The following is a 227,633-nucleotide window of genomic DNA, read 5'->3' on the forward strand; positions in this document are numbered from 1 at the left end:
AACTATTGAAAAACCTCGTATTAGACTCGCGCAGCCGACGCGGTGTCAAGCTCGGCCGGGAACTGTGCGGCGCAGCGGCCGCGCCCGGGGCTGTGGATAACCCCGGCGAAGCGGAGTAAGATACGGCCCCGATACCATGCTGCGCTCCGCTCCCTGCCACCCGAATATGGATTCCTTCTGGGACCTCTGCCAAGAGCGCTTCCGCGCCAACCTGACCCAGCAGCAATTCAGCACCTGGATCAAGCCGCTCGTCTTCGATGACGGCGGCGACGAGGTGCGGATACTCGCGCCCAACCACTTCGTAATGGACTGGGTGCGCGAAAAATTCGCCGAGCACATCGACAGCTGGGCGCAGGAATTCTACGCACGGCCGGTCGCCATCAGCTACGCCCTCGGCAAGAAGCCGGCACCCGCCCGGGCAGCGCCCGCCGCACCGACGGCGAATCCGGCCGAGCCCGCTGCCCCTGCTGCGCCAGCACCGGCCCAGGTCGGCATGCGCATCAACCCGGGCTTCACCTTCGACAACTTCGTCTCCGGGCGCGCCAACCAGCTCGCGCGGGCCGCTGCGCTGCAGATCGCCGAGAACCCCGGCGTCGCCTACAACCCGCTGTTCGTGTACGGCGGGGTCGGTCTCGGCAAGACCCACCTGCTGCAGGCGATCGGCAATACGGTCCGGCAGACGAATCCGGCCGCGCGCATCAGCTATATCCACGCCAACGATTACGTCGACGACGTCGTCAAGGCCTATCTCAACAAGCAGTTCGACGATCTCAAGCGCCGCTACATGTCGCTCGACCTGTTGCTGATCGACGACATTCAGTTCCTGGCGAAGAAGGACCGCACCCAGGAGGAGTTCTTCTACGTCTTCAATTCGCTGATCGAGAACAAGAAACAGATCGTCATCACCTGCGACACCTTCCCGAAGGAGATCAGCGGGCTCGACGACCGCCTCAAGTCGCGCTTCGCCTGGGGTCTGACCGTCGCGGTCGAACCACCCGAGCTCGAAATGCGCGTCGCGATCCTGCTCGCCAAGGCGCGGGCCGAGTCGGTCACGCTCGACGAGAACGTCGCCTTCTTCATCGCCAAGCAGGTCCGCTCCAACGTGCGCGAACTCGAAGGCGCGCTCAAGCGCGTGATCGCCTTCTCGCGCTTCCACGAAAAGCCGATCACGATGGAACTTGTGAAAGAGGCCTTGCGCGACCTGATCGCGTCGACCTCGCGCATGGTGTCGATCGAGAACATCCAGAAAACGGTCGCCGACTTCTACAAGATCAAGGTCGCCGACATGTTCTCGAAGAAGCGCACCCGCAACCTGGCGCGGCCGCGCCAGATCGCGATGGCGCTCGCCAAGGAATTGACCAACCAGAGCCTGCCCGAAATCGGGGAATCCTTCGGCGGCCGCGACCATACGACCGTGATCCACGCCTGCCGCAAGGTCGCCGAACTGCGCGAGACCGAGGCCGACATCGGACGCGACTATCTCGTGTTGTTACAAACGCTGACAGGCTGAGGATGAAATGTGGATAAAGCCGGTCGATACCCCGCGAGGCAGAAACCATCCCCATCCGTCCCGCCAGACGCAGCGGTTATCCACAGCCGCCAATCTTGCTAGAAGGATGATTCGATTGCTTAAAACGGCTTACCCCCAATTTCCGACCGTCTTGATTACGAGTTCCAGGAATATATAAATGTTATTAATACAAAGCGAACGCAATGCCTTGTTGAGCGCCCTCTCGGCAGTCGTCGGGGTCGTCGAGAGAAGGCACACCCTGCCGATCCTGTCCAATCTTCTGCTCGAGAAGAAAGCCGGCACGCTGACCCTGCTCGCGACCGACCTCGAGCTCCAGGTCAGCACCCGGCTCGAGGCCCAGGGCGGTGACGACTTCGCGATCACGATCGCGGCGCGCAAGCTCTTCGACATCGTCCGCGCCCTGCCCGATTCGGCGTCGGTCAAGCTCGATACCAAGGACAGCCAGGTCGTCGTCAGCGCGGGCAAGTCGCGCTTCACGCTGCAGACGCTGCCTGCGGCCGACTTCCCGCGCGTCGAGACCGGCGCCGGGGTCGGCACGGTCGTCCGCCTCCCGCAGAAAACCCTGAAGCGCCTGCTCCAGCTCGTGCAGTTCGCGATGGCGAGCCAGGACATCCGCTACTACCTGAACGGCATGCTGCTCGTCCTCGACGGCCAGCAGCTGCGCGTCGTCGCGACCGACGGCCACCGCCTGAGCTACGCCGAGACCACGCTCGACGCGCCCACCGACGCGCAGGAAGTCATCATCCCGCGCAAGACCGTCATCGAATTGTCCAAGCTCCTGAGCGACAGCGACGAGCCGGTCGAACTGCGCATCGGCAGCAACCAGGTGACGATCATGCTGCCCGGAACCGAGCTCGTGACCAAGGTCGTCGACGGCAAATTCCCCGACTACCAGCGCGTCATCCCGGCAAATCAGCCGCGCCACCTCAAGGCCAACCGGCAGACCGTCGTGCAGGCGCTGCAGCGCGCGGCGATCCTGTCGAACGAGAAATTCCGCGGCGTGCGCCTGGTGATGAGCGACAACACGCTCGGCATCGTCTGCAACAACAACGAGCAGGAAGAAGCGGCCGACGAAATCGAGGTCAGCTACAACGGCGATCCGCTCGACGTCGGCTTCAACGTCACCTACCTGCTCGACGGCCTCGGTGCCGTCAACACCGACGAGATCACGCTGTCGCTCGGCGACGCCAACAGCAGCATGCTGCTCACGAGCGAAGGGGAGCCGGGGTTCAAATACGTCGTGATGCCGATGCGCATCTGAAGCTGCGCAGCGTTCCGCACCCCTCAGCGATAACCGACAGGACACACCCCCACCGGGGCATGACACCATGAGCAACAAGCCCGAGTACGCGATGCCCGCCGACAGCAACGGCGGTTACGACGAAGACAGCATCCAGCAGCTGGAAGGCCTGGAAGCCGTGCGCAAGCGCCCCGGCATGTACATCGGCGACACCTCCGACGGCACCGGCCTGCACCACATGGTGTTCGAGGTACTCGACAACGCGATCGACGAGGCGCTGGCCGGCTGGTGCGACGACATCAAGGTCATCATCCACCCCGACAACTCGATTTCGATTTCGGACAACGGCCGCGGCATCCCGGTCGGCGTCAAGTTCGACGACAAGCACGAACCCAAGCGCAGCGCCGCCGAAATCGTCATGACCGTGCTGCACGCCGGCGGCAAATTCAACCAGAACAGCTACAAGGTCTCGGGCGGCCTGCACGGCGTCGGCGTCTCGTGCGTCAACGGCCTGTCGAAATGGCTCAAGCTCGTCGTGCGCCGCGACGGCAAGAAATACGCGCTGACCTTCAACCAGGGCAAGGTCGTCGACCGCGCCGTGGAAATCCAGAACGGCGTCGAGGTCTCGCCGATGCCGGTCGTCGGCGATACCGAAGGCCGCGGCACCGAAGTGCACTTCCTCGCCGACGAGGAAATCTTCGGCAAGGTCGAATTCCACTTCGACATCCTCGCCAAGCGCATCCGCGAGCTGTCCTTCCTCAACAACGGCGTCAAAATCGAACTGCTCGACCACCGCGACGGCAAGAGCGAAAACTTCGCGCACTCGGGCGGTGTCAAGGGCTTCGTCGAATACATGAACCGCGTCAAGTCGGTGCTGCATCCGAAGATCTTCCATGCCGTCGGCGAGAAGGATGGCATGACCGTCGAAGTCGCGATGCAGTGGAACGACAGCTACTCCGAAACCGTGCAGTGCTTCACCAACAACATCCCGCAGCGCGACGGCGGCACCCACCTGACCGGCATGCGCATGGCGATGACGCGGGTGCTGAACAAGTACATCGAGGAAAACGAAGTCGCCAAGAAGGCCAAGGTCGAGACCACCGGCGACGACATGCGCGAAGGCCTGACCTGCGTGCTCTCGGTCAAGGTCCCCGAGCCCAAGTTCTCGAGCCAGACTAAGGACAAGCTCGTCTCGAGCGAAGTCCAGCCCGTGGTGCAGGAAGTCGTCGGCCAGAAGCTCGCCGAATTCCTGCTCGAGAACCCCAACGACGCCAAGCTCCTGTGCGCCAAGATCGTCGACGCCGCGCGGGCCCGCGAGGCCGCGCGCAAGGCGCGCGAGATCACACGCCGCAAGGGCGTGATGGACGGCCTCGGCCTGCCCGGCAAGCTCGCCGACTGCCAGGAAAAAGACCCGGCGCTTTCCGAAATCTATCTCGTCGAGGGCGATTCGGCCGGCGGCTCCGCCAAGCAGGGCCGCGACCGCAAGTTCCAGGCGATCCTGCCGCTCAAGGGCAAGATTCTCAACGTCGAGCGCGCGCGCTTCGACAAGGTTATCGGCAGCCAGGAAATCGCCACGCTGATCACCGCGCTCGGCACGAGCATCGGCAAGGACGACTACAACCCCGACAAGCTCAGATATCACCGCATCATCATCATGACCGACGCCGACGTCGACGGCGCCCACATCCGCACCCTGCTGCTGACCTTCTTCTATCGCCAGATGCCGGAGCTCGTCGAGCGCGGCCACGTCTACATCGCGCAGCCGCCGCTCTACAAGGTCAAGCACGGCCGCTCCGAGCGCTACATCAAGGACGAACACGCGCTCAAAGAGCATTTGATGGCCGAGGCGATGAAGGACGCCGAGCTGACCCCGATGGAAGGCGCGATGCCGATCGCCGGCGAAGCCCTCGAAACGCTCGCGCGCGAATACTTCCTCGCCGAGGCCGTCTGCGACCGGCTGGCCCGCCTGCTGCCCGACGACGTTCTGCAGGCGCTCATGCGCATCCCGCGGCTCTCGCTCGCCGACAGCGCCGCGGCGATGATGAGCGAAGCGAGCCTAGGCGCCGCGCTCGACGCCGACAAGTTCGAAGTCGCCGCCGAATACCTGAGCGAGACCGACAGCCACCGCCTGCGCATCACACGTCACTCGCACGGCAACGCCTACGTCAACTTCCTCGAAGCCGATCTGCTCGAATCGGGCGACTACGACCAGCTCGTCAAGGTCGGCGATATGCTGCGCGACCTCATGGGCCCCGGCGCCCGCGCCAGGCGCGGCGAGAAGGAAGCGCCCGTGCAAAGTTTCCGTGAGGCGATGGACTGGTACCTCGCCGAAGTCAAGCGCGGCATGAGCATCCAGCGCTACAAAGGCTTGGGCGAAATGAACCCCGAGCAGCTGTGGGAAACCACCATGGACCCGAAGGTGCGCCGCCTGATGAAAGTGCAGATCGAGGATGCGATCTCGTCCGACCAGATCTTCACCACACTGATGGGCGACGAGGTCGAGCCGCGGCGGAACTTTATTGAGACGAATGCGTTGGGGGTGAGGAACCTCGACGTTTAACAACTTTGGATTTCGTACAAATAAGAAAAGTAGAAAGGCCAACCACATTGGTTGGCCTTTCTTTTGTTGCTATCTGCTTTCCGCCATTGCTTCATTTGAAATCACGGTCACGAATAACTGGCGCAACTCGGCTGCGGTCATCGGCGAGCTACATTGCTGAACGACTGATTTCTTCACAGGCGCAGAAAAGCTCAGGCCAAGCCTCTATTCAGCAGTTGTTGAGTACAGTGATCACGCCGGGTGCACGTTCGTTGACTCCCGAGCCCAAGGGAAACGAAGCGGATCCCGGTGTCGTCGTCAGTCTCAACTTCGTTAGGGATAGGCTGCCTTCGAGACATTCCGTCGTCCGACTTTGGACTTCCGGTCCGGCGTAAATGTTTGCGTGGAATTCCTCTCGCTGGCTGTAAAGAAGCTTCCTCCCGAGACGGCGGGCGTGTACACAGGGATGGCGCTTGAAGCACTTCTATATGGGCGCGGCGTCCGAAGGCATGTGCTCGAAAGGGTGTTCGCATCGCGGCTGAATGTCTACGGTCGGAATGGGCGTCGTATCGCCCCGCACCTAAGGCGATTATTCGGAGGAATTCTTTCCCGACACCATCTGCGGCGTTAAGTTTGGTCGCAAACTCCTGTTACAAGGCGAGGTCGTAATGCGTCAATCGTTCAACCGATGGTGGGATGGGCCATACTCAAGACAATAAGCAAGACAATAAGGGACAGACCACGATTTCCTATTCCCCAACGAAAGTCAGCTCAGTCGACCTCGAGACGTTCGAATTAGCCCGCCGGAAAACAGGTGCGGTTGTGCGCCTTCGCATCCCTTGACGCTACCACTCCTAGCACATGACAAGATCCGCGTGCGTAAACCCCTTCGTATAGTCGAGTACGGAGATCACCACCGGCGTCACGCGGAAGATGGCAACCTCCTCCGGCGCGGGCTTGGGAAACGGCAAGGGCTCCTGAGGCTCAGGGTATTTCTGCATCAGCAGGCCCAAGGCCTTCTCCGCTTCGGCCCGGTCGTCGATGCGTTGCGCATGCGCCGCCATCGATAGCCCCGTGATCTCCATCACGTTCGGCGTGTCGTGATCGATCGTCAGCGAAACGCGATCGTCGCGGGCCAGGTTCGCCGCCTTCTGGCTCTCAAGGCCGCAGAGGAAATAGAGCGTGAGCCCGTCGTTGCCATAGCCCACGGTCGTCGCCTGCGGCCAGCCGTCGGGCCTTAGCGTGGCGAGGGTCAGGATCCGGTGCTCGTCCAGGAGCGCGAGGATTTTCTGCTTGATTGCGTCGTCCATGCCCGCCTCCGTCGGTCGTCGTGTTCTTGACGATAGTCGACGTACTGTCTGGTGTCTCGTTTCCAGACGGCGATCGGCAGCTCGAGCCGGATGGGATGAGAAAGCAGCTGATCGATGAACACCCGTTTTCCCAAGAAAACCGGGAACCCGGGCCGCTGCGACGCCGTAGCATGCGGAAAAAGACGAGGGCCTCTTTCGAGGCCCTCGGTCTTTGTCTGGGCGATGCCCGGCGCGGTACGAAGAATTACTTCTTCTTGGCCGCCTTCTTGCCGGCAACCGCGGCCTTGAAGCCGGCGCCTGCGGTGAAGCGCGGCACGGTCGTCGCGGCGATCTTGATCTCATTGCCGGTCTGGGGGTTGCGACCGGTGCGCGCTGCGCGCTTGGAGGATTTGAAGGTACCGAAGCCGACCAGGGTCACCGAGTCGCCCTTGGCAACGGCTTTCGTCACGGCGGCCAGGATGGCGTCGAGCGCGCGACCCGCGGCGGCCTTGCTAATGTCAGCCTCGGCGGCAGCGAAGTCGATCAATTCAGATTTGTTCATGAGTATCCCTATGGTTGATTGAGAAAAACGAGAAGCCTGGGACGGTCCAGCGTCCATCACTACCCTTGTTTAGGTCGCGCCCCGCTGTACCGCCTTATGGGTTAACGACCTTCCCGCGCCAATCTTGATCGAACTGGCGCACCAAAACAAGGGCCTGTTTGTGTCCCGTGTGGTTTTTATAGTTCATCGCGGACGCTTATTCCTTGCGGGCGATCACGGGCATGCCGGCTTCCTTCCATTCCGGGAAGCCGCCGCGGAACCAGTAGACGTTCTTCCAGCCGGCCTGGATCGCCATCACCGCAGATTTATAGCTCTTCCAGCAGATCGTGCCGTCGCAATACATGATGAAGGGCGCGTTCTTGTCCTTGGGCAGCTTGTTGAGCGCGAACTGGTCGTCCGCCGCGTCGAAGCCGACTTCCTTGGCGCTGCCTTCCTTGTAGGGCACCGAGATGGCCCCAGGGACGTGCGCCACGGCGTATTCCTCGCCGACCCGCACGTCGTAGACCGGGACGCCCTGCGCCATCAGCTCGCGCGTCTGGGCGGCGCCGATGACCTTGGCGCCGGGCAGGACCGTCGGCGTGGTGTTGAGCATCGACGCGACGCTCTTGAAGTCGGCCTTGCTCGCGCCGGCGAGCGCAAGCTGAAGGCTGTTGTTTTTCGTCAACCCGGCCGCGAGCTTCTGTCGCATTCCGGCGTCCACCCGCTCGGGCTGGACCGAAAGCGCGCGCAGCGGCACGGCCGCGGTCGTGAAGACGATGCGGCCGCCATTGCTTGCCGTCCACGCTTTCGCCTCCTCGGCCGACGCGACCGCGAGGTCGTAGCGGCCGAGCTTCAAGCCGTACAGCGGCGCTTCCGCCATGCGATGGAACTTGATCTCCGAAAAATCGCGCTTGCTGAGGCCGCGGCTGTTGATTTCGCTGCGCGCCATGCCGCCCATCAGCGACTCGTAGTCGGGAACGCCGAGACGTGCCCCCGAGCGCGCGGCGAGCTGACCCTTGTATGCGGGACCGGCGACGAAGGCCGCCGCGGCCGTTTCGCCCGACTTGAGGATCGGCTCGAACTTGAACTTGCCGATGTTGGCGATCACCTGGGCCGGGCCGAAAACCATGTCGAGCGTGCCGTCCTTGGCATGCTTGATCGCCGAGAATCCGCGTGTGTAGTACTGCATGCGGACCGGCTGGCCGACCGCGCGCTCGACGTCGCGGACGAAGGCGCGATAGCGTTGATTGGTCTGCGTGTCGCTGATCGATTCGTTCTGATCGAGCACGACGCCGAGGGTCAGCGGCTCGGCCTGCGCGAGCGCGGAAACCAGCACGAGCGGCAAAAGGGTGAAGCGCATGATCGTCTCCGTTCTTATTGGCGTGCGGAATTAACGGCCTGCGGCCGAACAAAGTTTAGTTTTCGTTCAATCCGCGGCGGTCGTCTCGTGCAGCCATTGCTGCAGGATCGTGCGCAATTCGTCCTCGCCCACCGGCAGCGCGAGCGCCGCGTCGATGCGCATGCGAGCCGCGACCTTGTCGAGCGCTGCACGGTGTGCGGACTCGTAAAAGACCAGGATGCGGGTGCCGGGCGCGCCTTGTGCCGCGGCGAGCACCGACTCGAGATTGGACAGGCGGTCGCGGAAATCGGCCTGATGGTAGAAATCGGCGACGATGACCGCGGGCGGCGCCTTGCGGATGAGGCTGATCGCCTTGCGTTCCGACCATTCGGTCGTGACCGAGAAACCGAGTTCCTGATAGAGCTTCTTGTAGCCGGCCGTGCCGATGAAGGCGTTGACCATGAGCAGGCTGGACGGCACGGCTAGGCGGCTTTTTTGCTGGCGGGCTTTTTCGTCGCTGCGGGCTTGGCGGGCGCTTTCTTCGTCGCCGCCTTTTTAGTCGCTGCGGGCTTGGTCGCGGTGTCGGCGGCCTTAGTCTTCGTCGCGCTCGCCTTGGTCGGCGCCTTGCGCGGCGGCTTCTTCGCCGGCCCCTTGGCGACGCGCGCGGCGATCAGGCCGATCGCCTCGTCGAGCGTGACCGCTTCGGGCGTGATGTCCTTCGGCAGCGTCGCGTTGGTGCTGCCGTGCTTGACGTAGGGCCCGTAGCGGCCCGAGCGCACCGTGATGTCCTTGCCGTCTTCCGGGTGCGGGCCGAGATTCTTCAGCACCGACGCGGCCGAGTCGGCGCCGCGCGGCGCGCGCTCCATCGCCAGCACCTCGAGCGCGCGCGGCAGGTCGATCTCGTAGACGCTGTCGGTCTTCGGGATCGACTTGAACTTGCCGTCATGCAGCAGATACGGGCCGAAGCGGCCGTTGTTGGCGACGATCGGCAGGCCGGTGGTCGGGTGATGCCCGACCTCGCGCGGCAGCGAGAGGAATTTGAGCGCGAGGTCGAGCGTCGCGTTTTCGAGCGGAATGTCCTTGGGCCACGACGCGCGCCGCGGCTTCGGCGCCTTCTTGTCCTCGGGCATATCGCCGATCTGCACGTAAGGGCCGAAGCGGCCGGAGAGCAGCTTGACGTCGAGCCCGCTCGCCGGGTCCTTGCCGAGGATGTTGTCGCCTTCGGCGGTGGCGGGGTGCAGCGGCCGCGTGTAGTCGCATTCGGGATAGCCCGAGCAGCCGATGAAGAGCCCGCGCTTGCTCGCTTGCATGAAGAGCGGCTTGGCGCACTTGGGGCAGGCTTCGAGGATCGGGCAGCCGCGCTCGACGTCCTGCTTGGCCTTGAGGTCGCCTTCGAAGCCGCTCCAGAATTCGCCCAGCAGACGCGACCACACGCGCTTGCCGTTGGAGACGTCGTCGAGCTTGTCCTCGAGCTTGGCGGTGAAGTCGTAGTCGACGTAGTGGCTGAAATGCCGGGTCAGGAAGCAGTTGACCAGTCGGCCGACGTCGGTCGGCTGGAAGCGCTTCTTTTCGAGCACGACGTATTCGCGGTCCTGCAGCGTCGAGATGATGCTGGCGTAGGTCGACGGCCGGCCGATGCCGTATTCCTCGAGCGCCTTGACCAGGGACGCTTCCGTATAGCGCGGCGGCGGCTGGGTGAAGTGCTGTTCGCCGTAGAGCCGGTCGACGGGCAGGGTTTCCCCCTCGACGAGCGCGGGCAGCTTCGACTCGCCTTCGTCGTCCTCGTCGTCCTGGTAGACCGCGAGAAAGCCGGCGAACGCGAGTGTCTGCCCTGTCGCGCGGAAGGTGCCCTCGCCGACCGTGATGTCGGCAGCGACCGTGTCGAACTGCGCGGCCGTCATCTGGCAGGCGACCGTGCGCTTCCAGACGAGTTCGTAAAGCCGGGCCTGGTCCTGGGTCAGGAATTGCCTGACCGCGTCGGGCGTGCGCAACACCGAGGTCGGGCGCACGGCCTCGTGCGCTTCCTGCGCGTTCTTGGTCTTGGCCTTGTACTGGACCGCGTGCGGCGGCAGGTAATCCTTGTCGAAGTTGGCGCCCACATACTTGCGGATGTCGGTGATCGCTTCCTGCGCGAGGTTGACCGAGTCGGTCCGCATGTAGGTGATGAGGCCGACCGGGCCTTCGCCGAGGTCGATGCCCTCGTAGAGTTGCTGCGCGGTGCGCATCACGCGGTCGGTCGTCATACCGAGCTGACGCACGCCGGCCTGCTGCAGCGTCGAGGTCGTGAACGGCGCGGCGGGGTTGCGGGCGCGGCGCTTCTTCTCGATGCGCATCACGCGCGCATCCTTGGATTCAAGCGTGGCGAGCCATTCCTTGCTGCGCGCCTCGTGCTCGACCGCGAACTGGTCGAGCTTCTCGCCCTTGAAGTGCGTGAGCTTGGCCGTGAACGCTTGACTGCCTTTATGTGAGTCGAGGTGCAGCGTCCAGTATTCGCGCGCGACGAAGGCCTCGATCTCCTCCTCGCGCTCGACGATCATGCGGAGCGCGGGCGACTGCACGCGGCCGGCCGACAGCCCGGGGCTGATCTTTTTCCACAAGAGCGGCGAGAGGTTGAAGCCGACCAGGTAATCGAGTGCGCGCCGCGCCTGCTGGGCGTCGACGAGATCGGACGCGATCTCGCGCGGATTGCGCACCGCGTCCTGGATCGCCGATTCGGTGATCTCGTAGAAGGCGACGCGCTTCATCGGCGTCTTGACCTTCTTCTCCTTGAGGATTTCGCTGATGTGCCAGGAAATCGCCTCGCCTTCGCGGTCCGGGTCGGTCGCGAGCAGGACTTCGTCGGCTTTCTTCGCGGCCTTGACGATGGCGTCGACGTGCTTGGCGTTGCGCTCGATGATCTGGTACTTCATCGAGAAGTTTTCCGTGTCGACCGCGCCGGTCCTCGGCTCGAGGTCGCGCACGTGGCCGTAGCTGGCGAGGATGTCGTAGTCCGCGCCGAGGTATTTCTTCAGCGACTTGGACTTCGACGGCGATTCGACGATGACGAGCTTGGACATGTCGGCTTAGTGCAGGCGTCCCGGCTCATGGTTCAGCAGCATCTCTTCGAGGTGGGTGAAATGTTCGATCAGCCCGCGGCTCCACAGCACGATCAGCGTCATCCAGCGCACGTGATCGGGCTCGATGTCCTCGCCAGCCAGCGCCATCAGCCCCGAAATCACCCACTCGCGCGACTCGGGGTCGAGAATCTCGGCGCCGACCAGATAGCTGATTTCCTCGCGGCAGGCGTCGTTGAGGCTTTCGAGCTCCTCGGGCGCGTAGTGCCGATACTGGGCGTAGGCCAGCCGGTCGTGCGCCGCGCTGCTCGTGAGGTTGGCGAACCAGTCGAGCGTGGCGTTGATGTGCGCCTCCTCGAACCCCGCGGCGAACAGGCGCTTTTCGAGAGCGTCGCGGTCGGGCGCGAGCTCCGCCATGCGGAAGCTTTCGTAGAGGTAGACGAGGATGTCGAGCATGATGTCAGTGAATTTTCTGGTAACGCCCGCCGGGCAGGGCCGCGATGCGACCGTCCAGTTCGAGCGCCAACAGCTTGGCGGAAAGCGCATCTAGCGTCAACCCGGTCTTTTGCGCTAGCGAATCGAGCGTCGTCGGCGCGCCGTCGAGGGCGTCGAGGACCGGATCGGGCTCGCTTTCCGGCAGCACCGGCGGTGAGAGTCGCTGCTGCCACGCGAGTTCGTCGAGCACGTCGGCGGCCGATTCGACGAGCTTGGCGCCCTGCTTGATCAGCGCATGGCAGCCGCGCGCGAGCGGCGAGTGGATCGATCCGGGGATCGCGAACACCTCGCGCCCCTGCTCGGCCGCGACGCGCGCGGTGATCAGCGAGCCGCTGTCGGGCGCGGCCTCGACCACGAGCACGCCGCGGCTCAGGCCGCTGATCAGGCGGTTGCGGCGGGGGAAGTGGCCGGGCAGCGGCGGCGTGCCGAGTGCGAACTCGGAGACGACCAGGCCGTTCGCGGCGAGTTCGTGGGCGAGCGCCTTGTTGCGCGCCGGGTAGATGCGGTCGAGGCCGGTGCCGATGACGGCGACGCTCGACGCGGCGCCGGCCAGGCCACCGCGGTGCGCCGCGGCGTCGATCCCGAGCGCGAGGCCGCTGATCACCGTGAGTCCTGCGTTCGAGAGCGCGAGCGCGAAGGCCTCGGCGTCACGCAGCCCCTGCGGCGTGGCGTTGCGGCTGCCGACGATGCCGAGCGCGGGCCGGCCCAGGAGTTCGCGGCGGCCCTTGCAGTAGAGGACGGCCGGCGGATCGGCGATCTCGAGCAGCGCGGCGGGATAGTCCGCGTCGCCGAGCGTCATGAGCGAGTTGCCCGGCTGCTCGAGCCAGGCGAGCGCGGCGTCGAGCTGCGCGGGATCGGGCGCGCCGAGCACCGCGTCGCACTGCGCGGAGGAAAGATGGGCGGCGAGCGCGCTGCGGCCCGACGTCAAAACGGCCTCCGGTGAACCGAAGGCCGTCAGCAGGCGAAGCAGCGCCGCGTTGCCGACCCCCGGGGCGAGGGCCAGACGCAGCCAGACCTCGGTCGCGCTCAGGGGGTCTTCACCGTGTCGAGCAGGTAGACCGGGCCTTCCGACTGCAGGATCAGCGCGTAGGCGACGCGATCGTAGACGCGGTAGACCATCAGCAGCCCGCTGCGCGCGTCCGGCAGCTTGACCGTGCGATCGCCGGTGCTGCCGAGGCAGGTGCTGCGGAAGGTGTTGCGCGCGTCGGCGACCTGATCGTAGGTGACCTTGCTGTTTTCCTTCAGGCAGCGCACGTCGTTGTAGAGCCAGGCGCCGCCGTCGGGGACGCCCCCGGCCTTTTCGTTGACCCAGGTCATGCGGTCCTTCTCGTCGCGGGTCAGCGTGACCGCCTGGCCTTCGCGGTAGACCGCGAGCACGTGGCCGGGCTCGAGGCCGTCGCGCGTGCCGCGGTTGATGACCACGGTCTGGTAGCGGCCGCTGTCCGAGAGGCCGCCGTAGGCCGAGATGATGCGGCCGCTGATCGCCGTTTCCGGCGCGCGCGGAACGTATTCGAAGGTCGTGCTGTTGTCGGCCTCGACGAGTTTGTCGCGCGGCAGGATCTCCTGCGCCGAGCGAGTGATGTGGATCTTCTGCGGCGCGCCCGGGACGACGGTGCGCGCGTCGCCGAGATACTCGACTTCGTGGCCGAGGATTTCGCCGGTCTCCGGGTCCTTGAGCGCCTTGCCGGGACGCAGCACGTTCCATTGCGTCACCCCGGTCTTGCCGCCCGTCGCGAAGGCCTCGTCCCCGCTCGCGAGCACGACGCGCTCGGCGTTGCTGCCGAGGATGAACGGCGCGCCGTCGAACGCGCCCTCGGGCACGACGCGCGGCTGCGACAGGAAGGGGTGGATGACGCGGATCGGAATCGCCGGGATCGCGGCATCGTCGATTTCGCTTGCGCGCGCGACCGGCGAGAGCTTGACCGTCGGCATCCCGCCTTGCCCGCCCTTGACCAGGGCGAGGCGCGGCGACTTGCCGCTGCGGTCGAGCACGATCAGGTCGCCGGGGTAGATGCGGTGCGGATTCTTGATGTCGGCGCGATTCATGTTCCAGATCTGCGGCCAGCGCCACGGATCCTTCAGGAACTTCGCGGAGATGTCCCACAGGGTGTCGCCTTTGACGACGACGTATCGGTCGGGAGCGTTGTCCTGCAGCTTGAGGGTGTCGGCCAGCACGGGCGTCGCGGCAAACAGCAGGGCAAGGGAAACAACGAGTCGGCGCACTGGGGAACCCTCCATTTAGACCTTGTCTAATTCCGTGTTGAAATATACTGTGCGCTTAGCTTACGGCTATCCGCTGCCTTATATTTAGGGCTGTTCGCGGATTCCCGTCGGAAGCAGGCGAGCCGCCTTATCCAATTCGCTCGATTTTCATGGCCAGACTCGACATCCTCCACTACCCCGATTCACGCCTGCACACGGTCGCCAAGCCCGTGGAGGCGGTCGACGCGCGTATCCGCAAGCTGGTCGACGACATGGCCGAGACGATGTATGCGGCCCCCGGCATCGGTCTTGCCGCGACGCAGGTCAACGTCCACGAACGCGTGGTCGTGATCGACACCTCGGAAACCCGCGATGCGCTCCGCGTCTTCATCAATCCCGAAATCGTCGCGCAGTCGGGGCGCGAGGAAAGCGAGGAAGGCTGCCTCTCCGTGCCCGGCGTTTTCGACCGCGTCACGCGGGCCGAGCGCGTGACCGTGCGCGCGCTCGACCGCGACGGCAAGCCCTTCGAACTCGAGGCCGACGGTCTGCTCGCGGTCTGCATCCAGCACGAACTGGATCATCTGGCCGGCAAGGTCTTCGTCGATTACCTCTCGCCGCTCAAGCGCAACCGCATCAAGACCAAGCTGCTCAAGCAGGCGCGCGAGCACCGGCCCGAGCCGGCGCCGGCGCGCGCTTCCCTTTAAGCCAACCCGATGCGCGTGATATTCGCCGGCACGCCGCCGTTCGCGGCGGCCGCCCTCGAGGCGCTCGTCGCCGCCGGGCACGAGATCGTCCTCGTCCTCACCCAACCCGACCGGCCTGCCGGCCGCGGCATGAAGCTCGCCGCGAGTGCCGTCAAGCAGGCCGCGCTCGCGCACGGGCTGCCGGTGTACCAGCCGACGACGCTGAAAACCCCCGAGGCGCAGGCGCGGCTCGCGGACTGCGCGGCCGACGTCATGGTCGTCGCCGCCTACGGGCTGATCCTGCCGCAGGCCGTGCTCGACCTGCCACGCCTCGGCTGCCTCAACATCCACGCCTCGCTGCTGCCGCGCTGGCGCGGCGCGGCGCCGATCCAGCGCGCGATTCTCGCCGGCGACTGCGAGACCGGGATCACGATCATGCAGATGGCCGCCGGCCTCGACACCGGCGCGATGCTTGCCAAAACGGTCGTGCCGATCGCGGACGCCGACACCGCGGCGACGCTCCACGACGCGCTCGCGGTCGCCGGCGCCGCGGCGATCGTTTCCGCGCTGAGTGCGTACGACACGCTCGTGCCGCAGACGCAGGACGAACGTGAAGCGAGCTACGCCGCCAAGCTCAGCAAGGAAGAAGCCCGCCTCGACTGGCAGCAGCCGGCCGAGGCGCTCGCGCGCGCGGTGCGTGCGTTCAACCCGGTCCCGGGCGCGTGGACGCTGCTCGCCGGCGCGCCCTTCAAGATCCTGCGCGCGGAGGCCGCGCCGCAGGGCGAGGCGGATGCGCCGCCGGGAACGGTGCTGCGGGCCGACCCTGCCGGGATCGTCGTCGCCTGTGGTGGCGGCGCGCTCGTCCTGCACGAAATCCAGGCCGCAGGGAGCAAGCGCATGACGGCGGCCGCCTTCCTCGCCGGCCGCGCGCTCTCGGCGGGGACACGGCTCGGCGCCTGAACCGCGCGGCCGGGTTCGGTCGCCGCGCCTGCTATCATCCGGCGCTCACGCCAGCGCCTCCAAGCCGATGAATCGAACCCGCACGCGGCCCCTGCCCCGCCATGCGTAAGCTGCAAAAGATCGCCGCCGACGCGCTCGAGGATGTCCTCGCGGGCGCAGCCTTGCACCAGGTGTTGCCCGCCGGGCAGCGTCTGCTCACGACGCCCGGCGAGCGCGGCGCGCTGCAGGACCTCGTCTACGGCAGCCTGCGCCAGCTGGGCCGCATCGACGCCTGGCTCGACGCGCTGCTCGAGCGCCCGCTGACCGATCCGCACCTCGAGTCGCTGTTGCGGATCGCGCTCTACCAGATGGCCTACACCCGGGCCCCCGCGCACGCGATCGTGCACAACGCCGTCAGCGCGGCCGGCGGCGGCTGGCGGCGCGGTCTCGCCAACGCGGTGCTGCGCAATTTCCAGCGCCGCCGCGCCGAACTCGACGCCCTTGCCGAGGCGAAACCGGGCGCGCGCTGGTCACATCCCGAGTGGTGGATCGAGAAGCTGCGCGCCGCGTATCCCGAGCGCTGGCAGGCGATTCTCGCCGCGAGCCTGCTGCATCCGCCGTTTACCCTCAGGGTCAGCAGCCGGCACGGCGACGTCGCGAGCTATCTCGCCGAGCTCAATGAGGCCGGCCTGCCCGCGCACCGGAGCGGCCAACAGGCGGTCACGCTCGAGAAGGCCGTCCCGGTCCAGCTGCTGCCGGGATTTGCCGAAGGCCGGGTATCGGTTCAGGACGCAGGCGCGCAGCACGCCGCGCGCCTGCTCGGCGCCAAGCCGGGCGAACGCGTGCTCGACGCCTGCGCCGCGCCGGGAGGCAAGACTGGCCACATTCTCGAGCTGGCCGACGTCGACCTCGTCGCACTCGACGTCGACGCGGCCCGGCTCGCGCGCGTGCAGGAGAACCTCGACCGCCTGCGTCTGCACGCGACCCTGGTCGAGGGCGATGCCGCGCGGCCCGAGGCATGGTGGGACGGCCGCCCGTTCGACCGCATCCTGGCCGACGTGCCGTGCAGCGCCTCGGGCGTCGTGCGCCGCAACCCCGACATCAAGTGGCTGCGCCGACCGGGCGACATCGCTCAATTTGCCGCGCAGCAGGCCGTAATAGTGGAGGCGCTTTGGCGCCTGCTGCGCCCGGGTGGTACATTGCTTTACGCCACCTGCTCGATATTTCACGAAGAAAACGAGGGCCAGGTGCAGGCCTTCCTGGCGCGCCACGTCCAGGATGCCGAACGCTGTTCGCTCCCTGAACCTTTGTCCGACGGGTCGCTACTGCCTGATGCCGAGCATGATGGTTTCTTCTACGCCCTGCTGCGCAAGATTTGAGCAGGTGCTGCGCTGGTTGGCCGGCGCGCTGCTCGCATGCTGGGTCGGGCTGGCGTCGGCGGACGGCCGCAGTGCGGTCAAGGAAGCTTCGGTCCATGCCACCGCGCAGGGCCACGCGCTTGACGCCGATATCCGGGTCGCGCTCAATCGCACGCTCGAGGACGCGCTCGTCCGCGGCATCGACCTTCACTTCGTGCTCGAACTCGAGGTGACCCGGCCGCGCGACTGGTGGTTCGACGCCGACGTCGTCGAGGCCGTGCGCAAGCAGCGCCTCTATTACCACCTGCTGCTGCGGCGTTATATCGTCGACTCGGGCTACCGGACGCGAACGGCGGCGACGCTCGACGAAGCGCTGGCCCTGCTCGGCCGCGTCGACGGCTGGCCGGTCGCCGAACGCGGCACGCTCGTGCCCGGCCGGCGTTACGAAGGCCGCCTGCGCCTGCGTCTCGACAGCAGCCAGTTGCCCAAACCGCTGTCGATCGGCGCGGTCGCTGGCGACCGCTGGGAGTTCGCGACGCCCTGGTACGCGTGGTCGTTCGAAGCGCCCTCACCGCCGCCGCCTGCTTCTTCCTCGCCGACCCCGTCGGCCTCGCCCGCCACGCCCTGATGCGCCGTCTGATCGCAGTCGTTCTCGTCGTGGCCGTCATGCTGCTGGCGTTCCTGTTCAACGCGAGCCGTGGCAGCAGTGCTTTTTCCGACACGCTGCCGACGCTGTTCGTCGGCGGCGGCCTGCTCGGCGCAGCCCTCCTCGCGCTGCTGGTCTGGCGCCTGTGGTGGCTCCGGAAACGGATTCGCCGCGGCGTCTTCGGCGCCAAGCTGACGCTCAAGCTGCTGCTCATGTTCGGGGTCGTCGCGACCCTGCCCGGCCTGGTCGTCTACGGCGCTTCGGTGTTCTTTCTCAATCGCTCGATCGAGACCTGGTTCGACGTGCGCGTCGACAATGCGCTCGCGTCCGGCGTCAAGCTCGGACAGGCCGCGCTCGACGACCTGCTGCGCGATCTCGAACTCAAGGCGCAACGCATGGCGCTCTCGCTTTCGGACGAGGGCCCGGGCTCGATCATCACGAGTCTGTCGACGCTGCGCGAACAGAGCGCGGTACAGGAGCTGACGCTGTTCGACGAACGCGGCGGCGTCATCGCGCACGTCAGCGGCGACCGCGGCCTGCTTCCCGTGTTGCCCGAGCGCGGCGTGCTCTGGCAGGTGCGGCAGGAGCATCCGTACAGCCGCATCGAGGAGGTCGCCGACCGCGGCCTCGTCATGCACGTCATCGTGCCCGTTTACACCAGCGCGCTGACCGGCGAGACGCGCGTGCTCCAGCTCGTGCAGCCGGTGCCGTCGACGCTCGCGCGCGACGCCCAGGCCGTCCAATCGGCGTACAAGGAGTACCAGGAGATCGCGGTCTCGCGCCTCGGGCTCAAGCGCATCTATGGCGTTGCGCTTACGCTCACGCTCATGCTCGCCCTGCTGCTGACCTTCGTCATCGCCTACCTGCTGTCGGACCGGCTCGGTTCGCCGCTGCGCACGCTCGCGCGCGGCACGCGGGCCGTCGCCAAGGGCGACTTCTCGCAGATGCCGTCGGTGTCGAGTCGCGACGAACTCGGTGTGCTGATCCAGTCGTTCAACCGGATGACGCGGCAGTTGTCGGATGCGCGCGAGCAGGTTGCCGAGAACCATCGGCAGACCGAGCAGGCCAAGGCCTTCCTCGAGCGCGTGCTGGCGAACTTGTCGTCCGGCGTCGTCGTGCTCGACGACGCGCTGCGCGTGCGCACGGTCAATGAAGCCGCCGCACACATCCTCGGCGTCGACAGCGCGGCGCTCGAAGGACGATTGCTGACCGCGCTCGGACAGGACGCCGACGCGCTACACGGCTTCGGCGCCGCCGCCGCGACGCGCTTCGGCGAGCACGAAGGCGAATGGCAGGAGCAGGTCGGCTACGCCGGATCGGACAGCAGGCAGACCTTGCTGCTGCGCGGCACCCGTCTGCCGTCGGGCTACGAGCGCGGCTACGTGCTCGTGTTCGACGACGTGACCAAGCTCATCGACGCCGAACGCAACGCGGCGTGGAGCGAAGTCGCACGGCGTCTCGCGCACGAGATCAAGAATCCGCTCACGCCGATCCAGCTCTCGGCCGAGCGCATCGCGCGCAAGCTCGGCGGGCGGCTCGAAGCGCAGGACGCCGACTTCCTCGCGCGCGCGACGCAGACCATCGTCAATCAGGTCGCTGCGATGAAGAACATGGTCGACGCGTTCGCCGGCTATGCACGGATGCCGCGCGCGCGGCTCGAAGCGCTCGATCTCAATGCGCTGGTGCGCGATGTGCTGAGTCTCTACGACGCCAAGGCGCTCGGCCTGCAATTGCATCTCGGCGACGACCTGCCGCAGGTCGCAGGCGACGCGACGTTATTGCGTCAGGTGATACATAATCTGATGCAAAATGCGCAGGATGCGCTAGCCGGGCACGTCTCGCCGCGTCTGGACGTGGAGACACACCTCAAGAAGAATCAGACAGTGAGTTTGACAGTGACAGACAATGGAGCCGGCTTCCCGGAGCACCTGATGACGCGGCTGTTCGAGCCTTATGCAACGACCAAGGCGAAGGGAACGGGCCTTGGCCTCGCCATCGTCAAGAAAATCGTGGAAGAGCACCACGGCAAGATCCAGATCGAGAACCTCAAATCGGGCGGGGCGGCGGTCCACATCACGCTGCCGGTCCATGCGGCTGCAGGAGAGAACACGTGAGCGGGCATATTCTCGTCGTCGACGACGAAGTGGGCATACGTGAGTTGTTGTCCGAGATCCTGACCGACGAGGGCTACGACGTCCATCTCGCCGAAAATGCCGAAGCGGCACGCGCGTTTCGCGCGCAGCGCCGCCCCGACCTCGTGCTGCTCGACATCTGGATGCCTGACACCGACGGCGTGACCCTGCTCAAGGAATGGGCCGGCGGCGGGCAACTGACGATGCCCGTCGTCATGATGTCGGGCCACGGCACGATCGACACCGCGGTCGAGGCGACGCGGCTCGGCGCTGCCGACTTCCTCGAAAAGCCGGTAGCGCTCGCCAAGCTCATCGACACCGTCAACAAGGCGATCAAGCGCGGTGTCGCGCTGCCGCGGCGCGCGCCGAGCATGGACCTGTCCGCGCTCGGTCGCAGCACGCTGATTGCCGAACTCAAGAAGCGCCTGGCGCAGATCGCCGGCAACACCGCGCCGGTCCTGTTGCTCGGCGAGGCCGGCAGTGGCTTCGAGATCTGCGCGCAGTTCCTGCACCAGCCCGCGAGTCCGTGGATCGAGATCAAGGATCGTGCGCGCCTGGTGTCCGATCCACTGAGCTTCGTCGAAACGCTCGGCAACGGCACGCTGTATCTGCCCGAGGTGTGCGAGCTCGGCCGCCTCGAGCAGAAAGGCCTCGGGCTGCTGCTCGACCGCATCGAAGGCAGCGGCGCCCGCCTCGTCTGCGCGAGCAGCCGCAGCCTCGACGCGATGGTCGCCGCGGGCGAGTTCGACAGCCGGCTTTTCTACCGCCTTTCGAGCCTCGCGATCCAGGTGCCGCCGCTGCGCGAGCATCGCGAGGACATTCCGGACATTGCCAATTTCATGCTCGCGCAACTGGTCGAAGAAGGCGTCTGTCCGGTGCGCCGCCTGACCACGCCCGCGCTCAACCAGCTGCGCAACTTCGACTGGCCCGGCAACCTGCCGCAGCTCAACAACGCCGTGCGCACGCTCGCGGTCACGGCGCTGGCGAGCGAGATCGACGCGGTCGACGTCAACCGCGTGCTCGCGCCGATGAAGCACGCCGCGCCGGCCGTCGCCCAGGGCATTCCGCTTGACATCCCGCTGCGCGAAGCGCGCGACGCGTTCGAGCGCATGTATTTCGAGCACCTCATCCAGAAGGAAGGCGGCAGCATGACGCGGGTCGCGGACAAATCCGGACTCGAGCGCACCCACCTCTACCGCAAGCTCAAGCAGCTCAACATCCGCCACGGTCGTCGCCTGGACGAAGACCTGTGAAGGCGGGCAAACGCCCATGAAAATCATCATCCTCGGCGCGGGCCAGGTCGGCGCCAATCTCGCCGACAGCCTCGTCGCCGAAAACAACGACATCACCGTCGTCGACCTCGACGCCGCCCGCCTCGCGCTGCTGCAGGACCGCCTCGACCTGCGCACGGTGCTCGGCCATGCGGCGCATCCGTCGACGCTGAAGAAAGCCGGCGCGGACGACGCCGACATGCTCGTCGCCGTGACGCAGAGTGACGAGACCAATCTCGTCGCGTGCCGGCTTGCCGCGACGCTGTTCAACGTGCCGACGCGGATCGCGCGCATCCGCTCCAACGATTTTCTCGCGCTCGACGCGGGCTTTCTGGCCGAGCACTTCGGCGTCGACGACCTGATCAGTCCCGAGCAGGAAGTGACCGACACCCTGCGTCGGTTGATCGAGCACCCCGAGGCCCTGCAGGTCCTCGACTTCGCCGAGGGCAAGATCCGCCTCGTCGCCGTCCGCGCCTACCACGGCGGGCCGCTGGTCGGTCACGAGCTGCAGGACATCAAGCGCCACATGCCGAACGTCGATTGCCGCATCCCGGCGATCTACCGGCGCGACCGCGGCATCGTGCCCAAGGGCATCACGGTCATCGAGCCGGGCGACGAGGTGTTCTTCCTCGCGCGCAAGCAGGATATTCCCGGCGTCATGCGCGAATTGCGGCGCATGGAGCGCCCGGTCAAGCGCGTCATGATCGCGGGCGGCGGCAACATCGGACGCCGCCTGGCGGCGCGGATCGAGCGCGACTATGACGTCAAGGTCATCGACCACAACAAGGTCGTCAGCAACGCGCTGGCCGAGCGCTTGCACCACACGCTCGTGCTGCAGGGCGATGCGACCGACGAGGAGTTGCTCGAACAGGAGAACATCGAGTCGATCGATGTCTTTTGCGCGCTGACCAACGACGACGAGGACAACATCATGTCGGCGCTGCTCGCCAAGCGCATGGGCGCGCAGCGCGTGATCGCGCTGATCAACCGGGCGGCGTACGTCAATCTCGTGCAGGGCGGCGAGATCGACATCGCGATCTCGCCCGCACAGGCGACGGTCAGTCCGCTGTTGTCGAAAATCCGCCGCGGCGACATGGCCGCAGTGCACAGCCTGCGTCGCGGCGCGGCCGAAGTGCTCGAGATCGTCGTCCATGGCGACCTCAAGACGTCGAAGGTCGTCGGCCGGCGCATCGGCGACGTCGGACTGCCGGAAGGCTCGGCGATCGCCGCGATCATTCGCGGCGACGATGTCGTCATCGCCCATCACGACACGCTCATTGAGGCCGAAGACCATCTCATCGTCTTCGCGCTCAACAAGCGGATCATTCCGAAGGTGGAAAAACTCTTCCAGGTCGGCTTCGGATTCTTCTGATGCTGCTGTTCTCGCGGCTCGTTCCCGTGCTGCACGTGCTCGGGCTGGTGGTGCTGATCTTTTCGTTCACCATGCTCGTGCCGCTGGTGACCGCGGTATTCGGCGCCGACGCCGCGCAGCATGCCTTCGACGAGGCCTTTCTGATCACCTTGGGCTTCGGCGTCGCGTTGTGGGCTGCCGGGCGCCGCTGGAAGCGCGAGCTGAAGCCGCGCGACGGCTTCCTGCTGGTGATCCTGGTGTGGACCGGCCTGCCCGCGTTCGCGACCTTGCCGCTCCTGATCTACGCGCCGCAGATGAGCTTCACCGACGCCTACTTCGAGATGATCTCGGCGCTGACGACGACGGGCGCGACCGTGATGAGCGGGCTCGATACGCTGCCGCCCTCGCTCAACCTCTGGCGCCATCTGCTGCAGTGGCTCGGCGGCATGGGCATCATCGTGCTCGCGGTCGCGATCCTGCCGCTCCTCGGCGTCGGCGGCCGACAGCTCATGAAGGCCGAACTGCCCGGCCCGATCAAGGACAGCAAACTCACGCCGCGGATCGCCGATACGGCGAAGCTGCTGTGGGCCGTCTACGCCGTCCTGACAGGGCTGTGTGCGAGCGCGCTGAAGCTTGCCGGCATGAGCTGGTTCGACGCCGTCTGCCATGCCTTCGCTGCGCTGAGCCTAGGCGGATTTTCCACGCACGATGCGAGCGTCGGGCACTTCGATTCGCCGCTGATCGAGGGGGTGCTGATCGTCTTCATGCTCGCCGCCGCGGTCAATTTCGTCACCCATTTCCTGGCCTTTCGGCACAGGAGCCTCGTTCCCTACCGGCGCGACCCCGAGGCCTTCGGTGTGCTCGGGCTCGTAATCGGGAGCATCCTCGTCGTCGCCGGCTACATCTGGCATGCCGGCGCGTACCCCGACTACCTCACGGCGCTGCGTCACGTCGCGTTCAACCTCGTCTCGCTCGCGACGGACTGCGGGTTCGCGAGCACGGACTACGGCGTGTGGCCGATGTTCGCGCCGATGTGGATGCTGTTCCTGTCCTGCGTGACGGCGAGCTCGGGCTCGACGGGCGGAGGCCTCAAGATGCTGCGCGCCGTGTTGATGTTCCGCCAGGGCATGCGTGAACTCGAGCGCCAGCTGCACCCGGCGGCGCGCCTGCCGATCAAGATCGGCGGCCATCCCGTATCGAACCAGATCGTGTTCGCCGTGCAGGCCTTCGTCATGATGTACGTCGCGACCGTGATCGCGATGACGCTCGTGCTGCTCGCGAGCGGACTCGACTTCGTCAGTGCGTTTTCGGGCGTCGTCGCCTGCCTCAACAACGCCGGGCCCGGTCTCGCCGAACTCGGACCGGCCGGCAACTACGCCGGCCTCGACGACTACCAGACCTGGGCGCTCGCGCTCACGATGCTGCTCGGGCGGCTCGAGCTCTTCACCGTCTTCGTCCTGCTCACGCGCCGCTTCTGGCGGACCTGAGCGCACACGGCTGGTAACATCGCGCTTTCCGCGTTGTCCGCCCGCACATCCGTGTCCGCGATCCTGCCCGTCATCCACATCCTGTCGAAGGTATTGATGCTTTTTGCATTGGCCTTCGCGTTACCGCTCGGGATTTCGGTCGCGCTGGAGGATGGTGCCGAGCGGGCCTACGACGAAGCCATCGCCATCGCGTTCGTCTCGGGGCTCGTGCTCTGGATGCTGTCACGCCGGGGTCGGCGCGAGCTGCAGACCCGCGACGGTTTCCTGCTCGTCGTTCTGATCTGGGCGGTGCTGCCCCTGTATTCGGCGGTTCCGCTGCTCGTGTACATGCCGGAACTAAGCTTCACCGATGCCTATTTCGAGGCGGTCTCGGGCCTGACGGCGACCGGCGCGACCGTGCTGTCCGGCATCGATGACCTGCCGCCGTCGATCAACATCTGGCGCACCCAGATGCACTGGATCGGCGGCATGGGCGTGATCGTCCTCGTGGTCGCCGTGCTCCCCATGCTCGGCGTCGGCGGACGGCAGCTGTTCAAGGCTGAAACGCCGACCCCGATGAAGGACAGCAAGCTCACGCCGCGCATGGCCGAGACGGCCAAAGGGCTGTGGCAGGTGTACGCGGCGATCACGCTCGTCTGCATGGGCGCGCTGTGGCTCGGCGGCATGAGCTGGGTCGACGCGATCGTCCATGGCTTCAGCGTCATGGGGCTCGGTGGCCTGTCGTCGCACGACGCGAGCATGGCCTTTTTCGACTCGGTGCTGCTCGAGGTCATCGTCATGGTGTTCGCGCTGATCGCGGGCATCAGCTTTTCCACTCATTTCCTGGCTTTCCGCACCCGCAGCCTGCTGACTTACCGCGTCGATTCGGAAATCCGCTGGTATTTCGCGGTGCTCGCGCTCAGCGTCGCCGGCCTGACCTGGTTCCTGTGGGCCAAGGGCTTCTATCTAGACCTCCCCGAAGCGCTGCGCTACGCCGCGTTCAACACGGTTTCGGTAGCGACGACGCTCGGATTCTCGAACACCGACTACAACGTCTGGCCCTACTTCGCCCCGCTCTGGATGCTGTTCCTCTCGAGCTTCATCGCGAGTTCGGGCTCGACCGGCGGCGGCATCAAGATGCTGCGCGCCGTGCTGCTCTACAAGCAGGTCTACCGCGAGATGATCAAGCTCGTTCACCCCAACGCCGCGATCCACACCAAGCTTGGCCGCCAGCCCGTGCCGAACAAGATCATCTACGCCGTGCTGGCTTTTCTGTTCATCTACGTCGCCTCGGTCGTCATTCTCTCGTTCATTCTCTCGGCGTCGGGGCTCGACGTCTTCACGGCCTTTACGGCCGTCGTCGCGATGGTCAACAATACCGGGCCGGGACTCGGCCAGGTCGGCCCGGCCAGCACCTACGCGGTGCTCAACGATTTCCAGACCTGGGTCTGCGCCTTCGCCATGCTGTTGGGGCGACTGGAATTCTTTACGCTGCTCGTCGTGCTGACCCCCGTTTTCTGGAGGAAGTGAATGTCCGCGATCGAGAAATTCGAATCGATGCTGGTGCAGGGCCGCGACGGCGCGCTGCTGCGTTTTTCGCTCGGCAACGAATATCTGAAACAGGGCGAGCCGCGGCAGGCGGCCGAGCATCTGCGCCGGGCCGTCGAGCAGGATCCGAAATACTCGGCGGCGTGGAAACTGCTCGGCCGGGCGCTGGCCGAGGCCGAGGCGTGGGACGAGGCGCTCGCGGCCTACCGGCAGGGAATCGACGTCGCCGAGGCGCGCGGGGACAAGCAGGCGGCCAAGGAAATGGGCGTGTTCGTGCGCCGGATCGAGAAGCAGCTTGGGTTAAAATCGAACGACTAAATTCGGAAGGAGCAGGCAAATGACGCGGATGGTGAACTGTGTGAAGCTCGGGCGCGAAGCGGAAGGCCTCGCCTTTCAGCCGGTCCCGGGCGATCTCGGCAAGAAGATTTTCGAGAACGTATCGAAGGAAGCCTGGGCCGGCTGGCAGCGCCACCAGACCATGCTGATCAACGAGAACCGGCTCAATCTCGCCGACCCGCAGGCGCGGAGCTATCTGATGGAACAGATGGAGCGCTACTTCTTCGGCGGCGGCAACGTCGACGCGGCCGCAGGCTACGTTCCGCCGACCCGCTGAGGCGCGGGCGAACGAAAAGGGCTCCCCGCGGGGAGCCCTTTTCGTTGGCAGGCGGCGCTAGAGCACTTCCTTTTCGATTTCCTCGAGCGAGGTGTGGCGCACGTCCTTGCCCTTGACCATGTAGACGACGTATTCGGACATGTTCTTGGCGTGGTCGCCCATGCGCTCGATCGCCTTGGTCACGAACAGGATGTCGATGAAGACCGAAATCGTGCGCGGGTCTTCCATCATGTAGGTGATGAGGTGGCGCAGATTGAGGCGGAACTCCTCGTCGACCGACTGGTCTTGGCGTGCGATCTCGACGGCCTTGGTCGCGTCGAGCCGGGCGAAGCTGTCGAGCGCCTTGCGCAGCATGTCGAGCACGAGCTCGCCCATGTATTTCACCTCGGAAAAGCGCGGCAGGCTGATGCGTTCGGCTTGGTGGATGAGTCGCGCCATGCGCGCGATCTTGGCCGCTTCGTCACCGATCCGCTCGAGGTCGGTGATCGTCTTCACGACCATCATGACCATGCGCAGGTCGGAAGCGGTGGGCTGGCGACGCGCAATGATGTGGGTGCAATCCTCGTCGATCGAGACTTCGAGCGCGTTGACGCTGTGGTCGCTGGCGTCGACGCGCTCAGCCAGGTCCATGTCGCCGGAAACGAGCGCCTCGATCGCGTTGGTGATCTGTTCTTCGACCAGGCCGCCCATTTTCAGGACGTTCGCGCGCACGGCCTCGAGCTCGGCGTCGAATTGTTTGTAGGTATGTTCGGTTGGCACGGTGCTGTCCTCTCCAGGAATCGTTTTTCATTATATGCCGCGTGTCATGACGCTGGCATGTCCGCAGCCCGCTCAGCGGGCCTTGAACGGGATCGCGTAGCGGCTGCCGTCGATCTCGAGCGTGAGGATCCAGTCGCGTCGGCCGCTCACACACGCGGGCAGCGTCACCCGGGCGGAAAAGCCGTTTCCGGCGGCGCGATGGAGGTCGTAGCGGTTGAAGCCCATGTCCATGCCGACCATCTGGAATTCCGCGCTGCCGTTTTTCGCGGCGTGGGCGGTGACGTGCAGTTCGAAGGCTTCCATCGGCGCGGGCTGGGTCGAGAACGTCACTCGTGCCGGCGCGCCGTGGTGCGTGAACGGGCAGCCGGCGAGCGGGTTCGCGCACGCGACGGTCTGCGCTTCGAGGGGCCGTTTCATCCAGTAGCCGACGACCGCAACGCCGAGTAGTGCGACGACCAACAACAGCGGCAGGAGGACGCGCTTCATGTCCAGGCCCCGCGCAGCAAAGCGACACCGTGCGCGCCGCGCGTGCGAGCCAGCGCGACGTCGTCGCGCGCTAGCCCGCCGAGGCCGTAGACCGGGATCGGGCTCGCCGCCGCGAGCGCGGAAAAGCGCGCCCATCCGAGCGTCGGCGCGCCCGGGTGGGTGAGTGTGGGCAGTACGGGCGAGAGCAGCGCGAAGTCGGCGCCGATCGCTGCCGCCTGCGCCAGTTCATCCGCATCGTGGCACGACACGCCGACCCATTCGCAATCGGGCCGCACGCTGCAGCGGGCTGCGGCGGCGGCGTCGAGGTGGACGCCGTCGGCATCTGCGGCCTGCGCGAGATCGGCGCTGCCGTTCACCAGTACGCGCGCGCCATGGCGGCGCGCGCGGCGGACCGTTTCGCGCGCGAGATGGAGGCGCTCGTCCTCGGGCAGGGATTTGTCACGCACCTGGATGAGCCGCAGGCCCTCGGCGAGCGCGACGTCGAGCCGGGCGAGAAAGCTGTCGGCGCCGAGGGTCTCGGCCTGGCTGATGCCGAGCACCGGCGGCAGCGACAAGGCTTTCACGATCGGAAAATTGGCGGGCAGGAGCGGCGTCACTTCGACCGCTTCGGGCCGCTGCCAGGAAAAGACCTGGCCTTCGTGCGGGTGCGGCGTGCCCTGCCACGCGAACACGCGAAAGAAGTTCAGCCGCACCGTCGCGTGGGGATATTCGAACACGCGGGTGATCCAGCGACAGTCGGCGCTGACCGTGATCCCGAGTTCCTCGCGCAGTTCGCGGACGAGCGCGTCTTCGAGCGTTTCGCCCGCCTCGACCTTGCCTCCCGGGAATTCCCAATGACCGGCGTATACCTTGCCCGCGGGGCGTTGCGCGAGCAGCACGCGGCCGTCTGGCTGGGTCAGGACCGCGGCGACGACCTCGACGACGGCCGCGTTCATCGCCTGCCCACCCAGTCGCGCGCGAACTGCGAGGCGACCCGCCCGTTGCGCGCCCCGCGGCCCTGCGCCCATTGCAGCGCGGCACGCTCGAAGCCTGCGTCGAGAGTTCCGCCGAGCGACGCGACCCAGTGGCGCGCGATCGCGAGGTAGGTGTCCTGGTCGATGACGTGGAACGAGACCCACAGCCCGAATCGATCGGACAACGAAACTTTTTCCTCGATCGCTTCGCCCGGGCGCACCTCGCCGCCGAGATAGCTCGTTTCGAGATTTTCCGCCATGTACTCGGGCATCAGGTGGCGCCGGTTCGAGGTCGCGTAGATCAGCACGTTGTCGCTCGGGCCCGCGAGCGAACCGTCGAGCGCGGCCTTGAGGCTCGCGTACCCGGCCTCGTGCTCGGCAAAGCTCAGGTCGTCGATGAAGACGATGAAGCGGTAGCCGTCCGCTTCGGCGAGCACCTCGAAGAGGTCGGGCAGGCTGGTGAGCCCCGCCTTGTCGACTTCGATCAGGCGCAGCCCCTGGCCGGCGTACTCCGCGTGAACCGCCTTGACCAGCGAAGACTTGCCGCAGCCGCGTGCGCCGGTCAGCAGCACGTTATTGGCAGGACGGCCGGCGACGAACTGTCGCGTATTGGCGTCGACACGCTGCTTCTGCGCGTCGATCGCAAGCAGATTTGCAAGCGCGACGCGCTGCGGATGGGCGATCGGTTTGAAGCGCGCGCTCGGCGCGAGCCAGCGCGCGGCGGCGACGTCTTTCCAGTCCAAGGCCGGCGGCGCCGCCGGCCCGTCGAGACGATCGAGCAGCCGCTCGATGCGCGGAAGAAGCGAAGCGAGATCGGTCATCCCGAAATTCTAGCGTCCGCTCGGCGAAAAAATCGGCTTTCGATGTGCGGCATGCCGCGCGCGCCGTGCCGGAAGGGAGCCGGCTGCACGCTCAGGTGCGATATTCCGCGTTGATCTTCACGTAGTCGTACGAGAAGTCGCAGGTCCACACGGTGGCGCGGGCGTCGCCGCGCGCGAGCGATACGCGGACGGTGATCTCGGCCGCCTTCATGACCGCCGCCGCCGCGGCTTCGCTGTAGCCTGCGGCACGGCCGCCCGCTTCGGCGACGAGGACGTCGCCGAGCCACACTTTGAGCGCGTTGACGTCGAGGTCCTGGACGCCGGCGTAGCCGATCGCGGCGAGGATGCGGCCGAGGTTCGGGTCGCTCGCGAAGAACGCGGTCTTGACGAGCGGCGATCGCGCGATCGCGTAGGCGATCTGCTTGCACTCCGCCCGGTCGCGCCCGCCTTCGACGGCGATGGTCATGAACTTCGTCGCCCCCTCGCCGTCGCGCGCCATCGCCTGCGCGAGCTCGATCGCGACGTCGGCGAGCGCCGCCTTGAGCGCGGAATAGTCGGTCCCTGCGTCGGCGATCTCGGCGTTGCCCGCCTGTCCGGTGGCGATCAGGATGAAGCTGTCGTTGGTCGAGGTGTCGCCGTCGACCGTGACGCAGTTGAACGAAACGTCCGCAACGTCACGCACCATGCGTTGCATGAGGGCGGGTGCGATCGCGGCGTCGGTGGCGACGAAGCCGAGCATGGTCGCCATATTGGGGTGGATCATGCCGGAGCCCTTCGCGATGCCGGTGACCGTGATCGTCCTGCCGTCGATCTGCAGTTGCCGCGATGCGCCCTTGGCGACGATGTCGGTCGTCATGATCGCGGCGGCAGCTTCGCTCCAGTGCCCGGCCGCGAGGTCGGCGTGCGCCGCCGGCAGCGCTGGCAGGATCTTGTCGATCGGCAGCGGCTCGAGGATCACGCCGGTCGAAAATGGCAGGACCTGGGTGGCGTCGACGGCGAACAGATCGGCGACCGCGGAACAGGTCCGGCGCGCGCGGTCGAGGCCTTCGTCGCCCGTACCCGCGTTGGCGTTCCCGGTATTGATCACGAGCGCGCGGACGTCGCCGCGCGTCAGATGTTCGCGACACACGGTGACCGGCGCGGCGCAGAAACGATTCTGCGTGAAGACCCCAGCGACGCGGCTGCCTGGCGCGAGTTCGATCAGGGTGAGGTCGCGTCTGCCCGCTTTCTTGATGCCGGCTGAGGCGATGCCCAGACGGACGCCGGGAACCGGCAAAAGCGAGGCGGGGTCGGGTGCGACAAGATTGACGGGCATGGCGGCGTACCGGGAGGCAAAACCGCTATTTTATGCGGGCGGCTGGCGCCCGGCTTCAAGGTGTGCGGCCGAGCAGCCAGTTCAGGGCGCGGCGAAACTCGGGCCGCCACGGCCAGACCGGATCGAGTTCGATCGAGCGCGCGAGGGCGGCGAATGCAATGAGCGTGAAGACGAGAAAAAGCGTTTGCGAGACGCACTGTCGCGGGGTGAGCACGCCGAGCGGAAGGTCGAGAAAGCCGGGGACGTAGAACAGGCTGGCAAACGCCGCAAAAAGCAGGGCCGGGCCGAGGTACATGATGTCGTCCGCATTGTTGTTGGAGTTGTAAGGACGAGCGAGCAACGGGCGTGCCAGAACACGGCCGGTGACGCAACACAAAGCGTCCCGGCCGGTCAACGGTAGGGACAGTAACGGCGCTGTAAACTTATCCGACAGCTATTTCTCGAGTGGCGCGGTCGCCAGCTTGCGCAGAATCTCGTGCGAGAGCGAGTAGAACTGCGGCGTCGGGCCGAGATCCTCGTAGATCGGATCGCCGTAGTCGTCTTCGGCAATCACACGGTTGCCGGGAACGTAGGGCATCGCGACCTCGAGTTCGTCGAGCGCGGCCCGAATCAGGTCGGCCATGAGTTGGCTGTCGCTGCGACCCGGGTACATCACGTGGAGGGCTTCGATCCGTGCCGCGTCACGCAGTGGCAAGTGCACGGTGTACGCACGCACGTCGGTGCGCGCGTGCCCCTCCCTGCTCCAGCGTTGGATGAGTTCGGCGATGCGCATGGGGCTCTACCTTGCGTCACGATGGTTGTGTTATAGCAGAGCGATTCCCAACACAAAGCGGGAATCATTTCGCGCGCCAGACCAGGGTGCGATTGTTCGCCGGCATCGCCACGTCACGTTCGAGACGCAGTCCCTGCGCACGCGCCAAGGCATCGATGGCCTCGAAGTCGCGCACGCCGGACGCGGGGTCGCGCGCCTTCAGCCAAGCGTCGAAACGCGCGTTGCTCTCGGACGTGTAAGTGCCGCCGTAGTTGAAAGGACCGTAGACCGCGAGCACGCCGCCCGGCTCGAGCACCGCGCCGACGCCGACGAAAAATTTTTCGACCTCGGGCCAACTCATGATGTGCAGCGTATTGGCCGAGAACACCGCGTCGTAGCGCGCGCGATGCCAGGAATCGTCGTTGACGTCGAGCGCGATCGGCGGCAGCGCATTGGGCGCCGCGGCGTCGGCCAGCCATTGGCGAATACCCGCGTGATGCGCGACGACGTCGGCTGTCTGCCAGCTCAGATGCGGCAGTTCGGGGGCGAAATAGACCGCGTGCTGCCCGGTGCCGCTGCCGACCTCGAGCACGCGCCGGCGGTCGGCGAACCACTCGCGCAGGACCGCGAGGATCGGTGCGCGGTTCTGCACGCAGGATTCTGCAAAAGGTTTGTCGCTCACGGGCGTGGCTCCAGGAAGGAAAGCGGGTTGGCGACGTCGGTGTCGACCTCGACCAGGCGGCCGTCGGCGAGCAGCAGCACGGCATGGACCGGTTTGTGCGGATAGAGCGCGGCGAGCAAGGACCGATAACCGGCGAGTTGCGCGCGATGCGCCTCGGCGAGCGCGGTGTCGGACAGCAAACGGCTCTGCTCGCCCATCTTGTAGTCGACGAGCCAGACCGCGTCCTCGCCCTCGACGACGCGGTCGGCGCGCTGCAAGCGCCCGTCGCGGTCGAGCAGCGCGAGCTCGTTGTATGCGCGCCGATAGCGTGCCGGGTCGAACAGATGCGCGAGTTCCGGCCGCGCGAGGAGGGCGCGTGCCTCGGCTTCGATCCGCGCGTGTTCGCGCTCGAGCCCGAGATGCATCGCGAGTTCGGCGAGCTTGCGCGGCGCGCCGGGCGGTGCGTGGACCTCGAGACAGGCGTGGAAAAATTCCCCGCTCGCCGCCGCCGCGTTGTGCCCCGGCGAGGCGACACGGCGGCCGATCGGCGGCGCTTCGATCGGGGTCCGCAGCTCGATGTTGTGCGTCCCTGCCTCGGCGGCGACGGGCAGGTCCGCCGGCAGGTCGAGCGCGTGCCAGGCCGCTTCGACGCGCTGGACCCAGGCGTTCTTGCCGGCGTCGCCGCTGACGATCAGGGCCTGTTCGGCGCGCGTGAGCGCGACGTAAAGCAGATTGTCCGCTTCGCGTTCGGCGAGCGTCTTCTCCTCGTCGAACGAGCCCTGTCTGCCCGCGCCGCGCTCGTCCTGTTTGCCGAACAGCGAAAAATGCAGCGGCGCCGGCGCGTCCGGCGGCCACGGCGCGAGCACGCCGTAGCTTTCGCCGTGCGGACGGTCGCTGCCGCCGAGCAGCCAGACGATGGGCGCCTCGAGGCCCTTCGCGCCGTGGATGGTCAGGAGCCTGACCGCGTCGGCGCCGTCGGCCGCGAGGCCTTCGTCGGGCGACGCGTCGGCGTCGTCGATGAGCGACGCGAGCTCGCGCACGAAGCCGGCGAGCGTCGGATAGCGGCCGGCGTCCTGGGTCAGGGCCAGTTGCATGAAGGCGCGCAGGTTGGCTTCGACCTGGGGCCGCCGTGCCGGCGGCACCGCGGCGGCGTAGCGTGCTTCGACGTCCCCTTCGCAATAGATGTGGTCGAGCAGGTCGTGCACCGGCAGCGTGCCGCAGCGTTCGCGCCAGCGCGGCAGAAGCCGCGCCGCGCGGGCGGCTTCTGCCGTGGCGTGGGGCGCCTCGGCGAGCGCCAGCAGGCGTTCCCAGCCGCGCGCACCGGCGTCAGGCTGCGGGGCGAACACGCTCAGCAGGTCGTCGTCGCTGCAGTCGAAGATCGGGCTCTTCAGCACGTGTGCGAGCTTGAGGTCGGCGTGCGGCAGCAGCAGGCATTCGATGAGCGCGACGAGGTCGCGTGCCTCGAGCGCGTTCAACAAGCCGCCGCGGCGCGAGGTGATGTAGGGGATGCGCGCAGCCTCCAGTTCGCGTTCGTAGACGTGCAGGTGGGTGCGCTTCTTGACCAGTGCGATGACGTCGCGCGGCGCCGCGGCCCGCGACGTGCCCTTGTCGATGACGCCCCAGCGGCCGAGGATCTCGTCACGCAGGGTACGGGCGAATACGCGGGCCTCTTCGTCGACGACGCGGTCCTCGGCCTCGGTCCGCGCTGTCGTCAAGGGATTGCGCAATCCCCCTGCGGTGACCGGCTCGGTTTTCTCGACCTGCAGCGGCAGTACGCGCAGCGCGCCCGGGCGCTCGGCGTTTTGCGGCGCGTGCCGATGTTCCGCGAAGCCCGTGACGCCGGCGAACACGGGGTTTAGGGCGGCGACGACAGGCGGCGCGAGCCGCCGCGTCATGTCGGTGCTGAAGCGGGCGGCTTCGAAATGACTGTGCAGAAAGTCCGTCGCCGCGTCGAAGACGCGTGCCTCGCCGCGGCGAAACCGGTAGATCGCCTGTTTCGGGTCGCCGACCATGAAGACCGTCATTTCGCTCCCGCCGCCGCGCGCTTCGAGCAGCCAGGTCGAGAGCGCCTGCCATTGCAGCGGATTGGTGTCCTGGAATTCGTCGAGCAGCAGATGGCGGTAGCGCGCGTCGAGCTTCATCGCCAGCGCCGGCGCGTATTCCTCGCTCATGAGCAGCTGACAGCCGAGCCACTCCGCGTCGGCGAAGTCGATCACGCCCTGCCGTCGCTTCGCATCCTGATAAGCCGTGAACAGGGCATGGCCGAGCAGCAGGCCATGGCGATTGAGCTCCCGGATGCGCAAGTCCGTCTGGTGGCGGGCGAGCGCTTCGAGCGCGTCCTCGACGCTGGCGTAGTCGCGCAAGAACGTGTCGGCCTCGGCGCCGAGCGCGGCGAGTGTCGATGCATTCGCTTTTTTGGCCAGACGTTCGCCGTCCTTCTTCAGGATCAGTCCGCGCAGCTGCACGACGTCGGCGGCGTCGATCGCTTCACGGATGGCCAGCGCCTTCTTGCGCTCAGTCTCGCTGCCTTTCTCGAGCGCCTCGCCGAGCCGCCCGACGCGTGCGCGCAGCGCCGGATCGGCCCAGAACGCCGCGACCGGATCGGCGTCGAGCTCGCTCTGCAGGCAATGCTGCAATTCTCCGAGCGCATAGCCGACCGGGTCGGCCTGATCGCGCGCGAAGGCCTGCCATTCGATGCGCGCGGCGATGAAATTGCGCAGCAGCGCGCGCAGATTGTGCTCGCCGAGCGAAGCGAGCAGCGCGAGCAGCGCTGCGCCCTCCGGCGAGGCAGGCGCGGCCGCCCAGCGCGCGAACAGGCGCTCGCGCACCTCGTTCAGCAACTCGCTTTCGCGTTCGAGCAGCGGCGCGCCCCAGGGCAGGCCGGCCTCGAGCGGCGCGCGCTTGAGGAGGTCGAGAAACCAGCCGTGAAACGTCGTCACCGTCGGCCCGGGCTGCGCGCTCAGTACCGCTTCGAGCAGTCCGCGCGCGCGTGGCAGCAGCGCGTCGATCTCGTCGGCCGGCACCTCGCGTTCGCGCAAAAAAGCGCGCACGGTCGCGTCGTCCGCGAGCGCCAGCACGCGCAGCCATTCGTGCAGGCGATCGGTCATTTCCTGCGCCGCCTTGCGCGTGAAGGTGATCGCGAGCAGTTCCGACGGCGCCGCGCCGGCGAGCAGCAGGCGCAGCATGCGCGACACGAGAAGCCAGGTCTTGCCGCTGCCGGCGCAGGCTTCGACGACCGCCGAACGGTTGGGCGAGAGCGCGATGGCGGCGTCGAGCGCTTCACGCATGCCACATGCCCTTGCGGCACAGGCCGCGCACCGCGCAGTACCGGCAGTCGGCCTCGACCCCGCCCGCCGGTAGCGGCGCGCCGGCGGCGAGCGCCGCGAGCAGTTCGGGCAGACGGCGGCTGATTGCGTCGACGTCGGTCTCGCCGTCGAGTTCGAGCGGGGCGACGGGCGCTTCGTTGATCGGCAGGTAGGCGGCGCGCGCGTTGCACAGCCAGGCATAGAACGGCAGCTGCACGGCTTCGTCCGGCATCCTGAGCTTCTTCTTCAGGCCTTGCGCGCTGCCGGTCTTGTAGTCGATCACGGCGAGCGCGTCGCCGCGGCGGTCGACGCGGTCGACGCGGCCGTGCAGCGTGACTTCGCCGAGGCCGGCGACCGCGACCGCGACCGCGAACTCCGATTCGCTCGACGCATGGCGCCAGCCTTCGCCCGCCCACTCGAGCCAGGCGTCGACGTAGGCCGGCGCGATCGCGCTCCACTTGCTGCGCCAGGCCGCGGCCGTATACGCGGGCAGCGCCGCGAATTCGGCCTCCGCGCAGGCGTCGAGCAAGGCCAGCGCCTGCGCGGGATCGTGCGGCGGGTCGCCGTCGTGGAAGCGCTTGAGGATCCGGTGCAGCGCGTTGCCGTAGTCGCTCTTGTCGAGCGCATCGTCGGCTTCGTCGAGTTCGCGGATGCCGAGTACGGCGCGGGCGAAGAAATGGTAAGGACAATCGAGCAGTGTCTGATAGGCCGTCGGCGAATAGCGCCGCGGCAGTCGCGCAGCGGGCACGACCGGCGCCGGGCGCGTGCAGCGTCCGGGCAGCGTGCTCGCCCGGGCGGGCGGCTCGCCGATACCCTGCTCGGGCAGGGCGCTGCTCCACGCCGCGAGGTGCAGGGCCTGGAGGCGCAGAACGAGCGGCGACGCCGGGTTGGGCTCGTCGTCGTTCCATGCGCGCCAACTCAGGAGTGCAGGTCCCTGGCCGAGCAATGCGATGAGGTCGGTGACGGCGTCGGCGGCGTCGTCCGCGCTCGTGCGCAGACCGAGCTGGCGGCGCGTGGCTTGCGAAAACAGGCCCGGCGTGGGTAGTGCGGGCAGGTGACGGGCGTCTGCGCCGATCACCGCGATGGCATCGAAGCTGCGTCCGCGCGCGGCGGGCAGCGACGTCAACACGATCGGGCTGTCGACGCCGGCGTCGACGAAGCTCGCCGACTCGAGTGCGAGACCGAGCCAGCGCCGCCATTCGTTGAAGTCGTATTTTTCGGAGTCTTGCGCGAGATCGCGACCGAGTGCGGCGAGCGTCTCCAACACGCGGGCGCCGGCGGCGTCGGCTTCGAGCGGTGCCCGGGCGGCGAGCTGGTCGAGGCTGTCGGCGAGTCGCTGCAGCCAGAGCGCGAGCGGGGCGGAGGTGCGGGCAAAACGCTGGCGTGCGTCGAACAGCGAAGCGAGCCATGCGGGGAGCGCGCCGAACTCCTGCCGCGCAACGCGCTCGATGTCGGCTGCGCCCTGCGCCACCCGCTGGCGGCGCAGCGCGAGTTCGAGCTGCAGAACCTGGTCCTGGCGGGCGGCTGGATCGTCAAGCACGAAAGGCGACTTGAGCAGGTCGAGCAGCTCGACGTGCGGAAAGTCGCTGGCCACGCATTCGAGCCAGCGGTCGACGACCGCGGCGGCGACCGTCGTCGAAAGCGCCCAGCCGGTTTCGTCGGCGACGAGAACGTCGAGGCGTTCGAGCAGCGCGCGTACCCGGCGGGCGGTTTCGCGGTCGAGCGCGATCAGTGCGAGCGCCTGCCTGCCCGCGCGCAGTTGCGCGGCGACCCAGCTCGCGACGGCGCGCGCCTCCGCTTCAAGATGCGGTGCGGGCGCCACGGTGATCTGCTCCACCACGGGCGAGTCGGCGAAGCGCGTGGCGAGCGCCGTGGCGCGTGCCTGCAGCGGCGGCTCGGTGGCGAGCCAGGCCTGCCGCAGGGTCAAGGCGACGGGGTCGTCGGCGTCGCCTTCGTATAGGGTCAGCGGCGCATGGTCGGCGCAACGCGCGAGAAAGGCCTGCTCGCCGCCGCTGAGCGGGCCGAGCGCGTAGCCGAAGATCGGCCGCGGCGCGCGGGTGAGGTCGGCAGCGAGCGCGTCCAGCGCCGCGGCGTAACGCGCCTGCGGGTCGTCGCCGCCGGCGTTGAGCGTCCGCCAGACGGCCTCGATGAGCGCGACTTCACGCTCCGGCGAGACGTCCGGCGGAAGGTCGAGGACGGGCTGCCCGGTTGCGCCCGGCGCGCGCGCGGCCGACAGCTCGTCGATGAGCCGCAGCAATTCGTTCGCCAATGCCCACTTGTCGACCGAACCGAGCCAGTCGCTGTGGCGCAGGGCCGCGTGCAGCCGCGCGAGTCGACGTGCCTGCGGCTCGGCAGCAGCTTCGGCGAAGCGCTCGGCCCAGGCCTTGAGGGGCGTGATCTGCGGGGCGACGAGCGCTGCGCGCCCGGCTTCGCGCGCCAGCGCCCGGGCGAAGTCGAGTCCGGCGCGATGGTTGGGGACGAGCACGACGACGCCCGAGAGATCGGGCAGACGATCGGCGTAGAGGTCCAGCAGACGGCGGGCGACGCCTTGCAGCGGCGCAGGGCGGCCCGGGGGGAGCGGTCGGCTCAGCGTTCCAGGTATTTGATCTTGTCCTTGACTCCGGCCCATTCGTCCGCGTCCGGAAGCGGGTCATGGCGCTCGACGATGACCTTCCATGCCTTCGCCAGCTCGGCGTTGAGCGCGATATAGGCGCGCTGGTCGTCCGGTACGTCGTCCTCGGCGTAGATGGCCTCGACCGGACATTCGGCGACGCACAGCGTGCAGTCGATGCACTCCTCCGGATCGATGGCGAGGAAGTTGGGGCCTTCGTGAAAGCAGTCCACCGGACAGACATCGACACAATCGGTGTACTTGCACTTCACACAGGCGTCGGTGACAACGTAAGTCATTCGTGTTTTCCCAGATTATTGAGGAAAAGCGCGGGTTGCTTGCGCCCCGCGATTTTGATGTAGCATATCGGCACAAAACCGAATTTTCCAGCTTTACCGTCTGCTTTAGAACTGTCCAGGCCCTGTCCGGCCCCACGTCCCCACCTCATCAATTAGGAGCTTCACCAATGAGCGAACATGTTCATTACATTTCCGACGATTCATTCGAACAGGAAGTGCTGCAGGCCGGCGTACCCGTTCTGGTGGACTACTGGGCGGACTGGTGCGGCCCCTGCAAGATGATTTCTCCGATCCTCGACGAAGTCGCCAAGGAATACGCGGGCAAGCTCAAGGTCTGCAAGCTCAACATCGACGAGAATCAGGCGACGCCTCCCAAGTTCGGCATCCGCGGCATCCCGACCCTGATGATCTTCAAGAACGGCAACGTCGAAGCGACCAAGGTCGGCGCGCTGTCCAAATCCCAGCTGACCGCTTTCGTCGACAGCAACATCTGATCCATGCCCTGCTCGGACGCATTGCCCCGCGAGCGCTCTAAGCCCGCAGCGTCGTCCGCATCCGTTCCCCCCACACGTCCGGCTCTTTCAAGCGAGCCCAGTCAGGCCTCCCCCATGCACCTCTCCGAACTCAAGCAAAAGCCGATCACCGAACTGCTCGAAGTCGCCGCCGCCCATGGCATCGACAACGCGAACCGGTTTCGCAAGCAGGAACTGATTTTCACCATCCTGAAGACGCTCGCGAAGCGTGGTGAAAGCATCTACGGTGACGGCGTGCTCGAAGTGCTGCCGGACGGCTTCGGCTTCCTGCGCTCGCCCGAAACGTCTTACCTCGCGAACACCGACGACATCTACGTGTCGCCGTCGCAGATCCGCCGCTTCAACCTGCATACCGGCGACAAGATCGAGGGCGAGATCCGCACGCCCAAGGACGGCGAGCGCTATTCGGCGATGACCAAGCTCGACCTGATCAACGGCGAGCCGCCCGAGGCCAGCAAGAACAAGATCCTGTTCGAGAACCTGACCCCGCTGCATCCGGACAAGCCGCTCAAGCTCGAGCGCGAGATCAAGGCGGAGGAGAACATCACCAGCCGCGTGATCGACATCGTCGCGCCGATCGGCAAGGGCCAGCGCGGCCTGCTCGTCGCCCCGCCGAAGTCCGGCAAGACCGTGATGCTGCAGCACATCGCGCACGCGATCAGCTCCAACCATCCCGAGGTCGTGCTGTTCGTGCTGCTGATCGACGAGCGCCCCGAGGAAGTGACCGAAATGAGCCGCACCGTGCGCGGCGAAGTCGTCGCGTCGACGTTCGACGAGCCCGCGAGCCGCCACGTGCAGGTCGCCGAGATGGTGATCGAGCGCGCCAAGCGCCTTGTCGAGCACAAGAAGGACGTCGTGATCCTGCTCGATTCGATCACCCGCCTCGCGCGCGCCTACAACACGGTCCAGCCGGCGTCCGGCAAGGTGCTGACGGGCGGTGTCGACGCCAACGCCCTGCAGAAGCCGAAGCGCTTCTTCGGCGCCGCGCGCAACATCGAGGAAGGCGGCAGCCTGACGATCCTCGCGACCGCGCTGATCGAAACCGGCAGCCGCATGGACGACGTCATCTACGAGGAATTCAAGGGCACCGGCAACCTCGAGATCCACCTCGATCGCAAGATGGCCGAGAAGCGCCAGTACCCGGCGATCAACGTCAACCGCTCCGGCACCCGCCGCGAGGAACTGCTGATGCCGCACGACATCCTGCAAAAGGTGTGGGTGCTGCGCAAACTGCTCTATCCGATGGACGACATGGAGGCGATGGAATTCCTCCTCGACAAGATCCGCGCGACGAAGAATAACGGCGAGTTCTTCGATTCGATGCGGCGGGGCTGACGCCGCGAAGGAATCGCCTCCCTGTCGCGCCCGCTCCGGGTCGCACGTGCCGAGGCTCCTCCCTCCGCGAGCGCACACTCCGGCGATGGAATTCCTCCTCGACAAGATCCGCGCGACGAAGAACAACGGCGAGTTCTTCGATTCGATGCGGCGGGGCTGACGCCGGGAAGGAATCGCCTCCCTGTCGCGCCCACTCCGGGTCGCACCGCAAAGCTTGATCAAGCCGGCGGGAGCCGCTATACTCCCGCGTTCTCCGAATTCAACCCGCTAAGGAATTGCCATGAAAGCCGGCATCCACCCCGACTACAACGAAGTGACCGTGACCTGCTCGTGCGGCAACACCTTCGTCACCCGCTCGACGCTCGGCAAACCCGCCCTGCACGTGGAAGTCTGCGCGTCCTGCCATCCGTTCTACACCGGCAAGCAAAAGATCGTCGACACCGCCGGCCGCGTCGAGAAGTTCCGCCAGCGCTACGGCATGAAGTAAGCCAGGCGCGCGCCCAGGTCCAGGTACTATGCTCAAAGCGGCTTCGGCCGCTTTTTGCATTGTTGCGGCAAGCCAGCGTTTATCATTGCGTTCCGGACGAATAGATGAGGCAGATGTGACACCCCGAGGGGCTTTCCGCCGTATTGCCATGATCCTGGCCGGCGCGCTGGCGCTGAGTCATTGCGCGCAGAATCCCGTGAGCGGCGAGCGCGACTTCGTGCTGCTGTCCGAGCAGCAGGAAGCCGAAATGGGCGCGCAGGCGCATCGCGACGTGCTGAAGGAATACGCGGCGCTCGACGCGCCCGAACTGCAGGCCTATGTCGACGCGGTCGGCCAGCGTCTCGCGAAGCAAAGCCATCGCCCGGGGCTGACCTGGCACTTCACGGTCATCGACAGCCCCGACGTCAACGCCTTCGCATTGCCCGGCGGCTATGTGTACGTCACACGCGGCATCCTGGCCTATCTGAATTCGGAAGCCGAACTTGCCGGCGTCGTCGGCCACGAGATCGGCCACGTCACCGCGCGCCACGGCGTGCGCCAGCAAAGCGCCGCCACGGCCGCCGGCCTCGGCACCGTGCTCGGATCGATCCTCGTGCCGGGACTGGACAACCAGGCGGGCGCCTCACTGTTGCAGACGCTCGCGCAGGCCTGGACCGCCGGGTATGGCCGCGAACACGAACTCGAGGCCGACCGGCTCGGCGCGCAATACCTCGCGAAAACCGGCTACCGGCCCGAGGCGATGATTGACGTCATCGGCGTGCTCAAGAACCAGGAACGCTTTGCCGCCGAGAGGGCCAAGCGTGACGGCACCAAGCCGCGCACCTACCACGGCACCTTCGATACGCACCCGAGCAACGACAAGCGTCTGCAGCAGGTGGTGAACGAGGCGAAGCGCTATCGGGTCGCGGCGCCGCGCGAGGGGCGCAGCGAGTATCTCGAGAAGATCGCCGGCGTCTACTTCGGCGACAGCCCCGAGCAGGGGCTCGTCCGCGACAACCTGCTGGTGCACGAGAAACTCGGCCTGGCGATGCAATTTCCGCCCGCGTGGCATGTGCAGAACCATCCCGACCGGGTGGCAGCGACGAGCCCCGGCGGCGACGCGATGATCGAGATCCTGGCCGGGCCGCGGAACGCGCGACCGCTCGACACGCTGAAGAAGGGCATCCGGCTCGATCCCGGCGCGCGCTACGACAGCGGCAACCTCGGCGGCTTCCCCGCGGCGTTTGCCGCCGGTGCCCAGCAGGGTAGGCCGGTCGTCGTCGCCGCCGTGGTGTTCAAGGACAGGCAGTACCTGATCGCCGGCATGACGCGGGACAAAACCGCCTACCAGAAGCAACGCGGTACCCTGCGCGCGGCGATCAACAGCTTCCGCGAGACGACCGGCGCCGACAGGGCGCGTGCGCGTCCCTATCGCCTGAAGCTCGTGACGGCCAAGCACGGCACGACGATGGCCGAAGTCGCGCGGCAGAGTCCGCTCGGCGCCGACGGCGAGAGCCAGTTGCGCCTCATGAACGACCTCTATCCCGGCGGCGAGCCCAAGGCGGGCCAGCGCCTCAAAGTTGTCGACTGAAGTTCGTCGTCCCCTCGGGCAGCTCGGCTTGCTGCTGCTATGCGCCGCCTGGCTGCTGCCCGGCCTGATCGGGCATGCGCCGTGGAAGGGCGGCGACGGCGAACACTTCGTCAACCTCTGGCTGTTGCTGCAACACCATGCGCAGCCGCAGGCCGAGTTTGCCACGCCGCCGCTCTACTACTGGATGGCGATGGCGACGGCTTGGCTCAGCTCACCGTTTCTCGCCCTGCCCGACGGGGCGCGCCTCGCCTCGGGCGTGTTCATCGCGCTGGCGCTCGTTTTCGTCGCGCGCACGGGGCGGGCGTTGTATGGCGAGGGGGCGGGTTGGGCCGCGACGCTCACGCTGCTCGGCTGCATGGGCCTGCTCGTGCGCGGCCACGAGCTCAACGCCTACACCGCGCAATTCGGCGCGGGCGCGGTCATGCTCTACGGAATGGCAAGCCTGGCGCGTCCGGGCGGAGGCTGGACGCTCGGCGTCGGGGCGGTGCTCATGGTGCTCGCCGGCGGCGCGGCCGAAGCATTGCTGCTCCTCGTCCTCGCCGCGGGCCTGCTCGTTCTCGAGGGCTATCGCTCGCCCGCCGCGCGGCGCGCCTGGGCGACCGCCTTTGTCATCGCTCTCGTCGCGAGCGTCGTCTGGCTCGGCTATCTGAGCATGCAGGGCATCCCCTTCACGCGTCCGCTGAACCTGCAGCGCTGGATCGACAACGCGTCGCCACGGCCGGCTTTCTATCCCACCCTCCTCGGCTGGTATGCCTGGCCGGCATGGCCGCTCGCGGCCTGGGCGGTGTACCGGGCAGGCAGGCGCTGGCGCGAGACTGGCACCGCGCTTCCGCTCTCGATACTGCTCGCCCTGCTCGGCCTCTACGCCTTCGACGCCCATCCGGGCGAGGAGCAAGGCCTGATCCTGTTGCTGCCGCTGGCCCCGCTCGCGGCGTCCGGACTTTTCACGCTGCGCCGCGGCGCAGCGAACGCGCTGCTGTGGTTCGCGCTGATGCTGTTCGGCTTCATCGGCCTCGTGCTCTGGGTCTACTGGAGCGCGCATGACCTCGGGCTGCCGGCGCGGCTCGCGAGCCGCCTGGTCCGCCTCGGCATGACGGGCGTCGGCGAATTGCGGCCCTGGGCCCTGCTGCTGGGCGGGCTCGTGACCCTTGCCTGGGTCGTCTTCCTCGTGCGGGTCGAACGCTCGCCGCTGCGTCCGATGCTCGTCTGGACGGCGGGCATGACCTTCGTCTGGACCCTGCTGATGGCGCTGTTCCTGGCGCCGCTCGACCGCCGGCTGTCGTACGTCAGCGTCGGCGAAGCGCTCGCGGCGCGCGTGGCCGCGGACGAATGCATCCAGACGCTCGACGTGCGGACCCAGCAGCGGCTTTTGCTGAGCTACCACAGCGACCGGCTGCTCGCGCCCGCAGATGTCGGTTGCCGCTGGTTGCTCGTCGAGACGCGGCAGCGCGAGGCCGAGCCGCACGTTCCCGCCGACTGGGTCAAGCAGTGGGAAGGCGCGCGCCCGGGCGACCGCGCGGACCGCTTCCATCTCTATGTGCGCAACTAGCGCGTCATGGGCTCGCTCGCAGCGGTGATCCTCGCCGGAGGCGCGGGACGCCGCATGGGCGGTGCCGACAAGGGCCTCGTCGCTTACCGAGGGCGGCCGCTCGTCGAGTGGGTGCTCGACGCGGTCGTGCCGCAGGTCGACACGGTCGTGATCAGTGCCAACCGCAATCTCGAACGCTATGCGCGCTATGGCCACCGCGTGCTGCCCGACACGCTGGCCGATTTCCCCGGCCCCCTCGCGGGCGTGCTCGCCGCGCTCGAGGCGGTCGACGCGGACTGGCTGCTCGTGACGCCCTGCGATACCCCGCATCTGCCCGGCGACCTGGCGCTTCGCCTGCTCGGCGCGGCACAAGTCGAAAGCGTGCCGCTTGCGGTCGCTGAAGACGCGTCGCGCGTGCACTACGGCTGTTTCGTCGTACGCACCGACCAGCGCGCGCATCTCGCCGCCTTCCTCGCTCGCGGTGAACGTGCCGTGCGTCATTGGCAGGCCGGGCTCGCGTCGACGCGTGTGCGCTTCGACGCCGCCGCCTTCGCCAACCTCAACGAACCGGGCGACCTCGCGCCCTGAGTCCTCAGCCCTGGCGGCTGTCGGCGATCTGCACGCAATAGGCCTGCAGATGCTCGGGCACGTCGGGCGGACAGACGCCGCATGCACGATTGCCGGGCAGCGCGTGGTCGATGAACTTGGGATAGGGCAGGTCGAGCGCGTTCATCAGCGCGACGAAATCCTCGAGCGTGCGCTCGCCGCCGAGGCGCGGGTTGCGCGCCTTCTCCTGGCCGACGGTGCTGATGCGCCGCTGCTCGTAGTCGTGCGCCGGATAGACGAGCGTATCGTCGTCGTAGGCGAAGAGCTTGCCGCGTACCGAGTGATACAGCGCGGCCGGGTCGCCGCTCTGGAAGTCGGTACGCCCGCACGCCTCGATCAGCAGCGCGTCGCCGGTGTAGAGCCGGCCGTCGTGAAAATACGCGAAATGGTTGTCGGTGTGACCCGGCGTGTGGATCGGCGCGAGCTCGACCGAGCCCATCGTGAACGGCACGCCGTCGACGATGCCGACCTCGGTGCACGGCAGCGCGTCGAGCGCGGGGCCGGCGATCTTGCTGCCGGCCTCGGTCTTGAGTTTCTGCGCCGAGGTGATGTGATCGGCGTGGATGTGCGTCTCGAGCGTGTACGCGAGCCTGAGCCCGAGTTTGTTAACCTCGGCGAGGTCGCGCTCCCAGGTCGGCAGCACCGGGTCGATCAGGAGCGCCGCCCCCGTTTCCTCGCAGCCGAGCAGATAGGTGTAGGTGCTCGAGACCGGCTCGAACAGTTGCTTGAAAATCATTCTGGAGTCCTCCTCGAAGCGCTTCAGGATGCGGCCAGCGCCTCGTCCAAAAGTTCCACCCAGTGCCTGACCGGCGTCGCGGTACCGGATTGCAGATGCGTCAGGCAGCCGATGTTCGCGGTTGCGATCACCGAAGGTGCGCTGGCTTGCAGATGGGCGAGCTTGCGCGCCTTGAGTGCGCCGGCGATCTCCGGCTGCAGGATCGAGTAGGTCCCCGCCGAGCCGCAGCACAGGTGTTTTTCCGCCACCGGGCCCAATTCGAAACCGGCGTCGGCGAGCAGCGACTCGACCCCGCTGCTCGCGAGCTTCTGCCCGTGCTGCAGCGTGCACGGCGGGTGGTAGGCGATGCGCGTCGATGCCGGACGCTTGGCCAGCGCCCGCAGCGCCGCGCGTTCGCGGCCGAGGATTTCCGAAATGTCGAAGGTCGCCGCGGCGACCCGTGCCGCCTTTTCCGCGTAGGCCGCATCCTCGCGCAGCAACCAGCCGTAGTCCTTGACCATGACGCCGCAGCCCGACGCGGTCATCACGATCGCCTCGACGCCGGCGTCGAGGTGCGGGATCCAGGCGTCGATGTTGCGCCGTGCGAGTGCGAGCGCGGTTTCGGCATCGTTGAGATGGTGTGCCAGCGCACCGCAGCAGCCGGCCTCCGGCGCCGCGAAGAGCGAGACGCCGAGGCGGTCGAGGACGCGCGCGGCGGCGGCGTTGATGTTGGGCTTGAGCCCGGGCTGGACGCAGCCTTCCAGCACCAGCATGCGCCGGTCGTGACGCGCACGCGGCCAGACCGAGGCGGCGTCCGCCGCCGGCACACGCGCCTTGAGAAAATCGGGCAACAGCGGCCGCAGCGTTCGCCCGAGCCGCAGCGCCGTGCCGAACAGCCGGCGCGAGCCGAGGCCGTTCTTGAGCGCGGCGCGCAGCGCGGTGTCCGCGGGGCCGCGGCCGACCTCGCGTTCGACGACCGCGCGGCCGATGTCGAGCAGCTTGCCGTACTCGACCCCCGACGGGCAGGTGGTCTCGCAGTTGCGGCAGGTCAGGCAACGATCGAGGTGGAGCTGGGTCCGGGCCGTCGGCGTCGCCCCCTCGAGCACCTGTTTCATCAGATAGATGCGGCCGCGCGGTGAGTCGAGTTCGTCGCCGAGGAGCTGGTAGGTCGGGCAGGTCGCAAGACAGAAGCCGCAGTGCACGCAATTGCGCAGGATGCGCTCGGCGACCTCGCCTTCGGAGGTCTCGCGGAAGGGGGCGGCGAGATGGGTCTGCATGTCAGCGTGGATTGGACAGTTCGATCAGGTTGCCGTCGGGGTCGCGCACATACACCGAGAGGATCGGCCCCTGTGCGCCGGTTCGTTCGACCGGCCCTTCCTCGACGGTAACGCCATGCGTGGCCAGATGGCGAATGATCTCTGCGATCGGCGTGTGCGCGAGCAGGCAGAGATCGACGGCGCCAGGCGTCGCGCGAGCCGCTTTCGGCTCGAGCTCGCGGCCGGCTTGATGGAGATTCAATTTGCTGTGCCCGAATGCCAACGCGCGTCGATCGCCGCCGAACATCACCTCCTGCATGCCCAGCACCCGCGTGTAAAAGGCCACGCTCGCGCGGATGTCGCGGACGGTCAGCACCACGTGGTCAATCGAGACGATATCCATTCAGAAGTCCGGGTACAGGCGGCCGCGGTTCAGGATGCCGCGCGGGTCGAAGCGTTGCTTGAGGCGGGCGTGCAGCGTCGCGAGCGCGGGCGCGAGCGGCGTGAAAACGCCGTCGAGCGGAGCGTCGCCGCGGAACAGCGTCGCGTGCCCGCCGGCCGCCTGCGCCGCGCGCCGCAGTGCGGCAGCCGGCAGGTCGGTGGCGAGCCAGCGGACCGCGCCGCCCCACTCGATCCAGTGCGGCGCGTCGAGGCCGATCGGCGCCGCGGTCGGCCCGGTCGCCAGACGCCAGAGCGGGCGCTTGTCGAAGAAGGGGGTCGCGTGGTCGCGCAGCCGCTGCCAGAACGCCGCCGCATCCTCGATCGTCTCACCGCCGAGTCTGGCGTGCGCGGCGCGCACCGCGGTGGCCGCTCCGGAGAGCCGCAGCGTCAGCAGCCCCGCGTGCCACGAGCTTGCCGAGAGCGGCAAGGGCAGCCCCGCCCACTGGTTCATCGCGCGCAGCGCGGCGGCTTCGTCGAATTCGAATTGCAGCGTCAGTTCGCTCGCCGGGCGTGGCAGCACCTTGAGCGACACCTCGGTGACGACGCCGAGCGTGCCGAGCGCGCCGACCATCAGCCGCGAGACGTCGTAGCCGGCGACGTTCTTGATGACCTGGCCGCCGAAGCGCAGCGCCTGCCCGGTGCCGTCGATCAGGCGCAGGCCGAGCACGAAGTCGCGCGCGGCACCGGCGTAGGGCCGGCGTGGACCCGAAAGCCCGGCCGCGACGCTGCCGCCGAGGGTGCCCGCGCCGCCGAAGCGCGGCGGCTCGAAGGCAAGCATTTGCTGGTGCGCGTCGAGCAGGGTTTCGATCTCGGCGAGGGGCGTGCCGGCGCGCGCGGTCAGCACGAGCTCCTTCGGCTGGTAGTCGACGATGCCGGCGACGCCCCGCGTGTCGAGGATCTCGCCGCCGCCCGCGTTGCCGTAGAAGGCCTTGCTACCGCTGCCCTGGATCACGAGCGGCGTACCGCTCTCGTAGGCCGCGCGAACGCGTTCGATTAGCGCGTCGGGCATCAAAACCTCGGCAGTTCGGGGTGCGGCAACTGCCCCGCGTGCACGTGCATCGCGCCCCATTCGGCGCAACGGTGCAGCTCCGGGACGGCCTTGCCCGGATTGAGCAGGCGCTCGGGATCGAACGCGGCCTTCACGTCGTGGAAGCGCGTGAGTTCGGGCGCCGCGAACTGCGCGCACATCTGCTTGATTTTCTCGAGCCCGACGCCGTGTTCGCCGGTGATCGTGCCGCCGGCTTCGACGCACAGCTCGAGGATCCTGCCGCCGAAATCCTCGGCGCGCTCGAGTTCGCCGGGGGTGTTGGCGTCGAACAGGATCAGCGGATGCAGGTTGCCGTCGCCGGCGTGGAAGACGTTGGCGACCGCGAGTCCGAACTCGGCGCTCAGCGCGCCGATGCGCTGCAGGACGTGGGGCAGTTGCGCACGCGGAATCGTGCCGTCCATGCAGTAGTAGTCGGGTGCGAGCCGCCCGACGGCGGGAAACGCGGCCTTGCGGCCGGCCCAGAAGCGCAGCCGTTGTTCCTCGCTGTCGGCGGTGCGGATCTCGGTCGCGCCGGAGGCTTCGAGCACCTGGCGCACGGTGTAGATGTCGGCCGAGACTTCTTCGTTGACGCCGTCGACCTCGCACAGGAGCAGTGCCTCGGCCATTGGGTAGCCGGCGTGGACGAAGGCCTCGGCGGCCTGGATCGCGAGGCGGTCCATCATCTCGAGTCCGGCCGGGACGACGCCCGCGGCGATGATGTTGCCGACGGCCGCGCCGGCCTTGGCGACGTCGTCGAAGGCCGCGAGGACGACCTGGGCGCGCTCGGGACGCGGCAGCAGCTTGACCGTGACTTCGGTGATGACGGCGAGCATGCCTTCCGAGCCGGTCAGGAGCGCGAGCAGGTCGTAGCCCGGCGCGTCAAGCGCGTCGCTGCCGATTTCGAGCAGCTTGCCGTCGACGGTCCAGGCGCGCAGCTTCGCGATGTTGTGCACCGTGAGGCCATATTTGAGGCAATGCACGCCGCCGGAATTTTCCGCGACGTTGCCGCCGATCGAGCACGCGATCTGCGACGACGGATCGGGCGCGTAATACAGGTTGTAGGCGGCGGCCGCCTCGGAAATCGCGAGGTTGCGCACGCCAGGCTCGACGACCGCGGTGCGCGCGAGCGGGTCGATCGCCTTGATGCGGTTGAGCTTCGCCAGCACCAGCAGCACGGCGCCGTCGACGGGCAGCGCGCCGGCCGACAGCCCGGTGCCGGCGCCGCGCGCGACCACCGCGACCCGGTGCGCGTGGCACAGCTCGAGGATCGCCGCGACCTGCGCCTCGGTCTCCGGCAGCACGACGACGTCGGGCGTGTTGCGGTAGGCGGCAAGGCCGTCGGACTCGAAGGGCCGCAGGTCTTCGCGCTCGTTGAGCACGCAGTGCGCCGGCAGGAGAGTGCGCAGATGCGCGAGGAAGCTGGGACTGAGCATAAAGTCAGGCAGCGAGTTTAGCCCGGCCCGCCTGCGCGCGCGAGGGGGCGAGGCGGCGGTAGACCTCCGCCAGGGCGTCGTCGCCGCCGACGTTGCCCGGAAAGATGACGACGGGAAGTTGCGGGACCGCATGCCACGGCGGCGTCTGCACCACCGTGACGCCGGGCAGGATCTGCCCGAGCACGCGTGCCGCGGCGAGTTCGAGGCCGGTCGAGAGCACGTCGTTCGAGGTGATGCCGCCCTTGCTGACGAGAAAGCCCAGCGTCGCCGGAAGTTGGCGCACGACAGCCATCAGGGCGGCCGAGACCGCGGCGCCGAAGGCGAGCCGCTCGGCGGTGCTCGCGAACTGGCGTTCCCCCCGGCTCGTGTAGACGACCGGCGTGAGGCCATGTGCGTGCGCGTGGGCGACGCCGGCACGCAGCGCATCGACGAGCGCGTCGTGGTCTTCGGGCAGCCGCGCGACGTCGAGCGGCAGGCCGACGACGCCGCGCTCGCGCAGCAGGGCGCCGAGCTGCGCCGTCGCCCTCGCGACGTGGGAGCCGACGATTACCGCGCCCGCGCGGCCGTCGCGAACGAGGCTCGCGAAGGATTCGGCGGCGACCGGCTGCGGCGGCAGTTTCGCCAGCGCGGTGAGCAGGGACGCGGCGCTGCGAAACAACAGGCGCTTGCCGTGCGCGGCGGCCTTGAGCGCGGCGTCGGCGAAGAGCGCATAGTCCTCCGGCGTTTCGCCGTCGACCGCGCCGACCACGTTGCCTTCGAGGCCGGCGAGCCACGCGCCTGCGCGGCCTGCGCGCAGATCCTTGAACGTCAGGCGGGCGACGGACTCTGCCGCGACCCGGCCGCCGGTCTTCTCGCTCACGTAGTCAGGGAGGAAGGCCGTCGTGTAGCCGAACACCGAATCGCGCGCGAATTCGGTTTCGTGCGTCGGCACTGGCTGGCCGTCGACGACCAGGTAATGCGTGCTGTCACGTGTGATGCGCCCGCCCTCGAAGAACCCGGGCGTGAGCAGCGTCGCGTCGAACGGTCCGAGCAATTCGTTCATGACGTCGGTCTCGACCGGGTAGTGTCCGCGCAGCGTCGAATCCGAGCGCGACACGAAGAGGACCGGGCCCGTGTAGTCGACCAGCGCCGCCTTCAGGTTGACGCACACCTCGCGCGTCACCGCTGCGGCGCGCGCCGCGTCCATGCCGCGGGTGTTGGTCAGGACGAAGAACAAGGGCGCCGCGTCGGCCAGCGCCGTCTTCAGCGTGGCGACGTCCCAGCGCGTCAGCAGCAGACACGAATGCACGGTCTGCGAGCCGGTCGGGTCGTCGTCGAGCACGATGATTTTCGGTTTCATGGACGGACCTCCCGACACCGGCATCAGCCCGCGGCGCGCTCGAGCAGGGCCATCGCGCGCTCGCCCATCGCCTGCGCGTTCATGCCGTTGAAGTCGAACAGCTGCTGCGGGTTGGCGGTGGTCTCGCCGCGCTTCCAGCAGAACACTTCACGCTCGCCGGCGCGGCTGCGCAGCAACACCGGCTCGAGCGGCGCCGAGGGACCGCCGCTCACGCCGATCAGTACGTCGCCGTCGAACAGGGCACGGAAGGCCTCGTCGTCCATGAAGCGCCCGTCGGGCTCGGAGACGCTGTCCCACAGTACGTCGGTCGGACGATACAGCCGGCGCGGATTGACCACGGCGACGATGCGCGAGCCGATACCGGTTTCGGCGAGCTTCTCGGCCGCGGCGAGCACGGGCTGCAGTACGAGGTCGCCGGCGACCGCGAACACGACCGTGTGCGACCCCTTGTGTTCCTTCAATACGATTGCGCCGTCGTCGATCGCCTGACGGCTTTGCGCGAGCGTCGTGTGAATAGTCAGCGGCGACTTCGACGCGGTGATCACGACGCCTTTGTTGGTCTGCTTCAAGGCCCAGTCGTAGCTCGCCTGGATCATGTTGGCGTCGACCGGGAAGAGCGGATAGACGTTGCCGTTGCGCATCATCGCCGCGAAGTAGTTCTCGATCTCGGGGCGCTGGTGGGTCCAGCCGTTGCGGCCCTGCTCGAGCGCACCGGCGGTGAACAGGCACACCGTCGCCGGCGTCGGGCGCCGCAGCTCGGCCATCGCCTGCGTCACCGTCTGCCAGATCGGCAGGCCGTTGATCGCGAACGACTCGTAGCTGCACCACAGGCTGCGTCCGCCGAAGAGCGCAACGCCGACGGCAAGCCCCGCGCAAGCGTCTTCGTTGAGCGGCTCGTAGACCTGGCCCGACGGGCCCTGGAAGTAGAGGTCGTCGGCGGTCGGATGGCGGATCGTCAGCGCCTTGTTGATGTTGGCCATGCCAGACGCCTCGTTGCCGTCGGCGTTGGTGACGACGAAGTGCGGGTCGCGCTTGCCGACTTCGCCGACCACGAGGCCGAACGCGGTGGTGGGGATGTGGCTCTCGCCCACCGCGAATTCGGTTAGCGCAAGCCCATCGAGACTCGGCAGTGCGCGAACGTTTTCGGTCACCGCGACCTTGGCGGCCGGGCCGCCGCCGGCGTGGCGGAAGTTCTCGCGCACGAGTTCCCATGCCTTGATCGGCAGCGCGCGGCGTTGCAGGCCGCCTTTGACGTCGTCGGAGTCGAGCGTGTGGTGCGCATAGAGGTTGTGCGACTTGGCGCCGGTCGCATGCACGCCCGCGCCCTTCAGCTGCTTGACGATGAGGCAGGCACGGCGGCCCGAGAGCGCGGATTTCGCGGCCGCGTCGGCGGCCGCAAGCACGGCGCCGGTGAAGGCCATGCGCTGCTTGAAGTCGAACGTCGTGCTGTCGGCGTAGACCGGCGCGTTCGCGCCGCCGTAGTCGCGCGCGTCGATCAGGTGCACTTCATCAAACCCATGCGCGCGCCAGTACGCGATCATCTGTTCGTTGTCCCACAGTGACACCATGCTGTGGTGCTCCTGCGAGTAGCCATTCCACACCAGCACCGGCAGGTAATTGGTCACATCGGGGTAGGCGGTCGCGAAATGCTGGAACGCGCTCATGATGTAGGGCTCGCCGAGGCCGCCGTCGCCGATCGTCACCGGGAAGAGCGTGTCGCGATACAGGTAGGCGCCGGCGAGCGCGAAATGCTGGCCCTGGCCCAAGGGGCCTGCGGGGGCCAACAGACCCGGAATCGCGCCCGAGAGGTGACCGAGCAGGCCGTGACGCTCGCGGAAGCGCGCACGCATCTCGGCAACGGTCGTGATCCCCATCGCCTCGAGCGAGGTGTCGAGGAACATTGCCGAATAGAAGCCGGGTGCGTGGTGGCCGACCTCGGTCACCATGTTGCGGTGGCCGAGCAGATGCAGCGCGGCGACGGCGTCGGCGGAGGACGCGAAGCCGCCGGGGTGGCCCGACGACTTGCTGCCGGTGACCTGCAGCGTCAGGTAGCGCAGCGCGTCGGCGGCGAGCAGCGTCTGGTAGATCGCGGCCTCGCTTGTTGCGTCGGGCAACGCGGGCTGGCCGGAGCCGAGCAGCGGCGCGGCTCCGAGGCGGTCGAATTCGGGGAAGCTGTCGGCGAAATACTGGATCCCCTCGCAGAAGGGCGGGAAGGATTCGGGGGTCGGCTGGAACTGGGCGCTCACGGCGGCTCCTTTCATGATACGAAAATGTTTCACGTCATGTGAAACGGTTGACGTATTGAAGCAGTAAAATGCAAACCGTTTCACATCGCGCAGGAAATTTTCGCCTTATGAAAAAAGTACAGTCTTCGATACAGGTGCTCGACCGCGCGATGGGCTTAATCGGCGCGCTCGCCTCCGGTCGCGGCCCGACGGCGCTGACGCGTCTCGCCGAACAGGCCGAACTGCATACCTCGAGCGCCCACCGCATCCTCGCGGCGCTCGCTGCACACGGGCTGGTCGAGAAAACCGGCGCAGGAGAATACGAGCTCGGCGTGCGCTGGCTCGAAGTCGGCAATCGGCTCCGTGCGCGGCTGAACATCCGCCAGGTCGCGCTGCCGTTCATGCAGCGCCTCGCCGAAACGACCGGTGAAACGGTCAACTTGATCGTGCGCCGCGGCGACGAGGCGGTCTATGTCGAGCGGGTGTCGGGGGGGCAGACGCTGATCCAGGTCGTGCAGGTCGTCGGCGCGCACGCGCCGCTGCACGTCACGGCGGTCGGCAAGATCTTCCTCGCCGAGGACAGCGCGAGCGGCGTCATGGGTTACGCCGAGCGCACCAGGCTTCCCGCGTACACGCCCAATACGCTGGTCACGCTCGAGAAGCTGCGGCGCGAGCTCGACGTGATCCGCGCGGAACAGCTCGCCCTTGACCGCGAGGAGGCCGAACTCGGCGTCGCCTGCATCGGCGCGCCGATCCGCGACGCCGAGGGCAAGCTCGTCGCCGGCCTGTCGATCTCGGCCCCCGCGGACCGTCACAAGCCGGAATGGGCCGCGCTGCTGGGAACCGCCGCGGCCGGGATCGGCGCGTCGCTCGGCTATGACGCCGGCACCGAGCGTCGGTAGTTTTCACGAGCCTCGGCACCCGCGTGCCGCCGCGGCGAGGATCACTGAGACCTTGATTCGAAACGGCGCGAGCGCGCCGTAGCGCTACCGCGGACGATTGCCCGCTTCCGCCCGGCCGACTCGCTGCCGCGCGCAAGATCGCCTGCGCCGCGCTGCGTACCATGCAATCGTCGAGGCGCGCCGGCGTGACGCTTGCCCGCCGCCGCATTTCTTGGCACTGTGCCGGCATGTCCGCCAGCCCCTCTCCTTTCGCCGCCAGCCGTTTCGAGATCGCCGCCTGGCTGTTGATGGCGGCGGGCCTCGTCCTCACCCTGAAGCTTCACCTGTTGCCGGCACTGCTCGCGGGCCTGTTGGTCTCGCAACTCGTGCACCTGCTGGCGCCGCGTTTCGTCATCGGGCGGCTCGACCACACTTGGGCCAAGGTGCTCGTCGTCTCGCTCATCACGCTCATCGTCCTTGGCTTTCTCGGCGGCGCGAGCGCGGCGGTCATCCTTTATCTGCGCACCGAGGGCGGGCTCGCCGGCCTGCTGTCGAAGATGGCCGAGATCATCGAAAACTCGCGCGAACTCTTGCCGCTGTGGGCCGCCGCGTGGCTGCCGCAGGGGGACGAGTCGGTCATCCGCCAGGCGCTTGTCGACTGGCTGCGCGTCCACGCACAGGACATCCGCAAACTGAGCGGCGACGCGGGCCGCGGACTGCTCAACTTCATCATCGGCATGATCATCGGCAGTTTCGTCGCGCTACGCGAAGCGCGCCCGCGCCGCAGCCTTGCGCCGCTGGCGGAGGCGATGTACGAACGCGTGAACCGCCTCGGCGAGGCCTTTCGCCGCGTGGTCTTCGCGCAGGTGCGCATTTCGGCCCTCAATGCGCTGCTGACGGGCATCTATCTCGTCGTCGTGCTGCCCGCCTTCGGCGTGCACCTGACCTTTACCAAAACCATGATCGTCGTCACCTTCCTGGTCGGGCTGCTGCCGGTGCTCGGCAATCTCATTTCCAACACCGTCATCGTCGTCATCTCGCTGTCGCACTCGCTCGAGGTCGCCGCGTCGTCGCTGCTGTTCCTCGTGCTGATCCACAAGCTCGAATACTTCGTGAATGCACGGATCATCGGCGGCCAGATCCAGGCGCGGGCCTGGGAGCTGCTCATCGCGATGCTGGTAATGGAGGCCGCCTTCGGCCTGCAAGGCGTTGTCGCCGCGCCGATCTTTTACGCCTATATCAAGAAAGAACTGTCCGACCGGGCGCTTATCTAGGCCGTATGCGCGCAGGTTTCGTGCTTCCTACCCTGTTCTTTGGGGTAAAGTGCTAGCCCACGTCGCGCGCCGGGCCACCCCAGCGCGCGGCGGTAAACAACGCAATTTGCCCTAAACGGGCTACGGTCTTCGGGTTCGTCCACCCGGGGCGCCGGCTGTGGCGCGCGGCTCGCCAACCTTACTGTTGGTTTCGCCACGCCTCGCGTAGCCGTCGCTTTCCGGACGCAACGCGGGGCATGAAATCTACGGAAACAGGCGCACATGTCGAACGACACCGAATCCCTCGTCATCACCGCCAGCGGCGAAGACAAAATCGGCCTGGTGGAAGGCTTCACCCGGCGCATCTCGGAAAGCGGGTGCAACATCGAGGAGTCGCGGATGGCGGCGCTCGGCGGCCGCTTCGCGCTGCTGATGCGCGTCAGCGGCAGCTGGGACTCGCTCGCCAAGCTGGAAGCCCGCATGCCCAGCATCGCAGAGGAACTCGGGCTCTCGATCACCCAGCAGCGCACGCGCCCGGCGCGGCCCGAGAAGCCGCTGATCCCCTACACCGTCGAGGTCGCGGCGCTCGACCAGCCGGGCATCGTCAACAGCCTCGCCAACTTCTTCGCGCGCCTGCACATCAACATCGAGGCGCTCGACACCGAAACCTATCCGGCGCCTCACACGGGTGCGCCGATGTTCGCTGTCCACATGACGGTCGGCATCCCGGCCGACGCCCATATCGCCACGCTGCGCGGCGATTTTCTCGACTACTGCGACGACCAGAACCTCGACGCGACCTTCGAGCCGGTGCGCATGTAACGCCGGCCCCGCCGCCGCGCGGGGTTTTTCCGCCCGTCTCGCAGACGCCCCGACCGCGTTTTTACGCCCGCATGTCGGGCGGACAGGCCGGAGCGCTCGGGCAAGCGCCGGCCAGTTCTCCGTAGCAAACGCCGCCCCGCCTTCACTCCCTGGCGCTCAGACCGAGTTCGAGGTAATCGAGCGAAAAGATCTCGTCGCGCCGGCTCGAGGGTGGCGTCGTGCGCGCGAGTGCCGCGGCGACGCGCGCGGCCTGCAGGGCCGGGCGGTCGATCACACGCGGGTAGAGGCGGCAGTGTTTTTCCAGCAGTTCGCCCTGCTCGCAGGCGCGCGCTTCGAGGGCGTGGCGCGTGGCGTCGTCGAGGTCGGCAAGCAGCAATAGCCAGGGCGCCTGCCAGGCATGGTAGTCGTCGACGAGCTGCGCCTGCGTGGGGTCCATCTCGCGCGTCGCGAGGAAGAGCGCCGGAAAGGCGTCGGCGTCGAGCACGCGGCCGCGCAGGGGCTCACCCCCGCGCAGCGTGTGCAGCCCGAGGGCGGCGCCGTCGTCGCTGCGCCGGAACCACTGCGCGACGCCGCTCGCCAGACCGTTGACGGCGCGGGTGAGACAAGCCGCCGCCGATTCTGTCGACTCCGCCACGGCCGTACTGCGAAAACTGGCGGTCGCGGCCATGCCGGCACGCCAGTCGAGCGGCGGCCGGGTGTCGGTCTCGCTCGCGTTGCAGACGCTATGCAGCAAGGCGAGCGGCCGGTCTGCGCGGTCGAGCAGCCACAGTTCGAACCGGTCGCGGAACTTGAAGGGTACGTCGCGATGCACCGCGAGCAGATGCTCGTACACCACGGCGCCCATCTCCTCGAGACGCTTGAAGTCGTCGGAAGGATAGAGCGGTCCGCGCTTGAGCCCCGTCTGTGCGGACCAGTGGCCGTAGCGGATGTCCGAAATCTGCGCGCGCCTGCCCGCACGGCCGAGGCCCTCGAGCAGCGCATCGTTGGCGACGTAGATATCCCACTCGACGCCGTCGGTTGTCACGGCTTCGGCCGAAGCGTAGCGGATGACTTGGACGACCCCGCGAAACGGATTGAGCAGGCGCTGCGCGTAACATTCGATCTGCATGGAGGCTCCGCGGTTAGGGGGCTTCAGGTCGGCGGCGCCGCGCCCCCGCGGGGCGACGTGCTCATCCACGCGAACAGCGACGCGCGCATGGCTTCCTCGACCGACATCTCGATCGGCCGCACCCAGGCGCGCGGCACGAAGACCGTATAGCCGCCGATCATGTAGCCCATGGGCAGGTAGACCGCGACGCGGTCACCGCCCAGGAACCCGGCCGGCAATCCGTCGACGCTCTGACGGGTGACCAGGCCCACGATCTCGAGTTCCTGGCCCGGAAAGGTCAGCACGACGACCATCTGTTGCCGCCCGGCGTCGCGCCGCGGCGCGAAATAGTCGGCGAAATCCTTGAGCGACGAGTAGATGCTCTTGATCACCGGGATGTTGGTGAACGGCAGCTCGACCAGCGACAGGAAGCGCCCGACAGCGCGATGCGAGACCGCCGCGCCGAGAAGAACGATGACGGTGATGCCCAGCGCGAGCCCCATGCCGGGGACGTAGAACTCGCCGATCAGCGGGGCGGTCATCTGCATCGCGATGGCCTCCATCCAGCTCAGGAAAACATAGAGCAGATAGACCGTCATCCCGAGGGGCAGGGCGGTGATCAGGCCGCGGAAAAAAAATTGCGAAAGGCGTTTCATCGACGTCGAATTCCGGCATGCGGAAAGAGTTAAGCTAGCTCTCGCTAGCATAGCAGTGCCGCTAGCCCGCTCAGCCCCGTCTTTTTTCGAGGAGAACCCGCATGAAAGTCCAAGCCCTGATCGCTCTCGCCCTGCCCGCCCTGTTCGCCGGCTGCGCGACCCAACCCGATGCCGAGGAACAGGCGGCCCTCGTCGCGGACGCGCGCAAGGCGTCGGCGGCGTTGACCCAGAAGCTCGGCGGCGAGTTGAAGGCGGCGATCGCGGCCGACGGGCCGGCCGGCGCGATCGGGGTCTGCAAGACGCGCGCACCGCAGATCGCCGCCGACGTGTCGCAGCAGTTCGGCGTCGAGGCCAAGCGCGTGAGCCCGAAAAACCGCAACCCCGACGGCGTCCCGGATGCCTGGGAGGCCGAGGCCCAGGCGGGTCTGGAAAAGCGCCTCGCGGCCGGCGAGAAGCCCGAGACGCTCGACACCTGGCAGATCGTTCGGACCTCGGGGGGACAGCAATTCCGCTATGCCAAGGCGCTGCCGGTCCAGCAGATGTGCCTGAATTGCCACGGCGATCCGGCGACGATGGCCGAAGGGGTGAAGGCGCGTCTCGCCGCCGAATATCCGCTCGACAAGGCCACCGGCTACGCACCCGGCATGCTGCGCGGCATCGTCTCGATCAAGCGCGCGCTGTAACGCGCCATGGCATAAAAATTTGCCACGGCGGGGCTACAGTCTGGCGCTGCACAGCCGTTTGTCTTGCTGATGCGCCAGCGTTTGGCCTGGAGGAATGAAGCGTGTTGAACCGTCTTGTCGGAATGTTCTCGGGTAAGGATAGCGAGGCCGATCCGCCGGCACGGCCCGCGCCGGCAAAGGCGGAGACCGCGCCCGCCAGGCCGCCCTCGGTCATGCGCCGCGAGGCGATGCTGGGGCGCGACCAGAAGGTCGCGGGCTACACCTTCATGCTGCGGCGTTCGGCCGACGAAGAGCACGACCCGGCCCTTCCCGAGGTGCGCCGCCTCTACGACGAGACGTTGCTCGCCAACCTGCAGGGCATGGACGTGTCGCGCCTGCTCGGACAGCGCCAGGCCTTCATCCCGATCGTGCCGGAGACGCTCGGTCACGCCCTGATCGAGAACTGGCCCGCCGCGGGCACCGTCTGGCTGCTCAAGCTCGACGCCGAGACCGCCATCGACGCCGCCCTGCTCGCGCGCGTGGCCGCGCTCAAGGCGCATGGCTTCGGCTTCGCCCTCGAATTCGAGGGGGTGACGCGGCCGGAGCGCCATGGCCTGCTGCAGCAGGCGGACTACGTGCTGATGGAGGTCGGCAGCGAAGACATCCCGGCGATCACGGCGCAGATGGCCGCGGTCTCCAAGATCGCCGCGGGCAAGCGCTTCGTCGCCGTCGGCGTGCAGACGCTGGAAGCCTTCCACATGTGCCACAAGCTCCAGTTCGCGCTCTTCATGGGGCCTTTCATCACGCGTCGTGAACACCTCGGCAACCCGGTCGTCGGGCCGTCGCGCGCGAAGGTGCTGGACCTCATGAACCGGGTGCGCACCGGCGCCGAGCAGGCCGAGCTGGCCGCCCAGTTCCGCCACGATCCCGCGCTCTCGGTGCGCCTGCTGCGCTACGTCAATTCGCCCGGCATGGGGCTCATGAACAAGGTCGGCGGCATCGAACAGGCCTTGATGGTCATGGGCCACGACAAGCTCTACCGCTGGCTGACGCTGATCCTCTTCACCGGCGGCCAGGCGCAGGAACTCGACCATGCGGTCCTCGAAAACGCCCTCGTGCGCGGTCGGGTCGCCGAACAGCTCGCCGGCCGCGCGCTGTTCGCCAAGGCGCGCGACGAAATTTTCGTCGCCGGACTGTTCTCGCTGCTCGACGTCGTCATGCACATGCCGATGGATCAGGTGCTCAAACAGATCAGCCTGCCGGTCGAGATCAGCGAAGCGATCCTCGCGCAGCGCGGGCCTTACGCGCCGTATGTCGCGCTCGCGATCGCCTGCGAGCAGGACGACCAGAGCAGTATCGAGACGCTCGCGCGCGCGGTCAATCGCGACGTTGCCGACATCAACCGCGTGCACATGGACGCGCTGTTGTGGGCGGAGCAGCTCTCGGCCGACGTATGACCTGAGCGTGCCGCAAGAATCCGCACGCACGGCCGGGTGGTGCGTCTACATCCTGCGCTGCGCGGACGGCTCGCTCTACACCGGCATCACGACCGATCCCGTGCGCCGCCTCGCCGAGCACAACGGAGGCGGCGCGCGCGGCGCGCGTTACACGCGGAGCCGGCGGCCGGTCGAACTGGTCTATGCCGAACCGGCGCCGAGCCGCGACGCCGCGGCGCGTCGCGAAGCAGCGATCAAACGACTCGACCGCGCGCGCAAGCTCGCGCTCTGCGCAGCCTCTTAGTCGGCACCCCGCTCCCGCGTTCGTCTCGGCGCGCCCTTCAGTGATTTTTGTCTTGGGGCGGCGCGGCCTGGTTTTTGATTCAGGCGCTGCGCCGTGGTTTTGGTCTCAGCGCGCTGCGCCTGTTTTTTATTTCAGCGCGCTGCGCCTGATTTTTATTTCAGCGCGCTGCGCTGTGGTTCACGCGCAGTTGCAACTGCTGGAGCACTGCCGCCACGGCGGCGCGTCCCGCGTCGATCGCGACGGCGGCGCGATGAAATTCCATGAGCCCGACGTCCGCCAGCAGCGGCATGACGAGGACGTCGGCGGGCTCTCCGGCGAGCCGGCTGCGCGTGATCAGCACCTGCATGATGTTGATGCTGCTCGCGAGCACGTCGAGAACCGGCGGCGGCCGCGAGCCGTTCGGCCGCGTCAGCGCGAATTGCGACGCGCCGGCCTGGATTCTTTCGAAGAGCGTGTGCGCTGTCGCCGGCTCGACGGTCGGCGCGACCGGCGCGACCGGGCGCCTGAGATGACGACCGAGCAGATCGGCGTTGAGGTCGACCGCGATCACGATATCGGCGCCCATCGCGCGGCATAGCGAGACCGGGACCGGGTTGACCAGGCCGCCGTCGACGAGCCAGGTGTCGCCGTGCCGGGCTGGCGTGAACAGGCCGGGCAGCGCGATCGACGCGCGCACCGCCGCGGAAACGAGCCCCTCCCTGAGCCAGACTTCGCGCCCGCTGCGCAGATCGGTGGCGACGGCGCCGAACCGCCGCTCGAGCGCGCCGATGTCGCGGTCGACGAAATGGCTGCGAAAAAAATCGAGCAGCCTTTCGCCCTTGATCAGGCCGCCGCTCAGCGAAAAATCGAGGAAGCTCACGACCGACTGCAGGCGCAGCTCGCGCACCCAGGCTTCGAGCCGGTCCAGCTCGCCGCCCGCGTAGGCCGCGCCGACGAGCGCGCCGATCGAGGTACCGCAGACGATGTCGGGCTCGACCCCGGCCTCGGCCAGCGCGCGCAGCACGCCGATATGCGCCCAGCCGCGGGCCGAGCCGCTGCCGAGCGCGAGGCCGATGCGCGGCGCGCTCACCAAGGCTTCAGTCGGCCTCACGCTCGATCCCGCAGCAATGCACGCGCTCGCTCTCGGGCTCGGCGAGGATCGCGCCCGTGACCGGATTCGGCCGGAACACGGTGCAGCCCTTGAGGCCGAGCGCGTGCGCCTGGCGGTAGAGCGCTTCGAAGCGTGCGAAGGCGATGTCGGCGGCGACGTTGATCGTCTTCGAGATCGCGTTGTCGACGGCCGGCTGCAGGGCTGCCTGCATCGCCAGATGGGCAACGGGGTCGAGCTGTTGCGCCTCGACCAGCGCGGGGGGCTGGCCGACGCCGCCGTGCGCGCGCCAGAGCAGGCAGGCGTAGTCGCTGACGGCGTGGCTGCGGTAGCTGCCGTCGGGCTGGAGGATGCGGCGCGACGCCTCGGCCGCGAAGATCGGTTCGATTCCGCTGGACAGATTGTTCGCCAGGAGGCTGATCGTCCCGGCCGGCGCGATCGCGAGCAGATGGCTGTTGCGGATGCCGTCCCTGGCGATGCCGTCGCGGATCTCGGGCGGAAGGCGGCCGGCGAAGCCGCTGGCGAGAAACGCGCTGCGCTCGAGCGCGGGAAAGCCGCCTTTTTCGCGCGCGAGATCGATCGACGCGCGGTAGGCCGCGTCGCGCACCGTGCGCATCGCGCGCTCGGCGAGCTGGCGCGCGGGCTCGCTGTCGTAGTCGAGACCGAGCAACACGAGCGCGTCGGCGAGCCCGGTGATACCGAGGCCGATGCGGCGTTTGAAGCGTGCCTCCCGCGCCTGCGCCTGCAAGGGGTAGCGCGAGACGTCGATGACGTCGTCGAGGAAACGCACCGCAAGCGCCGCCGCGTCGCCGAGCGCGGCGAGATCGAGGCGCGCGTCGGCGGCGAAGGGCGCGACGACGAAAGCGGTCAGGTTGAGCGAGCCGAGATCGCACGCGCCATAGGCAGGAAGCGGAATCTCGCCGCAGGGATTGGTCGTGGTCAGCGTCTCGCGGCCGGCGAGCGTGTTGTCGCGGTTGATCGTGTCGACGAACAGCACGCCCGGCTCGGCCGTGTCGTAGGCCGCGCGCAGGATCCGCTGCCACAGCGCGCGGGCGCGCACCGTGCGCAGGACGCGGCAGGGCACGGCGGTCGTCGAACCGGTCCAGTGCCGGCGGACGACCGCGCCGTCGGCCGGCTCGCCGTCGCGCAGCGGGAAGACGAGCGGCCAGTCGGCATCGGCGTCGACGGCGGCGATGAACGCGTCGCTGACCTGCACCGAAAGATTGAAGTGCCGCAACACGGCAGGGTCGCGCTTGGCGTCGACGAAGGCCTCGATGTCGGGATGGTCGCAGCGTAGCGTCGCCATCATCGCGCCGCGCCGTGCGCCGGTCGACAGCACGGTCGCGCACATCGCGTCCCAGATGTGCATGAACGACACCGGCCCCGACGCGATCGTGCCGGTCGCCTGCGCGATCGTGCCGGCCGGACGGAGCGTCGAGAAGTCGTAGCCGACGCCGCCACCGTGCTGCATCGTCAGCGCGCCTTCCTTGAGCGCCTCGAAGATGTCCTCGATGTCGTCGGCGATCTCGCCCATGACGAAACAGTTGAACAGCGTGACGCGGTGTCCGCTGCCGGCGCCGGCGAGAATTCTTCCGCCCGGCAGAAAGCGGAAATCGTCGAGCAGGGCGTAGAAGCGGTCGGCCCAGAGCGCGCGTGCGTCGACTTCGGCCTGCGCGACCGCCTGCGCGACGCGTTGCCAGCTCGCGCGGATGTCGGGCTCGCCGGCGAAGCGATAGCGGGTCTCCCAGATGTGGCGGGAGATCTCCATGCGGAAAGGGTCGTGCGTCTTCATGCGATGACGATGGAAGCGACGAGTTGAGGCATTATCTGTTCTTCCTGTGCGATCCGGGTAGCCGCTCTTTGAGCATAGGTCCCGGCCTGCCCCATGACCGATTCGCCCCATCCTTACGCTGCACTCACTCCCGATCTCATCCTGCACGCCCTCGACGCGACCGGCCTCGCCGCCGACGGTCGCCTGCTCGCACTCAACAGCTATGAAAACCGCGTCTACCAGGCCGGAGTCGAAGACGGCAGCGCGGTCGTCGTCAAGTTCTATCGGCCGCAACGCTGGACCGACGCGGCGATCCTCGAGGAGCACGCGTTCACGGTCGAACTCGCAGCGCGCGAAATCCCGGTCGTCGCGCCGCTGCAGTTGCACGACGCGACGCTGCTCCATCACGCCGGCTTTCGCTTCGCGGTCTACCCTAAGCAGGGTGGCCGCCCGCCCGAGTTCGATCGCGCCGGAACGCTGGAACGCATGGGGCGGTTTCTCGGTCGCATCCACGCGGTGGGCGCCCAGGGTCGTTACGCGCACCGGCCGACGCTCGATCTCGCGAGCTTCGGCTTGGCGTCACGCGACTTCCTGCGCGCCGGGCAGTGGCTGCCTGGCGGACTGCGCGCCGCCTGGGACAGCGTCGTCGAGCATGCGCTGACGAGCGTCGCGCACTGCTACGAACGCGCGGGGGCGGTCCGCGCGATCCGCCTGCACGGCGACTGCCACGCCGGCAACGTGCTGTGGACCGACGGGGGGCCGCATTTCGTCGACTTCGACGACAGCCGCATGGGTCCGGCTGTGCAGGATCTCTGGATGCTGCTCGCCGGCGAGCGCGACGAGCAGCAGGCGCAGATGAACGCGGTCCTCACGGGCTACGAGGACTTCATGGAATTCGACACGCGCGAACTGCATCTGATCGAGGCGCTCAGAACGCTGAGGCTGATCCACTACGCCGCGTGGCTCGCGCGGCGCTGGGGCGACCCGGCTTTTCTGGCCGCGTTTCCATGGTTCAATACCGAGCATTACTGGCAGGCGCGCATCCTCGAATTGCGCGAGCAGATCGCGCTCATGGACGAGCCGCCGCTGGTGGCGTGAAAAAGGGCAAGGTATGTGCGGCATAGCAGGTGAATTGCGGTTCGACGACAGGGCGCCCGATGCGGCGACGATGACGCGCATGCTCGCGCGGCTCGCCCGCCGCGGACCCGACGCGGAAGGCCAGCACGCAGCGGGCCCTCTGCGGCTTGGCCACCGCCGGCTCGCGATCATCGACCTCTCGCCGCGCTCGGCGCAGCCGATGGTCGACGCCGCGACCGGGACGGCGCTCGTGTTCAACGGCACGATCTACAACTATCCCGAACTGCGCGCCGAGCTCATCGCGCTGGGCCACGCCTTCCATTCCGACGGCGATACCGAGGTCATCCTGCGCGCCTACCTCGAATGGGGCGAGCGCTGCGTCGAGCGGTTGCACGGCATGTTCGCGTTCGCGATCTGGCACCGCGACGAACTCTTCCTCGCGCGCGACCGGCTCGGCATCAAGCCCCTCTATTACAGCGAAAACGCCGGCAGCCTGCGCTTCGCCTCGACGCCGCAGGCCTTGCTCGCCGCGGGCGAGGTCGACACCGGGCTCGACGCCGTCGCCCTGCATCACCTGTTCACGCTGCACGCCGTCGTGCCGGCGCCGCGCACGATCCTCAACGGCGTGCGCAAGCTCGCTCCGGGGACGACGCTGACCGTTAATCTACGCGGCGAGTTGCGCCACCGCAGTTACTGGAGCCTGCACGCGCAACGTCCGGCCGAAACCAGGAGCGAAGCCGAGTGGACCGACGCGATCCACGACGCGCTGCGGCGCGCGGTGCAGAAACGCATCGAGATCGCCGACGTCAAGGTCGGCGTGCTGCTTTCCGGCGGACTCGATTCGAGTCTGCTCGTCGCGCTGCTCGCCGAGCTCGGCGTCTCCGACCTCATGACCTTTTCGGTCGGCTTCGAGGACCATCCCGAGGAGCGCGGCAACGAATTCGAATACTCCGACCCGGTCGCGGCGATGTATGGCACGCGGCACCACAAGTATCTGATCCCGAATTCGGAAGTGCTGCGGCGTCTGCCCGAGGCCGTCGGCGAGATGTCCGAGCCGATGTTCGCGCAGGACGCGGTCGCCTTCTACCTGCTCGCCGAGCAGGTCAGCAGGACCGTCAAGGTCGTGCAGAGCGGCCAGGGCGCCGACGAGGTGTTCGGCGGCTACTTCTGGTATCCGCGCATGGCGGCCGAGGCCGAAGGCAGCGCGCTCGACCGCTTCCGCCGCCATTATTTCGACCGCGACCACGCCGAGTTTCTCGAACTCGCCGACCCGCGCTACCACGGACCCGATTACACCGGCGAGCTCATCGCCGCGCGTCTCGCGGAACCTTTCGCCGACGAATTCATCGACCAGGTATTGCGGACGGACACGACGATGCTGATCACCGACGACCCGGTCAAGCGGGTCGACAACATGACGATGGCCTGGGGGCTCGAGGCGAGGGTGCCGTTCCTCGACCACACGCTCGTCGAGCTCGCGGCGACGATGCCGCCCGCGATGAAGCTCGCGTCCGAAGGCAAGCACGTGTTGAAGCGCATCGCGCGCGGCCGCGTCCCGGACGCCGTGATCGATCGCAAGAAAGGCTATTTCCCGATGCCGGCACTCAAATACGTACGCGGCGAGTTTCTCGACTTCATGCGCGACATCCTCGATTCACAGGCCTGCCGCCAGCGCGGCCTCTACCGGCGCGCCTACGTCGAGCACCTGCTCGACGCGCCCGAACAGCATCACACCCGCATCCAGGGCAGCAAGCTCTGGCATCTCGCGCTGCTCGAATACTGGCTGCAGACGCATGTCTGAGTCGCGGGCGCGTACCTTTGCCGCGAGGCTGCGCGCGGCGCGGCCCGACATTGCCGCGGCGCTCGCGGTCGTCGTCGCGCTCGCGTTCCCGGCGCACGCCGAGGAGACCGATTTCGACACCTGGCTCGCGGCATTTCGCGACGAGGCACAGGCGCAGGGCATCTCGCCGGCCACGCTGGCCAGCGCGCTCGACGGTATCGAGCCGGTCGAACGCGTGATCGAGCTCGACCGCCGCCAGCCTGAATTCCTGCAGACCTTCGCCGCCTATCTGGCGCGGCGCGTCACGTCGGAACAGGTCGACCGCGGCCAGACGATGCTGGAGGCGCACGCGGATCTGTTCGACGCGGTCGAAACGCGCTACGGCGTCGCGGCCAACGTGCTCGCCGCGTTCTGGGGTCTGGAAACGCGTTACGGCGCGTTCAAGGGCGGCCTCAACATTCCCGCGAGCCTCGCCACCCTCGCCTACGACGGCCGTCGCAGTGCCTTCTTTCGCAAGGAACTGCTCGATGCGCTGCGCATCATCGACGCGGGGCACGTGACCGCGCCCGAGATGAACGGCTCGTGGGCCGGCGCCATGGGGCACATGCAGTTCATGCCATCGACGTTTCGCGCCTACGCGGTCGACGCCGACGGCGACGCGCGCATCGACCTCTGGCAATCGCTGCCCGACGCGATGAATTCGGCGGCGAATTACCTGAGCCGTGCCGGTTGGCGCAGTGGCGAGCCCATCGCGGTCGAGGTCACGCTGCCGCCCGACTTCGATCTGCGTAAAGCCCGGGCCGGCCATCGCCAGCCGGTCGCGGACTGGGCCGCCGCCGGCGTGCGCGCCGCATCGGGATGCACGCTGCCGCAGGTGAACGGCAAGGCCGGGATTGTCCTGCCGCAGGGGTGGGAGGGGCCGGCCTTCATGGTGTTCGACAACTTCGACGTCGTGATGCGGTGGAACCGCTCGGTCAGCTACGCGCTGACGGTCGCGCAACTCGCCCAGCAACTCGCGGACGGCGACGGCCTCGTGCATCCGGCGGTCGAGGAAGCGGCGCTCAGCCTCGTGCAGGTGAAACTGCTGCAGCAGGCGCTCAACGAGCTCGGCTTCGACGCCGGCGAACCGGATGGCGTGCTCGGGCCGCAGACGCAGGCCGCGCTGCGCCGCTATCAGGTCGTGCATGCACTGCCGGCCGACGGCTACCCGGGCAGTGCCGTCATGGCCCACGTCGCACGGACCCACGCGGCCGCGTTCCCGCGCGCCGAGCCCGAACCGGAAGCGGAGCCGCCGAGCTTCGACGTCAACCCGCACTGAACGAGGACGGCGAGCTGTGCTATTTTTTCCCCGTTGGAGACGGACTGGAGGGCGGAGTGAGCGAAGCGCGCAACGTTTTGGGTGGGCTGCTGCAGGTATGCAGCGCGTCGCCGCTGACCGGATTCACGCGTGAAGGCGTCTGCCACACCGGCCCGCACGACGTCGGCAGCCACACGGTTTGCGCGCAGATGACCGAGGCGTTTCTCGACTATGCGCTGCAGTGCGGCAACGACCTCGTCACGCCGGCGCCCGAGCACGACTTTCCCGGGCTCAAGCCGGGCGACCGCTGGTGCCTGTGCGCGGTGCATTGGCTCGACGCCGCCGAGGCGGGTGTCGCGCCGCCGGTGATCCTCGACGCGACCCACGAGCGCGCGCTGGCCGGGATCGCGCTCGGCGATCTCAAATATCACGCGCTGCGCTATCCCGATTATCCGGGCCCGGACGACGCCGGCGCATGACGCTGCAATGCTGGAAATGCGGCGCGAGTCTCGCCGGCCTGCTGTTGCCGCTAGCTCGCGGCGAGACCTGCCCGAGCTGCCGCAGCGCGCTGCACGTCTGCCGCATGTGCCGGCATTTTGATGCCCATCGTCCCGGGCAGTGCCGCGAACCGAGCGCGCGCCGCGTCGCCGACAAGACGCACGCGAACGACTGCGGCGCCTTCGTCCCGCGGCCCGAAGCCTACAAGGGCGGTGGCGCGGCGATCGCGCAGGCGAGCCGTTCGGCGCTCGACGCCGTGCTCGCTGCACCACCGCTGCCGCGTATCAAGAAGTGAACCGGGCGCCGCGCAGGATGGCGCGCCGCCTGAGTCTCACAAGGCCGACAGATACGCCGCGAGCGCCTCGATGTCGGCGTTCTTGAGGTTGCGCGTGTAGGCCGCCATGCGCGGATCGACGCGTTCGCCGCCGCCGTCGCGGTAGCGCTTCAACGAATCCTCGAGGTATTGCACCTGCTGCCCGGCGAGCCGCGGAATCTTGTGCGCGCCGCCGGCGCTCGCGCCGTGGCAGCTGACGCAGAGCTTGCCGTAGAGCTCCGCGCCCGCGACGGCCCGCGCGTTGGTCTGCGCCGGCTTTTTGAGGACCGGCTGGCGCGACAGGAAGAGCGCGACGTCGATCCGCTCGTCGGGCGAGAGCGCCTTGATCATGCCGCTCATGAAGGCCGACGACTGGCGCTGGCCGTGTACGAACTTGTTCATCTGCTCGAGCAGATAGTCGGGGTTCTGGCCCGCCAGATTGGGCACCTCGGGGCGTACGCTGTTGCCGCCGACGCCGTGGCAGTGACGGCACACGGCCGCGCCTTTCTCGCCACGCGTGAGTGCGGCCGGCAGGCGAGTCGCGTCGCCGTCGATCTGTGCGAGCTGCGCGTGCAGCGCTGCGGGCGACGGCTCGACCGGCTTTTCCTTGGCGTGCAGTGAAGCCGAGGCGGCGACGGCGGCGATCAGGAGCGAGCGGTGCAGGCGGAAGCGCGGGTTCAAGGGCACGGAAACATCCTTAAAAAGACACAAATATCGTTAATGTTGTCTGGATGTTTACGGCAAGAAAGCGGCGATCTTGAGGGGCTGCCGCGCGCCGGCTAACCCGCGGCGTGCCGGCGAAGCTGGCCCAGCGCCCGCCACTCGTAAAGCACGAGGCCGACGCCGATCAGGGCGATCCCGGCCCAGCCGGCCAGCGGAATCGTTTCAGCATTGAACGCCTGCCCGAGGAGTAGCGCCGACACCGGGGTCACGAGTGTGATCAGCGCGACGCGCCCGGCGTCGAGGCGCCGGATCATGTAATAGTAGAGCGTGAATCCGACCACCGACCCCAGCACGCCGAGGTAGACGATCGCCCAGCCCGCGCGCGCCTTGATGCCGGCGGGGAAGGCGCCGGCGTCGGCGACGAGCCACACCAGAACGAAGAGCGGCACGGCGACGCCGAGCGAGCCGGTGGTCGTTGCGAGCGCGGAGGCGCCGACGTTCAGCCGTTTGACCCACACCAGGCCGAGCGCCTGTACCGCCATGCCGCCGAGCACCGCCGCGGTGCCGAGTCGCGCGTCGGCGTCGCCGGGCCAGGGCTGGCCGAAGATCAGCCACAGTCCGCCGAGCGCGATCACGAGCCCGCTGATGCGCTGCGGCGTGAGCGTGCGCTCGCCGAGCCAGAGCGCGGCGAAGACCCCGGTCAGCAGCGGCGAGAGGCCGAAAATGACCGAGATCAGCCCCGACGGGATATGCAGGGCGCCCCAGTAGGTCAGCAGCATCGACACGCACAGCGACAAGCCGCTCGCGGCATAGAGGCGGCGCGCCGCTGCGTCGAGCGGCAGCGCGGTGCGGGTCGCGCCGACCACGAGCAGACATACCGCCAGCCCTATCAGCATGCGCGCGGCGACGGCGAAGCTGAAGCCGGCGCCCTGCGCGCTCCATTGAATGGCGAGCGGCGTGGTCGACCAGATGACGATGACCGCCGTGTAGGCGGCAGGAATCGACACGACGGCTCAGCGCATGTAGTCGCCCGCGCGCTCCGGCTGATAGGCGAGATCGACGATGCGCGCGCCGACCTTCTGCCCGTTCGGCGCCTGCCACTCGATCTCCTGGCCGACCGCGAGGCCGAGCACGGCGATGCCGGCCGGCGTCGTCACCGGGAGCTGGTCCGGGCTGCCCGTGAAGTCGCGCGGGTAGACGAGCGTCATCTCCATTTCCTTGCCAGCCGGCTCGACCACGAAGCGGATGCGCGAATTCATCGTCACCACGTCGGCGGGCATCGCCTCCGGGCGCAGGATCTCGGCGCGGTCGAGTTCGTCGCGCAATGCCTCGGCGCCCGGAAGGTCATCGGGCAGACCGGCGAGCATGTCTTCGAGGCGCTCGAGGTCGCGCTCGGATACGGTGATGGCGGGACGGGTCGTGATTTCCATGGCGGTCTCCTGCTGTGCAAAATGAAAACCGCCCGGGCCGGAGCGCGGGCGGTGTTGCGCAAAACTATAGCACCGCGCGCGGCGCGCGGCCAGTCACGTTGGGGGCGTGTCGCCTTGTCGCGATCCAGTCGCGGGAACCCGCGGACGGCGGGGTCGAGCGGTCGAGCGCGCGCTTACGTCGACCCGCCGGCAATCGCCTGCAGGCTGTCCGCAGCGATCTCGCGGACGTCGGCGTCGTCGTCTTCGACGCGCGCGTCGAGCCAAGGCTTCGCCGCGGCGTCGGCGGTGAGGCCGAGGTAGTGGCAGGCGTCGGCGCGCACGCGTGCGTCGGGGTGCTGCGACAGTTCGCCGAGGCGCGGCAGCAGCACGCGCAGGGCCGTGGTGCCGGCGAATTGCTCGAGCAGCGCGCCGGCGCCGAGGCGGACGTTGAGGCTGGCGTCGACGTTGCCCACGATCGGAAGCACGGCGGCGAGCAGCGCCGGGTCCGCCTCGATCGTGGCCTGCGCGCGCGGCAACTGGCCCTCCTTCAGCAGCTGATGGAACCAGTCTGCGATGCCGGCTTCGCTATCGGCCTTCGCCGCCCACGTCGCGAGCTCGGCCTTGCCGTGGACGCCGGAAAGTTCGATGCGGCCGATGCGTATCCACGGCACCGAGCGCACGCCGAGCGCCTGTCCGACTTCGGGATGCTGCTCGAGGTTGACCGCTTCGAGGCGTCCGACCACGCCCTGCTTCACGAGATCCGCGAGCGCCGCGAGCACGGCCGGACAGTGCGGACAGTGGGTCGAGAGCAGCAGCAGCGCGTCGGGTGCGTTTCCGGAGGGCAGGGACATGGCGGGGCGGATCGGCGGATAATCGATGCCATGGAATTTACCATCCTCCCCGTGACGCCGTATCAGCAGAACTGTTCGCTCGTGTGGGACGCCGACGGCGTCGCCGCGCTGATCGACCCGGGCGGCGAGACCGAGCGGCTGCTCGACGAGGTCTCGCGGCGGAAGCTCGTGCTCGCGAGCGTGCTCCTGACCCACGGCCATCTCGATCACGTCGGCGCCGCGCTCGAACTGCGCGAGCGGCTCGGCATCCCGATCATCGGCCCGCAGCGCGACGAGGCGTTCTGGCTCGACAGCCTGCCGCAGCAGGCCGAGCTGTTCGGTTTTCCGCCGGCGAAGGCGTTCACGCCGGACCGCTGGCTCGAGGACGGCGACACGGTCGACGTCGGCGCGATCCGTTTCGACGTGCTGCACTGTCCCGGCCACACCCCCGGGCACGTCGTGTTCTACGACGCGTCCGCCCGCCTCGCCTTCGTCGGCGACGTCCTGTTCAAGGGCTCGATCGGGCGCAGCGACTTTCCGCGCGGCAACCACCGCGCGCTGGTCGCGGCGATCCGCGAGAAGCTCTTTCCGCTCGGCGACGACGTGCGCTTCGTCCCGGGTCACGGCGCAATGTCGAGCTTCGGTCACGAGCGCCGCGACAACCCCTTCGTCGGCGACGCCGCCGGCTGAGCGCCGCGTTTCCGCCGGCAGTTCAGCGCGCCGGCTTCGACGCGAGCGGCGTCACCGCTTCGACGAAGGCGCCTGCGGCGTCCGCCGTCGCGCGGTCGCGGTCGCGGTAGGGGTTGTATTCGACGATTTCCATCGCGATGAAGTCGGGGTCGCCGCGCAGCCGCGCGAGCGCCGCGGCGAGTTCGGCGCAGCGGATCCCGCCCGGCACCGGCGAGCCGACGCCCGGCTCCTCCTCGGGGTCGAGCGCGTCGAGGTCGACGCTGACGCCGAAGCCGGCGGTGCGGGCACGCACCCGCGCCAGCGCCTCGTCGAACACGGCGCGAAGGCCACGCGCGCGCACTTCGTCCATCGTGTAGACGCGCACGCCGAGTTGATGCAGCAGCGCCGCCTCGCCGGCCTCGTAGCTGCGCACGCCGATCAGGCACAGGTCGCCCGGACGCAGGTCGGGCAGCGGCGGGCCGAAGGCGCGCAGCGCCGCATGGCCGCGGCCGAGCAGGCTTGCGACCGGCATGCCGTGGAGTTGGCCGCTCTGCGTCGTATCGAAGGTGTGACTGTCCATGTGCGCGTCGATCCAGATCAGTCCGAGCGCGCCGCGGTCGGCGAGCGCGCGCTGGGCGCCGCTCCATGTGCCGATCGCGCACGAGTGGTCGCCGCCGACGACGAGCGGGAAATTGCCCTCGTCGAGCACGCCATGGACCTTTTCCGCGAGCTTGCGGTTGAGTGCGGAGACCGCGATCAGGGCTGCCTGCGGCGGCATGCGCGGCACGCGCAGGATCGCGTCCCAGGCGACGCGTTGCAGCGGGGTGTCGTGGAACACCTCGTAATGATGTAGGGCGTCGGGCCCGGCGGCGCAGCCCGGGTCGGGTGCGCCGGCGCAACTCGCGGCGCCGATCACGATGATGCTGCGCTCGGGCTTGGGCTCTGACATGCTTCAGCCTAGCAGGTGGGCCGCCAGGCGGGCGAGCGAACGCGACGGCGCCGTCGCTCAGTGGCTCGTGCCGGCCGAGCGTGTCGTCTTGTTGTAGACGTTGTACTTGCCCGAGGGCTTGCTCATCGGCAGGCGTTTGACTTCCTTGAAGGTCGCCGCGTCGTAGACGATCAAGGCGCCGTCCATTTCCCAGATGCTGACGAGCGCGTACCTGCCGTCGCGGGTGAACTCGACGTGCGCCGCGGTCTTCCCGGGCTCCGGGGTCAGGTTGCGCGCGACCTCGAGCGTGCGCTTGTCGATGATCGTCAGCGTGTCCTTGGCCGGGCTCATGAAATTGTCGGTCCAGGCGTAGGGCGTGTTCTCGTGGCTGCGCATGAAGAAGCCCGAGCCGAGCGTTTCGACCCGCTTGATCACCTTCCAGTTCTTCATGTCGATGATGCTGATCACGCCGGACTTGAGGTTCGGTGTCGCCATCACCGGGCGGCCCTGGTAATCCCAGGTGATGCCGGAACCGAGGTGCGGCATGCCCGGGATGTCGAGGTCGGCGACCTTGATGCGCGCGTCGAGGTTGACGACCTGACCCTTGCCGCCCTCGCGCGAGGCGCCCATCAGGTGCTGGTAGGGTTGGTCGAAATAGAAATCGTCGAGGTAGTCGTCGAGCGGGATGCGGCGGACCGGGAACGGCCCCTTGTCGGCGAGTGCTTCGGCCATGCGGAAATCGTGCACCAGCCCCGGGAAGATCGGCTCGTGCTCGTCGGTGTAGGGGATCTCCCAGACCTCCTTGACGTCCTTCAGCGCGGCGATGAAGCTCTTGCGCGGCGCCGCATCATAGACCGCGGAAACGCGCGAGCGCTTGCCGGTGTCGTCCTTCGCCTCGATCAGCTTGAGCGGCGTGAGGTCGGCCGCATCGAGCACGACCAGGGTCTGCGGCAGATAGTTGCCGACGATCACGTAACGCCCGTCGCCCGACACGGCGAGGTTGCGGGTGTTGATGCCGGCGCGGATCTCGTGCGTGATCTTGAGGTTCCAGATGTCGAACTTGGCAATCCAGCCATCGCGCGAGGCGAAATAGACATAGCGCCCGTCGGGCGTGAACTTCGGCCCGCCGTGCAGGGCGAAGCGGGTCTGGAAGCGGTGGATGGGTTTGAAGCTGTCGCCGTCGAGGAGGGTGGCGTGGTGGTCGCCGGTTTCCACCACCACGAAGAGGTTGAGCAGGTCGGCCTTGAATGCGGGTGTGTCCGGCAGGCTGCCAGCCTTGAAATTCTCGATGCGCGACGCCTTGATCTCGGCGAGTCCCCAGACGGGCACGCTGGCGGGCGGCGTGTAGACGAAATCCGTCAGCGCCTGGATCTCGGCGGCAGAGAGCTTGTCGCCGAAGGCCATCATCTGCGAAGCGGCGCGGCCATTGGCGATGACTTTCAGCGCCTCGGGTTTGCGCAGCCGTTCCAGGTTTTCCGGCAGCAGCGCAGGGCCGGTGCCGCCGAGGCGGTCGATGCCGTGGCAGCTGGCGCAGTGTCGGGCGTAGACCGCGGGCACCGGTTCGGCGGCGGACGCGGGCGAGCTTGCCAGCAGGGCGGCGGCAAGCATGCAGAGGCGGGAAAAGTGCTGCATCAGCGCGCCACCCGCCGCAGCGGCACATAGGGCGTCACGGTCAGCCGCTCGTGCGGTGTGGTGACCCCGATCTCCTCGTCGTCGAGGTAGCAGGCGGGGTCCTCCTGCCAGGGGTCGCCGGTGAGCTGGTAGGCGCGCACCCGGGTGTTGCCGCCGCAGATGTCGAAGTAGGCGCATTCGCCGCAGCGCCCCTTGACCGCGCGCGGGCTGGCCTTGAGCCCGGCCATCAGCGGATCGCTGGTATCGGGCCAGATTTCCGAGAACGGCCGCTCCTTGACGTTGCCGAGGCTGTAGTTCCACCAGAAGGTGTCCGGGTGCACGTTGCCGAGGTTGTCGATGTTGGCGATGTTGACCCCGCTGGAATTGCCGCCCCACTGCGCGAGCTTGGCGCGCATGTGGCCTTCCATCGCGGGGAAGTGGCGGCGGATCCAGAACAGCAGGTAGACGCCGTCGGCGTCGTTGTTGCCGGTGACGAACTCCTTGTGCAGCCCGGCCTGCTGGTAGCGCCAGCAAGTGTCGAACAAGAGGTCCATGGCCTGGCGGGTGGCCTGGTGCACCACGTCGTGCTTGCGGTTGGTGTTGCCGCGGCCGGCGTAGTTGAGGTGCGAGAGGTAGAACTTGTCGAGCCGCTCGTCCTCCATCAGCTGCAGCAGCGCGGGCAGGTCCTGCGCATTGTCCTGGGTCAGGGTGAAGCGGATGCCGACCTTGATGCCGCGGTCGCGGCACAGGCGGATGCCGCGCAGCGAGGCGTCGAAGGCGCCGTCCATGCGGCGGAAGCGGTCGTGGGTCGCGGCGATGCCGTCGAGCGAAACCCCGACGTAGTCGAAGCCGATCGCGGCGATGCGCTCGATGTTGTGCTCGTCGATGAGGGTGCCGTTCGACGACAGCCCGACGTAGAAGCCCATGTCCTTGGCGCGCTGCGCGATGGCGTAGATGTCGGGGCGCAACAGCGGCTCGCCGCCGGAGAGGATGAGCACCGGCACGCGGAAGCGCTTGAGGTCGTCCATCACCGCGAACACCTCGTCGGTGCCGAGCTCGCCCGGGAAGTCCTTGTCGGCGGAAATCGAATAGCAATGCTTGCAGGTGAGGTTGCAGCGCCGCACCAGATTCCAGATCACCACCGGGCCGGGCGGCGTGCGTTCGGGGCCGAGCGGGGTCGGCTGGGCGAGCTCCTGCAGGTATCGGGAGATGCGGAACATGTCTTTTCTCCTATGCGCCGATGCGCAGGCCGGTTTTCTTGAGGATGCGCGTACTGTACAGGATGTCGCGCGCGCGGCTCGCCGTACCCAACGCGTCGGCGATGAGCGCGGCCTTCGCCTCCACTTCCTCGCGCGTCCTGCCGTGCACCATGGCGAACAGGTTGTAGGGCCAGTCCGGCAGGTGGCGCGGGCGCCGGTAGCAGTGGGTGACGAAGTCGAGCTGGCCGATCCGCTCGCCGAGTTCGTCGATGCGCTCGTCGGCGACGTCCCACACCGTCATGCCGTTGGCGCGATAGCCCAGCGCGTAGTGGTTCGGCACGGCGCCGATGCGGCGGATGACGCCGAGGTCGAGCATGCGCTGCATGCGCTGCATCACCTCGGCCGCCGGCAGGCCGAGCTGTTCGGCGACGGCGTGGTAGGGGCGCGGCGTCAGCGGCAGCCCGGCCTGCGTCGCCTGGATGATGCGGCGGTCGGTGTCGTCGAGCGGGCGGAAGTCGTCGCGGGCGTTCATACGTGCAGTTTCAGTTCCACGAAATATTCGCGGATCTTCGGCATGTTGTAGACCGGATAGCCGCTCTCGCGCTCGATGCGCGCGATCGTGTCCTGCTGCGCGGCGGGGGTTTCGGTGGCCAGCACGAACCACATGCTGAGGCGGTGGTCGCGCGCGTAGTTGTGCGCCACCTCGGGCTGGCGGTTGACGATTTCCGTCACCCGCTCGAAGTCCTGCGGCGGGATCTCCATCGCCGCCAGGCTCAGCGCGCCGCCCATCTGCGCCGCATGGTACATGGGGCCGAAGCGCGACAGCAGGCCGCGCGCGAGCAGGCTGTCGATGCGGGCGATGACGGTCGCCTCGTCGCTGCCGACGCGGGCCGCCACCTCGGCATAGGGCCGTTCGCAGATCGGGAAGCCGCCTTGCAGGGTGTTGACGAGGGCGCGGTCGAGCTCGTCCATCAAGTTGCCTCCGCCGCCGCCTTCGGCTGCGCCGCGAGGTAGCGCGCGCCGGTCTGCTTGAAGCGCCGCTTGCTGAACAGCACCTCGCAGGGAAAGTCCGTCAGGCCGCACTGGTCGCGCAGATGGTCGAGGTGTTCCAGCACCGCGTCGCGATCCTTGCCGTGAATCATGCAGAACAGGTTGTAGGGCCACTCGGGCAGGCGGCGCGGGCGTTGGTAGCAGAGGTTCACCAGACCCGAGGCGCCGACGCAGCGGCCGAATTCGTCGACCTGTTCATCCGGGATATTCCACACCACCATGGCGTTGGCGCGGAAGCCCAGCTCGTGGTGGCGGACGACGATGCCCAGGCGTTTGATGACGCCGTGATCGAGCAGCCGTCCCAGCCGGATCAGCACGTCGGCTTCCGACGTCCCGATGAATGCCGCGACTTCGGCATAGGGGCGCGCCACCAGGGGCAGGCCTTCCTGGATCGCCTCGACCAGGACGTAGTCGAGGGCGTCGAGTTCGAGCGCGCGCGAAGGGGCGGCTTTCTGCTGGTGCCGGTCGGTCAGGCCGACGCTGCGGCGCAGATCGAAGCCGAGGTCGATGTGGTAGTCCTGCACCATGGGCAGGCGCATTGCCGCAAGACCGGTCTGCTGCTCGATGTCGTGCAGCGCCTGCTCCAGCTGCGCCGGGTTCGCGGCCGCGGCGACGAACCAGAGGTTGAAGCGGTGTTCGCGTTCGTAGTTGTGGTTGACCTCGGGGCGCGCGCTGACGAGCCGGGCCACCTCGTCAAGCCGCCCTTCCGGCACGGCCATGGCGGCGAGCGTGCTGACGCCGACGCGGTTGGGGCGAAACACCGCGCCGACGCGGCTGACGACGCCTTCCCGCGTCAGCCGGCGCAGGGTATCGAGCAGCGCCTCCACGTCCAGCCCGAGGCGCTGCGCGATGGCATCGAAGGGCGTGGAGGTGAGCGGAAAGCCGCGCTGGAAATCGTTGAGCAGGCTGAGTTGGATGTCGCTCATAGTCCGATCCTGTGGGCACGCACGGTGAAGAAGATTCCGCTCGGGCTCTGCGCAGGCAGGGTGCCGATGCGGGCGAAGGTATCGGGGTCGTAGATCTCGATGCGATTCTCGTCGCGCAGCGAAAGCCAGACCTGCTCGCCGCGCGGGGAAAACTCCAGGTGCAGCACCCCCTTGCCGGGCTTCAGGGTCTGCACGATGCGCTGCGAGGGCAGGTCGAGCACCTGCACCGTGTCGTTGTCGGGAAAGGCGAAGTTGATCCACACCTGGCGCCCGTCGGGGCGTGCCACCGCGAACACCGCCTGGCCGGCGACCGGAACGCGCGCGATTTCCTTCCAGCTGGTCTGGTCGGCGATGATGACCTCGTGCTTGCCGACCGCGGGCAGCACGATCCGGCCGCCGGTCGCGGCCCAGCCTTCCAGGTGGGGCATCTTGTAGACCGGCAGTTTCTCGCCGTGGCGGCCGAACTCGACCAACGCGCGCTTGACGCCGGTGTCGAGGTTCCACAGATCGAGCAGGGCCACCCCGTCCTCGCCGAAGAGGCCGGCGGCGTAGTGGCGGCCGTCGGAGGTGATCATGCCGTCGTAAGGTTCCTTGCCGGCAGCGGCGAATTTGCGCAGCAGCGGCCGCTTCGGCTCGTGCATGTCGGCGACCCAGATCTCGCCGGCCTCGAACAGGCTGAACACGAAGCGCTGCCCGGGGGCGTCGACCAGGCCGACGACCTTGGAGCGCGCGCCATCGGCGCCGATGGCGGGAATGTCGGCGATGAGCGCAAGCGTGTCGGCGTCGAATACTTTCACGCCGCCGGGTTGGTAGTTGGCCACGGCGACCAGCTTGCCGTCGGCCGAGATGGCGCCGCCGATGCTGTTGCCGCCCTGGATGATGCGGCGATCGATGCGCTGGGTTAGCAGATCGATCTTGCTCAATCCGCCGTCGCGGCCGAATACATAGGCATAGCGCGCGTCGCGGGAGTAGCTGACGGAGGCGTGGGAGAGGTCGCCGAGGCCCTCCACTTTCGCCAGGCTGGTGCGTCGGCTGGTGTCGAGAATCTGCACGCTGCCGCTGGCGCGTTCGATGACGACGCCGAGGTCGCCGGTGCCGCGCAGGTTCGTGCCGGCGCAGCCCGTCAGGGCGCCGAGGGCAAGCAGAAAAAGTACGGGAATCCTAGCGCGCATCGGGGAACCCCTTTTGCAGCTTGTCCACGATCCAGTCCGCTTCGGACTCGGAGAGGAGGTTTTTCCATGGCGGCATGGCCGTGCCGGGCCGCCCGTGAAGAATCGTGCTGACCAGCGAATCGGCCGGTTTGTCTTTCAGCGTTTCGGGCGTGAGCGCGGGGCCGAGGCCGCCGCGAAGCTGCATGCCATGGCAGGAGCCGCAGTCCTGGCGCACCAGATGGACAAGTTCGTTCTGGCGTTGCGGGCCGAGCGGGGGCGAGGCGGCGAAAGCGCTACTGAAGGCCATGGCAATCACCGTTCCCGCTGTCGTCAAGGTTTGCATGTGTTCTCGCTGTCCGCCGTGGGAAAGCGGCGGGGCAGATCGCTGCCCCGCCTCGCCTGCCTAGTAGATGTCGTGCTGCGTGTTGTAGACGTTGAACTTGCCGGTCGGGGTGATCAGGCGCTTGTCCTTGATCACGGCCTTGAGCTTGCGCGTCTTGTCGTTCATGACCACGATGGCCGATTCCTGGGTCTGGCCGTTCCACACCGAAAACCAGACTTCGTCGCCGGCCTTGTTGTACTCCGGCTGCACGACGCGCTTCGGCCCCTCGCCCAGACCTGCCAGTTCGGCGATGTTCACCACTTCCGGCGCCTTGTCGAGATTGGCGATGTCGAAGATGGCCACCGACTGGCTGATGCCCGCCTCCGGGTTGAGCGTGCTGTCGACCCACAGGTTCTTCGACTTCGGATGCGTCTTGAGGAACAGCGATCCGCCGCCCAGCCCCTTCAGCGTGCGCACCACCTTCCAGGCATTGGCCTTGTGCTTGACGGGATCGGTGCCGATCAGCGCAATGCTGTCGTCGCCGAGGTGGCCGGTGGCCCATACCGGCCCGAATTTCGGGTCGACAAAGTTTGCGCCGCGTCCGGGGTGGGGGATCTTGCCCACTTCCACCAGCGCTGTCAGTTTCTGCTTCTTCGAGTCGACCACGGCGATCTTGTTGGAGGCGTTGGCCGCCGACATGAAGTAGCGGTGCGTGGAATCCCAGCCGCCGTCGTGGAGGAAGCGCGCCGCTTCGATCTCGGTCACCTTCAGGTTGTTGATGTCCTCGTAGTTGGCCATCAGGACCTTGCCGGTCTCCTTGACGTTGACGATGAACTCGGGATGCTCATGCGAGGCGATGATCGCGGCGACGCGCGGCTCCGGGTGATATTCCTGGGTGTCCACGGTCATGCCGCGGGTGGCGACGATCTTTTTCGGTTCCAGCGTGTCGCCGTCCATGATCACGAATTGCGGCGGCCAGTAGGTGCCGGCGACCGCGTACTTGTCCTCGTAGCCCTTGTACTTGGAGGTTTCGACCGAGCGCGCTTCCATGCCCACCTTGATCTCGGCCACCACCGCCGGCTCTTTCATCCACAGGTCGATGAGGTCGATCTTGGCGTCGCGGCCGATGACGAAAAGATAGCGTCCGGACGCCGACATGCGCGAGATGTGCACGGCATAGCCGGTTTCGATGGTGGAGACGATCTTCTTGCTGTCTCCGTCGATCAGCGCGATCTTGCCGTCGTCGCGCAGGGTCACGGAGAAGAGGTTCTCCAGATCCAGCTTGTTCATCTTCTTCTTGGGGCGTTTTTCAGGCGGCACCTTCAGCTTCCAGGTGGCCTTCATTTCGGCCAGGCCGTATTCGGGCGGCATCGGCGGTTCGTGCTGCAGGAAGCGCGCCATGATGTCGATTTCGGCGTCGCTCAGTATGCCGGAGCTGCCCCAGTTCGGCATGCCGCCGGGCGAGCCGAAGCCGATGAACACTTTCAGGTACTCGGTTCCGCGCGGCAGGGTGACGTCGGGGGTGAGCGGCTTGCCGGTCGCGCCCTTGCGCAGGACGCCGTGGCATCCGGCGCAGCGCTCGAAGTAGATCTGCTTGGCACGGGCGAATTCGGCGGCCGTGACGGGCGGCGCCTTCGGGGTGATCGTTTCCTGGGCTTCTTCGGGCTTGATCGGCACCGGCGCGCCCTTGTAGCGCAGCTCCGGATCGGGCGTGCCCGGGTGCCCGGACGGCGGTGCGTCGGCGGCTATCGCCTGCGTCGCACCCATGAGAAAAATACTTGCGGCCAGAATACTGAGCCTCGTGTCCATCTGAATCCTCCCTCTGTGAAAAGTGAAAAATCCTGCAACGCCGACGCTAGATTAAACACGCCCTATGCCGCCCGCCTTGATTTAGGTCAACGGCACACGATTCCCATCGACCGCCTGTGGTTTTTCTGCATTCGCACTCGCCGCGCCGCGAGCGGGCCTGGCGCTGACAGCGATCCGTGCCAGTTCGGCCGCCCCCGGGCCGCTCGCTTCGCGAGCGCTGCTGCGTTCGTGGCGCTTGCGTTTCTCGACCAGCGGCGGGCATTTGTGATCGTTATAGTAGGTAACCTGGCAGTCGAGACAGTGATGACACTCGTTGACGACGATTTCGCCGGTCGGCCGGATCGCCTGCACCTCGCATTCGACCGCGCAGGCCTGGCAGGGCCGGCCGCATTCCTTGCGCCGGCGCAGCCATTCGAAGGAGTGGAAGCGGCCGGGAAAAACCAGCGACGCGCCGAGCGGGCAGACGTATTTGCAATAGAACTTGCGGTTGAAGGTCGAGAGTAGGAGCACCGCCACGGCGAAGGCGACGTAGCCCCACTCGCGCTGGAAACGGAAGTTGATCGCCGTCTTGAAGGGCTCGACCTCGGCCACCCGGATGGCGAGCCCCATCGACTGCAGCGACAGGGCGAACAAGACCAGCAGGATCACGAACTTGAGCGCGAGCATGCGCTCGTGGACGACGTGGGGGATTTCGAAAGACGGCAGTCTGAGCCGCCGCGCGAGGCGGAAGCTCAGTTCCTGCAGGGCGCCGAACGGACACAGCCAGCCGCAGTAGACGCCGCGTCCCCAGAGCAGCAGCGTGACCGCGACGAACGACCAGAGGATGAACAGCATCGGGTCGATCAGGAAGGTATCCCAGCTGAACTGGTGGGTGATCGCCTGAACGAAGGTCAGGACGTTGATGATCGAGAGCTGGCCGAGCGCATACCAGCCGATGAAACCCAGCGTGTAGACGAGAAATCCCAGCCGCACCCAGCGCAATAGCGCGGGGCGGCGCGCGAGGTAGTCCTGGAACAGCAGGATGCACGTCAGGACGACGAGGCCGAGTCCGAGCAAGGCGATGTCGAGCTTGCGCTGCCGCCACACCGTCTGCCACATCGGCTCCTCGGCGAAGCTGGCTTCGGGCGGTGAGGGTGCGGCGAGACGCGGCGTCGCGGCCGGTGCGGCCTCGCGGGTCGCCGGCGGTGGTGCCGCCGCGGGGGCGACGGACGGGTTCGCCGCCGGCGCCTTGTCTACGGCGGCCGGCACACTCGGGCCGGGTGTCGACCGACTGGCGGGCGGCTCGCGGGAGCGCTGCGCTTCGGCCGGCACGGCAGCGGGTAAAGCCGCAGCGAGGGGAGCGGTAGCGGGTGGAATGGTCGGCGCCGCCTGCACGGCGATGCCGCGCGATTCTGCGACCCTGCGCACCGCGCGCGTGATCGACGCATTGATGACCATGACCGAAATCGTCGCGCCCGAGATCGTGTCGACCGCCGCGTAGCCTTCCCGCGCGGCGCCGACGCTGATCCGGCCGTTCGTCGGCTTGCCGCGGTACTGGTCGACGAATCTGGCGAGGCGCGCCTCGCTGATGCCCGCGGCGAGGATCGGCTCCTCGTGGTGGACGATGCGCGCGCCGACGATGCGTCCGCCGGTATCGATGCCGACCAGGACGTTGATCGGGCTGCCGGAATATGCGGGGATGGGCGCGATGTCGGCGGTGAGCAAGGCGTAGCCGACCAGCACGTTGTCGGCGTAGACCGCGCTTGCCGGCGGATCGCCCTCGGATTCGCCGAAGCGGTCGGCGTCCGGAAACAATGCCCGCACCTGCGGGTAGCGTGCGCTGAGGTCGGCCGCCGCATTCGGGATCGTGCCGAACAGCAGCATGAACGCGATCAGCAGCGACCAGACGGCGCCAGGGCGAAGCCGCGCGACCCGACTCGCCGGGCGCGAAGCTGCGCTTGCCAAATGCGGATACGACATTGCCTGAACCTTCTGACCGGTGGTCGGGCGTGGGCCTGACCGATACCCCGGTCATGTTCCCGCCGGGCCTGTCGCACTGCCTTGATTTAAGTCAACCGGCCTTGACCGTATACTACACGCATGAATCTGGACCCTGCGGATATTGAAGTCCTGAAGGAAGGCTATCTGTTGGCGGCCCTGTCGCCACCCGAGTTCGATCAGGTATTGGCCCACGCCAGCGTCCGCAAGCTCGCGCCGAACGAGTGCCTGTTCGACCAGGGCGACCCGTGCACGCATTTCTTTTTTGTCCTCTCCGGCATCGTCAAGCTCTGCCGCGTCGCGCCGAGCGGCGAGGAGAAGGTGATGGATCTCGTGCGGCCCGGCCATTACTTCGCCGAGGCCGTGATGTTCATGGGTGGCCGCTACCCGGTATACGCCCGCGCGCTCGACGGAACCCGGCTCGTGGCGCTCGACAACAGGCACTTTCTCGGCCTCCTCGGCAGCAACCGCGACCTCTGCATGCGGCTGCTTTCGACCATGAGCCAGCGCATCCACAGCCTGATCAACGAAATCGACCACCTGACTTTGCACAGTGGTGCCCAGCGCGTGATCGGCTATCTGCTCGAGCAGCTGCCCGACGGCGATGCGCCCGGCAGCGTCCGGCTCAGGGTGCCCAAGCACGTCATTGCGTCGCGGCTCGGCATCCAGCCCGAGACCTTGTCGCGGGTTCTGGCCAAGCTGCGGACCGGGCATCTGATCGACGTCCACGACGACATGATCGTCCTCAACGACGTCGAAGCGCTGCGGCGTTTGAGCTGAACGGCGGCCTAAGCCGCACGCCGTCTATCGGGGCGGCTGTCTCTCCCACGCCAGCGCCGTTGCGCCGACGCCCTACGCTTCGGCTTCGCGCACCAGCGTTTCGAGCAGTGCGATCAGCGTCGCGGCGGGCGTCTCGCTGTGCGGCAGGTGGCGGACGATGCGGTCGTTGGCCGAGCCTGCGGCGGGATCGATCAGCGCGGGGCCGGTCACCACAATGCGTTTGAGTTTGTGCAACTGCGCGAGCACTTCGGCGTCGAGTGCGCAGGCGTGGGTGATCGCCGTCGTCGCCCAGAACAGCCGCGGCACGAGATCGGCCGGCTCGGTGGCCGGATACTCGCTCCAGTTGTGATCGAAGTCGGGGATGGGCAGGTCGTCCGCAACGAAGGCGGCGCGATCGAGAAAGACGATCCGCTCCTTGCCCTTCACCTGGAGTCGGCGGTCAGCCGTTCGAGCGCCCGCATGAGGGCCGAGGAATCGAGTTCGCTGTCACCGGCCCCCATCAATGCATTCATCTGCTGCGCGATCAGCGCGGCGCCCGGTAGCGGCGTCGCGGTCTCCTGTGCGTTGTCCATGACGATCGCCATGTCCTTGTGGTGCAGCTTCACCTTGAAGCCGGGCTTGTAGTTGGAGTCGAGCATGCGCTGGCCGTGGACTTCGAGAATGCGGCTGCCGGCGAAGCCGCCGAGCAGGGCTTCGCGCATCTTGACCGGGTCGACGCCGTTGCGGCGCGCGAGCAGGATCGCCTCGGCGACGCCCTCGAAGGTGAGGCCGACCACGATCTGGTTGCAGCACTTGACGACTTGACCGGCGCCGTGGCCGCCGACGTGCACGATGCTTTTGCCCAGCGTTTCGAACAGCGGACGAATTTTTTCGAAGATCGGCGCCTCGCCGCCGACCATGATCGAGAGTGTGCCTTCGCGGGCGCCCGTTTCACCGCCTGAGACCGGTGCGTCCAGCATATGGATGCCGCGCTCGGCCAGCGCGGCCGCGATGCGCCGCGTCGCTGCCGGCGATACCGTGCTCATGTCGATGACGGTGTGACCCGGGCGGGCGCCGTGAACGATGCCGCGGTCGCCGAGGATGATCTGTTCGACGTCGGTGGTGTCGGAGACGACCGTGAAGGTGATGTCGGATTCGGCCGCGACCTCGGCGGGCGTGCCCTTGCCGAGCGCGCCCATCACGAGCATCGGTTCGATGCGGTCAAAGCGGCGCCCGTAGACGTACAGCTGGTGGCCGGCGCGCAACAGGTTCTCCGCCATCGGACGCCCCATGATGCCGCTGCCGATGAATCCGATTTTCATGATGCGAGCCCTTTCAACAGCCATAGCCAGGATGGCAGCGTAACCAATCCCGCCAGCGTTGACCAGCCCATGACAAGCCCGGCGAGACGCGCGTCGAGGCCGAACCGGTCGGCCAGCGCGATGACCATGACCATGGTCGGCATTGCGGCTTCTAGGACGCCGGCTTCGCCGGGTTCGCCGAGACTGCCGGGCCACGCGAGCGCGATGCCGAGCGCGATCAGCGGCATCAGGGCGAGCTTGATCGAGAGCGCGACCAGGACCGCCTTGTGCGGGCGCAGATCGTGCCAGGGAATCGTGAGCCCCAGCACGAACAGCATCAACGGAATCGTCGGACTGCCGGCCCACCGCGCGGCTTCGACCAGCGGTGCGAGCCCGGCGCCCGAGACGTTGAGCGCGACCCCGGCCGCGAACCCCCAGACCGGCGGCAGCCGGAGCCACATCCGCAGAAACGAGGCATGCTCGGTGTGCTTCCCGCAGCGGAACGCGATCCACACGCCGAGCGACCAGACCAGCGGCGTCGTCGCGAGCATGTCGGCGAAGAAGGGGTAGCGCGCGCCCGACTCGCCGAACACGGTGGTCAGGAAGGGATAGCCGAAGAACAGGACGTTGCCGAAGCCCGCTGCGAGCATGACAGCGCCGCGCTGTGGATGCGAAAGACCGCGCCCCAGCGGCGTCGCGAAGAGCGCGAGGGCCGCGAGCGCGAGACCCGCGAGCGTCGCGCCGCCGAGGATGAGCGGCAGCTGCAGCAGCTCGAAGTCGACGGTCGCCGAGGCCCCTGCGGCGAAGAACAGCATCGGCGCGAAGAAGTTGAGGACCAGCCGGTTGATTTCGCCGCGCAGGCCGACGATTGAGATGCCGCTCTGCCAGCGCGGCCAGATTCCGCCCGCGGCGATCAGCAAGGCGAGCGGAAGCAGGGTTTCAAGCAGCAGTCGCTGCGCGAGTTCGGGAGACATGCGGAAAGGAACGGGCCGGCGGAGCGCTCATGATAGCGGCGCGGCCCGCGCCGTGAGCGTCAGCCGCGAGGACTGGCGCCCAATCGCCGGTGCGAACGGCTCAGGTGCGTGACGCGGCGGAGTAGCGGTTGTCGGCGCTGCGCGACGTGCCCATCGATTCGAGCCAGGCCTTGATGCGGGCGGCGTCGCCCGCGCGGCGATTCGTCCCGGTGGCGTCGAGGAGCACGATGATGACGTCGCGCTCGGCGATCTGCGCCTGCATGACGAGGCAGTGCCCGGCCTCGTTGATGAAACCGGTTTTCGACAAACCGATCACCCAATCGTCCATCCGCGTCAGGCGGTTGGTGTTGTTGAAGGCGACCGGACGGTAGAGCACGCGAGCCTTCTTGCGCTTCTTCTTGACGACCACGCGCTGGGTGCCAAGCGTGTAGTAGCCGGTCGTGCTGATATTGCGGATTTCCGAGAAGTTCTGATACGCGAAGTCGACGAGCTTCGCGAGATCCTGCGCGGTCGAACGGTTGCCGCTCGACAGGCCGGTCGGCTCGACATAGACGGTGTCGTGCATGCCGAGCGCACGCGCGGTGCGGTTCATCGTGCTGACGAAGCGGTCGATCCCGCCCGGGTAGCTGCGGCCGAGCGCATGCGCCGCGCGGTTGTCCGACGCGATCAGCGCGAGATGCAGCAACTGGCCGCGCGTGTAGCTCGATCCGATCGCGAGCCGGGAGCCCGTGCCCTTGAGCGTGTCGCGGTCGGCGGAGGTGATCGTGATCCGTTCATCGAGCGGCTGGTCGGCATCGATGACCAGCATCGCGGTCATGAGTTTGGTGATCGAGGCGATCGGCGTCTGCATCGTCGCGTTCTTCGCGAGCAGCGGTTGTCCGCTCGCCTGGTCGTACACGAGGACGGACTGCGCGCTGAGCTCCGGCATCGGAGCGTAGTCGACGACGGGCTCGGCGTCCGGCTGCGCCTCCAGACGCTCGCTCCAGCGCAGCGACGCCTGCGGCTCGAGCGCGGCGGCGCCGGTATGGATGCACAACAGGATCAATCCGGAGACAAGGGCTTTCATGGGTGCGACTCGAGGACGACAGCAAAAATGTAACAGGAGCCAAGCACTACGGATAGCGTGGGCAAAACTTGAAACTGATTTCCGCGCTATCGACCCTGCCTGCGGATTTTAGGTTCCCACATTGACGGTGTAGCAGGATTCGTTTTATATAGCAATCAGATGGGGGACGATTCGAATAAATTACTGCAGAAGTCGCAGCTAACGACGCTGCCGTGCGCGCCTGGCATCGTTGCCGAGGCGCTCGGGCATCTGTCGAGCGGCGACGCGGCCGCGCTCGCGGCCTGTGTTCGCTTCGATCCTGTGTTGCTGCTCCGCCTGCGCGCGCTCCCCGAGTTGTTCGAGCCGCAGCACCAGGACCTGCTGCGCGGCGTGTTGCTTGCGGCGCCGGTCGCGGCCGGCGTCGCGCAAGGTCCATACGGCGCCGCCTGGCGCCAGTCGCTTGCGGTCGCGCATCTGGCGCGCGCGCTCGCCGGGCGCTGTGCCGGCGCGGATGCTGATGCCGCCTGGCTTGCGGGCGTCGCGCACAATCTTGCCGATTACCCGGCCGCCGATGCCTGCTCCGCGGCGCAGGTCGCAGCCTGGGTCGACGACCCCGACGCCGCCCCCTGGCTCGCCGATGCCCTGCGTTACCACGCCGAGCCGCTGGCCCGCGGGCGGGCGGCCCATCCGTTGCTGCGCGTCGTCCAGCTTGCCTTCCAGCTGGTCACCCGCCCGGACGCGCTTGACAGTGTCGATGTGCGCGCTGCCCTCGCTGCGCTGCCGCTGGGCGCCGCCGAAGGGGGGCAATTGCTCGCCGATGCGCGGCTGCAGGCAGGCCAGCACGCCGAGCGCTTTGGCCTCGCCGGGACGCAGGACCCGCCGTCAGGCGAGGCGCTCGAACGCCTCGCCCGGCTTTACGCGGCGCAAGCCGCGCACGCGGCGCTGCATGAATACTTTCGCGAGGCGCGCGACGCTGCGCAGGTGTTCGCCCACTGCAGCCACGCGTTCGGCGCCTTGTTCGGCATCGAGCGGGCAGCCGTTTTCGCGGTCGCTGAAGGCGCTGTCTTGCGTCCGGCGGCGCTGCTGCCCGCGCCGGCAGCGCTCGACGCGCTCGCCGTTCCGGTCGACGACGGGCATTCGACGCTGTCGCGTGCGATCGCGGGGCAGGCGCCCCAATCCTTCGAAGGCGGCGACGCGGCGGCGCTGGTCGACGTGCAGATCGCGCGCGTGCTGGGGGTTTCGAGTTTCGTTTGCCAGCCGCTCGTTTTGCCCGACGGGCGCAGCGCGGTGCTGCTCGCCGGCGATCCGGTTCCCGGGATCGCCGGCGCGCCGCTCTGGCGCTTCCTGCTCGCGGAACTCGCGACGGCGCTGCAGCCGGTGAGTGTCGCGTTGGCGGCCGGCGCGATCGTGCCCGAGCCGGCGGCGGACGCCATCTCCCGCGACCGCGTGCGGCGTGCGATCCATGAGGTGGCGAACCCGCTGACGATCATGCGCAACTACGTCAACCTGCTGTCCGACCGTCTCGGGGCGGATTCGTCGGTGCAGCGCGACCTCGGCATCATCGGGGACGAGATCGAGCGCGTGGCGCGCATCGTTCGGGGCATCACGCTCGCCGAGGAACATCCTGTGCCGAGCGCGCCGCTCGAAGCGGTGTCGGTCAACAGCGTCGTGTCCGAACTCGTGCGCATGGCGCTCGGCACACTCTTCACACCGAACAAGGTCAACGTGCAGATCGATCTTAATCCCAACCTGCCGCCGCTGCCGCTGCAGAAGGATCTGCTGAAGCAGGTCCTGTTCAACCTCGCGAAGAACGCGGTCGAAGCGATGCAGGCCGGCGGACAACTGAAATTCACGACCCGGCTCGCCCGCGCCAACGAGCAGTCCGTCATCGAGATCGAGGTCGCCGACACCGGCCCGGGTTTGCCGGCCGCCGTGGCGGCGCGTCTGTTCGAGCCCGTCGTCAGCGAAAAGGGCGGCGACCATGCCGGCCTCGGTCTGGCGATCAGCCGCAATCTGGTCGAACGCATGAACGGGCAGCTCAGCTGCACCAGTACGCCGCAAGGCAGCCATTTTCTGATCCGCCTGCCTGCGCTGCAAGGCGGTCAGGTGCCCCTCACGACAACACGCTACGGGTCGATGTAACCCGTGCACAAGGAGAACGCCCCCGTGTCAGACGACCCCTTGCATCCCCACCCGCAGCGGAGCACGGTGAGCAGCTTCCCCGCGCGTCCGCGCATCCTCGTCGTGGACGACGAGATCTTGATCCTCGAAGGCATGCGGCGGCTGCTCGCGGCGCGCGACTACGACGTGACGACCGCGAACGGCGGCTGCGAGGCCCTGATCGCGATCGGCAAGCAGCAGTTCGACGTCATCCTGCTCGATCTCGGCATGCCCGACCTGAGCGGCGCCGAAGTGCTGCGTTTCGTCGCGGACCGCAGCGCGGACACGCCGGTGATCGTCGTGTCCGGAGACAGCACGATCGACGCCGCGATCCGCGCGCTCAGGGGCGGCGCAGCCGACTTCGTGCGCAAGCCCTACGAGCCCGAGGAGCTGCTGCGCCGCGTCGACAACACGCTTACGCGCCGTCGCCTCGAACGCGAAAACAACCACATCCTGCAGCGGCTGCAGCAATCCGAGAAGTGGCACCGCTTCCTCGTCAACAGTTCGCCCGATTTCATCTACACGCTCGACTGCGACGGCCGCTTCACCTTCGTCAACGACCGCGTCGAAAGCCTGCTCGGCTACACGCGCGAGGACCTGCTCGGACAGCACTACAGCACGATCATCCACGAGGAGGACCTCGCGCGCGCGGAGCACGTCTTCAACGAACGGCGGGCCGGCGACCGCAGCGCGCGCAACATCGAGATCCGCCTCAAGTGCAACCCGGGCATGCGGCGGCCGCGCCTCATGAACGGCCGCTGCAAGGCCGTCGAGCTGACCGCGACGGGCATGTATGACGAAGACGCCACGCTTTTCGAGCGCCGCTTCATCGGCAGCTACGGCGTCGCGAAAGACGTCACCGAGCGCAAGCAGGCCGAGGAGACCGTGCATTACCAGGCCTATCACGACCTGCTCACCGGTCTGCCGAACCGCGCGCTGTTCCGCGATCACCTCGCGCTGATGCTCGCGCAGGCCAAGCGCAGCCACAAGACCCTGGCCGTGCTGAGTCTCGATCTCGATCATTTCAAGGTCATCAACGACTCGCTCGGCCATACCATAGGCGACGAACTGCTGCTCGCGGTCGGCGCGCGCCTGCGCCAGTGCCTGCGCGAGGGCGACACGCTCGCGCGCCTCGGCGGCGACGAGTTCGCGGTGCTGCTGCCGACCCTGCTGTCCCGCGGCGACGTCGAACAGATCTGCCGCAAGATCATCCAGGTCCTGTCCCGGCCCGTGTACGTCAAGGGTCATGAAATCTACATCTCGGTCAGCATCGGTGCCTGCGTCGCGCCCGACGACGGCGAGATGATCGACAGCCTGATCCGTCAGGCGGAGATCGCGATGTACCAGGCCAAGGCGCAGGGCCGCAGCCGGCTGCAGTTCTGGGAAGCCGGCATGCAGGCCCCCTATTCCGAGCGCATGCAGATCGAAGCCGACCTGCGGCGTGCGCTCGCGCGCAACGAATTCGTGCTGTTCTACCAGCCGCAGGTCGACACCGTGAGCGGCGAGGTGCGCGGTTTCGAGGCGCTGCTGCGCTGGTGGCACCCGCAGCGCGGCTTCCTGAGCCCGGCCGAGTTCATTCCGGTCGCCGAAGAATCCGGCGTCATCGTGCCGATCGGGGACTGGGTGTTGCGCGAAGCGAGCGCCCAGATGGCCGAATGGCGCCGCGCCGGGCTGCCGCAGGTGCGCCTGTCGGTCAACATCTCGGCGCGCCAGCTCGAGAGCCCCGACTTCGTCGAGAGCGTCATGCGTGCCGTACAGGTCCATGCACTCGACGGCCAGCAGATCGAACTCGAAATCACCGAGAGCCTGCTGATGCGCGACTTCGAGGCCAACGCGATCAAGCTCGGGCGCCTGTCGGCGTCGGGCATAAGGCTTGCGATCGATGACTTCGGAACCGGCTACAGCTCGTTCAAGTACCTCTCTCGCTTCCCGATCCATACGCTCAAGATCGATCAGTCCTTTATCCAGGAGCTCGAGCGCGAGGAGAACCTCTCGATCGTCAACGCGATGGTCGCGATGGGCCGAGGCATGAATCTCAACGTCGTCGCCGAGGGGGTCGAGACGCAGTCGCAACTGGCCTGCCTGCAGCAGATGCAGTGTCACGAGATGCAGGGCCACTACTACAGCGTGCCGATGTCTGGCCACGATGCCACCGCACTGCTCGGCCGGCATACGCGTGGCTTTGTCGAGGCGGCCGGTTGAGGCGTCGTGCTTTTTCGGCGGATACGGCTCTGAGCAAGAAGCGTCGATGGCGTCGTCGCGATGGCGGGCAGGGCGCGTTTTATCCACCACGCCACGCAGCGATGGCGTAGCACTTGGGCTGTACGCCGGCGCGGAGATGAGGAGCAAGTAAGAGTGCGGGATTTCAAAAACGCTAGGGAGGACGCTCTGAAATCTGCAGAAATCTGGTGGCCAGGGGCGGAATCGAACCGTCGACACGCGGATTTTCAATCCGCTGCTCTACCAACTGAGCTACCTGGCCTGGGGATGCGGCTTGGCCGGAAGCGCCGACCAATCGAAGCCCGGCATTTAAACCTTAAAGCCGTTGCGAGTCAAGGATGGGGCGATTTTGACGAGCGCTTTCGCAGGGCGGTTGCGCGCTTCGGGGAGATCGGGGAGCATGCCGTCGGCACATCTCGGACAGGGCTCAATGCATGGAGGTAGGGTTTGTCTGGCTGGCGCGCTTGATGTTCGTCGGCATCTTTTTCCTGGGAATCGGCATGTTGTACCGCGCCTGGTCGATCGGCGTGCGCCGCGATCTGCGCTACGTCGCGGATTGGCGCGGGCGCCCGGTGCGGGACGGGGCGCGCTGGGCAGGCGTCGTGATGGCGATCAACTCGGCGGGCGGGATCGGGTTGCTCGCGGTCGGTGTCGCGGTCGTTACGCTCGGCCTTCAGTTCGCGCTTTGGACCGGACTGACGGCCTTCATCATCTGGACGTATTACTTTGCCTTGCGTGTCGTCGTGCACCGGGCACACGTCGACGCGAGGGTTTGAGGGCGTCGACGGCATCGCTATGGCCGTCATTCGACTGGTCAAATTTGACTATCGTGGCTTAGCTCCTAGGGTTGGAACGTAGCGACGGTGTAGAGTGCGCAAAAAACACTATTTGATGTGCGGTTTCAGTCGGTCGTAACACTCACCAGCGGAGGAAAGTGTCCATGTCCCAGCCACAAAATTTCGATCCCCAGGCGTACTGGCGCGCGACCTTGCGCCTGCTCGTCGCAACCCTGGTCATCTGGTTCGTCGTTTCTTTCGGGGCAGGCATCCTGTTCCGCGATGCGCTCGACACGGTCCGCATCGGCGGTTATCCGCTGGGCTTCTGGTTCGCCCAGCAGGGGTCCATTTTCATCTTCGTCGGTCTGATCTTCTGGTATGCCAAGCGCATGGACAAGATCGACCGTGAGCACGACGTCCACGAAGAATAAGCAGAGAACCGGGAGATAACTCGAATGGATCTGAAAACCCTGACCTACATCGTCGTAGGCCTGTCGTTCGCGCTCTACATCGGCATCGCCATCTGGGCGCGTGCCGGAACCACCAAGGAGTTCTACATCGCGGGCGGCGGTGTGCACCCGATCGTCAACGGCATGGCGACAGGCGCCGACTGGATGTCGGCCGCGTCGTTCATTTCGATGGCCGGCCTGATCGCCTTCCTCGGCTACGGCGGCTCGGTCTACCTGATGGGCTGGACCGGCGGTTACGTGCTGCTGGCCGTGCTGCTGGCGCCGTATCTGCGCAAGTTCGGCAAGTTCACGGTGCCCGAGTTCATCGGCGACCGCTATTACTCGCAGACGGCGCGCATCGTCGCGGTGATCTGCCTGATCTTCATTTCCTTCACCTACGTCGCGGGGCAGATGCGCGGCGTCGGCATCGTGTTCTCGCGCTTCCTCGAAGTCGACATCACGACCGGCCTGCTGGTCGGCATGGGCCTCGTGTTCTTCTACGCCGTGCTCGGCGGCATGAAGGGCATCACCTACACCCAGGTCGCGCAGTACGTGGTGCTGATCTTCGCCTACACGATCCCGGCGGTGTTCATTTCGCTGCAGATCTCGGGCAACGTCTTCCCGCAGCTCGGCCTCGGCGGGCACACCGGCGAGATGTACTTCCTCGACAAGCTCAACCAGACCGTGACCGATCTCGGCTTCGCCGCGTACACCGCCGGCAACAAGACGATGATCGACGTCTTCTGCATCACACTCGCGCTGATGGCGGGCACGGCGGGTCTGCCCCACGTCATCGTGCGCTTCTTCACGGTGCCGAAAGTGCATGACGCGCGGCTGTCGGCCGGCTGGGCGCTGGTCTTCATCGCCATCCTCTACACGACCGCGCCCGCGGTCGGCGCGATGGCGCGCTACAACCTGCACGCGACGGTCAATACCGCGGTGGCGAGCGGTGGCGACATGTTCGCCCCCGACGCGAGCATCGAGGGCGAGACGCGCCCCGAGTGGATGAAGCGCTGGGAGAAGACCGGTCTCGTCATGTGGGAGGACAAGAACAGCGACGGCCGCATCCAGTACTACAACGACCAGAGCAAGGACGAGACCGTGCTAGCCAAGGCCGAAGCCGCCGGATGGGCCGGCAACGAGCTCGGCTCCAAGGGCAAGGATGGCAAGTTCGAAGGCAAGGTCGACAACGACATCATGGTGCTCGCCAACCCCGAAATCGCCGGCCTGCCCGACTGGGTGATCGCGCTGATCGCCGCGGGCGGCATTGCGGCCGCGCTATCGACCGCCGCGGGCCTCCTGCTCGTCATCTCCTCGGCGATCTCGCACGACCTGCTGAAGGGGGTCTTCGCGAGGAACATCTCGGAGAAGGGGGAACTCGCGGCCGGCCGCATCGCGGCTGCGGTCGCGGTGCTCATCGCCGGCTATCTCGGCTACAACCCGCCGGGCTTCGTCGCGCAGGTCGTGGCTTTCGCCTTCGGTCTGGCCTGCGCGTCGCTGTTCCCGACCATCGTCATGGGCATCTTCAGCAAGACCATGAACCGGGCCGGCGCGATCGTCGGCATGCTCACGGGGCTGAGCTTCACGCTGGCCTACATCGTGTACTTCAAGCGCGACGTGCTGCTCGGCATGTCCAAGGTGCCCGATTCCGAGTGGTTGTTCGGCATCTCGCCCGAGGGCATCGGCGTCGTCGGCATGATTCTCAACTTTGCCGTGGCTTATCTGGTGATGAAGCTGACGCCCAAGTGCCCGGATCATATCCAGCACCTGGTCGAAGGTATCCGCTACCCGCGCGGCGCCGGCACGGCGCAGGCGCACTGAGCCGCCGGCCGCTCGACGAGACCCCCGCCGCGGCGGGGGTTTTTGTTTGTGCACCGGCTCAGAAACCGGACTGGCGGCGCTGCGTGTACTCGAGGTCCTTGAGGCCGGCAAAGCTCGCGCTTCCGCGGGCATCGAGCGCCTTGCGCAGGGCGAGCAGCAACTGCGCGGTGGAGAGGGCGTCGGCCAGCGCGTTATGGCGCGCGTAGTTGCCGATTTTGAATTCGCTCATCCAGTCGTCGAGACTGCGGCGCCGCCGGGCGAGCCGCGGGTAGAGCGCCGGCGCAACGTAGGCCAGGTCGGCCCAGGCGTGGCTGAAATCGAGCCCGAGAAAGGCTTTCATCGCACGGCGGATCATCGGCGCGTCGAAGGCGACATGGAAGGCGACGAGCGGGTCCTTGCCGAGGTATTCGAGAAAGGCGAGCAAGGCGTCGGCGGGCGGCACGCCCGCGCGCTGCGCCGTGCCGCCGATGCCGTGGATCAGGATGTTGCCCTTCTCGCTGACGGTGTCCTGTTGCAGCACGATTTCGAGGCTGTCGCCGAGCTGCACCTTGCCTCGGGAGACGGCGACCGCGCCGATCGCGATCAGGCGATCGCGGCGAGGGTCGAGTCCGCTCGTTTCGACGTCGACCACCACGCAGCGGCCCTCGTCGAGGGGCAGATCGTGGCGCGGCGACGGCAGCGCGCGCCAGGCGGCCAGACGCGCGGCCTGCTGCGGCGAGAGTTCCGGTTTTCTGCCGAAGCGAGGCGCCAGCCAGTTCATACCTGGTAGTGCAGGCCGAGCTTGGTCTGCAGCTTGCGCGCCTGGCGGAAGGCTTCCTTGAGGATGCGGCTGTCGAGATTGTTGAGCGTGTCGGGGTCGACCCGGTTGCCGAGCGACGCACCCTGTTCGCTTTGTCCGTGGTGAAGGCGCAGGCGCAACAGCTGGATGAAGAGGAAGGCCTCGCAGTAGGCGTCGACATCGCGGCTGGCAAGCTTCAGCGGCGCCGCGATCTCGCGCAGGCGCTCGAGCGTGTTGGTCTGCGTGCCGCCGATCGCGAGACTGAAGATGCGCGCAGCGTCGACGAAGGGGGTGATGCCGTTGAGCTTGAGGTCGACCGCGTGATCGTCGCCGGTGACGAAGTCGCGCACGACCCCGAGCGGCGGGCGGTTGCGCAGGGCGTTGACCGCAAGCTGGTGCAGGAAGCGCGAGTTCTTCGGTGCGGCGGCGCGCAGCCAGTCGCGCAATTCGACGCCGAGACCGACCGCACCGTAGAGCGGACGGAAATCGAAGAAGATCGTCGCATGCAGCAGGTCCATCGGCGCGCCGTGATAGATCCAGCGGTCGAAGGTGTCCTGCCATTCCTCGAGCGAAAGGCACCACTTCGGATTCGACGCCATGACCTCGCCGCCGCAGAGCGGAAACCCGCATTCGGCGAGCGCGAGGTTGACGCGTTTGGCGAAGGGCAATAGCGCCTCGCGCTGCGCGGTGGGCGACTCGCCCGCCTTCGGCGCGAAGATGATGCCGTTGTCCTGATCGGTGTTCAGCGTCTGCTCGAAGCGCCCCTCGGAGCCCAGCGCTAGCCAGCAGAATTCGATGTCGCGGGCGGGACTCTCCTGCAATTCGAGCTCGATGACACGCGTCGTCAGCAGGTCGTTGAGCGTGGTGATGATCTGCGTCAACTGCTCGGCTGCGATGCCCTGCGCGAGCATGTTGCGCGAGAGCTGCTGGATGTCGCGAGCGCTCTGCTTGAGCAGATCGAGATCGGGCGCGTGACGGATCGCCGTGCTGATTTCGCTGAGCCCAACGCGTTGCAGGCTGAACAGATCCTTTTCCGAGACCACGCCGGTGAGGCGGCCGTTGTCGGTCACGAGAACGTGGCGGATGCCCTCCTTGGCCATGGTCAGCGCCGCATCGTGGGCAAGCGCGTGCGGCGGCAGCGTGGTGAGTTGCGTGCTCATGATGTCGATCACGGGCCGTTCGAGGTCGGCGCCCGCGAGCGCGACGCGGTCCAACACGTCGTGAAGCGTGAGGATGCCTCGCGGGACGCCATTTTCGACGGCGACCATCGCCCCGACGCCCTGTGTCTTCATCGACTGCAAGGCCTGCCGCACCGAGCTTTGCGGCGAGCAGGTCACGGGCTCGCGGCGCACGATGGCCGCGAGGCGGCTGCTCATCGACTGCTGCTCGGCGCTTGCCCTCGAGTAGCCGGCGTGAATCCGGCGCAGCGAATGCTCGAGCAGATTGGCGATCCGCCGCGTACAAAAATCCTTGAAGGGCTCGCTCAGCTGCGTCAACTGCAGGAAATCCGCTGCCGCGAGCTGGTAGCAGAAGGCGTCGCTGCCGGCGCGGTAGACGCTCGTGACCGGGCGCTCGGCGAGTAGCGCGCCGAGCGGGAAACATTCGCCTTCGCGCAGCTCGAGCCAGGGCGCGCCGTCCGTAGTTTGCGCGCGGCCCTGTTCACCTTGCACGACCCCCTGCTTGATCACGAAAAACTGCAGCGGCGCGACCTGCTCGGGCGCAAGAATGACCTCGCCCTGGGCGAAATAGCCGAGCGACAATCGCCGGGCCATCCAGAGCAGGTGCTCGCGTGCCATCTGATCGAAGGGGGCGAACTGAGCGAGGTGGTCGACGGTCGCCTGGACCAGCGAATTGACAGCCTCTGACATGGACTCTCCTGTGGCGTGTCGTCGCCCCATTATCGTCAGGCGACGCTTCGCTCGGCAAGGTGCTGGGCGAGAAGCGCGAGTGGCGTGCATGAAAAAGCCCCGCCGAGGCGGGGCTTTTGAACGGCCGAACAGGGTGCTGTTCGTTACCCGCAGGTGCCCTGACGGACATCTCGAGCCGGCCGCGGTCGAACGACGGGCTTACATCATGCCCATGCCGCCCATGTCGCCCATGCCGCCACCCATCGGCATCGCGGGCGCCTTGTCTTCCGGCAGGTCGGCGACCATGCAGTCGGTAGTCAGCATCAGGCCGGCGATCGATGCGGCGTTCTGCAGCGCGGTGCGCGTGACCTTGGTCGGGTCGAGCACGCCCATCGCGACCATGTCGCCGTACTCGCTGGTGCCGGCGTTGTAGCCGAAGTTGCCCTCGCCTTCGAGCACCTTGTTGACGACGACCGACGGCTCGTCGCCGCAGTTCTTGACGATCTGGCGCAGCGGCTCCTCGATCGCGCGCAGCACGATCTTCACGCCCGCATCCTGGTCGTGGTTGTCGCCCTTGATCGCGGCAGCCGCGGCCTTGGCGCGCAGCAGTGCCACGCCGCCGCCGGGAACGATGCCTTCTTCGACCGCGGCACGGGTCGCGTGCAGCGCGTCTTCGACGCGGGCCTTCTTCTCCTTCATCTCGACTTCGGTCGCAGCGCCGACCTTGATCACGGCGACGCCACCGGCCAGCTTGGCCTTGCGCTCCTGCAGCTTTTCCTTGTCGTAGTCGGAGGTGACTTCCTCGATCTGCTTGTTGATCTGGGCGATGCGGCCCTTGATCGCGTTGCCGTCACCGGCGCCGTCGATGATCGTGGTGTTCTCCTTGCCGACCTCGATGCGCTTGGCGCGGCCCAGATCCTGCAGGGTGGCCTTCTCGAGGCTCAAGCCGACTTCCTCGGCGATCACGGTGCCGCCGGTCAGGATGGCCATGTCTTCGAGCATCGCCTTGCGACGGTCGCCGAAGCCCGGCGCCTTGACCGCGCAGGTCTTGAGGATGCCGCGGATGTTGTTGACGACGAGCGTGGCGAGCGCTTCGCCGTCGACGTCTTCGGCGACGATCATCAGCGGCTTGCCGGCCTTGGCGACCTGCTCGAGCACGGGCAGCAGGTCACGGATGTTGGAGATCTTCTTGTCGAACAAGAGGATGAAGGGATCGTCCATGATCGCCATCTGCTTGTCGGCGTTGTTGATGAAGTAGGGCGACAGGTAGCCGCGGTCGAACTGCATGCCCTCGACGACGTCGAGCTCGTTTTCCAGCCCGGAGCCGTCTTCGACCGTGATCACGCCTTCCTTGCCGACCTTGTCCATCGCGTCGGCGATGATCTGGCCGATCGGGGCGTCGGAGTTGGCCGAGATCGAGCCGACCTGGGCGATTTCCTTGCTCGTCGTGCAGGGCTTCGAGATCTTCTTCAGTTCTTCGGTGATCGCGTTGACCGCCTTGTCGATGCCACGCTTGAGGTCCATCGGGTTCATGCCCGCGGCGACGAACTTCATGCCTTCGTTGACGATCGACTGGGCGAGCACGGTCGCGGTCGTGGTCCCGTCACCGGCGACGTCGGAGGTCTTCGACGCGACTTCCTTGACCATCTGCGCGCCCATGTTCTCGAGCTTGTCCTTGAGCTCGATTTCCTTGGCGACCGACACGCCGTCCTTGGTCACCGTCGGGGCGCCGAAAGAACGGTCGAGTACCACGTTGCGGCCTTTCGGGCCCAGCGTCACCTTGACGGCGTCAGCCAGAACGTTGACACCCGCCACCATGCGGTGACGCGCGGAATCACCAAAACGTACGTCTTTTGCAGCCATTGCTTAACTCCTAGATATTTGAATTCGGTTGGGTTTGCGTGCGGTGGCGGCTTACTGCTCGACCACGCCCATGATGTCTTCTTCGCGCATCACCAAGAGCTCCTCGCCCTCGACCTTGACGGTCTGGCCGGCGTACTTGCCGAAGAGCACGCGGTCGCCGACCTTTACGTCCAGCGAAATCAGCTTGCCCTGGTCGTCTTTCTTGCCCGCGCCGACGGCCACGATCTCACCCTGATCGGGTTTTTCGGCGGCGGTGTCGGGGATCACGATGCCCGAGGCGGTCTTGCGCTCTTCTTCCATGCGTTTGACAATCACTCGGTCGTGCAGAGGACGGATTTTCATTGCAAAGTCTCCATTGCTAGCGTTGATAACCGGCAGCCGCGGCTGCCCGAAAATAAGGAAGCGGCGAGGGTGTGATTAGCACTCGCCGCCATAGAGTGCTGATAATAGGGGCGCCCTATGACAATTTCAAGTCCATGGATGATCTTTTAAGCCGTACCCGCGCCGCCGTCTGGCACCCCTGCACGCAGATGAAGGATCTCGAGGCGACGCCGCCGCTGGCCATCGCGCGCGGCGAAGGCCCGTGGCTCATCGACACCGCGGGCCGGCGCTACGTCGACGCGATCTCGAGCTGGTGGGTCAACCTGTTCGGCCATTGCAATCCGCGCATCAATGCCGCGATCACCGACCAGCTCGGGCGGATCGAGCACGTCATGCTCGCCGGTGCGACCCACGAACCGGTCGTCGCGCTCTCGGAGCGGCTCAGCGCGCTCACCGCCCTGGGACACGCGTTTTACGCGTCGGACGGCGCGTCGGCGACCGAAATCGCGCTGAAAATGAGCGCTCACTACTGGCGCAACACCGGCCGCCCGGAGAAGAACGCTTTCGTCAGCCTGCAAAACGGCTACCACGGCGAGACCGTCGGCGCGCTGTCGGTCACCGACATTCCGCTCTTCCGCGCGACCTACGAACCGTTGCTACGGCACAGCGCGCGCGTGCCCTCGCCCGACGCCCGGCTCGCCGCGTCGGGCGAGTCGCCCGCGGCCTTCGCCGAACGTTGCGCCGCCGCGCTCGAGGCGCATCTCGCCGCGCACGCCGAAACGACCGCGGCGCTGATCGTCGAGCCGCTCGTGCAGGGCGCGGCCGGCATGGCGATGTATGACCCGATCTACCTGACGCGCGCGCGCGAACTCTGCGACCGCTACGAAGTGCATCTGATCGCCGACGAAATCGCGGTCGGCTTCGGCCGCAGCGGGACGATGTTCGCCTTCGAGCAGGCGCCGCTGCCGGGCGGACCCGCGCCGAAGCCGGTCCGCCCGGACTTCATCTGTCTGTCGAAGGGCATCACCGGGGGCTATCTGCCGCTGTCGTCGGTGCTGACGACCGATTCCGTCTACGCGGCCTTTTACGGCGACGAAACGGCGCGCGGCTTTCTGCATTCGCATTCGTACACCGGCAATCCGCTCGCCTGCCGCGCGGCGCTCGCGGTGCTCGACCTATTCGAGCAGGACGACGTCATCGCCGCCAACCGCGCCAAGGCGGCCACCTTCACGACCATCCTGGCGCCCGTTCGGGCTCACCGACGGGTCCGCCACTTCCGCCGCTGCGGCATGATCTGGGCCTTCGACGTCGCCGGCGCGACCCCGGGCTTCGCCGCGCGCTTTCACCGCGCCGCGCTCGCGCAGGGCGTGTTCGTGCGGCCGATCGGCAACGTGGTCTACGTCATGCCGCCCTACGTGACCGGCGACGACGAGATGCGGCAGGTTTGCGACGCGCTGCTCGCCTGCCTCGACGCCCCGGAGGTATAGCGGGCGCGTTTAGCGGAACCAGGACGCACGACAGAAAGTCAGTATCCGATTACTATCTTGGCGCGGCACCTGCGACGCCGGAAGGCAGGAGCGATGGGCGAGCCGGAGCGCGTTCGGCGCGCATACTACGTCGGCCGCAGCCAGGGGGCATTCAAGTCAATTCCGAGGAGAAGCAATGAAATCAGCAAGTCTCGTACTCGCCCTCGTCCTGGGCATCGAGGCGACGGCGGCCGTCGCGGCCGACGCCCATTCCCACCATGCAGCCCCAACCGAAGACCGCCGCGCCGTGCTCGCGCTGAGCGAGACGGAGCGGGCGATGATCCTCGAGGAGATGCGCCTCTTCCTCGTCGGCGTCGAGAAGCTGACCGGCGCTTTGGCTCGCGAGGACATGGCCGCGGTGGCCACCGAAGCGCGCGAACTGGGTGTCAAGATGACGCACGACGTTCCTCCGGCACTGCGCGAGAAGCTGCCCCAGGCGTTCCGCCAACTCGGGTTCACCGTGCATCGCGACTTCGACGCGCTGGCCCTCGACGCCGAGAGCATGAAGGACCCGCGTCACAGTCTCCAGCAGTTGTCGGCCACCCTGCAAAAATGCGTGAGCTGCCATGCCGGCTATCAGATCCGCCCGCAGCCGCTCGCGGCGGCGCACTGAGCGCGCCGCATGACGAGCATGCTGACGCGTGCCCGGGCCAGGCGACGGGTGGCGCCGCGACCCGGCTCGTACGCCGCGGGGGCAGCGGGCGCCGAGCTCACGGGCGCTACGCGTTCCGTCGCACGTAGGACAAGGCCGGGTCGCACGGCGTCGATCGGGGCGAAAAAAACGTTGGCGAGCGCAAACCTCTCTACCATGGCTGGCAGCATGGACGCGGTGCGGGGGAGGCACCCACGAGCATGAAACTGACTTTTCTCGGCGCGGCCCACGAGGTGACGGGCTCGAGCTACCTCGTCGAGGCCGACGGCGTGCGCTTTCTGGTCGACTGCGGGATGTTCCAGGGCGGGCGCGAGGCGCGCGAAAAAAACCGCCGTCCGTTCGGCTTCGACCCGGCGGCGCTCGACTTCGTCATCCTGACCCACGCCCACATCGACCATTCCGGCCTGTTGCCGCGGCTGGTCGCCGACGGCTACCGCGGGCCCGTGCACGCGACCCGGGCGACCTGCGACCTGCTCGCCGTGATGCTGCCGGATTCAGCCCACATCCAGGAAAAGGAGGCCGAGTACGCGCGCGTCGACCGCTTCGGCGAGTCGGCGAGGCGCGAGGCCAATGGCGAGACCGCGCGCGACACGGCGCCGCTGTATACGGTCGCCGAGGCGCGCGCCGCGCTCGCCCGGCTGAACGGCGTCGACTACGATCTCGAAATCGCGCCTCACCCGGCTGTGCGCTGCAAATTTCGCGACGCCGGCCACATCCTCGGCTCGGCCATCGTCGAGCTGTGGATCGGCGAGGGCGCGAAGCGGCGCAAACTCGTGTTTTCGGGCGATCTGGGCCAGCCGGCGCGCCCGCTGCTGCACGACCCGACGCCGATCACGGACGCCGACTACCTGGTGGTGGAGTCGACCTACGGCAACCGCGATCACAAGACGATGGCAGCGACCGAAGACGAGCTCGTCGAGGCGATCAACGACACGCTCGAGCGCAAGGGCGGCAACGTCGTCGTCCCCGCCTTCGCGGTCGGCCGCACGCAGGACATGCTTTATCTGTTCGCCGACCTGAGCCGCCAGGGGCGGATTCCCAAACTCACGGTGTTCGTCGATTCGCCGATGGCGACCGCGGCGACCGAGATCACCTTCAAGCACATGGCCTTGCTCGACGCCGAGACGCATCGGCTCATGGGCCGCCACGGCGGCACCGCGCATTTCCGCAAGCTCGGTTTCGTCGAGGACGTCGAGGAATCGAAGGCGCTCGACCGCATCAAGGGCGGCGCCGTCATCGTCTCGGCGAGCGGCATGTGCGAAGCCGGGCGCATCAAGTTCCACCTGCGCGCCAACCTCGGGCGGCGCGAGTCGAGCGTGCTCATCACCGGCTTCCAGGCGGCCGGCACCTTCGGCCGCAGGCTCGTCGACGGCGCGAAGCAGGTCCGTCTGCTCGGCGAGGACATCAAGGTGCGCGCCGATATCTACACGCTCGGCGGCCTCTCGGCCCACGCCGACCGCAGCGCCCTGCTCGGCTGGCTCGGGCATTTCACCAACAAACCGCGTCGCGTCTTCGTCGTCCACGGCGAGGAAGACGTCGCGACCGGCTTCGCCGCGACGATCGCCACGCAGTTCGGCTGGGATGCGATCGCCCCGACCGGGGGCCGCAGCGTCGTTCTGGACTAGAGATGAAGATGAAACCTCCCGCACTTTCCCTGGCAGTCCTCCCGCTCGCGCTTGCGCTCGCGGGTCCCGCTTTCGCCGCCTCGGTCGCCGACTGGGAGGGCTGCAGCGCGATCCCTGCCGACGTCGACCGCCTTGCCTGTTACGACCGCGTGTCGGGGCGCGTGCCCGAGGCAGAGGCCGCGGCGACGCCCGCCGCGGACGGAATCGCGATGGAACCGGCGCCGGTCGCCGAGGCCCAGCCCGCGGATGCGCCGAGCCTGCTCTCGGCGCTCTCGCGTCACTGGGAACTCGACGACGAGGCCAAGCAGGGCGCCTTCCTATTCCGCCCGCATCGCCCCAACTATTTCCTGCCGCTCAAGTACAGCACGCGGCCCAACGACACGCCTTTCCGCGACACCTTTTCGCATTCCGACCTCGGCCTTGATTCAATCGAGACCGAAGTGCAGCTCAGCTTCAAGATCAAGGGGATGGAAGGCGTCTTCGGCTACGACAATGTCGACCTCTGGTTCGGCTATACCGCGAGCTCGTTCTGGCAGGCCTACAACGGCACGATCTCATCGCCGTTCAGGGAGACCAACTACGAGCCCGAGGCGATGCTGGTGTTTCGAACCGACTACGACATCGCCGGGTTTCGCGGGCGTTTCATCAACCTCGGCCTGTCGCACCAGTCGAACGGCCGTGGCGAGGACCTGTCGCGCAGCTGGAATCGGGTCTACGCGCAATTCGGTTTCGAGCGCGACAACCTCGCGCTGCTGATCCGGCCCTGGTATCGGCTGCCCGAACATGACGAAGACGACAACCCGAACATCGAGGACTACATGGGCCACGGCGACCTGCTCGCGGTCTACCGCAAGGGCCGCAACGCCTATTCGCTCCTGCTGCGTAACAATTTCAAGCGCTCCGACAATCGCGGCGCGTTCGAACTCAGCTGGAGCTTTCCGCTGCACGGCCGGCTGAAAGGCTACGTGCAGTATTTCAACGGCTACGGCGAGTCGCTGATCGACTACAACCACCGCCAACAGTCGCTCGGTTTCGGCTTCAGCCTGGCCGAGGGCATGTAGGCCGCGCGCACGGCGCGGACTACTCGGATGCGTTGGGCTCGGATGCGTTGGGCTCGGCTGCGTCGAGCGCGGCGCGCTTCAGCAGCGCGTGCACGTAGCTCACCGGAATCGCGTAGCTGATGCCGCTCGGCGTCGACAGCGCGGCTTCCTTCGCGCCTTTGACGTAGACCGAATTGAGCACGCCGAGCACCTCCCCCGTCTCCGGGTGCCAGACCGGGCTGCCGCTGTTTCCGGGGTAGGCGATCGCGTCGAGCTCGAATACCTCGTAGGCGTCGCGCGCCTGCTTCAGGGTGCGCGCATTGAGCTGGTCGGCACTTTGCATCGGCGTGAATATCGGAACGATCGCGGCGAGCCCGGCGCGATGGGTCGAGGCGTTGAGCCCGAGTATGGAACCGATCGGATAGCCGGTGAAGTAGAGTTGCCAGCCTTCGCGTGCGCGCGCCGAGTCGCCGAGCTTGAGGGTCGGCAGCGGGGCGCCGTCGATCCGGAGCAGGGCGAGATCGCGCGCGCTGTCGGTCGCGACGAGGCGGGCGCTGCGCACCGCCATCTGCCGGTCGCGGCCGATGAAAACGGCGTGGACGGCTTTTTTCTCGGTGTCGAGCGGCTTGGCGAAAATGTGCGCGCACGACACGACGTGGCGGCCGTCGAGCACGGCGAAACCGGTGCCGAGCAGGTTGGCGCGCGGCCGGCCCGTCGGCTGGAAGGTGCCGACGCCGACGACGGCGGGCTTGACCTTGGCGACCGTGTCGGCCACGTCGGCCTCGACCGGGAGCGCGGTCGCGAGCAGGATCAGCGCGACGCTGGAATGCAGCTTGCTCGCCCATCGTCCAGCCCGGCGCGCAGGCCGTCGCGGAAGGCGCGGGCAAATTCGATACAATCCGGGCGGCAGCAGGGACAGTCTATTCATAGGGGAATCCAAGCATGAGCGTTGTTGCGGTTGTCGGGCTGGGCTACGTCGGCCTGCCCTTGGCGGTGGAATTCGGCAAGAAGACGCGCACTGTCGGTTTTGACCTTTCACGCGAAAAAATCGAGCACTACCGTCGATTCTGCGACCCCACCGGCGAAGTGTCGTCGGACGACCTCAAGGCGGCGACGCATCTCACCGTGACGACCGACCCGGCCGCGCTGGCCGAGGCCGATTTCATCGTCGTCGCGGTACCGACCCCGGTCGACGCGGCGCATATCCCGGATTTCTCCCCGCTCGTCGGCGCGTCGACCACGGTCGGCAAACACATGAAAAAAGGCGCGACGGTGATCTACGAATCGACAGTCTACCCCGGCGCCACCGAGGAGGTCTGCATCCCGATTCTCGAGAAGAATTCGGGCATGACGTGGCGCCACGGCTTCCACGTCGGCTACTCGCCCGAGCGCGTGAACCCCGGCGACAAGGAAAGGACGATCACCCGGATCGTCAAGGTCGTCTCGGGCGACGACGCGGCGACCCTCGACAAGGTCGCCGAGCTCTACGGCAGCGTGATCACGGCCGGCGTGCACCGCGCGAGTTCGATCAAGGTCGCCGAAGCGGCCAAGGTCATCGAGAACACGCAGCGCGACCTCAATATCGCGCTCATGAACGAACTCTCGCTGATCTTCCACCGCCTGGGCATCGACACGCTCGAGGTGTTGAAGGCCGCCGGAACCAAGTGGAACTTCCTGCCCTTCCGCCCGGGCCTCGTCGGCGGCCACTGCATCGGCGTCGACCCCTACTACCTGACGCACAAGGCCGACATGCTCGGCTACCACCCGCAGGTCATCCTCGCCGGCCGCCGCATCAACGACGGCATGGGCGCCTACGTCGCCCAGGAAACGGTGAAGAAAATGATCGCCGGCGGTGTCCAGGTCAAGGGCGCCAAGGTCAACGTGCTCGGGCTCACGTTCAAGGAAAACTGTCCCGACCTGCGCAATTCCAAGGTCGTCGACGTCATCCGCGAGCTGCAATCCTTCGGCTGCGAGGTGCACGTCCACGATCCGCTCGGCGAGTCGAAGGAGGCCGAACACGAATACGGGATCGGCCTCACCGCGTGGGAGGAGCTGCCGGCGTGCGACGCGCTCGTCGCCGCGGTCTCGCATGCCGCCTACCTCGACAAGCCGTTCGCGGAACTGACCGCGACCCTGAAGAAGGGCGGCACCTTCACCGACGTCAAGTCGGCGTATGACCCGGCGACCGTGGAAGCCGCGGGCTTCGCCCTATGGAGGCTCTGATGTCCGCGTTCGACGCGCTCAAGGCTGAGCTCGTGGCCGAACCGAAGACCTGGCTGGTGACGGGGGCCGCCGGCTTCATCGGCAGCAATCTCGTCGAAGCCCTGCTGAGGCTCGATCAGCGTGTCGTCGGCCTCGACAACTTCGCCACCGGGCACGAAAAGAACCTCGCGCAGGTGCAGGCGAGCGTCGGCCCTGCACGCTGGGCGAACCTGAGCTTCAAGCGCGGCGACATCCGCGACCTCATCACCTGTCATGACGCCTGCAAGGGCGTCGACTACGTACTGCATCAGGCCGCCCTCGGCTCGGTGCCGCGTTCGATCGAGGATCCGATCTCGACCCACGCCGCCAACAACACCGGCTTTCTCAACATGCTGGTTGCGGCGCGCGACGCCCGGGTCAAGCGTTTCGTCTACGCCGCATCGAGCTCGACCTACGGCGACCACCCGGCGCTGCCCAAGGTCGAGGACATCATCGGCAAGCCGCTGTCGCCGTACGCGGTGACCAAGCTCGTGAACGAGCTCTACGCCGACGTGTTCGGCCGCTGCTATGGCATGGAGTCGATCGGCCTCAGATATTTCAACATCTTCGGCCGCCGTCAGGATCCCCAGGGCGCGTACGCCGCCGTCATCCCGAAATGGGTCGCCAGCATGATCCACGGCGAGCCGGTCTACATCAACGGCGACGGCGAGACCAGCCGCGACTTCTGCTACATCGACAACGTCATCCAGGCCAACCTGCTCGCCGCGACGAGCCCGCACGCCGACGCCGCGAACCAGGTCTACAACATCGCGGTCGGCGACCGCACGACGCTCAACGAATTGTTCGAGGCGATCCGCTCGCTGCTGGCGCCGCGCTTCCCCCATCTCGCCGACGTGAAGCCGGTCTACCGTGACTTCCGCTCGGGCGACGTGCGTCATTCGCTTGCCGACATTTCCAAGGCGCGCACGCGGCTCGGCTACGCGCCGAGCCATCGCATCGCAGACGGCCTCGCCGAGGCGATGGACTGGTACGTGCAGGACCTCGCCTAAGCCCAACCCGTCATTCAATCCTTACGCGTCCGGGCGTGCCGGGCGACGCGGCAGGCGCCGGCAAATTCGTCCCCGGGAGCCTCAAGCCGGCGAGTTTCGAACCGCTAAAAGCAGGTGACCCAAGCCTTGCCTCCCGCTGACCCGCACCCCGCCGAAGAAACGGCGCTGGACGATCCCGGCCTGCCGTTTCGCCAGAGCGCGCTCGACATCCTGCTGCGCCGCATGCGCAGCGAAAGCGACTTCCCTGCGCTGTCCGAGGCGATCGGTGCGATCAACCGCATCGCCGCGTCGGATCGCGAGGGGGTCAACGAGCTGTCGAACAACATCCTCAAGGACTTCGCGCTCACCAACAAGCTCTTGCGGCTCGCCAACGTCGCGTTCTACAACCAGGTCGGCGGCGGCTCGATCAGCACGATCTCGCGTGCGGTCGTGATCCTCGGTTTCGACGCCGTGCGCTCGATCGCGCTGAGCCTCATCCTGTTCGACAACCTCGAAAACAAGGCGCACGCACAGCAGCTCAAGGAAGAGTTCGTCAAGCTGCTCTACGCCGGGATGCTGGCGCGCGAAATGGCGGGCAAGGCGCAGGTGGCCGACGTCGAAGAGGCGTTCATCGGCGCGATGCTGCACAAGCTCGGGCGCATGCTGGCGATGTTCTACTTTCCCGCGGAAACCGCGCAGATCGAGGAACGGATCGCGGCCGAGGGGCTCGGCGACAGCCGGGTGTCGAGCGAAGTGCTCGGCGTCTCGTTCGAAAACCTCGGCATCGGCATCGCGCGCAGCTGGGGTTTCCCCGATCAGCTCGTGCAGAGCATGAAGAAACTTCCGGAAGGCAAGCTCAGGCGAAGCACCGCCGGCGCCGACCGCCTGCGCGCGCTCGCCGGGTTTTCCAATGCCTTGTGTGAAGCCATCCTCGACACCCCCGACAGCGAACGCGGCAAGGCGCTGGCGAAGATCACCGGGCGTTTCAGCGACGTCGTGCCGATCGGCGTCGAACAACTCGCCGAGGTGATGGAAAAGTCGATGCACGACTTCGCGCAATTCGCCCTCGCCGTGAATGTGAACCTCAAGCAGAGCGATTTCGCCCAGCAGGCGTCGAAATGGGCCGGCGTGCGCATGCCGGCGGCGTCCACCGATCCGTCCGCCAGCGCCGACGACCGCGCCGCGCTCGAGTCGACGATGCTGCACGAGCACGCGCCGATACTCGACGACGCGTCCGCGGCCGTGCCCGAGAGTGCACCGCGCAGCAGCGCTGAAATCCAGGCCGCGCTCAGCTCGGGGCTGCAGGACGTCGGCAATTCCCTGATCGACGACAACGTGTCGATCAACGACATCCTGCGCATGATTCTCGAGGCGATGTATACCGGCATGGGCTTCGACCACGTCGTGCTGTGCATCAAGGATGGGCGTCGCAATGCGATGTGCGGCAAGTTCGGTTTCGGCGACGGCGTGCAGGACCTGATCAGGGCCTTCGACTTTCCGCTCACGGCGCCGGCGGACGTCTTTCTGGTCGCCCTGCAGCAGAACGCGGACATCCTCATTACCGACATCGACGACGCCAAGATCGCGACGCGCATCCCCGCCTGGTATCGCGCGCGCGTCGCGGCACACACCTTCGCGCTCTTTCCGATCATCGTCCGCGGCAAGGCCGTGGGGCTGATTTACGCCGACCGCGCGCGCCCCGGCGACATCACGATCCCGGAAAAGGAATTGTCGCTGCTGAAGTCCCTGCGCAACCAGGCCGTACTCGCCATCCGCCAGTCGGTGTAGGGCTGCGCCTCCCGCTGCCGGGATGGCCGGCCGAATTCGGCATAATGCTGTGATGCCGTCGCGCCGCGTTTTCCCTCTGCTGATCGGCCTGCTGCTTGCAGGGGCCTTCTCCTCCGTCCCCGCCGCGGAGTTGCCCGAGGGCTTCGTCGCTGCGCTCGACACGGCCGGGATTCCGCGCGAGCGCGTCGCCGTCGTCGTGCAGAAGCTCGACGCCGAACAGCCGCTGCTCAGCCACAACGCCGAGGCTGCGCTCAATCCCGCTTCGGTGATGAAACTCGTGACGAGCTTTGCGGCGCTCGACCAGCTCGGCCCGGGCTACCGCTGGACGACCGAGCTGTGGCTGGACGGCCCGGTCGCGCACGGGGTTCTCGGCGGCGATCTCGTCGTCAAGGGGCGCGGCGACCCGACGCTCACGCTCGAGCGCATGTGGTTGCTGCAGCGCGCACTGCGCGCACGCGGGGTGTCGCAGGTTCGCGGGCGGCTCGTGCTCGATACGGGCTATTTCGTTCTTCCCGAACTCGATCCCGGTGCGTTCGACGGCGAACCGCTGGCCTTGTACAACGCGCTACCGGGGCCGCTGGTGGCGAACTTCAACGCCATCACGGTGCATCTGCGGCCAAACGGCGAGACGGTGCGCGTCGTTCCGGACGTTGCCCTGCCCGGCGTCGATCTGAGTTCGGAACTTGTGCTGAGCGACGAGGCCGGGTGCGACGGCTGGAGCGACGGCATCGAGCCGCGCTTTACCGTCGAGGGCGGGCGGGCCCTCGTTTTTGGCGGGCGCTACGCCGCCGCGTGCGGCGAGCGGTCGCTGTCGCTGAATCTGTTCGAACCGGCGACGACCTTCGATTTTATGTTTCGCGGGCTCTGGGCCGAGTCGGGCGGGCGCATCGACGGCGCGACGGTCTTCGGCGCGGTACCGGCCTCGGCGCCCGCGCTGCGCTTCGCGTCGGAACCGCTGACCGAGGCGCTCGTCCGCCTCAACAAGTATTCCAACAACCTGATGACGCGCAACCTCTTCCTGACCCTCGGCGCCGAGGCCTACGGCCCCCCGGCCACGCCGGAAAAAGCCGCCGACGCGGTGCGCGCGTCGCTGACGCGCCGCGGCATATCGACGCGCAAGCTGGTGATCGAGAACGGCGCAGGGCTGTCACGGATCGAACGCCTGAGTGCAGCGGCGCTGACCCAGTTGTTGCGCGCCGCCTATCGCAGCCCGCTGTTCGCCGAATTCGAGTCGGCGCTGCCGATCGTCGCGATCGACGGTACGCTCAAGCGCCGTTTCAACGGCAGCCCACTGGCGGGCAACGCGCACCTGAAGACCGGCACGCTGCGCGACGTGAGTGCGCTCGCGGGCTACGTCGTCGACGTGCGCGGCGAACGCTGGAGCTTCGTCATGCTCGTCAACCACGCCCAAGCGCGCCGCAGCGAGGCCGCGCAGCGCGCTTTGCTCGAGTGGGTGCAGTCGGATGCCGCCGGCGCGGTAGTGCCCTGAGCTGCCACGGCGGAACGGGAGGGCAACGAGTCAGCTCGCGGCGGCGTCGAGCTGGAGCTTGCCGTCCTTGACCGGAATGCGCGCGCCGGGACGCTGCTCCATGCGCACCTGTCCCTCTTCCTTGCCGAGCCGGTAGCGGACGTCGTAGCCGATCGTTTCGGTATGGCTGTCGTAGACGGTCTTGCAGCGGGTCTCGGTGCGGCTGACCGTGTCCTTGTCCTGCATCCCCTTCTGGATCTGGTTACCGGCGTAGCCACCGGCCGCTGCGCCGGCGACGGTCGCGACGGTGCGCCCGCTGCCGCCGCCGACCTGGCTGCCGAGCAGGCCGCCGGCGATCGCGCCGACCGCCGTGCCGGCGATGCGGTTCGGGTCCTTGACCGGCGCCTGCTCGTTGACGACGACGTCCGAGCAGACCTCGCGCGGTGTCTTGCGGGTTTCCGTGACCGGCTCGACCGCGAGGACCTCGGCGAATTCCGGCTGCGCAAGCGCGCGATAGCCGGCGACGCCGCCGATCGCGGTTACCGCAACGGCGCCCGCGATCACACCTGTCATCATCGATTTATTCATGCTTATTCTCCTCAATGGCGAACGGGAGGCTTCCCATTTCGATCATAGCGCGCGGCGCGGGCGAGCGGCACAGGACTATGCGGGCTGCAGCAGATCGATCCGGAAATCGGCTTCGTAGGGCGGAACGTTGCACTCGATGATGTCGGAAGGCGCGACGTCGAGGCGTACGCCGACCACGTCGCTGCGCACCGGCAGCGTCGTCACGCCGCGGTCGACGAGCACTGCGGTGCGGATTTCGGCCGGCTCGCGACGGGCGAGGTATTCGACCGCGCGCAGCATCGAGTTGCCGTGGTACATCACGTCGTCGACGATAACGACGCTCAGTCCGCGCAGGTCGATCGCGGCGTGCGCGGGATTTTCGGTCAGCTGCGTCTCCGGGTGGAGCAGGGTGAGGTCGTCGGCGTAGCGCTTGATCTGCAGGTCGAAGCGGACGCAGTCGGCGCGGCCCCAGTTGTCGCGCAGCTGCGCGTGCAGGCGGCCGGCGAGCGGTGCACCGCGCCGCAGGATTCCGACCAGCGCGACGCGGCTGCGTCCGGCGAGCAGGCCGACGGTCTGGCGCGCCATGTCCCTGACGATCGCCTCCAACTGCTCGGCGCTGTAAAGGCAGGTCCGCCTGCCTGCGGGTTTTTCGCTCATCCGATTAGACCTCGGTCGGGCGCGCCGGGCGCGTCCCGGCGGCAACGAGCGTCGGCGAGGGGGTGCGCACTGCGTTTCATCTAGAGGCCGAGATCCTGCCAGATCGCGTCGACGCGCGCCTTGACCGCGGCATCCATCGTGATCGGCGTGCCCCATTCGCGCTGGGTTTCGCCGGGCCATTTGTTCGTCGCATCGATGCCCATCTTGCTGCCGAGCCCCGACACCGGGCTGGCGAAGTCGAGGTAGTCGATCGGCGTGTTTTCGACGAGCAGCGTGTCGCGCGCGGGGTCGACGCGCGTCGTCAGCGCCCACATGACTTCCTTCCAGTCGCGCACGTCGACGTCGTCGTCGGTGACGAGGATGAACTTGGTGTACATGAACTGGCGCAGGAAGGACCAGACGCCGAACATCACGCGCTTGGCGTGGCCCGGATAGGCCTTCTTCATCGACACGACCGCCATCCGGTACGAGCAGCCCTCGGGCGGCAGGTAGAAATCGACGATCTCGGGAAACTGCTTCTGCAAGAGCGGCACGAAGACCTCGTTGAGCGCGACGCCGAGGATCGCCGGCTCGTCGGGCGGCTTGCCGGTGTAGGTGCTGTGGTAGATCGGATCGCGCCGCATCGTGATGCGCTCGACCGTGAAGACCGGGAAGGTCTCCTGCTCGTTGTAGTAGCCGGTGTGGTCGCCGTACGGACCTTCCAAGGCGGTCTCTTCGGGATGGATCACGCCTTCGAGCACGATCTCGCTCGATGCCGGCACCTGCAGCGTATTGCCGAGGCAGCGCACGACCTCGGTCTTAGCGCCGCGCAGGAGCCCCGCGAACTGGTATTCCGAGAGGGTGTCCGGCACCGGCGTCACCGCGCCGAGGATCGTCGCCGGGTCGGCACCGAGCGCGACGGCGACCGGAAAGGCCTCGCCGGGATGCGCCTGCTGATGCTCACGGAAGTCCAGCGCGCCGCCGCGGTGCGCGAGCCAGCGCATGATGAGCTTGTTCGGTCCGATCACCTGCTGCCGGTAGATGCCGAGGTTCTGCCGCTTCTTGTGCGGGCCGCGCGTGACTGTCAGCCCCCAGGTGATCAGCGGCGCGACGTCGCCGGGCCAGCAGTGCTGGATCGGCAGGCGCGACAAGTCGACGTCCTTGCCCTCCCACACCATTTCCTGGCACGGCGCGCTGCGGACCTCCTTCGGTGCCATGTTGAGCACCTGCTTCAACACCGGCCATTTGTCCCAGGCGTCGCGCAGCCCCTTCGGCGGCTCGGGCTCCTTCAGGTAAGCGAGCAGCTTGCCAACCTCGCGCAGCCGCGCCGGATCGTCCTCGCCCATGCCGAGCGCCACGCGCTTGACCGTGCCGAACAGGTTCGCGAGCACGGGCACGCGGTGCCCCTTCGGATGCTCGAACAGCAGGGCCGGGCCGCCGGCACGCAGCACGCGGTCGGCGATCTCGGTCATTTCGAGGCGGGGATCGACTTCGGTGGCGATGCGCTTGAGCTCGCCCATTTTTTCGAGCTGTGCGACGAAGTCTCGGAGGTCGTGATAGATCATTGCGGGCGTTCAGGAGCGAATGCGTTGCAGCAGCGCCGTCGTCGATGTCTGGTGCCGGAAAGGGATCGAATGGACGGCGCCGCCCCAGTCCTCGACTTCCGACGCGCCGACTATCCGCTCGTGTGGCCAGTCGCCGCCTTTCACGAGGATGTCCGGCCGGATCCGGAGGATCAGTTCGAGCGGTGTGTCCGCGTCGAACGAGGTCACGAGCGACACCGATTCGAGCGCCGCGAGCAGGGCCATGCGATCGTCGAGCCCGTTGATCGGGCGGCCGCTGCCCTTGTCCTGGCGACGCACCGACGCATCGGAGTTCACGCCGACGATCAACGCGCCCCCGAGTGCGCGCGCCTCGGCGAGATAGGTCACGTGCCCGCGGTGCAGAATGTCGAAGCAGCCGTTGGTGAAGACGAGCGGCCGCGGCAACTGCGCCACGCGCGCGGCGAGTTCGCCGGGCGCGCAGAGCTTGCGCTCGAAGGCGAGTTGCGTCACTTGATGTATTCGAACAGGGTCACGACCTTGGTCACGCCCGCCGTCGTGCGCGCGATCTCGGTCGCCTCGTGGGCCTCGCTGTCGGTGACGAGTCCCATCAGGTAGACGACGCCGGCCTCGCTGACGACCTTGACGTTGGCGCCAGGCACGCGCTCGCTGCGCAGCAGGCGGGTCTTGACCTTGCCCGTCAGTGTGGCGTCGCTCGCGTCGGACGTCAGCGAGCTGAGCCCGCCGACGCTCAGTTCGTTGAACACCGTCCGCACGTCGGGAACGCCCTTGACGACCTCGGTCGCGCGGGCACGTGCGGCCTCGTCGGAGACCTGGCCGGTCAGCAGCACCTGGCGATTGAAACTGGTCGCCGAAATGCTCACCGACCCCTTCGCAAACGCCTCGCGCAGACGGTTCATCGCGCGCAACTCGATTTCCTGGTCGCCGATGAATACGCCCGCGGTCCGACGGTCCAACGCCGCCGCGGTGCCGGCTGCCGCGCCCCCCGCGAGGGTCGCGGCGCAGCCATGCAATTGCGTCAGCGCGACGCCGATCAATACGCCATAAACGAGCTTGTTCATTCTTCGACTCCTAATAAAAGGCTGTCCACCGCATCGCAGAGGCAATGGATGGTCAGCAGATGGATTTCCTGGATGCGTGCAGTGGACTCGGCCGGCACGCAGATGCAGACGTCGCCGTCGTCGATCTGCTCGGCGAGACCGCCCCCGCTGCGACCTGTCAGCGCGATGACCTGCATGCTGCGGGCGTGAGCGGCGGCGACGGCCTGCAGCACGTTGGCGGAGTTGCCGCTCGTCGAGATCGCCAGCAGCACGTCGCCGGGCTGGCCGAGCGCCTTGACTTGGCGCGCGAACACCTGGTCGTAGGCGTAGTCGTTGGCGATCGAGGTCAGCGTCGACGTGTCGGTCGTGAGCGCGAGCGCCGCGAGCCCGGGGCGCTCCTGCTCGAAGCGGTTGAGCATCTCGGAAGCGAAATGCTGCGCGTCGGCGGCCGATCCGCCGTTGCCGCAGGCGAGAATCTTCCCGCCTTGCGCAAGGCTGTGCACGAGCAAGCGCGCGCCTTGTTCGATGCGGGGCGCGAGCGCGTCGGCAGCGTCGAGCTTGCTCTGCGCCGACGCCTGGAAATGGCCGACGATTCTGTCGTGTAAAGGCATGGTGTTCGGGTGTCTAAATTGGCTTCGTCGCGGCTGTGCGAACCCGCGGCTGTCGATGGCATCCGGCATCGCTACCGAGCCCGTGACGGGCGCGTGTTTCGCCGGGCCGCGGGCGCGCCGGCTCTATCCTACATCGTCGAACGCGTTCCTGATCCATTCGGGTTCCATGCCGCCGCTCAGCGCCACGACGTCGAAGCGGCAGGGTGGCAGGGTCTTCAGGTTCGCAAGATATTGGCGCGCCGCCGCGAGCAATCGCTTCTGCTTGGCGGTCGTCACGCTCGCCGCGGCGCCGCCGAAGTCGGCGCGGCTGCGCACACGCACCTCGACGAACACGAGGACTGCGCCGTCGTGCATGACGAGATCGATTTCGCCGAAACGGCAGCGCCAGTTGCGCGTCACGAGTCTGAGACCGTGCGCTTGCAGAAAGCTTGCGGCGCGCGACTCGCCGGATTGTCCGAGCAGGGATTTCAACATCTGCGACAATGCGCGCATGAGTGAAAGTGCGCATCTTACCCCGCTGTTTCCCGGGCTTTACGTCGTCGCGACGCCGATCGGCAATCTCGGCGACATCACGCTGCGCGCGCTCGACATCCTCAAGCGCGTCGACCGCGTCGCGGCCGAGGATACGCGCGTCTCAGGGCAATTGCTCGCCCATTTCGACATTTCCAAGCCGCTGATCTCCGTTCGCGAGCACAACGAGCGCGAAGCCGCCGCGGGCGTCGTCGCCCGCATTCTTGCCGGCGATGCGGTCGCCTACGTGTCGGACGCGGGAACGCCCGCGGTCTCCGATCCGGGCGCGCGGCTCGTCGCGGCCGTGCGTGCCGCCGGTCAGCGCGTGGTTCCGATTCCCGGCGTGTCGGCGGTCACGACGGCGCTGTCGGCGGCCGGCCTTGAGTCGGGATCGTGGCTGTTTCACGGCTTTCCGCCGCCCAAGCCGGGGCCGCGCCGCGCGCAGTTGCAATCACTCGCGGCACTGCCGGTCGCGCTCGTGTTCTACGAGGCGCCCCATCGTATCGAGGAGACGCTCGCCGATATGGTCGCCGTGCTCGACGGCGCGCGCGGCGTCACGCTCGCGCGCGAACTGACCAAGCGCTTCGAGACCATTGTCAATCTGCCGCTAGCCGACGCGCCGGCCTGGCTCGCCGCGGACCCCAACAATGTGCGCGGCGAATTCGTCGTCATCGTCCATCCGCCGTCGAGCGCGGTCGCCGTCGACGCCGAGGCGATGCGCGTTCTCGACATCCTGCAGGCCGAGCTGCCGCCGACGCTCGCGGCCAAGCTCGCCGCGCAGATCACGGGACGCAGCAAGGCCGAACTCTATAAAATGTCGCTGGCCCTGAAACCCCGTTCTGACGCATGACCGACACGCTCACGATCACCCGCCCCGACGACTGGCACATCCACTTCCGCGACGGCGCCGCGATGCAGAGCGTGATCGGCGACACCGCACGCGTCTTCGGCCGCGCGATCGCGATGCCGAATCTGAAACCGCCGGTCGTGACGCTCGCCGATGCCCTCGCCTACCGCGAGCGCCTGCTCGCCGCGTCGGCAGGAACCGGCTTCGAACCGCTGATGGTGCTCTATCTCACCGACAATACGCGGGCCGACGACATCCGCCGCGCGCAGGCGAGCGGCCTGGTTCACGCCGTGAAGTACTACCCGGCCGGGGCGACGACGAACTCGGACTCGGGCGTCACCGAACTCACCAAGGCCTACGGCGCGATCGCGGCGATGGAGGAGGTCGGCCTGCCGCTGCTTTTGCACGGCGAAGTCGTCGACCCCGAGGTCGACGTGTTCGACCGCGAGGCCGTGTTCATCGAGCGACACCTGGTGAAGTTGCTGGAGGATTTTCCGCGTCTGAAGATCGTGCTCGAACACGTCACGACGCGGCAGGCGGTCGAGTTCGTCGGCACGGCGCCGTCCAACGTCGCGGCGACGATCACGGTCCATCATCTGCTCTACAACCGCAATGCGATGTTCCGCGGCGGCCTGCGTCCCCATCTCTACTGCCTGCCGGTGCTGAAGCGCGAGCGGCACCGCGAGGCGCTCGTCGCCGCTGCGGTCTCGGGCAATCCCAAATTCTTTCTCGGCAGCGATTCCGCGCCGCACCCGATCGGCGCCAAGGAGAGCGCTTGCGGGTGCGCGGGCGTCTATTCGGCGCATGCGGCGATCGAACTGTACGCCGAGGCGTTCGAAGATGCCGGTGCCCTCGACAGGCTCGAAGCCTTCGCGAGTTTCCACGGCGCCGATTTCTACGGGCTGCCGCGCAACGCCGCATCGATCACCTTACGGCGCGAATCCTGGGAGGTGCCGGCCCGCCTCGCGCTCGGTGACGAAGCGCTGGTGCCTCTGCGGGCGGGCGAGAAGGTGCGCTGGCGCGTGGTCGGCTGAGCGGTCCCGCCGCGACGAAAGCTTGGCCGAAGCCGGCGCAGGCAATCTGCGCCCCCGGTCGAGGCGGGCCTATAATGGACACGGGAAAGCGGACCAGGCAACCGCTGCCATGCGTACGCGTGGGAGAGGAAAGTCCGGGCTCCACAGAGCAGGATGCCGGCTAACGGCCGGACGCCGCGAGGCGAGGAACAGGGCCACAGAGACGAGCGTATTCAGTTACGGTGAAACGCGGTAACCTCCATCCGGAGCAACACCAAATAGGCAGACGATGACGCGGCTCGCCGAGTCTGCGGGTAGGTGGCTTGAGCGGGTCAGCAATGGCCCGCCTAGAGGAATGGTTGCCCACGACAGAACCCGGCTTATCGGCCCGCTTTCCCACATCTAGCCTTTTCAATACCTTAGCGGTTTTTCCTCGAAACGCGAAGAAAACACATCGCTAAGCGCCGGTTTTTCCAGAAACTTATCCACAACCCCCACCCATCCCTAAGTCCTTGAGACTTAGGGATTTTTTTGCGTTTACGCGCTTGACCCCCCCAAAACTATCCCCTATAGTGGGCCCAAGTGGTGATTGGTGGGAGGTTGTGGGAGAATGCGCCCCGCCGAGGCCGCACAAATTTCAATACGGGGAGAACATGTTTCGGGGTGTCGCGACCGTCAGTCTGGATAGCAAGAACCGGCTCGTCGTGCCGGCGCGCTATCGCGACGCGCTGCTCGTCAACGGCGCCGGGCGTGTCGTCGTGACCGCTGACCCGGGGCAATGTCTGCTGCTCTATCCACTGCCCGAGTGGGAGCCGATCGAGAAGAAGCTCACCGCCCTCTCCGATTTCAATCCGCGTACCCGCAGCCTCAAGCAACTGCTCGTCGGCTACGCACACGACATCGACATGGACAGTGCGGGGCGTGTATTGCTGCCGCCGATGCTGCGCAAGTTCGCCGAGCTCGACAAGAACGTTGTGCTCGTCGGCCAGGGAAGCAAGGTCGAGTTGTGGAACGAGGCTCGCTGGGAAGCGCAGGTCGCGCAGGCGCTGAGTTTCAGCCAGGAAGCGCTGCCTTCGGAGTTGGAGGGGTTCACGTTGTGATGGAGCCCGCCCATGTGCCGGTGCTGGCACAGGAGGCGGTGGCAGCGCTGGCGATCAAGCCCGAGGGCGTCTACGTCGACGCGACCTTCGGCCGCGGCGGCCACAGCCGCATGATCCTCGCGCGCCTCGGGACGCTCGGGCGGCTCGTCGCCCTCGACCGCGATCCCGCGGCGATCGCCGCCGGCGCCGCCCTCGACGACCCGCGGCTGACCCTGCGGCAAAGCGAATTTTCGCGCCTTGGCAAGGTGCTCGACGCGCTCGGGATTGCGCGGGTCGACGGGATCCTGCTCGATATCGGCGTGTCGTCGCCGCAACTCGACGACGCGGCGCGCGGATTCAGCTTCCGTTTCGACGCGCCGCTCGACATGCGCATGGATCCCGGCAGCGGTATCTCCGCGGCCGACTGGCTGGCGACGGCGGAGGAGGAAGAAATCAGTGAAGTCATCCGCACCTACGGGGAAGAGCGGTTTGCTAAGCCGATTGCGCGTGCGCTTGTTGCAGCACGGCAAAAAGAAGCGATCACTAGCACGGCCCAGCTCGCGGGCATCATCGCCGCGGCAGTCAAGAAACGCGAGCCGGGGCAGCATCCGGCGACGCGCAGCTTCCAGGCTATACGGATTTATCTCAATCGCGAACTTGAGGAACTGAAGGCTGTGCTCCCGCAATGCGTCGAGCGGCTGCGTGCCGGCGGGCGTCTCGCCGTGATCAGCTTCCATTCGCTCGAAGACCGCATCGTCAAACGCTTCCTGCGCACCGAGTCGCTCGGCGAGCAGGCGCCGCCGCGCCTGCCGATTCCCGCCGCGATGCTCAAGGCCGGCCGCCTGAGGCTGGTCGGACGCGCGCAGCACGCGAGCGACGCCGAGGTCGCGGCCAACCCGCGGGCGCGCAGCGCGGTGCTGCGAGTCGCCGAACGCGTCGCCGAGGCGGGCGCATGAGTCCTGCGGCCCGCGCCCTCGTGGCTTCCTGCGTCGCGCTGCCGCGTCTACCCGCTCGCCGCGCCGCCGCACGCTGCAGGCGCCGAAAGGCTTGCGCGTGACCCGGCTCGACCTCGTTCTTGCGCTCGTTCTGGTCGCCTGCGCGCTCGCGGTGATCCAGGCGCAGCATCGCGCGCGCACCTATTTCGTCGAACTCGAGCGGCTCAAGAAAGAGGCGCGCGTGCTCGACGAGCAATGGGGCCAATTGCAGCTCGAGCAGAGCACCTGGGCGAACCCGGCGCGCATCGACTCGGTCGCGCGCAACCGCCTCGGCCTCGTGGCGCCGGCCGCCGAGCGCGTGCGCATCGAAACGCTCGGAGGGCTGCCGTGAACTATCACTCGCGCAGGCTGCTCCGGCTGAATCTCGCCCCCTGGCGCATGGCGACCGTGGCGGGCCTGCTGCTCGCCGGTCTGACCGTGGTCGGCGGGCGCGCGTTCTACCTGCAAGGCCTCAACACCGACTACCTGCAGGGAAAGGGGGACGCGGTCGCCAACCGCCAACTCACCCTGCCGGCGCAGCGCGGCCAGGTTGCGGACCGCCACGGCCAGTTGCTCGCGATCAGCACGCCGGTCGAGTCGCTGTGGGCGCGTCCGACCGAGTTGCGCCTCGACGACGCCCAGCGGGCCCAGCTCGCCCGCGTGCTCGGCGTGTCGCCGCAGGCGCTGGCGAAGACGCTCGGGCGCAAGACCCGCGGTGAATTCAGCGTGCGCCGTCCGGTCACCCCCGAGCAGGCCGTGAAAATCGCCGCGATGGGGATCCCGGGCCTGCACCTGCGGCGAGAATTCCGCCGCTATTACCCGGCCGGCGAAGTCGCCGCCCACGTCGTCGGCTTCACCAACGTCGACGATCTCGGACAGGAAGGCGTCGAGCGTGCCTATCAGGACTGGCTCGCCGGGCGCGAAGGCAAACGCGAGATCCTGCGCGACCGACGCGGCAACACCATCCGCGACCTCGCGCCGATCAAGACCGCGCAGATGGGCGGAAATCTTGCGCTCGCGCTCGACCTCAAGATCCAGTATCTCGCACACCGCGAACTCGCCGCGGCGATCGAGGCACACAAGGCCAAGGGCGGCAGCGTCGTCGTGCTCGACGCCAAGACCGGCGAGATTCTGGCCCTGGCCAACCAGCCGATCTTCAACCCGAACAACCGGCACGACTATGCTCCCGGTCCGATGCGCAATCGCGCCGTGATCGACACCTTCGAGCCGGGCTCGACGATCAAGCCCTTCGTCGCCGCCGCCGTGCTCGAGCGCGGCCTGTACGATCCCGACAGCGTCATCGACACGCCGGAGACCTGGCGCGTTGGCCGCAAGCTCGTGCGCGACGTGCACCCGCATCCGCAGATGACGGTGAGCGAGATCATCCAGAAGTCGAGCAACGTCGGCGCGGTCAAGCTCGCGATGTCGTTGACGCCGCAGCAATACTGGGAGGTGCTGCATCGTGCGGGGTTCGGCGAACGGCCGGGCTCGGGCTTCCCCGGCGAGACGGCCGGACGCTTGCGCGACGCCGCGAACTGGAAGCCGGTCGAGCACGCGACCATGGCGTACGGCTACGGCCTTTCGGTCAGCCTGCTGCAGCTGACCCGCGCCTACATGGCGTTCGCCAACGACGGCGAGGTGATGCCCTTGTCGTTCCTCAAGCGCGAGCCGCAGGAAATTGTCGGCGTGCGCGTGTTTTCGCCGACCGTCGCCCGCGAAGTCCGCGCGATGATGGAAGCCGTCACGCAGGAAGGCGGCACCGGTCTGCGCACGCGCGTGCCCGGCTACCGCGTCGCAGGCAAGACCGGCACCGCGCACAAGCTGGTCGACGGCCGCTACGCACCGGACCGCTATCTGTCGTCCTTCGTCGGCATGGCGCCCGCGTCGAATCCGCGGCTCATCATCGGCGTGGTGATCGACGAGCCGTCCGGCGGCGTCTATTACGGCGGCAGCGTCGCCGGTCCGGTTTTCGCCCAAGTCATGGCGGCTAGCCTGCGTCAGCTCGCGCTTCCTCCCGACGCGCCGGAGACCGCGACCCACCTTACGCACAATGTGCGCCCCGCACGTGGAGGCGGTGCGTGATGGCCGTGCGCGACTCTCACAACCCGCTTGCCGCGAGCGCGTCGATGTCGATCCGCGAATCGGTGCCGCACATCCTCGAACGGCTCGGTCTGGCACCGGGCGAGCTCGTCAACGACAGCCGGCGCGCCGCGCCGGGCAAGGTGTTCGTTGCCTACCCGGGCGACGCCCGCGACGGCCGCGACTTCATCCCGCAGGCGGTGGCCCAGGGCGCCGACGGTGTGCTGTGGGAGGCCGATCACTATCAGTGGGATCCCGCGCTCGCGATCCCGAACGCCGGCGTCGCCGGACTCAAGACCCGCATCGGCGAAATCGCGGCACACGTCTACGGCGAGCCGTCGCGGGCGCTGCACATGATCGGCGTCACCGGCACCAACGGCAAAACCTCGGTCGCGCACTGGATCGCGCAGGCGCTGTCGGCGCTCGGCCGCAAGACCGCGATCATCGGCACCGTCGGCAACGGCTTCCCGTCCACGGGCGACACGCCCGCTGCGCTCACACCGGCGCTCAACACGACGCCAGACGCGATCGAGCTCCAGCAGCGCCTCGCGCGCTACCGCGGCGAGGGCGCGGTCGCCTGTGCCATGGAAGTCTCGTCGCACGGCCTCGCGCAGGGCCGCGTCAACGGGTGCCGCTTCAAGGTCGCAGTGCTGACCAACCTGTCGCGTGACCATCTCGACTACCACGGCGACATGGACAGCTACGCCGCTGCGAAGGCGCGTCTCTTCAACTGGCCCGATCTCGAGTGGGCGGTGCTGAACGTCGACGACGCGTTCGGGCAGCGCCTCGAGGGCGAGACGCGGCCGGCGCGTGTTGCCGGCTACGGTTTCCAGCGCGGCGCCGTCGTCGCGCGCGGTCTCCAGTTGTCGCAGGCAGGCATGCATCTGGCGTTGCAGACCGACTGGGGCGACGCCGAGATCGACGCGCCGCTGCTCGGCCGCTTCAACGCCGCGAACCTGCTCGCCGCGCTGACCGCGCTGCTGGTCTCCGACGTGAAGCTCGACGACGCGTGTCGCGCGCTCGCGCAGGTCACGCCCCCTGCCGGGCGCATGCAGACGCTGGGCGGCGAGGCGCATCCGCTGGTCGTGGTCGACTACTCGCATACGCCGGACGCGCTCGAGAAAGTGCTCGCGACGCTGCGAGAAATCGCGGGCGGGGGCCGGCTGATCTGCGTATTCGGCTGCGGCGGCAATCGCGACAAGGGCAAGCGCCCCCTGATGGGCGCAGCGGCTGGCCGTGGCGCTGACGAGATATGGGTCACGAGCGACAACCCGCGCCACGAGGATCCGCGCGCCATCATCGACGACATCCGCGCGGGGCTTGCCGAGGCCGAGGCGGAGGGTCGGGTGCGCGTCGAGGCCGAGCGCGCCCGCGCGATATTCGAGGCGGTCGGCGGCGCGCATCACGGCGACGTCGTGCTGATCGCAGGCAAGGGCCACGAGGACTATCAGGAAGTCGCGGGCGAACGTCTGCCGTTTTCGGATATTGCAATGGCGAGAAAGGCGCTGGAGGCTTGGGCATGAGCGAGGGGAACTGCATGATGCGTCTGTCGGAGGCCGCGGCCATGCTCGGCGTGCCGCTGCCCGGCGCCGACGCCGAAGTCGTGCGGGTCACGACCGACAGCCGTACGCTGCGTCCCGGCGACCTCTTCGTCGCACTGCGCGGCGAGCGCTTCGACGGCGGCGCTTTCGCGGCGCAGGCCCTGCAGCAGGGCGCGGCCGGCGTGGTCCTCGACCGGGCGCAGGCGCCCGACCTCGCGCAGGCGCTGCGCGTCGACGATACCCGGCTCGCACTCGGCCGGCTGGCGCAGGCGTGGCGGCAGCGTTTTGCGATTCCGCTCGTCGCGATCACCGGCAGCAACGGCAAGACGACCGTGAAGGAAATGCTCGCGGCGATCCTGCGCGTCGAAGCGGGCGACGCCGCGGCCGTACTGCACACCGAGGGCAATCTCAACAACGATATCGGCGTACCGCTGATGCTGCTGCGCCTGCGCGACCACCATCAGTACGCCGTGCTCGAAATGGGCATGAACCACGCCGGCGAGATCGACTACCTCACGCGTCTTGCGCGACCCGACATCGCGATCGTCAACAACGCGCTTACTGCGCATATCGGGTTTCTCGGTTCGGTGGAAAACATCGCGCGCGCCAAGGGCGAGATTTTCAACGGCCTCACCGACGCGGGAATCGCCGTGTTCAACGCCGACGATCCGCATGCCGGACTTTGGCGCGAGGCGAATCGCCAGCGCTGCGTCGTCGATTTCGGCCTCGTGCACGCGACCAGCGTCCGCGGTGACTACCGTGCCGACGAATTCGGCTCGGCGCTCACGGTCACGCTGCCGAACGCCACGCTCGACATCGCGCTCCAGGTTCCGGGCGAGCACAACGTCATGAACGCGCTCGCGGCGGTCGCCGGCGCGTTCGCCCTCGACGTCTCGCATCGCAGTGTCGTCGCCGGGCTCGCGGGCTTCGGTGGCGTCAAGGGCCGGCTGCAGCGCAAAGCCGCGCTGCACGGCAGCACCGTGATCGACGACACCTATAACGCCAACCCGGACTCGGTCAAGGCCGCGCTGGCCGTGCTCGCGCAGCAGCCGGGCAAAAAAATATTCGTGCTCGGCGACATGGGCGAACTCGGCGACGACGCCGCGTCCATGCATGAGGAGATCGGCGTCGCCGCGCGGGCGGCCGGCGTCGGCCGGTTGCTCGCGCTCGGCGACCTGAGTTGCGCGACGGTCGCGGCGTTCGGCACGGGCGCGATGCATTTCGAGCGGATCGAGGAACTCCTCGCCGAACTCGAAAACGAATTAGCGCCCGGCACGGTTGTGCTGGTAAAGGGGTCGCGCTTCATGCAGATGGAGCGCGTGGTCAAGAGTTTCACGGAAGCGTCCGACGCGCCGGGGATGCAGGAACACTGAACATGCTGCTGTGGCTATTCCAACAACTCGGCGAGGACATCCGCGCGTTCAACGTCTTCAACTACCTGACCTTGCGCGCCGTGCTCGCCGCGCTGACCGCACTGACGATCTCGTTCATCGTCGGCCCGGCCGTGATCCGCAAGCTGACCGCGCTGAAAATCGGCCAGTCGGTGCGCAGCGACGGGCCGCAGACCCATCTCGTCAAGGCCGGGACACCGACCATGGGCGGTGCGCTGATTCTCGTCTCGGTCGCGGTCACGACGCTGCTGTGGGCCGACCTATCCAACGACTACGTGTGGCTCGCGCTCATGACGCTGCTCGGTTTCGGCGTCATCGGCTGGGTCGACGACTGGCGCAAGGTCGTCGAAAAGAACTCGCGCGGCCTCGCCTCGCGCTGGAAATACTTCTGGCAATCGGCGATCGGCCTCGTCGTCGCGGTCTATCTGTGGCAGACGGCGAGCCTGCCCGCCCACACCGAACTCATCATCCCCTTCCTCAAGCAGGCGACGTTCGGCCTCTCGGCCGCGGCCTTCATCGCGCTCACCTACTTCGTCATCGTCGGTGCGAGCAACGCGGTCAATCTCACCGACGGACTGGACGGCCTCGCGATCCTGCCAACCGTGATGGTGGCGTCGGCGCTCGCGATCTTCGCCTACGTCGCGGGCAACGCGGTGTTCTCCAAATATCTTGGCGTCCCCTTCGTTCCAGGTGCCGGCGAACTCGCGATCTTCTGCGCCGCGATGGCCGGCGCCGGCCTCGCCTTTCTGTGGTTCAACGCCTACCCAGCCGAGGTGTTCATGGGTGACGTCGGCGCGCTCGCGCTCGGCGCCGCGCTCGGCGTCGTCGCCGTCGTCGTGCGCCAGGAGATCATCCTTTTCATCATGTGCGGCGTGTTCGTCATGGAGACCCTGTCGGTGATGATCCAGGTCGCCTCGTTCAAGCTGACCGGCAAGCGCGTCTTCCGCATGGCGCCGATTCACCACCACTACGAACTGAAGGGCTGGAAGGAAAACCAGGTAGTCGTGCGTTTCTGGATCATCAGCATGATGCTGGTGTTGATCGGCCTGTCGAGCCTCAAACTTCGATGAGCGGAACCATGATGAAACGCAGGGCGGAAAGGTTGGGGGGAGACTCACGTGCCGGTGCAACCGGCACGTTACGTCGACACCACAACCCGACCGTGCGTTTCTGGATCATCAGCATGATGCTGGTGTCGATCGGCCTGTCGAGCCCGAAACTCGGATGAACTACGACGCGCTGCAACTCTCCGGCCGAAAGGTCCTCGTGCTCGGCCTCGGCGACACCGGCCTGTCTTGCGCGCGTTGGCTCAGCGTGCATGGCGCCGACGTGAGCGTCGCCGACAGCCGCGAAGCGCCGCCCCATGCGGCCCGCCTCGCCGAGACGCTGCCGCAGGTTGCGCTTTTCACCGGGCCGTTCGAGGCGGCGCATCTGGCCGCGGCCGACATGCTCGTGCTGAGTCCGGGCGTGCCCCTGTCCGAGCCGGCGGTTGCCCAAGCGGTCGCGCAGGGCGTCGAAGCGGTCGGCGACGTCGAGCTGTTCGCCCGCGCGCTGGCCGTGCTGAATGCGCAGCGCGCGGCTTTGCCGGCGCCGCAGGCGGCGATGCGCGTGATCGCGATCACGGGGAGCAACGGCAAGAGCACGGTCACCGCGATGTGCGGCGACATGTGCCGGATGGCCGGTCTCACCGTGTGCGTCGCCGGAAACATCGGCCTGCCGGTGCTCGACGCGCTGCATGAGATCGAGCAGGGCGCCGCGCCGCTGCCGCAGGTCTGGGTGCTCGAGTTGTCGAGCTTCCAGCTCGAGACGACCTCGAGCCTCGACGCCACGGCGGCGGCTGTCCTCAACCTGTCCGAGGACCACATGGACCGCTACCCCGACATGGCCGCGTACGCGGCGGCGAAGGCGCGCATCTTCAGCGGAAATGGCGTGCAGGTGCTGAACCGCGACGACCCGCGCACGCTCGCGATGGCGATTCCCGGTCGACATGTCGTGAGCTTCGGCCTCGACCGCTGTCCGACCGACGAGAACTTCGGCCTGTGCGAGGACGAACTGTGCCTCGGCGGCGACATGTTGATGCCCTTGTCGGTGCTCGCCGTCCCCGGCCTTCATAACGCCGCGAACGCGCTCGCCGCGCTCGCGCTGACCCGTGCGCTCGATCTGCCGATCGAGGCCCTGCTGCGCGGCTTGATGCATTTCAAGGGCCTGCCGCATCGCGTCGAGAAAGTCGCCGACATCGACGGCGTGACCTGGTACGACGACTCCAAGGGCACCAATGTCGGTGCGACCGAGGCGGCTCTCTACGGCATGGGGCGGAGAAAAGCGGTCGTCATCCTCGGCGGCGACGGCAAGGGGCAGGATTTCGGTCCGCTCAAGGCCGCGGTCGCGGCCAATGCGCGCGCCGTCGTGTTGATCGGCCGCGACGCTGTGGCCATCGAGGCCGCGATCGAAGACTCGGGCGTCGCGAGCTACCGCGCCGACACGCTGCCCGACGCGGTCGAGCAGGCGGCGCGTCTTGCCGAGCCGGGCGACGCGGTGCTGCTGTCGCCGGCCTGCGCGAGCTTCGACATGTTCCGCAACTACGTTCACCGCGCCGAGGTCTTCGTCGACGCGGTGAAGAAACTCGCCGCGCAAAGGGCGCAGGTCTGATGCTGTATACCGCACGCGCCCCCAAGCCCAGCGCCGAGCTCGATTTCAGCCTGCTCTGGCTCGCGCTCGGCCTGCTCGCGATCGGTCTCGTCATGGTGTATTCGGCGTCGATCGCGACCGCGGAGGCGGCCAGGTACACCGGCCACAACGGCGAATACTATCTGCTGCGCCAGGGCATGTTCATCCTGCTCGGCGTCGGCGTTGCGGTCGCCGCGTTCCAGGTTCCGACGCGGGTGTGGCAGCAGGCCGCGCCCTACCTGTTCCTCGCCGGCCTGTTGCTGCTGGCCGTCGTGCTGATCCCGGGGATCGGTCGCGAGGTCAACGGCAGCCGGCGCTGGATCCCGCTCGGCTTCGCCAACCTGCAGCCGTCCGAGATCATGAAATTCCTCGCCGTGCTCTACGCGGCCGACTACACGACGCGCAAGGCCGCGTTCATGCATGACTTCAAGAAGGGCTTCCTGCCGATGGCGGCGGTGATGATGCTCGCCGGCGCGCTGCTGCTGAAGGAGCCCGACTTCGGCGCCTTCGTCGTCATCGTCGCGATCGCGATGGGCATCTTGTTTCTTGGCGGCCTCGACTGGAAGGTGTTCGCGGGGCTGATCGTCGTGCTCGTGATCGGGTTCGCGCTGCTAATCTTCACTTCCGAATACCGGATGCAGCGCATCCTCGGCTTCATGGACCCGTTCGCCGATCCCTACGGCAAGGGCTATCAGCTGTCGCACGCGCTGATCGCCTTCGGTCGCGGCGAGTGGCTCGGCCTGGGCCTCGGCGGCAGCGTCGAGAAGCTGTTCTACCTGCCCGAGGCGCACACCGATTTCCTGCTCGCCGTCATCGCCGAGGAATTCGGCTTCGTCGGCGTCGCCGTCGTGATTGGCCTGTTCGCCTGGCTGCTCGTCAAGGCCTTCGTCATCGGCCACCGCGCGGCGCAACTGGAGCGCAACTTCTGTGCGCTCGTCGCGCAAGGCATCGGCATCTGGCTCGGCGTGCAGGCGCTCATCAACATGGGCGTGAACGTCGGCCTGCTGCCGACCAAGGGCCTGACGCTGCCCTTCCTGTCTTTCGGCGGCAGCGGCGTCGTCGCCAACTGCATCGCAGTCGCCGTGCTGCTGCGCATCGACTGGGAACATCGTCAGATGATGCGGGGGAAGACCTTCTGATGGCCGCCGCGAACCGCACCCTCATGGTCATGGCCGGCGGCACGGGCGGCCACGTCTACCCTGCGCTCGCCGTTGCCGAGACCTTGCGCGAGCGCGGCTGGAGCGTGTTCTGGCTCGGCACGCGCGCCGGGCTCGAGGCGCGTGTGGTCCCGGCCGCGGGAATCGACATGGTCTGGGTCTCGATGGGCGGCGTGCGCGGCAAGGGTCTCGTGAAGAAGCTGCTGCTGCCGGCGATGCTGCTCGTCGCATTCGCCCAGAGCCTCGGCGCGATCCTGCGCCGGCGCCCCGACGTCGTGCTCGGCATGGGCGGCTACACGGCCTTTCCGGGCGGCATGATGGCGAGCCTGTTGAACCGGCCGCTCGTCGTGCACGAACAGAATTCCGTCGGCGGGTTGACCAACCGCCTGCTGGCCTGCCTGGCCGACCGTGTGCTGACCGCATTCCCCGCGGTATTCACCCATGCCCACGACAAGCCGATTCCGTGCCGGCGCGTGTCGGCCGAATGGGTCGGTAACCCGGTGCGCGGCGACATCACGGCCGCGCCGGCCGGGGAACGCGCGGCGCGCAGCGGCCCGCTGCGCCTGCTCGTCGTCGGCGGGAGCCTCGGCGCGAGCGCGCTGAACGAGCTGGTGCCGCGCGCGCTGGCGCTGCTGCCCGAGGCGCAGCGGCCGCGCGTCGTGCACCAGTCAGGACGCCGCCACGTCGACGCGCTGCGCGCCGGCTATGCCGCGGCCGCCGTCGACGCCGAGGTGCGCGACTACATCGACGACATGGCTGCGGCCTACCGTGACTGCGACTTCGCGATCTGCCGCGCCGGCGCCATGACCGTCGCCGAACTCGCGTGCGCGGGCGTGCCGGCGCTGCTCGTGCCCTTCCCGTTCGCGGTCGACGACCACCAGACCGGCAACGCGGCCTTCCTGGCCGAGGCCGGCGCGGCCTGGCTCGTGCAGCAGAAGGACCTGAGCGCCGAAGCGCTGGCTGAATTGATCGCCGGCATCGACCGCAACCGGCTCGCGGCGATGTCCGAGCAGGCCGTGCGGCTCGCCAAGCCCGATGCGACCGGGCGCGTCGCCGACATCTGCGAGGCCCTCGCGAAATGAAACATGCCGTCAAGCACATCCATTTCATCGGCATCGGCGGTGTCGGCATGAGCGGGATCGCCGAAGTGCTGCTGAATCTGGGTTATGCGGTGTCCGGCTCCGACCTCGCCGACAACGCGGTGACGCAGCGCCTCGCGAAACTCGGTGCCCGCATCCACCGCGGTCATGCGCCGTCGAATATCGCTGGCGCCGATGCGGTCGTGACCTCGACCGCGGTGCAGGAATCGAACCCCGAAGTCGTCGCGGCGCGCGAGAAGAAGATCCCGATCGTGCCGCGCGCGCTGATGCTCGCCGAACTGATGCGCCTGCGCCAGGGCATCGCGATCGCCGGGACCCACGGCAAGACCACGACGACGAGCCTCGTCGCGAGCATCCTCGGCGAGGCGGGCATGGACCCGACCTACGTCATCGGCGGCAAGCTCACGGCCGCCGGCACCAACGCGCGCCTCGGGCAGGGCGACTTCCTGGTCGCCGAGGCCGACGAGTCCGACGCGTCCTTCCTCTATCTCACGCCCGTGATCGCGATCGTCACCAACATCGACGCCGATCACATGGACACCTACGGCCATGATTTCGATCGCCTCAAAACGGCCTTCGTCGACTTCTGCCAGCGCCTGCCCTTCTATGGCATGGCGGTGCTGTGCATCGACGACGCCAACGTGCGCGAAATCCTGCCGCGCATCACCAAGCCGATCACGACCTACGGCTTCGACCCGGCGGCGCAGGTGCGCGCGGTCGACACGCGCTTCGAGCACGGCCAGATGCGCTTCACCGTCAAGCGCGAGGGCATGGCCGACCTCGACGTGACGCTCAACCAGCCGGGGCTGCACAACGTGCTGAACGCGCTCGCCGCGATCGCGGTCGCGACCGAAGTCGGCGCGAGCGACGCCGCGATCGTCAAGGCGCTCGCCGAATTCCACGGCGTCGGCCGGCGCTTCCAGCGCTACGGCGAACACCCGACGAAAGACGGCGGCTGCTACTGGCTGATCGACGACTACGGACACCATCCGGTCGAAATGGCCGCGACGCTCGCTGCGGCGCGCGGAGCGTTTCCGGGACGACGTCTCGTGCTCGTGTTCCAGCCCCACCGGTACTCACGCACCCGCGACTGCTTCGAGGATTTCGTCAAGGTCCTGTCGGAGACCGACGCGCTGGTGCTGACCGAGGTCTATCCGGCCGGCGAGGCGCCGATCGTCGCCGCCGACGGCCGCGCCCTCGCGCGCGCGGTGCGGGTCGCCGGCAAGGTCGAGCCGGTGTTCGTCGAGAACGTCGCCGATGTCGCCGCAACCGTGCGCGACCTCGTGCAGGCGGACGATGTCGTGCTGGTGATGGGCGCGGGCAGCATCGGCCAGGTCGCGCCCGCGCTTGGAGAACGCGATGCGCCATGATTACCGCATGAGCGAGGTCGAGGTCGCCGGCGGTACCGCCCCGGTGCTGCGCGGCCGCTTCCTCTACAACGAGCCGATGAGCCGGCACGTCTCCTGGCGCGCCGGCGGCAGCGCGCGCCGCCTCTACGTGCCTGCCGACCTCGAGGATCTGGTCTGGCTCGTGCGCTCGGTGCCGGCGGACGAGGCGATCCACATGGTCGGACTCGGCAGCAACCTGCTGGTGCGCGACGGCGGCGTCGCGGGCGTCGTCATCCTGCTCCACGGCGTGCTGACGAAGCTCGCGCTCGAAAGCCGCACGCATGGCCTGCCGCCCGCGCCGCCCGCGCGCGACACGGCCGTCGTCTATGCCCAGGCCGGCGTCGCCTCGCCGAAGCTCGCGCGTTTTGCCGCGACCCACGGCCTCGTCGGCGGCGAGTTTCTCGCCGGCATCCCCGGCACGGTCGGCGGCGCCATCGCGATGAATGCCGGGTGCTACGGCAGCGAAACCTGGGACACGCTGGTGCAACTGCATACCCTCGATCGCCAGGGCCAGCTCAACGAGCGCCTGCCCGAGGAATACGTGACCGGCTATCGCCACGCGGCGCTCAAGCGGCCGCACGAGGAGTGGTTCATCGGCGGATGGTTCCGCTTGGAGCGCGGCGACGGCGCGGCCTCGCGCGAGCGGATCCGCAGCCTGCTCAAGACGCGGATTGCGTCGCAGCCGCTCAACCTGCCGAACGCAGGCTCGGTCTTCCGCAACCCGCCCGGCGACTTCGCCGCACGCCTGATCGAGGCGTGCGGGCTCAAGGGCCACCGCATCGGCGACGCGCAGGTGTCGACCAAGCACGCGAACTTCATCGTCAACGTGGGCAAGGCGACGGCGACCGACATCGAGCGCCTGATCGAACATGTCGAAGACAGCGTGGAGGCGCGCACCAACGTGCGACTGATGCGCGAGGTCAGAATCATCGGAGAACGGCAGTGAGCGAAACGGTTTCAGCGAAAAAATTCGGCAAGGTCGCCGTGATGCTCGGCGGCACCTCGGCCGAGCGGCCGGTATCCCTGAACAGCGGCAATGCGGTGCTCGCGGCGTTGACGCGCCAGGGCATCGACGCGCACGCGTTCGACCCGGCGACACGCAGCCTCGGCGACCTCATGAGCGGCGAGTTCGATCGTGTGTTCATCGCGCTGCACGGGCGCTACGGCGAAGACGGCTGCATGCAGGGCGCCCTCGAACTGCTCGGCATTCCCTATACCGGCAGCGGGGTGATGGCCTCGGCGGTCGGCATGGACAAGTGGCGCACCAAGCTGCTGTGGCGTGCGGCCGGCCTGCCGACCGCGGACTGGGCCATGCTCGACGCGACGAGCGATTTCGCCGCGACCGAGGCCAGGCTCGGGCTGCCGATCTTCGTGAAGCCGGCGCGCGAGGGTTCGAGCATCGGCATGAGCAAGGTGACCGAGGCCGGAACGTTGCAGGCCGCCTACGAGAAGGCCGCCGAGCACGACGCGCTCGTGCTCGCGGAAAAATTCATCGACGGCGCCGAATTCACGGTCGGCATCGTCGGCGACAGCGCGCTGCCGCTGATCCGTCTGCAACCGGCAGCCGAAAAGGCGTTTTACGATTTCGAGGCGAAATACCTGCGCGACGACACCCAGTACCACTGCCCGGCCGGCCTCCCCGACGCCCAGGAGATGAGCCTGCGCAAACTCGCGCTCGACGCCTTCCGCCTGCTCGGCGGCCGCGGCTGGGGCCGTGTCGACCTCATGACCGATCGCCTCGGCAATCCCTATCTGCTGGAAGTGAACACCTCGCCCGGCATGACCGACCACAGCCTCGTTCCGATGGCCGCGCGCGTCGCCGGCATCGACTTCGACGCGCTTTGCGTCACGATCCTGGAGCAGACGCTCGGATGAATCCGCCGGATCTCGACGCCCATCCGCTCTGCCAGGTCGCGCGCGTGCTGACCTGGGGCGCGCTCGCGCTGCTCGGCTACGGCGTGCTCGGCTGGCTCGCCGCGCAGCCCTGGTTCGCGCTGCGCACGATCGAGGTCAAGACGCCGGTCGCCCACGTCACCGAGGCGCAGATCCGGCTGGTCGCCGAGCGGCAGGTGACGGGAACCTTCTTCACGGTCGATCTCGAGCGCGTGCAGGGCAGCCTGGAAAAGCTGCCGTGGGTGCGCGACGCGCGCGTCGAGCGCCGCTGGCCCGATACGCTCGTCGTCTCGCTGGTCGAACACGTGCCGCTCGCGCGCTGGAACGACGACGCGCTCGTCAACGACCGCGGAGAAGTCTTCGTCGCCGCGGTCGCGGCACGCTTGCCGCGCCTGTCCGGCCCCGAGGACAGCAGCGAGGAAGTCGTCGCCGCCTACCGGCGCCACCAGCTGGCACTCGCACCGCTCGGCCTGACGATCCGCGAATTGCGGCTCTCGCCGCGGCGCGCGTGGCGCGTGCGCCTCGATAACGGGATGCAGCTCGCGCTCGGTCGCGAACAGACCGACGCGCGGCTGGCGCGCTTCATCGCTCTTTATCCGCGTGTGTTCGGCGCGGCCGCCGCGGTCGTCGAGGTCGCCACCGCGACGTCCGCCGAGCCCGCGGCCATGCCGGTCACGGTCGACCTGCGTTATTCCGACGGCTTCGCCGTGCGCACCGCGGGCGGCGTGCCCCCTTTCAAACCGAGTGAAACATGAGCCCCATGCAACATGAGTAAGCCAAGAGACCCCAAAAACCTCGTCGTGGGCCTTGATATCGGCACCTCGAAGATCGTCTGCATCGTCGGCGAGATCAACGACGAGGGGATGCTCGAGATCATCGGCATGGGAACGCATCCCTCGCGCGGCCTGCGCCGCGGCGTCGTGGTCAACATCGAGGCCACGGTCAACGCGATCCAGCGGGCGCTCGAGGAAGCCGAGCTGATGGCCGACTGCAAGATCCGCGAGGTCTACACGGGTATCGCCGGCAGCCACATCAAGAGCTTCAACTCGCACGGCATGTTCGCGATCAAGGACAAGGAGATCAGCCAGATGGACGTCGACCGCGTGGTGGAAACCGCGCGCGCGGTCAACATCCCGACCGACCAGCAGATCCTGCACACGATCCCGCAGGAATTCATCGTCGACGGCCAGGAGGACGTGCGCGACCCGCTCGGCATGAGCGCGGTGCGTCTCGAGGTCAAGGTGCACATCGTCACTGGCGCGGTGTCGGCCGCGCAGAACATCATCAAGTGCGTGCGGCGCTGCGGGCTCGAGGTAGGCGACCTCGTGCTGCAGCCGCTCGCGTCGGCGATGGCCGTGCTGACCGAGGATGAGAAGGAACTCGGCGTGTGCCTCGTCGATATCGGCGGCGGCACGACCGACATCGCCGTCTTCACCAACGGCGCCATTCGCCATACCGCGGTGATTCCGGTCGCGGGCGATCAGGTCAACAACGACATCGCGGTCGCGCTGCGCACGCCGCCGAAGGAGGCCGAGGACATCAAGGTGCAGTACGGCTGCGCGCTGCGCCAGCTCGCCGACGCGCGCGACATGATCGAGGTGCCCGGCATCGGCGACCGCCCGCCGCGGACCTTGTCCAGACAGACGCTCGCGGAATTCATCGAGCCGCGCATGGAAGAGCTCTATTCGCTCGTGCAGGCCGAACTGCGGCGCTCGGGCTTCGAGGAGCTGCTGTCGTCGGGAATCGTCATCACCGGCGGGTCGGCCGCGATGCAAGGCATGGTCGAACTCGGCGAGGAGGTCTTTCACATGCCGGTGCGCATGGGCTGGCCGCGCTACGAGGGCGCGCTCGCCGACGTCATGCACAACCCGCGCTACGCGACCTGCATGGGGCTGCTGATGGCAGGCCTCGAGGCGCGCGGCCGCGACGCACCCAAGCTGTCGGGCAGCAGTTTCAAGGATGTTTTCGAACGAATGAAAAGTTGGTTCAAGGGGAATTTCTGACGTCGCGCAGCGCCGGGGGGTGGCGACGTCGAAACGGATTTGGCCGAAACGCCGAGCGGCGCGAGGTCAATGGATTTTTCGAGTGCGGTTTTTGATTTTTGATTTTTGCAGAAAGAGGAGAGCAACATGTTTGAACTGATGGACGTAGACACCCAGGACGCAGTGATCAAGGTGATAGGCGTCGGCGGCTGCGGCGGCAACGCCGTCGACCACATGATCGCCTCGGGGCTGAACGGCGTGGAATTCATCGCCATCAACACCGACGCCCAGGCCTTGAAGCGCAACCAGGCGAAGCTGCAGCTGCAGCTTGGCAACGGCGTGACCAAGGGTCTCGGCGCCGGCGCGAATCCCGACGTCGGCCGTGAAGCCGCGCTCGAGGACCGCGAGCGCCTCGCCGAACTGATCGACGGCGCCGACATGCTGTTCATCACCGCCGGCATGGGCGGCGGCACCGGCACCGGCGCCGCGCCGGTCGTCGCCGAGGTCGCCAAGGAGCTCGGCATCCTGACCGTCGCCGTCGTCACCAAGCCCTTCATGTTCGAAGGCAAGCGCGTGCGCGCCGCCAACGCCGGCATCGAGGCGCTCGCCCGCCACGTCGATTCGCTGATCATCATCCCGAACGAGAAACTCATGCAGGTGCTCGGCGACGACGTCTCGATGCTCGACGCGTTCAAGGCCGCGAACAACGTGCTGCACGGCGCGGTCGGCGGCATCGCCGAAGTCATCAACTGCCCGGGTCTGGTCAACGTCGACTTCGCCGACGTGCGCACCGTGATGAGCGAGATGGGCATGGCGATGATGGGCTCGGCGCAGGCGAGCGGCGAGAACCGCGCGCGCATCGCTGCCGAGCAGGCCGTGGCGAGTCCCTTGCTCGAGGACGTCAACCTCGCCGGCGCGCGCGGCGTGCTGGTCAACATCACCGCCTCGTCGACCGTGAAGATGAAGGAAATCCACGAGGTGATGAACACGATCAAGGCCTTCACCGCCGAAGAGGCGACGGTCATCGTCGGCCAGGTGCTCGACGACACGATGGAAGACAGCCTGCGCGTCACCATGGTCGCCACGGGTCTGGGCAATCCGGTCGCGCGTCAGCAGAGCAAGCCGATGCAGATCATCCGTACCGGCACGGACGACGCGCCGATGACCATGGGCAACGACGACGTGCCGAGCGTCATGACCAGCCGCCGCAGCCGCACGATTCAGGCGATGACCGATTCGGGCATCGACACGCTCGACATCCCGGCCTTCCTGCGCCGCCAGGCAGACTGAGCCGCCCGCGTCGCGTGCGGTCGCCTGCCCGGGCCTCGCTCTCGGTCCCGAGCAAATGGCGTGCCGGCTGCGCGAGCGGCTAAAATAGCGGGATGATCAAGCAACGCACCCTGAAGACGCCGGTCAAGGCGACCGGCGTCGGCCTGCATTCGGGCGTCAAGGTCGAGATGACGCTGCGACCGGCGGCGCCCGATTCGGGCATCGTCTTCCGCCGCGTCGACCTCGAGCCGCCGGCCGAGCTCAAGGCCGACCCCTACCTCGTCACCGATACCCGGCTGTGCTCGATGCTCGAGTCCGGTGCGGCCAAAGTGTCGACGGTCGAGCACCTGATGTCCGCACTTGCCGGGCTCGGGATCGACAACCTGCTCGTCGACCTGACCGGGCCGGAAATCCCGATCATGGACGGCTCGTCGGCGCCCTTCGTATTCCTCCTGCAGTCTGCCGGCATCGTCGAGCAGAACGCGGCCAAGCGTTACGTGCGCATCACGCGCCCGATCGAAGTGCGCGACGGCGACAAGTGGGCGCGCTTCGTTCCGCACCACGGGTTCAAGATCGAGTTCACGATCGACTTCAAGCACCCCGTGTTCGACAAGAGCGGGAAGACCGTGACGATCGATTTCGCCGACACGGCGTATACGAAGGAGGTGGCGCGCGCCCGCACCTTCGGCTTCATGCACGAGGTCGAATACCTGCGCAATCAAGGCCTCGCACTCGGCGGCTCGCTCGACAACGCGATCGTGATGGACGAATACCGTGTCCTCAACCAGGACGGGCTGCGCTACGACGACGAATTCGTCAAACACAAGGTGCTCGACGCCATCGGCGACCTCTATCTGTTGGGCCATCCGATCATTGGTGCCTTCGAGGCCTACAAATCGGGCCATGCGCTCAACAACGCGCTGCTGCGCGAGCTCCTGCAGCATCGCGAAGCCTGGGAATTCGTCAGCTTCGAGCACGACGAGGACGTTCCCTCGGCCTTCCTGCGACTGCATCCCCTCGCCGCATGATCGTGCTGCGCCTGCTGCTCGTCGCCGTCGTGATCGCGGTGGCGGCGCTCGGCTTGGCGTGGCTCGTCACCGGCGACCGCAAATACCTCGGCCACATCGGCCGGGTGTTGCGTTTTTCGATCGTGCTCGGATTCGTCGCCGCGGTGTTCTATACGGTCGAGCGCCTGATCTTGCGATAGCGGCGCCGGCCCCCGAGCACGGTCGTGCGGGGCGGCAGGACCTGCGCTCTCGCATGCATCGACCCGGCGGAATCCGATTCTTGCTCTATAAACAGTAGGAATGGACCGGGTGCGGGGGTTTTTCGTACGTCCCCTTCACGTTCGTACGCCCGAGGGAGGGCGTCGCAGGCTCCCGGCGGCGGGCGGAAGGTGTGTGCCAGTCGGGGACTTGTCGGGGTGTTTCGTGTAACGACGTCAATCGAAGGAGAAAAACGCATGCGCATCAGAACCCTTCCCGTCTGTCTCGCCCTCGCCGCGGCCGTGGTCCAGGCCCACGCGGCGGACGACCGCTTCTACCTCGCGCCGTCGGTGAACTACACCTTCGCGGACAGCGACCGCCAGGCCGACGATGATTGGGGTCTGGGCTTGGCGCTCGGCAAGCCGGTCAGCCGCCACTGGAATCTCGAGCTCGCGCTCTCCGGTGCCTCCCTGAACATGGATAGCGGCGGCGGCGAGTACGACCTGATCGGGCTGGGCGTCGATGCGGTGTATCTGGTGAACCGCGACGCCGATTTCACGCCGTATGGCGTCGTCGGCGTCGGTGCGTTGCGGACCGATATCCCCGGGTCCGACGACGTCGGCGTCGCGGCGAGCGCCGGCGTGGGCGTGCTCAAGCGCCTGACCGAGAACGTCGCCTTGCGCGCGGACGCACGCTATCGCTGGGACGACAACGCCGCCGACGCGTTCAACGAGGACAATTTCGGCGACTGGATCGTCGGCGTCGGGCTCACGATCGCGCTCGGCAAGTCCGCACAGGCCGCGCCCGCCCCGCAGGCCGCCGTCGAGCCCGTGCCCGCGCCGGAACCGGCTCCCGCCGCGCCCGAACCGGCGGCGGCGCCTGCGCCCGCGCTGCAGACCGAACAGGCGGCCCAGCTCGAGCGGTCGCAGGCCGGCGACGTGGTGGTTCTCCCCGAAGGCGTTAATTTCGCATTCGATTCCGCCGAGCTGCGTCCGGACGCCGTGACCGTTCTCGACGAGGCGGTGACCGTGCTCAACCGCCGCACCGACATCAAGGTCGACGTCGTCGGCCACACCTGCAACATCGGCCCCGAGGCCTACAACCAGGGCCTGTCGGAGCGCCGCGCCAAATCGGTATATGACTATTTCATCGACAACGGCGTCGCCGCCGACCGGCTCACTACCCAGGGCTACGGTGAAACCCGTCCGGCGTACAGCAACGACACGCGGGAAGGGCGGGAGAAAAACCGGCGCGTCGAACTGCACGTGAAATAACCGGACGTCCCTCAAAAAGGCCGCGCCGAGGGGCGCGGCTTTTTTTCCGGAGCGAACCCCGGGTTCTACGCGACCGTAGCGTCGCGAACCCCCGGGTGCCTCAGTGCGATTGCGCCGGCGAATAGCCTTCCGAATGGCCGGCCCCCGGCCGGGCCTGTGCTTCGCCGGTCTGGCTGCCGGGTGCGGCGCCTTTGGCGAGCGACGCGGCCAACTCCTCGGGGCTCCGTCCGTAGAGGCAATTCTCGTCGTGGAAGGTGTCGCGCGTGCGTGTAAGGCTCTCCTTGAAGCGGGGGTCCTGCGGACGCTCGTGGCTGTTCATGAAGAGGGCGACGTCCCAGGCTTCCTGGTCGCTGAGCGTGCCGCCAAGACCGTAGGGCATGTTGGCCTTGATGAATCCGGCGGCCGTGTCAATGCGGTGCATGCCGGCTCCCCAGTTGAACGACTCCTTGCCCCAGAGCGGCGGGAAGGCGTGCTGGCCGTCGACCTTGATGCCTTCTCCGTTGGCACCGTGGCAGATCACGCAGTTGGCCTTGTAGACGGCCTCACCGCGCGCGAGGTCAGGCGTCTGCGGGGGCTTTGGCACTTTGATGAATCCCTGGCCCGGCAGCTTGACGCCGGTCGGCGCGCCCTTCGACATCCAGTAGTGGTAGGTCACGAGCGCGGTCATCTCCTTGCTGTCGAGCGCCGGCGGCCGGCCGTCCATGCTGTACATGAAGCAGCCCTGGATGCGGCTCTGGATCGTGTCGACCGTGCCGGTCTTTTTGCGATAGGCCGGATAGAGCACGTAGGCCGCCCAGAGCGGGGCGGAATTGGCGCGGCGGCCGTTGTCGAGGTGGCAGTTGCTGCAGTTCATCGCGTTGCCGACGTATTTCTTGGCGTATTGCTGGGTGTTCGTGAACAGCGCCTTGCCCTGGCGCACGGTTTCGCCGTACTCGTTGTTCGGGATCTCGCTTTCGTCCGGCGGAACGAAAGTCGCGGCGGGCTTGCTCGCCTCTGCCGCCCGTTCAGGCGGCTGGCCGGCGAAGCCGGTCTGCTCGCCGCCCCCAGTCGTCTTTTCGGCCGGTGCCGTCTCGGGCTTGGGCGGCGACTTTTCCTGCTCGCAGCCGCTGATGAAGCCGGCCAGGGCGAGCGTGCAGAACAAGGCTGTATGGCGCTTCATTTCTTGGCCCCCCGGTTGCCGAGCGTCGCCAGGTAGGCGGCAACGGCGCGGATGTCTTCGTCGCTGAGATTCTGCGCGACCGTCTTCATGAGCTTTTGCGGGTCGTTGCTGCGCGCACCCGATTTCCAGGCCTGGAGCTGGCTTACGGTATAGCTTGCGTGCTGCCCGGCAATCGGCGGAAAGTTCGGCGGGACGCCGCCGCCATCCACCGCATGGCACTTGAAGCACGGCGGTACGTTACGGTCCCAGGCGCCGTCGATCGCGAGTTTTCTGCCGCGATCGACCGTCGCCGGGTCAGCGCCCGTGTCGTGCGCGGCGGGACGTGGCAGACTCGCGTAATAGCGGGCGCTCGCTTCGATGTCCTCGGGCGTCAGCGCCGCCGCGATCGGCGACATGACCGGGTTGCTGCGGGTGCCGGCCTTGAAGTCGGCGATCTGCTTGGCGAGGTAGGCGGGCGGCAATTGCGCGAGCATCGGGAATCCGGCCTGGGCGTTGCCAAGGCCGTCTGCCCCGTGGCACGTGGCACACGCCGTGGCTGCCCCCTTGCCCTGCGTGACGATGGCGGGCGGCGCTGCAGTCGCGGCGGAAGCCGCCAGTATCAGGGCGCCTGCCAGGGTGGGACCTGCGTGTGGTCGCATAGGGTGCTCCAAAAAGTCGAATCAGAATCAGGTGGTCGAAACCGCGGCGCGCATCATGCCGTCCCCCTGCCGTCTTTGCCGTAGGGATTCTGAATCGGCGTGAAAATCGTTCCCGGCCAAGGCCGACCGCGACCGGGAGGCCGCCTGGCGTGGGTTTGAATCGCCGACTTTTCGCGCCGCGTCCGCCTCGCCTATCGCAATATAGGCAATTCCGAACGGGATCAGCGGCCGCGGTGGTGGCGAAGCAGGCGGTCGAGGGCTTCCTTGAGCGGGCCCTCCTCGATCTCCGCGTTGAGGTGCGCGAGGCCGTCGAGTGCTTTCGACGGCATGCCAGGTTTCTCGTGGGGCGGGGCATAGCGCTCGCGCAACCCGGGGTCGACGCTCGGGCGTATCGCGCAGGCGTCGACGCCGTGCTTGCCCAGCGCGGCGAGAACCGCGGGCGTCTGCTGGCGCAGGCGGGTAGCGACCGCGCCGCTCTCGCAGGCGACACTGAGCGTCCCGTTTTCCAGTTGCATGACGCGCACGTGTCCGCTCAGCGCCGAGGGGAGGGCACGATCGAGCGCGTCCTGCGTCCGCAGCAGGGCGCGCGCGCGCGTCGCGAGGCTGTTCGGCAGCTGGGTCGCGAGCAGCTCGGCGAGACGGGATGCGCTCATCGAGCGCGCGCAGCGAGAGGCCGCGAGGCGGCCGCGGCGCGTTTCGCAGCGCCGGAGAGGCCTCGGGACGCTATGTTAAGATTCAGCGGTTTTCCGCGTCCTGCGGGCATTTCGGATTCCCTCATGCTGCAATCCCTGTTCAAGAAAGTCTTTGGTAGCCGCAACGAGCGGCTGGTCAAACAATACCTGCAAAAGGTCAAGGCGATCAACGCGCTCGAGCCGGCGATGGAACAATTGTCGGACGCCGAACTGGCGGGCAAGACCGCGGACTTCAAGGCGCGCATCGAGCAGGGCACGTCGCTCGACACGCTGTTGCCCGAGGCCTTCGCGGTCGTGCGCGAGGCGGCGCGCCGGGTGCTCGGCCTGCGTCACTACGACGTGCAGATGGTCGGCGGCATGGTCCTGCACGACGGCAAGATCGCCGAGATGCGTACCGGTGAAGGCAAGACGCTGATGGCAACGCTGCCGGCCTACCTCAACGCGCTCGCCGGCAAAGGCGTGCACGTCGTGACCGTGAACGATTACCTCGCGCGCCGCGACGCCGAATGGATGGGCCGCGTCTACGGCTTCCTCGGCCTCACGACCGGCGTCAACCTCTCGCACATGCCGCACGCCGAGAAGCAGGCCGCCTATGCCGCCGACATCACCTACGGCACCAACAACGAATACGGCTTCGACTATCTGCGCGACAACATGGTTTTCGAGGTCGGCGAGAAGGTGCAGCGACCGCTCGCCTTCGGCGTCATCGACGAGGTCGACTCGATCCTCATCGACGAGGCGCGCACGCCGCTCATCATCTCGGGGCAGTCGGAAGAGAACACCGCGCTCTACCAGCAGGTCAACCTCGTGCCGCCGCGGCTGACCCGGCAGAAGGACGAGGAATCCGAGGGCGACTACTCGGTCGACGAGAAATCGCGGCAGGTGCTGCTGTCCGAAGCCGGGCACGAGAAGGTCGAGGAGATCCTGACCGAGATGGGGCTGCTGCAACCCGGCGGCAGCCTCTACGACGCGTCCAACATCATGCTCATGCACCACGTCTACGCGGCCCTGCGTGCGCATGCACTGTTCTTCAAGGACCAGCACTACGTCGTGCAGAACGGCGAAGTCGTCATCGTCGACGAGTTCACGGGCCGCCTCATGAGCGGGCGGCGCTGGTCCGAAGGCTTGCACCAGGCCGTCGAAGCGAAGGAAGGCGTGGCGATCCAGAAGGAGAACCAGACGCTCGCGTCGATCACCTTCCAGAACTTCTTCCGCATGTACGAGAAGCTCTCGGGCATGACCGGCACCGCCGACACCGAAGCTTTCGAATTCCAGAGCATCTACGGCCTCGAAACCGTCGTCATCCCGACCCATCGGCCGATGATCCGCAAGGACGAGCACGATCAGGTCTACCGGACCGGGCGCGAGCGCGATCAGGCCGTCATCAACGACGTGCGCGCCTGCCACGAGCGCGGCCAGCCGGTGCTCGTCGGCACGACGTCGATCGAGGCCAACGAGAAGCTGTCGGCCGAACTCAAGAAGGCCGGGCTCCCGCACAACGTGCTCAACGCCAAGCAGCACGCGAGCGAGGCCGAGGTGATCGCCCAAGCCGGCCTGCCCGGCGCGGTCACGATCGCCACCAACATGGCCGGCCGCGGCACCGACATCGTGCTCGGCGGCAGCATCCAGAAGGAGGTCGACGCGATCCGCAACGACGCGGCGCTCGCCGACGGCGAGAAGGACGCGCGCATCACCGCGCTCAAGGCCGACTGGCAGACGCGCCACGATGCCGTGCTCGCCGCCGGCGGCCTGCACATCATCGGCACCGAGCGCCATGAGTCGCGGCGCGTCGACAATCAGCTGCGGGGCCGCTCGGGCCGCCAGGGCGACCCGGGTTCCTCGCGCTTCTTCCTCTCGCTCGAGGATCCGCTGCTGCGCATCTTCGCGTCGGACCGCGTCGCCGCGATCATGAACCGCCTGAAGATGCCGGAGGGCGAGGCGATCGAGCATCCCTGGGTGACGCGCGCGATCGAGAATGCGCAACGCAAGGTCGAACAGCGCAACTTCGATATCCGCAAGCAGCTGCTTGAATACGACGACGTCTCGAACGACCAGCGTAAGGTCATCTACGAGCAGCGCAACGAACTCCTCGCGAGCGTCGAAATCGGCGACACGATCCGCGCCATGCGCTACGACGTGCTCGGCGAGACGATCGACCAGCACATCGCGCCCGGCAGCATGGACGAGCAGTGGGACGTCGCCGGACTCGAGAAGACGCTCGCGGCCCAGTTCACGCTCGAGCTGCCGCTGCGGCAGTGGCTCGACGAGGACAAGACGCTCAACGAGGAGGGGCTGCGCAAGAAGATTCTCGCCGCGGCCGACGCGGCCTATGCGGAAAAGGAAGCGCTCGTCGGCGCGGAAGGGCTGCGCCGCTTCGAGCGCGCGGTGATGCTGCAAAGCCTCGACACCCACTGGCGCGAGCATCTTTCGGCGCTCGACCATCTGCGCCAGGGCATCCACCTGCGTGGCTATGCGCAGAAGCAGCCCAAACAGGAATACAAACGCGAGGCCTTCGAGCTGTTCTCGGCGATGCTCGCCGCCATCAAGGCCGAGGTCACCCAGATCACGACCACGGTGCAGGTCCGGGCACCCGAGGACGTGCAAGCGGTCGAACTCCACGAGGAACCGTCCAACGTGCAGTACGAGCATGCCGGCTACGACGAAGGCGCAGATTTCGCCGCGGCCGAATCGGCCGAAGCGGCACCTTCGGGCCCCGTCCATGTCGGACCCAAGGTCGGCCGCAACGACCCCTGTCCGTGCGGGTCGGGCAAGAAGTACAAGCAGTGCCACGGCAAACTGGCCTGAGGAGCGAACGATGCCTTATTACGTTTTCCGTCTCGGCATGTTCAAGGTGCTCGAAAAGCAGGGCGAGTGGGCGAGCTTCAAGGAGGCGCGTGCCCACGTCAACGAACTGCGCAAGACGCTGGACCCGAAGTCCGGCGACAGGTACAAGATGATCTTCGCCGAGAACGAGATCGTGGCGCAGGATACGCTGAGCGCCGAGCGCGAACTCGACAAGACGCTGTCCGGCGACGACTGGTGAACCGGTTTGCGGCCGGGCGCGAAGGGCGTGCCTGGCCGGTTTGGGACTAAGCCCTTATGGCCGAGTACAACGAAAACGCCTACAAGATGGCCCGCCAGGCCTACATCGAACACGACTGTCCGTTCGAGCGCGCCTTGTTGTCACGCTGCGTCGCGTGTAGCCGCGCCAAACGCCTTAATCTCGCCGAGCGCGAGGCGATCGCGTGCAGTGCGCCTGCCGTGCAGCCGCACTGCGTGAGCTTTCACCAGGGCCTGCACGAAAACGCGCAGTTCGCGCTCAAGATCGGCGCCGACGCACCCTGGCCGTTCGGCAAGGAGATCCGAGCGCAGTGCGGCGGTGCGCGCGGCCTGGCGGAAGCGCTCGGCGCTGAAGGCGACGAGACGACCGATGTCGCCGCGACGGTCTTGCAGGGCATCGAGCGCTTCGGTGCCGAACTGCCCTATTCGGCGATCATGCGCGCGGTCGTGCACTACGAGCCGCGCAAGCGGCGGCGCTGACCGAGCCCGACCCTTCCGCGGCGAGTCTTCCCGCCGCGCATTTTTCTCCGGCGTCACGGCCTCTGCGCACTCCCTGCTGTGGTTCATTCCACACCGGCTGTACACGGCGCCTGCTGCGCTTCCCGCAAATACACACCTCGCTCCTGGCCCCTCGTGCGGCCGCTGAACTACGCTGAAAGGACAGGCGAAGACCAGCCACCGGCGCGCGGGGGGCAGCAGCCGGCGGAACAGCCAGCCCCTGGGAGAACTGCGATGGAGAAACTTTTTGTTCTGGCGGGCGCCGCGTGCATGGGCGTCGTGCTGGCCGCTCACGGCATTCGCGCCGAGGCCGCGGGCGAGCGGCCGCCACCCGCGGCCGAGCGGATGCAGGCCATGGATCAGGAGCGCGTTTACGGCTGGGAGCTGATGACGGCCCAGGAGCGCCGCGTATATCAGGCGAAGATGCGCGCAGCGACAACCGCCGAGGAACGTGAGGCGCTGAGGCTCGAGCACCATGAACGAATGGAGGCCCGCGCCCGCGCCGAAGGGAAGACCCTGCCCGACGCGCCGCCGGCGGGCATGGGGCCGGGCAGCGGCACGGGTCGCGGTGCCGGTCCCGGCGGCGGACCGGGCTACGGTCGCTGACGCGGCCTATCCGGGGGCGGCGAAGCGGAGCGTCGCCGCGAAGCCATACCCTTCATCGGCGCGCCTGAGGCCTTCGCCGAGTTCGAGCCGCGCGTTCGACAACTCGGCGACGCGCGCGGCGATCGACAGGCCCAGGCCGCAGCCGTCTCCGCCGCTCTCGCCGCGCACGAAACGCGCGCTCAGGCGGCTGCGCAGTCCGGGATCGACGCCGGGCCCGTCGTCGGCCACGCTCAGCGTACAGGCCGCGCCGTGGCCTGCCAGCCTGACCTCGATGTGCGCGCCGGCCCCGGCATAGGCGATGGCATTGTCGACGAGATTGCGCAAGGCGATCGCGAGCCAGACCGGGTCGACTGCGACCTGGCAGCCGGACGGCGCGTCGACCTGCAGCGACTGCTTGCGCTGCGCGGCGCGCGGCTGCAGTTCGGCGCACACCTGCGTCACGGTCGCCGCGGGATCGAGCGGCTCGGGCGGCGTCCGCTGGCGGGCGGGGTCGACGCGGGCCAAGGTCAGCAACTGCTCGACCAGATGGGTCATGCGGTCGACGCCGGCGACGACCTGCCCCAGCGCGTGCCGGCGCGCTTCGTCCGCCTGCGCGCGCTGCGCGACCTGCGCCTGGACCTTGAGCGCCGCCAGCGGCGTGCGCAGTTCGTGCGCCGCATCGGCGGTGAACCGACGCTCGTTTTCGAAGGCGCGGGTGACGCGCTCGATCAAGGCATTGAGCGCTGCGCGCAGCGGCGCGATCTCGTCCGGCAGCGCGACCGATGGGTCGAGTGGGCTCAGTGTCCGAGGGTCGAGCGCCCCGACCTCGCGCGCGACCGCGTCGACCGGCCGCAAGGTACGGCCGACGACCCACCAGACGACGAGCGCCATGAGCGGCAGCGCGAGCGCGGCAGGCAGCAGCAGCGACAGCCCGATCTCGCGCGCGAGCCGTTCGCGCACACCGTGGGCCTGGCCGACGACGACGCGGTACGCCGCCTCTTCGTCCTGCGCCGTGTAGAACCGCCACGGGGCGTCCTGATGGGTCCGTTCGCTGAAGCCGCTCGGCGCGGGGGTGTCGAAGCCCGCGTAGCCCGGTGAAGCGACCAGGCGACGGGAGACGCCGTCGTCGGTATGCCAGATTTCGAACGCGATCGGGACCGGATAGCCTTCTGCGTGTTCGTGCAATTCCTCGACGAAATGGTCGACTTCGCCGGCCGCGACGATCGCGAGCAGCGTCTCCGCCACCTCCGTCAGCTGGCTGTCGAGCAGTTCGTCGGCTTCGTGGTGGGCGCGCGCGTAGACGAATAGCGCCGACAGCAGCCAGACCAGCGCGATCGCAGCCGTCAGCAGCCCGACCAGCCGCCGCCGCAGCGAATAGGCGCGCGCCTCGCTCACGTCGGGGGCGCCGCCATGTAGCCGACGCCGCGGACGGTGCGGATCACGTCGTTGCCGAGCTTGCGTCGCAGGTGATGGACATGAACCTCGAGCGCGTTGCTGCCGACGCCTTCGTCCCAGGTATAGAGCTGTTCTTCGAGCATGCGCCGGGTCAGCACGTGGCCGCTGCTCTGCAGCAGGACGTGCAGCAGATCGAACTCGCGGCCGGTCAGGTCGACCGGCTGTCCGCGCTGCGTGACCGAGCGCGCGGCCGGATCGAGTTCGATGTCGCCGAGCTTGAGAAGCGGGGCGGATTTGCCGTGCGCACGCCGCATCAGCGCACGCAGGCGCGCCGCGACCTCGTCGAGGTCGAAGGGCTTCAGCACGTAATCGTCGGCACCGAGATCGAGGCCGCGCACCTTGTCTTCGAGCTGGTCGCGCGCGGTGAGGACCAGCACCGGCGTCGGGTCGCCGCGCCCACGCAGCCATTGCAGAACCGACAGACCGTCGCGCCGCGGCAGGCCCAGATCGAGCACGACCGCGGCGAAGCGCTCGGTGGTGAGCGCGGTGACCGCCGCCTCGCCGTCGCGCAGCCAGTCGACGGCAAAGCCCGATTGCGAGAGCCCGGCCTTGAGGCCGTCGCCCAACAGGGCGTCGTCTTCGACCAGGAGTATGCGCATCGCGTCAGCTTATCGCGGGATCTTCACCGTGTCTTCCTCGAATACCCCGCGCTCGGCCTGGCGGTGGCAGGCCGCGCAGTTGGCGGCCGAGCCGATCGACTTGCGCGACCAGGTTGCCCGCGACACCTCATGGTGCTCGCGCACGAACCATCGTGTCTCGGTGATCCGCAGTGGCGCCGCAGCGGGTGCCGCCCGCCGCATCACCCTGTCGCCCATACGGCTGTTGCCGCTGTCGGCCGCGTGGATTTCGAGAAAGCGCTGGATATCGGCCTGAGTCGCCGGCTCGAGGCTCGCGTTCTCGCCGAAATGCGCATCGAGGTCCGCCATCACGCGACGCCACGAGGCTTTCGGCAGCAGCGACGGCGGGTAGGCCAGGTGACAGCTGCCGCACTCCTGTTGCCAGTTGGTGTTTGTTTGGCGCGGCATCAGATCGTGCCCGCCGCCGTCGCCGCGCGCCTCCCCGCCGGACGGCAGCGAGAACGCGAGCAGGCTCATCGCGCCCACCGTCGCCACCACGGCGACACCGCGTATGAAGTAGTTCATGTCGTCCTCCTCATTTGAGCTGACTGAGCCAGGCGACGAAATCGCCTTTTTCCTGCGCGCTGCATTCGCGTTGCAGCACGTCCATGCAATTGCGGCGAAACCACTTTTCGACCTTGGCTGCGTCGGTGAAGCGCGCGCCGTTGACGACAGGCGCAAGCGGCTCGATGCGCTTGCCGACGCGGGTGCGCCCGGCCTGCCGCGGGTCGACGCTATGGCAGCCTGCGCAGCTGCGCTTGGCGCCGGCAGGATGCGCGCGTTCCAGGCGGTAAAACGCTTCGCCGCGCGCGGGCGAGAGCGTGCTCGCGGCGACGCCCGCCTGTGCCGCGTAACGCGCCGTGAAATCCGCGGGCGCGTCGGCGAGCGCGCTGACCGACAGCAGCAGCAATACGGGGCCTGCCAGTCGCTTAATCATGTTGCACCGCGCTTTCGGCATCGAGGTATTGCTTGCCCGTGACCATGCTCTGCGCGACGCGCTCGCCGCGTAGCTGGTGGAACACGAGCGCCGCGAGGTGCAGGCCGATGAAGCCGAGGAGCAAGGCGAAGCCGAATTCGTGCGGCCCTTCGACGACGTCTTCGATCCAGCCACTGTTGCCGAGCCAGGCCGCGAGCGGGCCGGTGTGGAACTCGCTTGCCGCGAGCGCGAGTCCGGTGACGACCATGAGCGCCATCACGGCGTAGGCGAAAAGGTAGCCAAGGCTGGCGAGGGCGTCGTGGCCGACGCGGTGGGTGTGCGGCAGGCGGAGCCGGAGCAGCGCATCCTTCCACACGCGCGGATGCCAGAGGTCGCGCCAGCGTGCGTTCGCTGGGCCGACCAGGGCCCAGAGCAGGCGGGCCGCCAGCGCGGCGCTCAGGACGTAGCCGGACAGAATGTGCACGTTCCAGATCGCGTCTTCCCACGGGCCGTCCTCGAAGGCTTCGGCCAGCTGGCTGGTTGCGATCAGAACCACGATGCCGAGGGCGATGCTCCAGTGCAGCACGCGCAGCAGCGGGTCGTAGACGCGGCGGACTTGGGGGGCGGATTGCAGCATGTTGCGCTCCTTAATACATTGCGGAGCCTTCACTCTAGGGACGCATCCTTAGCGCATCCTTAAGCCGGCGGGCACGCGGACGTGCCGCAGCAGGCCGTCGCGCGCGCGCCGCGCTGTCTCCTGATACGCCGCGATCGCGCGGGCGACCAGCGGCTTCGCCGGGCGCGCGGGCGCCACGATCTTCTGCCGGTCGTCGAGCTGCCATGCCTCGGGCCGTCGACCCGGGCTCAGGACGACGAGACGCTCCGGCGTCAGATAGCCCAGTTTCTGGTAGGTCGCGATGAAGGCGCGGCCCGCGTCCGGATACGCGCGCAGGACGCTGCGTCCCATGAAGTTCGACTGCTCGGGAAGATCGAGCAGGTCGAGCACGGTCGGAACGATGTCGATCTGGCTCGCCAGCCGCGTGTCGGTGTGTGGCGCCACGTGCGCGGGCGAGTAGATGATCGCCGGGATGTGGTAGTTCTCGGGCGGCAGGCTCGTGCGGCCCTTGCTCGACGCGCAGTGGTCGGCGACGAGCACGAACACCGTGTCCTTGAACCAGGGCTTTCCGCGCGCCGTTTCGATGAAACGGCCGAGCGCCCAGTCGGAGTACTTGACGGCACCCGCGCGCCCGCGCGGCAGATCGATGCGGCCCCCGGGGAAGGTGAAGGGCGTGTGGTTCGACGTCGTCATCAGGTGCATCAGGAAAGGCTTGCCGCGCGCGGCGTCGCGGTCCATCTGCTCGAGCGCGTAGTCGTACAGATACTCGTCCGCGAGGCCCCAGACGTTGCCGAAGCCGCGGTGTCGTGCTGGGAACTGGCTGCGGTCGATCGGCTGATAGTGGTTGGCGGAAAAGTACGCGTCCATATTGTCGAAGCGTGCGTAGCCGCCGTACATGAAGCGGCTGGCGTAGCCGTGGTCCGCGAGCACCGCGCCGAGGGTCTCGAGATCGCGGTTGTGCTCGCGCCAGATGATCGAATGCCCGGGCAGCGGCGGAATCGCGAGCGACAGCGCCTCGAGGCCGCGCACCGTACGGTTGCCGGTCGCGCGCAGATTGGCGAGAAAGAGGCCCTGCCCGGCCAGTCGGTCGAGATTTGGCGTGAGCTTCGCGGGGTTGCCGTCGTGCGCCATGAAACTCGACGACAGGCTTTCGAGCGTCACGATGACGACGTTCTTCGGCGGCGTCGTCGGCACAACGGGTGCCAGCGGAAGCGGCGGCGTCACCGCCGCCAGGCCTTGCGTCGGATAGAACTCGAAGTAGTCGATGGCGTTGTTGTGGAAGGCGTAGCCCAGGCTGTACAGGCCGTTCGTCGAGAGTTCCTTCTGGTATTCGTTGCGGCCGTGGCGCGCGTCGATCGACCACGCCGTCGACACGCCTGCGGCGACGAGCACGCTCGCGACCCAGACACCGATGCGCGCGCCGCGGCTCGCGCCCGGCCTGACCGCTGCGGCGAGACGGCGGCGACCGACCCAGGTCGCGAGCACCGACCCGACCGCGAGCATGCCCAGCAGCGTGCCGACCGGGAAGCTTTCGCGGATATTGCCGACGACTTCGCGCGTGTAGACGAGGTAGTCGACCGCGATGAAATTGAAGCGCACGCCGAATTCGTCCCAGAAGAGCCATTCCGCGATCGCGCCGAAGCCGAGCAGGAACAGCAGCGCGGCGGCGAAGACAAAGACGAGCCCGCGGCGCACGCGGCCGGCGCGCCGGCGGCTGCCGAGCGCGCTTTCGAGCAGCAGTACGCCCGGCAGCAGCATCGCGAGCGTGACCAGATCGAAGGCGAGACCGACCCCGAGCACGCCGGCGGCCGAGGAAGGGGTCAACTGGGCGGCATGCCAGGTCTGCGCCATCAGCACCCCGCGCAAGCCGGTGTGAAGGAGCAGAAACGCGGCGGCAAGCCACGCCGTCAGCGGGTAGAGCGCGGAAAACGCCTGCGGCAAACGGAGAAAGCGGTGAAAAACCGAACCCATGGGAGCCCCTTGAAGTGTGGGCGACAGCATCTCTCGCGCAACGTTAAGAAACGCTTAAGGATCGGACGTCAGGATGTGACGCGTTGCCCGGGCTGGAAAGTCCGCGTGCAGCGATTTTCAGACGACTCCTTCCCCGACGTGACGCAAAGATCCTTCCGTTCCCTGATGCTCTGGCTGTTCATCGCCCTGCAGGCGATCGCGCCCCTGATCCATGCGCACGCGGGCACGGTACGGCTCGATCACGCGGGCTTCATGCACCTCCATCAGGGCAGCGCGGGCGATCCTGCCGGGCACGCCGCTGCGAGCGACGCGCAGGGCGCCGAGTTCGCGGTCGCGGCGGGCGTTCGGCTGCGTCCCACGCTCGCAGCGGTGGATGTGGATGGACCGACGATGGCGGCGCCGACGCCGCCCCTCGTCCGCGACCGCTCCCAAGCTTCTAGCGGCCCGCGCGCGCCGCCCGCGCCACCCATCGCGCTGCCCGCGCATACGCGCCCGCTCGCGCTGGCGCCGCCTGCTCGCTGATCTCCCCGCGGCGCGCGTTGTGCGCGTCGGCTGCTGTTATTTCAACCCCTGGAGATCGAGCATGATTGCTGATTTTGTCCTCACCCGAGCGAGCGCCCTGCGCACTGGCCTGATCCTCGCGCTGGCCGGTCCGCTGACGGCCGTTGCGGCCGACGTGCTGGCGCTCACCCCGGCCCAGAAGAAGAACCTCGGCGTCGAGATTGCGCCGCTTTCCGCCGCCGCGGCGAGCCCCGCGCTCACGTATCCGGCGCGCGTCACCCTGCCCCCGGCCAGCCTGCGCGTCGTCGCGGCCGCGGGCGACGCGCTTGTGACGCGGCTGCACGTGCAGCCCGGCGATACGGTCCGCCGCGGCGCGCCGCTCGTCACGGTCGCGATGCCGGCGCTCGCCGAAGCGCAGAACCAGCTCACCCAGGCGCAGCTCAGGGCGCGGCTCGCCGCCGAAACCGAGGCGCGCGACCAGAAGCTCTTTGCCGAAGGCCTGATCGCCGAATCGCGGCTGCGCGCAACGCAGTCGGCGGCGGCGTCGGCGCGTGCCGATCTCGCCGCGGCGCGCGCCGCCCGCGCGCTGCTCGGCGCGGGCAACGCGGCCGGCAGCGCGCTTACGCTCGTGGCGCCGATCGCCGGGGTCATCACCGAGAGTGCCGCCGAGCCCGGGCAGCGCGTCGACGCCGGAACGGTCTTGTTCAAGGTCGCCGACCTGTCGAAGCTCGCGCTCGAGATTCCCTTGAGCACGACGCAGTCGCGCCAGGTCGCGGCCGGGCAGCGCGTAAGCGTCGTCGACAGTGCGGCGACGGGTCGCATCACGGCGCTGTTGCCGCAACTCACGGCGGCGCAAAGCGTGGTCGCACGGGCGAGCCTCGCTGACCCGCAGAACCTGCTGCGTCCGGGCCAGTCGGTGCAGGTCGCGATCGCCGGGACGCACGCGGCCGAGAGCCTGACCGTGCCGGCGGGTGCGCTCGTGTGGAAGGGCGAAGCGTCCTACGTCTTCGTCGACACCGCGAAAGGCCTCGTTCCGACGGCCGTGCGCGTGCTGCGCCGCAACGCGACCGCCGCCGAAGTGAGCGGTCTCGCGCCCGGGAGCCGCGTCGCCGTGCGCGGCGTGGCGGCGCTCAAGGCGCAGTGGGCGGGGGAATAGGCGATGCTCGATACCTTGACCGAGTTCGCGCTCGCGCGCCGCTGGCTCATCCTCGTTCTCGCGCTCGCGCTGGCGGGCTTCGGCGTGCGGGCGTTCCAGCAGCTTCCGATCGACGCCTTTCCCGACGTGTCGACGACGCAGGTCAAACTGATTCTCAAGGCGCCGGGCATGACGCCGGAGGAAGTCGAAGCCCGCATCGCCCAGCCGGTCGAGACCGAGCTGCTCGGGATTCCGCACCAGACGGTGTTGCGCAGCCTGTCGAAGAATGCGCTCGTCGACATCACGGTCGATTTCGAGGAAGGCACCGACATCTATTGGGCGCGGCAGCAGGTCAGCGAACGCTTCGCCAACGCCAAGAGCGATCTGCCCGACAACGTCAGCGGCGGGCTCGCGCCGATCTCGACGCCGCTCTCCGAGCTTTTCATGTTCACGGTCGAGGGGCCGTTGTCGCTCGCCGAGAAGCGCACCCTGCTCGACTGGACGATTCGTCCGCAACTGCGCGCGCTGCCCGGCGTCGCCGACGTCAACGCGCTCGGCGGCCGCGTCGCGACCTTCGCGGTCAGCCCCGACCCGGTCGCGCTCGCCGCGCGCGGCGTGACGCTCGGCGAGTTGCGCGCAGCGCTCGAGGCCAATACCCGCAAGGCCGGCGCGGGCCGCGTCAACGAGGGCGAGGAGACCTGGGTCGTGCGCGTCGACGCCGGCGTCGCGTCGCTCGACAGCCTGCGCCGCATCGGCGTCAAGGCGGTCGGTCCGACGGTCGTCACCGTCGGCGACGTCGCCAGCGTGGAAATGGGCGAGTTGACGCGCTATGGCGCCGTCACGCAGAACGGGCGGGGCGAGGCCGTCGAAGGTCTCGTGATCGGCCTCAAAGGCGTCAACGCCGGGCTGCTGATCGAGAACGTCAAGGCCAGGCTCGCCGAGATCGAAGCGACGCTGCCGAAAGGCGTGAGCCTCTCGCCGTTCTACGACCGCGCGCAGCTCGTCGACCGCGCGGTCGGCACGGTCAGCACGGCGCTGCTCGAAGCCGCGGTGCTCGTCGTCGTCCTGCTGCTGCTGTTTCTCGGCAACCTCAGGGCCGCGGTCGTGGTCGCGCTGATCCTCCCGCTGTCGGTGCTCGCGACGTTCGTGCTGATGCGCCAGTTCGGGCTTTCGGCCAACCTGATGAGCCTCGGCGGACTCGCGATCGCGATCGGCCTTCTGGTCGACGCCGCCGTCGTCGTCGTCGAGAACGTCGTCGCGCATCTCGCGCACGACGCGGAGACCACGGGCGGGACGCGGCAGCAGCGGGTGCTCTGGGCGGTGCAGGAAGTCTCGGTGCCGGTCGCCTCCGGCATCGCGATCATCGCGATCGTCTTCCTGCCGCTGCTGACGCTCGAAGGACTCGAGGGCAAGCTCTTCGCGCCGGTCGCGCTGACGATCGTGTTCGCGCTGGCCGCGTCGCTGCTGCTCGCGCTGACCGCGATCCCGGTGCTCGCCTCGGTGCTGCTGAAGCGCGCGGCGCATGAGGATCCCTGGCTCCTGCGACGCGCGCGCGCGCTCTACGAGCCGCTGCTCGACCGTTCGCTGGCACGGCCGAAACGCGTCTACGCGGCCGCAGCGCTACTGATGGTCGCGGCTGTCGCCGTCTACCCGACGATCGGCAAGACCTTCATGCCGGTCATGGATGAAGGCGACATCCTCGTGCAGCTCGAGAAGCTGCCGTCGATCAGCCTCGAGGCCGCGGTCGCGCAGGACCTGCGCGTGCAGCAGGCCCTGCTCAAGAACGTGCCCGAGATCCGCCGCATCGTCGCGCGCGCCGGCGCCGATGAGCTCGGCCTCGACCCGATGAGCCTCAACGACACCGATTCCTTCCTCGTACTGAAGCCGGTGAGCGAATGGCGCAAGCGTGACAAGGCTTGGCTCACCGACGAAATCCGCAAGGTCGTCGACGGCTTTCCCGGCATTGCCTACAACTTCACCCAGCCGATCGACATGCGCGTATCCGAGATGCTCACGGGATCGCGCGGCGACGTCGCGATCAAGATCTTCGGCCCCGACCTCGCGACGCTCAACCGGCTCGCCGCGCAGATCTTCCAGGTGGTCGAGAAGGTTCCGGGCGCGTCCGATGTCTACACGCCGCAGAACGCGGGCGTCCAGTATCTGCAGGCCGAGATCGATCGCGACGCCGCGGCGCGCTTCGGCCTTTCCGCGGACGAGGTCGGTCTGCTGCTGCGCACCCAGCTCGAAGGCGAGGTGATCGGCACGATCCAGCAGCAGGGACGGCGTGTTCCGCTGCAGCTGCGTGGGCCACAGGCCCTGCGCGAGTCGCCCGACGCGCTGCAGGCGATCCGCTTGACGCTTGCGGACGGCCGCGAGATCAGTCTCGACCAGGTCGTGCGGCTCAAGCGCACGACCGGGCCGGTCGCGGTGAAGCGCGAGAACGCGGCGCGTTTCACGGTCGTGCAGAGCAACGTCGCCGGCCGCGACCTCGTGAGCTTCGTCGGCGACGCGCAGCGGGCCGTCGCGCGCGAGGTCAAGCTCCCGCCGGGCTACCACCTCGCCTGGGGCGGCCAGTTCGAAAACCAGCAGCGTGCGGCCGAGCGCCTGATGATCGTCGTGCCGGTGGCGCTGCTGCTGATCGGATTTCTGCTCTATGTCACCTTCGGCAATGCCGCGCAGGCGCTGCTCGTGATGATGAACGTGCCGCTTGCGCTGATCGGTGGGATCTTCGCGCTCGCGGCCTCGGGCGAGTATCTGTCCGTGCCGGCGTCGGTCGGGTTCATCGCGCTGCTCGGCATCGCGGTGCTCAACGGTGTCGTGCTGGTCAGCCATTTCAACCAGTTGCGCGCGCAGGGAATCAAGGGCGACGCCGTCGTGCGCGAGGGTGCGCTGCGCCGCCTGCGCCCGGTGCTGATGACGGCGAGCATCGCGGCCTTCGGCCTGGTGCCGCTGCTGTTCGCGACCGGCCCGGGTTCCGAGATCCAGCGGCCGCTCGCCATCGTCGTCATCGGCGGTTTGGTCAGCGCGACCCTGCTTACACTCGTGATGCTCCCATTGCTGTATCGCCAATTCATTCTCAAAGGAGCGCGCGCATGAACGTAATGAAACGCCTCGCCCTGGCGATGACGCTGGTTTGTTCGCTACCCGCGTCGGCCGCTTACCTGCCCGATCCCGAGGCCGCACACACCGCGCTGTTGGCGTCGCCTGGCGTCGCGCAGGCGCGCGGGGACTTTTCCGCGCAGCGTCTGCGCAGCGAGGGTCTCAGGCGCGGCCATGAAGAATGGACCGTCGGTTCCGACATGGCGCAGCGCCGGATCCAGGCGACGCCGCGCGACAGCATGACCGAGTGGGGCTTGGCCGTGTCGCGTCCGCTGCGCCTGCCGGCGCGGGCGGCGGCCGACCGTGCGCTCGCCGGAGCGCTGACCGCGCATGCCGAGGCGAGCCTCGGCGAGGCCTTGCACGAAAGCGCGCGGCGTCTGCTGGCGCTATGGTTCGACTGGCTCGACGCGCTGGGCGCGGCGGAGCTTCTGCGTGGGCAGGTCGAGTTGGCGACGCAACAGCTCGCCAGCGTCGATGCGCGCATCAAGCTCGGCGAAGCCGCGCGCGCCGAACGCGTCAACGCCGAAGCCGCGCTCGCGCAGGTCCGCCTGCAGGCGCAGCAGGCGACGCTCGCGCTGCAGCAGGCGCGCGCCCGCCTGGGCGCGGAGTTTCCGGCGCTGCCGCTCGAGGCGGACGCCGCCCTGCCCGAGCCCGTGCCGCCCCCAGGTAGCGCCGAGGCTTATGTCGAAAGCGTGCTCGCGCACAGCCACGAACTGGCGCGTGCGCGTCGCGAGGCCGGGGCGCTCGATGCGGAGGCGCGGCGCTTCGCGAGCCGGCGCGTCGTCGATCCGAGCCTGGGTGTGTTCTACCGAAACGAACTCGGCGGCGCCGAACGCGTCATGGGCCTCAGCGTCGGCCTGACGCTGCCGGGTTCGGCGCGCCGTTTCGAGCAACAGGCCGCCGAGCAACTCGCCCTGACCGCGCGCGATGCCGCGGCGCTGCTCGAGCAGCGTCTGCGTCAGGAAGCGCGCGCCGATTTCGACGCCGCGACGGCGAAAGCCGCGAGCTGGACGCAGGCCGATTGCGCCGCGCACGCGCTCGAGGAGGCCGCGCGCCTCGCGGCGCGGGCCTACGGTCTCGGCGAGGGCAGTCTGGATCAGGTGCTGCTGACGCGACGCCTCGCGCTGGCGGGGCGGCTAGAGGCCCAGCAGGCGCGGGTCGCGGGGCTTGCGGCCGACGCGCGCCTCAAGCTCGATGCGCACCGACTGTGGCCGCTCGACGTCGAAGGGGCCGACGCCGCTCACGCCCACCCCTAGTCCGTGCGCTGGCGTCGATCCGGGAAAACGGCCCCCGGAAACGGCAGGCGCCGCTCGAGGGGGCGGCGGCGCGGACGGCGCCACGCGCTTATTGAAGCGCCTGCTGTTCCGCAGTGGCAGGCGCCGGCGCTGCGGACGCGTCCTGGCTCATGCGTCGGGCCTCGTCCTGCATCGCGGCGATCTGCTCGGGCTTGAGCTGCCACACCAGGCTGTCGCGGGCTTTCGCGGCGGCCTCCATGCCCTGCGCGGCGGCGAGGTTGAACCAGAGATAGGCGCGCGCCTTGTCGATCGCGGTGCCAGTGCCGTAGCGATAGAGTTCGCCCAGGCTGTATTGCGCCTTCGCGTAACCGTGCTGCGCGGGTTTTTCGATCCAGCTGAACGCAGCTTTGTAGTCCTGAACGACGCCGCGGCCTTCGAGCAAGGCGCGCCCGTATCGGTACTGCGCTTCGGGGAGGCCTTGTTTGGCCGCGAGCGCAAACCAGCGCGCCGCTTCCTTGTCATTCTGGATCACGCCGTCGCCGTCGGCGTAGCGCAGGGCGAGCTGCAACTGCGCCTCGGCGTCGCCCTGCTCGGCGCGCGTGTGCGGCAATACGGTCGCGGCATCCTGGGCGGGCGCTGCCGTTCGTTGTTCACGCGCGAGCCAGGCCGTGACTCCGACGAGCGCGCCGACGAGCACGAGCAGCAACAGCGGTTTGAGCGGGCTGAATGCCCAGAAGCGGTGCCGGCAGTCGCGGCAGCGCAATGGCGTGTCGAGCAGCAGGTGCCGCACGCCGTCATGGGCGTGGAGCGAACCGCGGCGGATTTTCTTGCTCCCGCACAGCGGACAGGCGGCAGCCATCGTCTCAGTGCGTGCGGCTGCAGCCGGCGCGGGCGCGCCGGTTCAGGAAAGAGGCGGCGGCCGCGCTCACGGTCGGATCGAGTTTCACGGCCGCCGGTTTTGCCGCCTTAAAGCTTGCCGCCCGCTTCGGTGACGAGGTAGGCCACCGCATTGGCGAGATCGCCTTCCGACAGCGAAGCGTTGCCGCCCTTCGCCGGCATGCCGCGGATGCCGTTGAGCGCGTGGCTGTAGAGGGTGTCGAAGCCCTGGTCGAGGCGCGTGCCCCACGCGGCCTTGTCGCCGAGCTTCGGTGCGCCGGCGACGCCGGTGCCGTGGCAGGCGACGCAGTTGGCGTCGTACACGGCCTTGCCTTTCGCCGGGTCGGGCTTGGCCGCGCTCGCCGCCGCGGCAGCAGGCGCGCCGGCCGGTGCTGCCTCGGGCGCCTTGAAATCGGCGCCGGCGGAGTTGCCGAGATAGGCGACCGCGCGCGCGACTTCGACGTCGGAGAGGTCGGCCGCGCCGCCGCGCGGCGGCATCGCGCGGATGCCTTCGATCGCGTGCTTGACCAGCGTGTCGTAGCCTTGCGCGAGCCGTGCCGTCCAGTCGCCCTTGGCCTCGAACTTCGGCGCGCCGAGGGCGCCGCTGCCGTGGCACGCGGCGCACACCGCTTCATAGACTTCCTGGCCCGACTTTTCGACCTTGGGCGCGTTGGCGTCGGCTGCCGCGAGCTGCGAGACCGGAGCGATCCGTGCGAGCGTCGCTTTTTGCGCGGCTTCGCTGGTCGTGTCGGGCTTGTGGTCTTTCTGGATGCCGAGCACCAACTGAACGATCAGGACGATCGCCAGCAAGGGGGCGAGCAGTCCGGCCAAAATGGCGATGAGGATTTCCTGCGGAGTGGCTTGAGTCATCTTGGCGTGCGTGTCGGCCATGAAAGTTCCTTGGTGGCGGTTGGCTGCAAAAGCCGCGATTATAAGGAAACCCACCCTGACAGCAAAGCGCGGAAGGCCTTCGCCGATAGACGCAGCGCGGCAAACCCGCTATGCTTGCGGCCTCCTAGCGCCCGTAGCTCAGCTGGATAGAGTACTGCCCTCCGAAGGCAGGGGTCGTGCGTTCGAATCGCGCCGGGCGCGCCAGTTTCCGATCACAAACGGCTTCGGTCCCTTGTTCCGCCAGGGTTTTATCTCTGTGCCGCCGGTTTACACTTGGACCAAGTTCATTTTGAGTCGCTTCGATCATGGCCATTCCCACCCCCACCGACATCCAGTTGCACCAGACGTCGCGCAAGCTTGAAATCGCGTTTTCGGACGGCGCCCGCTTCGAGCTGCCCTACGAATTCCTGCGCGTCTACTCGCCGTCGGCCGAGGTGCGCGGCCACGGCCCGGGGCAGGAAGTCCTGCAGGTCGGCAAGCGCGACGTGCTGATCAACGCCGCCGAACCGGTCGGGCTGTACGGGATCAACTTCTTCTTCTCGGACGGCCACGACACCGGAATCTATTCCTGGGAATATCTCCACGACCTCGGCGTCAATCAGGCGGCCTTGTGGGACGAATACCTCAAGCGCATGGACGCCGCCGGGGCGTCGCGCGACCCCGGCATCGCCCAGATGTTCGAGCACCGGCCCAAGACCAAGTAAGCGTGGAATGAGGCTGTTGCCGCTCGACATCGACGCGCCCCGAGGGGCGCGTTTTGCTTGGGCGCGCCGGGGTGTGGCGCGGACGTGAGCGGCGCGACAGCTTTCGCCGGCGCAATAGCCGAGGCGATCGCCGCGGCGACCGGCGCGCCGTTCCCGGCGAGTGCGCTCGAACCCGTCGCCGGAGGCGACACGAGCCAGGCTTTCCGGGTCGGCGACGGCGAGCGGCGTTTCTTCGTCAAGACCTGCAGCCGTGAGCGCGCGGCGATGTTCGACGCCGAGGTCGGCGCGCTGGACGCGCTGGCCGGCGTCGACGCGGTGCGCGTGCCGCGGCCGGTCTGCACGGGCGTCGCGTCCGACCGGGCTTATCTCGTCCTCGACTACCTCGACCTTCGCGCGCGCGGCGACGCCGCGCTGCTCGGAACGCAACTCGCGCGTCTGCATCGCGCCCCGCAGCATCAGTTCGGCTGGAGCCGCGACAACTGGATCGGCAGCACGTCGCAGCCGAACGGCTGGGCGCGCGACTGGATTGCATTCTGGCGCGAGCGGCGCCTCGGCTTCCAGTTCGAACGCGCGGCGCAGAGCGGCTACGGCGGCGCGCTGCAACGGGAGGGCGGCGCGCTCCTGGACCGGCTCGACGCCTTGTTCGACGGCTACGTTCCGCTGCCCTCGCTGCTGCACGGCGACCTTTGGGGCGGCAACCACGGCTATATCGCCGACGGCTCGCCGGTCGTGTTCGACCCGGCGAGCTACGTCGGCGATCGGGAATGCGACCTCGCGATGAGCGAACTGTTCGGCGGCTTCGCGCCAGCGTTTTATGCGGCCTACGAGGAGGCGTGGCCGCTTGATCCGGGCTACGCGGTGCGCAAGACGCTCTACAACCTCTACCACGTGCTCAACCACGCCAACATGTTCGGCGGCGGTTACGTCGCCCAGGCGCAGCGCATGACCGCGCAGCTGCTGGCGGAAGTGCGATGAGCGCGATGCTGCGGCGCGCGCTCGCATCTTGTCTCGTCTTTATCCTCGCGGCGTGTTCCGCGCTCGCGCCGAAGCCTTTGCCGCCCGAGGTGAGCGTGGCGGCGGTCGAGGTCAGAAGCGTCGGGGTGTTCGAACAGCGGTTCGAGATCCTGCTGCGCGTCACGAACCCGAATGCGTTCGCGCTCACGATCGAGGCGCTCGAGTTCGACCTCGAGGTCAACGGGCAGCCGTTCGCACGCGGCCTGTCGCCGCTTCCGACGCCGCTCGGTGCCACAGCGGAAACGGAGGTCGTGATCGAGGCGGTTACGCGCTCGGACGATCTGATCCGCCAGCTCGGCACGCTGGCGCGCGGACAGCTGAAACAGGGCGTGCCGTATCGTCTGCGCGGGCGGGTGAAGACCGACAAGTCGCCGCGCTGGCTACCGTTCGAGCACGCCGGCGTCTACGGTGCTCCGCGCCCGCCGGACGGCACGATCTGAAGGTTCAGGCCGCGAGTGCACGCAGCGTGGGGACCGCGAGGCCGAACGCGTCGGCGTGCGCCAGCGCGCGCTCGAGGCGGGCCGGCGCCGAGCGGCCGGCGCAGGCATGCGTGGGGTCGGCGTCGAAGGCTTCGAGCATGCCGGCAATGAGCGCGTCGCGATCGTGTTTCACCCCCATCAGTGCGTCCTGGATGTCGATGACTTCGTTCGCGACCTGCCGTGCGAAGGCCTCGTGCTGCGACCACAGTTCGGACACGGTACCGCCGGTTTTCAGGCCGGCGATATTGGTCGTCAGGATGTAGACGTTCTTGCGCACGAGTTCGAAGCGCAACGCGTCGCTTGCCGGAATTTCGCGACAAGGCAGGTCGATCGACGTCAGCGCGCGGCACAGCAGGCCGGTGCCGGGCCCGGCGACGGGCGAGGCGATCAGCGGCTTGGCGTCGATCCCCTTCTTCTTCTCGAACCACACCGAGATCACGGTCGGCGCGGTGTAGCGATACTGTTCCCAATCGCGCGGCAGCAGCTCGTTCTGGATCAGCGCGATGCGTTCCCGCCAGGCACCCGGGATCGCCGCGAGTACGGGGTGGAGGTCGTTCTCGGCCACCGCGATCAGGACCAGCAGAGGATCGGGGTGCGCGTGCGCGACAGTAAACATGTCCTCGTTGCGGGTGACCGGAACGACGATGTGGCCGCTGCGCAGGAAGCCTCCGGCGAACACGCGCCCGAGTTGGCCAAGACCGATGACGACGACTTCACTCGTGCTGATGACTCCAGGTCAAAACGGCAACGAATCGGTGCGCCCGCTTGGTCTCGCGCGGGTACGAGGACTTATTCCAGACCCTTCGAATGCAGGTACTCATCGTAGTTGCCCATGTAGAACTCGACGCCTTGCGGCGTGATCTCGAGGATGCGCGTGGCGAGGCTCGAGACGAACTGGCGGTCGTGCGAAACGAAGATCAGCGTGCCCTTGAAGAGTTCGAGCGCGAGGTTCAGCGACTCGATCGACTCCATGTCCATGTGGTTGGTCGGCTCGTCCATCACGAGCACGTTGTGGCGCCCGAGCATCAGCTTGCCGTAGAGCATGCGGCCCTTCTCGCCGCCCGAGAGCACGCGCACCGACTTCTTGACGTCGTCACCCGAGAACAGCAGGCGGCCGAGGATGCCGCGGAGCACCTGCTCGTCGTCGCCCGCTTGCGTCCACTGGTGCATCCAGTCGGTGAGGTTGAGGTCCATGTCGAAATCGGCGACGTGGTCCTGCGAGAAGTAGCCGACGTTGGCGTTTTCGCTCCAGCGGATCTCGCCGTAGGCGGGCGTGAGTTCGCCCATCAGGAGCTTCATGAGCGTCGACTTGCCGACGCCGTTGCCGCCGATGACGGCGAGCTTCTCGCCGGCTTCGAGCGAGAAGCCGAGATTCGTGAACAGGGGCTCGGCGTCATAGCCGAATTTCAGATTTTCGACCTCGAGCGCGCGACGGTGCAGCGCCTTCTCCGGCTCGAAGCGGATGTAGGGGTTCTGGCGCGAACTCGGCTTGAAGTCCTCGATCTTGATCTTGTCGATCATCTTCATGCGGCTCGTCGCCTGGCGCGCCTTCGACTTGTTGGCCGAGAAGCGGCGCACGAATTCCTGCAGTTCGGCGACCTTGTCCTTCGCGCGCGCGTTGGCCGCGGCTTGGCGCGCCTTGGCCTCGGAGGACGCGAGCATGTAGTCGTCGTAGTTGCCCGGCCACACCTTGATCGTGCCGTAGTCGAGGTCGGCCATGTGGGTGCAGACCTGGTTCAGGAAATGGCGGTCGTGCGAGATCACGACGATCGTCGCGTTGCTCTCGTTCAGCACCTGCTCAAGCCAGCGGATCGTGTTGATGTCGAGGTTGTTGGTCGGTTCGTCGAGCAGCAGGATGTCGGGCTTGGAGAAGAGCGCCTGCGCCAGCAGCACGCGCAGCTTGAAGCCGGGCGCGATCTGGCTCATCGTGCCCTGGTGCTGTTCGGTCGGAATGCCGACGCCGAGCAGCAGCTCACCGGCCCGCGCTTCGGCGTCGTAGCCGCCGAGTTCGCCGAACTTGCCTTCAAGTTCGGCGGCGCGCAGATAGTCCTCTTCGCTCGCCTCGGGGTTCATGTAGATCGCGTCCTTCTCCTGCATCACGCGCCACATTTCGACGTGGCCCTGCATCACGACGTCGAGCACGCGCTGGTCCTCGTAGCCGAACTGGTCCTGGCGCAGCCAGGCCATGCGTTCGCCGGGGTCGAGCGACACATTGCCCGCGGTCGGCTCGAGCTCGCCGGCAAGGATTTTCATGAAGGTCGACTTGCCGCTGCCGTTCGCGCCGATCAGGCCGTAGCGGTTGCCGTCGCCGAACTTGACGTTGACGTTCTCGAACAGCGGTTTGGAAGCGAATTGAAGGGTGATGCTGGATGCGGTGAGCACGGCGGAATCCTGGGATGCAACGCGGGAAAGCCGCGAATTTTAACACCCGGGCGCGGCGTCCCGCGGGGCTGCGCCCGCTTTCGCGTCAGGCGCTGCAGGCCTCGGCGCGCAGCGCCGGGTGGGCGGCGACCGGACGGTCGAGGTAATAGCCCTGGACCAGGTCGACGCCGAACTGGCGTAGCAAGGCGAGCGTCGCGCCGTCCTCGACGTATTCGGCGACGACCGATTTGCCGAGTCCGAGCGCGACGCTGACCATCGCCTGCACGAACACCTGGTTGTCGGGGTCGTTGGGCAGGTCGCGGATGAAGATGCCGTCGATCTTGATCGTGTCGACGTCGAGATGCTTGAGGTAGGCGAACGAGGCGAAGCCGACGCCGAAATCGTCGAGGCAGACGCCGCATCCGAGCTGGCGCAGCGCTTCGATCATGCGCTGCGCGTCCTGCAGGTCAGCCACCGCCGCGGTCTCGGTGATCTCGAAGATCAGCCGGCTCGGATTGACTCCGGCCTCGCGCAGGCCGTTACCGATCGTCTGCGGCAGGCTCGGCTCGGACAGCGAGCGCCCCGACAGGTTGACCGCGATCGAGGGGATGCAGGGGTTGGCGGCGAGCAACTGGATCGTCTCGTGGACGACCCAGCGGTCGATGTCGAGGATGCGTCCGCTCTTTTCGGCGCGCTGGATGAAGTGCACCGGCATGATGAGCTGATCGGGGCGGTGCTCGTCGGTCATCCGCACAAGCGCTTCGAGATGCGAGAGCGCGCCGTCGTCCGCGCGGTAGACGCCCTGGAAATGGAGCTGGAAGAGTCCCTTGTCGAGCGCGTTGCTGATGCGTTCGCCCCACGACAGGCGGGTGCGCATTTCGCTGTCGGCGGCGCTGTCCGCACGGAAGACGCGCCAGGTGTTCTTGCCCGCGTCCTTGGCCTGGTACATGGCGATGTCGGCGCGGGCGACGAGGTCGTCGGCATCGACGGCGTGCGCGGGGTAGTACGCGATGCCCACGCTCGTGGTGACGCGCAGGCTCTGGCCCTCGAAGCGGAAGGGAATCTGCGCGATCGCGTGGACGACGCGGTCGGCCAGCGCTTCGGCTTCGTTGTCCTGCAGCGCCGGGAGCAGAATCGCGAACTCGTCGCCGCCGAGGCGCGCGAGCACTTCGTTACGCCGCACCAGCGCGCTGATCTCGCCGGCCACGCGGATCAGCAGCGCGTCGCCGGCACGATGGCCGTAGCTGTCGTTGATGGTCTTGAATTCGTCGAGGTCGAAGAACATGACCGCGCACTGCATCTTCTGGCGGTCGCTGTCGAGCATCGTGCGTGCGAGCTCCTGCTGGAAGCGATGGCGGTTGTAGAGGCCGGTCAGCGCGTCGCGCTCGGCCAGATACACCAGCCGCTCGGCGGTCTGGCGTTCGCGCGTGACGTCTTCGTAGATCCACAGGTGGCCGATGAAGCGGCCTTCGCGGTCGCGCACCGGGTAGTCGAGCTCGGTGATGACGCGGCCGTCGGTCATCTGGATCTCGTAGCTCTCAGACGATTCGTGCGTCTCGAGCACGGCGCGCAGGTGCCGCGAGAAGTGGTCGGGCTCGGCCAGCGTCGCCGCGGAGCGCGTGAGCACCTCGTGCACCGGCAGGCCGATCAGTTCGGCCGAATCGTCGATCATCCACATCCTGCCGAAGACCGGGTTGTGATAGATCACCCGCCCGTCCGGGGCGACGAACAGGATGCCGAGATTCATCGCCGAGAGCAGCGAGACGAGGCGCGCGCGCTCCTGCTCGGTTTCTTCGAGATACGTGCGTTGCAGGGTTTCGGCCGTCCGTAGTTCCTTGATCGCGAGCCGCAGATTCGCCTCGGTCGCCTTGAGGTCGTCGATGCTGTGAAGGCTCGCGCGTATGCCCTGATATACGCCGCTCGCGTCGTGGATCGGCTGCCAGTTCACAGCCACCCAGAAATGTCCGCCGTCCTTGCGACAGATCCGCATCGCGTAGCCCTGACCCGAGGTGCCGCGCAGCGCCAGGCGCAGCTGCACCTCGGCCGCGCCGCGGTCGTCGGGATGAATGATGTCGGCCGGAAAGCGCATCTGGTCGAGGCATTCGCCGACGCTGTAGCCGAGCATGCGCTCGACCGAGGGGTTGATCCACAACAGCTTGCCCTCGGGCGAGAGCCAAAATTCTACGTCGTGGGTGTAGTCGGCGATGGCATGGAAGCGCGCCTCGTTTTCGCGCGCGCGATCGATGTTGAAACGCACCGATTCGGCCATGCGGTTGAAGGTGCCTATCAGCTGCCCGATCTCGTCCTCCCCCTCGCCGGTCAGCTTGACGTCGAGGTCGCCCTGCGCCATGCGCCGGCTCGCCCGGGTGAGAACCTCGAAGCGGCGGATCACGCCGCCCGTCGACAGCGCGAGCAGCACGCCGGTGACGAGCAGGGCCGCGAGCGCGATCGAGAGGCTTTCGCGCACGTAGCGGGCGCGGGCCTCGGCGATGAACGCGCCCGACAGCACGAGTGCGACCTCGCCGTAGTGCTGGCCGGCGAACGTGACCGGCTGCATCACCCGGAAATCGTCGCGGGTGCCCTCGGTCCCGCTCTGATGCACGAGGCGCTCGCTGCTGTCGCGCACGGCGACCATCTTGAGGCCGCCGTCGCGCTGCAGCGCGTCGACGATTTCGCCGACGCTCGCGTCGTCACGCTGCGCGAGCGGCGCCAGCAGCGCGCCGGCGAGCGTCTGTCCGGTCTCGCGGACGTGGCGCTCCGCCTGCTGCTGCAGCTCGTCGCGGGTGTGTTGGACGCCGTTGGCGATCAGCAAGGCCAGCATCACCGCCTCGACGGCGAGCGCGGCGAGCGTCAGTTTGTAACGCAGCGAAAGTCGTCCGAACCAGGCTTTCATCGCCGCGCCCGCAACAACTCTCGCGCTTCCAGCGCATAAGGCTGCAGCGCCGGCAGTTCACTGCCGTCGGCGGCAATGAAACTGCCGTAGCCGCCCTGCTGCAGGAAGCGTGTGCCTTCCGCGGTCCCGGCGAAGGCGAGAATGCCGCGGCGGACCGCCTCCGCGTCGCGCGCAGGCAGGCGCGGATGGGTCAGGTACATCAGGCTCGACAAGGGCCCGGTTTCGGCGAGGATGCGCAAGCGTGCGCGGACCTCGGAGGGCAGCAGCAGATAGGGGTGCAGGCCGAGCATCGCGGCGTCGGCACGCCCGTTGAGCACCTGCATGACGGCGTTGTAGTGGGTGCCGGCGTCACGGGTCTGATAGTCGATCTGGCGCTCGATGCCGCGCGCGGCGAGTTCGGCCTCGGCTGCCAATACGGTCACCGCGATCGCGTCGGCAGTCGCGATCGTGCGGCCGCGCATCTCCTCGGGTCGGCGATACGCCGAAGCGCGGGCCACGACGAGGAGGCCGCGCGTCGGCTCGGCATACTTCACGAGCGGCGCATAGCCGGCGTCCTGGCGGGCGAGCCAGGCCAGATGCGGGGCCGTCAGCACGATGTCGTATTCGCCGCGAGCGGTCCGCTCGACGAAGGTCTCGAAGTCGCGGGCGCTGTAGATTGCGACCGGTCGGCCGAGTTGCTTTTCCATGCTTTTGGCGAGCGGCAGGTAGGCGGTCACCGTCTGGCGCGCGGTCAGCTTGGGAAAGACACCGAAGATGAGCGGTTTCTCGGCCGCGCGGACGGCCGCCGGGCCGGCGAGCATCAGCCCGAACAGCAGCGCCAGCACGCCCGCGAAGAAGTACGCCATCCGGGGCGCGGCGCGCGACGTGGCAGCGCAGCCAACGCGACCGGCAGGCAGGGCGGGGCGGTCTCGGTGCCGTCGGTAGAGTCGGTGCAAGGCCGTTTCCTAGAGTTTTTTCTGCAGGACCTTCGATCTGCGGTTGTAGTTGTAAAGCGCCTGTTTACGCTTGGGCAGGTGGTCGGGACTGCTGTCGACGAAGCCGCGTTCCTCGAACCAGTGCTCGGTGCGGGTCGTCAGCACGAAGAGCTTCCTGAAGCCGGATTTCTTGCCGGTCTTCTCGGCGGCCTCGAGCAGCATCTCGCCGAATCCGCGGCCTCGGAAGTCGGCCGCGACCGCCAGACACGCGAGCTCGGCCGCCTGCTCTTCGGGAAACGGATAGAGCGCCGCGCAGCCGGCGATGACGCCGTCGGACTCGAGCACCAGAAAGCGCTCGATCTCGATTTCGAGCAGTTCGCGCGAGCGTCGCACGAGGATGCCGTCGCGCTCGAGCGGCTCGATGATGCCGAGGATGCCGCCGACGTCGTCGATGGTCGCCGGACGCAGCGTTTCGAGCGGCGCGGGCGTGATCAGCGTGCCGACGCCGTCGCGCGTGAAGAGCTCCGAGAGCAGTGCGCCGTCGCGGTGGCGGCTGATGAGGTGCGCGCGCTTCACGCCCTGGGTGCAGGCGGTAACCGCGCACGGCAGGTAGTAGGTGACGTCCTCGGGCAGCGCGCGCGCTTTTGCACGGCCGGCCTTGTCGAGCACCTGGCGGGCTTCGTTGACGGTCAGCGCGTTGTGGATCGTGCGGCCCTTGCCCGGAACGCCCTCGGTGTTCATCAGGAAGATCAGCTTGTCGGCAGCGAGTTCGACCGCCGCCTGGGTGGCGACGTCTTCGAGGCTCAGGTTGAATATCTCGCCGGTCGGTGAATAGCCGATCGGCGACAGCAGCACGATGTCGTGCTGGTCGAGGCGCCGCCGGATCGCGGCCGCGTCGATCTTGCGGACTTCGCCGGTATGCAGCAGGTCGACGCCGTCGCGCACGCCGAGCGGCTGCGCAGTGACGAAGTTGCCCGAGGCGACGCGGATGTCGGCGCCCGCCATCGGGGTATTGGCGATGCCGAGCGACAACAGCGCCTCGATCTCGACGCGTACCGTGCCCGCCGCTTCCTTGACGCAGGCCAGCGCGGCGTCGTCGGTCACGCGCAGGCCGCTCACGTAGCGGATGTCGGTGCCGTTTTCGGTCAGCCGCGCCTCGACCTGCGGCCGCACGCCGTGGACGAGCACGAGGCGCACGCCGAGGCTGTTGAGCAGGTTGACGTCGTGGGCCAACTGGACGAAGCCTCCCTCCGCGACCAGTTCGCCGCCGAAGGCGATGACGAAGGTCTTGCCGCGGAAGCCGTGGATATAGGGCGCGGCGGAGCGAAACCAGTGAACGAAATTCGTCGTGTCTTTCAAGGGACTGGCCTGGCGGAGGGCTGGGTAGGGAGGAGAAGGATACCGAAAAATCCCGCCCCGTCGGCGGGATCGGGCTCGCGCGCAAAAGCCCGTGACGAAGCGGAGGGCGGCTTCAGAAATCGCCCCAGAGCGTCTGCATCGCAGCCAGCGCCGCGAGTGCAGCGGTTTCGGTGCGCAGCACGCGCGGGCCGAGGCGGATCGGCACGGCGCCGGCCGCATGTAGCGCCGCGATTTCGTCGGCTTCGAAACCGCCTTCCGGGCCCGCGATCAGGACGTCGCGTCCGCTCGGCGCGGCGAGATCGGCGAGTCGGGCCTGCGCAAGCGGCGAGAGGAACAGCAGACGCTCGTCGGTGCCCGTGCCGAGCCACTGGGCGAGCGGCAACGGCGCCGCGATCGACGGCAGCCGGTTGCGCCCGCACTGCTCGCAGGCGCTCGCGACGACGCCCTGCCAGTGCGCGACGCGTTTCTCGGCGCGCTCACCGGCGAGCTTGACGACGCTGCGCTTGGCGGCGATCGGCTGGATCGCCGTCACGCCGAGTTCCGTCGCCTTTTGCAGCGTGTAGTCCATGCGCTCGCCGCTCGATATCCCCTGCGCCAGCGTGATTGCCAAACGCGATTCGCGTTCGATCTCGCGAAAGCCCGTGATCGCGACCGCAACCTCGTCCCGGGTGATGCGCTCGACACTGGCCGTGTATTCGCCGCCGCGACCGTTGAACAGCGTGAGCGCGTCGCCTGCCGCGAGCCGCAGCGCGCGGGCGGCGTGACGCGCCGGGCCGGCGGGCAGGCCGAAGCGGGCGCCGAGGCTCAGCGTCTGGTCGAGGAAGAAGCGCGGGGAGGACATCTTGCTATTATGCCGGGGTTGTCCCGTAACTCTGTGGAGCGCTCATGGTTTCCCTCACTACGCCGGTATGCGATTTCGGCTGGAAAGCCCCGGATTTCAGCCTGCCCGGCGTCGACGGCATGGCGTGGACGCCGCTCGACGCGATGGGACCGAAGGGGCTGCTGGTCATGTTCATCTGCAACCACTGCCCCTACGTCAAGGCGATCCGCCCGCGGCTCGTGCGCGATCTCGCCGAACTCAAGCGCGACCACGGTATTCATGCGATCGCGATCATGTCGAACGACCCGGCCGAATATCCCGAGGATTCGTTCGAGAACATGAAGCAGGTCGCGCGCGACTTCGATTTCCCGTTTCCTTACGTCATCGACGAGACGCAGCAGGTGGCGAAGGCTTACGGTGCCGTGTGCACGCCCGACTTCTTCGGGTTCAACCGCAGCTTCGAGCTGCAGTACCGCGGTCGCTTCGACGCGTCGCGCAAGGAGACGGCGCCCGAAGACGCGCGCCGCGACCTGTTTGAGGCGATGAAGGAGGTCGCGGCCACCCAGCGCGGGCCGGCCGAACAGATTCCGAGCATGGGCTGCTCGATCAAATGGAAGGAGGCCTGACATGGTCGTCAGTCGGGGGCACTGGGAGGGGGTCTACCGCGACAAGGCGGCGGACCAGGTGAGCTGGTTCCAGCCGAGCGCCACGTCGTCTTACCGGCTGGTCACCGAAGGTGCCAAGCCCGACGCGCGCATCATCGATGTCGGGGCCGGGGCCTCGGTGCTCGTCGACGAGCTGCTCGACGCGGGCTATCGCAATCTGACCGTGCTCGACCTCGCGGAGGCCGCGCTCGACGTCAGCCGCGCGCGGCTCGGCCCGCGCGGCGACGCCGTCGAGTGGATCGCGGCCGACATCACCGAGGCTGCGCTGCCGCAGGCGTATTACGACGTCTGGCACGACCGCGCGGTGTTCCATTTCCTGACCGATCCCGCGGACCGCGCGCGCTACGTGGCGCAGGTGCTGAGGAGCGTCAAACCGGGCGGGCGCGTCATCGTCGCCGCCTTCGGCGCGGGAGGGCCGCTGCAATGTTCGGGGCTCGACGTCGTGCGCTACGCCCCGCAGTCGCTGCATGCCGAGTTCGGTGCACCCTTCCAGCTGCTCGGCCATGAAACGGAGATCCACCACACTCCCACGGGGCGTGACCAGGAATTCGTTTATTGCTACTGCCGGCGCGTCTGAACATGCTGGAAGAGGTCAAGGCCCTGGTGCGCGAAGTCGCGCAGCGTGAGGTGACGCCGCGCTTTCTCAAGGTCGCGCACAGCCACAAAGCCGACGGCAGCCTTTTCACCGAGGCCGATGCGCTCGCGCAGGCTGCGCTCGAAGTGGGGCTGCCGCGAATCCGCGACGTGCCCGTGCTCGGCGAGGAAATGACCGAGCGCGAGCAGCAGGACGCGTGGGGCGCGGGACGCGAGGGACTGTGGTGCGTCGACCCGATCGACGGCACCTCCAACTTCGTCGCCGGCGTGCCCTACTTCGCGATCTCGGTGGCCTATCTCTACAAGGGCGAGCGCCAGCTCGGGGTCGTCTACGACCCGATCGCCGATGAGATGTTCAGCGCCGTACGCGGCCAGGGCGCGCATCTGAACGGCACGCCGCTGCCCTTGCGCCCGCCCGTGCAGGATCTGCGCCGCGCGCTGGCCGGCGTCGAGATGAAACGCATCGACCGTGAACTGGCGGGGCGGCTCGCCTCGTGGCCGCCCTACGCGTCGCAGCGCAACTTCGGCGCGTCGACGCTCGACTGGTGTTACACGGCGGCGGGCCGCTTCGACATCTATGTCCACGGCGGGCAAAAGCTCTGGGATTACGCTGCCGGCGCGCTGATCCTCGAAGAGGCCGGCGGCCGCCTCGCCAGCCTGACCGGCAGCTTCGACATTGCGAGCGTGTGGGAGCGCTCGGTCGTCGCCTCGGTGAGTCCGGACTTGTTCGAGCAGTGGCGAGACTGGCTCAAGGCGGCGGGCGCATAAGCGACCGCACAGCCGGAATAAAAAGATTTTAACCGCCGCTTATTGAATTCCCACCTTAGCTTCGGGGGTTAAGCCCTTGTCCGCGCAAGGCTTTCGCGCTGTTCGGCCTTCGCTTGCGAAAGCCCGGCCTCGTGACGGATAATCAGCGTTTTTGCATATTCTGCCCAAGCTGTCGCCGCACGGCTGTTCCGGGCGAGGGTGCGAGATTTTTTTCTTAGCGAAGGGACCGCAATGCCAACCCGTACCGACCTGTCGAACGCCATCCGCGCACTCGCGATGGATGCAGTCGAAAAAGCGAAATCCGGCCACCCCGGCGCCCCGATGGGCATGGCGGAAATCGCCGAGACGCTGTGGAACCATCATATGCGTCACAACCCGGTCAACCCCAAGTGGGCCGACCGTGACCGCTTCGTGCTGTCGAACGGTCACGGCTCGATGCTGATCTATGCGCTGTTGCACCTGACCGGTTACGACCTGTCGATGGACGACCTCAAGCAGTTCCGCCAGTTGCACTCGAAGACCCCGGGCCACCCCGAGTACGGCTATGCGCCCGGCGTCGAGACGACGACCGGCCCGCTCGGCCAGGGCATCACCAACGCGGTCGGCATGGCGATGGCGGAAAAAGTGCTGGCGCACGAATTCAATAAGCCCGGCCACAGCATCGTCGACCACCACACCTACGTGTTCCTCGGCGACGGCTGCATGATGGAAGGCATCTCGCACGAGGCCTGCGCGCTCGCCGGCACCTGGAAGCTCAACAAGCTGATCGCGTTCTGGGACGACAACGGCATTTCGATCGACGGCCACATCGAGCACTGGTACACCGACGACACGGCCAAGCGTTTCGAAGCCTACGGCTGGCAGGTCATCCCGAACGTCGACGGCCACGACGTCGTCGCGATCGAAGCCGCGATCCAGAAGGCCAAGGCGAGCAGCGACAAGCCCACGCTGATCTGCTGCAAGACGATCATCGGCAAGGGCTCGCCGAACAAGGCCGGTACGCACGACGTGCACGGCGCAGCGCTCGGCCACGACGAAGTCGAGGCGACCCGCAAGAACATGGGCTGGAATTCGCCGGCGTTCGAAGTGCCGGCCGACATCTACGCCGGCTGGGACGCGAAGACCAAGGGCCAGGGGCTCGAGACGCTGTGGAACAACAAGTTCGCCGAGTACAAGAAGGCCTTCCCCGCCGAAGCCGCCGAATTCGAGCGCCGCATGAAGGGCGAACTGCCCGCCAACTGGAAGGCGCACGTCGCCGAGAAGCTGGCTGCGATCAACGCCAAGGGCGAGACCGTCGCCACGCGCAAGGCCAGCCAGATCGCGATCAACGCGCTGGCTTCCGCGCTGCCGGAGTTCCTCGGCGGTTCGGCCGACCTGACCGGCTCCAACCTGACCAACTGGGAAGGCTGCCACCCGGTGCGCCACGGCAAGCCCGGCAACTACATCAGCTACGGCGTGCGTGAATTCGGCATGGCCGCGATCATGAACGGCATGGCGCTGCACGGCGGCCTCTTGCCCTTCGGCGGCACCTTCCTGATGTTCTCCGAATACTCGCGCAACGCCATCCGCATGGCCGCGCTGATGAAGCAGCGCGTGATCCACGTGTTTACGCACGATTCGATCGGTCTCGGCGAAGACGGCCCGACCCACCAGCCTGTCGAGCAGACCGCGACCCTGCGCATGATCCCCAACATCGACGTCTGGCGTCCGTGCGACACCGTCGAGACCATGGTCGGCTGGGCGCACTCGGTCGAGCGCACCGACGGCCCGACCTGCCACATCCTCTCGCGCCAGAACCTGCCGTTCATGCAGCGCGACGACGCGACGCTCGCGAGCATCGCAAAGGGCGGCTATGTGCTGAAGGATGCGGCCGGCGCGAAGGCCGTCATCATCGCCACCGGCTCCGAAGTCGAACTCGCGGTGAAGGCCGCTGACACGCTCGCCGCCGAAGGCATCGCGGTGCGCGTCGTCTCGATGCCGTCGACCAACACCTTCGACCGCCAGGACGCCGCCTACCGCGAAAGCGTGCTGCCGAAGGGCCTGCCGCGCGTCGCCGTCGAAGCCGGCGTCACCGACTTCTGGCGCAAGTACGTGGGTCTCGAAGGCGCCGTGGTCGGCATCGACACCTTCGGCGAATCGGCCCCTGCGCCCGCGCTGTTCAAGCATTTCGGCATCACCGCCGAGGCCGTCGCGGCCGCGGTCAAGAGCGTGCTGTAACTACGAGGGGTCAGGATTCAGGGATCAGGATTCAGGGGATGAGCGGGCTGCGCCCGCGTCAGAGACGACGCGGCCTTCGGCCGCTCACTCCCTGACCCCTGAATCCCGGCCCCTGACCCCTAGATAAGATTTTCAACCTGACTGGGAGACTGTAAGTGGCTATCAAAGTAGGTATCAACGGTTTTGGCCGCATCGGCCGCATGGCTTTCCGCGCGATCGCCAAGGACTTCCCGGACATCGAAGTGGTCGCGATCAACGACCTGCTCGATCCCGAGTACCTGGCCTACATGCTGAAATACGATTCGGTGCACGGCAACTTCAAGGGCGACATCGCCGTCGAAGGCAACAACCTCATCGTCAACGGCAAGAAGATCCGCCTGACCGCCGAGCGCGAGCCCGCCAACCTGAAGTGGAACGAAGTCGGCGCCGAGCTGGTGATCGAGTGCACGGGCTTCTTCCTGACCAAGGAAACCTGCCAGAAGCACATCGACGCCGGCGCCAAGAAAGTCGTGCAGTCCGCGCCTTCCAAGGACGACACCCCGATGTTCGTATACGGCGTGAACCACGAGAAGTACGCCGGCGAGGCCATCGTCTCGGCCGCTTCGTGCACGACCAACTGCCTCGCGCCGATCGCCAAGGTGCTGAACGACAACTGGGGCATCAAGCGCGGCCTGATGAGCACCGTGCACGCCGCCACCGCGACCCAGAAGACCGTCGACGGCCCGTCGTCCAAGGACTGGCGCGGCGGCCGCGGCATCCTCGAAAACATCATCCCGTCCTCGACCGGCGCCGCCAAGGCCGTCGGCGTGGTGTTGCCTGAGCTGAAGGGCAAGCTGACCGGCATGGCGTTCCGCGTTCCGACCTCCGACGTCTCGGTCGTCGACCTGACCGTCGAGCTCGAGAAGCCCGCCAAGTACGCGGACATCTGCGCCGCGATGAAGAAGGCTTCGCAGTCGGGCGACATCAGCAAGACCCTCGGCTACACCGACGAGAAAGTCGTTTCGACCGACTTCCGCGGCAACGGCTTCTCGTCGATCTTCGACGCCGAAGCCGGCATCGCGCTCGACGACACCTTCGTCAAGGTCGTGTCGTGGTACGACAACGAGTACGGCTACACCTGCAACATGCTGCGCTTCGTGCAGCACGTCGCGAAGTAAGGGGTCAGGATTCAGGGATCAGGGTTCAGGGAATGCGCGGGCGTAGCCCGCCCAAATCAGGGGTGCGGCCTCGGCCGCTCGTTCCCTGACCCCTGAATCCCGACCCCTGACCTTCAGCAGTGAGCCTTAAGGCCTGGCGCGGTTTCCAACCCCGCGCCAACCCTTAAACCTTACTTATCAGGAGAACACCCATGGCATTCATCCGCGTCACCGATCTCGATCTGGCGGGCAAGCGCGTCTTCATCCGCGCCGACATGAACGTGCCCGTCAAGGACGGCAAGGTCACGTCCGACGCGCGCATCACCGCCTCGATGCGCACCATCGAGCACTGCATGAGGGCCGGCGCCAAGGTCATGGTGACCTCGCACCTCGGCCGCCCGACCGAAGGCGAGTTCAAGGAAGAGGATTCGCTGAAGCCCGTCGTCGACGTGATCGCGCAGAAGCTCGGCAAAAACGTGCGCCTGATCCGTGAATGGACCGAGGGCGGTTTCGACGTCGCGAACGGCGAACTCGTCGTGCTCGAGAACTGCCGCGTCAACAAGGGCGAGAAGAAGAACGTCGACGAGACCGCGAAGAAATACGCCGCGCTGTGCGACGTCTTCGTGATGGACGCCTTCGGCACCGCGCACCGCGCCGAAGCCTCGACCCACGGCATCGCCAAATTCGCGCCGACCGCTGCCGCCGGCATTCTGCTCACCGAAGAGCTCGACGCGCTGGCCAAGGCGCTCGCCAACCCGGCGCGGCCGATGGTCGCGATCGTCGGCGGCTCCAAGGTCTCGACCAAGCTGACCGTGCTCGAGGCGCTGTCCGAGAAGGTCGACCAGTTGGTCGTCGGCGGCGGCATCGCCAACACCTTCCTCGCCGCGATGGGCAAGAACGTCGGCAAGTCGCTGTGTGAACACGACCTGATCCCGACTGCCAAGACGCTGATCGAGAAGATGGCCGCGCGCGGCGCCTCGATCCCGATCGCCGTCGACGTGGTGTGCGGCAAGAAGTTCGACGCCAACGAGCCCGCCGTGCTGAAGAGCGCCGACGAGGTGGCCGACGACGACATGATCTTCGACATCGGCCCGAAGAGCGCGCAGGAGCTTGCCGACATCATCGCCAAGGCCGGCACGATTGTGTGGAACGGCCCGGTCGGCGTGTTCGAGTTCGACCAGTTCGGCGAAGGCACCAAGACCGTCTCGATGGCGATCGCCAACGCCCCGGGCTTCAGCCTGGCCGGCGGCGGCGACACCATCGCCGCGATCCAGAAATACGACATCTACGACAAAGTGAGCTATATCTCGACCGCCGGCGGCGCCTTCCTCGAATACCTGGAAGGCAAGGTGTTGCCGGCCGTGGCGATTCTGGAGGAACGCGCGCAAGGCTAAGCGCCTTACGGCAAGACGCGAGGGGGAGGCTGAGGCTTCCCCCTCGGGCTTTCCGCCTTCCCTCCCTCAACGCTCCACCACAATAATGATTCGCAGAACCAAAATCGTCGCCACCCTCGGCCCCGCCTGCTCCGACGCCAAGACGCTCGATCGGATGATGGAAGCCGGCCTGGACGTGGTCCGTCTCAACTTCTCCCACGGCGTGGCGCAGGACCACATCGACCGCGCCGAACTCGTGCGTTCGCTCGCGCGTACGCGCGGTCGCGCGGTCGGCGTCCTCGTCGACCTGCAGGGGCCGAAGATCCGCATCGGCAAATTCAAGGACAACAAGATCGTCCTCGCCAAGGGCGACAACTTCATCCTCGACGCGGAATGCGCGCTCGGCGACCAGGAGCGCGTCGGCCTCGACTACAAGGAATTGCCGAGCGACGTCGCCCGTGGCGTGACGCTCCTGCTCGACGACGGCCGGATCGAACTCTGGGTCGAAGACGTCAAGGGCAGCGAAATCCACTGCAAGGTCGTGCAGGGCGGCGTGCTCTCGAATAACAAGGGCATCAACCGCAAGGGCGGCGGTCTTTCGGCCGCCGCGCTGACCGAGAAGGACATCGAGGACATCAAGACCGCCGCGGCGCTCAAGGCCGACTACCTCGCGGTCTCCTTCCCGCGCTCGGGCGCCGACATGCGCCAGGCGCGCGAGTTGCTGCGGGCCGCGGGCGGCAGGAGCCAGCTCGTCGCCAAGATCGAGCGCACTGAAGCGATCGAGAACCTCGAAGAAATCCTCGATGCGTCCGACGCGATCATGGTCGCCCGCGGCGACCTCGGCGTCGAGGTCGGCGACGCTGCGGTGCCGGCGCTGCAGAAGCGCATGATCCGTATGGCGATCGCGCGCAACAAGGTCGTCATCACCGCGACGCAGATGATGGAGTCGATGATCACGAGCCCGATCCCGACCCGCGCCGAAGTCTCCGACGTCGCCAACGCCGTGCTCGACGGCACCGACGCCGTCATGCTCTCGGCCGAGACCGCGGCCGGGCAATACCCGGTCGAAGCCGTGCAGGCGATGGACCGCGTCTGCCTCGAAGCCGAAAAGGAAGCCGAGACGCAGTTCACGCGCGAGCGGCTCGACCACAGCTTCCTGCGCGCCGACGAGGCGATCGCGATGTCGGCCGTGTTCACCTCGGTGCACCTCAACATCAAGGCCATCGCCGCGCTGACCGAGTCCGGCAATACCTGTCTGTGGATGAGCCGCCTGTCGACGCGCGTGCCGATCTACGCCTTGACACCTCAGGTCGAAACCCGTAGAAAAGTCACTCTCTTCCGCGGTGTCTATCCGATCAACCTCAAGACCGCCACCAAGGAGCGCGACGTGCTGCTCGCCGAGGCCGAGGAAGAATTGCGGCGGCGCGGCGCCGTGCGCGACGGCGACCTGATCCTGCTGACGATCGGCGAGCCGATCGGCCAGTCGGGCGGCACCAATACGATGAAGATCGTCCGTGTGGGCGCTTCGAAGAAACCCTGAATCTGAAGCACGTTTTTTACCTAGGAGAGTGTAAATGGCCCTGATTTCCCTTCGTCAACTGCTCGACCATGCCGCCGAAAACGGCTACGGTCTGCCCGCGTTCAACGTCAACAACATGGAGCAGGTCAAGGCCATCATGGAAGCGGCGGCCGCGGTCGACTCGCCCGTGATCCTGCAGGGTTCGGCCGGTGCGCGTTCCTACGCCGGCGAGCCCTTCCTGCGCCACCTGATCCTTGCCGCGATCGAGATGTACCCACAGATCCCGATCTGCATGCACCAGGACCATGGCGCCTCGCCGAGCATCTGCTTCCGCTCGATCCAGTCGGGATTCTCCTCGGTCATGATGGACGGCTCGCTGAAGGAAGACGGCAAGACCCCCGCCAGCTACGAATACAACGTCGAGACCACCCGCAAGGTCTCGGAACTTGCCCACGCCTGCGGCGTCTCGGTCGAAGGTGAACTCGGCTGCCTGGGCTCGCTCGAGACCGGCAAGGCCGGCGAGGAAGACGGCCACGGCGCCGAAGGCACGCTCGACCACTCGATGCTCCTGACCGACCCCGACGAGGCCGCCGACTTCGTCTCCAAGACCAGGGTCGACGCGCTCGCGATCGCCATCGGCACCTCGCACGGCGCCTACAAGTTCACGCAGAAGCCCACCGGCAAGGTGCTGCGCATCGACCGCGTGAAGGAAATCCACGCCCGCATCCCTAACGTGCACCTCGTCATGCACGGCTCGTCGTCGGTGCCCGAAGACTGGCTCGCGATCATCAACAGCTACGGTGGCGACATGGGCCAGACCTACGGCGTGCCGGTCGAAGAGATCGTCGAAGGCATCAAGAACGGCGTGCGCAAGGTCAACATCGACACCGACCTGCGCATGGCGTCGACCGGCGCGATCCGCAAGCACCTGGCCGAGAACAAGTCCAACTTCGACCCGCGCAAATTCCTCAAGGAAGCGACCAAGGGCATGAGCGACATCTGCAAGGCCCGCTACGAAGCCTTCGGCGCCGCCGGCCAGGCCAGCAAGATCAAGAAGGTGTTCAACCTCGAAGAAATGCAGAAGCGCTACGACAAGGGCGAGCTCGACCCCAAGGTCAACTGATCGCCGGCTAGCCGGAATCAGATGCTGGATTGAAATGGGACGCTGCGGCGTCCCATTTTTATGTTCGGCGATTCTGCGATGTTGAGCGGATCGATTCCGGGCGAGGAGCAAACCGCGGGACACTCGCTTGAGAGGCGGGAGCGCTCTCTTGAGCGGTCGTTTCCATTATTGTGGAGAGAGCCGATGGCCGTGTGACGGGAAGATCGCCCACAGGGGCGTTTGCCGGCAGTGACATTGGCCGCTTGTACTGGCCACCTGCCTCGCTTACAGTCTTTCCGGCCCGACACAGGATCGGTAACAACGAGAAGCAGGGGGAGAATCATGTCACGCACACTTGTGACGCGCGTTTGCGCGCTTGGACTCATGCTGGGCGTTGTCCCGGCCGTCACTGTCATAGTCTTACTCGGAATAGCCTACTGGAAGAACACGGCTGTTGCGCCCTATCCCACGGCAGAGGAAATCCGAAGCACTCGGGACAAAGCAATTACCTGGTTCAGAACCAATGAAGCCGCAGTGTTGGAGGACGAGAATCCGGCCCTCTGGTGGATGGTCCGCGATAGCGCGACCCTGTCGAACAATGCCTACCTAAAGGGGCTTTACTCCAAATACTATGAGCGCTATTTAGCCTCTAGGCCATCCAACGTTTGGCACCACATGTTCGATCAGAGATCGAACGTGTGGATCACGATCGACGCCCTACGGTTTCAGAATCTACCCGACTACAACATCTTCTTCCTGTACGCCCTCAGCTGCCAGACTGACCTGCAGGACGAACCGGAAGTCAGTAAATTTCTGAGTTCCGACGCATGCGGGACGATTACAAGACTGGGTTTTCTTAGAAATCCCGCCTGTGAGACCCACCAGCTGATCGGTCTTCGATTTATGCAACAGCGCGGATGCCAGGACGAAGCAAGAACCATCACATTGGTAAAAACCATGCAGGATCAGATCGCTACCGCAAGCGAGTGGGATTTTCGAGGTGTGGTGGATTTCAATATTCAACGAGCACTTGTGCTGGCCGAATCGGGCAGCTCCAACCGGATCAAACCGCGCTGGGTTCGGAGCATCATCGATGCGCAGAAAGCGAATGGCGGTTGGGCTGATTTCGACCCAATTTTGAGTTTGGGTCAGGGAGACGCTTTGGGTTGGTCAGGCTGGTCGGGGTGGCGTAAGACATTCCTGCAAATAGGAAAACCTAAACCCAATTTCCATACAACGGCGCAGGGTCTCTACTTGATGAGCTTACTGGCTGCTCATGTCTCGGGCCCCACCCCTGATGACTCCCGAAACCCAAAACGGATTTCGTTAGAGTAGAGGTTGCTCGGTCCCGAATGCAGGATTGAGCGATTACAAGGTTAGCCCAGCATCGCCTTCAACGCTGCCAGCCCGATCGCCAGACTGACGTCAACGACGGCGCTCCTCCGCCGCCGGCGGGTCAGCGCTTGTTGCCGCCGCCGAGCAGCAGGACCAGGCTACCAATCGCGATCGCGCCCACGCTCGCCCACACTGGGATGCTGACCGTCTCTTTGTCTTCCACCGAAAACTCGATCGGGCCAAGCTGGGTCTTGTGGGTCTCCTTGGTATAGCTGAAACCGCCGTACACCAAGCCCAGCGTGCCGGCCACGATCAGGACGATAGCTGCAAGTTTCGCTGCGTTCATTCGGTCCTCCGGATTAGCCACGAATCGGCGAAGCGTCGCCGCCGATCGCCCCGCCGACCATGACGGGAATAAGGACGGGTGTTTGCATGGGTGTCATCTCGGCTCCTTTTTTTGACTGTAAATTCCGCGATGGCAAGCAAGCGCAATGCCTAGCAAGCAAGTGGTTGATATGTCGCCGGTTCCAATGAAAGTCCGGGCGGTCTAGTGTGACGCACTGTGCCAGTGCCTGACAAAAATCAGAACCCGCCGGTCTTGGAGAACGCGGCCTCACTTCCCGATCAGGATGGTGCCGGGCGGGACCCGATTGCGCAACTCGCGGCGAGTTCCCCGGGGGGGCTGATCGCCGGGCGGGGGGATGGAACGCGGAGAGGCGGCAATCGCTGGGCGGGAGCATCTGCCCGAGCACCATGTCCGCTCCGCTGCTGCAATGCCTCGCGCGGAGGGTCATACGAACGGTTCCGTCATACGAACGGACACTCAGCGGATACGCCGTGAAGGGCCGCTCTGAATCGATGACGGACTTTTGGTCGCACCCCTCGGGCGGTGCGCGGCGGAACTTTCCGATGGGTAGACCTCAGCCCAGCATCGCCTTCAACGCCGCCAGCCGGTCGCTGCCGCTGGCCTTCGCTTCCGCGGTCGTCGGTTTTTCCGGCATGCGCACCTCATCGCCCAATTCATCGATGAAGCGTGACGGATCGCAGGCGACCGACTCGCGGGCGCGCTTGCGGCGCGAGCAGTAGGACAGCGTCAGCGACTTGCGCGCGCGGGTGACGCCGACGTACATCAGGCGGCGCTCCTCTTCGAGGCGGCCTTCGTCGACCGCGTCGCGGTGCGGCAGGATGTTCTCCTCGACGCCGACCAGGAAGACGTGGCCGAATTCGAGTCCCTTGGCTGCGTGCAGGGTCGACAGGCGTACGGCGTCGGACTCTTCCTCTTCGCGGCCTTCGAGCAGCGTGATCAGCGCGATGGTTTGCGTCAGCTGCAGCAGGTTCTTCTCGTCCTCTTCGCCTTTTTTCGTAATCCAGGCGGCGAATTCGAGTACGTTGTTCCATTTGCTCTGCGCCGCGCGCTGGTCGTCCTGGTCGAAGAGATAGACCTCGTAGCCGATCGTCTTCAGGAGGTCGTCGAGCAGTTCGCCGGCCGGCTCGCGCGCGACGCGCTCCTCCATGCGGTTGATGAAGTTGCAGAACTCGGTGAGTGGCGTGAGATGTCGCTCACCGATCTGTGATGCGGCGGCGGCCGAAAAGACTGCCTCGAACAGGCTGACGTGCAGGGTCGCGGCGACCTGCCCGAGCTTTTCGAGCGTGGCGGCGCCGATGCCGCGCTTGGGCGTGGTGACGGCGCGAATGAAGGCAGGGTCGTCGTCGCTGTTGGCGATCAGGCGCAGGTAGGCGATCACGTCCTTGATTTCCGCCTTGTCGAAGAACGACTGGCCGCCCGAGAGCTGATAGGGCACCTTCTCGTTCCGGAGCGCCTGCTCGAACACGCGCGCCTGGTAGTTGCCGCGGTAGAGGATCGCGTAGTCGCGCCACTCGGTGCGGTGCTGGAACTTGTGCGATAGCAGGCGCATGACGACCGATTCGGCCTCGTGCTCGTCGTCCTTGGTCGGCATGACCTGGATCGCGTCGCCGTGGCCGAGGTCGCTCCACAGGCGCTTTTCGAAGAGCTTGGGGTTGTTGGCGATGAGGCTGTTGGCGGCCTTGAGGATGCGTACGGTCGAGCGGTAGTTCTGCTCGAGCTTGACGACATGCAGATGCGGGTAGTCCTCGTTGAGCTGCCTGAGGTTGTCGGCCGAGGCGCCGCGCCAGCCGTAGATCGCCTGGTCGTCGTCGCCGACCGCGGTGAACGCGGCGCGCACGCCGGTGAGCTTCTGCAGTAGCCGGTACTGCGCGACGTTGGTGTCCTGGTATTCGTCGACGAGGATGTGGCGCAGGCGGTTCTGCCACTTCTCGCGCAGCTCGGCGTGGGTGTCGAGCAGTTCGGCCGGCAGGCGGATCAGGTCGTCGAAGTCGACCGCCTGATAGGCGCGCAGCGTCGCGTCGTAGCGGTCGTAGATCTTTGCGTACACGCGCGCGTTGTCGTCCTCAGCCGAAGCCAGGGCGGCGGCGGGCGACTTGAGCTCGTTCTTCCACAACGAGATGCGCGACACCGCGCGGCGGATTTCCTGCTTGTCGGTGGTCTTGATGATCTCCGACACGATGCCGGCGGCGTCGGCCGAATCGAGGATCGAGAATGCGGGCTTGAGCTCGGCGAACTTCGCGTCCTCGCGCAGCATTCTGAGGCCCATCGAGTGGAAGGTCGTGACGATCAGGCCCTTCGTGTTGACCCCGTGGGTCAGCTTGGCGGCGCGCTCGGCCATCTCGCGCGCGGCCTTGTTGGTGAAGGTGATCGCGGCGATCGAGCCCGGCTTGTAGCCGCACTCGCCGATCAGGTAGGCGATCTTGTGCGTGATGACGCGGGTCTTGCCCGACCCCGCCCCGGCCAGCACGAGGAGCGGGCCGTCGAGGTATTTCGCCGCTTCGCGCTGCGGCGGGTTGAGCGCTGCGAGCAGGCTCATGCCGTGCCGAATTCGCGCTCGAGCCAGGCGTTGATGGCGTCGGATTCGTAAAGCCAGGTCTCGCGCCCGTCGTCGTCCCTGATCCGCAGGCACGGCACCTGCGGCTTGCCGCCGCCGGCGACGAGCGCCGTGCGATGCGAACCTTCGGTGCGCGCGTCGCGCAGTTCGATGTCGAGCGACAGGCGCCGCATCGTGCGCCGCGTCTTGAGGCAGAACGGGCAGGTCGGGAAGTGGTAGAGCGCGAGCTTGCGGGTGCGTGCGTCGACCGCGCGTTGCGCCTCGGGCGGGCGGACGACGCCTTTGGGACGGCTCAGCCAGTGGCCCAGCAACAAGAACGGGCCGAGGATAAGACGCAGGGTTTTGAAAAACAGACGGATCAGCGGTTTCATGGCGCGGGTGTCGCGAGAGGTTGAAGCGGGGGCGCTATGATGGCGAATCGAACCAGCGCGAAGACCCGTATTTTATATGCCTACCTATGCCATCGGTGACATTCAGGGTTGCCACGAGCCCTTGCTGCGCCTGCTCGACGTCGTCCGTTTCGACGCGGCTTCCGACCGCCTGTGGTTCGTCGGCGACCTGGTCAACCGCGGGCCCGATTCGCTCGAAACGCTGCGTTTCATCCGCGGCCTCGGCGACGCCGCCGTGTGCGTGCTCGGAAACCATGACCTGCACCTGATCGCGCTTGCCGCCGGCCACGGCCGGGCGCACAAGGGCGATACGCTCGACGCGGTACTGGCGGCGCCCGACCGGGACGAGCTGCTCGGCTGGCTGCGGCGGCAGAAGCTGGCGTGGCGCGAGGGCGACTGGCTCATGGTGCACGCGGGCGTGCTGCCGGGCTGGACGGCGGACGAGGTCATGCGTCACGCGGCGGAGGCCGAGGCCGTGCTCGCGGGCGCCCACTATCGCGACTTTCTCGCGCAGATGTACGGCAACGCACCGGTCGCCTGGGACGACGGGCTCGAAGGCGTCGAACGCCTGCGCGTCATCGTCAACGCCTTCACGCGCCTGCGCTACTGTTCGGCGGCCGGCGAGATGGAATTCCACCATAAAGGCGCGCCCGGCACGCAGCCGTCGGGCTGGCTGCCCTGGTTCGACGTGCCGGCGCGCAAGAGCGCGGATCTTGCCGTCGTCTTCGGCCACTGGTCGACGCTCGGCCTCGTCAACCGCGACGACCTGATCGCGCTCGATACGGGCTGTCTGTGGGGCGGGGCGCTGAGCGCCGTCAGGCTCGAGGATCGGCAGGTGTTCGCGGTGAAGTGCCGTCAGGCGCGGTCGCCGACGGGCTGACGCCAAGCAGGTCGGCAACGGCGCGCTCGGCCTGCGCGGCGAGTTCGCGGCGATGGCCGTCGGGCGCGATCGGTTCGCCGAACTGGAGCTCGGCGACGAGGCCCGGTTCGCTTGCGATCTGCCGGAGGCTCTGCCACATGCCGACGCCGTCGATATAGGCCGGTGCCGTGCTTTGTTCGCCGTGGAGCGTGCGGTAGCGCAAGGCGGCAGGCACGATCGGGCAATTCAGTTCGACCGCCGGCTGCAGCAGCGAAGGCAGGAAACGCCGCAGACCGCGGCCGTCGCTTGTCGTACCCTCGGGAAACACGGCGACCCAGGCGCCCGAGGTCATCAGCGCGCGCATCTCGCCGTTGACGCGCGCCGTATCGGCACGGCGGCTGCGTTCCAGAAACAGCGTTCCCGACTTGTGCGCGAGCCAGCCGGCGATAGGCCACTTCCTGACCTCGGCCTTGGAGACGAAATGCACGCGCCGCGCGGCGTAGATCAGGTAGATGTCGAGCCAGGACACGTGATTGCAGACGAGCAGCGCGCCCCCGGACAGGTGCGGCACCGCCCCGGCGCGCAGTTCGACGCCGAGCACCGCGAGCAGGCGGCGCGACCAGCCGACGATCAGCGCATCGCGCTGGCGTGATCCGAGCAGCGGGAACACGGCCCCCGCCAGGGCCACGCCCCACAGCACGTGCAGCAACAGCCGGAGAATGCGGTAGCTGCGGCGCACGGTGACGCGCAACGACTCGGTTGCAGGCGCCTCGGTCATGGCAAGCGCGGCGCGTGAGGCCGATGGCCGCAGGGGAGGCGCACGCGAACGGGCGTCGAGCGACGCGGGCGAAAGCAGCGGTCTTTTTTCAGTGCGACACGCGGCTCACCCCGCCGCCAGAAAGTACGCGCACGCGGTCGCCGACGCGGAATTCCTCGTCGGCGGCCTGGGTGACGGCGATCAGTCGTCCCGAATCGAGCTTCACGGTGATCTCGATGCCCTGGTCGCGGGTGACGGCCTCCTCGGCCGCCGCGCCGCCGAGGCCGCCGAGCACTGCGCCGACCGTCGCACCAACCACGCTGCCGCGCCCGCCGCCGACCGAACTGCCGGCGACGCCGCCGACGACCGCGCCGGCCCCCGCGCCGACCGGCGACTTCGTGCCTTCGATCGAGACCATGCGCACCGATTCGACGACGCCCATCTGCACTTCCTGCACGTTCCGCGCCTGACCGCGGCTGTAATCCTTGCCGCCCGTGCCCGCCGGGCATCCGCCGAGCACCAATACGAGCGGCAGGAGCGACAGGACCATCAGCTTGCGAGACGACGAAAACATCGCGCACTCCTCATATCGGACATAGTGTTGGTATAGCCCACCGGGCGTGGCCCGCGCTGCCCTGTCGCGTCGATCGGGTGACAACGCCTGGCCTCGAACAAAATGCGGTCGCGTCAAATGCGCGTGCCGAATGCGGTTTCGAGCCGGGCCACGATGGCGTCGCGGCTCGGGGCGTGATTCTGGCCGCCGCGATGCTCGATCTTGATCGCGCCCATCACGCTCGCGAGCTGGCCCGCGGTCTCCCAGTCGAGTCCGGCGGTGATGCCGTAGAGGATGCCGCTGCGATAGGCGTCGCCGCAACCCGTGGGGTCGAGGACGGCTTCCGGGCGCACGGCCGGGATTTCGATCGCGCGTCCCGCGGTGTGGATCACCGAGCCTTCGGCGCCGCGGGTCACGATCAGGGCTTCGACGTGGCGCGCGAGCGTGTCGAGGTTCTCGCCGGTACGACTCTGCAGCAGCTCGGCCTCGTAGTCGTTGAGGATGACGTAGCGCGATTTGTGCACGCACTCGAGCAGTTCCTCGCCGGAGAACAGCGGCATGCCCTGGCCCGGGTCGAACACGCAGGGCACGCCGGCTTCGTGAAAGCCGCGGATGTGCTGCAGCATGCCGTCGCGGCCGTCGGGCGAGACGATGCCGAGCTTGACGTCGGGGACGGCGCGCACGTCGTTCTCGTGCGAGAAATTCATCGCGCCGGGGTGGAAGGCCGTGATCTGGTTGTCGTCGAGGTCGGTGGTGATGAAGGCCTGCGCGGTGTAGGTGCCGGCGACGTGGCGGATGTATTCGCGCGAGATCGCTTGCGCGTCGAGGCGCTCGCCGTAGATGCCGAAATCGTCGCCCACGGTCGCCATGATCAGCGGCTCGCCGCCGAGCAGCTTGAGGTTGTAGGCGATGTTGCCGGCGCAGCCGCCGAATTCCCTGCGCATTTCGGGCACCAGAAACGACACGTTCAGCATGTGAATCTTGTCGGGCAGGATGTGATGCTTGAAGTGGTCGCGGAACACCATGATCGAGTCGAAGGCGAGGGAACCGCAGATGAGCGTGCGCATGGTCGGTAGGCGGGCGGGCCGCGAGGATGGAAAGGCAGCCGCGATTATACGCAGGGCCGGGGTGGCGGCCGGCCGGCGAGACGGCGCATCCGGCCGGGATGCGTTCAGCCGAGCAGGACCAGTCCCCAGACCGCGGCGGCGTTCACGAGACTGATCATGACCGCCGCGCTGCCCATGTCCTTCGCGCGCTTGATGAGCGTGTGATGTTCGAGCGAAATGCGGTCGGTTGCCGCCTCGAGCGCCGAATTCAGCAGTTCGACGATGAGCACCAGCAGCACCGCACCGATCATGAGCGCGCGCTCGACACCCGTGTGGCCGAGCACGAGCGCGAGCGGCACGAGCAGCAGGGCGAGAACGCTTTCCTGGCGGAAGGCGTCCTCGCTCTTGAAGGCGGCGACGAGGCCGGCCCGCGAATAGCCGAGGGCGTTCCACACGCGCCTGAGGCCCGTTTTCCCCTTGAACGGACTCGGCGGCTCGATCACGCCGCGGGCTTGTAGGCGAGATCGAGCTCGCGCGCGGCCTTGACGTCGTCGAGCCGGCGCACCGGCAGCGTGTAAGGCGCGCCCTTGACGAGGTCGGGATTCGTTTCGGCTTCGTGCTTGATTGTCTTCATCGCGTCGACGAAGCCGTCGAGCGTCTCGCGGCTCTCGGTCTCGGTCGGCTCGATCAGCAGGCATTCGGGCACCAGCAGCGGGAAATACGTCGTCGGCGCGTGGTAGCCGTAGTCGAGCAGGCGCTTGGCGAAGTCCATCGCCGAGACGCCGGTCGCATCCTTGAGCTTCTTCAGCGTGACGATGAATTCGTGGCTCGCGCGCCGCGTCGGGTAGGCGAGATCGAAGCCGGCCTCGCGCAGCTTCGCCATCAGGTAGTTGGCGTTGAGCGTCGCGTATTCGGCGACGCGGTGCATGCCTTCGCGGCCGAGAAGGCGCGCGTAGACGTAGGCGCGCATCAGCACGCCGGCGTTGCCCATGTTGGCCGACATGCGGCCGATCGACTGCGGCAGGTCGGCCTCGGTCGCGAGCCGGTAGAAACCGTTGTCGTTGAGCACGAGCGGAATCGGCATGAAGGGCAAGAGGCGCCCGGAGACGCCGACCGGACCCGCGCCCGGCCCACCGCCGCCGTGCGGGGTCGAGAAGGTCTTGTGCAGGTTCATGTGGATGACGTCGAAACCCATGTCGCCCGGTCGCACCTTGCCGAGGATCGCGTTGAGATTCGCGCCGTCGTAGTAGAGCAATCCGCCCGCGTCGTGGACGATCTTCTGGATCTCGGCGATCGTCTTCTCGAACACGCCGAGCGTCGACGGATTGGTCAGCATGAGTCCCGCAGTCTGCGGGCCGACCGCGGCCTTCAGTGCAGCGAGGTCGACCGCGCCGGTGGCGTCGGTCGGAATTTCCTTGACCGTGTAGCCGCACATCGTCGCCGTCGCCGGGTTGGTGCCGTGCGCCGCGTCGGGGACGATGATCTCCCGCCGCGCGGCATCGCCCTTCGCGTCGTGGTAGGCGCGGATCATCGCCACCCCGGCGAATTCGCCGTGCGCGCCGGCCATCGGCGCCATCGACACGCCGGCCATGCCGGTCACGTCCTTCAGCATCTCCTGCAGCTCGAACATGCTGGCGAGAAAGCCCTGCCCCGTCTCGTCCGGGCTCGCCGGGTGGCGCGCGAGGAACTGCGGCAGCATCGCGAGCGAATTGCACGCGCGCGGGTTGTACTTCATCGTGCACGAGCCGAGCGGGTAGAACTGCGTGTCGATCGAGAAGTTCTTCTGCGAGAGGCGCGTGTAATGGCGCACGACGTCGAGCTCGGAGACTTCGGGCAATGCGGGCGCGTCCTTGCGGCGCAGTTCGGCAGGCAGGTCGCCGAGGTCGCCGCCGGTGGCGGGCAGCTGGGCGGCGGCGGTGCGGCCGGGGCGGGAATGGTCGAATATCAGCATGTTTTCTAGGGGTCAGGGATTCAGGGTCGATAGGGGTCAGGATTCAGGGATCAGGATTCAGGGGAATGAGCGGGCAAAGCCCGCACCGATCTGATGATGCGGCTTCGCCGCGCATTCCCTGACCCCTGAATCCCGACCCCTGACCCCTTTATTTCAGAGCCGCCAAAGCGGCCTCGTAATTCGGCTCCTGCTTGATCTCGGGAACGAGTTCGGCGTGGAGCACCTTGTTGGCCTCGTCGAGCACGACCACGGCGCGGGCGGTGACGCCGGCGAGCGGGCCGCTGGTGATCGCGACGCCGTAGTTCTTCATGAACTCGGCGCCGCGCATGGTCGACAGCGTCACGACCTTGTCGGTGTTCTCGACGCCGCAGAAGCGGCTCATCGCGAACGGCAGGTCGGCCGAGATGATCAGCACGACGGCGTTGCCGACGGCGGCGTCGTTGAATTTCTTGGTCGACGTCGCGCACACCGGGGTGTCGAGGCTCGGCACGATGTTGAGGATCTTTTTCTTGCCGGCGAAGTCGGCCAGCGAGACGTCGGCCAGATCCTTGTTCACGAGCTTGAAGTCGGGCGCGGTGTCGCCGACCTTGGGGAAGCTGCCTGCGATGTCGATGGGGTTGCCGCCTAGGGTCACTGCCATGTCTCTTCTCCTTGAATCACGTCTGTCAAACCTCGGGCGATCGCCCGTCTCTCTCTGCGCTTCGTTCAGCCGGCTTGCTGGTCGAAACGCGCCAGGTGCTCGTCGATGTTCTCGCGCAGCATCTTCTCGTACTGGTCCATGAAATAGGCGATCGCGGCTTCCTTTTCGGCGACCATCTGTTCCTTGCTGCCCGCCGCTGCCGCGATGACGAAGGCGTTGAAGCGCGACGCCGCGAACAGCGCCGCGGCGCTGACCCGGCTCGGCTTGGTCTCGCTCAATTGGGTGTTGGCTACCGCGATGTAGGCATCGGCCAGGTCGTAGAACTGCTTGTCGCGCGTCACGTCGCTCATGGGGGTCTCTCAGTTCTTGTATGCACAGGGCGGCGCTTCGCGCCGCTTCGACAGGATGCGTTCCAGATGCTGGGCGTAGTGGTCGAGGTCGGCGCCGGTCTTGGTCTCGGTGACGCAGACCAGGATCGCCTGGCCGAGTTCGGGATACCAGCCCGATATGTCGAGACCGCCGAGGATGCCCTGCGCGCGCAGTGCGCGCAGCACGTCCTTCGCGCTGGTGCCTTTCAGGGTGCCGTCGTCGAGCTTGAGCACGACCTCGTGGAAGCACGGACTCGCGAAGGCGCGCGCCACGCCGGGAATCGCGCCGAGCTTCTCGGCGAGCGCGACGGTGTTGGCGTGGCTCGCCGCCGCGACCTTGGCCAGCCCCTGTGGACCGAGCAGCGCCATGTATTGCGTGGCGGCGGTAACGACGAGGCCCTGGTTGGTGCAGATGTTGGACGTGGCCTTGGAGCGGCGGATGTGCTGCTCGCGCGCCTGTAGCGTGAGCGCGAAGCCGGGCTTGCCGTCGAGGTCGACCGTGCGGCCGACGATGCGGCCCGGCATCTGCCGCACGAAGTCCTGGCGGCAGCACATGAAGCCGAAGTAGGGGCCGCCCGAGGCCATCGGCGCGCCGAGCGGCTGGCCTTCGCCGACCGCGATGTCGGCACCTTTCGTCCCCCACTTGCCGGGCGCTTCGAGCACCGCGAGCGTCGTCGGGTTGACGAGCGCGATCGCGAGTCCGCCGTTGGCGTGCGTCCAGTCGGTCATCGTGTGCACGTCTTCGAGCACGCCGAAGAAGTTGGGTTGCGGAATCACCAGCCCGGCGAATGCGCCCGGCTCCGAGGGCAGCACGGTCTTGCCCGTCGCCGGGTCGTACTCGAGCTCGACGAGATCGATGCCCTGGTTCCTGACGGTCGTGACGACGACGCTGCGGTAGACCGGATGCACCGTCTTCGGCACGAGCACGCGGCGCGAACTCTTGTGCGAGCGGACCGCCATCAGCACCGCTTCGGCGAGCGCCGACGCGCCGTCGTAAAGCGAGGCGTTCGAGACGTCGAGCCCGGTCAGCCGCGTCATCATCGTCTGGTATTCGTAGATCAGCTGCAGCGTGCCCTGGCTCGCTTCGGCCTGATAGGGCGTATACGCCGAGTAGAACTCGCCGCGCGTGGTGATCTGCCAGATCGCCGCCGGGATGTGGTGTTCGTAGACGCCGGCGCCGATGAAGTTCGACCAGAAGCCGTCCTGCGACGCGCGTTCCTGCATCAGCCGCGCGACCGCCATCTCGGGCAGGCCGTCGGGGACGTCCTTGAGCTTGCCGGTCTTTAGCGCGGGCGGGATTTCGTCGAACAAGTCCTCGATGCTCGCCGCGCCGATGGCGCCGAGCATGGCGGAGACGTCTTCTTCAGTGTGGGGGATGAAGGGCATGATTCTAGGGGGCAGGGTTCAGGATTCAGGGGTCAGGGCGCGGATTCGGAATCAGAACCAGGGCGCGGCGGAGCCGCACATTCCCTGAATCCTGACCCCTGAATCCTGGCCCCTCCTCAATGTGCTTCCGACTCGACCACCTTCTGGTACGCCGCGGCGTCGAGCAGTGCGTCGACGTCGGCGGGGTTGGCCGGCTTGATCTTGAACAGCCACGCGGTGTAGGCGTCCTGGTTCACCGACTCGGGGCTGGATTCGACTTCGCCGTTGGCGGCGATTACTTCGCCGGCGACCGGCGCATAGACGTCGGATGCGGCCTTCACCGACTCGACGACGGCGCACTCTTCGCCCTTGGCGAGCGTGCGGCCGACGGCCGGGTTCTCGATGAACACCATGTCGCCGAGGAGGTCCTGGGCGTGGTGGGTGATGCCTACCGTGACGCTGCCGTCGGCTTCGGCGCGTACCCATTCGTGGCTCTGCGTGTATTTGAGGTCTGCGGGGATGGACATGTGTCGGGCTTCCTTGGGTCGTTATGGTTGCTATCAGGCGTCAGGATTCAGGGGTCAGGATTCAGGGGTCAGGACTCAGGGGACGAGCGGGCTTTGCCCGCGTCTGTTTTTGAAAAGCGCGCGCGGCCGCACATCCTCTGATCCCTGACTCCTGGCCCCTGACCCCTGACCCCTCAAATCAAAGCTTTGCCGTTGCGCACGAACGGATATTTCACCACTTTGGCTTTCAGCTTCTTGTCGCGGATCTCGACTTCGACTTCGTCGCCCGGGGCGATGCCGAGCGGGATGCGGGCGAGGGCGATGGACTGCTGCAGTGTAGGCGAGAAGGTGCCGGAGGTGATTTCGCCGTCGCCGTGCCGGGTGTGGACCTTCTGGTGGCCGCGCAGCACGCCCTTGTCGACGAGCACGAGGCCGGCGAGCTGCTTGGTCACTTCGCTGGTTTCGAGCGCCTTGCGGCCGACGAAGTCGCGTTCGCTCTTGAGGTCGACGGTCCACGCGAGGCCGGACTCGAGCGGCGAGGTCGTCTCGTCCATGTCCTGGCCGTAGAGGTTCATGCCGGCTTCGAGGCGCAACGTGTCGCGCGCACCGAGGCCGATCGGCTTGCCGCCGGCTTCCATGAGCGCCTTCCAGAAGAAGGGCGCGGACTTGGCGAGCACCATGACTTCGAAGCCGTCCTCGCCGGTGTAGCCGGTGCGGGCGATGAACATTTCGCCCATCGCGGCGGCGTTGAAGGGTTTGAGGTTCGCGGTGATCTGGTCGACGCCGGGCAGGGCTTCGTTGAGCGCCTGGGTGGCGTTCGGCCCCTGGATCGCGATCATCGCGAGGTCACGACGCGGGGTAAGCGAGAGCCCCATGTTCCACTCGGCGTTCATCTTCTCCATCCACGCGAGGTCCTTTTCCGCGGTGCCGGCGTTGACCACGAGGCGGAACCAGGATTCGTCCATGAAATAGATGATGAGGTCGTCGATGACGCCGCCGGCCTCGTTGAGCATGCACGAATAGAGCGCCTTGCCCGCAACCTGCAGCTTGTCGACGTTGTTCGCGACGAGGCGGCGCAGGAAGGCACGCACGTTCGTGCCCCGGATGTCGAGCGGCAGCATGTGCGAGACGTCGAAGAGACCGCAGCCGCTACGGACCGCGTGATGTTCCTCGATCTGCGAGCCGTAGTTGACCGGCATGTCCCAGCCGCCGAAGTCGACCATCCTGGCGCCGAGCTCGCGATGGGTGGCATTGAGTGGCGTCTGTTTGAGCGGATCGGACATGGGGCACCAAAAAAATGATTAAGGGTGAACCCCTCTGTCCTTGGTACCTGAGAGATTACGGTGCCAGGTTGATCAACCGGCGCCGCTGCCCCTTCGGTGGCAGTTCGCGCTTCAAGAAGGCGACTGCGCTCTCCAGAGTGTGTGCCCAGGATTGTCCTGGGTGTTGCGGTCCTTTTGCCTGAGCGATTCCGGGTGATTACGCCTTCGGCGGCAGGCTGGGCTGCGCTCTCCCGCAACGGGAACGCGCACTATACCGAAGAAGCGCCGCGGCAGCCAGCGCCCGGCCGCTGCTTCAGTACGCGAGCTTGAGGTCGAAGCCCATCGGGGCCGGGCCGGAGACGTCAAGCGGCAGGCTCAGCGCCTCTTCGCTGCGCGGCGCGAGGCCGGCAGCGATCCGCGCGGGGTCGCCGAGGTACTCGCTCGGCGCGAAACTTCGCCGCGACAGCGGCCGGTCGCGCTGGTCGGTCAGCGTCAGGACCAGAAGCGGCCACGCCTGTACGTGATCCGCGCGGTTGCCGAGCGTGAGCACGAGCCGGTGGCCGCCGCCCGCTTCGGTCTGAAGATCCGAGCCGACGATCTGCAGCAGCGCGAGCTTTCGCGGCAGGGCCAGCGTGCAGCCGAGCGTCGCGCAGACTCGTTCGAAAACGGGACGCGTCTGCGGCAGCTGGCTGACCACGGTGTCGCGCAGAAAAAAGGCGCTTTGCGCCAGCAGGCCTGCCAACAGCACGAGGCTCGCCGCAGCCCGGAGCCCGCGGCGGCTTCTCGCGCGGGCTCCGGCACGACGGCGTGGCGGAGCCGGCGGCTGGGCATCTGCCGGCGCTCGCAGGGGCGGATTCGCGGGCTCGATTGTCGCCGGCCGCGTTACCGTCGGCGTCGCCGGGCGCGCCGTCGCAGCCGCTGGCGGCGGATAGCTGGCGCCGGCAGGCGGAATCTGCGGAAGCGGACCGGGGTCGTCGGGCGGCGCCGCGTCGGGGTCGATCAGGATGATCGAATCGAGTTCGTGCCCGTGCTCGCGCTGGACGATGCCTTGCGCGAGATCCTCGTCGCCCGCCAGCGTCTCGGCCGCCGCCAGCTCGGAAGGTGCTTGCTCGGGCGCAGCTTGCGCGGGAGCCGACGCGGCGGCGTCCGCGGGCTCGGCTGGCGCAGCGGGGACGTCGGCCGGCGCTTCGCTGCGAGGCGCGGCTGCCGATGGCGTCGGCGCGGCGGCGCTCGTGCTCGGCAGCGGCGAGCCGTCTTCCATGCGCAGGCTCGGGCGCACGTCGAACTTGGCACCGCATACGCTGCATTGCGCCCAGCCCGCCGCGGCGGCGAGTTGCGCGTCGCCGAGGCGGAATATGCTCGCGCACTGCGGACAGGTGGTGCGGTAGCTCACCGCTTGACTCCGACCAGACGGACCCATCCCTCGTCGCTCGCCGGCGCGTCGAAAACGAACCAGGGCCGGTAGACCGCCATGACATCCTCGGCCTGCTCGGCGAGGATGCCCGAGAGGACCAGGCTTCCGCCGCTGCGCACGCGGCCGGCGAGCAGCGGCGCCATCGCCTTGAGGGGATTGGTCAGGATGTTGGCGACGACGACGTCGTACTCGCCGGCGGCGAGCTCCCCAGGCAGGCCGAAATGGGCATCGACCTCGTTGAGCGCGGCGTTGTCGCGCGACGCGCTGACGGCCTGTGGATCGATGTCGACGCCTTCGACGCGGCGCGCGCCGAGTTTGGCGGCCGCGATCGCGAGGATCCCTGAGCCGCAGCCGTAGTCGAGCAGGGTTTCGCCGCCGCGCAGGTTCGCGTCGAGCCAGCGCAGGCACAGCCGCGTCGTCGGATGGCTGCCGGTGCCGAAGGCGAGGCCGGGGTCGAGCTTGAGATTGAGCGCGCGGCTGTCGGGCGCTTCGTGCCAGGTCGGCACGATCCAGAGCCGTGCCGAGATTGGGATCGGATCGAACTGCGATTGGGTCAGCCGCACCCAGTCCTGTTCCGCGACGGTCTCGACCGTGTAGTCGAGCGGCGCCGCGACGCCGGCCTGCGCCGCCGCCGCGCGCAAGGTCTCGGCGACGTCGGCGTCGGCTTCGAGCAGCACGACCGCGATGCTGTGCGGCCAGAGTTCAGCGCTCGGGTGATCCGGCTCGCCGAAGAGCGGCGTTTCGTCGACGGTCCCGGCGTCGGCGTCCTCGAGTGAGACCGACAGCGCGCCCGCTTCCATGAGCGCGTCCGACAGGGGTTCGGCCTGAACGGAATCGACGAGGATGCGGACGGATTGCCAGGGCATCGGTTTAGGGTTTGGGGGCCAGGGGCCAGGGGCCAGGGGCTAGGGGCTAGGGGCTAGGGGTCAGGGGTCAGGGGGCTTTGTGCTTCGCGCCTAGTTTGATGGGGCGCGGCCTCCGGCCGCACCCCCCTAGTCCCTAGATCCTAGCCCCTAAATCCTGAACCCTCCCCCTCACCCTTTCTCCCCCGCGAGCTTGTGCTCGAGGTAGTGGATGCTCGTCCCGCCGGCGATGAACGCCGCGTCATTCATCAGCTCCTGATGCAGCGGAATATTGCTCTGGATGCCTTCGACGACCATTTCCATGAGCGCCCCGCGCATGCGGGCGATGGCCTGGTCGCGGGTGTCGCCGTAGGCGATGAGCTTGCCGATCATCGAGTCGTAATGCGGCGGCACGTAATAGCCGTGGTAGACGTGCGAGTCGACGCGGATGCCGGGGCCGCCCGCGGCGTGGTAATTGGTGAGTTTGCCCGGGCTCGGCACGAAGGTCGTCGGGTGCTCGGCATTGATGCGGCACTCGACCGCGTGCCCGCGAAAGCGGATGTCCTTCTGCTGGAAGGGCAGCTTCTCGCCGGCGGCGACGCGGATCTGCGTCTGCACGATGTCGATGCCGGTAATGAGTTCGGTGACCGGATGCTCGACCTGGACGCGCGTGTTCATCTCGATGAAGTAGAACTCGCCGTTCTCGTACAGGAATTCGAAGGTGCCCGCGCCGCGGTAGCCGATCTTGCGGCAGGCTTCGGCGCAGCGCTCGCCGATCTTGTCGCGCAGCTTCGGGTCGAGTCCGGGCGCCGGCGCTTCCTCGAGAACCTTCTGGTGGCGGCGCTGCATCGAGCAGTCGCGCTCGCCGAGATGGACGGCATTGCCGTGTTCGTCGGCAAGGATCTGGATCTCGATATGGCGCGGCGTCTCGAGAAACTTTTCCATGTAGACCATCGGATTGCCGAAGGCGGCGCCGGCTTCGGTCTTGGTCATCGTGACGGCGTTGAGCAGCGCGGCTTCGGTGTGGACGACGCGCATCCCGCGTCCGCCGCCGCCGCCCGCGGCCTTGATGATGACCGGGTAGCCGATCGCGCGCGCGGTCTTGAGGATCTCCTGCGGGTCATCGGCGAGTGCGCCGTCCGAGCCGGGCACGCAGGGCACCTTGGCGTCGATCATGGCCTGCTTGGCCGCGACTTTGTCGCCCATCAGGCGGATGTTGTCGGGGCGCGGGCCGATGAACGTGAAACCCGACGATTCGACGCGTTCGGCGAAGTCGGCGTTCTCGGAAAGGAAGCCGTAGCCGGGATGGATGGCGGCGGCGTCGGTGACTTCGGCGGCAGCGATGATCGACGGCACGTGCAGATAGCTTTGCGCGGACGGGGCGGGTCCGATGCACACCGATTCGTCGGCGAGCTTGACGTATTTGGCGTCGCGGTCGGCCTCCGAGTAGACCGCGACCGTCTTGATCCCCATTTCGCGGCAGGCGCGCTGGATTCTCAGGGCTATCTCGCCGCGGTTGGCGATCAGAATCTTTTCAAACATGTTGGATGAGGCTCGGTGAGGATGAGGGACGGGAAGTGACGACGGCTACGCCTGACGCCTCATGGCCGCTGCTTCACGCGATGACAAACAGGGGTTCGCCGTATTCGACCGGCTGGCCGTTCTCGACCAGGATCGCCTTGATGACGCCGCCCTGGTCGGCTTCGATCTCGTTCAGGAGCTTCATCGCTTCGATGATGCACAGGGTGTCGCCGGCGCTCACGTTCTGGCCGACTTCGGCAAAATTCTTGGAACCGGGCGAGGGGGCGCGGTAGAAGGTGCCGACCATCGGCGAGCGCACGATGTGGCCTTCGGGCACTGCATCCTCTGCAACCGCAGCCGGCGCCGCCGCAGGGGCGGCGGCCGGGAGGGTCGCCTGCATCACTTGGGGCGCCTGCATCATCATCGGCGCGCCGGCGATACTCTTGGCGATGCGGACCTTTTCCTCGCCTTCGGTGATTTCGAGTTCGGCGATGCCGGAGGCCTCGACCAGATCAATGAGCTTTTTCAGTTTTCTGAGATCCATTGGGGGGTCCTGTCTTGAAAGTGGCGCAGCGCGTGTTCCAGCGCCAGTTCGTATCCCTGTGCACCGAGGCCGGAAATGACGCCGATCGCCAGGTCGGAAAAATACGAATGCTGGCGGAAAGCTTCCCGCGCAAAGATGTTTGAAAGATGAATTTCGATGAAGGGGATCGCGCTCGCTGCGAGCGCGTCGCGCAGCGCGACGCTGGTGTGCGTGTATGCGGCCGGATTGATGATGATGAAATCGACGCGGTCGCGCGCGGCCTGATGGATACGGTCGATCAGGGCACCTTCGTGGTTGTGCTGGAAGGTTTCGACGAGGGCGCCGGCGGCTTCTGCGCGGCTCACGAGACTGCGGTCGATTTCCTCGAGCGTGACGCGGCCATAGTGCTTCGGCTCGCGACTCCCCAGCAGATTCAGGTTGGGCCCGTGCACGACCAGGATCTGGAGGCGCAAACTGGGGGCCGCCTTGGCCGCGGCGCGGCTGCTTCGTTTAGTCGTCATGGCGCGCGCAGTGTGCCGCAAACGGGGGGGAATTGTCCAGATAAGCGGCTAATTAGCCGTTATGTGCCGGTTCTGAGCAGGGCTTCCTCGAGTGTCTCCCGCGGCAGCCGGCCGAGATGCTGCAGCACGACTTCACCTTTACGACCGAATACCAGGGTATACGGCAAGGCGCCGCTCGCATTGCCGAGTTCGCGTGCGAGGCTGTGCGCCGCGCCTTCTCCGACGAGGATCGGATAAGCGACTGGCTGGCGCGCGAGGAAGCGCGCGACGGCCGCCGGCTGGTCGACGGCGATACCGACGAACTCGACGCCGCGCTGTGCGTAGCGCGTGCGCAGCGCGTCGAATTCGGGCATTTCCTCACGACAGGGCGCACACCAGCTCGCCCAGAAGTTGAGCACCAGCACCTTGTCGCGCCACTGCGCGAGTGCCTGCGGACGGCCCTCGGCGTCGGGGAAGCTCTGCTGCCAGAGCTGCGCGAGCGGCAGCGACGCCGGGCGCGGCGCGAACTGCCTCTGCGCGACCCAGGCGCCCGCGGCGAGCGCGAGAGGAATCGCATAGCGCCACGGGCTTCGCATCGACGACGGCCGCGCGGGAGCGGGCGGCTCAGAGTTCGCCGTAGGAGTGCAGGCCGGAGAGGAACATGTTCACGCCGAGGAACGCGAAGGTCGTCACGAAGAGTCCGACCAGCGCCCACCAGGCGAGCATCGGCCCGCGCAGGCCCTTGACCAGGCGGATGTGCAGCCAGGCTGCGTAGTTCAGCCACACGATCAGCGCCCAGGTCTCCTTCGGGTCCCACGACCAGTAGCCACCCCAAGCCTCGGCCGCCCACATCGCGCCGAGGATGGTCGCGATCGTGAAGAAGGCGAAGCCGATCGCGATGGCCTTGTACATGACGTCGTCGATCACCTCAAGCCGTGGCAGGCGGGTCGCGAGAATGCCGCGTGCGGCGAGAAGATATGCCGCGCCGAGCATCGCCGCGATCGAAAATGCGCCGTAGCCGATGAAGTTCGCGGGGACGTGCAGCTTCATCCACCACGACTTGAGCGCGGGCACCAGCGGCTGGATTTCATGTGCACCGCGGTCGAGCGTGTACCAGAGGATGAAGCCGACCGCGGCCGAGATCACGAGCAGGACGAAGGCGCCCATGGTCCGCGTCTGATAGCGGGCTTCGTAGTAGAGGTACATCATCGCCGTGATCAGGCAGAACAGGACGAATACTTCGTAGAGATTGGAAACCGGGATGTGCCCGATGTCGGTGCCGATCAGATAGGACTCGTACCAGCGCACCATGAGACCGACGTAGCCGAGCGTGATCGCGGCCCAGGTCAGGCTGCTGCCGGTCTTCATCGTGAATTCGGAACGCGCGAGCATGCCGCCCCAGTAGGCGACGGTGGCGAGACCGAACAGCGCGCACATCCACATGATCGCGGCCTGGCTGGAGATCAGGTACTTGAGGAAGAAGGCCTCCTCCATGCGCCCGAGTTCGCCCTGATATTGGCTGATCGCGAAAAGACTGAGTGCGCCGACGACGATGAAGAGCGGGCGGAAGGGCTTCCAGAACCAACCGAACACCGCGAGTGCCGGGATCGACGCCAGCAGGATGCCTTTCTCGTAGATGTCCATGTATTCGCCGAAGCGCGAGAGCGCGAACAGGCCGCCGGCGGCGACGATGGCGGCGAACAGCCAGTCGAACCAGGCAAGGCGCTTGAAAAGCGGGGCGGGATGGTTGAGAGCGAGTTCCATGGTGGGTCTCCTAAATGATGCGCAGCCCGGTGCCTATTTGGCGAGCGCGTCCAGCGCGCGGGCGTGTTCGGCGAATTCCGTCTCGAAATCGATGGTGTGCTTGGCAGACGACATCGCGAGTAGTGCGTGCCCGGGTTTGATGCGCAGCCAGACGCGGCGTTCGCGGACGTAGAGCATGAAGAATACGCCGAGCGTCAGCAAAAGCGAACCGAGGTAGACGATGTTCTTGCCGGGCGAGCGCGTGAGTTGCAGCCCGCTGGCCTTGACCTCGTCGTATTGCATCAGTTGCAGGTACACCGGCGCACCGTAGACGAAGATGTCGCTCATGCTGTTGAGCGTGTCGCGCACCAGCCAGCCGGCCGCCTCGTCCGCCTGGGGTGCCGCAAGGCCGTTCTGGCGGTTGGAAATCTTCAACGCCTCGAAGGCCGCCAGTTCGAGGATGCGCAGATAGGTGCCGGCGGCCTTTTCGCGTTCGGCTTCGGGGACGCGGCTTTCGATGAAGCTCCCGAGCGACTGGAAGCCGCCTTGCGCAAACAGCCCGAGAACCTGCGTTGCGCTGAGCTTGAGCTTGTCCTCGATCTCGGTACCCCAGGCTTCCTGCGGCAGGGCCTGGCGCGCAAATGCGGCCGTGATCGCCGGGTGCTGGGCGGGATCGAGCAATGCGCCGCGCAGGCGCATGAAGGTCTCGATCTTGCCTTCGGGATCGAGCGGCATGCGCAGGTAGCGGAAGGCTTCGTTCGGCGATTCGCGCACGCCCGACATCAAATACCAGCGTCCGTCGAGTTCCAGCGGCAGCATGTAGTTGGAGTATTCCCGGGCCTGGCCGCGGGCGTCGCGCACCTTGTACTGGAAGCTCGGGCCGACGTTGTGAAGCCCCGTGTCGTCGGCGACCGGGCTTCCGCCGAGGACGCTCATGGTGTCCCGCGGGGTCGTTGTCTCGCCGCCGAGGTTTTCGATATTGAAGGGGCGGAAGTCGACGAACTCGAGCGTGTAGTTGCCGCCGTCGCTCGCCAGCGTCGCATTCTGGTATACGGTGCCCTGCACCGGGAAGGATTCGGCCGTCGGCGCGAACAGGTTCCATCCGCGCAATTGCAGCCGCGTGCCGCCGTCGGCAAAGCTCGCCTGATAGATCGCGATGCCGTCGTGGATCAGCGGATGGTTGACGGCGATCGTCGCTTCGCGGAGTTTGTTGCCCGCGTGGTCAAAAATCTCGACGTCACTCTCGAAGCTCTTCGGCTGGCCGTTGCTGTAATGCTCGATGCGAAATTCCTTGAGCGCGACCGTGAACGGCAAATCCTGCACCAGGTAGCCGTCGGCGACATTGAGGAATGCGATATCCGCACTCGAGCCCTCGGGAATCTGCACGCTGCCTCGAAACGACAGATTGGCCGGCGTCAGGCGCGAGATCGCCGGCACCTGGCTCTGCGGAATGTCGCGCGTCTCGATCTTTTTGAGGCCCAGCAGTTGCTGCGCCTTGAAGACGAGGTTGCCGTCGATGAGCCCGCCGATGCAGATCATCACGATCGCCGAATGCGCGAGCAGGTAGCCGAGCCGGTTCCAGCTTCCGGCCTTGGCGGCGAGCAGCACGCCGTCTTCGCGCTGCAGCGTCTTGACCCGGTAACGACGGCTTTCGAGATAGCGCTGGGCGCTCGCGGCGAGCGCTTCCGGCGACTCGCTCGTCGCGCGCTCGTGCTTGTGCTTGAAAGCGGCGAGCGATTGCTCGCTGACGTGTTCCCGGAAAGTCCTCATCTCGCGCACGAAATTCGGCGCGTTGCGCCAGATGCAGACGCTGGTCGAGACGACGAGGAAGGTCAGAATGACGAGAAACCAGCCTGCGTGATAGACGTCGTAGAGCCCGAGTTTCTTGTAGACCTCGAACCAGAACGGCCCGAACTGGATCAGGTAATTGCTGTAAGGCTCGGCCTGCTTGAGCACCGTGCCGACGATCGACGCCACCGCGAGGATGGAGAGCAGGCTGATGGCGAAGCGCATCGAGCTGAGCAATTCGAACGAGGCCTTGCCGAAGGAATGGGAAGCGGTGTGCATGAGGCAGCGAGGCCCTGTTGGCTACAAGAAAAAAAGGGTGACTTGCGTCACCCTTTCATCGACTTAAGCAAGCCGGATAAGTTTACCCGCAAGGCGCGAGCCGCGGTGGGGTGCCGACGAGGCGGCGGCAACCCGGCCTTAGCGCAGGCCTTCGATGTATGCGGCGACGGCCTTCATGTCGGCGTCGGTCATTTTGGTCGCGATGCTGCGCATCATCTTCGCGGCGTCGTTGGCGCGGTTGCCGAGACGGAAGGCTTCGAGCTGCGCGTAGATGTAGTCGCCGTGCTGGCCGGCCAGACGCGGGAACTGCGCCGGGATCCCCTGGCCCTGCGGGCCATGGCATGACGCGCAGGCCGGGACGCCGGCACCTTGCACGCCGCCGCGATAGATTTTCTGGCCGGCGAGGGCGAGTTCCTTGTCCTTGGCCGTCGCGGGCTTGGGCTGCTGGGCGCTGTAGTAGGCGGCGAGGTTCAGCATGTCCTGTGGGCTCAGCGAGGCGACCATGCCGCTCATGACCGGGCTCTGGCGCGCGCCCGATTTGAATTCGTTGAGCTGCTTGTTGAGGTATTCGGCGTTCAGACCGGCAAGCTTCGGATTGGCCGCTGCGGGGCTATTGCCGTCGACCGCGTGGCACCCGGCGCAAAGCTGGTTGACGATGCTTTCTGCAGCCTTGGGGTCGCCCTTGCTGGCCGGGCCGGCAGCGGGTGCAGCAGCAAAAGCGGAAGAGGCGACCAGGGCGGCGACCAGCGAGACGACGAGTTTCATCAAAAGCTCCTAAAGCTTGCAAAACTTGGGAAAACGGGTAGTTTAGCGGTAACTAATATGACTGCCAAGCCCGTGCTCAACCGCGCCCACTTCTTCACGTCGGTCGCCCAGTTTCGTGATTTGCCCCCGAGCCGAGCCGAAGTTGCGTTCGCAGGCCGGTCGAATGCCGGAAAATCCAGTGCAATCAACCTGCTGACGAGGAAAAACCGCCTGGCCTTCACGTCCAAGACGCCCGGGCGGACGCAGCTGATCAATTTTTTCGAACTGACGGCGGATACCTATCTGGTCGATTTGCCCGGCTACGGCTATGCCAAGGTCCCTCCCGAAGTGAAGGCCAAGTGGGAAGGCCTGCTGTCGCGCTACCTGCAGGAGCGCGAGGCGCTGGCAGGAATGGTCCTGATCATGGATGCCCGCCACCCGCTCACCCCGCTCGATCGCCAGATGCTCGAATGGTTCGCCCCGACCGGCAAGCCTGTCCATATCCTGTTGTCGAAAGCCGACAAGCTCTCGAATAGCGAAAAGGCGCTGACCTTGCGCAAGGTCAAGCAGGAACTGGCGGATCGGGAGACGGTCTCGGTGCAGCTGTTTTCGAGCCTGTCCCGCGTCGGTGCCGAGGAAGCCGCGGTGCGGATCGAAGGCTGGCTCGCGCCGGAAGCCGCCGTCCATGCCCCCGGATAGCGGGCAACAAAAAGCCCCGACCAAGGGAGGGATCGGGGCAAAAAATGCCTTAAGGGGATTAAGGCATCCCGCTCAGGGAGGAGAAGCGGGAGACGGTCCAGGACCGTCTGCTCTACAGAGCAATGCCGCTGCGAAATAGTTCCACGCGAATTCACGAATTTTTGGAGATGTCTGTGATGCTGCCCTTTGGCCAATTTCCGGGGCGGCGCATGCGCCGCATGCGCCGCATGCGCCGCGACGAATTCTCGCGTCGCTTGATGCGCGAGAACGTGCTCACCGCGCAGGATCTGATTTATCCGCTGTTCGTTCTCGACGGCGAGAACCGCAGCGAGGCGGTTGGCTCGATGCCGGGGGTCGAGCGGATGTCGCTCGATCGCCTGCTTCCGGTCGCCGAGGAGTGTGTCGAGCTCGGGATTCCCGCCCTCGCCCTTTTTCCGGTGATCGACGCCGGGCTCAAGAGTGCCGGTGCCGAAGAGGCCGCCAACCCCGAAGGCCTCGTTCCGCGTGTGGTCGCCGCGCTCAAGGCTCGCTTTCCGGAACTCGGCGTGATCACGGACGTCGCGCTCGATCCCTACACCAGCCACGGCCAGGACGGACTCGTCGACGCGTCGGGCTATGTGATGAACGACGAGACCGTGAGCATGCTCGTGCGGCAGGCCCTGGTTCACGCGGGCGCCGGGGCGGACGTGGTCGCGCCTTCGGACATGATGGACGGCCGGGTCGCCGCCATCCGGCAAGCGCTCGAGGGCGCGGGTCATGTTCACACGCGCATCCTCGCCTATGCTGCCAAATACGCGTCGAGCTTTTACGGGCCATTCCGCGACGCGGTCGGCTCGGCCGCGAACTTGGGCAAGGGCGACAAGTCGACCTATCAGATGGACCCCGCCAATAGCGACGAGGCGCTGTGGGAGGTAGGGATGGATTTGCAGGAGGGCGCGGACATGATCATGGTCAAGCCGGGAATGCCGTACCTCGACGTCATCCGGCGGGTCAAGGACGCGTTCGGCGCGCCGACCTATGCTTATCAGGTTAGCGGCGAATATGCGATGTTGAAAGCGGCCGCGCAGAACGGCTGGCTCGACGAGCGTGCCTGCGTGCTCGAAGCCCTGCTCGCATTCAAGCGCGCCGGGGCCGATGGCGTGCTGACGTATTTCGCGCGCGACGCCGCGCGTTGGTTACGAAGCTAAATTTCGCTGCGCGGGGGGCCGATAAAAGCACGTGGGACCGCCTTTTCCAACTGACGAATCGGGAGTGGCAAGGTGACGCTGGATTTGCAAAAACTGATCGGGCGCGGCCGAAGCGTCGCGGATGACTTCGATCGAACCATCATCAGCTTCGAGTCGCCTTACCGCCTCAAGGACCTGAGCCCTGTTTCCGGAAGCGATCCCGAGACGCAGGAAGAAGGTCTGGGCGAAAAGCTCTTCAAGCTGCGCTTCGCCCAGCACGACGAGGTGTTCAACAACGCCAGCATGCTCGTGCAAAAGCGCTACGCCTGGCGCGGCTTCCCCAAGGCCCAGCTCAAGAAGTATCCGAACCGCATCACGATCCTGTCGTTTCACCAGGAAAAGATCGTCGGCACGGTCACGGTCGGCTACGACTCCGAAGAGGGCATGCTGGTCGACGAGATATACAAGCCGGAAATCGACGCGTTGCGCGCGCAGGGCAGGAAGGTCGGCGAACTCAGCAAGCTCGCGATCGACGAGAACATCGGTTCCAAGCAGTTGCTCGCGAGCCTGATCCACATCGCCTATTTATATGGCGTCATCCACGACTGCACCGACGCGATCATCGAGATCGTGCCGCGCCACAAGGCCTTCTACGAGCGAATGCTCGGCTTCAAGCAGATCGGCGAGGAACGCATGAACAACCGGGTCAACTTTCCGGTCCTGCTGATGCATCTCGAGCTCGATTACATGCGGCAGAAAATCGAGGAATTCGGCGGCCAGGGCAAAGCGGCCAAGGATCGCAGCCTCTATCCCTACTTCTTCTCGGCCCGCGATCAGCAGGGGATTCTCGCCCGGCTGCTGAGGGAGGAAGGTTGACCGCAGGCGCTTTCGATTACGACGAGGCCTTCAGCCGCAACCTCGGCTGGCTGACGCCCGATGAACAGCGGACGCTGCGCGGCAAGAAGATCGCGATCGCGGGATTGGGCGGCGCGGGCGGCGTGCATCTGCTCACGCTCGCGCGGCTCGGGATCGGGCGTTTCCACCTGGCCGATCTCGACCGCTTCGCGCTGGTCAATTTCAATCGTCAGGCCGGGGCCGGGATGGGAAGCATCGGCGAGCCGAAGGTCGAGGTCATGGCGCGGCTGGCGCGTGACATCAATCCCGAGCTCGACATCGCGACTTTTGACGAGGGCGTGCAGCCGCACAACGTCGACGCCTTTCTCGACGGCGTCGACCTCTACGTCGACGGCCTCGATTATTTCGTGTTTCCGGCGCGCCGTCTGGTCTACGACGCGTGTCGCGCGCGCGGCATTCCGATCACGTTCGCCGTCCCGCTCGGCATGGGCGCCGCAGTCCTCAACTTTCTTCCGGGCGGACCTAGCTTCGACGATTACTTCCAGCTCGATGGCACACCCGAGGAAGAATGGCCCGTGCGTTTCCTGGTCGGCCTCGCACCGGCCCTGCAACACCGGAGTTACCTCGTCTACCCGCAGATCGTCGATTTCAGCATTCAGCGCGTGCCCTCGACCGGACTCGCCTGCCAGTTGTGCGCCGGCATGGCGGGCACCGAAGCGCTGAAAATCCTGCTCGGCCGCGGCCCCGTCAAGGGCGTGCCGCACAGCATGCAGTTCGACGCCTACACCGGCAAACGCGTCGCGACCTGGCGTCCCGGCGGCAATCGTCATCCGCTCAATCGCCTTGCGATCGGCTACGTCAATTGGCGACTGAAACGCGAACGCAGGGCGTGACGCCCGAGCTCGCGGCGGTGCTCGAGCGCGCGCGCTGGGCGCCGAGCGGGGACAACACCCAGCCTTGGCGCTTTCGGGCGCTGGGTGCCGACGAGATCGAGGTGTTGTACCGTCCGTCGGACGCCCTCGGCGTTTTCAACCTCGACCATTTCGCGGGCCACCTCGCGATGGGTGCGCTGCTCGAATCGATCGACATTGCGGCGAGCATGCACGGCTGGCGGGCCGTGATCGCGACCGACCATGCGGGCGAAGGTCGCTTTCCCATTGGGTTCGAGGCCGCAGGCAGGGCGGCCTCGCCGCTGCTACCGTTTCTTCAGGAACGCGCGACGCAGCGCAGGCCCCTGTCGCCGAAACGCCTGACCGGGGCGCAAAAGCGAATTCTCGAAGCCAGCGTCGGGGCTGCGTTCAGCGTCGAGTGGGTGGAGGGCGCCGGGGCAAAGGCCCGGCTCGGCGTCCTGCTCGCACGGGTCGACAAGGTGCGGCTGACCATTCCCGAGACTTTCGCCGTGCATCGCGACACGGTCGCCTGGGGTGCGCGCTTCAGCGAAGACCGAATTCCCGATGCGGCAATCGCCGTCGATCCGCTGCTGCTCCGGGTGATGCGCTGGGCGATGCAGTCCTGGTCGCGCGTGCACTTCCTCAATCGCTATCTGTGGGGCCACGGCCTGCCACGCGTCGAGATGGATCTGCTGCCTTCGCTCTTCTGTGGCGCCCACGCTTTGCTCGTGAGCCAGACGCCGATGAGCAGTGTCGGGGACGTGATCGCGGGCGGACGGGCCATGCAAAGGCTGTGGCTGACCGCGGCGTCGCTCGGACTGCAGGCGCAGCCCGAGATGGCGCCCGTGATCTTCTCGCGCTATGCGGCGGGTGCAACGGCGTTCACCGAGGTCGCGGAGCAGCGGCTTTACGCGGCCGCGCTGAGCGGGCGTTTTGCCGACTTCTTCGGCGCGGGCAATTGGACGCAAGCGACCTTTCTCATGCGCTTCGGTTTCGGCGCGCCCGCCCAGTCGCGCTCGCTGCGCAAACCCCTGTCCGATTTGTGGATTTCGGACGAATAAAAAACCGGCAAGCCTGTCGGGCAGGCTTGCCGGTTTTCTTCGTTCCGCTGTCTGGCTTTACGCTTTGCGGCGGCGCGTCGCGAGGCCCAGGCCGACGAGGCCGAGTCCGAGCAGCGCCAGGCTGCCGGGTTCGGGAACGGCGAAGCTGAACGAGCCGTCGTTGAGCGTGTAGATGTCGCCGGGGCCGTTGGGGGCGCCGAGGCCGGTCGTCGCGATGAAGTCTGCGGCGACCGCGCCCGAAGGCGTCGTGATGTTGTTGTTGGAGTCAGTCAGGCCCACGGTCAAGGCGCCGGCGCCAAGCAGGTCGTAGACGTCGGTGTCGGCAACGCCGTCGCCATCGGTGTCGACGAACCAGTAACCCTGCGCCACGCTGGTGACATCGAACAGGATGTCGACGTTGCCGTCGACGCCGGCCGGGTTGGCGAAGTCGATCTGGCCCTCGCCGGTACGGATGCTCAGGCTCATGATGTTGGTGCCGTCCATGGCCGTCCCGAAGCTATTGTAGTTGAGGGCGTTATCGATGTAGATGTTGAGCGTGCCGCCCGCGTCGAAGAAGAACTCCGTGTCGTCGCCCGTGGTGGCGCCATAGCTGCCGGTCCAGTCGAGGAAGGTTGCGGTGAGTTCATAGCTGACGCCGAGGCCCGAGGTGCCGGCGGGGATGGGCGAGCCGTCGTTCTGGAAACCGGTCGCGCCGATGCGGCCGACGTCGGTGAAGGTGCTGCCGGGGGCGATGCCCGTGCTCTCGGTGTAGCTGATGCCGAGATAGGTCATTTCGTCGATCGGCGTCAGCATGGCGCCGCCGCCGAGACCATCGGCATCGAAGCCCCAGTTGTCGAAGCTCATCGTGAAGGCGGAAGCGTGGCTGGTCGCTGCGGCAAGAGCGATCGCCAGGGCCGCTTTGTGCAATGTTTTCATTTGAGAATCCCCGTTAAAAATTGTTTACGAATCTGGCAAGGCGGTGGAGCGGCCAGCTTTCTCGACTACGCTCTTCGTTAAGCACGGCCCGTGCCATGTTCGGTTTGACGGGAAAAATAATCGATAAAACAATGCGTTGTGTGCCTGCTGGGGCGAGGCCTAGGGGGTAAAGAAAGCGCCCGAGTAAAGTTTTCCGACGCGCGTGCTTTCGGCCCGCGACGCGCGCTCAGGAAGCAGCCGGCAGGCTCTTGAGTAGGGTCTCCGCCGCAGCGCGTTCCTCGAAGCGCGGCGTTTCGGCGAGCAGCTGCTCGAGCAGCTTGCGCGCACCTGGGCGGTCTCCGGTGCGGGCGAGCGCCACCGCGTGGTGGTAGCGCAGGCTCGCGTTCTTCGGTGTCTGGGCCATCGCCTTGCGCAGGTACCCGAGTCCGCGCCGGGCCTGGCCTTGTTCGACCAGAACCCAGCCCAGGGTGTCCTGGACGGCCGGGTTGGTCGGCGCGAGTCGGTTGGCCTGGGTCGCGAGCTCGAGCGCGCGCGGGTCTCGCTGCTGCAGATAGAGGCTGGCGAGATTGTTCAGGATCATGACGTTGCGTGGTTCGTGCTTCAGGATCTGCCGATAAGTCTCCGCAGCGCGCGCGCTTTGCCCGGTGACAAGGTAGTACCCGGCTGCGTATGCGGCGACGCCGCTGTCCTTCGGATGCTGCCGGATCCAGTCCTCGAGCCGGCGGTCGGCCGCCGCACGGTTCTGCCCCGAGAGGACGGTCGCTCGGTGGAACTGGACCAGCACAGCCGGCCCGGCGCCATGTTCCAGCGCGCGGACGTAGGCCGGCACAGCCTGCGCGATGCGTTTTTCGGCGAGCAGAATGTCGCCTTCGCGTACGAAGCCGACGGCGGAATCGGGGTGGCCCTTCTGGATGTCGCGCGCGACGAGAAGCGCGGCCTCGGGGCGCTTGGCGGCGAGTTCCAGCTTGATCAATGCCTCCTGGCTTTTGAGATGTCCCGGCGCGAGTTCCAGCGCGTGCAGCAGGTTGCGGCGCGCTTCGTCGAGTTTACCGTCGGCCAGCTGCACCTGCGCGAGACGCACGAAGCCTTCCGGCGACTGCCTAGTCTCCCGGGTAAGCCGGCTGAAGGTGCTCGCCGAACTCGCCTTGTCGTCGAGCGCGAGTTGCACCGTGCCGAGCAGGTTGAGCGCGGCAGGGTGGTCGGGGTTGGCGCGGACCGCCTCGTTGGCCAGGGCGAGCGCCTTCTGGCCCTCGTTGCGGGCCAGGTAATGCCGTACCAGTTCGATGCGCGGCTGTATCGCCTTGCCGTCGGCGCGGGCGGCTTTCTCGAGCCAGTCGATCGAGGCCTGCTCCTGACCATTGCGGGCAGCCATCCGCGAGAGCGCGAGCATCGCGGCGACCCGGTTCTTGTCCTGGGCGAGCGCGCGCTCGAGACGCATGCGGGCCGCGTCCGCCTTGTTCTCGGCCACGTCGAGCTGCGCGAGGCTGGCGACCGCGGGGAAGAACGCCGCGTCGGCGGCGAGCGCCTGTTCGAAATTACGGCGGGCGGCAAGCTTGTCGTTCTTGCCGAGGTAGGCCTGCCCGGCCAGGTGATGGATTTTCGCGCTGGCGTCGCCTTTTTTCTGTAGGGTCGCAAGCGCGGCGAGTGCGCGGTCGTAATCCTTGCGGCTCAGATAGGCGACCGCAAGCAGCGTGTCCGCCTGGGAGCCCGAAGAATGCTGTGAGGCATCGGTCAACTCGTCGATGGCGTCTTGCGTGTTCCCGGCGGCGAGCTGACTCAGGCCGAGCTGCGTACGTATCGTGACGTTGCCGGGTTCGAGCGCGAGCGCGCGTTCGAAGAGCGCCGCGGCCTGGCTCGGGTTGCCGTTGGCCATCTGCGCTTCGCCCGCCAGCGCCAGACCCTGTGCATCCCGCACCCCGGGGGCGAGGAAAGGGGCGAGCGTGACGAGCGCCTTGTCGAATTGCTTCGACTTGATTTGCGTCGTCGCAAGCATCTTGAGCCCTTCCGCGTGGCCGGGAACCCGCAGCAGAAAGCGCTTGAAATACGTTTCCGCCTCCTGGTAGGAGCCGAGCGCATGGGCGCTCATGCCGGCGAGCATCAGGCTCGGAACATGGTCGGGCGAGACTTTCAGGGCTTCCTGAATCGCGGCGTTTGCCTCGGCGAATTTCTTCTCGCTGTAGGCGATCGACGCCTCGAGGTAATGTGCGCGGGTCGATTTGGGCGCGAGCTTCCTGATCACGGCCAAGTACTCGCGCGCGCGCTGGGTGTCTCCCGCCTTGACGTGAATCGCGACCAGACTCTGCAGCGCATCCAGATTGTTCGGTTCGATCTTCACAGCCTTCGAATAGGCAGCGAGCGCCTTCGCCGTATCCTTGCCGGCCAATTCGAGGTTGCCGAGGTGAATCCAGGTGCGGGCGCGCTTGTGCTCGAGCTTGAGCGCGCGTTCAAGCCAGTCGCGCGCCTTCGCCGCGTCACCCGTTGCCAGCGCGCAGCGCGAAAGGCCCCAGTAGGTGGGCGGGTTGCCGGGCGAGGCATCGTAGGACTGCTGGAACAGATTGCACGCCTCCTCCAGTTTCCGCTGGTTCAGCAGGGCCTCGCCACGCAGTTGCAGGATGCGCGACAGGCGCTCCTTCGGTCCCTGCGTGTCCGGCTGGATTTCGTCGAGGACGCGCGCGTACTCGCCCATCAGCAGCAGGGCTTCCCCGAGCAGGGGCTCGAGGGTGGCGCGGCCGACGCCGAGCCGCTCGGCTTGTCGAAGTTCCTTTTCCGCTTCGGCGCCGAAGCCCGCCTTGAGGTAGACCTGTCCCAGCAGGAGCCGGGCTTCGGCGCTGTCGGGATTCTTCTGGATCGCGTTCTTCAGTTCGATGACGCTGCCCTTGAGGTCGCCCTTGTCCTCGAAGTCCTTGGCGCGCTGGACGTGTTCCTGGGCGCTGAGTCCGGCCGTGGGATCGCAGCCGGCGAGCGGCGCGCAAAAGGCCAGGACCAGCAGCGACGCAATCAGGGGAGCGGGATGTCGAGTCATGGGGCTACCTTGGGCGAGGGGTGGGCGGCAGTCTAGCTCTTTTTGTTGCGCAGCCGGGCGAGCAATTCACGCGCTTCCTGTTCCTGGGGAAAGCGCGTCGCATCGGCGAGCAGTCGCTCGAGTTCGCCGCGCGCGCGGTCGTGCTCGCCGGTCTGATACAGGGTTGCGGCGACGTGATAGCGGATTTCGGCGGCGTCGGGGGCCTTGGAAAGTGCTTTGCGCAGATGTGTCAGCCCCTGGGCCGGCTGCCCTTGTTGGGCGAGGATCCAGCCGTAGGTGTCGAGGATCGCCGGATCTTCGGGCCGCAGTTTGAGCGCGCGCGTCGCGTAGCCGAGCGCACGCGCGTCCTTCGACTGGTGCAGCGCCCACGCGAGATTGTTCAGCACGACGAGGTCGTCGGGTGCCTTTTTGTGCAGGACGAGGTAGTGGCGCGCCGCTGCCGCGTACTCGTGACGCTTGATCAGGCTTTCGGCGAGGAGCAGCCGCGCCGGGGCGTCGTCGGCGTGCGTGGAGAGCCAGGCGAGGATACGTTTTTCGCCCTCCGGGGCGCGTTGCAGCGCGCTCAGGACACGGTGCTGGCGGGCGAGCGTCGCGCTCGACGGTGCGATCGCGTGGGCGTGCTCGAAGGCCGCGAGCGCGGCCGGGAAATCTTTCTGGACGAACGCCGTGTCGCCTTCCAGGACGAAGCCCGCCGCCTGCTCGGGTTTCTGCGCCTGCATCCGGCGCGCGATGCGATACGCAGCTTCGAAGCGCTCGGCTTCGATTTCGATGCGGCCCAGCAGCAGCTGTGCGTCGCGGAAGTCGGGCTCCCGCTGCAAAGCGGCCTGCAGCGACCGGCGCGCGCCTGCGGCGTCCTTCGCCACCCACTGGGCGTACGCGAGCTTCGCGAGCGGCGCGGCCTGATCGGGCTGGCGCTCGACCAGCTTGCGATAGCTGGCGAGGGCGTTCGCCGAATCGCCGAGCGCAAGCTGGGCGCTCCCAAGCAGTTCGAGCGCGGCCGGACTGTCGGGCGCGAGATTTACCGCTTCGCGAGCGACCGTGAGCCCCTGCGCGGCGCTGCCCTTGCGCAGCAGATGGCTGCCGAGGGCAAGCCGCGGCTCCTGGGCTTGTGGATGCGCGGCCGCGGCTTTTTCCAGCCAGCGCGTGTGCGTTTTCTCGTCGCCACTGCGCAAGGCGAGTTCAGCCAACGCGAGCATCGCCCCGAGGTGTTTGGGGTCGGCCGCGAGTATGCTTTCGAAGCGCTGGCGCGCGGCCGCCGGCCGCTTCTCCTGCAGGTCGAGCTGCGCGAGGTTGGCAGCCGCCGGGAAAAATCCCCGGTCGAGCTTGAGCGCCTCCTCGAAGCTCGCGCGCGCGCGGACCTTGTCCTGCTTGCCGAGATAGGCCGCACCCCGGTAGTTCCACACCAGCGGATTGGCGCCCTCCTTCTTTTCGAGGGCGGCGATGCTCGCCAGCGCCGCATCGAACTGCTTCCGCTTCAGGCCGTCGAGAATGAGGAAGGTGTGCGCGCGGCTGCCCGCGCCCTCCATGCCGGCGGCTGTCCGCAGGTCGGCCAGCGCGCGTTCGTCGCCGAGCCCCAGGCGCGAAATGCCGAGTTCGGTGCGGATCGCCGCGTTGCCGGGGTCGCGGCTCGCCGCGTCCTCAAAATAGCGTGCGGCCTGCGCGAAGTCGCGCTTCGCCAAGGCGATTTCACCGGCCACGGTGAGCGCCGCCGGGTCGTCTGCGTTCCGCCTGAGCGCGACGCCAATCGTGCGCGCGGCGTCGTCGAAACGTCCCATGCGCAATTGCGTGGCGGCCAGCAGGCGCACGGCATAGGGGTCGTGTGGCGCGGCCTGCACGACCTTGTTGAAGTGGGCCTCCGCCGTCTGCAGGTTGCCGAGCGCATATTCCACGGTCCCCCCCAGTTGCAACGCGGGCAGAAATTCCGGTGCGCTCTTCAGTACCGCCGCCAGACCATCGCGCGCGCGTTCGGTCTTGCCTTCCTTGAAGTCGATCAGCGCGCGGAGGTAGTGGGCCTGGAGGCTGCTCGGCGTGAACGCGAGCGCGCCGTCGACTTCCTTGCGCGCCTCGGCGAGCCTGTTCTCGGCGAGCGCGATGCCGGCGAGCGCCAGCCGTGCGTTCGGGTGGCGGGGGGCGATGCGCAGGATGTCGCGGTAGGTCGCCGTGGCCTCGGCGGATTTTCCACTCGCGTAGAGCAGGTCGCCTTTCAGCAGCAGGCTGTCGCGATGCGCGGGGTCGATCTGCAAGGCCTCGTCGACCGCTTTCATGGCGTCGGCAGGTTTGCCGTCGGCCGCGGCGAGCTGGGCGAGCGCGAGCTGCACTTCGGCGTTGCGCGGTGCGTCGGCCTGTGCCTGCGCCAGGGTCTTGCGCGCGTCGTCCTTGCGGCCGAGGCCGAGTTCGGCGGTCGCGCGCAGCGCGTGCAGGGCGAGGGCGTCGTCGCTCTTGCCCGAAGGCGCCGGAAGCTCGTCGAGCAGCCGCTGGAACGCGCGCTGGCCGAGCAGGGCGCGCGCGATCATGACGTTCGCCGCGGCCGCGGGGTAGCCGGCTTCGCGCGCACGCCTGAATTCCTTTTCGGCTGCGGCGAGATCGAGCCTTGCGAGATAGAGCTTGCCGAGTTCGAAGCGGGCCTCTGCGTCGTCCTCGTCGGCGGCCAGCGCGTTCTTGAGCTGAATGATCGCGGATTTGTCGTCGCCGGCCGCTGCCATTTTCTTCGCCTGGTCGACGAGCGAGGGCGCGCTTTCGTCGGCACAGCCGGCAAGCAGCGCACTGCCGACGAAGAGCGCGGGCAGAAGGCGGCGGAGTTCAAGAAACGCGGGCATGCGCACCTCCGGTATTGTCGTGTGGGTTCTCTGCGAAGCCCTTATTTCATGCCGATCTTCGCCATCAGATCGTACAAGGTCGGCCGGGTGATTCCGAGCAGTTCGGCGGCCTGCGCAATGCTGCCGTCGCTGTGCGCCAAGGCGCGGCTGACGGCGATCCGTTCGGCGTTCTCGCGGGCCTGACGCAGATTGAAGGGGCGCGGCTCGACCTCGCCGGCGTCGAGGCCGAGGTCGGCGGCGGTGATCTGGCTGCCGTCCGCCATGATCGTCGCGCGCTTGATCAGGTTTTCCATTTCGCGCACGTTGCCGGGCCAGGGATGCGCTTCCAGCGCCGCGAGGGCGTCTGCGGTGAAGCCGCGGATGCGGCGGCCGAGCTCGCGGGCATAGCGTTCGAGAAATGCCTGCGCGAGCAATACGGCGTCGCCAGGGCGTTCGCGCAGCGGCGGGATGTTCACCGAAATTTCGGAGAGCCGGTAATAGAGGTCTTCGCGGAAGCCGCCCTCGCGGATCATCGCCGCGAGGTCACGGTGCGTCGCGCATACGACGCGCACGTCGACGGGAATCTCGCCGCGCCCGCCGAGGCGTTCGATCACGCGTTCCTGCAGGAAGCGCAACAGCTTGGCCTGTAGCGGCATCGGCAGGTCGCCGATCTCGTCGAGGAAGAGCGTGCCTTCGTTGGCGTATTCGATGCGGCCGATGGTTTGCTTGGCGGCCCCGGTGAACGCGCCTTTCTCGTAGCCGAACAATTCCGATTCGAGGAGCGTGTCGGGAATCGCCGCGCAGTTGATCGCGACGAAGCGCTTGTTCGAGCGCGGCGACAGCTCGTGCACGCCGCGTGCGAGAACTTCCTTGCCTGTGCCGGATTCGCCGAGCAGGAGCACGGTCGCATTGGCCGGGGCCACTTTCTCGATCGTGCGGCAGATCTTCAGCATCGGCTCGCTGCTCGTGATGAGGCCCTGAAGGGAAGAACCCCGCTGCCGCGTAAGCCGGCGGTTTTCGGTTTCCAGCCCGTGGACGTGGAGCGCGCGCGCGATCATGAGCGCGAGGACGTCGGGATCGAACGGCTTCTGGAAAAAGTCGTAGGCACCGAGGCGGATGGCTTTGACCGCGTTGCTGCGATCGAGATTGCCGGTGACCACGATCACCTTGGTGACCGGCGAGAGTGAAAGGATCTGTTGCAGCGCTTCGAGCCCTTCGGTTGCGCCGTCGACGTCCGGAGGCAGACCGAGGTCGAGCAGCACGACCGGCGGTTCGTGGCGGCGCAGCTGGGCGATCGCGCTGTCGCGGTCTGCGGCGACGATCAGCTCGTAATCGGCAAGGCTCCACTTGAGCTGCTTTTGCAGCCCAAGGTCGTCCTCGACCAGCAGAATCTTTTGTTTGGCGTCGCTCATGCGGCGTCTCCTCCGGAAGGTGCATTATTGTCTAACGGCAGGGTCAGGCGGAAGCGGGTGCCCTGACCGGGGCTGCTTTCGACCTCGATGTTTCCGCCGAGCGCGCGCAAGGTCTCGCGGCATTCGTAGGCGCCGATGCCCATACCCGCGCCCTTGGTCGAGTCGAAGGGTTGAAAGAGGCGGTGACGGATGAAGTCCTCGTCCATGCCGCTGCCGGTGTCGGCGATCTCGACCACGGCCTGCCCCCCTTCCTCGAACGCGCGGAGGCTGACCGACCCGGTCTGCGGCGTCGCCTCGAGCGCGTTCTGCAACAGGTGCCCGACCGCGCGTTCGAGCCGATGACGCTCGGCGCGCACGCGCAGCCCGGGCGGCGCGCTCAACTCCGGGCGCAGCTTGAACGCCTGTTTGCTGGCAATGGCTTCACGCAGCACGTCGGCCAGGACGACCGACTGCACCTCGGTGTCGCCACCGCCGCGGCGCAGTTGGGCCAGCACCTTGTTCATCCGCGTGACGGCGCTTTCCACCGTCTCGAGCATGTCCGCCTGGAACTCCGGATTGTGCTTGTGTTTCTCGGCGTTGGCGAGAAGCAGCGAGAGTTGGGCGACCAGGTTTTTCAGGTCGTGGATGACGAAAGTCGTGGTGCGGTTGAACGACTCGAACTGGCGCGCGACGATGAGTTCGTTCGAGGCACGCATCTGCGCCAGATGGGCCGCCGCCTGGCGCGCGGTGACCTTGAGCAGGTCGCTCACCTCCCAGTTGAAGGTGACCTTGCCGAGCGAATGCTTGAGCACGACGAAGCCGAGCAATTCCTCGTGCAGCATCAGCGGAATAACTAGCCAGGCGTCGCCGGCCTCACGCAGCCAGCGCGGCGCGTCGAGATCGCCGTACAGGTCCGGACGGGTTTTCATCTCGTCGAGGTCGACGACCCACTGCTTGCTTGTGAGCCATTGGAGGAAGGCCGAATCGGTGGGCTCGACGCCCTGCAAATCGGCCCAGTTCCAGTGGCTCGCGCGCTGATACCCGGCGTTGCCTTCGCGCAGCCATACCGCCCCGCCGGGGCTTTCGACCAGTCTCGCGAGTGCCTCGACGGCACGGTCGCACAAGGCCTCGCCGGGCCTGCCTTCGGTCAGCGCCCGCGTGAACTTCAGCCATTCCTCGCGGTAGTCGTAGCGGTAACTGAAGAAGTGTTTGGCGAGGAACACCCGCAGCCGCGCGCGCAGCGTGCCGGAAAAAATCAGCAGCGCGAGTACCATCGCGGCGGCGAAGATGAAGACCGTCTGCACGACGTCGCCCCATTCGCCGCCGAACAGTCGCAGGTAATACCCGGCGCCCGCCATGAACAGCAGGTAGATTCCGGCGCCGAGAAGGCTCGCGGTATGGAAGGCCATGCTGCGCGACAGGCCGACCGGCGCGGACCATTCCGGATTGCGCGCGGCCGAGATCGCGATCAGCGGCGTGATCAGGGCAGCGACGTAGCCGCGAGCGGCCCAGACCCGCAGGTCGAGTCCGCCGAACAGCATGGCGTTCGCGTACAGATAAAAATCGTAGACGTACAGGCCGCCGAGGCCGAGGCAGAGAAACTTGATCGCCCAGCGGTCTTCCGGGCGGGTGCTGCGATACACCTGCTCGGTTAGCACCAGGCCGATCGTTGCGAGCATCAGCAGGAAGAGGTTGGTCGTCCAGAGCGCAAAAGCGCGCGATGCAGGCGCCCAGAAAGGCAGCACGCTCAGGAGCAGCAGGCCCGCGACCAGCGCCGTGGCGAGCGCCTGTATCAGACGCAGGGGCACCGGAAATGGCGTGCCCGATGCAAGGCGCAGACGCAGGATGTAGAGCAACAGCGCGAGCCACGCGCCGTCGCGCGCGACTTCGAAGACCAGTTGTAAGCGCGGGAGCGGCGTGGCGAAGGCGGCGAGCGCGGCCGAAGCCGCCCAGACGGCAGTGAGCGCGGTCGCGAGGCCGAGCAGACGTCCCTGTGACCGGCGGCGCCAGCTCGCGACGATCAGGCCCGACAGGGCCAGGAAGGCGAGCGCCGCGAGTCCATGGCCGAGCGCGGACAGGAGGAGCAGCGTGACGGCCATCGCGACTTGGGCGCGCTTAGCGCACGCCCTTTCCCCAGAGCACGACCTGCGCCGTCTGGGAGAGGATCATGAGGTCGAGAAACAGGCTGTGGTTCTTGACGTAGTAGAGGTCGTACTGCAGTTTGTGCATCGCGTCCTCGTCGGACGCGCCGTAGGGATAACGCACCTGCGCCCACCCCGTGATGCCCGGCTTGACGATGTGGCGCACGCCGTAATACTGGATTTTCTGCGTGAGATCCTGCACGAAATACGGGCGCTCTGGGCGGGGCCCCACGAAGCTCATCTCGCCGAAAAAGACGTTGAATATCTGCGGCAGTTCATCAATGCGGGTGCGCCGGATGAAGCGCCCGGTACAGGTCACGCGATCGTCGTTCTGCCCCGCCCAGCGCGGCTGCCCGTCCTTCTCGGCGTCGACGCACATGCTGCGGAATTTGAGGATGGTGAAGTTGCGTCCGCCCTGACCGACACGTTCCTGCCGATACAGGACCGGCCCCGGGCTTTCGAGCTTGATGAGGAGCGCGGTCAGCGCCATGATCGGCAGGCACACCGCGAGCATCGCGCTGCTGACCAGGAGGTCGAACATGCGCTTCGCGGTGTCCCGGAGCATGCCTTGATGAAACCCCTCCGACAGGATCATCCAGCTCGCGTTCAGCGAGTCGAGCTGCAGGTGGCCGTTTTCGCGCTCGAAGAAGCTCGACAGTTCGAGGACGCGGATGCCGAGCAGTTTGCAGGCGAGGAGGTCCTGCACGGGCATGCCGCCGCCGCGGCGGTCGCGGACCGCCAGAACGATCTCGCCGATGTGCAGGCGTCGCGCGAGCAGTGGCAGCGACTCGTCGCTGTCGAGAATGCGCGCATGGTCGACGAAATGGTGGCTGCCGCCGACGGGCAGATAGCCGACCACGTGAACGTTGCTGGCGTGGCCGCGCCGTGTGAGCAAGGCCTCGATATGGGCCGCGCGGCTGCCCGTGCCGATGACGAGCGTGCGCGTCTTGAGTGCGCCGACGCGCGCCCAGCGCAGGAAAAGCGCACGGCTGAGCAGGATGCCGAGAAGCGCGATGCCGAAGGAAAGCAGGAAGGCGCCACGCCCGACGAGCAGGACGGGCACGAAATAGAACAGCAGGCTCATCGTCACGAGCCCGAGGCCGAAGCTCAGGCCGAGACGATGGAGCAGGGTGCGGACGCCGCCTTGCCACTCGAGATCGTACAGCCCGCTCGCGGTCATCAGCGCCAGCATGACGCCGGCGAAGGTGAGCGCCTTGGGCATGAGCGGCTGCAGATCCTCGGGCACCGCGCCGGCGTCGAGAAAGCGCGCGCTGACGCCGACGTAGATCGCGCCGCCGAGGATCAGCGCCTCGAGCGCGACCAGCAGCAGCAAATTCAGCGGAACGTAGTGCCTGAAAAATCGGATCACAGTGTCTGGCCGATCAATGTCGACGCAGGTGTGCCAGCAGCTTCCATGCCAAGTTTCCTCCCCCTATATGTCGCTTATGCCTACTTATTATTTTGTAGTTTGATAGTTGTAGAGGCGTTGCGCTATTCATTTTTCTTTTTCCGCGCGACGGGGGTGCGTTGCCTTCAGACCAAGGTCCGAACCTGCGAGAGCCGCAGTCGGCGCGGGCTGCCGTCCGCCTGCAATTTTTTCATATTGCGCAACTCCGCGGCCGGGTAGACGATGAGATCGACCTGGGCGCGGGGGTCGTCGATGACGAAGCGTGGATAGACGCGGGCGGGGGCGTCGGCCGTCCGGTGCTCGCTAGCGTGATAAGGCACCGCCAGGGTGATCAGCAGAAATTCCAGATCCTTCTGGCGGTCGGTGAAAAGCTGCAGGGTGATGTCGGTGTTGCGCCCCGCAGTGCCGTTCAATACCGCGCCGGTCAGGTGGGGATCGAAATCGGCGAGCCGCTCCATGTATTCGATCGCCGTCTGCCTCAGCAGCGCGAGTTGGGCGCGGGTCTCGTCGGCCTGGTAGAGCGCCTGGTAGCTGCGCAGCGCCTCCTCGATCTGTTGGTTGTCGGGCAGGTTGCCGCTGTCCGGCGCGCCGAGTTGCCGGGCTGCCTTGCGCTTGGCGGTGCCGTAGTCGAGGCTGCCGTCCTCGGCGATCATGCGCGCCGCGGCGTGGGCGATGAGCCGGCGCATGTCCTGGTGCTTCACTGCGGTATCCCGGGAGGTGGTGCGTCCGGGTCGGAGGGCGTCTCCGTGGGCGCTTCGAGCAGGTCGGTCGGCGGCGCGGCGCGGTCGGGCGGCGGAAACTCCTGATAGAAATGTTCGACGATGGACTCCGCTTCGGTGCCGAACAGATCGCCGAAAAATTCGTCGATCGCCGATCCGGACGCGCGCGCGCCCGTCACCGGATCGATTTCCACGCTGACGAGGCCGGCGGGCATCGCCCAGCCTTTTTGCGGAATGCCCTTGAGCGCCGTCCCCATGAAGCTCATCCAGACCGGCAAGGCCGACTGCGCGCCGGTCTCCCGCCGGCCCATCGAGCGGGGCTGGTCGTAACCCATCCAAGCGACCGCGACGAGGTCCGGGGTGTAGCCGGCGAACCAGGTGTCGCGCGCATCGTTGGTCGTGCCCGTCTTGCCGGCGATGTCGCTGCGCTTGAGCTGCGAGGCGCGCGCCGCGGTGCCGTAACGCACGACGTCCTGCATCATGTTCGTCATCAGCCAGGCGTTGCGCGGGTCGATGACGCGGGGCGCGTTGACGCCGGCCTTTTGCGCGCTGGCCTGCATCAGCAGGCGGCCGTCCTTGTCGAAGACCTTGTCGATGAGGTAGGGCTTGACCCCGAAACCGCCGTTGGCGAAGACGCCGTAGGCCGAGGCGAGTTGCAGCGGCGTGACGCTGCCGGCGCCGAGCGCCATCGTCAGATAGGGCGGGTGACGCGCCGGGTCGAAGCCGAAGCGGCGGATGTAGTCGCGTGCATAGTGCGGGCCGATGCCTTGCAGAATGCGGATCGACACCAGATTGAGCGATTTGGTGAGCGCGGTGCGCATGCGCACGGGCCCGCTGCTGCTGCCGTCGTAGTTGCGTGGCTCCCACGCCGTGCCGCCCGCCTCTTCGGCGGCGAGTATCAATGGTGCGTCGTCGAGGATGGTCGCCGGGGTGTAGCCCTTTTCCAGGGCCGCCGAATAGATGAAGGGCTTGAAGCTCGACCCAGGTTGCCGCCACGCCTGCGTCACGCGGTTGAACTTGTTTCGGTTGAAGTCGAAGCCGCCCACCAGTGCGGTGATCGCGCCGCTGTTGGGGTCGAGCGCGACCAGGGCCGCCTCGACCTCGGGCAGCTGGGCGAGGCGCCAGCGCTCCTTGCCGGCGCCGGTCTGGACGCGGACGATCGCGCCGGGCTCGAGCTTTCGCCCTTTCTTGGCGGTGGCCCAGTTGTCCACCCACTTGAGCGACTTGCCGGAGATCTCGGCAACCGTGCCGTCCGCCAGCTGCGCGTGAATGGATTTCTTGTCGGCACGCGTGACGACGGCCGGCAGCATGCCGCCGACCGGCGCGAGGTCGGCGAGGGCCGTGGCGATCGCGCTGTCGCGTTCCGCCCTGTCGGCAGGCAGGCGAATCTGCTTTTCGGGCCCGCGGTAGCCGTGGCGCTGGTCATAGTCGGCGATGCCGCGCCAGACGGCGAGGTTCCCGCTGTTCTGCTGGCTGCGGCGCAACGTGGTCACCACCTTGTAGCCGGAGCTGTAGATCGCTTCCCCGTATTTTTCGAACAGGATCTGGCGCACCATTTCGGCGGCGTAGTCTGCCACAACGTCCGCGTGCTGGCGTGCCTCACGGATGACGAGCTTTTGTCCGACCGCCGCCTGCCAGGTCGGCCGGTCGATGAACCCGAGCTTGAGCATGCGCCCGAGCACATACTCCTGTCGTGCCTTCGCGCGCGGAAAATTGACGACCGGGTTGTAGCGTGATGGCGCCTTCGGCAGGCCGGCGAGCATGGCGAACTCGGCGAGCGTGAGTTCCTTCATCGGCTTGCCGAAATAGGCGCGGGCTGCGGCTTCGAAGCCGTAGGCACGCTGCCCGAGGTAGATCTGGTTGATGTAGAGCTCGAGTATCTTGTCCTTTGAAAGGCTGTGCTCGATCTTCATCGCGAGCATCGCCTCGGACAGTTTCCGGCTCAGGGTCTTCTCGTTCGACAGGAAGAAGTTGCGCGCGACCTGCATCGTGATCGTCGACGCGCCTTCCTTTGCCCCGCCCGACACCAAATTCGCGCCCGCAGCGCGCAGCACGCCAAGGGTGTCGACACCACCGTGGCTGTAGAAGCGCTCGTCTTCGGCCGCGATGATCGCCTGTTTCATGTAGCGCGGAACCTTGTCGATCGCGATGAACGCGCGCCGCTCCTCGCCGAATTCGCTGATCAGCGCGCCGTCCGCGGTGTAGACGCGCAGTGGCAGCTTGGGCTTGTAGTCGGTCAACGCCTCGAGCGGCGGCAGGTTGGGGTAGATCAGGGCGGCCGCGAGGCCGGCGAGCGCAGTGCCGACGACGCCGAGGCTCACGACCAGCGCCAATGCGTAATGCCACCATCTGGAAAACATCGTGTTCCTTTATATATGTGCGGGCGGGCAAGCCGCGACCTTCGGGCTTCTGTCCCGTCCGCCGGGCGCGCAATGCGACCGGCGCGACCTGCGGGCCGCAGCGCGTGTCCCGCGCCGGGGGCGAGCGGAGCCCCCTAAAGTTTCCGCCGATTATAGGCGTTAGTGCTGTTGGAAATTGGACACAGGTGTCTAACTCTTGCAAAGCTGCGGCAAAAAGACTGTCTAAAACCGTTGCTTGTTGCTAGCATCTAAAAAAATAATTAAGAAGATCGCGCAACCGGCCGAAGTGTAAAGGAAAATTCTTGCACATTAATATCAATATGGACTGGCTGTCGGCCAAGGGCCTGCCCATTCTGGGCCTGGACATCAGTACGACGGCCATCAAGCTAGTCGAGCTGTCCGATGCGGGCAAGGGCATGTTGAGGGTCGAGCGCTACATCATCGAGCCGCTGCCGAAGGACGCGGTGAGCGACGGCAACATCGCCAATCTCGATCAGGTCGCCGACACGCTTCGCCATGCCTGGAAAACGCTCGGCTCGCGCGTCAAGAACGTCGCGCTCGCCTTGCCGTCATCGGCCGTCATTACCAAGAAAATCCTTGCTCCGGCGAGCCTCACCGGGATCGAGCTGGAAAATCAGGTCGAGGCCGAGGCGAATCAGGTCATTCCCTTCGCGCTCGACGAGGTGAACCTCGATTTCCAGGTGCTCGGGCCGTCGCCCGGGAGTCCGGACGACATGCAGATCCTGCTCGCGGCCGCGCGCAAGGAAAAGGTCGAGGACCGGGTCGCCGCGGTCGAGGCGGCCGGCCTGAAGGCGCTGATCATGGACGTCGAGTCGTACGCCACGCAGGCCGCCTATGAGCAGATCGCCCACCTGCTGCCCAATGGCGGCGCGGGGCAGACCGTCGCGATCATCGACGTCGGGGCGCAGAACATGCACATCAACATCCTGAACGACAACGAATCGGTGTACCTGCGCGAGCACGGCTTCGGCGGCAACCAGCTCAACAACGAAATCGCGCGGCGCTACGGCATGTCGGGCGAGGAGGCCGAAAACGCGAAGCGCAAGGGCTCGCTGCCGGAAAGCTACGAACTCGAGGTGTTGCAGCCTTACAGCGAGACGCTGGCGATGGAAATCGGCCGCGCGCTGCAGCTCTTCACGACCTCGACGCAGTACCGCAAGATCGACCAGATTCTGCTCGCCGGAGGCGGCGCCATGATCCCGGGTCTCGACGAAGTCGTCGCCCAGCGCACGGGTACGCCGACCCTAGTCGTCAACCCGTTCGCCAACATGGCGGTCGCTTCGAAAGTCCGCCCCCAAGCCCTTACCGCCGACGCGCCTTCGCTGTTCGTCGCCTGCGGCCTCGCCATGCGGAGGTTCGACTCGCAATGATCCGCATCAATCTCCTCCCCCACCGCGAAATCGCGCGCGCCGCGCGGCGGCGCCAGTTCAACGTCCTGCTCGGCCTGGCCGTCGCGGCAGGCGTGGTCGCGGTCATCCTCGGTCACAGCGTGATCGCGGCGCGGCAGTCCGCTCAGGAAGCCCGCAACGCCTTCCTCGAACAGGAAATCGCCAAGCTCGACAGCCAGATCGGGGAAATCAAGAAGATCCGTGAGCAGACGCAGGCCTTGCTGGAGCGCAAACAGGTCGTCGAGACGCTGCAGTCCAACCGCACCGAAGTGGTTCACCTCTTCGACCAGATGATCCGGCTCCTGCCCGAAGGTCTTTATCTGAAATCGTTCAAGCAAGTGGGCGACACGGTCACGATCGACGGCTACACGCAGTCGAGCGCGCGCGTCTCGACACTGATGCGCAATCTCGACGATTCGCCCTGGTTCGAATCGGCCGGGCTGGTCGAGATCAAGGCAGCGACCGTGAACAATCTGCGCGCCAATGAATTCGTTCTGACGGTGAAGCAATCGAGGCAGCAGGCCGACGCTGCGACCGAAGGGGGCAAGGCATGACCTTTGACGACCTCAACAACCTCGATCTGAAGGCCGCCGCCGACTGGCCGCTGCCGACCAAGCTCGTCGCCTTGTCGCTGCTGGCCGTCGCGATCGTTGCGGCCGGATGGTGGTTCGACTGGCGGGGTGGCATGGAAGCCGTCGACGCCGCGAAGCAGAAGGAAACGGAATTGCGCAGCGTCTTCGCGACCAAGAAGAATCAGGCGATCAACCTCGAGGCGTACCGGAAGCAGCTGACCGACATCGAGCAGGCCTTCGGCGCCTTGCTCAAGCAGCTGCCGAACAAGCAGGAAATGGACGCGCTGATCACCGACGTCAACCAGGCCGGACTCGGGCGCGGGCTGCAATTCGAGCTGTTTCGCCCCGAGGCCGAGACGGTCTCCGAGTTTTATGCGGAAACACCGATCCGCGTCAAAGTCACGGGCGGCTATCACGATGTCGCCGCGTTCGTCAGCGACGTCTCCAAGCTGTCGCGCATCGTGACGCTGCACGACATTGCGATGGTGCCATCCAAGGATCTGCTGAACATGGACGCGACGGTCAAGACCTACCGCTATCTCGACGACGAGGAAGTCATCGCGCGGAAACAGAAAACCAAGGAGCAGCCGAAATGAAGCGCCTGGCTACGGTATTGATCGCGCTCGGCCTGGGTGGCTGCGGCGGCAGCGGCACCGAGGACCTGCAGGCGTTTGTCAACGAAACCGGCAGGGACATGCAGGGCAAGATCGAGCCCCTCCCCGAGGTAAAGGTCTACGAGCCGTTCACCTACAACGCCTTCGACCTGCCCGACCCGTTCAAGCCGAGGAAGCTGTCATCGAGCGGGGGCGGCGGCGCCATGCAGCCCGACCTCACGCGCCCGCGGGAGCCCCTGGAGACGTTTTCGCTCGAGACGCTGAAGATGGTCGGCGTGGTCTCCAAGAAAGGCGCGGTCCACGCGGTGATCAAAACCCCCGATAGCGCGGTTTACCACGTCACCAGAGGAAATTACGTGGGCCAGAATTTCGGCCTGATCACGCGCATCGGCGACAGCGAAATGACCTTGCGCGAGATCGTGCAGGACAGCGCCGGGGATTGGTCCGAGCGCATCAGCACCCTGATATTGCAAGAATGATTTGTCGCATGAATTCCAAAGAGGCTGACATGAACGCACTGCCGAAAATTGCCCGGAAAATGGCCCATCGCCTGATCGCGGTCTTCCTATTCACCGGCCTGGCCATGGGCCCCGCGGCGCAGGCCGCCGACGCGCCGCCCACCGCCAACGCGGTGCAAAGCGTCGAAACGACGACCTTGCCCGGCGGCAAGGTGGTGGTCCGTGTCAACCTCAAGAAGCCGCTCGCCGCGACACCGGCCGGCTTTACGGTCGGCAATCCGCCGCGGATCGCACTCGATCTGCCCGATACCGGCAACGCGATGGGGCGCAACACGGTCGACGCCAATCTCGGCCCCTTGTCGAACGTGAACGTCGTGCAGGCGGGGACGCGCACCCGGCTTGTGCTGAACCTGAACAAGTCCGTCGAATATGACGCGCGGATCGAAGGCAATAGCCTGCTCGTCGCGCTGGGCGACGTCGGTGCGGGCGCCACGCCCGTGAATGCGAGCCCGCGATTTGCCGAGGCCGCACCTGGCGAGTCGCGTCACACGATCCGCGACGTCGACTTCCGCCGCGGCGCGGCCGGCGAAGCGCGCATCGTGACGACGCTGTCGGACGCACAGGCGGGCATCAACATCCGCCAGCAGGCCAACGGCGTCACCGTCGACTTCATCGGAACCGAATTGCCGAAAGCCTTGCAGCGTCGTCTCGACGTCGCCGACTTCGGTACGCCGGTGAAAGTGATCGAGACCTATTCGTTGGGCGACAACACGCGGATGGTGATCCAGCCGCAGGGCGGCTGGGAATACTCGGCCTATCAGACCGATAACAGCTTCATCGTCGAGGTCAAGGCGAGCGACGACGCGCAGAAGAAAACCGCCGACGGGAAGGTGAAATATAGCGGCGAGAAACTGTCGCTTAACTTCCAGAATGTCGAAGTGCGCTCGGTGCTGCAGGTGATCGCCGACTTCACCGGCCTCAACATCGTCGCGAGCGATACGGTCACCGGCAACCTCACGCTGCGACTCAAAGACGTCCCGTGGGACCAGGCGCTCGACCTGATCATGCAGACCAAGGGTCTCGACAAGCGCCAGAACGGCAACGTCATCTGGATCGCGCCGCGCGATGAGTTGCTGGCCAAGGAAAAGCTCGAATTCGAAGCCAAGAAACAGGTGGCCGACCTCGAGCCCCTGGTCACCGACTACATCCAGCTCAACTATCTCCGCGCTGACGAGGCGCAGACGATGTTGTACGGCTTCGCCTCGGGTGCGTTCCTGAACTCCGCGGGCAACAACGCGGTGAACTGCTCCACGCAGGCCCAGGGCCTCGGCGGCGCGGCGGTCGCGCAGGCCATGCAAAAAGGTGAAGGCGACACCGATCAGAAGGTGCTAACGAAGCGCGGGCGTGCGACCTACGAACTGAAGACCAATACGCTCATCATCACCGACACCGCGAGCAAGATCGCCGAAGTGCGTGGCCTGCTCGCGCGACTCGATGTGCCCGCGCGTCAGGTCATGATCGAAGCGCGTGTCGTCATCGCCGATAGCCTTTGGAGCCGCGAGCTCGGAGTCCGCCTCGGCACCCGTCTGTTCAAGGCAACCGGACGCGACAATATCGGCGTCGGCGGGACCCTGAACGAATCCGCGTCGATCGCAGCCGGTGGAACGCCGACCGTCACGCCGCAGGTGGAGTTGGGCACCGTGGGAGCCGCCGCCGGACAGATCGCGATGTCCCTGCTCAATGCCAGCAACGGAAACCTGCTCAGCCTGGAGTTGTCGGCGCTCGAAGCGGACAATCGCGGCAAGATTCTCTCCAACCCGCGCGTGATGACGTCCAACCAGAAGCCCGCCGTGATCCTGAACGGTACGCAAATTCCGTTCATCACACCGGGTACTGCGAACAGCCCCGCGACCGTGACGTTCAAGGACGCATTCCTGTGTCTGCTCGTCGACCCTCAGATACTGAACAACGATGCGCTGATCATGACGATCGAAGTGCAAAAGGATGCGATCGATACCGCCAATGCGGCCGTGGGGGCCGACATCATCGCCCCGGCGATCGCCACGCGCCGGATCAAGACGCAGGTTCGCGTGAACAACGGCGAGACGCTGGTCCTCGGTGGCATATTCGACCAGACCGAGTTCAACAACGTCGACAAGGTGCCCTTCCTCGGCGACGTGCCCGGGCTCGGCAACCTGTTCAAACGGACCAACAAGCAGGACCAGAAGACCGAGATGATCGTGTTCATCACGCCACGCATTCTCGACGAGCGGCTGTCCCTGCGCTGAGCGGGATGCAGGAACAAAAAACGCGGGCTTGCCCGCGTTTTTTGTTGTCGTTCAGTCCGACCACGCGCGCGCACCGCCGTCTCCAACCTCAATTAGAATGGCGCCATGAGCAAGCGCGACAATCTTTACCTCGTGGGCCTGATGGGCGCCGGCAAGACGACGGTCGGGCGCCTGCTCGCGAAGCACTACGGCTGCACGTTCTACGATTCCGACCACGAGATCGAAGCGCGCACGGGCGTGAAGATTCCCGTCATATTCGAGATCGAGGGCGAGGCCGGCTTCCGCAGGCGCGAGGAAGCGGTCATCGCTGAACTCACGACGCTTTCCGGAATCGTCCTCGCGACTGGCGGCGGCGCCGTCCTGTCGCCTGCCAACCGCGAACACCTGCGCACCAACGGCCTGGTGATCTACCTGCGCGGATCGCCCGAACAGCTGTGCGAGCGGACTCGGAACGATCGCAATCGGCCGCTGCTGCAAACCGGGAACCCGCTCGCCAAGCTGCGCGAGCTGTATCAGCAGCGCGATCCGATCTATCGCGAGCTCGCCGACGTGACGGTCGACACTGCGCGTCAAAGCGTCGCCGGAATGACGCGCGTGCTTTACGGCAAGCTCGACCTGCTCAAAGGGGAGGCGACGTCGTTCGACCCGGCGGGCTGAGGCGGGGCGCCGGCCCGGCCTGGCTGTCGGCGGGCGGCTCGCAAGCTGCCCAGCGGCCTGCGCATCGCTTCGTCTACACGCACGGCGCAGCACGTATCCCGCGACGGAACCCCGCCGCCCGCGCGCGAAGGAACTTCGGGAACCCACCCCACGCTGGCAGGAGCGCTTTCCGGCCATGACCGGCGTAGCCGAAGGCACTCGCGTACGCCTGCCTCTGCTGCTTCTGGCGCTCGCCTATACGCTTTTCGTCGTCTACGGGAGTCTCGTCCCGCTCGAATTCCGGCCGCTGTCGTGGGACACGGCGGTGGCCCGGTTCGGCGCCATGCCCTTCCTCAAGCTGGGCATCGGCTCGCGCGCCGACTGGATGGCGAACCTCCTGCTGTTCATTCCCCTGACCTTCGTCTGGATGGGCGTGCTGTCACCATCCGGCACCCTGCTCGGGCGGCTGGCTGCGACGCTCGTGCTGATTCCGCTCGCGACGGCTTTGAGTCTTGGCATCGAATTCGTCCAGCTGTTTTTCCCCCAGCGTACGGTGTCGCAGAACGACGTCTTCGCCGAGACACTGGGCGGCGTGCTGGGCGTCGCGCTGTGGTGGGTCGCCGGCGCGCGGTTCTCGGCATGGCTGCAAGGCTGGCGAGCGCAGCATTCCCGGGCCGCGCTGGCAGAGCGGATTGCCTGGACCTATTTCGCCGGCGTGCTGGTTTACAACGTGCTGCCGCTCGACCTGACGATCAGTGCGGTCGAGATCTTTCACAAATGGCAGGATGGTCGGGTCAATCTCATTCCCTTTGCGCGCCTGCCGGCCGACCCGTTCTACGCGGTCTACGAAATCGCGACCGACGCCTTGCTCTGGGTCCCGCTTGCACTGCTGTGGCGGCTCGACGGAAAGCGCGGGCCCTGGCGCGCCTGGGGCATGACGCTCGTGACCGCGGCCACGCTCGAAGTGTTGCAGCTCTTCGTCTTTTCGCGCGTCAGCGACATCACCGATCTCTTCACCGCGGCAGCCGGCGCGGCCCTGGGCACGGGGATCGGAAGCCGCGTGCGCGGCCGCGGCGCGCACGCGGAGGGCTTGACGCGCGACCGGGGCACGTCATGGGCAATGCGGCGGTGGGCGCCTTTCGTGTTGACCGCACTGTGGATGGCCGCGCTCGCCCTCGTGTTCTGGTTCCCGTTCGACTTCCGGACCGACGGCGCGTTTGTCCGCACCCGCCTCGACTTCGTCCTGCGCGTGCCCTTCGAGGTCTATTACTTCGGCACCGAGTACCGCGCGATCACCGAGGTCTTGCGCAAGACGCTGTTCTTCGCCCCGCTGGGCGCATTGCTCGCGTGGGGCGTCGCAGTCCAGCCGTGGCGCCTGCGCGCACCCTTGTTCGTGCTCGCACTGCTGCTTCTGGCCGCCGTGCCGGCAGTCATCGAATTCGGGCAGGTGATGCTGCCGCACAAGATTGCCGATACGA

At 67.1% G+C, this 227,633-nt stretch carries 207 protein-coding genes, 2 tRNA genes, 1 other RNA gene and 2 riboswitches (1 of these 212 running past the window's edge); of the genes, 102 read left to right on the top strand and 108 right to left on the bottom strand.

Features of this window, described 5'->3' with window-relative positions; translation table 11 throughout:
- Window positions 1–166 precede the first annotated feature (166 nt).
- The 3 genes from dnaA to gyrB all read left to right on the top strand — a co-directional run bounded on the left by dnaA (window position 167) and on the right by gyrB (window position 5,331).
- On the top strand, window positions 167–1,510 hold the full coding sequence (dnaA, locus tag TBD_RS00005; RefSeq protein WP_041432099.1) for a chromosomal replication initiator protein DnaA: 1,344 nt from the start codon (window positions 167–169) through the stop codon (window positions 1,508–1,510).
- Between the two features lie 178 nt (window positions 1,511–1,688).
- Entirely contained in the window at window positions 1,689–2,792 is a 1,104-nt protein-coding gene (gene dnaN, locus TBD_RS00010; RefSeq protein ID WP_011310515.1) for a DNA polymerase III subunit beta, read from the top strand.
- Window positions 2,793–2,859: 67 nt separating this feature from the next.
- Complete coding sequence (gyrB, locus tag TBD_RS00015; protein WP_011310516.1) at window positions 2,860–5,331, top strand: DNA topoisomerase (ATP-hydrolyzing) subunit B; 2,472 nt, start codon at window positions 2,860–2,862, stop codon at window positions 5,329–5,331.
- A gap of 833 nt (window positions 5,332–6,164) precedes the next feature.
- On the opposite strand, the gene TBD_RS00020 is transcribed toward gyrB, so the two are convergent.
- The 8 genes from TBD_RS00020 to TBD_RS00055 form a co-directional block, all read right to left on the bottom strand.
- Window positions 6,165–6,620, bottom strand: a complete 456-nt coding sequence (locus TBD_RS00020; protein ID WP_011310519.1) for a pyridoxamine 5'-phosphate oxidase family protein — start codon at window positions 6,618–6,620, stop codon at window positions 6,165–6,167.
- Between the two features lie 244 nt (window positions 6,621–6,864).
- Window positions 6,865–7,161, bottom strand: a complete 297-nt coding sequence (locus TBD_RS00025) for an HU family DNA-binding protein (protein WP_011310520.1) — start codon at window positions 7,159–7,161, stop codon at window positions 6,865–6,867.
- A gap of 196 nt (window positions 7,162–7,357) precedes the next feature.
- On the bottom strand, window positions 7,358–8,500 hold the full coding sequence (locus TBD_RS00030; RefSeq protein ID WP_011310521.1) for a rhodanese-like domain-containing protein: 1,143 nt from the start codon (window positions 8,498–8,500) through the stop codon (window positions 7,358–7,360).
- Between the two features lie 66 nt (window positions 8,501–8,566).
- On the bottom strand, window positions 8,567–8,959 hold the full coding sequence (locus TBD_RS00035; protein ID WP_011310522.1) for a hypothetical protein: 393 nt from the start codon (window positions 8,957–8,959) through the stop codon (window positions 8,567–8,569).
- Window positions 8,960–8,961: 2 nt separating this feature from the next.
- Complete coding sequence (gene topA / locus TBD_RS00040) at window positions 8,962–11,535, bottom strand: type I DNA topoisomerase (RefSeq protein ID WP_011310523.1); 2,574 nt, start codon at window positions 11,533–11,535, stop codon at window positions 8,962–8,964.
- 6 nt (window positions 11,536–11,541) lie between these two features.
- A complete protein-coding gene (locus TBD_RS00045) occupies window positions 11,542–11,988 on the bottom strand; it encodes a DUF494 domain-containing protein (protein ID WP_011310524.1) in 447 nt (148 codons plus the stop codon).
- A gap of 4 nt (window positions 11,989–11,992) precedes the next feature.
- Entirely contained in the window at window positions 11,993–13,057 is a 1,065-nt protein-coding gene (gene dprA / locus TBD_RS00050; RefSeq protein WP_041432812.1) for a DNA-processing protein DprA, read from the bottom strand.
- Window positions 13,054–14,250, bottom strand: coding sequence for a LysM peptidoglycan-binding domain-containing protein (locus tag TBD_RS00055; protein ID WP_041432128.1), 1,197 nt, complete (start codon window positions 14,248–14,250; stop codon window positions 13,054–13,056). Before TBD_RS00055 ends, dprA begins: the two co-directional genes overlap by 4 nt.
- A 149-nt stretch (window positions 14,251–14,399) precedes the next feature.
- On the opposite strand from TBD_RS00055, the gene def reads away from it, so the two are divergent.
- The 11 genes from def (at window position 14,400) to TBD_RS00110 (ending at window position 26,236) form a co-directional block, all read left to right on the top strand.
- Entirely contained in the window at window positions 14,400–14,933 is a 534-nt protein-coding gene (gene def, locus TBD_RS00060) for a peptide deformylase (RefSeq protein ID WP_011310527.1), read from the top strand.
- A 9-nt stretch (window positions 14,934–14,942) separates the two neighbouring features.
- The gene (gene fmt, locus TBD_RS00065) at window positions 14,943–15,872 is read left to right on the top strand and encodes a methionyl-tRNA formyltransferase (protein WP_011310528.1); all 930 of its coding nucleotides are present in this window, start codon (window positions 14,943–14,945) and stop codon (window positions 15,870–15,872) included.
- A gap of 101 nt (window positions 15,873–15,973) precedes the next feature.
- A complete protein-coding gene (gene rsmB, locus TBD_RS00070) occupies window positions 15,974–17,230 on the top strand; it encodes a 16S rRNA (cytosine(967)-C(5))-methyltransferase RsmB (protein WP_011310529.1) in 1,257 nt (418 codons plus the stop codon).
- Window positions 17,231–17,234: 4 nt separating this feature from the next.
- A complete protein-coding gene (locus TBD_RS00075; RefSeq protein WP_011310530.1) occupies window positions 17,235–17,837 on the top strand; it encodes a DUF4390 domain-containing protein in 603 nt (200 codons plus the stop codon).
- Complete coding sequence (locus TBD_RS00080) at window positions 17,759–19,969, top strand: sensor histidine kinase (RefSeq protein ID WP_238376467.1); 2,211 nt, start codon at window positions 17,759–17,761, stop codon at window positions 19,967–19,969. The genes TBD_RS00075 and TBD_RS00080 overlap by 79 nt, the downstream gene beginning before the upstream one ends.
- On the top strand, window positions 19,966–21,240 hold the full coding sequence (locus TBD_RS00085; protein ID WP_011310532.1) for a sigma-54-dependent transcriptional regulator: 1,275 nt from the start codon (window positions 19,966–19,968) through the stop codon (window positions 21,238–21,240). Before TBD_RS00080 ends, TBD_RS00085 begins: the two co-directional genes overlap by 4 nt.
- Before the next feature lie 16 nt (window positions 21,241–21,256).
- A complete protein-coding gene (gene trkA, locus TBD_RS00090) occupies window positions 21,257–22,630 on the top strand; it encodes a Trk system potassium transporter TrkA (protein ID WP_011310533.1) in 1,374 nt (457 codons plus the stop codon).
- Window positions 22,630–24,096 carry a TrkH family potassium uptake protein gene (locus TBD_RS00095; RefSeq protein ID WP_011310534.1) on the top strand — a complete coding sequence of 489 codons (1,467 nt, stop codon included), beginning with the start codon at window positions 22,630–22,632 and terminating at the stop codon, window positions 24,094–24,096. The genes trkA and TBD_RS00095 overlap by 1 nt, the downstream gene beginning before the upstream one ends.
- Window positions 24,097–24,147: 51 nt before the next feature.
- Window positions 24,148–25,605 carry a TrkH family potassium uptake protein gene (locus TBD_RS00100; protein ID WP_011310535.1) on the top strand — a complete coding sequence of 486 codons (1,458 nt, stop codon included), beginning with the start codon at window positions 24,148–24,150 and terminating at the stop codon, window positions 25,603–25,605.
- Entirely contained in the window at window positions 25,606–25,941 is a 336-nt protein-coding gene (locus TBD_RS00105; protein ID WP_011310536.1) for a tetratricopeptide repeat protein, read from the top strand.
- Between the two features lie 19 nt (window positions 25,942–25,960).
- Entirely contained in the window at window positions 25,961–26,236 is a 276-nt protein-coding gene (locus tag TBD_RS00110) for an oxidative damage protection protein (protein ID WP_011310537.1), read from the top strand.
- Window positions 26,237–26,293: 57 nt separating this feature from the next.
- Here TBD_RS00110 and phoU read toward each other — a convergent pair whose 3' ends face one another.
- From phoU to fdxA, 11 genes are all read right to left on the bottom strand, one after another.
- Window positions 26,294–26,995, bottom strand: coding sequence for a phosphate signaling complex protein PhoU (gene phoU, locus TBD_RS00115; RefSeq protein ID WP_011310538.1), 702 nt, complete (start codon window positions 26,993–26,995; stop codon window positions 26,294–26,296).
- A gap of 72 nt (window positions 26,996–27,067) precedes the next feature.
- Window positions 27,068–27,481: a hypothetical protein gene (locus TBD_RS00120; protein WP_011310539.1), complete on the bottom strand. Its 414-nt coding sequence runs from the start codon at window positions 27,479–27,481 to the stop codon at window positions 27,068–27,070.
- Entirely contained in the window at window positions 27,478–28,416 is a 939-nt protein-coding gene (locus TBD_RS00125; RefSeq protein ID WP_011310540.1) for a Nudix family hydrolase, read from the bottom strand. The genes TBD_RS00120 and TBD_RS00125 overlap by 4 nt, the downstream gene beginning before the upstream one ends.
- A complete protein-coding gene (locus TBD_RS00130) occupies window positions 28,413–29,255 on the bottom strand; it encodes an ATP-binding protein (protein ID WP_011310541.1) in 843 nt (280 codons plus the stop codon). The genes TBD_RS00125 and TBD_RS00130 overlap by 4 nt, the downstream gene beginning before the upstream one ends.
- 91 nt (window positions 29,256–29,346) lie before the next feature.
- Window positions 29,347–30,570 (bottom strand): bifunctional glutamate N-acetyltransferase/amino-acid acetyltransferase ArgJ, encoded by a 1,224-nt coding sequence (gene argJ / locus TBD_RS00135; RefSeq protein ID WP_011310542.1) that lies wholly within the window; start codon window positions 30,568–30,570, stop codon window positions 29,347–29,349.
- 55 nt (window positions 30,571–30,625) lie between these two features.
- Entirely contained in the window at window positions 30,626–30,910 is a 285-nt protein-coding gene (locus tag TBD_RS00140) for a hypothetical protein (RefSeq protein WP_238376468.1), read from the bottom strand.
- A 93-nt stretch (window positions 30,911–31,003) separates the two neighbouring features.
- On the bottom strand, window positions 31,004–31,342 hold the full coding sequence (locus TBD_RS00145) for a hypothetical protein (RefSeq protein ID WP_011310544.1): 339 nt from the start codon (window positions 31,340–31,342) through the stop codon (window positions 31,004–31,006).
- A gap of 64 nt (window positions 31,343–31,406) precedes the next feature.
- Window positions 31,407–32,003 carry a DUF938 domain-containing protein gene (locus TBD_RS00150; RefSeq protein WP_011310545.1) on the bottom strand — a complete coding sequence of 199 codons (597 nt, stop codon included), beginning with the start codon at window positions 32,001–32,003 and terminating at the stop codon, window positions 31,407–31,409.
- Window positions 32,000–35,269: a UvrD-helicase domain-containing protein gene (locus TBD_RS00155; protein ID WP_011310546.1), complete on the bottom strand. Its 3,270-nt coding sequence runs from the start codon at window positions 35,267–35,269 to the stop codon at window positions 32,000–32,002. Before TBD_RS00155 ends, TBD_RS00150 begins: the two co-directional genes overlap by 4 nt.
- Window positions 35,262–37,916, bottom strand: coding sequence for a PD-(D/E)XK nuclease family protein (locus TBD_RS00160; RefSeq protein WP_081429983.1), 2,655 nt, complete (start codon window positions 37,914–37,916; stop codon window positions 35,262–35,264). Before TBD_RS00160 ends, TBD_RS00155 begins: the two co-directional genes overlap by 8 nt.
- Window positions 37,874–38,197, bottom strand: coding sequence for a ferredoxin FdxA (gene fdxA / locus TBD_RS00165; RefSeq protein WP_011310548.1), 324 nt, complete (start codon window positions 38,195–38,197; stop codon window positions 37,874–37,876). The genes TBD_RS00160 and fdxA overlap by 43 nt, the downstream gene beginning before the upstream one ends.
- 167 nt (window positions 38,198–38,364) lie before the next feature.
- Between fdxA and trxA the strand changes: the two genes are divergently transcribed.
- The 6 genes from trxA (at window position 38,365) to mobA (ending at window position 44,238) form a co-directional block, all read left to right on the top strand.
- Window positions 38,365–38,691, top strand: coding sequence for a thioredoxin TrxA (gene trxA / locus TBD_RS00170; RefSeq protein ID WP_011310549.1), 327 nt, complete (start codon window positions 38,365–38,367; stop codon window positions 38,689–38,691).
- Between the two features lie 114 nt (window positions 38,692–38,805).
- Complete coding sequence (gene rho, locus TBD_RS00175) at window positions 38,806–40,065, top strand: transcription termination factor Rho (protein ID WP_011310550.1); 1,260 nt, start codon at window positions 38,806–38,808, stop codon at window positions 40,063–40,065.
- Window positions 40,066–40,345: 280 nt separating this feature from the next.
- Complete coding sequence (gene rpmE, locus TBD_RS00180) at window positions 40,346–40,552, top strand: 50S ribosomal protein L31 (RefSeq protein WP_011310552.1); 207 nt, start codon at window positions 40,346–40,348, stop codon at window positions 40,550–40,552.
- Window positions 40,553–40,700: 148 nt separating this feature from the next.
- Window positions 40,701–42,122 (top strand): M48 family metalloprotease, encoded by a 1,422-nt coding sequence (locus TBD_RS00185; protein WP_041432133.1) that lies wholly within the window; start codon window positions 40,701–40,703, stop codon window positions 42,120–42,122.
- A 28-nt stretch (window positions 42,123–42,150) separates the two neighbouring features.
- The gene (locus TBD_RS00190) at window positions 42,151–43,671 is read left to right on the top strand and encodes an ArnT family glycosyltransferase (protein WP_238376469.1); all 1,521 of its coding nucleotides are present in this window, start codon (window positions 42,151–42,153) and stop codon (window positions 43,669–43,671) included.
- Between the two features lie 6 nt (window positions 43,672–43,677).
- Window positions 43,678–44,238 (top strand): molybdenum cofactor guanylyltransferase MobA, encoded by a 561-nt coding sequence (gene mobA / locus TBD_RS00195; protein ID WP_011310555.1) that lies wholly within the window; start codon window positions 43,678–43,680, stop codon window positions 44,236–44,238.
- Between the two features lie 4 nt (window positions 44,239–44,242).
- Here the strand turns inward: mobA and TBD_RS00200 are convergent, their stop codons facing one another.
- The 7 genes from TBD_RS00200 to TBD_RS00230 are packed head-to-tail and all read right to left on the bottom strand — an operon-like array spanning window position 44,243 to window position 52,713.
- Entirely contained in the window at window positions 44,243–44,992 is a 750-nt protein-coding gene (locus tag TBD_RS00200; protein WP_011310556.1) for an MBL fold metallo-hydrolase, read from the bottom strand.
- Between the two features lie 23 nt (window positions 44,993–45,015).
- Window positions 45,016–46,248, bottom strand: coding sequence for a glycolate oxidase subunit GlcF (gene glcF / locus TBD_RS00205; RefSeq protein ID WP_011310557.1), 1,233 nt, complete (start codon window positions 46,246–46,248; stop codon window positions 45,016–45,018).
- A gap of 1 nt (window position 46,249) precedes the next feature.
- Window positions 46,250–46,630, bottom strand: a complete 381-nt coding sequence (locus TBD_RS14690) for a VOC family protein (RefSeq protein ID WP_011310558.1) — start codon at window positions 46,628–46,630, stop codon at window positions 46,250–46,252.
- Window positions 46,631–47,677: a glycolate oxidase subunit GlcE gene (glcE, locus tag TBD_RS00215; protein ID WP_011310559.1), complete on the bottom strand. Its 1,047-nt coding sequence runs from the start codon at window positions 47,675–47,677 to the stop codon at window positions 46,631–46,633.
- Entirely contained in the window at window positions 47,677–49,128 is a 1,452-nt protein-coding gene (locus tag TBD_RS00220) for an FAD-linked oxidase C-terminal domain-containing protein (protein ID WP_011310560.1), read from the bottom strand. The genes glcE and TBD_RS00220 overlap by 1 nt, the downstream gene beginning before the upstream one ends.
- Before the next feature lie 4 nt (window positions 49,129–49,132).
- Window positions 49,133–50,467, bottom strand: a complete 1,335-nt coding sequence (locus TBD_RS00225; RefSeq protein WP_011310561.1) for a four-carbon acid sugar kinase family protein — start codon at window positions 50,465–50,467, stop codon at window positions 49,133–49,135.
- A 23-nt stretch (window positions 50,468–50,490) separates the two neighbouring features.
- On the bottom strand, window positions 50,491–52,713 hold the full coding sequence (locus TBD_RS00230; RefSeq protein ID WP_041432135.1) for a transketolase: 2,223 nt from the start codon (window positions 52,711–52,713) through the stop codon (window positions 50,491–50,493).
- Between the two features lie 107 nt (window positions 52,714–52,820).
- On the opposite strand from TBD_RS00230, the gene TBD_RS00235 reads away from it, so the two are divergent.
- The 3 genes from TBD_RS00235 (at window position 52,821) to TBD_RS00245 (ending at window position 55,648) form a co-directional block, all read left to right on the top strand.
- Window positions 52,821–53,594, top strand: a complete 774-nt coding sequence (locus TBD_RS00235) for an IclR family transcriptional regulator (protein ID WP_011310563.1) — start codon at window positions 52,821–52,823, stop codon at window positions 53,592–53,594.
- Window positions 53,595–53,821: 227 nt separating this feature from the next.
- A complete protein-coding gene (locus TBD_RS00240; RefSeq protein ID WP_041432137.1) occupies window positions 53,822–54,847 on the top strand; it encodes an AI-2E family transporter in 1,026 nt (341 codons plus the stop codon).
- Between the two features lie 261 nt (window positions 54,848–55,108).
- The gene (locus TBD_RS00245) at window positions 55,109–55,648 is read left to right on the top strand and encodes a glycine cleavage system protein R (protein ID WP_011310565.1); all 540 of its coding nucleotides are present in this window, start codon (window positions 55,109–55,111) and stop codon (window positions 55,646–55,648) included.
- A gap of 142 nt (window positions 55,649–55,790) precedes the next feature.
- Here TBD_RS00245 and TBD_RS00250 read toward each other — a convergent pair whose 3' ends face one another.
- On the bottom strand, window positions 55,791–56,756 hold the full coding sequence (locus TBD_RS00250) for a hypothetical protein (RefSeq protein WP_011310566.1): 966 nt from the start codon (window positions 56,754–56,756) through the stop codon (window positions 55,791–55,793).
- A 23-nt stretch (window positions 56,757–56,779) separates the two neighbouring features.
- Window positions 56,780–57,391 (bottom strand): DUF502 domain-containing protein, encoded by a 612-nt coding sequence (locus TBD_RS00255; RefSeq protein WP_041432139.1) that lies wholly within the window; start codon window positions 57,389–57,391, stop codon window positions 56,780–56,782.
- A 101-nt stretch (window positions 57,392–57,492) separates the two neighbouring features.
- On the opposite strand from TBD_RS00255, the gene TBD_RS00260 reads away from it, so the two are divergent.
- The 3 genes from TBD_RS00260 to TBD_RS00270 all read left to right on the top strand — a co-directional run bounded on the left by TBD_RS00260 (window position 57,493) and on the right by TBD_RS00270 (window position 59,793).
- On the top strand, window positions 57,493–58,074 hold the full coding sequence (locus TBD_RS00260) for a Tll0287-like domain-containing protein (RefSeq protein ID WP_011310568.1): 582 nt from the start codon (window positions 57,493–57,495) through the stop codon (window positions 58,072–58,074).
- Between the two features lie 101 nt (window positions 58,075–58,175).
- On the top strand, window positions 58,176–59,510 hold the full coding sequence (locus tag TBD_RS00265) for an EAL and HDOD domain-containing protein (protein WP_011310569.1): 1,335 nt from the start codon (window positions 58,176–58,178) through the stop codon (window positions 59,508–59,510).
- Between the two features lie 7 nt (window positions 59,511–59,517).
- The gene (locus TBD_RS00270; protein ID WP_041432140.1) at window positions 59,518–59,793 is read left to right on the top strand and encodes a GIY-YIG nuclease family protein; all 276 of its coding nucleotides are present in this window, start codon (window positions 59,518–59,520) and stop codon (window positions 59,791–59,793) included.
- Window positions 59,794–59,950: 157 nt separating this feature from the next.
- On the opposite strand, the gene rssA is transcribed toward TBD_RS00270, so the two are convergent.
- Both rssA and TBD_RS00280 read right to left on the bottom strand, forming a co-directional pair.
- Window positions 59,951–60,883 (bottom strand): patatin-like phospholipase RssA, encoded by a 933-nt coding sequence (rssA, locus tag TBD_RS00275; protein WP_011310570.1) that lies wholly within the window; start codon window positions 60,881–60,883, stop codon window positions 59,951–59,953.
- Entirely contained in the window at window positions 60,870–62,672 is a 1,803-nt protein-coding gene (locus TBD_RS00280) for an adenosylcobalamin-dependent ribonucleoside-diphosphate reductase (RefSeq protein ID WP_011310571.1), read from the bottom strand. The genes rssA and TBD_RS00280 overlap by 14 nt, the downstream gene beginning before the upstream one ends.
- 93 nt (window positions 62,673–62,765) lie before the next feature.
- Here TBD_RS00280 and TBD_RS00285 point away from each other — a divergent pair, with 93 nt between their 5' ends.
- The 5 genes from TBD_RS00285 to TBD_RS00305 are packed head-to-tail and all read left to right on the top strand — an operon-like array spanning window position 62,766 to window position 67,598.
- Window positions 62,766–63,749, top strand: coding sequence for a serine/threonine protein kinase (locus TBD_RS00285; protein WP_011310572.1), 984 nt, complete (start codon window positions 62,766–62,768; stop codon window positions 63,747–63,749).
- Between the two features lie 13 nt (window positions 63,750–63,762).
- Window positions 63,763–65,529, top strand: a complete 1,767-nt coding sequence (locus tag TBD_RS00290) for an N-acetylglutaminylglutamine amidotransferase (RefSeq protein WP_011310573.1) — start codon at window positions 63,763–63,765, stop codon at window positions 65,527–65,529.
- On the top strand, window positions 65,522–66,826 hold the full coding sequence (locus tag TBD_RS00295; RefSeq protein ID WP_011310574.1) for a lytic murein transglycosylase: 1,305 nt from the start codon (window positions 65,522–65,524) through the stop codon (window positions 66,824–66,826). The genes TBD_RS00290 and TBD_RS00295 overlap by 8 nt, the downstream gene beginning before the upstream one ends.
- Window positions 66,827–66,882: 56 nt before the next feature.
- Window positions 66,883–67,284: a DUF2237 family protein gene (locus TBD_RS00300; RefSeq protein WP_011310575.1), complete on the top strand. Its 402-nt coding sequence runs from the start codon at window positions 66,883–66,885 to the stop codon at window positions 67,282–67,284.
- On the top strand, window positions 67,281–67,598 hold the full coding sequence (locus TBD_RS00305) for a hypothetical protein (RefSeq protein ID WP_011310576.1): 318 nt from the start codon (window positions 67,281–67,283) through the stop codon (window positions 67,596–67,598). Before TBD_RS00300 ends, TBD_RS00305 begins: the two co-directional genes overlap by 4 nt.
- A 36-nt stretch (window positions 67,599–67,634) precedes the next feature.
- On the opposite strand, the gene TBD_RS00310 is transcribed toward TBD_RS00305, so the two are convergent.
- From TBD_RS00310 to TBD_RS00325, 4 genes are all read right to left on the bottom strand, one after another.
- Window positions 67,635–68,303: a c-type cytochrome gene (locus TBD_RS00310; protein ID WP_011310577.1), complete on the bottom strand. Its 669-nt coding sequence runs from the start codon at window positions 68,301–68,303 to the stop codon at window positions 67,635–67,637.
- A 92-nt stretch (window positions 68,304–68,395) separates the two neighbouring features.
- Window positions 68,396–69,286, bottom strand: a complete 891-nt coding sequence (locus tag TBD_RS00315) for a DMT family transporter (RefSeq protein ID WP_011310578.1) — start codon at window positions 69,284–69,286, stop codon at window positions 68,396–68,398.
- A 6-nt stretch (window positions 69,287–69,292) separates the two neighbouring features.
- Window positions 69,293–69,709, bottom strand: a complete 417-nt coding sequence (gene rnk / locus TBD_RS00320) for a nucleoside diphosphate kinase regulator (RefSeq protein ID WP_011310579.1) — start codon at window positions 69,707–69,709, stop codon at window positions 69,293–69,295.
- Window positions 69,710–69,882: 173 nt separating this feature from the next.
- Window positions 69,883–70,539 (bottom strand): HEAT repeat domain-containing protein, encoded by a 657-nt coding sequence (locus TBD_RS00325; protein ID WP_011310580.1) that lies wholly within the window; start codon window positions 70,537–70,539, stop codon window positions 69,883–69,885.
- Between the two features lie 30 nt (window positions 70,540–70,569).
- On the opposite strand from TBD_RS00325, the gene TBD_RS00330 reads away from it, so the two are divergent.
- Window positions 70,570–71,208, top strand: a complete 639-nt coding sequence (locus TBD_RS00330) for an MBL fold metallo-hydrolase (RefSeq protein ID WP_011310581.1) — start codon at window positions 70,570–70,572, stop codon at window positions 71,206–71,208.
- 22 nt (window positions 71,209–71,230) lie between these two features.
- Here the strand turns inward: TBD_RS00330 and TBD_RS00335 are convergent, their stop codons facing one another.
- The 10 genes from TBD_RS00335 to TBD_RS14180 form a co-directional block, all read right to left on the bottom strand.
- Window positions 71,231–72,136, bottom strand: a complete 906-nt coding sequence (locus TBD_RS00335) for an arginase (RefSeq protein ID WP_011310582.1) — start codon at window positions 72,134–72,136, stop codon at window positions 71,231–71,233.
- A gap of 57 nt (window positions 72,137–72,193) precedes the next feature.
- Complete coding sequence (locus TBD_RS00340; protein WP_011310583.1) at window positions 72,194–73,747, bottom strand: nitrite reductase; 1,554 nt, start codon at window positions 73,745–73,747, stop codon at window positions 72,194–72,196.
- Window positions 73,747–74,946, bottom strand: coding sequence for a heme d1 biosynthesis radical SAM protein NirJ (gene nirJ / locus TBD_RS00345; RefSeq protein WP_011310584.1), 1,200 nt, complete (start codon window positions 74,944–74,946; stop codon window positions 73,747–73,749). Before nirJ ends, TBD_RS00340 begins: the two co-directional genes overlap by 1 nt.
- A gap of 10 nt (window positions 74,947–74,956) precedes the next feature.
- Window positions 74,957–75,457 carry a siroheme decarboxylase subunit beta gene (locus TBD_RS00350; RefSeq protein ID WP_011310585.1) on the bottom strand — a complete coding sequence of 167 codons (501 nt, stop codon included), beginning with the start codon at window positions 75,455–75,457 and terminating at the stop codon, window positions 74,957–74,959.
- Window positions 75,454–75,897: an Lrp/AsnC family transcriptional regulator gene (locus TBD_RS00355; RefSeq protein ID WP_011310586.1), complete on the bottom strand. Its 444-nt coding sequence runs from the start codon at window positions 75,895–75,897 to the stop codon at window positions 75,454–75,456. The genes TBD_RS00350 and TBD_RS00355 overlap by 4 nt, the downstream gene beginning before the upstream one ends.
- On the bottom strand, window positions 75,897–76,901 hold the full coding sequence (locus TBD_RS00360; protein WP_011310587.1) for a siroheme decarboxylase subunit beta: 1,005 nt from the start codon (window positions 76,899–76,901) through the stop codon (window positions 75,897–75,899). Before TBD_RS00360 ends, TBD_RS00355 begins: the two co-directional genes overlap by 1 nt.
- The gene (locus tag TBD_RS00365) at window positions 76,898–78,073 is read right to left on the bottom strand and encodes a cytochrome D1 domain-containing protein (RefSeq protein WP_011310588.1); all 1,176 of its coding nucleotides are present in this window, start codon (window positions 78,071–78,073) and stop codon (window positions 76,898–76,900) included. Before TBD_RS00365 ends, TBD_RS00360 begins: the two co-directional genes overlap by 4 nt.
- The gene (locus TBD_RS00370) at window positions 78,063–78,395 is read right to left on the bottom strand and encodes a c-type cytochrome (RefSeq protein WP_041432143.1); all 333 of its coding nucleotides are present in this window, start codon (window positions 78,393–78,395) and stop codon (window positions 78,063–78,065) included. The genes TBD_RS00365 and TBD_RS00370 overlap by 11 nt, the downstream gene beginning before the upstream one ends.
- 60 nt (window positions 78,396–78,455) lie before the next feature.
- Window positions 78,456–80,183 carry a nitrite reductase gene (locus tag TBD_RS00375; RefSeq protein WP_011310590.1) on the bottom strand — a complete coding sequence of 576 codons (1,728 nt, stop codon included), beginning with the start codon at window positions 80,181–80,183 and terminating at the stop codon, window positions 78,456–78,458.
- Between the two features lie 81 nt (window positions 80,184–80,264).
- Window positions 80,265–82,142: a NosR/NirI family protein gene (locus TBD_RS14180; RefSeq protein WP_011310591.1), complete on the bottom strand. Its 1,878-nt coding sequence runs from the start codon at window positions 82,140–82,142 to the stop codon at window positions 80,265–80,267.
- Window positions 82,143–82,262: 120 nt separating this feature from the next.
- Between TBD_RS14180 and TBD_RS00385 the strand changes: the two genes are divergently transcribed.
- The gene (locus TBD_RS00385; RefSeq protein WP_011310592.1) at window positions 82,263–82,940 is read left to right on the top strand and encodes a Crp/Fnr family transcriptional regulator; all 678 of its coding nucleotides are present in this window, start codon (window positions 82,263–82,265) and stop codon (window positions 82,938–82,940) included.
- Window positions 82,941–83,012: 72 nt separating this feature from the next.
- Here the strand turns inward: TBD_RS00385 and TBD_RS00390 are convergent, their stop codons facing one another.
- From TBD_RS00390 to TBD_RS00405, 4 genes are all read right to left on the bottom strand, one after another.
- A complete protein-coding gene (locus TBD_RS00390; protein WP_011310593.1) occupies window positions 83,013–83,366 on the bottom strand; it encodes a hypothetical protein in 354 nt (117 codons plus the stop codon).
- Window positions 83,363–84,241, bottom strand: coding sequence for a 2-hydroxy-3-oxopropionate reductase (locus TBD_RS00395; protein WP_011310594.1), 879 nt, complete (start codon window positions 84,239–84,241; stop codon window positions 83,363–83,365). The genes TBD_RS00390 and TBD_RS00395 overlap by 4 nt, the downstream gene beginning before the upstream one ends.
- On the bottom strand, window positions 84,238–85,194 hold the full coding sequence (locus tag TBD_RS00400) for an AEC family transporter (protein WP_011310595.1): 957 nt from the start codon (window positions 85,192–85,194) through the stop codon (window positions 84,238–84,240). The genes TBD_RS00395 and TBD_RS00400 overlap by 4 nt, the downstream gene beginning before the upstream one ends.
- A 100-nt stretch (window positions 85,195–85,294) precedes the next feature.
- Window positions 85,295–86,260: a D-alanyl-D-alanine carboxypeptidase family protein gene (locus TBD_RS00405; RefSeq protein WP_011310596.1), complete on the bottom strand. Its 966-nt coding sequence runs from the start codon at window positions 86,258–86,260 to the stop codon at window positions 85,295–85,297.
- A gap of 159 nt (window positions 86,261–86,419) precedes the next feature.
- Here TBD_RS00405 and TBD_RS00410 point away from each other — a divergent pair, with 159 nt between their 5' ends.
- The gene (locus tag TBD_RS00410; protein ID WP_011310597.1) at window positions 86,420–88,381 is read left to right on the top strand and encodes a sensor histidine kinase; all 1,962 of its coding nucleotides are present in this window, start codon (window positions 86,420–86,422) and stop codon (window positions 88,379–88,381) included.
- Between the two features lie 24 nt (window positions 88,382–88,405).
- Complete coding sequence (locus TBD_RS00415; protein WP_041432145.1) at window positions 88,406–90,601, top strand: EAL domain-containing response regulator; 2,196 nt, start codon at window positions 88,406–88,408, stop codon at window positions 90,599–90,601.
- A gap of 204 nt (window positions 90,602–90,805) precedes the next feature.
- Here the strand turns inward: TBD_RS00415 and TBD_RS00420 are convergent.
- Window positions 90,806–90,881: transfer RNA gene (locus TBD_RS00420), tRNA-Phe, on the bottom strand.
- A 172-nt stretch (window positions 90,882–91,053) separates the two neighbouring features.
- On the opposite strand from TBD_RS00420, the gene TBD_RS00425 reads away from it, so the two are divergent.
- From TBD_RS00425 to TBD_RS00435, 3 genes are all read left to right on the top strand, one after another.
- Window positions 91,054–91,395, top strand: a complete 342-nt coding sequence (locus tag TBD_RS00425; protein ID WP_011310599.1) for a hypothetical protein — start codon at window positions 91,054–91,056, stop codon at window positions 91,393–91,395.
- A 164-nt stretch (window positions 91,396–91,559) separates the two neighbouring features.
- A complete protein-coding gene (locus TBD_RS00430) occupies window positions 91,560–91,826 on the top strand; it encodes a DUF4212 domain-containing protein (RefSeq protein WP_011310600.1) in 267 nt (88 codons plus the stop codon).
- Between the two features lie 24 nt (window positions 91,827–91,850).
- The gene (locus tag TBD_RS00435; protein WP_011310601.1) at window positions 91,851–93,665 is read left to right on the top strand and encodes a sodium:solute symporter family protein; all 1,815 of its coding nucleotides are present in this window, start codon (window positions 91,851–91,853) and stop codon (window positions 93,663–93,665) included.
- A 58-nt stretch (window positions 93,666–93,723) separates the two neighbouring features.
- Here TBD_RS00435 and TBD_RS00440 read toward each other — a convergent pair whose 3' ends face one another.
- From TBD_RS00440 to groES, 4 genes are all read right to left on the bottom strand, one after another.
- A complete protein-coding gene (locus TBD_RS00440) occupies window positions 93,724–94,425 on the bottom strand; it encodes a 3'-5' exonuclease (protein ID WP_011310602.1) in 702 nt (233 codons plus the stop codon).
- Window positions 94,422–96,311 (bottom strand): DUF294 nucleotidyltransferase-like domain-containing protein, encoded by a 1,890-nt coding sequence (locus TBD_RS00445; protein WP_011310603.1) that lies wholly within the window; start codon window positions 96,309–96,311, stop codon window positions 94,422–94,424. Before TBD_RS00445 ends, TBD_RS00440 begins: the two co-directional genes overlap by 4 nt.
- Window positions 96,312–96,509: 198 nt before the next feature.
- On the bottom strand, window positions 96,510–98,153 hold the full coding sequence (gene groL, locus TBD_RS00450; RefSeq protein ID WP_011310604.1) for a chaperonin GroEL: 1,644 nt from the start codon (window positions 98,151–98,153) through the stop codon (window positions 96,510–96,512).
- A gap of 51 nt (window positions 98,154–98,204) precedes the next feature.
- Window positions 98,205–98,495, bottom strand: a complete 291-nt coding sequence (groES, locus tag TBD_RS00455) for a co-chaperone GroES (RefSeq protein WP_011310605.1) — start codon at window positions 98,493–98,495, stop codon at window positions 98,205–98,207.
- Between the two features lie 134 nt (window positions 98,496–98,629).
- On the opposite strand from groES, the gene bioA reads away from it, so the two are divergent.
- From bioA to TBD_RS00475, 4 genes are all read left to right on the top strand, one after another.
- Entirely contained in the window at window positions 98,630–99,961 is a 1,332-nt protein-coding gene (gene bioA, locus TBD_RS00460; RefSeq protein ID WP_041432148.1) for an adenosylmethionine--8-amino-7-oxononanoate transaminase, read from the top strand.
- Between the two features lie 175 nt (window positions 99,962–100,136).
- Complete coding sequence (locus TBD_RS00465; RefSeq protein ID WP_011310607.1) at window positions 100,137–100,613, top strand: hypothetical protein; 477 nt, start codon at window positions 100,137–100,139, stop codon at window positions 100,611–100,613.
- 239 nt (window positions 100,614–100,852) lie between these two features.
- Complete coding sequence (locus TBD_RS00470) at window positions 100,853–102,277, top strand: MBL fold metallo-hydrolase RNA specificity domain-containing protein (RefSeq protein WP_011310608.1); 1,425 nt, start codon at window positions 100,853–100,855, stop codon at window positions 102,275–102,277.
- Between the two features lie 8 nt (window positions 102,278–102,285).
- Entirely contained in the window at window positions 102,286–103,338 is a 1,053-nt protein-coding gene (locus TBD_RS00475; RefSeq protein WP_238376471.1) for a phospholipase A, read from the top strand.
- Window positions 103,339–103,357: 19 nt separating this feature from the next.
- On the opposite strand, the gene TBD_RS00480 is transcribed toward TBD_RS00475, so the two are convergent.
- A complete protein-coding gene (locus TBD_RS00480) occupies window positions 103,358–104,245 on the bottom strand; it encodes a S1 family peptidase (protein WP_011310610.1) in 888 nt (295 codons plus the stop codon).
- Between the two features lie 14 nt (window positions 104,246–104,259).
- Here TBD_RS00480 and TBD_RS00485 point away from each other — a divergent pair, with 14 nt between their 5' ends.
- From TBD_RS00485 to dacB, 4 genes are all read left to right on the top strand, one after another.
- Window positions 104,260–105,540, top strand: coding sequence for a nucleotide sugar dehydrogenase (locus tag TBD_RS00485; protein WP_011310611.1), 1,281 nt, complete (start codon window positions 104,260–104,262; stop codon window positions 105,538–105,540).
- The gene (locus TBD_RS00490; protein ID WP_011310612.1) at window positions 105,540–106,568 is read left to right on the top strand and encodes an SDR family oxidoreductase; all 1,029 of its coding nucleotides are present in this window, start codon (window positions 105,540–105,542) and stop codon (window positions 106,566–106,568) included. The genes TBD_RS00485 and TBD_RS00490 overlap by 1 nt, the downstream gene beginning before the upstream one ends.
- Window positions 106,569–106,694: 126 nt before the next feature.
- On the top strand, window positions 106,695–108,335 hold the full coding sequence (locus tag TBD_RS00495; protein ID WP_011310613.1) for an HDOD domain-containing protein: 1,641 nt from the start codon (window positions 106,695–106,697) through the stop codon (window positions 108,333–108,335).
- 52 nt (window positions 108,336–108,387) lie between these two features.
- Window positions 108,388–109,824 (top strand): D-alanyl-D-alanine carboxypeptidase/D-alanyl-D-alanine endopeptidase, encoded by a 1,437-nt coding sequence (dacB, locus tag TBD_RS00500; protein WP_041432150.1) that lies wholly within the window; start codon window positions 108,388–108,390, stop codon window positions 109,822–109,824.
- A gap of 30 nt (window positions 109,825–109,854) precedes the next feature.
- Here the strand turns inward: dacB and TBD_RS00505 are convergent, their stop codons facing one another.
- The 7 genes from TBD_RS00505 to TBD_RS00535 form a co-directional block, all read right to left on the bottom strand.
- On the bottom strand, window positions 109,855–110,391 hold the full coding sequence (locus TBD_RS00505; RefSeq protein WP_011310615.1) for a glycine zipper 2TM domain-containing protein: 537 nt from the start codon (window positions 110,389–110,391) through the stop codon (window positions 109,855–109,857).
- Between the two features lie 75 nt (window positions 110,392–110,466).
- Complete coding sequence (locus tag TBD_RS00510) at window positions 110,467–111,027, bottom strand: bifunctional pyr operon transcriptional regulator/uracil phosphoribosyltransferase PyrR (protein WP_011310616.1); 561 nt, start codon at window positions 111,025–111,027, stop codon at window positions 110,467–110,469.
- An 80-nt stretch (window positions 111,028–111,107) separates the two neighbouring features.
- A complete protein-coding gene (ubiD, locus tag TBD_RS00515) occupies window positions 111,108–112,571 on the bottom strand; it encodes a 4-hydroxy-3-polyprenylbenzoate decarboxylase (protein ID WP_011310617.1) in 1,464 nt (487 codons plus the stop codon).
- A 9-nt stretch (window positions 112,572–112,580) separates the two neighbouring features.
- Window positions 112,581–113,060 carry a D-glycero-beta-D-manno-heptose 1-phosphate adenylyltransferase gene (gene rfaE2, locus TBD_RS00520; protein ID WP_011310618.1) on the bottom strand — a complete coding sequence of 160 codons (480 nt, stop codon included), beginning with the start codon at window positions 113,058–113,060 and terminating at the stop codon, window positions 112,581–112,583.
- Entirely contained in the window at window positions 113,057–113,629 is a 573-nt protein-coding gene (locus tag TBD_RS00525) for a BON domain-containing protein (protein ID WP_011310619.1), read from the bottom strand. Before TBD_RS00525 ends, rfaE2 begins: the two co-directional genes overlap by 4 nt.
- Window positions 113,626–114,219: a phosphoheptose isomerase gene (locus TBD_RS00530; RefSeq protein WP_011310620.1), complete on the bottom strand. Its 594-nt coding sequence runs from the start codon at window positions 114,217–114,219 to the stop codon at window positions 113,626–113,628. The genes TBD_RS00525 and TBD_RS00530 overlap by 4 nt, the downstream gene beginning before the upstream one ends.
- 123 nt (window positions 114,220–114,342) lie before the next feature.
- Window positions 114,343–114,693, bottom strand: coding sequence for a YraN family protein (locus TBD_RS00535; RefSeq protein WP_041432826.1), 351 nt, complete (start codon window positions 114,691–114,693; stop codon window positions 114,343–114,345).
- A gap of 16 nt (window positions 114,694–114,709) precedes the next feature.
- Here TBD_RS00535 and rsmI point away from each other — a divergent pair, with 16 nt between their 5' ends.
- The 22 genes from rsmI to TBD_RS00640 all read left to right on the top strand — a co-directional run bounded on the left by rsmI (window position 114,710) and on the right by TBD_RS00640 (window position 137,588).
- Entirely contained in the window at window positions 114,710–115,579 is an 870-nt protein-coding gene (rsmI, locus tag TBD_RS00540) for a 16S rRNA (cytidine(1402)-2'-O)-methyltransferase (RefSeq protein ID WP_049750199.1), read from the top strand.
- Complete coding sequence (gene pyrC, locus TBD_RS00545) at window positions 115,576–116,610, top strand: dihydroorotase (RefSeq protein ID WP_011310622.1); 1,035 nt, start codon at window positions 115,576–115,578, stop codon at window positions 116,608–116,610. Before rsmI ends, pyrC begins: the two co-directional genes overlap by 4 nt.
- Before the next feature lie 85 nt (window positions 116,611–116,695).
- An RNA gene (gene rnpB, locus TBD_RS14390) (RNase P RNA component class A) lies at window positions 116,696–116,988 on the top strand.
- 254 nt (window positions 116,989–117,242) lie between these two features.
- The gene (mraZ, locus tag TBD_RS00550; RefSeq protein WP_011310623.1) at window positions 117,243–117,689 is read left to right on the top strand and encodes a division/cell wall cluster transcriptional repressor MraZ; all 447 of its coding nucleotides are present in this window, start codon (window positions 117,243–117,245) and stop codon (window positions 117,687–117,689) included.
- On the top strand, window positions 117,689–118,624 hold the full coding sequence (gene rsmH, locus TBD_RS00555) for a 16S rRNA (cytosine(1402)-N(4))-methyltransferase RsmH (RefSeq protein ID WP_011310624.1): 936 nt from the start codon (window positions 117,689–117,691) through the stop codon (window positions 118,622–118,624). The genes mraZ and rsmH overlap by 1 nt, the downstream gene beginning before the upstream one ends.
- Window positions 118,625–118,721: 97 nt before the next feature.
- Window positions 118,722–118,994, top strand: a complete 273-nt coding sequence (gene ftsL, locus TBD_RS00560; protein ID WP_011310625.1) for a cell division protein FtsL — start codon at window positions 118,722–118,724, stop codon at window positions 118,992–118,994.
- Window positions 118,991–120,724, top strand: coding sequence for a peptidoglycan D,D-transpeptidase FtsI family protein (locus TBD_RS00565; protein WP_011310626.1), 1,734 nt, complete (start codon window positions 118,991–118,993; stop codon window positions 120,722–120,724). Before ftsL ends, TBD_RS00565 begins: the two co-directional genes overlap by 4 nt.
- Window positions 120,724–122,244, top strand: a complete 1,521-nt coding sequence (locus tag TBD_RS00570) for a UDP-N-acetylmuramoyl-L-alanyl-D-glutamate--2,6-diaminopimelate ligase (protein ID WP_011310627.1) — start codon at window positions 120,724–120,726, stop codon at window positions 122,242–122,244. The genes TBD_RS00565 and TBD_RS00570 overlap by 1 nt, the downstream gene beginning before the upstream one ends.
- On the top strand, window positions 122,241–123,635 hold the full coding sequence (locus tag TBD_RS00575) for a UDP-N-acetylmuramoyl-tripeptide--D-alanyl-D-alanine ligase (protein WP_011310628.1): 1,395 nt from the start codon (window positions 122,241–122,243) through the stop codon (window positions 123,633–123,635). Before TBD_RS00570 ends, TBD_RS00575 begins: the two co-directional genes overlap by 4 nt.
- Window positions 123,636–123,637: 2 nt before the next feature.
- Window positions 123,638–124,723: a phospho-N-acetylmuramoyl-pentapeptide-transferase gene (gene mraY, locus TBD_RS00580; protein ID WP_011310629.1), complete on the top strand. Its 1,086-nt coding sequence runs from the start codon at window positions 123,638–123,640 to the stop codon at window positions 124,721–124,723.
- 154 nt (window positions 124,724–124,877) lie between these two features.
- Window positions 124,878–126,302, top strand: a complete 1,425-nt coding sequence (gene murD / locus TBD_RS00585; RefSeq protein ID WP_011310630.1) for a UDP-N-acetylmuramoyl-L-alanine--D-glutamate ligase — start codon at window positions 124,878–124,880, stop codon at window positions 126,300–126,302.
- Window positions 126,302–127,459 carry a putative lipid II flippase FtsW gene (gene ftsW, locus TBD_RS00590; protein WP_011310631.1) on the top strand — a complete coding sequence of 386 codons (1,158 nt, stop codon included), beginning with the start codon at window positions 126,302–126,304 and terminating at the stop codon, window positions 127,457–127,459. The genes murD and ftsW overlap by 1 nt, the downstream gene beginning before the upstream one ends.
- Complete coding sequence (gene murG / locus TBD_RS00595; RefSeq protein WP_011310632.1) at window positions 127,459–128,559, top strand: undecaprenyldiphospho-muramoylpentapeptide beta-N-acetylglucosaminyltransferase; 1,101 nt, start codon at window positions 127,459–127,461, stop codon at window positions 128,557–128,559. The genes ftsW and murG overlap by 1 nt, the downstream gene beginning before the upstream one ends.
- Complete coding sequence (gene murC, locus TBD_RS00600) at window positions 128,556–129,947, top strand: UDP-N-acetylmuramate--L-alanine ligase (protein ID WP_011310633.1); 1,392 nt, start codon at window positions 128,556–128,558, stop codon at window positions 129,945–129,947. The genes murG and murC overlap by 4 nt, the downstream gene beginning before the upstream one ends.
- Complete coding sequence (gene murB, locus TBD_RS00605; RefSeq protein WP_011310634.1) at window positions 129,937–130,911, top strand: UDP-N-acetylmuramate dehydrogenase; 975 nt, start codon at window positions 129,937–129,939, stop codon at window positions 130,909–130,911. The genes murC and murB overlap by 11 nt, the downstream gene beginning before the upstream one ends.
- Window positions 130,908–131,840: a D-alanine--D-alanine ligase gene (locus tag TBD_RS00610; RefSeq protein ID WP_011310635.1), complete on the top strand. Its 933-nt coding sequence runs from the start codon at window positions 130,908–130,910 to the stop codon at window positions 131,838–131,840. Before murB ends, TBD_RS00610 begins: the two co-directional genes overlap by 4 nt.
- Window positions 131,837–132,613 (top strand): cell division protein FtsQ/DivIB, encoded by a 777-nt coding sequence (locus tag TBD_RS00615; RefSeq protein WP_011310636.1) that lies wholly within the window; start codon window positions 131,837–131,839, stop codon window positions 132,611–132,613. Before TBD_RS00610 ends, TBD_RS00615 begins: the two co-directional genes overlap by 4 nt.
- Before the next feature lie 12 nt (window positions 132,614–132,625).
- The gene (gene ftsA, locus TBD_RS00620; protein ID WP_011310637.1) at window positions 132,626–133,861 is read left to right on the top strand and encodes a cell division protein FtsA; all 1,236 of its coding nucleotides are present in this window, start codon (window positions 132,626–132,628) and stop codon (window positions 133,859–133,861) included.
- A gap of 126 nt (window positions 133,862–133,987) precedes the next feature.
- Complete coding sequence (gene ftsZ / locus TBD_RS00625) at window positions 133,988–135,130, top strand: cell division protein FtsZ (protein ID WP_011310638.1); 1,143 nt, start codon at window positions 133,988–133,990, stop codon at window positions 135,128–135,130.
- Between the two features lie 92 nt (window positions 135,131–135,222).
- Window positions 135,223–136,137 (top strand): UDP-3-O-acyl-N-acetylglucosamine deacetylase, encoded by a 915-nt coding sequence (lpxC, locus tag TBD_RS00630; RefSeq protein ID WP_011310639.1) that lies wholly within the window; start codon window positions 135,223–135,225, stop codon window positions 136,135–136,137.
- Complete coding sequence (locus TBD_RS00635; RefSeq protein WP_041432152.1) at window positions 136,134–136,316, top strand: hypothetical protein; 183 nt, start codon at window positions 136,134–136,136, stop codon at window positions 136,314–136,316. Before lpxC ends, TBD_RS00635 begins: the two co-directional genes overlap by 4 nt.
- Before the next feature lie 255 nt (window positions 136,317–136,571).
- The gene (locus TBD_RS00640) at window positions 136,572–137,588 is read left to right on the top strand and encodes an OmpA family protein (protein WP_041432154.1); all 1,017 of its coding nucleotides are present in this window, start codon (window positions 136,572–136,574) and stop codon (window positions 137,586–137,588) included.
- Between the two features lie 100 nt (window positions 137,589–137,688).
- On the opposite strand, the gene TBD_RS00645 is transcribed toward TBD_RS00640, so the two are convergent.
- From TBD_RS00645 to TBD_RS00655, 3 genes are all read right to left on the bottom strand, one after another.
- Window positions 137,689–138,747, bottom strand: coding sequence for a c-type cytochrome (locus TBD_RS00645; protein WP_011310641.1), 1,059 nt, complete (start codon window positions 138,745–138,747; stop codon window positions 137,689–137,691).
- Entirely contained in the window at window positions 138,744–139,385 is a 642-nt protein-coding gene (locus TBD_RS00650; protein WP_011310642.1) for a c-type cytochrome, read from the bottom strand. Before TBD_RS00650 ends, TBD_RS00645 begins: the two co-directional genes overlap by 4 nt.
- 221 nt (window positions 139,386–139,606) lie before the next feature.
- Entirely contained in the window at window positions 139,607–140,038 is a 432-nt protein-coding gene (locus TBD_RS00655; RefSeq protein ID WP_011310643.1) for a DUF721 domain-containing protein, read from the bottom strand.
- 123 nt (window positions 140,039–140,161) lie between these two features.
- On the opposite strand from TBD_RS00655, the gene secA reads away from it, so the two are divergent.
- From secA to TBD_RS00675, 4 genes are all read left to right on the top strand, one after another.
- Window positions 140,162–142,882, top strand: a complete 2,721-nt coding sequence (gene secA, locus TBD_RS00660; RefSeq protein WP_041432157.1) for a preprotein translocase subunit SecA — start codon at window positions 140,162–140,164, stop codon at window positions 142,880–142,882.
- 10 nt (window positions 142,883–142,892) lie between these two features.
- Window positions 142,893–143,120 (top strand): hypothetical protein, encoded by a 228-nt coding sequence (locus tag TBD_RS00665; RefSeq protein ID WP_011310645.1) that lies wholly within the window; start codon window positions 142,893–142,895, stop codon window positions 143,118–143,120.
- 56 nt (window positions 143,121–143,176) lie between these two features.
- Complete coding sequence (locus TBD_RS00670) at window positions 143,177–143,617, top strand: hypothetical protein (protein WP_011310646.1); 441 nt, start codon at window positions 143,177–143,179, stop codon at window positions 143,615–143,617.
- Between the two features lie 252 nt (window positions 143,618–143,869).
- Window positions 143,870–144,241 carry a hypothetical protein gene (locus TBD_RS00675; protein ID WP_011310647.1) on the top strand — a complete coding sequence of 124 codons (372 nt, stop codon included), beginning with the start codon at window positions 143,870–143,872 and terminating at the stop codon, window positions 144,239–144,241.
- A gap of 6 nt (window positions 144,242–144,247) precedes the next feature.
- On the opposite strand, the gene TBD_RS00680 is transcribed toward TBD_RS00675, so the two are convergent.
- The 6 genes from TBD_RS00680 to TBD_RS00705 are packed head-to-tail and all read right to left on the bottom strand — an operon-like array spanning window position 144,248 to window position 149,795.
- Entirely contained in the window at window positions 144,248–145,615 is a 1,368-nt protein-coding gene (locus tag TBD_RS00680; RefSeq protein ID WP_011310648.1) for an ATP-binding protein, read from the bottom strand.
- The gene (locus tag TBD_RS00685; RefSeq protein ID WP_011310649.1) at window positions 145,612–146,274 is read right to left on the bottom strand and encodes a response regulator; all 663 of its coding nucleotides are present in this window, start codon (window positions 146,272–146,274) and stop codon (window positions 145,612–145,614) included. Before TBD_RS00685 ends, TBD_RS00680 begins: the two co-directional genes overlap by 4 nt.
- 9 nt (window positions 146,275–146,283) lie before the next feature.
- Complete coding sequence (locus TBD_RS00690) at window positions 146,284–146,817, bottom strand: diheme cytochrome c (protein WP_011310650.1); 534 nt, start codon at window positions 146,815–146,817, stop codon at window positions 146,284–146,286.
- A 10-nt stretch (window positions 146,818–146,827) separates the two neighbouring features.
- On the bottom strand, window positions 146,828–147,229 hold the full coding sequence (locus TBD_RS00695; RefSeq protein WP_011310651.1) for a DUF1924 domain-containing protein: 402 nt from the start codon (window positions 147,227–147,229) through the stop codon (window positions 146,828–146,830).
- Window positions 147,222–147,845, bottom strand: a complete 624-nt coding sequence (locus tag TBD_RS00700; RefSeq protein WP_041432159.1) for a cytochrome b/b6 domain-containing protein — start codon at window positions 147,843–147,845, stop codon at window positions 147,222–147,224. Before TBD_RS00700 ends, TBD_RS00695 begins: the two co-directional genes overlap by 8 nt.
- 48 nt (window positions 147,846–147,893) lie before the next feature.
- Window positions 147,894–149,795, bottom strand: coding sequence for an LTA synthase family protein (locus TBD_RS00705; RefSeq protein ID WP_011310653.1), 1,902 nt, complete (start codon window positions 149,793–149,795; stop codon window positions 147,894–147,896).
- Window positions 149,796–149,900: 105 nt separating this feature from the next.
- Here TBD_RS00705 and TBD_RS00710 point away from each other — a divergent pair, with 105 nt between their 5' ends.
- From TBD_RS00710 to TBD_RS00725, 4 genes are all read left to right on the top strand, one after another.
- The gene (locus TBD_RS00710) at window positions 149,901–150,317 is read left to right on the top strand and encodes a hypothetical protein (RefSeq protein WP_148202986.1); all 417 of its coding nucleotides are present in this window, start codon (window positions 149,901–149,903) and stop codon (window positions 150,315–150,317) included.
- A 61-nt stretch (window positions 150,318–150,378) separates the two neighbouring features.
- On the top strand, window positions 150,379–151,452 hold the full coding sequence (locus TBD_RS00715) for an efflux RND transporter periplasmic adaptor subunit (protein WP_011310655.1): 1,074 nt from the start codon (window positions 150,379–150,381) through the stop codon (window positions 151,450–151,452).
- 3 nt (window positions 151,453–151,455) lie between these two features.
- Window positions 151,456–154,527: an efflux RND transporter permease subunit gene (locus TBD_RS00720; protein WP_011310656.1), complete on the top strand. Its 3,072-nt coding sequence runs from the start codon at window positions 151,456–151,458 to the stop codon at window positions 154,525–154,527.
- Entirely contained in the window at window positions 154,524–155,786 is a 1,263-nt protein-coding gene (locus TBD_RS00725) for a TolC family protein (protein WP_011310657.1), read from the top strand. The genes TBD_RS00720 and TBD_RS00725 overlap by 4 nt, the downstream gene beginning before the upstream one ends.
- Window positions 155,787–155,874: 88 nt before the next feature.
- Here TBD_RS00725 and TBD_RS00730 read toward each other — a convergent pair whose 3' ends face one another.
- Window positions 155,875–156,624 carry a tetratricopeptide repeat protein gene (locus TBD_RS00730; protein WP_011310658.1) on the bottom strand — a complete coding sequence of 250 codons (750 nt, stop codon included), beginning with the start codon at window positions 156,622–156,624 and terminating at the stop codon, window positions 155,875–155,877.
- 107 nt (window positions 156,625–156,731) lie between these two features.
- Complete coding sequence (locus TBD_RS00735) at window positions 156,732–157,532, bottom strand: c-type cytochrome (RefSeq protein ID WP_011310659.1); 801 nt, start codon at window positions 157,530–157,532, stop codon at window positions 156,732–156,734.
- Between the two features lie 127 nt (window positions 157,533–157,659).
- Here TBD_RS00735 and TBD_RS00740 point away from each other — a divergent pair.
- From TBD_RS00740 to TBD_RS00755, 4 genes are all read left to right on the top strand, one after another.
- A tRNA-Arg gene (locus TBD_RS00740) sits at window positions 157,660–157,736 on the top strand.
- Between the two features lie 101 nt (window positions 157,737–157,837).
- Window positions 157,838–158,236 carry a gamma-butyrobetaine hydroxylase-like domain-containing protein gene (locus tag TBD_RS00745; RefSeq protein ID WP_011310660.1) on the top strand — a complete coding sequence of 133 codons (399 nt, stop codon included), beginning with the start codon at window positions 157,838–157,840 and terminating at the stop codon, window positions 158,234–158,236.
- Between the two features lie 84 nt (window positions 158,237–158,320).
- A complete protein-coding gene (locus TBD_RS00750) occupies window positions 158,321–159,211 on the top strand; it encodes a fructosamine kinase family protein (RefSeq protein ID WP_011310661.1) in 891 nt (296 codons plus the stop codon).
- A complete protein-coding gene (locus tag TBD_RS00755) occupies window positions 159,208–159,690 on the top strand; it encodes an LEA type 2 family protein (protein ID WP_011310662.1) in 483 nt (160 codons plus the stop codon). Before TBD_RS00750 ends, TBD_RS00755 begins: the two co-directional genes overlap by 4 nt.
- Window positions 159,691–159,694: 4 nt before the next feature.
- Here TBD_RS00755 and TBD_RS00760 read toward each other — a convergent pair whose 3' ends face one another.
- The 6 genes from TBD_RS00760 to TBD_RS00785 all read right to left on the bottom strand — a co-directional run bounded on the left by TBD_RS00760 (window position 159,695) and on the right by TBD_RS00785 (window position 168,097).
- Window positions 159,695–160,408: a hypothetical protein gene (locus TBD_RS00760; protein WP_011310663.1), complete on the bottom strand. Its 714-nt coding sequence runs from the start codon at window positions 160,406–160,408 to the stop codon at window positions 159,695–159,697.
- Between the two features lie 110 nt (window positions 160,409–160,518).
- Window positions 160,519–162,111: an ABC-F family ATPase gene (locus tag TBD_RS00765; RefSeq protein WP_011310664.1), complete on the bottom strand. Its 1,593-nt coding sequence runs from the start codon at window positions 162,109–162,111 to the stop codon at window positions 160,519–160,521.
- 85 nt (window positions 162,112–162,196) lie between these two features.
- Window positions 162,197–164,983, bottom strand: coding sequence for an EAL domain-containing protein (locus TBD_RS00770; protein WP_011310665.1), 2,787 nt, complete (start codon window positions 164,981–164,983; stop codon window positions 162,197–162,199).
- The gene (locus TBD_RS00775) at window positions 164,980–165,828 is read right to left on the bottom strand and encodes a phosphate/phosphite/phosphonate ABC transporter substrate-binding protein (protein WP_011310666.1); all 849 of its coding nucleotides are present in this window, start codon (window positions 165,826–165,828) and stop codon (window positions 164,980–164,982) included. Before TBD_RS00775 ends, TBD_RS00770 begins: the two co-directional genes overlap by 4 nt.
- Window positions 165,829–165,927: 99 nt before the next feature.
- On the bottom strand, window positions 165,928–167,256 hold the full coding sequence (argA, locus tag TBD_RS00780; RefSeq protein ID WP_011310667.1) for an amino-acid N-acetyltransferase: 1,329 nt from the start codon (window positions 167,254–167,256) through the stop codon (window positions 165,928–165,930).
- Between the two features lie 112 nt (window positions 167,257–167,368).
- Window positions 167,369–168,097, bottom strand: a complete 729-nt coding sequence (locus tag TBD_RS00785) for a 16S rRNA (uracil(1498)-N(3))-methyltransferase (RefSeq protein WP_011310668.1) — start codon at window positions 168,095–168,097, stop codon at window positions 167,369–167,371.
- A 44-nt stretch (window positions 168,098–168,141) separates the two neighbouring features.
- Between TBD_RS00785 and TBD_RS00790 the strand changes: the two genes are divergently transcribed.
- From TBD_RS00790 to TBD_RS00830, 9 genes are all read left to right on the top strand, one after another.
- Entirely contained in the window at window positions 168,142–168,702 is a 561-nt protein-coding gene (locus tag TBD_RS00790) for a thioredoxin family protein (RefSeq protein WP_011310669.1), read from the top strand.
- Window position 168,703: 1 nt separating this feature from the next.
- The gene (locus TBD_RS00795) at window positions 168,704–169,318 is read left to right on the top strand and encodes a class I SAM-dependent methyltransferase (RefSeq protein WP_011310670.1); all 615 of its coding nucleotides are present in this window, start codon (window positions 168,704–168,706) and stop codon (window positions 169,316–169,318) included.
- Window positions 169,319–169,320: 2 nt separating this feature from the next.
- Window positions 169,321–170,103 (top strand): inositol monophosphatase family protein, encoded by a 783-nt coding sequence (locus tag TBD_RS00800; RefSeq protein ID WP_041432834.1) that lies wholly within the window; start codon window positions 169,321–169,323, stop codon window positions 170,101–170,103.
- 231 nt (window positions 170,104–170,334) lie between these two features.
- Window positions 170,335–172,320, top strand: a complete 1,986-nt coding sequence (gene tkt / locus TBD_RS00805; RefSeq protein WP_011310672.1) for a transketolase — start codon at window positions 170,335–170,337, stop codon at window positions 172,318–172,320.
- Between the two features lie 155 nt (window positions 172,321–172,475).
- Window positions 172,476–173,477, top strand: coding sequence for a type I glyceraldehyde-3-phosphate dehydrogenase (gap, locus tag TBD_RS00810; protein WP_011310673.1), 1,002 nt, complete (start codon window positions 172,476–172,478; stop codon window positions 173,475–173,477).
- Between the two features lie 191 nt (window positions 173,478–173,668).
- Window positions 173,669–174,850, top strand: a complete 1,182-nt coding sequence (locus TBD_RS00815) for a phosphoglycerate kinase (protein ID WP_011310674.1) — start codon at window positions 173,669–173,671, stop codon at window positions 174,848–174,850.
- An 85-nt stretch (window positions 174,851–174,935) separates the two neighbouring features.
- Window positions 174,936–176,369 carry a pyruvate kinase gene (gene pyk, locus TBD_RS00820; RefSeq protein WP_011310675.1) on the top strand — a complete coding sequence of 478 codons (1,434 nt, stop codon included), beginning with the start codon at window positions 174,936–174,938 and terminating at the stop codon, window positions 176,367–176,369.
- Between the two features lie 34 nt (window positions 176,370–176,403).
- Window positions 176,404–177,471, top strand: coding sequence for a class II fructose-bisphosphate aldolase (fba, locus tag TBD_RS00825; RefSeq protein ID WP_011310676.1), 1,068 nt, complete (start codon window positions 176,404–176,406; stop codon window positions 177,469–177,471).
- Window positions 177,472–177,792: 321 nt separating this feature from the next.
- Complete coding sequence (locus TBD_RS00830; RefSeq protein WP_148202987.1) at window positions 177,793–178,785, top strand: hypothetical protein; 993 nt, start codon at window positions 177,793–177,795, stop codon at window positions 178,783–178,785.
- 121 nt (window positions 178,786–178,906) lie between these two features.
- On the opposite strand, the gene TBD_RS00835 is transcribed toward TBD_RS00830, so the two are convergent.
- The 3 genes from TBD_RS00835 to TBD_RS00845 all read right to left on the bottom strand — a co-directional run bounded on the left by TBD_RS00835 (window position 178,907) and on the right by TBD_RS00845 (window position 182,077).
- On the bottom strand, window positions 178,907–179,131 hold the full coding sequence (locus TBD_RS00835) for a hypothetical protein (protein WP_011310678.1): 225 nt from the start codon (window positions 179,129–179,131) through the stop codon (window positions 178,907–178,909).
- 574 nt (window positions 179,132–179,705) lie between these two features.
- On the bottom strand, window positions 179,706–181,688 hold the full coding sequence (locus TBD_RS00840; protein ID WP_011310679.1) for a UvrD-helicase domain-containing protein: 1,983 nt from the start codon (window positions 181,686–181,688) through the stop codon (window positions 179,706–179,708).
- The gene (locus TBD_RS00845; RefSeq protein WP_011310680.1) at window positions 181,685–182,077 is read right to left on the bottom strand and encodes a glutaredoxin family protein; all 393 of its coding nucleotides are present in this window, start codon (window positions 182,075–182,077) and stop codon (window positions 181,685–181,687) included. Before TBD_RS00845 ends, TBD_RS00840 begins: the two co-directional genes overlap by 4 nt.
- Before the next feature lie 76 nt (window positions 182,078–182,153).
- Between TBD_RS00845 and TBD_RS00850 the strand changes: the two genes are divergently transcribed.
- Window positions 182,154–182,975, top strand: coding sequence for a symmetrical bis(5'-nucleosyl)-tetraphosphatase (locus TBD_RS00850; RefSeq protein ID WP_011310681.1), 822 nt, complete (start codon window positions 182,154–182,156; stop codon window positions 182,973–182,975).
- On the opposite strand, the gene TBD_RS00855 is transcribed toward TBD_RS00850, so the two are convergent.
- The 19 genes from TBD_RS00855 to TBD_RS00945 all read right to left on the bottom strand — a co-directional run bounded on the left by TBD_RS00855 (window position 182,911) and on the right by TBD_RS00945 (window position 200,777).
- Complete coding sequence (locus TBD_RS00855; protein WP_011310682.1) at window positions 182,911–183,732, bottom strand: lysophospholipid acyltransferase family protein; 822 nt, start codon at window positions 183,730–183,732, stop codon at window positions 182,911–182,913. The two genes, TBD_RS00850 and TBD_RS00855, sit on opposite strands and share 65 nt — an antisense overlap.
- An 88-nt stretch (window positions 183,733–183,820) precedes the next feature.
- Window positions 183,821–184,285, bottom strand: coding sequence for a hypothetical protein (locus TBD_RS00860; RefSeq protein WP_011310683.1), 465 nt, complete (start codon window positions 184,283–184,285; stop codon window positions 183,821–183,823).
- Between the two features lie 113 nt (window positions 184,286–184,398).
- Entirely contained in the window at window positions 184,399–185,331 is a 933-nt protein-coding gene (locus TBD_RS00865) for a carbohydrate kinase family protein (RefSeq protein WP_011310684.1), read from the bottom strand.
- Between the two features lie 104 nt (window positions 185,332–185,435).
- Window positions 185,436–185,813, bottom strand: a complete 378-nt coding sequence (locus TBD_RS00870; protein WP_011310685.1) for a diacylglycerol kinase — start codon at window positions 185,811–185,813, stop codon at window positions 185,436–185,438.
- Complete coding sequence (gcvPB, locus tag TBD_RS00875; RefSeq protein ID WP_011310686.1) at window positions 185,810–187,261, bottom strand: aminomethyl-transferring glycine dehydrogenase subunit GcvPB; 1,452 nt, start codon at window positions 187,259–187,261, stop codon at window positions 185,810–185,812. The genes TBD_RS00870 and gcvPB overlap by 4 nt, the downstream gene beginning before the upstream one ends.
- 148 nt (window positions 187,262–187,409) lie before the next feature.
- Window positions 187,410–187,901 carry a thiol peroxidase gene (gene tpx, locus TBD_RS00880; protein WP_011310687.1) on the bottom strand — a complete coding sequence of 164 codons (492 nt, stop codon included), beginning with the start codon at window positions 187,899–187,901 and terminating at the stop codon, window positions 187,410–187,412.
- Between the two features lie 65 nt (window positions 187,902–187,966).
- Window positions 187,967–188,251 carry a DUF3144 domain-containing protein gene (locus TBD_RS00885; protein WP_011310688.1) on the bottom strand — a complete coding sequence of 95 codons (285 nt, stop codon included), beginning with the start codon at window positions 188,249–188,251 and terminating at the stop codon, window positions 187,967–187,969.
- A 9-nt stretch (window positions 188,252–188,260) separates the two neighbouring features.
- Window positions 188,261–189,655, bottom strand: coding sequence for an aminomethyl-transferring glycine dehydrogenase subunit GcvPA (gene gcvPA / locus TBD_RS00890; RefSeq protein WP_011310689.1), 1,395 nt, complete (start codon window positions 189,653–189,655; stop codon window positions 188,261–188,263).
- 116 nt (window positions 189,656–189,771) lie between these two features.
- Window positions 189,772–190,161: a glycine cleavage system protein GcvH gene (gcvH, locus tag TBD_RS00895; protein ID WP_011310690.1), complete on the bottom strand. Its 390-nt coding sequence runs from the start codon at window positions 190,159–190,161 to the stop codon at window positions 189,772–189,774.
- A gap of 173 nt (window positions 190,162–190,334) precedes the next feature.
- The gene (gene gcvT, locus TBD_RS00900; RefSeq protein WP_011310691.1) at window positions 190,335–191,423 is read right to left on the bottom strand and encodes a glycine cleavage system aminomethyltransferase GcvT; all 1,089 of its coding nucleotides are present in this window, start codon (window positions 191,421–191,423) and stop codon (window positions 190,335–190,337) included.
- Window positions 191,424–191,447: 24 nt separating this feature from the next.
- Window positions 191,448–191,569, bottom strand: a riboswitch (glycine riboswitch).
- Window positions 191,570–191,579: 10 nt separating this feature from the next.
- Window positions 191,580–191,666: riboswitch (glycine riboswitch) on the bottom strand.
- A 49-nt stretch (window positions 191,667–191,715) separates the two neighbouring features.
- Window positions 191,716–192,795, bottom strand: a complete 1,080-nt coding sequence (locus TBD_RS00905) for a zinc-ribbon and DUF3426 domain-containing protein (protein ID WP_011310692.1) — start codon at window positions 192,793–192,795, stop codon at window positions 191,716–191,718.
- Window positions 192,792–193,682, bottom strand: a complete 891-nt coding sequence (prmA, locus tag TBD_RS00910; RefSeq protein ID WP_011310693.1) for a 50S ribosomal protein L11 methyltransferase — start codon at window positions 193,680–193,682, stop codon at window positions 192,792–192,794. The genes TBD_RS00905 and prmA overlap by 4 nt, the downstream gene beginning before the upstream one ends.
- Before the next feature lie 168 nt (window positions 193,683–193,850).
- Window positions 193,851–195,200 (bottom strand): acetyl-CoA carboxylase biotin carboxylase subunit, encoded by a 1,350-nt coding sequence (gene accC, locus TBD_RS00915; protein ID WP_011310694.1) that lies wholly within the window; start codon window positions 195,198–195,200, stop codon window positions 193,851–193,853.
- A gap of 73 nt (window positions 195,201–195,273) precedes the next feature.
- Window positions 195,274–195,723 (bottom strand): acetyl-CoA carboxylase biotin carboxyl carrier protein, encoded by a 450-nt coding sequence (gene accB / locus TBD_RS00920; protein WP_011310695.1) that lies wholly within the window; start codon window positions 195,721–195,723, stop codon window positions 195,274–195,276.
- Complete coding sequence (aroQ, locus tag TBD_RS00925) at window positions 195,705–196,223, bottom strand: type II 3-dehydroquinate dehydratase (RefSeq protein ID WP_011310696.1); 519 nt, start codon at window positions 196,221–196,223, stop codon at window positions 195,705–195,707. The genes accB and aroQ overlap by 19 nt, the downstream gene beginning before the upstream one ends.
- Window positions 196,224–196,282: 59 nt before the next feature.
- Complete coding sequence (locus TBD_RS00930; protein WP_011310697.1) at window positions 196,283–196,798, bottom strand: TlpA family protein disulfide reductase; 516 nt, start codon at window positions 196,796–196,798, stop codon at window positions 196,283–196,285.
- Between the two features lie 28 nt (window positions 196,799–196,826).
- The gene (gene ccsB / locus TBD_RS00935) at window positions 196,827–197,966 is read right to left on the bottom strand and encodes a c-type cytochrome biogenesis protein CcsB (RefSeq protein WP_011310698.1); all 1,140 of its coding nucleotides are present in this window, start codon (window positions 197,964–197,966) and stop codon (window positions 196,827–196,829) included.
- A gap of 33 nt (window positions 197,967–197,999) precedes the next feature.
- Window positions 198,000–200,012: a cytochrome c biogenesis protein ResB gene (locus TBD_RS00940; RefSeq protein WP_011310699.1), complete on the bottom strand. Its 2,013-nt coding sequence runs from the start codon at window positions 200,010–200,012 to the stop codon at window positions 198,000–198,002.
- Window positions 200,013–200,150: 138 nt separating this feature from the next.
- Window positions 200,151–200,777, bottom strand: a complete 627-nt coding sequence (locus tag TBD_RS00945; protein WP_011310700.1) for a c-type cytochrome — start codon at window positions 200,775–200,777, stop codon at window positions 200,151–200,153.
- A 57-nt stretch (window positions 200,778–200,834) separates the two neighbouring features.
- On the opposite strand from TBD_RS00945, the gene yihA reads away from it, so the two are divergent.
- The 5 genes from yihA (at window position 200,835) to TBD_RS00970 (ending at window position 205,427) form a co-directional block, all read left to right on the top strand.
- Window positions 200,835–201,455, top strand: coding sequence for a ribosome biogenesis GTP-binding protein YihA/YsxC (gene yihA, locus TBD_RS00950; RefSeq protein ID WP_011310701.1), 621 nt, complete (start codon window positions 200,835–200,837; stop codon window positions 201,453–201,455).
- 176 nt (window positions 201,456–201,631) lie between these two features.
- Complete coding sequence (gene hemB, locus TBD_RS00955; RefSeq protein WP_011310702.1) at window positions 201,632–202,642, top strand: porphobilinogen synthase; 1,011 nt, start codon at window positions 201,632–201,634, stop codon at window positions 202,640–202,642.
- Window positions 202,643–202,714: 72 nt separating this feature from the next.
- Window positions 202,715–203,497: an N-acyl amino acid synthase FeeM domain-containing protein gene (locus TBD_RS00960; RefSeq protein ID WP_011310703.1), complete on the top strand. Its 783-nt coding sequence runs from the start codon at window positions 202,715–202,717 to the stop codon at window positions 203,495–203,497.
- Entirely contained in the window at window positions 203,494–204,369 is an 876-nt protein-coding gene (locus tag TBD_RS00965) for a ThiF family adenylyltransferase (protein ID WP_011310704.1), read from the top strand. Before TBD_RS00960 ends, TBD_RS00965 begins: the two co-directional genes overlap by 4 nt.
- A complete protein-coding gene (locus TBD_RS00970; RefSeq protein WP_187147199.1) occupies window positions 204,339–205,427 on the top strand; it encodes a nitroreductase family protein in 1,089 nt (362 codons plus the stop codon). The genes TBD_RS00965 and TBD_RS00970 overlap by 31 nt, the downstream gene beginning before the upstream one ends.
- Before the next feature lie 57 nt (window positions 205,428–205,484).
- Here TBD_RS00970 and pepA read toward each other — a convergent pair whose 3' ends face one another.
- The 8 genes from pepA to TBD_RS01010 form a co-directional block, all read right to left on the bottom strand.
- On the bottom strand, window positions 205,485–206,342 hold the full coding sequence (gene pepA / locus TBD_RS00975; protein WP_011310707.1) for a flocculation-associated PEP-CTERM protein PepA: 858 nt from the start codon (window positions 206,340–206,342) through the stop codon (window positions 205,485–205,487).
- Between the two features lie 226 nt (window positions 206,343–206,568).
- Window positions 206,569–209,364 (bottom strand): XrtA/PEP-CTERM system TPR-repeat protein PrsT, encoded by a 2,796-nt coding sequence (gene prsT / locus TBD_RS00980; RefSeq protein ID WP_011310708.1) that lies wholly within the window; start codon window positions 209,362–209,364, stop codon window positions 206,569–206,571.
- A 32-nt stretch (window positions 209,365–209,396) separates the two neighbouring features.
- Window positions 209,397–212,180 carry an XrtA/PEP-CTERM system TPR-repeat protein PrsT gene (gene prsT, locus TBD_RS00985; RefSeq protein WP_011310709.1) on the bottom strand — a complete coding sequence of 928 codons (2,784 nt, stop codon included), beginning with the start codon at window positions 212,178–212,180 and terminating at the stop codon, window positions 209,397–209,399.
- A gap of 41 nt (window positions 212,181–212,221) precedes the next feature.
- Window positions 212,222–213,571 (bottom strand): PEP-CTERM-box response regulator transcription factor, encoded by a 1,350-nt coding sequence (gene prsR, locus TBD_RS00990; protein WP_011310710.1) that lies wholly within the window; start codon window positions 213,569–213,571, stop codon window positions 212,222–212,224.
- Window positions 213,568–215,649 (bottom strand): XrtA/PEP-CTERM system histidine kinase PrsK, encoded by a 2,082-nt coding sequence (gene prsK, locus TBD_RS00995; protein ID WP_011310711.1) that lies wholly within the window; start codon window positions 215,647–215,649, stop codon window positions 213,568–213,570. The genes prsR and prsK overlap by 4 nt, the downstream gene beginning before the upstream one ends.
- Before the next feature lie 16 nt (window positions 215,650–215,665).
- Window positions 215,666–217,060 (bottom strand): TIGR03013 family XrtA/PEP-CTERM system glycosyltransferase, encoded by a 1,395-nt coding sequence (locus tag TBD_RS01000; RefSeq protein WP_011310712.1) that lies wholly within the window; start codon window positions 217,058–217,060, stop codon window positions 215,666–215,668.
- A gap of 164 nt (window positions 217,061–217,224) precedes the next feature.
- Window positions 217,225–217,800: a hypothetical protein gene (locus tag TBD_RS01005; RefSeq protein ID WP_041432170.1), complete on the bottom strand. Its 576-nt coding sequence runs from the start codon at window positions 217,798–217,800 to the stop codon at window positions 217,225–217,227.
- Complete coding sequence (locus tag TBD_RS01010) at window positions 217,797–220,178, bottom strand: penicillin-binding protein 1A (RefSeq protein WP_011310714.1); 2,382 nt, start codon at window positions 220,176–220,178, stop codon at window positions 217,797–217,799. The genes TBD_RS01005 and TBD_RS01010 overlap by 4 nt, the downstream gene beginning before the upstream one ends.
- Window positions 220,179–220,480: 302 nt before the next feature.
- Here TBD_RS01010 and TBD_RS01015 point away from each other — a divergent pair, with 302 nt between their 5' ends.
- The 7 genes from TBD_RS01015 to TBD_RS01045 all read left to right on the top strand — a co-directional run.
- Window positions 220,481–221,569, top strand: a complete 1,089-nt coding sequence (locus TBD_RS01015; protein WP_011310715.1) for a pilus assembly protein PilM — start codon at window positions 220,481–220,483, stop codon at window positions 221,567–221,569.
- Entirely contained in the window at window positions 221,566–222,141 is a 576-nt protein-coding gene (locus tag TBD_RS01020; protein WP_011310716.1) for a PilN domain-containing protein, read from the top strand. Before TBD_RS01015 ends, TBD_RS01020 begins: the two co-directional genes overlap by 4 nt.
- A complete protein-coding gene (locus TBD_RS01025) occupies window positions 222,138–222,755 on the top strand; it encodes a type 4a pilus biogenesis protein PilO (protein ID WP_011310717.1) in 618 nt (205 codons plus the stop codon). Before TBD_RS01020 ends, TBD_RS01025 begins: the two co-directional genes overlap by 4 nt.
- Window positions 222,752–223,252, top strand: a complete 501-nt coding sequence (locus TBD_RS01030; RefSeq protein WP_011310718.1) for a pilus assembly protein PilP — start codon at window positions 222,752–222,754, stop codon at window positions 223,250–223,252. The genes TBD_RS01025 and TBD_RS01030 overlap by 4 nt, the downstream gene beginning before the upstream one ends.
- Window positions 223,253–223,260: 8 nt before the next feature.
- Window positions 223,261–225,519, top strand: a complete 2,259-nt coding sequence (gene pilQ / locus TBD_RS01035) for a type IV pilus secretin family protein (RefSeq protein WP_238376472.1) — start codon at window positions 223,261–223,263, stop codon at window positions 225,517–225,519.
- 105 nt (window positions 225,520–225,624) lie between these two features.
- Window positions 225,625–226,176 carry a shikimate kinase gene (locus tag TBD_RS01040; RefSeq protein WP_011310720.1) on the top strand — a complete coding sequence of 184 codons (552 nt, stop codon included), beginning with the start codon at window positions 225,625–225,627 and terminating at the stop codon, window positions 226,174–226,176.
- 175 nt (window positions 226,177–226,351) lie between these two features.
- On the top strand, window positions 226,352–227,633 hold the 5' portion of the coding sequence (locus TBD_RS01045) for a VanZ family protein (RefSeq protein ID WP_011310721.1). Its footprint extends 1,040 nt past the window's final position; the window shows 1,282 of its 2,322 coding nt (coding positions 1–1,282); its start codon is at window positions 226,352–226,354; its stop codon lies off the right edge, out of view.

The sequence above is a fragment of the Thiobacillus denitrificans ATCC 25259 genome, from assembly GCF_000012745.1.
Lineage (GTDB): Bacteria > Pseudomonadota > Gammaproteobacteria > Burkholderiales > Thiobacillaceae > Thiobacillus > Thiobacillus denitrificans_B.

What these genes read in the sequence shown, in the direction of transcription:
- dnaA (WP_041432099.1), top strand. Translation starts at nt 167, where the DNA reads ATGGATTCCTTCTGGGACCTCTGCCAAGAGCGCTTCCGCGCCAACCTG.
- dnaN (WP_011310515.1), top strand. Translation starts at nt 1,689, where the DNA reads ATGTTATTAATACAAAGCGAACGCAATGCCTTGTTGAGCGCCCTCTCG.
- gyrB (WP_011310516.1), top strand. Translation starts at nt 2,860, where the DNA reads ATGAGCAACAAGCCCGAGTACGCGATGCCCGCCGACAGCAACGGCGGT.
- TBD_RS00020 (WP_011310519.1), bottom strand. Translation starts at nt 6,620, where the DNA reads ATGGACGACGCAATCAAGCAGAAAATCCTCGCGCTCCTGGACGAGCAC.
- TBD_RS00025 (WP_011310520.1), bottom strand. Translation starts at nt 7,161, where the DNA reads ATGAACAAATCTGAATTGATCGACTTCGCTGCCGCCGAGGCTGACATT.
- TBD_RS00030 (WP_011310521.1), bottom strand. Translation starts at nt 8,500, where the DNA reads ATGCGCTTCACCCTTTTGCCGCTCGTGCTGGTTTCCGCGCTCGCGCAG.
- topA (WP_011310523.1), bottom strand. Translation starts at nt 11,535, where the DNA reads ATGTCCAAGCTCGTCATCGTCGAATCGCCGTCGAAGTCCAAGTCGCTG.
- TBD_RS00045 (WP_011310524.1), bottom strand. Translation starts at nt 11,988, where the DNA reads ATGCTCGACATCCTCGTCTACCTCTACGAAAGCTTCCGCATGGCGGAG.
- def (WP_011310527.1), top strand. Translation starts at nt 14,400, where the DNA reads ATGGCCAGACTCGACATCCTCCACTACCCCGATTCACGCCTGCACACG.
- fmt (WP_011310528.1), top strand. Translation starts at nt 14,943, where the DNA reads ATGCGCGTGATATTCGCCGGCACGCCGCCGTTCGCGGCGGCCGCCCTC.
- rsmB (WP_011310529.1), top strand. Translation starts at nt 15,974, where the DNA reads ATGCGTAAGCTGCAAAAGATCGCCGCCGACGCGCTCGAGGATGTCCTC.
- trkA (WP_011310533.1), top strand. Translation starts at nt 21,257, where the DNA reads ATGAAAATCATCATCCTCGGCGCGGGCCAGGTCGGCGCCAATCTCGCC.
- TBD_RS00095 (WP_011310534.1), top strand. Translation starts at nt 22,630, where the DNA reads ATGCTGCTGTTCTCGCGGCTCGTTCCCGTGCTGCACGTGCTCGGGCTG.
- TBD_RS00105 (WP_011310536.1), top strand. Translation starts at nt 25,606, where the DNA reads ATGTCCGCGATCGAGAAATTCGAATCGATGCTGGTGCAGGGCCGCGAC.
- TBD_RS00110 (WP_011310537.1), top strand. Translation starts at nt 25,961, where the DNA reads ATGACGCGGATGGTGAACTGTGTGAAGCTCGGGCGCGAAGCGGAAGGC.
- TBD_RS00120 (WP_011310539.1), bottom strand. Translation starts at nt 27,481, where the DNA reads ATGAAGCGCGTCCTCCTGCCGCTGTTGTTGGTCGTCGCACTACTCGGC.
- TBD_RS00125 (WP_011310540.1), bottom strand. Translation starts at nt 28,416, where the DNA reads ATGAACGCGGCCGTCGTCGAGGTCGTCGCCGCGGTCCTGACCCAGCCA.
- TBD_RS00130 (WP_011310541.1), bottom strand. Translation starts at nt 29,255, where the DNA reads ATGACCGATCTCGCTTCGCTTCTTCCGCGCATCGAGCGGCTGCTCGAT.
- argJ (WP_011310542.1), bottom strand. Translation starts at nt 30,570, where the DNA reads ATGCCCGTCAATCTTGTCGCACCCGACCCCGCCTCGCTTTTGCCGGTT.
- TBD_RS00145 (WP_011310544.1), bottom strand. Translation starts at nt 31,342, where the DNA reads ATGCGCATCGCCGAACTCATCCAACGCTGGAGCAGGGAGGGGCACGCG.
- TBD_RS00155 (WP_011310546.1), bottom strand. Translation starts at nt 35,269, where the DNA reads ATGCGTGAAGCGCTCGACGCCGCCATCGCGCTCTCGCCCAACCGTTCG.
- TBD_RS00160 (WP_081429983.1), bottom strand. Translation starts at nt 37,916, where the DNA reads ATGGGCCGGAGTCAAGGACAAGATCAAATACCTGGAACGCTGAGCCGA.
- fdxA (WP_011310548.1), bottom strand. Translation starts at nt 38,197, where the DNA reads ATGACTTACGTTGTCACCGACGCCTGTGTGAAGTGCAAGTACACCGAT.
- trxA (WP_011310549.1), top strand. Translation starts at nt 38,365, where the DNA reads ATGAGCGAACATGTTCATTACATTTCCGACGATTCATTCGAACAGGAA.
- rho (WP_011310550.1), top strand. Translation starts at nt 38,806, where the DNA reads ATGCACCTCTCCGAACTCAAGCAAAAGCCGATCACCGAACTGCTCGAA.
- rpmE (WP_011310552.1), top strand. Translation starts at nt 40,346, where the DNA reads ATGAAAGCCGGCATCCACCCCGACTACAACGAAGTGACCGTGACCTGC.
- TBD_RS00185 (WP_041432133.1), top strand. Translation starts at nt 40,701, where the DNA reads ATGATCCTGGCCGGCGCGCTGGCGCTGAGTCATTGCGCGCAGAATCCC.
- mobA (WP_011310555.1), top strand. Translation starts at nt 43,678, where the DNA reads ATGGGCTCGCTCGCAGCGGTGATCCTCGCCGGAGGCGCGGGACGCCGC.
- TBD_RS00200 (WP_011310556.1), bottom strand. Translation starts at nt 44,992, where the DNA reads ATGATTTTCAAGCAACTGTTCGAGCCGGTCTCGAGCACCTACACCTAT.
- glcF (WP_011310557.1), bottom strand. Translation starts at nt 46,248, where the DNA reads ATGCAGACCCATCTCGCCGCCCCCTTCCGCGAGACCTCCGAAGGCGAG.
- TBD_RS14690 (WP_011310558.1), bottom strand. Translation starts at nt 46,630, where the DNA reads ATGGATATCGTCTCGATTGACCACGTGGTGCTGACCGTCCGCGACATC.
- glcE (WP_011310559.1), bottom strand. Translation starts at nt 47,677, where the DNA reads ATGCCCGACGCGCTAATCGAACGCGTTCGCGCGGCCTACGAGAGCGGT.
- TBD_RS00220 (WP_011310560.1), bottom strand. Translation starts at nt 49,128, where the DNA reads ATGCTCAGTCCCAGCTTCCTCGCGCATCTGCGCACTCTCCTGCCGGCG.
- TBD_RS00225 (WP_011310561.1), bottom strand. Translation starts at nt 50,467, where the DNA reads ATGAAACCGAAAATCATCGTGCTCGACGACGACCCGACCGGCTCGCAG.
- TBD_RS00235 (WP_011310563.1), top strand. Translation starts at nt 52,821, where the DNA reads ATGAAAAAAGTACAGTCTTCGATACAGGTGCTCGACCGCGCGATGGGC.
- TBD_RS00240 (WP_041432137.1), top strand. Translation starts at nt 53,822, where the DNA reads ATGTCCGCCAGCCCCTCTCCTTTCGCCGCCAGCCGTTTCGAGATCGCC.
- TBD_RS00245 (WP_011310565.1), top strand. Translation starts at nt 55,109, where the DNA reads ATGTCGAACGACACCGAATCCCTCGTCATCACCGCCAGCGGCGAAGAC.
- TBD_RS00250 (WP_011310566.1), bottom strand. Translation starts at nt 56,756, where the DNA reads ATGCAGATCGAATGTTACGCGCAGCGCCTGCTCAATCCGTTTCGCGGG.
- TBD_RS00255 (WP_041432139.1), bottom strand. Translation starts at nt 57,391, where the DNA reads ATGAAACGCCTTTCGCAATTTTTTTTCCGCGGCCTGATCACCGCCCTG.
- TBD_RS00260 (WP_011310568.1), top strand. Translation starts at nt 57,493, where the DNA reads ATGAAAGTCCAAGCCCTGATCGCTCTCGCCCTGCCCGCCCTGTTCGCC.
- TBD_RS00280 (WP_011310571.1), bottom strand. Translation starts at nt 62,672, where the DNA reads ATGAAGACGCACGACCCTTTCCGCATGGAGATCTCCCGCCACATCTGG.
- TBD_RS00285 (WP_011310572.1), top strand. Translation starts at nt 62,766, where the DNA reads ATGACCGATTCGCCCCATCCTTACGCTGCACTCACTCCCGATCTCATC.
- TBD_RS00290 (WP_011310573.1), top strand. Translation starts at nt 63,763, where the DNA reads ATGTGCGGCATAGCAGGTGAATTGCGGTTCGACGACAGGGCGCCCGAT.
- TBD_RS00295 (WP_011310574.1), top strand. Translation starts at nt 65,522, where the DNA reads ATGTCTGAGTCGCGGGCGCGTACCTTTGCCGCGAGGCTGCGCGCGGCG.
- TBD_RS00305 (WP_011310576.1), top strand. Translation starts at nt 67,281, where the DNA reads ATGACGCTGCAATGCTGGAAATGCGGCGCGAGTCTCGCCGGCCTGCTG.
- rnk (WP_011310579.1), bottom strand. Translation starts at nt 69,709, where the DNA reads ATGGAAATCACGACCCGTCCCGCCATCACCGTATCCGAGCGCGACCTC.
- TBD_RS00325 (WP_011310580.1), bottom strand. Translation starts at nt 70,539, where the DNA reads ATGTCCCTGCCCTCCGGAAACGCACCCGACGCGCTGCTGCTGCTCTCG.
- TBD_RS00330 (WP_011310581.1), top strand. Translation starts at nt 70,570, where the DNA reads ATGGAATTTACCATCCTCCCCGTGACGCCGTATCAGCAGAACTGTTCG.
- TBD_RS00335 (WP_011310582.1), bottom strand. Translation starts at nt 72,136, where the DNA reads ATGTCAGAGCCCAAGCCCGAGCGCAGCATCATCGTGATCGGCGCCGCG.
- TBD_RS00340 (WP_011310583.1), bottom strand. Translation starts at nt 73,747, where the DNA reads ATGCAGCACTTTTCCCGCCTCTGCATGCTTGCCGCCGCCCTGCTGGCA.
- nirJ (WP_011310584.1), bottom strand. Translation starts at nt 74,946, where the DNA reads ATGTTCCGCATCTCCCGATACCTGCAGGAGCTCGCCCAGCCGACCCCG.
- TBD_RS00350 (WP_011310585.1), bottom strand. Translation starts at nt 75,457, where the DNA reads ATGAACGCCCGCGACGACTTCCGCCCGCTCGACGACACCGACCGCCGC.
- TBD_RS00355 (WP_011310586.1), bottom strand. Translation starts at nt 75,897, where the DNA reads ATGGACGAGCTCGACCGCGCCCTCGTCAACACCCTGCAAGGCGGCTTC.
- TBD_RS00360 (WP_011310587.1), bottom strand. Translation starts at nt 76,901, where the DNA reads ATGAGCGACATCCAACTCAGCCTGCTCAACGATTTCCAGCGCGGCTTT.
- TBD_RS00365 (WP_011310588.1), bottom strand. Translation starts at nt 78,073, where the DNA reads ATGCGCGCTAGGATTCCCGTACTTTTTCTGCTTGCCCTCGGCGCCCTG.
- TBD_RS00370 (WP_041432143.1), bottom strand. Translation starts at nt 78,395, where the DNA reads ATGCAAACCTTGACGACAGCGGGAACGGTGATTGCCATGGCCTTCAGT.
- TBD_RS00375 (WP_011310590.1), bottom strand. Translation starts at nt 80,183, where the DNA reads ATGGACACGAGGCTCAGTATTCTGGCCGCAAGTATTTTTCTCATGGGT.
- TBD_RS14180 (WP_011310591.1), bottom strand. Translation starts at nt 82,142, where the DNA reads ATGTCGTATCCGCATTTGGCAAGCGCAGCTTCGCGCCCGGCGAGTCGG.
- TBD_RS00385 (WP_011310592.1), top strand. Translation starts at nt 82,263, where the DNA reads ATGAATCTGGACCCTGCGGATATTGAAGTCCTGAAGGAAGGCTATCTG.
- TBD_RS00395 (WP_011310594.1), bottom strand. Translation starts at nt 84,241, where the DNA reads ATGAAAATCGGATTCATCGGCAGCGGCATCATGGGGCGTCCGATGGCG.
- TBD_RS00400 (WP_011310595.1), bottom strand. Translation starts at nt 85,194, where the DNA reads ATGTCTCCCGAACTCGCGCAGCGACTGCTGCTTGAAACCCTGCTTCCG.
- TBD_RS00405 (WP_011310596.1), bottom strand. Translation starts at nt 86,260, where the DNA reads ATGAAAGCCCTTGTCTCCGGATTGATCCTGTTGTGCATCCATACCGGC.
- TBD_RS00410 (WP_011310597.1), top strand. Translation starts at nt 86,420, where the DNA reads ATGGGGGACGATTCGAATAAATTACTGCAGAAGTCGCAGCTAACGACG.
- TBD_RS00425 (WP_011310599.1), top strand. Translation starts at nt 91,054, where the DNA reads ATGGAGGTAGGGTTTGTCTGGCTGGCGCGCTTGATGTTCGTCGGCATC.
- TBD_RS00430 (WP_011310600.1), top strand. Translation starts at nt 91,560, where the DNA reads ATGTCCCAGCCACAAAATTTCGATCCCCAGGCGTACTGGCGCGCGACC.
- TBD_RS00435 (WP_011310601.1), top strand. Translation starts at nt 91,851, where the DNA reads ATGGATCTGAAAACCCTGACCTACATCGTCGTAGGCCTGTCGTTCGCG.
- TBD_RS00440 (WP_011310602.1), bottom strand. Translation starts at nt 94,425, where the DNA reads ATGAACTGGCTGGCGCCTCGCTTCGGCAGAAAACCGGAACTCTCGCCG.
- TBD_RS00445 (WP_011310603.1), bottom strand. Translation starts at nt 96,311, where the DNA reads ATGTCAGAGGCTGTCAATTCGCTGGTCCAGGCGACCGTCGACCACCTC.
- groL (WP_011310604.1), bottom strand. Translation starts at nt 98,153, where the DNA reads ATGGCTGCAAAAGACGTACGTTTTGGTGATTCCGCGCGTCACCGCATG.
- groES (WP_011310605.1), bottom strand. Translation starts at nt 98,495, where the DNA reads ATGAAAATCCGTCCTCTGCACGACCGAGTGATTGTCAAACGCATGGAA.
- bioA (WP_041432148.1), top strand. Translation starts at nt 98,630, where the DNA reads ATGGATGATCTTTTAAGCCGTACCCGCGCCGCCGTCTGGCACCCCTGC.
- TBD_RS00465 (WP_011310607.1), top strand. Translation starts at nt 100,137, where the DNA reads ATGAAATCAGCAAGTCTCGTACTCGCCCTCGTCCTGGGCATCGAGGCG.
- TBD_RS00470 (WP_011310608.1), top strand. Translation starts at nt 100,853, where the DNA reads ATGAAACTGACTTTTCTCGGCGCGGCCCACGAGGTGACGGGCTCGAGC.
- TBD_RS00475 (WP_238376471.1), top strand. Translation starts at nt 102,286, where the DNA reads ATGAAACCTCCCGCACTTTCCCTGGCAGTCCTCCCGCTCGCGCTTGCG.
- TBD_RS00480 (WP_011310610.1), bottom strand. Translation starts at nt 104,245, where the DNA reads ATGAATAGACTGTCCCTGCTGCCGCCCGGATTGTATCGAATTTGCCCG.
- TBD_RS00485 (WP_011310611.1), top strand. Translation starts at nt 104,260, where the DNA reads ATGAGCGTTGTTGCGGTTGTCGGGCTGGGCTACGTCGGCCTGCCCTTG.
- TBD_RS00490 (WP_011310612.1), top strand. Translation starts at nt 105,540, where the DNA reads ATGTCCGCGTTCGACGCGCTCAAGGCTGAGCTCGTGGCCGAACCGAAG.
- dacB (WP_041432150.1), top strand. Translation starts at nt 108,388, where the DNA reads ATGCCGTCGCGCCGCGTTTTCCCTCTGCTGATCGGCCTGCTGCTTGCA.
- TBD_RS00505 (WP_011310615.1), bottom strand. Translation starts at nt 110,391, where the DNA reads ATGAATAAATCGATGATGACAGGTGTGATCGCGGGCGCCGTTGCGGTA.
- TBD_RS00510 (WP_011310616.1), bottom strand. Translation starts at nt 111,027, where the DNA reads ATGAGCGAAAAACCCGCAGGCAGGCGGACCTGCCTTTACAGCGCCGAG.
- ubiD (WP_011310617.1), bottom strand. Translation starts at nt 112,571, where the DNA reads ATGATCTATCACGACCTCCGAGACTTCGTCGCACAGCTCGAAAAAATG.
- TBD_RS00525 (WP_011310619.1), bottom strand. Translation starts at nt 113,629, where the DNA reads ATGAACAAGCTCGTTTATGGCGTATTGATCGGCGTCGCGCTGACGCAA.
- TBD_RS00530 (WP_011310620.1), bottom strand. Translation starts at nt 114,219, where the DNA reads ATGCCTTTACACGACAGAATCGTCGGCCATTTCCAGGCGTCGGCGCAG.
- TBD_RS00535 (WP_041432826.1), bottom strand. Translation starts at nt 114,693, where the DNA reads ATGTTGAAATCCCTGCTCGGACAATCCGGCGAGTCGCGCGCCGCAAGC.
- rsmI (WP_049750199.1), top strand. Translation starts at nt 114,710, where the DNA reads ATGAGTGAAAGTGCGCATCTTACCCCGCTGTTTCCCGGGCTTTACGTC.
- pyrC (WP_011310622.1), top strand. Translation starts at nt 115,576, where the DNA reads ATGACCGACACGCTCACGATCACCCGCCCCGACGACTGGCACATCCAC.
- mraZ (WP_011310623.1), top strand. Translation starts at nt 117,243, where the DNA reads ATGTTTCGGGGTGTCGCGACCGTCAGTCTGGATAGCAAGAACCGGCTC.
- rsmH (WP_011310624.1), top strand. Translation starts at nt 117,689, where the DNA reads ATGGAGCCCGCCCATGTGCCGGTGCTGGCACAGGAGGCGGTGGCAGCG.
- TBD_RS00570 (WP_011310627.1), top strand. Translation starts at nt 120,724, where the DNA reads ATGGCCGTGCGCGACTCTCACAACCCGCTTGCCGCGAGCGCGTCGATG.
- TBD_RS00575 (WP_011310628.1), top strand. Translation starts at nt 122,241, where the DNA reads ATGAGCGAGGGGAACTGCATGATGCGTCTGTCGGAGGCCGCGGCCATG.
- mraY (WP_011310629.1), top strand. Translation starts at nt 123,638, where the DNA reads ATGCTGCTGTGGCTATTCCAACAACTCGGCGAGGACATCCGCGCGTTC.
- murD (WP_011310630.1), top strand. Translation starts at nt 124,878, where the DNA reads ATGAACTACGACGCGCTGCAACTCTCCGGCCGAAAGGTCCTCGTGCTC.
- ftsW (WP_011310631.1), top strand. Translation starts at nt 126,302, where the DNA reads ATGCTGTATACCGCACGCGCCCCCAAGCCCAGCGCCGAGCTCGATTTC.
- murG (WP_011310632.1), top strand. Translation starts at nt 127,459, where the DNA reads ATGGCCGCCGCGAACCGCACCCTCATGGTCATGGCCGGCGGCACGGGC.
- murC (WP_011310633.1), top strand. Translation starts at nt 128,556, where the DNA reads ATGAAACATGCCGTCAAGCACATCCATTTCATCGGCATCGGCGGTGTC.
- murB (WP_011310634.1), top strand. Translation starts at nt 129,937, where the DNA reads ATGCGCCATGATTACCGCATGAGCGAGGTCGAGGTCGCCGGCGGTACC.
- TBD_RS00615 (WP_011310636.1), top strand. Translation starts at nt 131,837, where the DNA reads ATGAATCCGCCGGATCTCGACGCCCATCCGCTCTGCCAGGTCGCGCGC.
- ftsA (WP_011310637.1), top strand. Translation starts at nt 132,626, where the DNA reads ATGAGTAAGCCAAGAGACCCCAAAAACCTCGTCGTGGGCCTTGATATC.
- ftsZ (WP_011310638.1), top strand. Translation starts at nt 133,988, where the DNA reads ATGTTTGAACTGATGGACGTAGACACCCAGGACGCAGTGATCAAGGTG.
- lpxC (WP_011310639.1), top strand. Translation starts at nt 135,223, where the DNA reads ATGATCAAGCAACGCACCCTGAAGACGCCGGTCAAGGCGACCGGCGTC.
- TBD_RS00635 (WP_041432152.1), top strand. Translation starts at nt 136,134, where the DNA reads ATGATCGTGCTGCGCCTGCTGCTCGTCGCCGTCGTGATCGCGGTGGCG.
- TBD_RS00640 (WP_041432154.1), top strand. Translation starts at nt 136,572, where the DNA reads ATGCGCATCAGAACCCTTCCCGTCTGTCTCGCCCTCGCCGCGGCCGTG.
- TBD_RS00645 (WP_011310641.1), bottom strand. Translation starts at nt 138,747, where the DNA reads ATGAAGCGCCATACAGCCTTGTTCTGCACGCTCGCCCTGGCCGGCTTC.
- TBD_RS00650 (WP_011310642.1), bottom strand. Translation starts at nt 139,385, where the DNA reads ATGCGACCACACGCAGGTCCCACCCTGGCAGGCGCCCTGATACTGGCG.
- TBD_RS00655 (WP_011310643.1), bottom strand. Translation starts at nt 140,038, where the DNA reads ATGAGCGCATCCCGTCTCGCCGAGCTGCTCGCGACCCAGCTGCCGAAC.
- secA (WP_041432157.1), top strand. Translation starts at nt 140,162, where the DNA reads ATGCTGCAATCCCTGTTCAAGAAAGTCTTTGGTAGCCGCAACGAGCGG.
- TBD_RS00665 (WP_011310645.1), top strand. Translation starts at nt 142,893, where the DNA reads ATGCCTTATTACGTTTTCCGTCTCGGCATGTTCAAGGTGCTCGAAAAG.
- TBD_RS00670 (WP_011310646.1), top strand. Translation starts at nt 143,177, where the DNA reads ATGGCCGAGTACAACGAAAACGCCTACAAGATGGCCCGCCAGGCCTAC.
- TBD_RS00675 (WP_011310647.1), top strand. Translation starts at nt 143,870, where the DNA reads ATGGAGAAACTTTTTGTTCTGGCGGGCGCCGCGTGCATGGGCGTCGTG.
- TBD_RS00685 (WP_011310649.1), bottom strand. Translation starts at nt 146,274, where the DNA reads ATGCGCATACTCCTGGTCGAAGACGACGCCCTGTTGGGCGACGGCCTC.
- TBD_RS00690 (WP_011310650.1), bottom strand. Translation starts at nt 146,817, where the DNA reads ATGAACTACTTCATACGCGGTGTCGCCGTGGTGGCGACGGTGGGCGCG.
- TBD_RS00695 (WP_011310651.1), bottom strand. Translation starts at nt 147,229, where the DNA reads ATGATTAAGCGACTGGCAGGCCCCGTATTGCTGCTGCTGTCGGTCAGC.
- TBD_RS00700 (WP_041432159.1), bottom strand. Translation starts at nt 147,845, where the DNA reads ATGCTGCAATCCGCCCCCCAAGTCCGCCGCGTCTACGACCCGCTGCTG.
- TBD_RS00705 (WP_011310653.1), bottom strand. Translation starts at nt 149,795, where the DNA reads ATGGGTTCGGTTTTTCACCGCTTTCTCCGTTTGCCGCAGGCGTTTTCC.
- TBD_RS00715 (WP_011310655.1), top strand. Translation starts at nt 150,379, where the DNA reads ATGATTGCTGATTTTGTCCTCACCCGAGCGAGCGCCCTGCGCACTGGC.
- TBD_RS00720 (WP_011310656.1), top strand. Translation starts at nt 151,456, where the DNA reads ATGCTCGATACCTTGACCGAGTTCGCGCTCGCGCGCCGCTGGCTCATC.
- TBD_RS00725 (WP_011310657.1), top strand. Translation starts at nt 154,524, where the DNA reads ATGAACGTAATGAAACGCCTCGCCCTGGCGATGACGCTGGTTTGTTCG.
- TBD_RS00730 (WP_011310658.1), bottom strand. Translation starts at nt 156,624, where the DNA reads ATGGCTGCCGCCTGTCCGCTGTGCGGGAGCAAGAAAATCCGCCGCGGT.
- TBD_RS00735 (WP_011310659.1), bottom strand. Translation starts at nt 157,532, where the DNA reads ATGGCCGACACGCACGCCAAGATGACTCAAGCCACTCCGCAGGAAATC.
- TBD_RS00745 (WP_011310660.1), top strand. Translation starts at nt 157,838, where the DNA reads ATGGCCATTCCCACCCCCACCGACATCCAGTTGCACCAGACGTCGCGC.
- TBD_RS00755 (WP_011310662.1), top strand. Translation starts at nt 159,208, where the DNA reads ATGAGCGCGATGCTGCGGCGCGCGCTCGCATCTTGTCTCGTCTTTATC.
- TBD_RS00770 (WP_011310665.1), bottom strand. Translation starts at nt 164,983, where the DNA reads ATGAAAGCCTGGTTCGGACGACTTTCGCTGCGTTACAAACTGACGCTC.
- TBD_RS00775 (WP_011310666.1), bottom strand. Translation starts at nt 165,828, where the DNA reads ATGGCGTACTTCTTCGCGGGCGTGCTGGCGCTGCTGTTCGGGCTGATG.
- TBD_RS00785 (WP_011310668.1), bottom strand. Translation starts at nt 168,097, where the DNA reads ATGTCCTCCCCGCGCTTCTTCCTCGACCAGACGCTGAGCCTCGGCGCC.
- TBD_RS00790 (WP_011310669.1), top strand. Translation starts at nt 168,142, where the DNA reads ATGGTTTCCCTCACTACGCCGGTATGCGATTTCGGCTGGAAAGCCCCG.
- TBD_RS00795 (WP_011310670.1), top strand. Translation starts at nt 168,704, where the DNA reads ATGGTCGTCAGTCGGGGGCACTGGGAGGGGGTCTACCGCGACAAGGCG.
- TBD_RS00800 (WP_041432834.1), top strand. Translation starts at nt 169,321, where the DNA reads ATGCTGGAAGAGGTCAAGGCCCTGGTGCGCGAAGTCGCGCAGCGTGAG.
- tkt (WP_011310672.1), top strand. Translation starts at nt 170,335, where the DNA reads ATGCCAACCCGTACCGACCTGTCGAACGCCATCCGCGCACTCGCGATG.
- TBD_RS00815 (WP_011310674.1), top strand. Translation starts at nt 173,669, where the DNA reads ATGGCATTCATCCGCGTCACCGATCTCGATCTGGCGGGCAAGCGCGTC.
- pyk (WP_011310675.1), top strand. Translation starts at nt 174,936, where the DNA reads ATGATTCGCAGAACCAAAATCGTCGCCACCCTCGGCCCCGCCTGCTCC.
- fba (WP_011310676.1), top strand. Translation starts at nt 176,404, where the DNA reads ATGGCCCTGATTTCCCTTCGTCAACTGCTCGACCATGCCGCCGAAAAC.
- TBD_RS00830 (WP_148202987.1), top strand. Translation starts at nt 177,793, where the DNA reads ATGTCACGCACACTTGTGACGCGCGTTTGCGCGCTTGGACTCATGCTG.
- TBD_RS00835 (WP_011310678.1), bottom strand. Translation starts at nt 179,131, where the DNA reads ATGAACGCAGCGAAACTTGCAGCTATCGTCCTGATCGTGGCCGGCACG.
- TBD_RS00840 (WP_011310679.1), bottom strand. Translation starts at nt 181,688, where the DNA reads ATGAGCCTGCTCGCAGCGCTCAACCCGCCGCAGCGCGAAGCGGCGAAA.
- TBD_RS00845 (WP_011310680.1), bottom strand. Translation starts at nt 182,077, where the DNA reads ATGAAACCGCTGATCCGTCTGTTTTTCAAAACCCTGCGTCTTATCCTC.
- TBD_RS00850 (WP_011310681.1), top strand. Translation starts at nt 182,154, where the DNA reads ATGCCTACCTATGCCATCGGTGACATTCAGGGTTGCCACGAGCCCTTG.
- TBD_RS00855 (WP_011310682.1), bottom strand. Translation starts at nt 183,732, where the DNA reads ATGACCGAGGCGCCTGCAACCGAGTCGTTGCGCGTCACCGTGCGCCGC.
- TBD_RS00860 (WP_011310683.1), bottom strand. Translation starts at nt 184,285, where the DNA reads ATGTTTTCGTCGTCTCGCAAGCTGATGGTCCTGTCGCTCCTGCCGCTC.
- TBD_RS00865 (WP_011310684.1), bottom strand. Translation starts at nt 185,331, where the DNA reads ATGCGCACGCTCATCTGCGGTTCCCTCGCCTTCGACTCGATCATGGTG.
- gcvPB (WP_011310686.1), bottom strand. Translation starts at nt 187,261, where the DNA reads ATGCTGATATTCGACCATTCCCGCCCCGGCCGCACCGCCGCCGCCCAG.
- tpx (WP_011310687.1), bottom strand. Translation starts at nt 187,901, where the DNA reads ATGGCAGTGACCCTAGGCGGCAACCCCATCGACATCGCAGGCAGCTTC.
- TBD_RS00885 (WP_011310688.1), bottom strand. Translation starts at nt 188,251, where the DNA reads ATGAGCGACGTGACGCGCGACAAGCAGTTCTACGACCTGGCCGATGCC.
- gcvPA (WP_011310689.1), bottom strand. Translation starts at nt 189,655, where the DNA reads ATGCCCTTCATCCCCCACACTGAAGAAGACGTCTCCGCCATGCTCGGC.
- gcvH (WP_011310690.1), bottom strand. Translation starts at nt 190,161, where the DNA reads ATGTCCATCCCCGCAGACCTCAAATACACGCAGAGCCACGAATGGGTA.
- gcvT (WP_011310691.1), bottom strand. Translation starts at nt 191,423, where the DNA reads ATGTCCGATCCGCTCAAACAGACGCCACTCAATGCCACCCATCGCGAG.
- prmA (WP_011310693.1), bottom strand. Translation starts at nt 193,682, where the DNA reads ATGCCCTGGCAATCCGTCCGCATCCTCGTCGATTCCGTTCAGGCCGAA.
- accC (WP_011310694.1), bottom strand. Translation starts at nt 195,200, where the DNA reads ATGTTTGAAAAGATTCTGATCGCCAACCGCGGCGAGATAGCCCTGAGA.
- accB (WP_011310695.1), bottom strand. Translation starts at nt 195,723, where the DNA reads ATGGATCTCAGAAAACTGAAAAAGCTCATTGATCTGGTCGAGGCCTCC.
- aroQ (WP_011310696.1), bottom strand. Translation starts at nt 196,223, where the DNA reads ATGACGACTAAACGAAGCAGCCGCGCCGCGGCCAAGGCGGCCCCCAGT.
- TBD_RS00930 (WP_011310697.1), bottom strand. Translation starts at nt 196,798, where the DNA reads ATGCGAAGCCCGTGGCGCTATGCGATTCCTCTCGCGCTCGCCGCGGGC.
- ccsB (WP_011310698.1), bottom strand. Translation starts at nt 197,966, where the DNA reads ATGGAACTCGCTCTCAACCATCCCGCCCCGCTTTTCAAGCGCCTTGCC.
- TBD_RS00940 (WP_011310699.1), bottom strand. Translation starts at nt 200,012, where the DNA reads ATGCACACCGCTTCCCATTCCTTCGGCAAGGCCTCGTTCGAATTGCTC.
- TBD_RS00945 (WP_011310700.1), bottom strand. Translation starts at nt 200,777, where the DNA reads ATGAAACTCGTCGTCTCGCTGGTCGCCGCCCTGGTCGCCTCTTCCGCT.
- yihA (WP_011310701.1), top strand. Translation starts at nt 200,835, where the DNA reads ATGACTGCCAAGCCCGTGCTCAACCGCGCCCACTTCTTCACGTCGGTC.
- hemB (WP_011310702.1), top strand. Translation starts at nt 201,632, where the DNA reads ATGCTGCCCTTTGGCCAATTTCCGGGGCGGCGCATGCGCCGCATGCGC.
- pepA (WP_011310707.1), bottom strand. Translation starts at nt 206,342, where the DNA reads ATGAAAACATTGCACAAAGCGGCCCTGGCGATCGCTCTTGCCGCAGCG.
- prsT (WP_011310708.1), bottom strand. Translation starts at nt 209,364, where the DNA reads ATGACTCGACATCCCGCTCCCCTGATTGCGTCGCTGCTGGTCCTGGCC.
- prsT (WP_011310709.1), bottom strand. Translation starts at nt 212,180, where the DNA reads ATGCCCGCGTTTCTTGAACTCCGCCGCCTTCTGCCCGCGCTCTTCGTC.
- prsR (WP_011310710.1), bottom strand. Translation starts at nt 213,571, where the DNA reads ATGAGCGACGCCAAACAAAAGATTCTGCTGGTCGAGGACGACCTTGGG.
- prsK (WP_011310711.1), bottom strand. Translation starts at nt 215,649, where the DNA reads ATGGCCGTCACGCTGCTCCTCCTGTCCGCGCTCGGCCATGGACTCGCG.
- TBD_RS01010 (WP_011310714.1), bottom strand. Translation starts at nt 220,178, where the DNA reads ATGTTTTCCAGATGGTGGCATTACGCATTGGCGCTGGTCGTGAGCCTC.
- TBD_RS01020 (WP_011310716.1), top strand. Translation starts at nt 221,566, where the DNA reads ATGATCCGCATCAATCTCCTCCCCCACCGCGAAATCGCGCGCGCCGCG.
- TBD_RS01025 (WP_011310717.1), top strand. Translation starts at nt 222,138, where the DNA reads ATGACCTTTGACGACCTCAACAACCTCGATCTGAAGGCCGCCGCCGAC.
- TBD_RS01030 (WP_011310718.1), top strand. Translation starts at nt 222,752, where the DNA reads ATGAAGCGCCTGGCTACGGTATTGATCGCGCTCGGCCTGGGTGGCTGC.
- pilQ (WP_238376472.1), top strand. Translation starts at nt 223,261, where the DNA reads ATGAATTCCAAAGAGGCTGACATGAACGCACTGCCGAAAATTGCCCGG.
- TBD_RS01040 (WP_011310720.1), top strand. Translation starts at nt 225,625, where the DNA reads ATGAGCAAGCGCGACAATCTTTACCTCGTGGGCCTGATGGGCGCCGGC.